This is a genomic window from Leifsonia sp. PS1209 (assembly GCF_012317045.1).
Lineage (GTDB): Bacteria > Actinomycetota > Actinomycetes > Actinomycetales > Microbacteriaceae > Leifsonia.
The window spans coordinates 735094-965779 of record NZ_CP051154.1 but is presented as its reverse complement, the minus strand read 5'-3'; the positions used below and the strand labels follow the sequence as shown (position 1 = coordinate 965779).

Genomic DNA, 230686 nt, shown 5'->3' with positions numbered 1-230686 from the left:
GTGTCGTTGGTGTCGAGCGCTATGGCGGTGACGCCGCCGACGAGCACCGTCGGGTCCGTCTTCGGCAGGGTCTCCCTCAGATCGCGGACCGTCTGCTCCGCCGCGGCGGAGTCCGCCTCCGACGAGAGGGTCGCGTTGATGAGCACGCGGCCGTCCTTCACGATCGGCTCCGGCGCCGAACCGGCCGGACCGGATGCGCCGCCGGCCGAGGCGGGCCGGGCGTTGCCGGTGTAGAGCGTGGCCGTCGCGATGCCGTCCGTGTTCTCGACGGCGGAGAGGACAGCATCCGCGTCGTCCTCCGCAGCCACGATGAGCACGGGGCTGCCGGAGCCGGCATCGAAGTGCTTCGCGAGGATCTTCTGCCCGTCTGCCGCGTCGGACTGGGTGAGCACGAGGTCGGTCTGCTGCACCCCGTTCGCCTTCAGCTGGGTGACGCCCGCAGCACACGCCGCGAGCAGCACGAGGGCGACGACCCAGGTCACCCTGGGGCGGCGGGCGATGAGGGTCCCGACCCTGCGCCAGAGTCCCGTGATGCCTTCGAGGCCCGCGATGCGCCGGCCATCGGCGTGCTTGTGCTCCGCCGGATGCTCGCCAACGAACTTCGGGCGGAACGGCCAGAACGAGACCCTGCCGAACACGACGAGCAGCATCGGGAGCAGGGTGAGGGCGGACAGCAGCGAGAACACGATGCCGATGGCGGCGATGGGGCCGAGGCTCTTGTTGGAGTTGAGGTCGGAGAAGAGCAGGCACAGCAAGGCTAGGATCACGGTCGCACCGGAAGCGGCGATCGGCTCCCACGCCGCACGCCAGGCCCGCCCGATGGCCGCCCAGCGCGACTCGACGTGTTCCAGGGACTCCCGGTAGCGGGCGACCAGCAGCAGCGAATAGTCCGTGGCGGCGCCGATCACCAGGATCGACAGGATGCCCTGGCTCTGCCCGCTGAGCTTGATCCAGCCCCACAGCGCGAACAGGTAGACCACCAGGATCGCGGCGCACAGGGCGAAGATCGACGTGAACAACACGAGAAACGGCAGCACGAGCGACCGGTAGACCAGCAGCAGGATGAGGAACACGGCGCCGACGGCCACCAGCAGCAGGATGCCGTCGATGCCGCCGAACGCGTTGACCAGGTCGGCGGTGAGCCCAGCGGGTCCGGTCACCCAGCCCTGGGTGCCGTCCGGCAGGTTGTCGGCGACCACGGTGCGCAGGTCGGCCACCACGGTCTTGACGTGGTCGGAGTCCGCGATCGGAACGATGAACTCGACCGCTTTGCCGTCCTCGGACGGGATCGGCCCCGCGACGCTGGTCTCCGCATCGCCTTCCGGCTTCTGCACGCCGTCGACCTGACCGAGCTTGACGCCGAGACTCGCGAACTCCGCCAGGTCCGACTTCGGGATGCTCGTGTCCGACTGCACGACGACGATCGCCGGGATCGCGTTCGAGTCCGTGAACTTCTTCTGCCACTCCTGCACTTCGGTCGACTCCGCACTGGCGGGGAGGAAGGCGGCCTGGCCGTTCTCGGAGACGGAGGAGAGCTTGCCGAAGGTGGGTCCGCCGACGCCCGCGGCGATGAACCAGATGACGATGACGACGGCGGGCAGCACGATGCGCAGCCAGCGTGCCGGATTCCAGTCGGATCGGGTCTTCATCAGTGCGCCTCCGCATTAGCTAGCCAAGTTAGTAATCAGCTTAGCGCGCATAATGCGGGGGTGCTACCCCGCATCCCGGCTATCACCCCGCGGTGACGAGCTCCGCTCCCGCGTGGGCCAGCTCCGCCAGCGCCGCCTCCGACGATGCGGGCGCCACCCCCGCCACCAGATCGGTGAGCACGCGGACGCGCTGACCCTGGCTCAGCGCATCCAGTGCAGACGCCCGCACGCAGTAGTCGGTCGCGATGCCGACGACGTCGATCTGGTCGATGCCGTGCTCGTCGAGCAGGTTGTGCACGCTCGACCCCGCCTCGGTGTGCCCCTCGAAGATCGAGTACGCCGGGACGCCCTGGCCCTTCCGGATGTGGAACGTCACCGCAGAGGTGTCGAGCGCCGGGTGGTATTCGGCGCCCGTCGTGCCCGCCACGCAGTGCTGCGGCCAGGTGACGACGAAGTCCGGGGACGCCTCCGTCGCGAAGTGCCCGCCGTTGTCGTTGTCGGCGTCGTGCCAGTCGCGGCTGGCGAAGATCTCCGCATACTCGGAGGCGTGCTCGGCGAGGTAGCGGGTGATCCCCGCGGCCACCGCAGCGCCGCCGTCGACGCCCAGGGCGCCGCCCTCCGTGAAGTCGTTCTGCACGTCGATGATGAACAGAGCCTTGCCCATGATGGCCTCCGTCACTGGTTGGAGAGGTTGCCGCCGCACTTGTAGAAGCCGGTGACGAGCGTGTCGATCGCCTGCTTGGCATTGTCTCCCACATTGCCGAGTGCGAACACCGCGAACGTGAGCGGGGTGCCGTCCGCCGCGTTGATGATCCCGGACAGCGTGTACCCGTTGTCGATCCACCCGGTCTTGGCGAGCACGGCTCCCCTGGCGACCGAGTTCGCTCCGGTGAACCTGCTGTATCCCGGCCCGAGCGTGCCGGACTGCCCGGCGACCGGCAGGCCGTCGTAGACGACGCCGAGCCCGTTCTGCTTGTTGAGCACCTTGATGAACAGCTGCGTCAGGTACGACGGCGGCACGGCGTTGTCCGCGCTGAGCCCCGACCCGTCGGCGATGTGGATGCCCGTGGTGTCGATCCCGTACGGCTTCAGCGCGGCGAGCACCCCGGCGTTCTCGGCATCGAACGTGTTGCCAGCGCCCGTCTTGATCGCGACGAGCCTGGCCAGCTCCTCCATGATCGTGTTGTCGGAGACGCGCATCGCCTGGTCGATCAGCGTGGTCACCGGCTGCGACTGCACGGCCGCGAGCTGCGGGGCCCCCGCCGGGGCTGTCCCTGCGCTGACCGGGACGTTCGTGCCGAGGTACTGCTGGAAGTACTGCACGGCGCGGGCGACGGGGTCGGTGCTGCGCGGGGACTCGACGGCGGTGGGGTCGTCCCTGTCGCCGTCCACCTGCAGCGCCGTGATGTACGAGGTCGAGCCTTCGACGACGCGCTCCTCGCGCTCGTCCCAGCTCGGCTGCCAGACCGGGCCGCCGAACAGCGACGTGTCCGTGACGATCGAGGTGATGGGCTGGCCGCCCATCGCCTGGTTGACCTGGATCGCGAGATCCTGGATCTTCGGGGCGCCGGTGTAGAACGACGCCTGCCCGTCCGGCAGCCGGGAGAGCGTGACGTCTCCCCCGCCGACGATGACGATCTGGCCGGGCGCGCTTCCCTTGACCACGGTGGTCGCCACCCGATAGTCGGGGCCGAGCACCTGCAGAGCGGCAGCGGAGGTGAGCGTCTTCAGCACGCTCGCGGTGGGTCCCGGCTTTCCGCCGTTCCTGTCGAAGACGACCTCGCCGGTGCGCGCATCCACCACCTGGGCTTCGAGGTTGCCGAGCCTGCCGTCCTGCGACAGCCCGGCGACGGAGCAGGTGCGCACGCGGCTCGCCGCCGGCTGGTTGGCGGGGACGGGACGCACAGGGTCGGCGCTCTTGGTCGGGGTGGGCGTGGGAGTCGGGGTCGCGCTGTGGGTCGGGACGGCGGCCGCCTCTGCGGGCGAGCCGACGGTAGCCCCGAGGGCCACCGATCCTGCGCCGAGGATGACGAACGCAGCGGATGCCCCGGCGATGATCCACGCCTTCGGGTGGTTCCTGATCGCAGCGAGCACGCCGCCGAAGGCGGCGGCCGCACCGGCGCCGACGCCTGCGCCCGACCCTGCGCGCTCCTCCGAGCGCCTGGCCGCACGGGTCGACGCGGTGGCGGGATCGCTCGGCGATGCCGAGTCCGCTGGGGGAACGATGGTGGCGGGGGTGTCGGCCGATTCCGGCTCAGAGCCGTCCGGCATGCCAATATCGGGCTGGTCCGATTCGCGCATCCGGGTATATTACCTGCGTTTACTGGGAGAGCGAATCCGGATCGGGTAGTGACTGCGTTCACCAACGTCACTCTGCGACGGAGGGGTTATCCCTTCCCACCAACCTCTGGATCCCTATCCGCAGTAGCCAACCAGCCCCTGCTGAAAGCAAGAAGTCGGTCGGTGCCCCATCGACCCGTGACATTCCAACCAAGATGAGCGCGCAGGGGTAGAGAGCAACCTGGCTTTCAACCAGGACTCGCGCACCGATTTGCTTAACCATGAACGTGCACGCATACGCGACTTCAGGAACGATAAAGCCGACGACGAGGAACCACATGTCACCGACCCCGGCAGCAGCCGAGGCGATCGACGCCAGCAAGACGATCCCGAGGGCGTCACGGCGCGTTGACGCGGCCCGGGAGACCGCTTCCCGTTGCAGTTCGAAGAGCCTCACCCAAACGACCGCTGAACGGGTCATTCGCCCGTGGTCTTACTCGTGCGGTCCGGACAGTCCGATGCGCCGCATTCCCGCTCGTTTGACATACACTTCTTCCGGTCCGGGGCGCAAATCAACACCATGGGCTAAGCGTTGCAATTTATCATATTTGTTGAGTTATCTCACGTCAAGAATTGATATTACCCCAGTCTCTCGTCGGGTGGCCACCATTACCGTCGTCAGGCCACGAAGTCCACAGCCCCGCGGGGTGGGTTGCCACTGCCGTACGCCGAGACATGATGGAACACGACGCGTCAGATGAGGCGCACCAGCCCCCCATACGGCGCTATTTACCACGAACTAGGCCGACACATCCCGGATGGGCTTGTCCAGCGTTGACTGCACGCGCCGTCTCGCGGCCGGCCACGCCAGGATCGCCCGCCCGACCCGCTGCGACAGCAGCATCGACGGCCGCTCGACCACCCGGTAGAACCCCTCCGCCGCCAGCAGGATCACCGGCAGCAGCGCCAGCGCGACGAACAGCCAGGGCAGCCATGCGTCCGCCCTGGTGACCAGCGCGGCAGCCACCAGGATCGGCTCGTGGATGAGGTACACACTGAACGAGCGCGTGCCCGCCCACTGCACCGGCCGGGTCTCCAGCACCCGCCTTGCCGGGGCTTCGAGCGCGATGAAGACCACCCCGGCCACCCCGATCAGGCTCACAGCGGCGAGCGCCGCGGACACCGGCGTGTACACCGCGCCCGTCGGCACGAGGCTCGGGGAGATCATCAGCAGCAGCGCTCCCGCGATCACCGGCCACCAGCTCCGGATGCGCGTGGCCAGCCGCGTGATCGTCTCCCGCCGCGAGGCGACGATCATCCCGATCCCGAACACCGGCAGGTACTGCAGCATCCCTCCGGTCAGCCACGACAGCGGGAGCGCGTCGAGCACGGCCGGGAAGCGCGAGACGGCGGACAGGGCGATGAGCAATGCGATGCCGCCCAGCCACCAGTCGTGCACGCGGGCGACCTTCAGCAGCACGAACATCACGGGGAGCAGCAGCGAGAACCACACTTCCCAGGTCAGCGACCACAGCGGGCTGTCGAGGTTGGAGGTGCCGAGCACCAGCACCAGGTCGTGCCACACCGCCGAGAAGGTCGGAGGGAGGTGGGTGGCCAGCCAGCTGCTCCCCACCGATGGGTCGCGCGGCACGGCCACGGCCAACAGCAGCGCGAACGCCACGGCACCCCACACCGGGACGTACAGCCTCAGGATGCGCCTGCCGTAGTACGCCAGGATGCGCCTCGGACTCTGCCGGTGCGTCAGCAGCGGAAGAGTGAGCACGAAACCGGAGAGCACGAAGAAGATCAGCACGGCCTCGTGCCCGGGCATGACCAGTCGTAACGGCGTGCGGAACAGCCACCATTCCGGGGTCAGCGGCGTCGCATCCGACTTCTCGATGTAGAGCACGGAGACCGCCGGCACCACGAGCAGTGCGTGATAGAGCACCACAGACAGGGCGGCGACCCCGCGGAGGCCATCGAGGGAGCGGTACCGATGACCGGTCGCCGCCGGTGCCGCCCCGTGCGCGGCTTCGGGCGCCCCCTCGCCCGGAGCCGACGTCACGGAACGACCGCCACAGCGTAGTTGTCGAACCGGGTGGTCACCGGGGTGAGCGTCGCCGCCGCCGACACGTACACGCGCAGGCCGACGGCGCCGTTCGCCTGGAGGGCGGCGGTCGCGTCCGTCACGCTCGCCTGCCAGGCGGCGGGCTCGGCCTGGATGGCCGGCCAGAGCTTCGCACGCACGGTGGTCGGCGACGTGCCGAACACCTGGACGCGCAGCGAGAGCTGCTGGCCCGCCGAGTATGTCAGCCCGGAGACCGGCACGGCCTGCAGGGTGTTGCCGCTCTGCAGCAGCTGCACCTGCACGGCCCCGCTCGAGCTGATCCAAGCGCGGCCCTCGTAGCCGACGGAACCGACCTGGCGTCCGATGGCGGAGACGAAGATCCCGCCACCCGACGACGCGACATCGGTGGTGAAGGTCACCGTCGTGTCCGTCCTGTTCGACGACACCGCGTTCAGCGTCTCCGTCTTGGTGTTCCCGGCCGGCACGATCATCTGCCCGGTCCCGGAGGCGACGGTGTACGCGGAGGTGACCCCCGCGCCCGTCCAGGCGCCGCCGACATCCGCGGTGCCCCAGCCGCTCGCGACCGACCGTTCGAACGCATCCCGTGCCACCGTGCTGCCGGTTGCCGCCGTGACCGTCACCGACTTGGAGGTGCTGGCCTGGCCGCCCCTGTTGTCCGTCACCGTGAGGGCGACCGTGTACGTGCCGGCGGCAGCGTAGGTGTGGCCTGCCGTGGCGCCCGTCGCCGTGCCTCCGTCGCCGAACGTCCACGCGTACGAGGCGATGGAGCCATCCGGATCACTGGATGCGCTGCCGTCGACGGACACGGACAGCCCGTTCGGCGTCACCACGAACGACGCGACCGGGTTCTGGTTCGCTCCTCCGCCCGCGATGGTCACCGTGTTGCCCGTGCGGTTGATCTGGTTGCCGTCCGGATCCGTCACATAGAGGCGATAGGTGTGCTGGCTGCCCCCGGCGAGCCCACTGTCGGTGAAGCCCATCGCCGGACGGTTCCAGAACGTCGACAGCTGGTTGGTCTGGTAGACGGGGCTGGCGGTGTTGCCGTCGCGGACGAGCTTGTAGTTCAGGTTGGTGTTGTCCTGGTCGTACGTCGATGTCCAGGTGATCCTGGCCTGCCCTGCGGCGGGCGAGGTGGCGTTCGGCGTGGCGGCGGTGTTGTTGTTCGGCCCGACCTTGCTGCGCACGACGCTGTCGAACGCGTACCGGGTGAGCCCATACTGGGCGACACCGTTGACGAACGGGAATTCACCACCGACCGCGAGGTACTGACTGTTGCCCGCCAGGCTCCACGCGGCCTGCCCCTGGCCGGTGTACGAACCGGTCACGTAGTCGGGGAACCAGTTCAGCAGCGTCGGCGACGGCTGGCCGCTGAAGTTGAAGTAGCTGCGGTTGCCGTCGTTCGTGAGCGTGCCCGTCCTCGCCTTCGAGAACGCGATGGAGTGGTGGAAGGTGCGCGGGTTGGTCTCCGGGTATCCGCCGACGTTCCGGCAGTCGTGCGGATGGCCGACGGCGTAGAGCGCGTCACCGAGCGGGTAGACCGAGTACGTGTCGCCGTGGCAATCCTCCAGCCAGATGAGGGCTCCCGAGTTCGCGTCGGCCGCGAAACTGCCCTCCAGATTGCCGCCGGAACCGAACACGTACCCGGCGCCGTAGATGCGGTCGGCTGTCGCGACCAGGGTGGTGATCCCGGCCTGCGTTCCCGCATCCCTGACCACGCTGTTGGCGGGGAAGGGCAGGGCGGTCCCTGTCGTCCCCGTGAGCATGGCCAGGCCGTAGTGGGCGCTGCCGTTCACGTTCTTGAAGCGGCCGCCCGCATACACTTTGCTGCCGTCCGGGCTGACGGCCAGCGCATCCACGACGTAGTCGGCGCTCGCGGTCCAGCCGGTCATCAACGAGCCGTTGGATGCGTCGATCTTGGCAATGTAGCCCCGGCTCGTGCCGTTCACGCTCGAGAACGTGCCTCCCGCGTAGACCGCCGTGTTGGTCGCAGCGAGCGCGCGGACCTGGCTCTCCATGATCGGCCGGAACGAGCTGACGATCTGTCCGGTCGCCGTGCTGATCGCCACGATGCGGTAGTAGTTGCCCCCACCCGCCGTGGTGAAGTCGCCACCGACGTACACGCGGCTCCCGTCCGGTGTTGCCGCGACAGCCAGCGCCTGCGCGTTCAGCGGCACGTTGAAGGAGGTGATGAGCGCGCCGGTGGTGATGTTGTACGCGAGCAGGTTGCTTCGCGGAGTCGTGTTCGACCCGGCCGGCGACCCTGCGGGGCGCGCGGTGCTGAACTTGCCGGCGACGTAGACGGTGTTCCCGACGACGGTCTGCGCCCAGGCGACGCCGTCGATCTGCGTCGTCGGCAGCGCATCCGCCCCGACGGTCGGCGGCGTGGCCGGATTGGTCGGGTCGGGAGGCATGGTGTCCGCGTTGGCCGGGCCGGCGATCACCAGCCCTCCGAAGACGAGACCGATCGCCGTCACGACGGACGCGGCGATACCGAGACCTCGGGACCTGGACGTGCGGAAAATGCTCATGACAACCTCGGGCAGGCTTGTCGTCTCGCGCTGCGGGCAGTGCGGGATGTGCCCGGCGGCTCGGCGAAGCGGCGGGCAGATGTGAAGTTTCGGGTTCGCGCTTCGGCGTCGCTCTCGTCGAGCACCGCACCGGCCACGAGTTCGGCGGGCTCTCGGCCTCACCAAACCTGAATGTTTCTCAACTTCCGACCAGAGTACGCCTCAGACAGCCCGGTTGACCCCGTGCTGGCACGGATTTCTGGTGCGAGGCAAAAGAAGAAGCCCCGTCCTGCGGGACGGGGCTGGTGGAGCCGCCCAAGGGAATCGAACCCTTGACCTTCTCATTACGAGTGAGATGCTCTGCCGACTGAGCTAGGGCGGCGTGGGTCTCGCCCGGGGGCGTAACGCACAGTCAGATAGCTTACCCGATGTTGGAGGGTGCCACTGACCATCTGAGATTGCGGCTCAGCGCACCTGGGTGCCGAGCGCCTGCAGCTGCGCGAACGAGCTGCGGAGGCGGTCGGCCAGCGGCTCGACGCCTCCGTGGTCCGCCCAGCACGACCAGGCGTGGCGCATCCCGGCGAAGGAGACGTACGTGACGAGCCTGGCGCGCTGGTGCAGCGCTTCGTGCTCGTCAGCGAGCTCGGGATCGTCGTGGGCGAGGCGGCGCTGCACGATGGCGCTGAGAGCGTCTTCGAATTGGTGCATGCTCGCCATGCGCTGGGCGAAGAGCTCCGGGTTGTCTTTGAGGAGGGCCCTGCGGAGCGCGTGGAGCTCGTGAACGCTCCTGGTGGCGTCCGCCGGCTCTGCTCCCCCTGGATCGCCGTCGGTGAGTTCGATCGTGTCGATCGCCGCGATCAGGAGTTCGCTGATGCCGTCGAGGATGGGCTCGTCCGGCCCGGCGTCGATGAAGCGTTCGATGCGCTCCTCATCCGGCAGCTCGGGGAGCTCGCCGATGATGGCGGACTCCTTCGACGGGAAGTAGTTGAAGAACGTCCGTGGAGACACGTTCGCCGCGTGGCTGATCTCGTCGATGGTCACCCGGTCGAAACCGCGCTCGCTGGCGAGTTCGAGGGCGGCCAGCTGGATCGCGCGCCTGGTCGCCAGGCGCTTCCGCTCGCGGAGTCCGAGTTCCTCCTGCACCATGCTCATGGGACGATTATTTCATTCTCTGCAAATTTGCACCACTCCGCGGAGGGTCGGATCAACAGGTCTTCCCGTCCTCCGGGATGGTGCCCTTGACGAGGAATTCGTCGACGGCGTCGTTCACGCACGAGTTGGACTTGTTGTACGCCGTGTGGCCCTCGCCCTTGTAGGTGAGCAGGTGCCCGTTCTCGAGCTCGCCCGCGAGGTTCTTGGCCCACACGTACGGGGTCGCCGGGTCGTTCGTGGTGCCGACGACCAGGATGGGTGCGGAGCCCTTCGCGGCGATCGGAGCACGCTCGACGGTCGAGGTGTACGGCCAGTTCGCGCATCCGATGTCGCCGTAGGACATGTACGGGCCGATCACCGGCGCGTCCTTCGCGAGCTGGGCCGCCTGCGCGCGCATCGTCGCCGGGTCGGCGTCGTAGGTGTAGTCGAGGCAGTTGATCGCCATGAACGCCTCGGTGGAGTTGTCCCCGTACGTCCCGTCGCTCTGCCTGTTGTTGTATGCGTCCGCCAGCGAGAAGGCGGTGGATGCGCTCCCCTTCATCACCGAGGTGAACATGTCGCTCAGGTACGACCACGCCGTCGCGTCGTAGAGCGGGTAGATGATCGCGGTGACGAGCGTGTTCGCGCCGAGTTCCCGCCCGTCCGAGTTGCGGATGGGGCTGCGCTCGACCGAGGAGAGCAGGTCGCCGATGGTCTTCATCGAGTCGTCGACCGAGCCGCTGAACGGGCAGTCCTTCTGCGCGAGACAGTCTTTGAGGTATGCGCGCAGCGCGCTCTCGAAGCCTTCGGCCTGCACCTTGGTCACGTCGAAGTTGCTCGCGGCGGGGTCGAGCGCTCCGTCGAGGACGAGGCGGCCGGTCTTACCGGGATAGAGGTCGGCGTAGACCGCGCCGAGGTATGTGCCGTACGAGTATCCGAGGTAGTCGAGCTTCTTGTCGCCCAGCACGGCGCGCAGCAGGTCGAGGTCGCGCGCGGCGCTGACGGTGTCGACGTGCTCCAGCAGCGATCCGGTGTTGGTCGAGCAGGCGGCGCCGAAGTCTTTCGACACCGTCGTGTTCTCCGCGATCCACTCGTCCGAGCCGCGCGTGCCCGGCGTGATGCCGTACAGGTATTCGTCCATCTGCTTAGCGTCGTAGCACTTCACGGCGGTCGAGTGCCCGACGCCCCGCGGGTCGAAGCCGACCACGTCGAAGTGCTGCTGCAGCGTGCTGTCCGTCGCGTAGTCGACGGAGTCCCTGACGAAGTCGTAGCCGGAACCACCAGGACCGCCGGGGTTCACCAGCAGCGATCCCTGCTTCGTGCCCTTGGCGGTCTGCCGGATGAGCGCGAGCTCGATCTCGCCCGCCGACGGCTTCTTCCAGTCCAGGGGCGCTTTGGCCGTCGCGCACTGCTTGCCGGAGGCGCAGCTCTGCCACTTCAGCACCTGGCTGTAGAACGGCTGCAGGTCGGCGGCGACCTGCTCGGCGACGGGGGTGGAGGTCTGCGTGGTCTTGGCGGGGATGAACCAGGTGACGCATCCGGTGAGGGTCAGGGCGACGACGGCGGCGATCGCGACGAGCGCGGTGCGGGTGCTGCGGCGCGCTCGGCTCCGGGCGGGGCGAGCGGCTGGGCGGCCCTGGCGGGTGGTCACTGGTCGTTCCCCTTTCGAGCGGCTCCGCCGCGCAGGATGGTGGTGAGCATGGCCTCGATCGCCAGCGCGGGCGCGACGTTCCCGTCGATCCTCTGCCGGGCGGTGGCGATCGCATCCATCGCGGCGAGCGTAGCTGCGGGACTCGTGTGAGTGCTGAGAGCCTCCAGCCGGTCGCGCAGTTCGAGGTTCACGAGCTCGCTCCCGCTGCCGAGCTGCAGCATCATCACGTCCCGATACAGCGAGAGCAGGTCGACCAGGATGCGGTCGATGCCGTCACGGAGGCTGCGCGTCGCCCGCCGTTTCTGGTCCTCCTCGAGCTGCCGGAGCTGCGAGCGCAGCGCGGGAGGGATGGTGCCACCCGGTTCGATGCCGAGCGAGCGCAGCGCGTGCTCGCGTTCCTCCGCATCCCGTTCCTCGGTGATCGCCTTCGCGTCTGCGCCGGCGATCTCGAGCAGGCTCGCCGCCGTGATCACGGCGTCGGAGACCGACCGGATGCGCAGCACGCGCTCCAGGGTCTCCTCGCGCCTGCGTCTGGCCTCGTCGTTGGTCGCGAGCCGGTGCGCCATGCCGATGTGGCTCTGCGCGTGCCTGGCCGCCCGTTCGGCCGTCACGGGGTCGACGCCGTCACGGCGCTCGATGAGGGACGCGACATCGGACACGCTCGGAACGCGCAGCCGCACGGTGCGGACCCGCGACCGGATGGTCGGGATCAGGTCGGCGTCGCTGGGCGCGCAGAGGATCCAGACGGTGCGCTCCGGCGGCTCCTCCAGAGCTTTGAGGAGCACGTTCGACGTGCGCTCGCTCATCCGGTCGGCGTCTTCGATGATCATCACGCGATACCGGCCGACGGACGGGGAGAACTGCGAGCTGGCGACCAGCGTGCGCACCTCCTCGATGGAGATGATGACCCGTTCGGTGCTGAGCACAGCGAGGTCGGGGTGCGTGCGCGCCTCCACCTGGCGCTGTGTCGCCAGGTCGCCCTCCGGGGTGCCGGGGCTGAGCAGCGCGGTCGCGAAGGCGAACGCGAGGTTGGACCTCCCGGAGCCGGGCGGCCCGGTGATCAGCCAGGAGTGCGTCATGCTCCGTCCGGTCGGCGAGCCGGACGTGGAGCCTGGAGCCGTCGCGGACCCTGCGGCGCCTCCTTCAGCGACGGCGACAATGGATGCGCTGGGCGCAGACCCTCCCGCCGCTGCGGCTTTGAAGATGGCGATGGCGTCGTCCTGACCCGTCAGGTCATCCCACACTGCCATGCCTCCCAGGCTAGCGCTCGCCACCGACACCGCCGAACCCACGACGTCTCCGGATGCGCGGCTCTCGGCCACGATCAGACATATGCCTGGTCACACATACGCCTGGTCACACGTACGGTTCGAGCCTGGCGCGGATGTCCGCGGCGATCTCGTCGACGGGACGCGACGCATCCACCACCAGGAACCGCTCGGGCTCCGCCTCGGCCAGACCGAGGTATGCGGCGCGCACGCGGGCGTGGAAGTCGGACTTCTCTGCCTCGAGCCTGTCGTAGCGGGTGCGCGAGGAGTCGAGCCGCTGCCTGGCGGTGGACTCGTCGAGGTCGAGGAGGATCGTCAGGTCGGGCAGGAGTCCTTGCGCCGCCCACAGCGACAGGTCGCGGATCTCCTTCGGGTCGAGCACCCGGCCTGCGCCCTGGTACGCGACGGAGGAGTCGAGGTAGCGGTCCTGCAGGACCACCTCTCCGCGCGCGAGCGCCGGCCGCACGAAGGTCTCGATGTGGTGCGCCCGGTCGGCCGCGTAGAGGAGGGCTTCCGCGCGCGCGGCGATGTCGCCCCGGTGGTGCAGCACGATCTCGCGGATCTCGACGCCCACCTCCGTGCCACCCGGCTCACGGGTGCGCACGACGGTGCGGCCGCGCGCGGCCAGCCACTCCTCGATCAGCTTCGCCTGCGTTGACTTGCCCGTGCCGTCGCCGCCCTCGATGGTGATGAAGAGCCCGCGACGTTCCGGATGCGTGTCGACCGTGCTCACTCCGCTGCCGGTTTCGTGGCCGCCGCCTTGCGTGTGGTGGTGGTCTTGGCTGCTGTCGTCTTCGCCGCGGTCGTCTTCGCCGCCGTGGTCTTCGCCGCAGGCTTCTTCGCGGGCGCCTTCTTGGCCGGAGCCTTTTTGGCGGGCGCCTTCTTCGCCGGACCCTTCGCGCGCTTGTCAGCGAGCAGCTGCACGGCCCGCTCGAAGTCGACCTCGTCGACCGTCTCGCCGCGCGGGATGGTCGCGTTCGTCTCGCCGTCGGTCACGTACGGGCCGAACCGGCCGTCCTTGACCTTGATCGCCTTGCCGCTGACGGGGTCGGCGTCGAACTCCTTGAGCGCGCTCGACGCCCGGCGGTTGCCGTACTTGGGCTGCGCGAACAATTCGAGCGCCCCCGCCAGGTCGATGCCGAAGATGTCGTCCTCGTTGGTCAGCGAACGGGTGTCCGTGCCCTTCTTGAGGTATGCGCCGTACCGTCCGTTCTGGGCCTGGATCTCTTCCCCGCTCTCGGGGTCGATCCCGACCGTGCGCGGCAGGTCGAGCAGCTGCAGGGCGGTGTCGAGGTCGAGGGTCGCGAGATCCATCGACTTGAACAGGGACGCCGTGCGCGGCTTCGCGGCCGCTGCCTTCTTCGCCGGCTTCTTGGCCGGAGCGGCGACGACTTCTCCCGTGGCCTGGTCGACGGTCTCCGCAGCGGCCTCTTCCGGGTCGATCTCGGTCACGTACGGCCCGAACCGGCCGTCTTTCGCGACGATGTTCTTGCCGTTCTCGGGGTTCACGCCGAGGACACGGTCGGTGAGGACGGGCGCTTCGATGAGCTCGTGCGCCTTCGCGGGCGTCAGCTCGTCGGGGGCGAGCTCCGGCGGGATGTTCACCCGGCGGGGCGTTGCCCCTTCTGCCGCGCCTTCTTCGGCGACTTCGAGATATGGGCCGTACTTGCCGATCCGCAGCGTCACGTCGTCGTCGATGGCGATCGAGTTGATGCTGCGCGCGTCGATCTCACCCATGTTGTCGATGACGCGGCGCAGGCCGGTGTGCTTGTCGCTGCCGAAGTAGAAGCTGTTCAGCCAGTCGACGCGCTCGGCCTCGCCGTCGGCGATGCGGTCGAGGTCGTCTTCCATCTCGGCGGTGAAGTCGTACTGCACCAGGTCACCGAAGTAGTCCTCCAGCAGCCGGACGACGGAGAACGCCACCCAGCTCGGGACGAGTGCCTGGCCGCGGGGCGTGACGTACCCGCGGTCGACGATCGTGGAGATGATGCTCGCGAACGTCGACGGCCGGCCGATGCCCAGCTCTTCGAGCGCCTTGACGAGGCTGGCCTCCGTGTAGCGCGGCGGCGGGGTGGTCTCGTGGCCGTCGGCCTCCACATCCTGGACGTGCAGCTCCTGGCCGACCTGCAGCGGAGGCAGCTTGGCGTCGGCGGAATCGGACGAGTTGCGCTCTTCGTCCTTGCTCTCCTCGTATGCGTTGAGGAAGCCGCGGAACGTGATGACGGTGCCGCTCGCGGTGAACTCGCCGACGGTGCCGTCGTGGACGCCCTCGGTGATCTTCGTCTCGACCGTGACGGAGGCGGTCTGTCCCTTGGCATCGGCCATCTGCGAGGCGACGGTGCGCTTCCAGATCAGGTCGTACAGGCGGAACTCGTTGCCGCGGAGCACCTTCTCGAGCTCGGCGGGCGTGCGGAAGACCTCACCGGACGGGCGGATCGCCTCGTGCGCCTCCTGGGCGTTCTTGCTCTTCGAGGCGTATGTGCGCGGCTTGTCAGGAACCGTCTCCGGTCCGTAGAGCTTGGCGGCCTGGGTGCGGGCCGCGTTGGTGGCCTGCTGGGAGAGCGAAGCGGAGTCGGTTCGCATATAGGTGATGTAGCCGCTCTCGTACAGCGACTGTGCGACGCTCATCGTCTGCTTCGCGGAGAAGCGCAGCTTGCGCGCGGCCTCCTGCTGCATGGTCGACGTGGTGAACGGCGCGGCCGGGCGGCGGGAGTACGGCTTGGAGTCGACCTTGCCGACCGTGACGACGGTGCTCGGCTGCGAGATGGCGGCGGCGAGGCTGGTCGCGGTCTCCTCGTCCAGGGTGCGCGCGTTGGACGTGAGCTTTCCGTGGTCGTCGAAGTCGCGCCCTGTGGCGACGCGCTCGCCGGACAGCCGGGCGAGCCTGGCCTCGAAACCGTTCGCCTCTTCCGGCGTGAAGTGTGCGGTCAGGCCCCAGTACGAGGCAGGGACGAACGCGAGACGCTCGCGCTCCCTGTCGACGACGAGCCTGGTCGCGGCGGACTGAACACGCCCGGCGGACAGTCCAGGGCCGACCTTGCGCCACAGCACGGGCGAGACCTCGTACCCGTACAGCCGGTCCAGGATGCGCCTGGTCTCCTGGGCGTCGACCAGCGCGGTGTCGATCTCTCTGGTGTTGTCCCGTGCCTTCTCGATGGCTTCTTTGGTGATCTCGTGGAACACCATCCGCTTCACGGGGACCTTCGGCTGCAGCACCTCGATGAGGTGCCACGCGATGGCCTCTCCTTCGCGGTCCTCATCCGTTGCGAGGAGGAGTTCGTCGGCGTTCTTGAGCGCCCGCTTGAGGTCGGCGACGGTCTTCTTCTTCTGGTCGGAGACCACGTAGTAGGGCTCGAAGCCCTTCTCGACGTCGACGGAGAACTTGCCGAGCGAGCCCTTCTTGAGCTCGGGCGGAAGGTTCTTGGGCTCGATGAGGTCGCGGATGTGTCCGACGGATGCCATCACCTCGTAGCCGTCACCCAGATACTGAGCGATCGACTTCACCTTGTTCGGTGACTCGACGATGACGAGTTTCTTCGTGTCAGACACCTGACTCCTCTTATATGTACGCACTGTGTTGCAACAGTTAGACGTTCGTAGCGCGCTCCCCCGGCGCCGCACCCCTGCGGCGAGCGTGGGCCACACGGCCCGACAGGCAAACCATACACACCCGAGCCGCTTGTCTGCCTAATCCGCTGTTCTGCGTTCGCCGAGGGCGCAGCCCTTGTGGTTGCGGGAGGCGGGAGGAAAATGAGGTCATGGCTACCACTTCAACGACGACGTATACCGCCAAACTGACCGACGGCCCCCTCGAGGGCAAGACCATCGCGACCGAATACCTGGACAGCGGCCAGCCCCGCCCGCGACTCGAGATCCCGTCCCCGACCGCGGGCAAGCGCTACCTCTATATCCGCTCCTCCGCGATCGAGTTCGCCTCCGACGACGCCCTCGACCGTCGCCCGAGCGCCGTGGAGTACCGGTATCTGGAGGCGATCTTCGACTGACGATCCCGCGCCCTGTCGTCACGGCGTCCCCGGCGGACCCGCACGGGCCGAAGCGCGCGCCGGCAACCCGAGATAGGAGACTGAGGTCTCGACGATGGCGACGACACCCTCCAGCTCGCACGACAGCAGCTGCGCGGCGTTGGCCGCCGCGACGCTCTCCGCCGCCTGACAGGGACTGCCCGGCTTGAGCCCGGACGCCACATCCGCCGCGGCGAGCGCCGCAGCATCCGCCCCTGCTGCCGCCACGCGCCGCGCTGCGAACGCCCCGCCGAGCGCGACGGCCACGGTGCCGGAGCAAATGACCACCCCGATCACCGCGACGGCGAGCACACTGGCCGCTCCGCGGTCGCTCCGGATACGTGCACTCAGCCGGCGTCTGCGTGACCGCGCCTCGGCGCCCGGGCGGCGCGTGGTGTCTCGGCGCTCTAGCTCACCCATCTCCTCCTCCTTCCACTGCGCCTAGTCATCGAGCGCGCACGCCCTCGCCGAGACGGCCAGCCCGAGGGCTCCGAGGCCGGTGACCGCGCTCGCGCTGGTCGCTCGCGCGCAGACCATTCCGCCCTCGCGCTCGACGGTCAGTTCCGCGTTGGCCATCCGGCGCGCGGTGTCTGCGGGGTCGTCGCCCCGGGCGAGCATCCGGGCGGACTGGGCGGCCGCATCCACCAGTCGCGACTGCTGGGTCACCGCCTGCACGGCGCCGAGGCACAGGGCGAGGCAGGCGAGCACGGCGGGAAGCGCCACCGCGAACTCGGCGGTCACGCTTCCCCGTTCGCCGTCAGACGCCGGTCGTGAGTGCACGTGTCACCAGGTCGGTGAGGATGGCCTTGACCTCGTCGCCACGCAGCAACACCACCAGCAGCCCGGCGAAGCCGACCGCCCCCATCGTCGCCACCGCGTATTCGGCCGTCGCCGACCCTCGTTCCTCCCGGATGACCCGTGAGATGAATCCCGTCATGATGCCTCGTTCCTTTGGTCTGTGTCTGTTGTTCGTGTGTTGGTGCGGTCGCGGCTGCGAGCGCACTTCCAGCCTTCGGGGTGGGACGAGTGGTTGCCCCGTGCATCCGGGATCGGTGGAGAACCGTCAGAATGCGGAGACTGTGGAGGAGACGATCGAGAGAACCACGGGAGCGACGCCGAGAAGCATGAAACTCGGCAGCACGCACACCCCGAGCGGGACCATCGACCGCACGGCCAGCGCCGCCGCGTCGCTCCTCCCCTGCATCCTCCGTCGTCGCCGCGCCTGAGCCGCCGCGCTCCTCAGAAGGTCGACCGCCGGCGCTCCCGCCCGTTGCGCCAGGCTCAGGATGCGCGCGACGGACGCCCGGTCGTCTTCGAGTACCGGATGCGTCACGCACGCCTCGTCGCACAGGGCCAGAGCGCTGGGCACCCCGAGCCCTCCGCTCAGCGCGACGGCGAGCAGGTCGTGTCTCAGGCCTGGGAGGTCGGATCCGGGGCTGGCGCGATGCAGGAGGGCGCGCATCCACCGTCGGCCGAGCAGGAGGAGAAGGGTGCCGGAGCCGAGGAGTGCCCAGCCGACCACCGAGCCGGTGAGCGTTCCGAGCAGGTCGACCCCCATCACGACCGCGAGCGCCATTCCCACCAACGGCAGCCAGGAGACGAGCCGGGCGGTCGCCCGCGGTCCGGCGAGGGCGATGGCGATGTCCCGCTCCGTCTCCGCGCGGTCGCGCAAGGCGTCGGCGATGGTGCGGAGGGTGGGCGCCAAGGGTGCACCTGCGGCGACGGCGACGTGCCACGCGGCGGCGAGCACCCGTCCGGACGCGTCGTCGGGCGACCGTGAGCGGGCGCGGCGGGGAGGAGCGAGCGTCCCGGCTCTGACGGCGGAGGTGGCGTCGACGGAGGCCGCCGATGCAGCCACAAGTGCGTCGGCGACGCGCTCGCCCGCTTCGATCCGCACGACCGCCCGCACGACGAGTGGATGCGCGGAGAACTCCCGCACGTACCCCCAAGCCGCCGTGGGCGTCACCCCGGCTTCCAGCAGCGCGACGAGTTCCTCCACCAACTCCGCCAGCTGTTCAGCCGCTTCGCCTGGCCCGGCAACCGCGCGACGACCACGCCGGCCCTCCTCACCGCGCACCCGCGGTCGACGCACCGACTCCGTCACCCCTCCTCCACCACGGCGAGACGCCCATCGGCGGCCACCGTCAGGCGGCCGAAGCCGGCCACGCGACGTGCGCCGTCCACCCGCTCGACGTGGACGAGCATCCCGATGCCGCTGACCGCCTGGCGTGCGAGGGCACGCTCGCCGAGTCCGGCCAGAGCGCCGAGGGCTTCGAGGCGGGCGGGGACGTCGGCGAGCGCGTTGGCGTGGAGGGTTCCTGCCCCGCCGTCGTGGCCGGTGTTCAAGGCCCCGAGGAGGTCGATGACCTCGCTGCCTCGACACTCGCCGAGGACGAGGCGGTCGGGACGCATCCTGAGCGCCTCCCTGACCAGGCGGCGGAGGTCGACGCCGCCCGCTCCCTCCAGGTTGGGCTGCCTGGTCTGCAGGCCGACCACATGCGGGTGTGCGATGCGGAGTTCGGCGACGTCCTCGATGGTGACGATCCGCTCGTTCGGGGGCGCGTGGGAGAGGAGGGCGCCGAGCAACGTCGTCTTGCCTGCGCCGCCCGCTCCGGTGACGAGCAGGTTGGTGCGTGCCGTGATCGCCCGCAACAGCGTCTCCGCTTGGGCGGGGGTGATCGCGTCGTCGGCGAGCAGGTCGGGCAGCCGCAGCACGCGATGGTGCGGGATGCGCACGGACAGTTGCGTGCCGCCGGTCGAGACGGGTGGGAGGACAGCGTGGACGCGGATGCCGTCGAGGAGGCGGACGTCCACGAACGGCGTCGCCTCGTCGATGTGCCTGCCGCCGCTCGCGATGAGGCGCACGGCGAGGTCTCTGGTGGTGCGTTCGTCGGAGGTCCAGCCGTCGATGCGCCGGAGCCCGCGCGGTCCGCCGTCCGCCCAGAGCGCGCCACCGGCCGTGATGAAGAGGTCGGTGATGTCGTCGCGCAGCAGGTACGGCGCCAGTGGGCCGAAGGTGCGCCAGAGCCCGCGGTCGGCGCTGGGCGGCCGTGTTCGCGCCACAGCGTCCGCCGTCTCGGTGGGATCCACCGCGCAAACCGCATCCCGCCCGGCCACATTCTCTGTTCGTCGCATCTTCATAACCCGACGCTACGTATCGCCCAGCACCCGGCGGCGTCCCCCACGAAACCCGTGGAGAACTCCGCAACCGAGCGACCTGTGGAGAGCTGCAACCGGAAAGGCCGGTTAAAAAGAGGGGGGCCGCACCTATTGGGGGGAACAGGTGCGGCCACTGCGGCGCATGATTGGGGGGAATCGTTTGCGCCGCACGCCAGAATTAATATTCGGCCGAGAAACAGTTTACGCACAATCAATGCAAACGCAAGTCTTCGTCGAGGTGGTCACCGCCAGGTTGTAGAGTCGTGGATTGTCGCGCCACGACTTGACCATTCAGCATCGCAAAGGAGCGAACAGACTCCCCATGAGCAACACAATCGACAATCTGCTGCACGAAGCACGCCGATTCGCACCCAGCGAAGAGTTCGCGGCGAACGCGGTCGCGACAGCCGAGCTCTACGAGCGTGCCGCCGCCGACCGCCTCGGATTCTGGGCCGACCAGTCCCGTGAACTCCTCCACTGGCACAAGCCGTTCACGCGCACCCTCGACTGGACCAACCCGCCCTTCGCGAAGTGGTTCGACGACGGCGAGCTCAACGTGGCGTACAACTGCCTCGACAGGCACGTCCTCGCCGGCAACGGCGACCGCATCGCCATCCACTGGGAGGGCGAGCCGGGCGACAGCCGTTCGATCACCTACGCGGAACTGACCGCCGAGGTCAAGAAGGCCGCCAACCTGCTGACCAGCCTCGGCATCACCGCCGGCGACAGGGTTGCGATCTACCTTCCGATGATCCCGGAGGCGGTCATCGCCATGCTGGCCGTCGCCCGCATCGGTGCCGTGCACTCCGTCGTCTTCGGCGGGTTCAGCGCGGAGAGCCTGCGGTCGCGCATCGACGACGCGTCGGCGAAGCTCGTCATCACGGCGGACGGCGGATGGCGCAAGGGCAAGGTCTTCCCGCTCAAGAACGCCGTGGACGCGGCCCTCGCCTCCGGCGACACCACCGTCGAGCACGTGCTCGTCGTCAAGCGCGGCGAGAACGACGTGGAGTGGACGGACGGCCGCGACCTGTGGTGGCACGACGAGATCGCCCAGGTCGACGCCGACCACGTCGCCAAATCGTTCGAGGCGGAGCAGCCGCTGTTCATCCTCTACACCTCGGGCACGACCGGGAAGCCGAAGGGCATCCTGCACACCTCGGGCGGCTACCTCACCCAGGCCGCGTTCACGCACAAGAACGTCTTCGACCTGCATCCGGAGTCCGACGTCTACTGGTGCACGGCCGACATCGGCTGGATCACCGGCCACAGCTACGTCGTCTACGGCCCCCTGGCCAACGGCGCGACCCAGGTGCTCTACGAGGGCACCCCGGAGACGCCGCATCCCGGCCGCTGGTGGGAGATCATCGAGAAGTACAAGGTCTCCATCTTCTACACGGCGCCGACCGCGATCCGCTCGTTCATGAAGATCGGCCGCCAGCACCCGCAGAAGTTCGACCTGTCGAGCCTGCGCGTGCTCGGGTCGGTCGGTGAGCCCATCAACCCGGAAGCCTGGATGTGGTACCGCGACGTCATCGGCGGGAACACCACCCCGGTCGTCGACACCTGGTGGCAGACGGAGACCGGCGCGATCATGGTGTCCGCTCTTCCGGGCGTCACGACGCTGAAGCCGGGCTCTGCACAGGTGCCGCTCCCCGGCATCTCGATCGACATCCTCGACGAGGCCGGCGTCCCCGTCGGCAAGGACCAGGGCGGCCTGCTGGTCGTCACCGAACCGTGGCCGAGCATGCTGCGCGGCATCTGGGGCGACCCGGAGCGGTTCAAAGAGACGTACTGGGAGAAGTTCGGCGACAAGTACTTCGCCGGCGACGGCGCCCGCTACGACATGGACGGCGAGATCTGGCTGATGGGCCGCGTCGACGACGTCATGAACGTCTCCGGCCACCGCCTCTCGACGGCGGAGATCGAGTCCGCGCTGGTCGCGCATCCACTCACCGCCGAGGCTGCCGTGGTGGGAGCAGCGGACGAGACCACCGGCCAGGCCGTCGTCGCGTTCGTGATCATCAAGCAGAACCAGCTGGAGCAGGCCGAGGCGATGGATGTGGCCGCCGAGCTGCGCAAGCACGTCACCGAGCAGATCGGCGCGATCGCACGCCCCAGGGAGATCTTCATCGTCACCGAGCTGCCGAAGACGCGCTCCGGCAAGATCATGCGGCGCCTGCTGCGCGACGTCGCAGAGGGCCGCGAGGTCGGGGACACCACGACGCTCGCGGACACCGCCGTGATGAGCTCGATCCAGAGCAAGCTGTCCTAGCGCAGCCCGTTCACGCAGAGGGGCCCGCATCCACACCGGATGCGGGCCCCTCCGTCGTACGGGATGTCGTCGTACGGGACGCGTCCTACTCGAACGACAGGATCAGTTCGACCTCGACCGGCGAGTCCAGCGGGAGGACGGAGACGCCGACGGCCGAGCGGGCGTGGACGCCTGCGTCGCCGAAGATCTCGCCAAGCACCTCAGACGCTCCATTGATGACCCCCGGCTGGCCGGTGAACGAGGGGTCGGAGGCGACGAAGCCGACGACCTTCACGATCCTGGTCACGCGGTCGAGCGAGCCGATGACGCTCTTCGCGGCAGCCAGGGCGTTGAGCGCGCAGGTGCGGGCGTACTCCTTGGCGTCGTCGGCCGGGACGAGCCCGTGGCCGTCGCCGACCTTGCCGGTGGCGGGGAGGGCGCCGGACACCATCGGGAGCTGGCCGGAGGTGTAGACGTGGTTGCCGTCGACGACGGCCGGGGTGTAGGCGGCGACAGGCGGCACCACATCCGGAAGTTGGATGTCGAGCTCGGCCAGCCGGGCTTCGATGGCGGCCATCAGGCGTCGTCCCCGTCGATGATCGGGCGCTTCAGGTAGGCGACGAGGCCGCCCTCCGGACCGGTGACGACCTGCACCAGCTCCCACCCTTCCGAGCCCCAGTTGTTGAGGATCGCAGCGGTGTTGTGGACGATCAGAGGCGTCGTGAGGTATTCCCAGCGCGGCATTGTGCTCCTTGCGTTCGGGGGGTTTATCAGGTTTATCACCTACCCTGATCCTATGTCTGCCAAAAAACCACGGGCTAGAGGTGTGCTCGGCGCCGTCGGCGCGTTCGTCGGCATGAGTGCCGTCGCAGGCCTCCTGGTCACGGCCGCCGTGACCCCCGCGATCGCGGTCACGGGGATGGCCGCCAACGACAGCATCGGCGTCTTCGAAGGCCTTCCCGAGTACCTCGAGATCGGCCAGCTCGCCCAGCCGACCACCATCTACGCCAAGAACGGCGACCAGGATGTCCAGCTCGCGACGTTCTACTCGCAGAACCGTCTGCCCGTCACGTTCAGCCAGATCTCCCAGGCCGCGAAAGACGCAGCCATCGCCGGTGAGGACCCCCGCTTCTACTCCCACGGCGGCGTCGATATCCAGGGCACCATGCGCGGTGTGCTGTCGACCGTCGTCGGCCACGACGTGCAGGGCGGCTCCTCGATCACGCAGCAGTACGTGAAGAACGTGCTCCTGCAGAAGTGCGAGGCGATGCCGGTCAAGACCAAGGAGCAGAAGGCCAAGTACCAGACCTGCGTCGTCGACTCCACGGGCGTCTCGCCCGACCGCAAGGTCAAGGAGATGAAGTACGCGATCGGCGTCGAGAAGAAGTACTCGAAGGACGACATCCTCGCCGGCTACCTCAACATCGCCGGATTCGGTGGCTCGGTGTACGGCATCGAGGCCGCTGCGAAGTACTACTTCAACACCTCGGCCGCCGCGCTCACGCCCGCACAGGCCGCGAGCCTGATCGCGATCGTGAACGAGCCGACCACGCTCAAGATCGACAGCCCGGACAGCAAGAGCAACGGCGCTGCGAACGGGTACGCGAAGAACAAAGAGCGCCGCGACTACATCCTGAACAAGATGTACCAGTACAAGAAGCTCACCAAGGTGCAGTACGACGAGGCCGTGAAGACCCCGGTCACGCCGGTGATCACCCCGTCGGTCCGCGGCTGCCAGACCGCGGGCGGCTCCGCGTACTTCTGCGACTACGTGCAGCGCATCGTGCAGAACGACCCGTCTTTCGGAGCGGACAAAGACACCCGCGCTGCGAACTTCAACCGCGGCGGATACAAGATCTACACCACGATCGACCTCACGCTGCAGCAGACGGCAGAAGAGACGATGGCGAGCTACGTGCCGCCGACGTACGGCGACGTTCAGCTCGGTGCCTCTCTGGTCGGCGTTCAGCCGGGCACGGGACGCGTGCTCTACATGGCGCAGAACAAGCACTACAGCCAAGACCCGGATGTACTGATGGACCCCGCGTATACCTCGGTGAACTACAGCACCGACCTCGACTACGGCGGCTCGAACGGTTTCCAGGTCGGGTCGACGTACAAGGTGTTCACGTTGGCGGAGTGGCTGAAACAGGGCCACTCGCTGTACGAGTCGGTGAACGCCAACGTGCGCACGTACAACCAGTCGCAGTTCAAGGACTCGTGCGGCCAGTGGGGCGGCTCGTGGCGGCCCACCAACGACTCGCCGGGTGAAGAGGGATACCGCACAGCGCAGAATGCGACCACCAACTCGATCAACACCGCGTTCGTGGCGATGGCCCTGCAGCTCGACCTGTGCGAGATCAAGAAGGACGCGGAAGCTTTTGGTGTGCACGACGCGGCCGGAGTGCCGCTGAAGAGCAACCCCGCCTCCGTCCTCGGCACCAACAACGTGGCTCCTTTGACGATGGCGACCGCCTTCGCGGGGATCGCGAACAACGGCCTCACCTGCACGCCCATCGCGATCGACAAGATCGTCAGCGGCGATGGCAAGGAGATCGCGCCGCCGGCCTCCAAGTGCACGCAGTCGGTCGACCCGGCTGTCGCTCGAGCCATGGCATACGCGCTGAAGGGTCCGATCGAGGGCGGCACCGCCTCCGGAACGAACACCACCGGAGTCGACATGCTCGGCAAGACCGGAACCACCGACGGCAACAAACAGCTCTGGCTCATCGCGGCGACGACGAAGGTCGCCGGCGCGTACTGGGTCGGGAACATCGAGGGTGACACGGACATGCGCCGGATCTATCCGACCCACGGCAGCAGTCCAGCCAGTCTGCGCGACAACGTCATGAACGCCGTCATGACGACGGCCGTGAACAAGTACGGCGGAGATGCCTTCCCGCGCCCGGACAACAAGCTGCTGCAGGGCGCACAGGTCACCATCCCCGACCTCACCGGCAAGTCGCCCGACGACGCCAAGTCGATCCTGAACGGCCTCGGCCTCGACGGTGTCGATGGCACCGCGGTCGACTCGGCTGCCCCCGCTGGCACCGTCGCCGGGACCGACCCGGCCGCCGGCACCTCGGTCACCAAGGGCAACGGCGTGACGATCTACACCAGCAACGGGTCCCTCGTACCCCTGCCGAATGTGGTCGGGCAGAAACTGTCCGACGCGCAGAAGGCGCTCAGCCAGTTCAGCGTGAAGGTCACCGGCGGAAGCAACAAGGACGGGATCGTCGAGGCGATGGACCCCGGTGCTGGCACGCCAGCAAAGCCCGGATCCACGGTGACCCTCAAGATCGCCGCCGCCGAGCCGTCGCCCGGAGTAGGAAAGTAGTGGCGGGCCGTTCCGGCCTGCACGCGGCGGGCACTGCACTCGGTGTGCTCGCCGCCGCCGGTGCGGCCGCGTTCGCGTGGGGCTCGCTGGTTGAGCGCCGCCTGTTCACCCTCCGGCGCGTGACGGTCCCCGTGCTGCCCGCCGGGGCCGAGTCGATCAGGGTCCTGCACCTCTCCGACCTGCACATGGCGCCGTGGCAGCACGACAAGCAGGAGTGGGTGCGGTCGCTCGCCGACCTCAAGCCCGACCTGATCGTCGACACCGGGGACAACCTCGGCCACGCCGACGGCCTCACCGGCATCGAGCGCGCGTTCGAGCGCTTCGAGGGCATCCCCGGGGTCTTCGCGCACGGCTCGAACGACTACTTCGGGCCGCAGCGCAAGAACCCGCTCAAGTACTTCGTCGGCCCGTCCACCAAGAAGGCGTCGACCGCTCCCCGGCTCGACAACGCCGCCCTCACCGCGTACTTCCGCAGCCTCGGCTGGCTCGACCTGAACAACGCGGCCGGAGCAGTGGATGTGCGCGGCACCCACCTGGAATTCTTCGGGGTCAACGACCCGCACATCCACTTCGACAGGGTGGAGGCCATCCCTGGCGCGCTGGACGAGCTTCGCGAGAACGACCCGTACGGCGAAGACTCGCTGTGGCCGCAGGATGCGCCGCGTCCCGCCCGCCCCACGGTCACGCTCGGCGTCACCCACTCCCCGTACCGCCGCGTCCTCGACGCGTTCGTCACCTACGGCGCCTCGATGATCTTCGCCGGGCACACGCACGGCGGTCAGGTCTGCGTCCCAGGCTTCGGCGCGCTGGTCACGAACTGCGACATCCCGCGCAGCCAGGTCAAGGGCCTGAGCATCTGGCGTCACGCGTTCCGCTCGGCGTTCCTCAACGTGTCTGCCGGCCTCGGAACGTCGATCTACGCGCCGGTGCGCTTCGCGTGCCGCCCGGAGGCGACGCTCGTGACGCTCACCGCATCGGCCTGAGTGGTCACAAGCACCCCCCAAGCTCGTGTATTCTTATTGAGGCCTACGGGCCAATCGGGGTGTGGCGCAGCTTGGTAGCGCGCTTCGTTCGGGACGAAGAGGTCGCAGGTTCAAATCCTGTCACCCCGACAGAAAAATGCCGGAGCATGTCAATGCTCCGGCATTTCTGTTTCCGGCCTCTCGGCAGGCCGTGCCGATAGCCTGGGGGCATGTTCGACGACGTGGATGCCGTGGCCGAGTCCGAGGGTTTCAGCGGGGTGGTCACGGTCGACGTCGACGGCGTGGAGGAGCTGCGGGTGGTGCGCGGCCTCGCCGACCGGCGGTGGGGCATCCCGAACGCGGTGGAGACGGCGTTCGCGCTCGCGAGCGGGAGCAAGGGGTTCACGGCTCTCGCGGTGCTGTCGCTGGTGGAGGACGGAGCGTTCGCGCTCGACACCCCGGTGAGGGAGCTGCGGGGCGACGATCTGCCGCTCATCGACCCACTGGTCACCGTGCGGCACCTGCTGACGCACCGCTCCGGCATCGGAGACTATCTCGACGAGGGGGACGACGGCGCGATCACCGACTACGTGATGGGCGTCCCGGTGCACACGCTAGTGAACGCGGCGGACTTCCTCCCCGTCGTGGACGGCTTCCCGCAGGTGTTCCCGCCCGGTGAGCGATTCGCGTACTGCAACGGCGGGTTCGTGGTGCTGTCGATCATCGCGGAACGGGTGAGCGGCATGCCGTTCGCCGACCTGGTCGCCCAGCGCGTGTTCGAGCCGGCCGGGATGCGGAACAGCGGCTACTTCCGGTCGGATGCGCTGCCGACCGGCGCGGCCGTCGGCTACCTGTTCGCGCCGGGCGATGACGACCGCACGAACGTGCTGCACCTCCCCGTGCGGGGCGTCGGCGACGGCGGCGCGTACGCGACGGCGGGCGACCTGAGCAGGTTCTGGCGTGCGCTGTTCGCGGGGGCGATCGTGTCGAAGGACGCCGTCGCACTGCTCAGCACGCCGACCAGCACCGGTGTCGAGGGCAGCCGCGCGTACGGCACCGGGTTCTGGCTGGACGACGGCGGCCGGGTCGCGCTCGAAGGGTACGACGCCGGGGTCTCGTACTACGGAAGCCACGACCCGGCGACCGGGCGGAGCGTCAGCGTGCTCTCGAACTGGTCGGACGGCGCCTGGCCGGTCGCCCGCGCACTCCTGAGCAGCTGACGCGCCAAAAGCCGAACCGCTACCGTCGCACCGGCAGCATGTTGCCGTCGAAGAACGCCGCCAGCTCGTTCCGCGCATCCAAGGGGAAGATCCCGGCCACGTACTGGTCGGGACGCACCACGACGATCACGCCGTCCCTGCTGAGCTCGCGGTCGCGGAAGATGTCGCGGCCGTGGCCGGCGGCGAAGACCTGGTTGAGGTCGATCAGGCCGTACGGCACCTTCACCGGCTTGAACGCGGCGGGCACGTCGCCCGGCTCGACCAGCGTGTAGTCCTGCTGGTAGACGACCTTCGTGTCGAAGGTGGCGTCGTCGTCGCCTCCCGACGGCGTGAAGCGCATCCACGGGGAGGCCGGATCGGTGCGCCACCACTCGGCGAAGTCGGCGGTGGGCGTGCCGGTGAGCGCGGGCGCCGCGGCGTCGGCGAAGACGTAGACGCGCCACCGGCCGTCCGCCTCGTGCAGGTGCCCGAGGTGGCGCCAGCGGTTGTCCGCTCGGCGGATCACCTCGGCCGACTTGAAGCGCTTGCCGAGCGGGAAACCGGGAGCGAGCGCCTGGTGCTCGTCGCCGGTGGTGATCATCGACGGGGCGTACTGCGTCATGAAGCCGGCGGGGAACTCGAACGTGGAGACGTAGTAGCGCTCCAGCTCGCCGGGGTCGTCCCACGAGTCGGCCGGGCGAGCCAACATGTCCGACCACTCCTTGTCGAAGTCGATGAGGTTCTGAGCGACGACCTTGCGCTCGTCCTCGTAGGTCGACAGCAGCGACTCCGGCGCGCGCCCTTCGAGCACCGCCGCGAGCTTCCAGCCGAGGTTGAAGCCGTCCTGGATGGACACGTTCATGCCCTGCCCGGCCTTCGCCGAGTGGGTGTGGCAGGCGTCGCCCATGATGAACGCGTGCGGCGTCCGTTCGCCGCGCAGCTCGGCGGGCACGTCGTCGAAGCCGTCCGTGATCCGGTGGGCGACCTCGTACACCGACGACCAGGCGACCTCGCGCACGTCGAGCGAATACGGGGCGATGATCGTGTTGATCCTGGCGATCATCGCATCCACCGGGGTGGACCGGATGGCGCCGGCGTCCGCCCCGTCGACCTCGCCCAGGTCGACGTACATGCGCACGAGGTAGCCGCCCTCGCGCGGGATCAGCAGGATGCTGCCCGCCCCGTGCGACTGGATCGAGCACTTCACCTGAATGTCCGGGAAGTCGGTGTTCGCGAGCACGTCGAGCACGCCCCAGGCGTGCATGGCCGCCTCGCCGTGCAGGTGGTGGCCGAGGGAGGCGCGCACCCTGCTCCTCGCCCCGTCGCCGCCGACCAGGTACTTCGCGCGCACCGTGCGCTCCTCGCCTGCACGCTCCCCCGCCACGTACCGGATGCGCGCCTCGACCGGGTATTCCGCGCCCTGGTGGATGGTCAGGTCGACGAACTCCACGCCGTAGTCGGGCACGATGCGGCCGGGGGCGCGCTCCGCATCGCGCAGGAAGTAGTCGAGGATGCGCGCCTGGTTCACGTAGATGTGCGGGAACTCGCTGATCCCCGTCGCGTCGTCCGCTGCGCGGGAGACCCGGACGATGCGGGACGGGTCGGCGGCGTCCGGCTTCCAGAAGCACATCTCGACGTTGCGGTACGCCTCGTCGACCACCTCGTTCGCGAACCCGAACGCCTGGAAGGTCTCGACGGAGCGCGCCTGGATGCCGTCGGCCTGTCCGACGGCCAGGCGACCGGGGCGCTGCTCGATGGCGCGTGCGTCGATGGACGGGAAGCGGGAGAGCTGCGCGGTGACGGCGACGGCGGCGGGGCCCGTCCCGACGATGAGCACATCCATCCGCTCGGGGATCTCCGTCGGCCGGTCGATCCCGTGCCCCTCCGCCGGTTTGATGCGGGGGTCGTGGTCGACGTAACCGCGGTGGTGGATCTGCATCTCGGTGCTCCTCATTGAACAAGACTTGCTGTATCTATAGTTGCGACATCGTTGCAACTATAGATACGATGCTAGTTGTCGTCGCGGGGCGTGGCAAGGCGCACGCGCGAACACGCGCAACGAAGGGATCCGGATGTCGAACACCGAGGGTGCACAGTCGCAGGCCGAGGGCGGATCACAGACTCTCGCCCGCGGCCTCAGCGCCCTCGCCATGATCGGTGAGGACGGAGCGTCGCTGAGCGTGCCGGAGCTCGCGAACCGCCTGGGCATCCATCGCTCGATGGCGTACCGGCTGGTGAAGACGCTCGAGCAACACGGCTTCGTGGAGCGGTCGCCGTCCGGCGAGCTCGAACTCGGCGCGCGGCTGGCGTCACTCGCGCGCGGTGCGGCCAGGAGCCTGCAGACGGCGGCGGCCCCCGAGCTGGCCGCTGTGGCGGACGAGCTCGGGATGACCGCGTTCCTGGTCAGCTTCGACGGCGAGGTCGCCGTCACGCTGACCAGCGCCGAGCCGCGGCACGCGGAGACCACGGTGGCGCAGCGGCCGGGCAGCCGTCACGCGATCGGGCAGGGTGCGCCGGGGCGCGTCATCCGCTCGCTGCTGCACCCGGACGAGTTCCCTCCGCAGCGCTTCGAGCGCAGCCACGACGAGGTGCTGCCCGGGCTGTACTCGATCGCGGTCCCTCTCGCCCTCCCGCACGGCAGGTCGGCCGCGATCGCGGTGCTTTACCTGCCGCATCCACTGGATGAGGAGCACGTGGCCGACGTGCTCGTCGCCGCGGCAGGACGGATCGCGGCGGCGTTCCGGTAGATGACGAGATGCCAGTAACTGCGCCGGATTCGGCGCATTCGGGCGCAGTTGCTGGTATCTCGTGCGGCGCGGGGCGCGCCTAGAACGCGTCGGGGCGGGCGAAGTCGACCGTCAGCTCCTCCGCGTGCGGGTCGATGTGGGTGCGGATGTACGGCAGCGTCCTGGCGATGGAGGTGTCGATCCTGGCGCGCAGGTCGTCGGACGAGACGGCGTAGTCGGTGAAGTCGCGCTCGCTCGCGTAGATGCCGAGGGGCAGGGTGAGCGACTGGAAGAAGCCGAACAGCGGCCGCATCTGGTGCTCCACCAGGAGCGCGTGGCGTTCGCTGCCGCCGGTGGCGGTGAGCACGATCGGCTTGTCGACCAGCGCATACTGCCCGACGTGGTCGAAGAACAGTTTGAACAGGCCGGTGTACGTCGCCCGGTACGCCGGGGAGCCAACGACCACGATGTCGGCCGCCTCGACCGCTTCGAGCGCTGCGATCGCGTCGGCGCCGAGGCTGTTGCGAAACGGGCCGAGGCTCAGCTGGCCGAGCAGCGGGGCCAGCTCGACCGTGGTGGCCGTGCCTCCCACCGCGGCGGCGAACGCCTCCGTCACCTCCCGCACGAGCACCGTCGTGCGCGAGGGATGCGTCGGGCTGCCGCTGACGCCGACCACCGAGATCCTGCGCTCGTCCGCCATCAGAACGACCCGACGTTCGCTGTGCCGAGCTGCAGCGGTGCGACCGGGTTGTCCAGGTTCGCTCCTCCGCGGTAGCGGGCTCCGATGTGGCCGTCCGGCAGGCGGCTGTTGCCCGCGCCGAACAGCCGCTCGCGCAGCGTCCCGGGATGCGACCCCTCCTCGGGCAGACGGCCGCGCTTGCGCAGCTCTGGCACGACCAGTTCGGCGAAATCGCGGGCGGTGTCGAACGAGTGGTACTGGCGGAGGTTGATGCCGTCGAGGCCGTCCTCGTCGAGCCAGCGTTCGATCTCGTCCGCCACCGTTTTGGCCGTGCCGACCACCAGGAAGCGGTCGTCGCGGTTGCCTCCGATGAAGTCGAGCGCCTGGCCGACCGTCTTGTCCAGCGGGAGGAACGGGACGCGCTCTGCCGGGAACTCGGCCCGCAGCAGCGCCTCGCGCACGGTGATGTCGCGCGGGAACGCGGTGAGGTCGACGGGCAGGCTGCTGTGGGCGAGGATGCCGTCGAGGCTCGAGTGCTGCTGGTAGAGCCGCCACTTGTCCGCGGCCTCCTCCTCCGTGCGCCCGACGATCACGCCGGCCATCGCGATGAACTTGACCGCGTCCCTGCCCCGGCCGTGGCGCTCCGCAGCGTCGCGCATCCCGTCGGCGTTGCGGCGGAACTCCTCGCTGGTGCGACCGCCGGTGAAGACGACCTCCGCGTGGCGGCCGGCGAACTCGATGCCGGCCGGCGAACCGGTCGCCTGGAACATCACGGGCGTCCGCTGGGGAGAGGGATGCACGATGTGCGGTCCTGCGACCTTGAACCGGTCCCCGACGTGGTCGATGTATCGCACCTTCGACGGGTCGGTGAAGATGCGGCGCTCGCGGTCGGCGACCACCGCGTCGTCGTCCCACGACCCCTCCCAGAGCTTGTAGAGCACATCCACGTATTCGTCGGCGTACTGGTAGCGCAGGTCGTGCGGCACCTCGCCGTCGAGCCCGAAGTTGTGCGCGGCGTTCGGCAGGTAGGAGGTGACGACGTTCCAGCCGACCCGCCCCTTGGTGAGGTGGTCGAGGGTGGACATGCGCCTGGCGAACGCGAACGGCGGCTCGTAGGTGGTCGAGAAGGTCACCCCGAAGCCGAGGCGCTTGGTGACGGCGGCCATCGCGGGGATCACGAGCAGCGGGTCGATGTTGGGGCTCTGCAGGCCCTCGCGCAGCGCCGTCTCCGGGCCGCCGCGGAAGACGTCGTACGCGCCGATCACGTCGGCGAGGAAGACGCCGTCGAAGCCGCCGTGCTCCAGGATCTGGGCGAGCTCCGTCCAGTAGTCGAGGTCGGCGAAGCGCTCCCTGTTGTTGCCGGGCAGCGGCCAGAGCCCGTGGGTGATGTGGCTCACGCAGGCCATCTCGAACAGATTGAGGAACAGCTGTTTGCGCTCTGGCATGGGTCTCAGGCGCCTTCCTGCGCGACGCGCGCGCTGTCGTTCTGCCGCCCGGTGAACGATGCCGGGTCGAATTCGGGGATCGCTGCGATCAAGTCTCGCGTGTACGGGTGCTGGGGGCGCAGGAATATGTCGTCAGGTTTCCCCTGCTCGACCACCACGCCGTCCTTCATCACGAGAACGCGGTCGCTCAGGTGGCTGATCACGCCGAGGTCGTGCGAGATGAACAGGTACGCGACGCCGGACTCGCGCTGCAGGGCGACCAGCAGGTCGAGGATCTGCGCCTGGATGGTCACATCCAGTGCGGAGACGGCCTCGTCGAGCACGATCACGGCCGGGCGGGGCGCGAGCGCGCGGGCGATGGCGACCCTCTGCCGCTGGCCGCCGGAGAGGCGTAGCGGGAACCGGCCGAGCACGTCGGCGGTGAGCCCGACCTGCCGCAGCAGTTCGACCACGCGCGCCTTCCTCGCCGCGGCGTCGGCGAACCGCTCGCCGCGGAGGGCGTCCAGCAGGATGCGCTCGACGTTCCAGCGCGGATCGAACGAGCTCAGCGGGTCCTGGTAGACCACGGAGATGCGAGGCCGGAGCGTGCGGCGCTTGCGCTCGCTCAGACTCGACCACGCCTGACCGAGCAGGCGCACGTCTCCCCCGTCGAGGCTTTCGAGCCCGAGGGCGAGCCTGGCCGTCGTGCTCTTGCCGGAGCCGGACTCCCCGACGATGCCGAGGGTCTCCCCCGCTGCGAGCGCGAACGAGACGCCGTCGACGGCGCGGGTGACCGTGCCGTCCGCCGTGTGGAACCGCTTGACCAACTCGGTGGCCTGGAGCACGGGCGCCTCGGGGACGGGAGCGTCCTGAGCCGCGCCGGCGACCGCATCCCGCACCTCCGGGAACGGCGGAGACGCCGGGCTCAGCGGTGTGCCCCTGGTCGCCTCGCTCGGAACGGCGGCGATCAGCGCTTTCGTGTACTCGTGCTGCGGCGAGCCGAGCACGGACGCGATGCTCCCCTGCTCGAGCACCTCTCCCCCGCGCATCACCAGGATGTGGTCGGCCAGGCGCGCGACGACGGACAGGTCGTGGCTGATCAGGATGACCGATGCGCCGCGCGCCTTCATCCGTTCGAGCTGTGCGAGCACCTGCGACTGCACCGTGACGTCGAGCGCCGTCGTCGGTTCGTCCGCGATCACGATGTCGGGGTCGAGGGCGATGGCGGAGGCGATCAGCGCGCGCTGGCGCAGCCCGCCGGAGAGCTGGTCCGGCCGCTGACGCGCCCGCACGGCGGGGAACGGCACACCAACGCGTTCGAGCAGGTCGAGCACACGCTGCTTCCTCGCCGCCCTGTCGCCCCAGCCGTGCAGCCGCAGGGCCTCAGCGATCTCCTGGCCGACCGGGCGCAGCGGGTCAAGGGAGACCAGCGCATCCTGCAGCACGAAGCCGATGTCCCTGCCCCGGATGCGCCTCCACTGGCGCGGGGTGAACGACCGCACGTCCTCGTGGTGGATCTCGAGCACGTCGGCGTCGACGAGCGCGTTGCGGCCGGCGAGACCGACGATCGACCGCGCGGTGACGCTCTTGCCGGAGCCGGACTCGCCGACGATCGCGACGCACTGGCCGGGCAGCAGGTCGAACGAGACGCCGGACACGACCTGGCGAACGGCGCCGTCGATGCGGAACGCGGTGCTGAGGTTCTGGACGCGGAGCCTGGTGGCCGGCCAGTCCAGTTCGTCGACCACGCTGTCCGCGGTCGCCGGGCTCTCCTGGGTGACGCTCATCAGCGCTCTCCCTTCTCGAGACGGAGTTGCAGGTGGCGGCCGATCGTGGTGGCGGCGAGCGCCACGGCGACGATGACCAGCCCGGGGACCACCACGAGCCACCAGGCCTGGGTGATGTACGCGCGGCCGGCGTCGAGCAGGGCGCCCCACTCCGACGACGGAGGGGCGACGCCGAGGCCGAGGAACGACAGGCTGGACGCCCAGACGATCGACTGGCCGACGGAGAGGGCGAACACCGCGACCAGCGGGCGCAGCGCGTTCGGCAGGATGTGCGCGCGGATGATGCGCCAGCGCGAGTGCCCGAGGGCGGTCGCCGCCTCGACGTAGCCGGAGTTCCTGGCGCCGAGGATCTGCCCGCGGATCATGCGCGCGTATCCGGGCGCCGTGCCGAGGCCGACCGCGAAGATCTCGGTGGCGGCGGACGGTCCGGCGATGGCGATGAGCAGGAGCGCGAGCAGCAGGGCGGGGAAGGCGAACATGACCTCCACGAACCGGTCGACCACGACCGCGGCCAGCTTCGGGCCGAGCGCGGCGATCGAGCCGAGGATCAGTGCGGTGACGACGCCGACCGCCGCGGCCCCCAGGCCGATCAGCAGCGACTCCCTGGCGCCCCAGACCACGCGTGTGTAGAGGTCGCGGCCGGACTCGTCCGTGCCGAACCAGTGCGCGAACGACGGCGGCTTGAGCGCTGATGCGTAGTCGATGGCGGTCGGCGCGTGCACCGTGAGCGCTTGCGGGGCGAAGGCGGCGACGGCGAGGAGCAGCGCGAAGGCGACCGCGACATAGAGCCCCCACGGGCGCCGTGCGATGGCCGAGGCCGCCGCTCCGACACGGGATGCGCGGTCTCCGCTGCCGACGGAAGGGGTACCGAGTGCTGTCATGACAGGTCCATCCGGGGGTCGATGATGGTGTAGACGATGTCCACGAGCAGGTTCGCCACGACGTAGACGACGGCCACGAGCGTGACGATGCCGACCACGACGGGCAGGTCCTGGTTGTTCACGGCCCCGACGAGCACCGAGCCGATGCCCGGCCGGGAGAAGATCGACTCGACGATGACGGCGCCGGACAGCGTCGCACCGAGCGCCCAGCCGGAGAGCGTGATCGCGGGGATGACCGCGTGCCGCAGAACGTGCCGCAACCGGATGCCCCACTCGCCCATCCCGCGCATCCTGGCCGACAGCACGAACGGCTGTTCGAGCGCCCGTTCGAACTCGGCCCTCGTGCTCTGCGCCATGAACCCGGCGAGCGGGATGGCGAGGGTCAGCGCGGGCAGGATCAGCCCGTTCACGCCGGTGCCGCCGATGATCGGGAACCAGCGCAGGCCGAGACCGAACACCAGCAGCAGGATGATGCCGAGCCAGTATGCGGGGAGCCCGGCCGCGACCACGTCGACAGTGGCGCCGAGCGCGCCGACGCGGGGGCCGCGACCGGCGGTGACGGTCACCCACACGATCATCAGCACCCAGGCGAAGACGATCGCTGTCAGCGACAGGGTCACGGTGGCGCCCAGCTGTTCGCCGATGATCGCGGTGACAGGGCGGTACTGCTGGTACGACGAGCCGAAGTCACCGGCCAGCAGGCCGCGCAGGTAGTCGAGGTACTGCACGATCACCGGACGGTGCAGGCCGTACTGCTCGTTGATCTGCGCCAGCTCCGCCGGGGTGCGCTGCTGCGCCTGACCGGCCCGGATGTTCAGGATGGCCGTGGCCCTGTCGCCGGGGAGGGCGAGCTGGGCGAAGAACGCGACCGTGGCGGCGCCCCAGAGCACCACGACGGCGGACACGACCTTGCGGCCGACCGTGAACAACACGCGCCTGGTGCGGCGCGGTCGCCGCGGCTCCTCCCCGATCGGGGAGGAGGCCGCGACGGCCGGCGAGACCTGGACGGTCTCGCTACTTGGTGAGGTATGCGTCATAGAACGTCGGTCCTCCCTGTGCGTGCTCCTGCCAGACGCCCTTGAGCTTCGTCGAGACGGCGAGGGTGCTGAGCCTGTCGTAGACGCCGATGGAGAGCGCGTGCTCTGCGATGTAGTCCTGCGCCTTCTCGTACGACGCGTTCTGCGCATCCACGGTCGGTGCGGAGTTGCCGTCGAGGATGTACTGCGCGAGCGTCTGGTCGTTGTAGAAGGCGGAGTTGGCGTAGTTGGGGTCGTCGGCGGTGGACGGGCGCCAGTTGATGTAGAGGATGCCCGCGGTCACGGCGGTCCAGTAGCCGACGCTCAGGTCGTGGTCGTCGGGCGTCGAGTACTTCCCGGCGAAGAACTCGCTCTGCGGCACGGGGATGAGCTGCACGTCGAAGCCGACCTTCGACGCCTGCTCCTTCACGCCCTGCAGGATGGCAGCGCCGTCGGAGTTGATGATCGAGCCTGCGCCGTACGGCAGGATCACGCTGAGCGCCGTGCCGTCCTTGACGCGCACGCCCTTGCTGTTCTTCTGCGACCAGCCGGCCGCATCCAGCAGCGCGTTCGCCTTCGCGGTGTCCTGGTGGTACCAGTTCGCGGCCTTCTCGCTGTATCCCGGGGTCGCCTGGCTCACGCCGCCGTTGCCCTCGACCGGGATGACGCCCTGGCCGATGGTGTCGACGATCTGCTTGCGGTCGAGGCTGTACGCGAACGCCTGGCGCACCTTCTCGTCGGTGAACGGGCCCTTCTGCGTGTTGAACGAGATCTGCTGCGGGCGGCCGGGGGTGACGTACTTCTCCAGCTGGTATCCGCCCTCCTTGAGCGTCTTCCACTGGATGGCCGGCACGTCGTAGATCGCGTCGACCTGCCCGCTCTGCAGCGCGGCGACGCGCGTCGTCGGGTCTGCCACGAACTTCCAGTCGACCTCGTCGACGTAGGCCGGGCCCGTGTGCTTCGCGTTGGCCGGCCAGGACGTGTAGTTCGCGTTGCGGGTGAGGACGATGTCCTGCCCGCGGTTCCACTTCTTCACCACGAACGCGCCGGAGCCGATCGGCGCCTCGCAGTTCTGCTCCTTGGTGCGGGTCTCCAGCGCGTGCTGCGACTGGATGCCGAAGTAGCCCTGGCTGAGGTTGTCCGCCAGCCGCGGGTACGGCTTCGAGAGGTTCACCTGCAGGGTCTGGTCGTCGACCGCCTTCGCGGACGAGTAGTAGCCGTTCAGCCAGACCTTGGCCGTGCTGTTGCCGCCCTTGACCCAGTAGTCGAAGTTGTACGCGACGGCGGCGGCGGTCACCGGGGTGCCGTCGGTGAACGTCACGCCCTTCTTGAGCGTGAAGGTCCAGGTGAGGCCGTCGTCCGACTGCTTCCAGGCGGTGGCGAGCCAGGGGACGACCTTGTGGTCCGCATCCAGCGAGGTGAGGTTGTCGAGCACCTGGTACGAGAGGTATGCCTGCTCGATCCAGCCGCCGAACACGCACGCCGGCTCCTGCTGGTGGGCGTAGACGATGGTGCCGCCGGTGACCTTCTCACCGGTGGAGGCTGTGGACGAACCGGCGCATGCGGTCAGCGCCAGGGCGCTGGAGAGCGCGAGAGCGGTGGCTGCGATGGCGGTGCGGAGGGTGCGCGAACGCATGGGGGGACTCCTCGGGGGTGCACGGACGGGTGATGTCCGACCACGCTAGAGAAGCCGTTCAGGATGCGCAGCAACCGGTGCGACGGATAGCGCAACACTGTGTCATTCGTCGACATGTGCTGGCGCAGCGCCGCAGAGGAGCGCTACCCTGCCGAGCCTCCGAGCACGTCCCGCACGATCTCCAGCGACCGGATGCGCCCATCCACGGTCGCAGCGCCCGACGCGATCGTCAGCTCGTCGGCCCCGGTGGAGGCGAGCAGCGCTTCGAGCCGAGTCTTGACCTCCTGCGGGGTGCCGACCGCCTGCCTGGCGTTCCTGGCGGCGATGAACTCCTCTTCGAGCGGGCTGAACTCGTAGGCCAGCGCCTCCTCGACGCTGACCGGCTGCGGCTTGGCTCCCATGCGCATCCGGAGGAAGGACAGCTGGCCGGGGAGCGACAGGGCGCGCACCACCTCGGGGTCGTCGTCGGAGACCACGTTGACGGCGATCATCGTGTGCGGCTCCCGGAGCGATTCGCTCGGCTCGAACCGCGAGCGGTAGAGGTCGAGCGCCTCCTCGGTGTGGTCGCCGGCGAAGTGGTGCGCGAACGCGAACGGCAGCCCGAGGGCGGCGGCGACCTGCGCGCTGAAGCCGCTCGATCCGAGCAGCCAGATCTGCGGGGCGTCGCCGAGGCCGGGCACCGCGATGATGCTGTGCAGCGGGTTCGCGTCGCTCATGCCGCCGGTGAAGAAGCCGATCAGGTCGAGCAGCTGCTGCGGGAAGTCGTCGACGCCGAGCCCTTCTGTGCTGCGGCGGAGGGCCATCGCCGTCGCCCCGTCCGTTCCCGGCGCGCGGCCGATGCCGAGGTCGATCCGGTCGCCGTAGAGCGCGCGGAGCGTCCCGAACTGTTCGGCGACGACGAGCGGCGCGTGGTTCGGCAGCATCACGCCGCCGCTGCCGACCCGGATGCGCGAGGTCGCGGCCGCGATCCCCGCGATGAGCACGGCGGGCGCGCTGGAGGCGATGGCCGGCATCCCGTGGTGCTCGGCCACCCAGAAGCGCTGGTAGCCCAGCTCCTCCGCGGCCTGCGCGAGCCGGACGCTGCCCGCCACGGCGTCCGCGTTCGTGCCCCCGTACGGCCGGTTGGCCAGATCGAGGACGTTGAGCGGGACGGGTGCTGGTGCAGGGCTTGGCGTGGTCACGTGGAAGTCAACCGCCGCCGCGGTGCTGCGATTCCCCCAGGCGGGAAGTTTCCCGTTCGAGAGAAAGGGTGCGGCTCACCTCGTTGTGAGCCGCACCCGTTCCGCTGCGATCAGGACTGGCTCGCCCTGCGGCGTGCCGCCGCGATGAGCGAGAGCACGATCAGGCCGACGACCACCAGTGCTCCGCCGATCCAGGCGAAGTACCAGCCGATGGTCGAGCCCGTGGAGGCGAGACCGGTCGAGCTGGAGCTCGTGGTGGATGCGGGAGCGTCGGCGGGGAGCACCGTGACGGTCACTGCGGAGGCGGCCTGGCTCGTTGAGCCGGTCGCCGTGACGGTGTACGCGCCGCTCGCATCCTGCGGGACGGTGACCTCGACCTGCGAGCCGCCCTGGGGGGTGGCCGTGGGGTCCGAGCTGAGGGTGGCCTGGGACGCGTCCTTGCCGGAGACGACGTACTGGACGCCCTCGGACGGCTTGAACGTACCGGGCGCGCAGGTCATCGTGCTCGTGCCACCGGCTGCGACGGTGGTGGGGCTGATGCTGCAGTCGCCGCCGTGGGTGTACGGGACGGCGTTGGCGGCGGCTGGTGCCGCGAGGGCGATCGCAGCGCCGATGATCAGCGCTGCCAGAACTTTCTTGAACATTCGGGGAGCCTTTCGGGGAGGCCTATCAGTGCACGGGTACGTCAAACTTGACGTTTCCTCACTTTACCGTCGTGCCGCAGTCCAGGGCAACGACCGACACCTTTCCGGATGCCCCCACATCGGGGGACGTCCGCGGCAGCGTCGGTGTGACTTCCACATCCATTCCGGGCTCCGTCTGCTTCACATTCAGCAGGTCGACGCTGACCGTCTTCGACTCCCCGGGAGCCAGCTCGACCGTGAAGACGCTCACCGGCCGCTTCTCGTCCGTGCCGGAGATGGTCGCGTACGGAGCCCCGTCGCTGGTGGTCGAGACGAGCAGGCCGTCCGTCGCTCCGTACACGGCGACACGCGTGCGGATGTTGCCGGGCGGCACCCCGTACGTCCCTGCGCCGGTGACGTAGTCGGGCAGCGTCGTGCCTGCGTCGGCCGGGGCCTTGTTGGTGAGCGTGACGGTGACCCTGCTCGTCGGCTTGCCGTCCACCCGGCAGATCGCCGTGCCCGCCTCGACCTTGGCGGTGAGGTAGTAGTCCATCTTGGCGCCGGTGGCGTCGTTGAAGTACACGCCGAGACCGGCGGTCGATGCGTCGGATGCGGGAAGCGCGCCGGACAGCGTCGTCGGTGCCAGCACCTTCTGCTCCTCCGGATGCGCGCTCCACACCAGCAGACGCCGCTGCGCTCCGGCGTTCGCGAGCGCCTTCACCAGCTCGCCGCCGTCCGCCTTGCCGGAGGCGACGCTGTCGAAGACGGCGGTCGCGGCCGAGGCGAAGTACGCATCCTGCTGCTCGGGCAGCGCGAACTTCTTGTAGCTCTCGCTCAGCAGCAGCGGGATGGCGTCCGCCGCGGTGAGCATGTCGCCCGTCGGCAGCGCGACCGGTCCCGTCGCCTTGAGCAGCCCGGTGAGCACGACGGGATCGATCGTGAGCACGCCGTCCACCGCCCCGCCGTGGGTCTCCTTCCACATCGTGGCCGCCGTGGTGGCCGCGAGCGGGAAGTGCGGCGTGAGGTTCACATCCTGGATGAACCGGGCGAGCAGCGGGCCGTACAGCCCCTGGGTGGACGCCGGGATCGCGGACACCGGAGCCGGCCACGGGCCGATGCTCGTTCCGGAGGACTGCGCCTCGAGCGAGATCGCGCCGTTATCGGCCTTGATGAGGGCGAGCGCGCCGACGAGACCGCCGGTCGCGCGCAGCTCCGCCGGGTTCTGCACGAGCACGAGGTAGGTGCGCGGCCCGTCCGCGCCGAGCATCGGGGGCAGCAGGCGGGCACTGTTGCCCACCGCGTCCACGACGGCCGCCGCCTTGCCGAGCTGGGTGCGCAGCCGGTCGACCGCGCTGGTCACCTGCGGGATGGTCCCCTCGGTGTCGATGCCGTCCACCTCGGTCTTGGCGTGATGGAAGGCGAGCTGCGCCTTCACCACCACCGGCCTGGCTGCGGCGATCGGCGCGAGGTCGATCTTCTTGTCCACCGGCTTGATCGCGCGGGGGTCGACCTGGTTCGCGATCCCGACCAGCGGGTCGATCACCTCGGAGGCGAGCTGGTCGGTGGAGGCGGCGGAGACGCGCACAGCCGTGAGGTTCGAGCCGAGCAGCGGCACCAGCTCCGCGACGCGCCAGACGGGGTCGCCGGTCAGGGAGGCCGCCTCCGCCGCGTGCGTGCGCAGGGTCTTCGCCGCGGTCTTGGCCGTGGCGATGTCGCCGGCGACCACAGCGGTCTGCACCTGCTTGGCCGCGGGAAGCGCCGACTCCAACTCGTTCTTCGCCAGCAGCCCCCGGATGCTCACCCATGCGCCGACGAGCAGCAGCACGAACACGACGGCGGCCACGATCCAGAGGATCATCCTGCGCCTCGCGGGGTTCTTCTGCGGGCGCGGCGGAGCCCCGGCCGGGGTGTACGGGGTGCTGCCAGACGTCGCCATACGACTAATCTAACAATTCCTCACTTTTTGCGGAGGGTTTCTTCCCACCCAGAACCGGGGGTATTTCCGGATGCGGTCAGCGACCGAGTCCGCGGTACGTCCATCCGGCGTCCCGCCAGGCTGCGGGGTCGAGGCAGTTCCTGCCGTCGATGATGCTGCGACGCGCGACCAGCTCGCCGATCGCAGCGGGGTCGAGGCCGGTGAACTGCGGCCACTCGGTGAGCAGCACCACCACGTCGGCGTCGCGCGCCGCCTCCTCGGCGGACGCGGCGTACGTCAGTTGCGGGGCCTTGCCCGCCGCGCTCTCCAGCGCCTCAGGATCGGTGGCCGTCACGACGGCCCCCGCCTCCGCGAGCCGCATCGCCACGTCGAGCGCCGGGGAGTCCCGGATGTCGTCCGAGTGCGGCTTGAAGGCGAGCCCGAGCATCGCGACGCGGGCTCCCTCGAGGTCGCCCACCTCCTCGCGCACCAGCTCGACCACGCGGTCGCGGCGTCGCAGGTTGATCTTGTCCACCTCGGTGAGGAAGGCCAGCGCCTCCCCCTTGCCGAGCTCCCGCGCCCGGGCGCTGAACGCCCGGATGTCCTTGGGCAGGCAGCCGCCGCCGAAGCCGACGCCGGCGTTCAGGAAGCGACGGCCGATCCGCGCGTCGTGGCCGATCGCGTCGGCCAGCTGGGTCACGTCCGCTCCTGTGGCCTCCGCGATCTCCGCCATCGCGTTGATGAAGCTGATCTTGGTGGCCAGGAACGCGTTCGCCGAAACCTTCACGAGCTCGGCCGTGGCGTAGTCGGTGACGATCACCGGCGTGCCGGTGGCGACCGCCGAGGCGTAGACCTCGTCCAGGATGCGCGCTGCGCGCTCCCCCGCCTCGCCGGCCGGGACGCCGTAGACGAGCCGGTCGGGGGCGATCGTGTCCTTCACGGCGAAGCCTTCTCGCAGGAACTCCGGGTTCCACGCGAGCGTCGCGCCCGGCACGGTCGACTCGACCTGCTCGGCCAGCCTCGCCGCCGTCCCGACGGGCACGGTGCTCTTGCCGACGAGGACATCCCCGGGCTTCGCGTGCTTCAGCAGGGTGCTGAACGCCGCATCCACGTAGCGCATGTCCGCGGCGTCTCCGTCGGCCACCTGCGGGGTGCCGACCGCGACGAAGTGCACGTCGGCGTCCGCCGCAGCCGCGAAGTCGGTGGTGAACCGCAGTCGGCCGGATGCGATCGAGGAGGCGAGCACGTCGGGCAGGCCGGGCTCGAAGAACGGCGCCTGGCCGGAGGACAGCAGGGCGATCTTGCGTTCGTCGACGTCGATGCCGACGACCTCGTGGCCGAGGTGTGCCATGGAGGCGGCGTGCACCGCACCGAGATAGCCGCAGCCGATCACGGAGATTCTCATGCTGAAGTCGTTTCTTCCGGGGAGCGGGTGCTCGGACGATCAGGTGAAGTCGGGGTCGGGCTCGTCAGTGTACGCGGCGGCGTCGAGTGGCCAGTGCCTGCGGCCGTTGTTGAGCACGCCCTGGCTCTCCTGCAGGTAGCAGGCTCCGCAGAGCGACTCGTAGCTGACGGATGCGCCGTCGATCGCGACCTGGTCGCCGTCGAAGACGAAGATCCCGTCGATCTTGCGCGCGTTGAAGATGGCTTTCCTGCCGCAGCGGCAGATCGTCTTGAGCTCTTCGAGGGTGTGCGCGATCTCGAGGAGGCGCCTGCTGCCGGGGAAGGCGACGGTCTGGAAGTCGGTGCGGATGCCGTACGCCAGCACCGGGATGTTCTCGAGCAGCGCGATCCGGAGCAGGTCGTCGATCTGCGCCTCCGTCAGGAACTGCGCCTCGTCGACGAGGAGGGCGCTCACATCGCGGTCGAACCGCTTGATCGTGCGCTCCCTGTGCTGCTGGAACTTGCCGTACGCGTCGGACTCCGGCGCCAGCAGGTAGTCGACGTCGCGGGTCACCCCGAGTCGCGACAGGATGCCCATGTCGCCCTTGGTGTCGATCGACGGCTTCGTGAGCAGCACGCGATGACCGCGCTCCTCGTAGTTGTAGGCCGCTTGGAGCATCGCCGTGCTCTTACCGCTGTTCATCGCGCCGTAGCGGAAATACAGTTTTGCCACGCACCGATCCTAGGGGGTGCCGCCCGAACGTCAGGTCAGGTAGCCGTCCTCGGCGGCGCGCCGGATCAGATCGGCGCGGGAACTGGTGGGCCTCCCCGCCTTGCCGTACTTCTCCCTCACCCTGCGCAGGTAGGTCTTCGCGGTCTCGTATTGCACGTTCATCGCCTTGGCGACCTCGGAGGTGGTCCTGCCGTCGGCATAGAGCGTGAGCGCCTGCCGCTCTCCGTCGCTGAGCCGCGGTCGCGCGGACTCCGGGATGCTCGGCTTCGGCCGCCACGCCGGTTCATGCTGTGCGGTCTTCTGCGTGTCGTCCGTGCCACGGCCCATCGCACTGAGGGCGGCCTCGAGCACCTCGGACATCGGCTGGGTCTTGCTCAGGTAGGCGACGGCGCCGGCGGCGAGCGCCGCATCCCGATCTTCGGCGGTGTCGACGGCGCTGAGCACGATCACCTTCGCCCCCGCCGCCCGGCAGGTGCGCACGCGTGCGCCGATGGAGATGGTCTCCCGCAGCTGCAGGTCCATGATGACCAGATCGGTGGGGAATTGGTCGCTGTGCACGAGTTCGAGCCAGCTGCTGGCCCGCAGCACCAGGTCGAGGTCGGGGGCGTTCTTTTCGATCCACGAGGAGAGGCTGTCGAGCAGCAGCTCGTGGTCGTCGAGCAGCGCCAGGCGGATCGGCGGTGGTGGAGCGGATGCACTGGTCACCTGTTCTCCCCTTCCGGGTCGGCGAAACGGATCGTGATGTGCTGGCCGTGGCTGCGCATGGACGCATCCATCGCCACCGAGCGCAGGGAGCTGAGCAGTGCGGAGAGTGCCCTCCGCTGGTCGCGCGGGATCTGCCCGGCCGCCGCGGTCAGCTCGAACGCCGGATGCTCCGGGTTGCTCGCGACGATGCGCACGGACGCCGGGTCGAGCCCCGGCAGCGCCGCGACGGTCGCGATGATGGCGCCGACGATCGCCCGCTGCTCGTCACTGAGCACCCTGTCGAGCCGTTCAGGGTCGTCGACCATCCGGAGGGTGCGCGTCGTGCGCTGGTCGAGTCCGCGCTGGGCGAGCGCGTGGGAGAGGCGTTCGGCGAGCCAGGTGCGGTCGACGGCGGTGACGGTCCCGTCGCGCAACCGGACGGCGAGCTCGCGTGCCTCCGCGGTGTCCGCCTGCGTGATCTCGCCACGCCGCAGCAGGTCGGCGAGGAACGGCACGGTCGACTCGTTCAGCGTGGACATCTGCTCCTGCCCCACCATGCGCCTGGCGGTTTCGCGCAGCTCGGTGTCGAGCTCGGCCTGCCCGCGCTTGGCGACCTGCCGCCAGGCCAGCGTCTCGCCCGTCATCGTCCAGGCGTACCCGCACCCTCCCAACGCGAGCGCGACGATCGGCGTCGCGGACACGGTGAAGTACACGACGGGACTCGTGACCAGCGCGAGCGAGGGCCCTTGCAGCGCCGAGGAGAGCCCGAGTGCGAACGCGGAGACGACGGCGACCCCCATCACCTCGGAGATCGGCCGGTACAACGGCATCGCGATCAGGAACAGGGCGACGGCGATCTGCCCCCAGTCGTCCTGGATGCGCAGGTTGCGTCCCCACGACGCCGCCGTGAACGCGAGGGCTGCGATCAGCGTCACCGCCATCACGGAGAGGTTCGCGCCGCGTCCGAACGGAGCGAGGGCCGGATGCGCGCGCACGGAGAACGCGATGCCGGCGAGGACGAGCAGCACGATGGCGGAGTACGCGAGCGCGGGGTCGCGCAGCTGGTGGGCGTGCTGGACGGTGGAGTAGACGGCGTACCCGACGGCCACCACGCAGAGCAGCGGGACGAGCATCCACGCCGATTGCACGCCGAGCGGGTCGAGCCGCTGCGGGGTGCGTTCGAACGACCCGGATCGCAGCCGCACGATGGTGGCGTCGTCGAGCGCGGTCATCCCGCCGCCTCCTCGTCGCCGGCTGGGACGACGATGAGCACGGTGGTGCCGACGTCCTCGCTCGAGTAGATGGTCACGGCGCCGCCGACGCGTCCGATCCGGTCGTGCACGGACTGCCGCAACCCGAGTCTGTCCGCCGCGGCAGCCGACGGCACGAATCCATGCCCCTCGTCCACCACCATGACGGAAACCGAGTCGCCCGACGACGACAGCGTCACCTCGGCGGTCGCGCTCCCGGAGTGCCGCACCACGTTGACGAGGCACTGCCGGACGGCCAGCCCGACGGCCCGCCTGCGCTCCTCCGACAGCCGGCCGATCACATCCCGGTCGCCGGAGATGCTCACCGCCAGCCCTTCGTCGCGGGCGGACTCGACCGCCCGGTGCAACTCGCTGCCGAGCCACACGTCCCCGGTCGTGCCGTCACCCCGTGGATGCGCGTGATGCGCCTCGAGGCCACCCCCGCCCGCGAGCGAGTCGCCTCCCTGGCTCGCGCTACCTGCGCCGCTCGTGTCGCTCGCGCCGTCGCCACGCTCCCCTGCCTCGGGACCGCCCTCCACGTCGCGAGCAGCCGCCCCCGCCGCTCCCGCCGCCCTCGGCACCCCCGGCACCGCGCCGCCGAGCGACGCGAGATCGGCTTCGATGCGCGCCCGGAGCCGCGGCGCCAGCGGTCCCGGCGTCGCGGCGGCCACGGCGAGCAGCTCGCTGAGAACCGTGTCGTGGAGGTCGGCCGCGTACTCGGCGATCACGTCGCGGCGCAGGTCGATGAGCCGCGCATCCCGGACGGACCGGTGGATCGCGGACTGGGTGCGGCTGCGCGTGCCGCGGGTGATCCCGTCGAAGGCCAGTACCCCGACGAACAGCAGGTACGCGCCGAGCGAGATCGCGTCCGGCCGGAACACCCGTCCCGCGTTGGACGCGGCCAGCATCACGGCCACTTCGGCGAGCGCGAACCCCACCGTCGACCACAGGATCCCTGTGAGCGACCCTGTGCCCGCTCCGCCGACCAGCGTCATCGCGATCACCGGCAGTGCCACCACGAACAAGTTGGTGTCCGTGTAGCTGGGCGTGGTCGTCAGGAGGATCAGCACGTAGACGTACGTGGACAGCGCCCCGACCACGAGGTAGGCGACGGTCAGCGCGAGCGTCCTCCCCCGCGCCAGCAGCACCAGCAGCCCCACCATCGGCAGCAGCACCAGCAGGCCGACCCACGAGAACGCTCCGGCCGCCCCGAACCCGGCGACGGTCACGTTCACGAACGCGGACGCCAGGCACACCAGTCCCGCCCAGCGCGCAGCAGTGGCGAGCGCCCGCGAGTTGGCGACCCGCGCGAGATGACTCGGTAGCCCGAGCGACATCTCCACCCCCTCGTGTCCTGAGCCTCCGCCTGAGCCTCAGGGGGATTATGTCACCTCCGCCATCCCGTGTGTACCCCAATGTCCAAACGATGTACCCCGCACGCAACCCTCAGAACAGCGTCGGCTGCACGCCCAGCATCGTGAGTCCGTTGCTCTCCGCATCCACCTCCTCCGGGATCACCCTGATGCGGCGCGCTCCCGCTGCGGCGGACACCACCTGCCGCTCCCCCTCGCCGTCGCGCAGCATCCCGAGCGCAGTCGACCTCACCCCGCCTGTCAGGGGGTCCTCTTCTCCGCGCTGCAGCCCGTGCGTACTGATCAGCGGCTTGATCTTGGCCGCCAGCCATTTGCGATACTCCTTCGGAGCGTGCGCCCCTCCGCCATACATGCGGCGGTACTGCGGCAGCAGCTCGGGATACTCCCTCCCGAGCCACAGGTAGTACCACTCCTTCACGCCCGGCTTGAGATGGAGGGCCGTGTAGAGCACCGACGTCGCTCCCGCCTCCTTCGCCTGCCGGAGCGCTTCGTCGAGGTGCGCCCTGGTGTCGGTGAGGTAGGGCAGGATCGGCATGAGGAACACCGCGCAGTCGAGTCCGTGCTCCCGCACCGCCGTGACCGTCGCCAGCCGCGCCTTGGTGGTGGGCGTTCCGGGCTCGACCGACTGCTGCAGCTCGTCGTCGTAGACCGCGATCGACATTGCGAGGTCGACGGGCACCCGCCGGGCGGCGTCTGCCAGCTGGTCGAGGTCGCGCCGCAGCAGGGACCCCTTGGTGAGGATGCTGAACGGCGTGCCCGTGTCTGCCAGTGCGTCGATGATCCCCGGCATCAGCGCGTACCTGCCCTCCGCCCGCTGGTACGGGTCGGTGTTGGTGCCGAGTGCCACCGGGTGGTGCCCCCAGCTCGGTCGGCTCAACTCTTTGCGGAGCACATCGGCCACGTTGACCTTGACGATGATCTCCTGGTCGAAGTCTTTGCCGCCGTCGAGCTCGAGATAGGAGTGCGTCGGCCGGGCGAAGCAGTAGACGCACGCGTGCGAGCATCCACGGTATGGGTTGATGGTCCAGCCGAACGGCATCGGCCCTCCGCCACCGGGGATCTTGTTGAGCGCCGACTTCGCGAGCACCTCGTGAAACGTGATGCCCGCGAAGTCGGGTGTGCGCACCGACCGCACCAGGTTGTTGAGCCGCGCCAGCCCCGGCAGCGTCGACGGCTCTTCGGCCGTGAGTTCTTGCCCGCTCCATCTCATGGATTCATTCGAACATATGTTCGAAAGTTAAGCAAGCGCGTTCAGGCCACGATGCGGCCTCCGGCCATCTCGACCCGCTCGCCCGTCCACGCTCCGCGCAGCCAGCGGTCGTGGCTCGCCACCACCACCGCCCCCGGATACGCGCCGAGCGCCTCCTCCAGTTCCGTCGCGAGCGACAGGGAGAGGTGGTTGGTCGGTTCGTCGAGCAGGAAGACGTGCGGCGGTTTGGCGAGGATCAGCGCGAGGGCGAGCCTGCGCTGCTGGCCGATCGACAGGGTGCCGACCGGGCGGTCGACGTCGCGCGGCGCGACCAGGCCGAGACCGGTCAGCGGCACAGCCTCCGCGCGCCGTTCGCCCAGCCGCTCCTCGTAGATCCTCCGCGGGCTCGCGGCAGGGTCGGCGAAGCGCACGTCCTGTTCGAGGAGGCCGACCCGCAGGCCCTTCCTCCTCGTCACCGCACCGGAGTCCACCGGCTGCCGTCCGGCCAGCGCCGACAGGAGCGTCGACTTGCCCGCCCCGTTGTGACCGGTGATCAGGATGCGCGACTGCGGCTCCACCCGGAACGACACGACATCGAGGCGGTCCGGGATGCGCGCATCCGACACCTGCACCAGCGTGCCAGCCTCCTCGTTCAGCGCCTGCGACCCGGTCGGGATGCCCGCGAAGCTGAGGATCGCCGGCGGCTTGCGCACCTGGTTCTCCGAGAGGTCGTCGAGCCGGCCGGACGCGTTCTTGATGCGGCGGCTGATCTGCTTGTCCAGCGCACCGCCCTTGAACGACTTGGCGAACTTGTCGTTGTCGCGCACCTTGCCCGACCAGGCGATGCCGCGCGCCGTCACGTCCACAGCGAACTTCAGCGCCTTCAGCTCGTCCTGCTCGTCGGCGAACTGCCGCTCCCAGCGCTCCCGCTCGTCCGCTTTCGCGGCCAGGTATGCGCTGTAGTTGCCGCCGAACACCGTCGTGCCGGAGCGCGAAGGGTCGAGATCGAGCAGGCTGGTCGCGACCGCATCCAGGAAGGCGCGGTCGTGGCTCGCGAACACCACCGGACCACGCCAGGCGATCAGCTGGCGCTCCAGGAAGAGCGCAGCGTCGTCGTCGAGGTGGTTGGTGGGCTCGTCGAGGAGGAGCGCGTCGGGCCGGGACAGTAGGAGAGCCGCCAGGGCGAACCTGCTGCGCTGGCCGCCGGACACCTCGGACAGCCGTCTGTGCAACGGGATGGACCCGACACCGAGACCGTCGAGGAGTTCGTCGCGCCGCGCACCCACGCTCCAGATGTCGGCACGCTCCGCCGCGTCGAGCGCCGCGGCATAGCGGGAAGCCGCTGCCGCTCCGGCAGCCGCGTCCGCATCCGGGTCGTCACCGGCGAGCGCGGACGCCGAAGCCTCCAGCTCGCGCTCGATCGCCCGCACCTCCACCAGAGCGCTCTCCATGAGCGCGGTGAGGGTGTCCTCGGGCGTGAAGCGCACCTCCTGCCAGAGGATGCCGGTGCGCGCCGGACGCACGAGCGCGCCGCCGTCCGGGGCCTCGGCGCCGCCCAGGATGCGCAGCAGCGTCGACTTGCCGACCCCGTTCTCGCCGATCAGGCCGAGCCGGGAGCCCGGTGCGACGGTCAGCGAGACGTCGGTGAGCACGCGCCGATCGCCGTAGCTCTGCGAGATGCCGTCGGCCTTGAGGTGGTCGGCGACCGCCGCGACGGGAATGATTGTTGGAAAATGCACTGGCATGGGAAACCGCCTTGTCGAGCGCTCCGAGGAGCCGTTTCCCGCCGGGTGTTCCCGTCGACAGCCGCGCCGGAGCGCTGAAAAGCGATGACCTGGTCATCTGGCTATGTCGACGGCGCCACGATGCACTGCATCGCGTGGGCGAAAGCCTCAGGCGCGGGACGATAAGGAGATTCCTACTTCATAGCGCCGACGACTCTACCAACGTCGTCGCCAAAATGTCCAGCGCTTTCCGAAAGGCTCAGCGCGAGATGTGCAGCACCTCTGCCGTTTCGGCGACCACGCGCTCCGCCTCGGCGGGCTTGTCGTTCAGCGTCGTCCCGATGGTGGGCACGAGTTCCGTGAGCGTGGGCAGCCAGGCGTCGTACCGGTCGGGGAAGCACCGCTTGAGCACGTCGAGCATGATCGGCACCGCAGTGGATGCGCCGGGCGACGCCCCGAGAAGACCGGCGATCGAGCCGTCCTCCGACGCGATGACCTCTGTGCCGAACTGCAGCACGCCGCCCTTCTTCGCGTCCTTCTTCATCACCTGCACGCGCTGGCCGGCGGTGATCAGCTCCCAGTCCTCGCTCTTGGCGGTGGGCATGAACTCCTGCAGCGCCTTCATCTTCTTGGCCCGGTTGGCGAGCAGTTCGCCGACGAGGTACTTGATGAGGTCGAAGTTGTCCTTCGCCACGGCGAGCATCGGGATGAGGTTGCCAGCGCGGATCGAACCGGGGAGGTCCCACCACGTGCCGGTCTTGAGGAACTTGGGGCTGAACCCGGCGTACGGCCCGAACAGGAGCGACGCCTGTCCGTCGACCACGCGCGTGTCGAGGTGCGGCACCGACATGGGCGGTGCGCCGACGGCGGCCTTGCCGTAGACCTTCGCCTGGTGCTGGGCGACGATTTTCGGGTCGCTGGTGCGCAGGAACTGGCCGGAGATCGGGAACCCGCCGAAGCCGTTGATCTCGGGGATGCCGGACTTCTGCAGCAGGTGCAGGGCGCCTCCGCCGGCTCCGACGAACACGAACCGTGCCGTGACCTCGTGCGGGGTGTGGCCGACCTGGTGGCGCACCTTGAGCTTCCACAGCCCGTCCTTGGTGCGCTTGATGCTGCGCACCTTGTGGTTGAGGGCGATGTCCGCCCCGCGGTCGGCGAGGTCGTTCACGAGCGCCTTGGTGAGCGCGCCGAAGTCGACGTCGGTGCCGGCGGGAACCCGGGTGGCGGCGACGCGCTGCTTGGGGTTGCGCTTCTTGGTGAGCAGAGGGGTCCACTCGGCGAGCACAGCCGGGTCTTCCGTGTACTCCATACCGGCGAAGAGCGGCTGGTCTTTCAGCGCCTCGTAGCGCTTGCGCAGATAGGTGACGTTGTCCCGGCCGTGCACGAACGTCATGTGCGGGGTGGAGTTGATGAACGTCGACGGCTCCGGAAGGTCGCCGGACTTCACCAGGCTCGCCCAGAACTGGCGGCTGAGCTGGAACTGCTCGTTGATCGCGATGGCCTTGGCCGGGTCGACGCTGCCGTCTGCGGCCTCCGGCATGTAGTTGAGCTCGCAGAGGGCCGCGTGGCCGGTGCCCGCGTTGTTCCACGGGTTGGAACTTTCCTGCGCCACCTCGCCCAGGTTCTCGTAGAGCCGGATGGTCCAATCCGGCTGCACCCTCTGGATGAGGGCTCCGAGCGTGGCACTCATGATGCCACCGCCGATGAGGACGACGTCGATGGGAGAATTGCTCACCAGACAATCCTACGGTGCCCGGCGCCCGGCTTTGTCCGGGAGCCGCTCAGCGTGCCGCCGACGAGGTCGTTTCAGGCGGTGACGGGGGTCGAGAGGCGCTCGGCGACGATCTCCGCGATCTGCACCGCGTTGAGCGCGGCACCCTTGCGGAGGTTGTCGTTGCTGATGAACAGCGCGAGCCCACGACCGGCGGGGGCGCCCTCGTCACGCCGGATGCGTCCGACGAAGCTCGGGTCCTTGCCTGCTGCTTCGAGCGGGGTCGGCACGTCGGTCAGCACGACGCCGGGGGCGCTCGCCAGGAGCTCCTCCGCACGCTCGGGGCTGATCGGCTTGGCGAACTCCGCGTTGATCGACAGCGAGTGGCCGGTGAAGACGGGGACGCGCACGCAGGTTCCGCTGACCAGCAGCTCCGGCAGGCCGAGGATCTTCCTGCTCTCGTTGCGGAGCTTCTTCTCCTCGTCCGTCTCGTTCTCACCGTCGTCGACGATCGAGCCGGCGAGCGGGATCACATCGAACGCGATGGGACGCACGTACTTGACGGGCTCCGGCAGGGCGACGGACGAGCCGTCGTGCACGAGCTGCAGCAGGTTTTCGTCGGCGACGGCCGCGCGGACCTGCCCGGCCAGTTCCTCGGCGCCGGCGAGGCCGGAGCCTGAGACGGCCTGGTACGTGCTCACGATGAGGCGTTCCAGACCGGCCTCCTCGTGCAGGACCTTGAGGACCGGCATGGCGGCCATCGTGGTGCAGTTCGGGTTCGCGATGATGCCCTTGCGCGCATCCGCGATGGCTTCGGGGTTGACCTCGCTGACGACGAGGGGCACATCCGGGTCCATCCGCCAGCCGCTCGAGTTGTCGATGACGATGGCACCGGCCTCGGCGAACCGGGGCGCCTGCGCTTTCGAGCCGGTCGCACCGGCGGAGAAGAGGGCGATGTCGATGCCCGCGACGTCGGCCGTCGCTGCGTCCTCCACCACGATGTCCTCACCCTTGAACGGCAGAGTCGTGCCGGCCGAACGGGCGGAGGCGAAGAAGCGGATGCGCCCGACCGGGAAGTCGCGCTCCTCCAGCAGGCGGCGCATGACGCTGCCGACCTGGCCGGTCGCTCCGACGACGGCGACGGTGAGTTCTCTTGTCTCGCTCATGGTGTGGCCCCTTCGGGTCTCGTGTTGTGAGGTCGAACGACGGTCGCGCTGCACGCATTCCCGCCGCGGTGTGAATGGGGGCAGTGGATGCGCCCGGTCAGCGCCCCGTGCCCGCGTAGACGATCGCCTTGTCGTCTCCGTCGAGGCCGAACGCCTTGTGCACGACGCGCGCCGCCTCGTTGACCGTGTCTGCGCGGGTGACGACCGAGATGCGGATCTCGCTGGTGGAGATCATCTCGATGTTGATGCCGGCGTCGAACAGGGCGGCGAAGAGCTGGGCGGAGACGCCGGTGTTGGTGCGCATCCCGGCGCCGACGAGGGCGAGCTTGCCGATCTGGTCGTCGTACTGCAGGGACTGGAAGCCCACATCCGGCTGCTCGGCGTTGAGGGCGGTCAGCACCCGCTGGCCCTCGGACTTGGGCAGGGTGAAGGAGATGTCGGTGAGGCCGGTGGCTGCGGCGGACACGTTCTGCACGATCATGTCGACGTTCGCCTCGGTCTTCGCGACGATCTTGAAGATCTGAGCGGCCTTGCCCGGCACATCCGGCACGCCGACGACGGTGATCTTTGCTTCGCTCAGATCGGTGGCGATTCCGGCGATGATCGGCTCTTCCACGGTTCCGTCCTTCTTCTTCGCGGCCTCGGCCGCTGCTTCGTTGAGCACGAGGGTTCCGTCGTTGTTGTTGAACGAGGAGCGGACGTGCAGGGTCACGTTGTGGCGACGCGCATATTCCACCGCGCGAATATAGAGCACCTTCGCGCCGGCCGCGGCCAGTTCGAGCATCTCTTCGCTGGTGATGCGGTCGATCTTGCGCGCGTTGGGCACGACGCGCGGGTCGGAGGTGAACACGCCGTCCACGTCGGTGTAGATCTCGCAGACCTCGGCGCCGAGAGCGGCGGCGAGGGCGACGGCGGTGGTGTCCGAGCCGCCACGGCCGAGGGTGGTGATGTCTTTGGTGTCGCGGTTGAAGCCCTGGAAGCCGGCGACGATCGCGATGGCGCCGTCGTCGAGCGCATCCCGGATGCGGCCGGGCGTCACGTCGACGATGCGCGCTGCGCCGTGCTGCGCGTCGGTGATCATGCCGGCCTGGCTGCCCGTGAACGAGCGCGCGTCGTATCCCATGCTGCGGATCGCCATCGCGAGGAGCGCCATCGAGATGCGCTCTCCTGCGGTGAGCAGCATGTCGAGTTCACGCGGGGCCGGGATGGGGGTGACGTCGTGGGCGAGGTCGAGCAGCTCGTCCGTCGTGTCGCCCATCGCGGAGACGGCGACGACCACCTCGTTGCCGCCCTTGCGGGTCTCGACGATGCGTTTCGCGACGCGCTTGATGCTCTCTGCGTCTGCGACGGACGATCCGCCGAATTTCTGCACGATGAGGGCCACTGATACTCCTGGGGATAAGCCGGAACCCCCATCCTACCGGCGATCACATACGCCGAATCCCATATGACGCCGCCGGTCCGAGGGCGCCGCGATGGGTGGTCGGCGGGGCTCAGGAGATGAGGCGTCTGCCCTCGAACGCACGGCCGAGAGTGACCTCGTCCGCGTACTCGAGGTCGCCTCCGACGGGCAGGCCGGAGGCGAGCCTGGTCACGCGGATCTCCATGGTGGTGAGCAGGCGGCTGAGGTAGGTGGCGGTCGCCTCGCCCTCCAGGTTGGGGTCGGTGGCGATGATGACCTCCTGCACGGTGCCGTCGGCGAGGCGCTGCATCAGCTGCCGGATGCGCAGGTCGTCCGGTCCGACGCCGTCGATCGGGCTGATCGCCCCACCGAGCACATGGTAGAGGCCGCGGAACTCCCTGGTGCGCTCGATGGCGACGACGTCTTTCGCCTCCTCGACGACACAGATCAGCTCCGGGCTGCGGCGCGGATCGCGGCAGATGGAACAGGTCTCCTGCTCGGAGACGTTGCCGCAGATCTCGCAGAAGCGCACCTTGTCACGCACTTCGAGCAGCACTTCCGCGAGCCTGGTCACGTCGAACGTCTCGGTCTGCAGGATGTGGAACGCGATGCGCTGCGCCGACTTCGGCCCGATGCCGGGAAGCCGCCCGAGTTCGTCGATCAGCTCCTGGACGATTCCTTCGTACACGCCTTACCTCGACCCGGCAGGCGGTGCTGCCTGCTCTTCGATGAAGGTGGCGCCGAGGATCTCGCGCACCACCGCCTCGCCGTACCGCTGCGGCTGCTGGAATGTGGGGGTGCGCGCGCCGGACGCCGGTGCAGTTCGCGCGGGGCGCTCCTCCACGCGGCCGGCGGATGCGGGCTGCTGGGTGGGGGTGGATGCGCCGGGCGCTGCTGGTGCGGACGCTGCTGTCGGTGCGGCTGGTGCTGCTCGCTCGATGGGCTCGTCGTCGGGTGCGCTGACCGCCCACTCGCCCTCCGGCTCGTCGGGGACGGGCGGCTCGAACGGCGGCTCGGTCTCCGGCGGGGGCACGTCGTCGTGCGGGTAGTCGTCGCGTTCGAGCGTCGCGACGGCGGATGCGGCGGGCGCGGAGGCTGCGCGGGCGGCGGGGGTGGGGGCCGAGGTGGTGTCTGCCGGTGCCGAGCTTCCGCCGGGGATGCTTACGACCGCCCACTCCGTCGTCACTGCGGCGGGCGTGGTGGCAGTGGAGGTGGCGGTGGACGTGGTGGTGGCTGCGGAGGTGGAGGTGGAGGCAGCCGGGGCGGTCGAGGGGGAGTTGGCAGCGGGGGCGGACGCCGCACCGCCCTGGCCAGACGCGGGCGCGGAGCCAGCGCCGGCGGAAGACGGGGAGGCTGCTGGCGCGGAGGCAGGAGCGGCCGGCGCGGCGGCTGACGGCGCTCCGCCGCCGGGCGCTGGGGTGCCGGGGGTGGGGCGGGTTCCGCCGGAGGGGCCGGGGCCGCCGCTCTGGGCGCCGTCGGCCCTGGCGATGAACTTCACCCGGATTCCGAGGATGTCGACGATGGCCTGGCGGAGGTACTCGCTCACGCCCTTCGTGTCCGTGCCCTGCTGCTGCTTGAAGCTCGCCACGTCGTTGTCGCTCGGGAACGACAGGGTGAGGACGTCGTCGTTGAGAGAACGGACCTGCGCGGTAAACACGACCATCCACGCGCTGCGCTTCGCGCGCTGCACGGCGTCGAGGATCTGCGGCCACGCGTCCTTGACCTGCTGGGTCGTGACCGGACCGACCGGAGCAGCGGCGCGGGGCGCGGCAGGTGCGGCGGGGGCGGTGGGTGCAGTGGATGGGGCGACCTTTTCGGCGGCAGGCGCGGTGACCGAAGCGGCGGGCGCCGAGTCAGCGCCGGCACCGCCCGCAGCGACAGGCGCATCCACCGATGCAGGCTTCGCAGCCGCCGCAGGCGTCTCGCCCGCGGACGCAGAGGCCGCCGCAGCAGGCACGGGTGCAGCAGCAGGCGCAGGTGCGGGTGCGGCAGCAGCAGGCGCCGCCGCAACCGGAGCGGCAGCAGGCGCAACCCGCGGCACCGCCGCAGGCTCGTACGCCGCCGGAGCCCCAGCCGCACCACCAGTCGCGTCGCTCACGCCGACCCTGCGCTCCAGCCGCTCGACGCGGGCGAGCGCGCCGCGCTCGCTCTCGTCGCTCGACGGGACGAGCACGCGGGCGATCATCAGTTCCAGGTGCAGGCGCGGCGAGGTCGCGCCGGTCATCTCGGTGAGGGCGGCGTTGACGATGTCGGCCGAGCGCGAGAGCTCTGCCGCGCCGAACTTCATCGCCTGGACCGCCATCCGGTCGAGTTCGTCCTGCGGGATGCCGCGCAGCACGGCGGCCGCGCCTTCCGCGCTGGTCGCGGAGACGACGATGAGGTCGCGGAGGCGTTCGAGGAGGTCTTCGACGAAGCGGCGTGGGTCTTGGCCGGTCTGCACGACGCGGTCGATGGCGCCGAACGCGCCGGCGGCATCCCGTGCTGCGATGGCGTCGACAACCTCGTCGAGCAGGGCGGCGTGCGTGTAGCCGAGCAGGGCGACGGCGCGCTCGTACTCGACCGACTTCTCGTCGGAGCCCGCCATCAGCTGGTCGAGCAGGGAGAGGGTGTCGCGCGGCGAACCGCCGCCGGCGCGCACGACGAGCGGGAGCACGCCGGGTGCGACCTGCACGCCCTCGCTGTCGCACAGGCTCTGCACATAGTCGAGCATCTGCGCGGGCGGCACGAGCCGGAACGGGTAGTGGTGGGTGCGCGACCGGATGGTGCCGATCACCTTCTCCGGCTCGGTGGTCGCGAAGATGAACTTCACGTGCTCCGGCGGCTCCTCGACGATCTTCAGCAGAGCGTTGAAACCCTGCGGGGTGACCATGTGCGCCTCGTCGAGGATGAAGATCTTGTAGCGGTCGCGGGCGGGAGCGAAGATGGCGCGCTCCCGGATGTCGCGCGCGTCGTCGACGCCGTTGTGGCTCGCGGCGTCGATCTCGACCACATCGAGCGAACCTCCGCCGTCGCGGCTCAGCTCGATGCAGCTCGAGCACTTGCCGCACGGGGTGTCCGTCGGACCCTCCGCGCAGTTGAGGCACCTGGCCAGGATGCGCGCCGACGTTGTCTTGCCGCAGCCGCGCGGACCGCTGAACAGGTATGCGTGATTGACCCGGTTGGTGCGCAGCGCCGTCATCAGCGGTTCGGTCACCTGCGACTGCCCGATCATCTCGGCGAAGGTGTCTGGCCGATAGCGGCGATACAGTGCGGTAACCACCCCATCATGGTACTTGCCGCCGCTGACATTCGGACCGGAGGATCGCAGCGGGATCATGCCGGTGGTGCGATCACCTCCCCGGCACGCTCGACGGCTCGGAGAGCGCCTCCAGGATGCCGTTCCAGAGCCGCACCCTGGCGTTCTCCGTCGGCTGCGCGTACGGAGCGGCCGGCAGGTACAGCGGGGTGTACGGCGGCGCATAGAAGAGGTGCGTCGCATCCGGAGCGCGCACGTAGACGTCGCCGATCCTGTCGCCCCTGGCGGTGATCCCCGCGTTCATCCACGCGCATCCGTTGTCGAGCTGTTCGTCGCGGCCGGCGCAGCCGAGCACGATCGGGCCGGGGATGCGGGACAGGTTCAGCACGTTCGCGCTGCTGGTGTCCCGCGTACCGGATGCGCACGGCACCCAGCTGCCGCCGACCGTCACCGCCGGGTTGGGCACGGGAGAGTTGCAGATCAGGCCGGTCGTGCCTCCCGGGGCGATGGCGCCGTAGACCAGGCCGGGATACGCCACCGCCGTCCAGAGCGCGAGCTGCGCGCCCCGGGAGGTTCCGAACGTGAAGATCCGCTGCCGGTCGACCCCCGGCTGGGAGCGCAGCCAGGCGAGCGCGGACAGGAAGCGCTCCGCCGGGAACGTGTGCGACGGATCGAGCTGCCCGGCGGAGCCGAAGGTGGACAGTGCGAGCGCCGGGTAGCCGTTCGCCGCGAGCTGTGACGCCGCGAGGACGCCCGTCGGGGTGCCGTTGTCCGTCCCATCGAAGACGATGATGGCCGGGCGCAGCGCGGAATCGCCCGCCGTCGGCTCGAAGTAGTCTCCCGAGATGCCGTCGTCGAAGACCGCGTGCGACACCGCCCCGGACGCGAGGCCGATCCGCTCCACCGAGGTCTGGGCGACCCTGCGTCCGCCGACCGCCGCCGCCAGTACCACTCGCTGCGTGGTTGCACCCCAGGTCTCGCTCGACGATGCCGGCGCCCCGGACGCGCTGCGCAGCGACCAGAACAGCCCCATCCCGTCCGCCCCGGCGAAGGGTGCGTCGACCGGCGCCTGCCCGTCGAGGTCGACGGTGCCGCTCGCTGGCACGAGATAGTCGGCGTGCGACGACCAGAGCGCGCCGTCGCGGACCGTCGCCGTGATGGTCACGCGCTGGCCGGGAGGGAGGGCGGTCAGCCGGATGCCGATGGGTTGCCAGACTGGGCTTGGATTCCTGTTCAGGACGAACCGCGGACCTTCGCGTCCCGCACCGGCGTCGGGTTGGGCGCATCCGGTGAGCACGACGGCGACGGCGGCGAGCACGGCCACGACAGCGGCGATCCTCCGGCCGAACCCGCCCGACTCGGCCCTCCGAAACACTCCCCCGACCATCACCGCACCGCCCTCTCCAGCGTCGCCAGCGCATCCCGCCAGAAAGCGGCCCGCGCCTGCTCGGTCGCCTGCGCGAGCGCGGGAGACGACTCCGACAGCCCGACGGGCACGAGCGGCGGCGTGCTGATCGCGTGCCCTGCCCCGACGGCGCGCAGCAGGACGTCGCCCGTCCGCTCGCCCCGCGCCTGCTCCGCCGCCGTCAGCCACTCGCACGCGTTCGACAGGATCTCGTCCGCCGTGCCGCAGGCGAGCACCACCGGTCCAGGGATGCGGTCCAGCCGCAGGGACGGAGTGTCCGCGATCGTCCGCACCTGGCTCTCGCACGGCACAGGATCTCCCCCGCTGGTCAGCGGCGACGCTCCCCCGGCGGCCGTGCAGAGCAGAGCGGTCGGACCGCTCGCCGCGATGGCGCCGTAGACCGCGTACGGCTCGTTCGCCGCGAACCAGAGGGCGAGCGGGGCCGCCCGCCAGCTGCCCCAGACGAAGATGCGGGACGGATCGACCTCCGGCTGCTCAGCCAGCCAGGCCCGCGCGGCGTCGAACGACTCGACGCTGAGCGCCGACGACCCGGGGATCTGCCCCGTCGGGCCGAACGACGGGAGGATGAAGGCGGGGAACCCGTTCGCCGCGAGCTGCCCGGCGACGAACCTCCCTGAGCCGCCTCCGTCGTCGCCGTCCACGACGATCACGGCCGGGCGGGGCTGCGTCGGGTCGGGGAGCGGCGTCACGAAGGTCCCGATCCTCCTGTCGAAGTCCGCGCCGGCTTCGTCCCGTTCGCTCGGGCTCAGGAGGTCTCGTGCGAACACGTCGCGCGGCGCCGTCGCGGTGTTGAAGCCGGTGCGGTGCAGGATCGTGGAGGCGACCTCCCTGCCGTCCTGGTCGGCCGCGAGCGTGATGTCGATGTCGTTCCCCGCCCAGGTCTGCTCCAGCTCGCTCTGGCTCACGGGAGGGCCGGTCATGCTCCAGAACAGGGCGGCGGGATCCGGTGCAGGGTACGGCGCGAGGATCGGCTTCGCCCGCCAGAGCGCGATCACGCCGTTCGGCGGAACGACGTAGACCGCCCGCGACGTCCAGGTGCCGGATCCGGTGTGCGCCGTCGCCGCGAGCACCGCATCCCCTCCCGGCCGCAGTCCGACCAGCGAGACGAGGACGGGGTCGGTGACCCCCCGATGTAGCTGGTCGACCTCGAATCGCGGGCCGAGCGAGCGCGGCGCCCCACCGCATCCGGTCAGCACGGCGGCGACCAGCAGGGCGGCGACCAGCGCGGCGGCGCGCGACCATCGACGGCCTCTCACGAGCGACCCGCCCTCAGCAGCGCGTTCAGCACGGCGTTCCAGAACGCGATCCTGGCGCGCTCGGTCTGCTGCCCGCTCGGGCCGTCCGGGATGGCGATCGGCAGCCCGGGAGGCACCATCGTCGCGTGCGACGCCGTACTCTCGCGGAGGACGACGTCACCCGCCCGCGTGCCCCTGGTGGCCATCGCGGCGTCGAGCCAGGCGCAGGACGACCGGAGCGTCTCGTCGCGCTCCGAGCAGCCGAGCACCAGCGGCCCGCGGACGAGCGAGAGAGCGGGCACCGCCTGCGCGTCGATGACGGACGGGTCCACGCGGCAGCCGGCCGGCCTGCCGTTCTCGAACACCGGGCCGACCGCGCTCGACGGCAGGCAGAGCAGCGCCGTCGCTCCCCCGGAGGCGAACACTCCGGCGAGCCGCCAGGAGAACCGCGCGGCCGTCCACAGCGCCAGCTGCTCCGACGGGCCGGTGCCGTAGACGAACACCTGCCGCCCGTCCACGTCCTGCCGTTGGTCGAGCCAGTCGAGCACGGCCCCGACGGTGTCTGCATCGACGATCGAGGTCAGGCGCACGCCGTCGGCCGACCGTGTGACGGGGACCACGAACACCGATGCGCCGAACAGCGTCAGCAGCGGGCCGACGAAGTCCCCGGATGCGCCGGGCGCCTGGTCGTCGAACACCACGACGGCCGGGGTGCGCGGCCGCTCGATCGACCGCGCGCTGTAGAACGTGCCCACCTGCACATCCTCGTGCGTCTGCTGCGGGATGCGCGGTGCCGTTCCGCCCTCCCTGGCCGCCGTCGCCGCGAGCAGGTCCCTGGTGAAGACGCCACTGGTGCGGATGCCCGCCCCGATCCCCTGCAGGCGGAAGGTGCGGGCGGCGATCGGCCTGCTGCCGTCGAACGCGGTGACCGTGACGGGGGACGTCTCGCGCATCCACTGTTCGGCGAGCGCCTCCTCGCCCAGCTGCGGGCCGCGTAGCGACCAGAACAGCCCGGCGGAGTCCGGCTCGGCGAACCGGGAGAGCTGGGGCCGCGCCGCGGCGAGGTCGAGCGTGCCGGAGGCGGGGACCGTGTATGTCGCCGACGAGTTCCAGAGCCCACGCGGTGTGCTCATCCTCGCCTCCAGCCGCAGGCGGCTCCCCGGCTCGGCCCCGACGAGTTCGAGCGGAACCGGCCAGAGGACCGACGTGTACCGGATGAGCGGAGGCGTGACGAAGCGCGGCCCTCCCTGGACGACCGTCGACGTGCATCCGGTGAGCGCTGTCGCCGCGAGCAGCACCGAGCACACGGCGGCGAACACAGCGGAGCGGCGGGCGGCGAACCATCGCCGCCCCGTGCCGTTCCGCGCGCGCATGTCACCACCGCAACCGGTCGCCGGTCACCCGGCGGCGGAGGCCCCCGCCGCGCTCTGCCCGATCGCCTGCACGGTCTGGCGGGCGATCTCCAGCTCTTCGTCCGTCGGCACGACCAGCACGGTCACCGGAGAGCCGTCCGCCGAGATGACCCGCGCCTCCGACGACGGGCTGGCGTTGCGCTCTGGATCGAGCACGATGCCCAGCCCCTTGAGCCCGGCCAGCGCATCCGCCCGGAGCGCTGCATCGTTCTCGCCGATGCCTGCGGTGAAGGTCAGGACGTCGAGCCCGCCGAGCAGCGCGGTGTACGCGCCGATGTAGTGCTTCAGCCGGTGCACGGTGGTCGCGAGGGCGAGCTGCGCCGCCTCGTCTCCGTCGTTCGCCGCGCGCCGCACATCCCGCATGTCGCCGGTGCCGGACAGCCCGAGCAGACCGCTCTTGCGGTTCAGCAGCTCGTCGAGGCCGTCGATGTCGAGGTTCGCCCTCCTGGCCAGATGGATGAGGACGGCCGGGTCGAGGTCGCCGGAGCGTGTTCCCATCACCAGGCCTTCCAGCGGCGTGAGCCCCATCGACGTGTCGACCGAGCGTCCGCCGTCGATCGCGCAGGCGGATGCCCCGTTGCCGAGGTGCAGGACGATCTGCTTCAGGTCGGCGAGCGGACGCCCGAGGAACTCCGCGGCGGCCTCCGACACGTACTTGTGGGAGGTGCCGTGGAAGCCGTACCTGCGAACGCGGTGCCGCTCGGCGAGCGCGGCGTCGATGGCGTATGTGTACGCCTCCGGCGGCAGCGTCTGGTGGAAGGCGGTGTCGAAGACGGCAACGTGCGGCACATCCGGGAAGGCCTTCTCCGCAGCGCGGATGCCCTGCAGGTTGGCCGGGTTGTGCAGCGGCGCGAGGTCGGCGAGGTCTTCGATGTTGATCTCGACCAGCGGGGTGACGATGGTCGGCTCGAAGAACCGCTTCCCTCCGTGCACCACGCGGTGGCCGACCGCGACAGGTGGATGCTCGGCGAGGCTCGGGCCGTCGGCCTCGAACGCGTCGATCATCGCCTGGAACCCGGCGGTGTGATCCGGGATCTCCAGGCTCCGCTCGCTCGTCCCGTTCGGGCCGCGATGGATGGTGTGGCCGGACCGTTCGCCGATCCGCTCCACCAGCCCGCTCGCGAGAGGACGCTCGGTGTCGAGGTCGATCAGCTGGTACTTGAACGACGACGAGCCGCTGTTGACGACAAGGACGGCGCTCACGAGAGACCCGCCTGGATCGCGGTGATGGCGACGGTGTTGACGATGTCGTCGACGAGCGCGCCGCGGGAGAGGTCGTTGATCGGCTTCCTGAGGCCCTGCAGCACCGGCCCGATCGCCACGGCGCCCGCGCTCCGCTGCACCGCCTTGTAGGTGTTGTTGCCCGTGTTGAGGTCGGGGAAGATGAACACGGTCGCCCGTCCCGCCACGGCCGAGCCCGGCAGTTTCGCCGCGCCGACCGCCGCATCGGCGGCGGCGTCGTACTGGATGGGGCCGTCCACGGCGAGCTCGGGAGCCCGCTCGTGCACGAGCGTCGTGGCGGCGCGCACCTTGTCCACGTCGACGCCGGAACCGGACTCCCCGGTCGAGTACGACAGCATCGCGACGCGCGGCTCGATGCCGAACTGCTCCGCCGTCTCCGCGGACGAGATCGCGATGTCCGCCAGCTGCTCGGCCGTCGGATCCGGGATCACCGCGCAGTCGCCGTAGACGAGCACCCGGTCGGCGAGCGCCATCAGGAAGACGCTCGACACCACGGACACCTCCGGGCGGGTCTTGATGATCTCGAACGCCGGGCGGATCGTGTGCGCCGTCGTGTGCGCCGCACCGGACACCATCCCGTCCGCGAGGCCGAGGTGCACCATCATCGTGCCGAAGTACGACGGATCGGTGACCGTGTCAGAGGCCTGTTCGACGGTGATGCCCTTGTGCGCCCTGAGCCGCGCGTACTCCGTCGCGAACCGCAGGCGCAGCACGTCGTCGAACGGGCTGAGCACCTCCGCACCGGAGATGTCGACGCCGAGCTCGATCGCCCTCGCGCGCACCTCGAACGGCTCCCCGAGGATGGTGAGGCGTGCGACCCCGCGGGCGAGCAGCGTCGCCGCAGCACGCAGGATGCGGTCGTCCTCTCCCTCCGGAAGCACGATGTGCTTGTCCGCCGCTCGGGCGCGCTCCAGCAGGTCGTACTCGAACATCAGCGGGGTGACCACATCCCGTGGGCTGACGTCGAGCCGCTTGAGCAGGGCGTCCGCGTCGACGTGGCGCTCGAACAGTGCCTGCGCGGTGTCGTACTTGCGCTGCGAGTCTGCGGCGAGCCTGCCGCGGGCGTGCGTGATCCGGACGACCGTGTCGTAGGTGCCGAGGTCGGTCTCCACGATCGGCAGCGGGGAGCGCAGGCCGGCCAGCAGCCGCTCGATCGGCTCCGGCAGCTCGAACCCTCCGTTGAGGACGATGCCGGCGATGGACGGGAACGTGCCGGATGCGTTCGCCATCAGCACCGCGAGCAGCACCTCCGTCCGGTCGGCGGGCACGACCACCACTGCCCCCTCGATCAGGCGAGGGAGCACGTTGTTCATCGACATCCCGGCCACGACCACGCCGAGCGCCTCGCGCGCGAGCAGCGACTCGTCGCCCGCGATGAGGGTGGATCCGGTCGCCTCCATGATCGAGCGCATGCTCGGGGCGACGAGGAACGGGTCCTCCGGGATCGCCCAGACCGGGGCCGTATCGCCGTTCGGCGTCTCACCGACGGCCGACTGCACGGCGTGGACGACCGCGTCGAGGTCGTCCGGGTCTGCGCGGTTGGCGATGACGCCGAGGAGCGCGACGTGCTCGTCCCTCAGCTCGGCGACCGCCAGTTCGGTGAGCTGCTTGAGGTCTTCCGCGGTGCGCGGCTCCGCCTGGCCGAGCCGCTCGCCCAGCCCCTGTCCGATGCGCCCGCCGAGGACCAGCAGCACGGGAGCGCCCAGGTTGGCGGCGATGCGCGCGTTGTAGCGCAGCTCGGTCGGGCTGCCGACGTCGGTGTAGTCGGAGCCCAGGATGACGACCGTGTCGCAGCGGGACTCGACCGCCCGGAACCGGCGGACGATCTCGGAGAGAGCGGCATCCGCATCCAGGTGCACATCGTCGTAGGTGACGCCGATGGCCTCCTCGTAGTCGATGTCGGCCGTCTCCCGCTGCAGCAGCAGTTCGAGCACGTAGTCGCGCTCGGAGGTCGAGCGCGCGATCGGACGGAAGACGCCCACCCTGCCGACGGCACGGCGGAGCGCTTCGAGCACGCCGAGGGCGACGGTGGACTTGCCGGTGTGACCTTCGGCGGAGGTGATGTAGAGGGAACGCGCCACGACTCAGTCGACCCGCTCGATCGCCGGGACCTCGTATCCGCCGTCGAGCAGGATCTGCTCGGGCGCGTAGAGGCGCATGATGGGCCGGAACGCGCCCTGCGGCGTCGGCAGCCAGTTGGCGGCTGCCGTCGGGTCGGTGGGTCTGGTCGTGCTCATGGTGATGGTCAAGCCTCCGTCGTCGTCGTACACGATCCCTCGCGTCCTGTCCCCGATCGAATACCGCGCCGCCTCGTTCTCGACGAGGTAGAAGTTCGGGAGGTCGTACATGGTGATGGACCAGAACGCGCGCACCGGCGGCGTCGGATGCAGGCGCAGGGTGTACGTGTGCTCTCCGGTGAGCGCATCCCCTGCTGCATCGAGATAGGTGAAGAAGTACGCGGCCTCGTAGCCGTGGTTGCCCCAGAGCCCGCCGAGCGCTGCTGCGGCCCGCGTCGCATACCTGGTCTTCGCATCCGTGTGCTTCCAGGCAGGATCGTCGAGCGCCCCGACCTCGAAGAAGTCGATGTTGTAGTCGAAGATGTGCAGGTTGACCTGCCAGTTGTTGACGACGGGACCGTCCCCGGTCCGCACGGCCATCTCGAGGGCCTGCTTGCCGGCGGCGTACCCGGCCTCCAACGCCTGGCGCACCTCCTCCGGCGCTTCCGCCAGGGTGTACGCGCTGGTGAGACCGAGCACGCTGTACGAATCCAGAGCCGTCCTGTCGCGCTCGGCGGGCGGGAAGGCGATGGCCCAGGTCCGGAACCGCTCGAAGAAGTCGAGCGCCTCCCCCAGACCACCGGCCACGACCGGCATGCCCTGCGGAGGCGTGAGCGACTTCCGGATGGGCGTCAGCGCGAGCGAGTTCTGCAACTCCTCGACGGCCGCCAGGTCTTCCTCGCCGTCGCAGGCCCAGCGGCCGACGATCGTGGCGATGCGGGTCGGGAAGCGGATGACGGTGACGCCGTCGCCCTCCGGGCCGCCCTCCCACTCCGGCGGCACGAGCAGGAAGTCGCCCCGGCCGTTGCCGGTCGCCCTGGTGCCGAGGTATGCGAAGTTGTTGGTCCACGCATCCACGAACTGCAGCACGTAGTAGCGGTCGCCCGCATCCGGAACGCTCAGCAGGATCGGCCCGACACTTAGATCGACGGGGGCGATCGAGTAGACGGTGTCGTTGTTGATGGAGACGAAGGTGTCACGCGGATCCGCCAGCGAACGCGCGTGACTGAACGAGTTGAACGACGCTGGGGGAAGCGATCCGATCCCCGTGGTCGTGAGGCGGAGGATCTGCTCCCCGTTGAAGACCAGCGGAAAACCGAAGACATACGCTTCGGACGCCAACTCGCTCAATGGCCCGGTCATCCAGCACCTCACTCAATCGGCGGATCTCGACCGCTCTTCTACAGAGTGTAGAAGAGCGCCTGTGCTCTGCTCAACTGTACGCGGAACAACCTGACCGACGGCAAAGAAAAAGACCCCTCACGCACCCGCCAGAGCCCGGTTACCCTTGCTGCGTTTCCGCCCTGGGGGAGTTGGCCTGGATGGCGCCACGTGAGGAGCCGGGAACCAGTGTAGCGGGTCAGACTGAGAGGTGTTGGCACCGAGCACCCCCGCGGACCCGGTAGGATACTTCGTGGCCGTTGCTCCTCCGGGAGTAACACCGCCTCAGGAGAATTCGCCTAGTGGCCTATGGCGCACGCTTGGAAAGCGTGTTGGGTGCAAGCCCTCGGGGGTTCGAATCCCCCATTCTCCGCCATTTCTCCAAGTGATTGAAGGCCCCGAGATCCGCGTGATTACGCGGAAGTCGGGGCCTTTGCCCTTTCCTCACTCGGCCGATTCGGCTCTCCGTGCCCACACTTTGCCCACATTTTTCTGATGACCCCCCTCATTCAGGCGCATCGCGACCTCATCGAGGTCGTCGTCGAAGAGGTCGGCGTAGGTGTCGAGGGTCATCGCAGCCGACTTGTGCCCGAGCATCCGCTGGACGGCTTTGACATTGGCCCCCGAGCTGACCGCCAGGCTTGCGGCCGTGTGTCGGAGGTCGTGCGGCGTGAGCCGCTCGAGGCCGGCTCCGGCGAGCGCGGTCAGGAACCAGGACCGCTTGTTCTTGCTGGCGCTCGGGCGGCGGAGGAAGCCGCCGAACCGATCGGCGAACACCAGATCATCAAGGCCCTTCCCGGCACAGAGACGAGTAAGCGGTTCCTTCAGGAAGTCCGGAAACGGGACGGATCGTCGCTCCCACGACTTGGGAACGCCCTCGACCACGTTGCCGTCGACCTCGGTGGCGGTGTGGTTAATCTCCAATCGGCGCCGCCTCATGGAGACGTCTCGGACGCGAAGTCCGGTGGCTTCGGCCCAGCGGAGTCCACAGTAGGCGAGAACCATCAGGAGCGTCGCCTGCATGTCAGTTTCAGCCGCTTCGGCGAAAAGAATGACCTCCTCGTGACTCAGGTATCTGCGCGCCTTGCTTGAGTGCTTGCGTGGCACACCATCGGCCCCGCGGGCAACGTTCTTGGGGATACGGCCGTCCTTCAGCGCTACATCGAGGATGCCGGCCAGAACCCCGAGCGCGCGCAATACGACCGTCGCCGAACGCGGCCTTGACGCGTCGGCGGTCCATGCTGCGCGTGGGTTCGAGGCGGCCGACCCCTCTCCCAGCTCACGGATCCATTGCGCAACGGCACTCGGCCGAATTGCACCGACAGCCGTGGTAGCCCACCGCGGCTGGACGTATACGCGCCACGACGTCTCGATGGAATGGAAGCTCGAGGGCTTCATCGCCTGACGCTTGTTTGCGAGCCAGGCTGAAGCCAGCTCGCCGACCGTCACCCTCGATGCCTGCGGGTCTACGAACGAGCCGGCTGCCTTGGACACTTCCACATTCGCCAAATAGAGCTCTGCGTCGCGCTTGGTCCGAAAGCCGCGCTTGTCCGTTTGGCGATGTTCTGGTGTGCGATATCTGACGCGCCAACGACGACCAGCGCTTGTCTCGTATGGAGTAACCGTTCCCATGACGACCTCCTCACGTACACGTTCCGGAGTTCGCCTTGGATCGGCGCGCACGCTCGCGGAAGAGCTCTCAGCGGGAGAAATCTTCAAAGAATTGCATTGACGGGTGGCCACCGGTACCGATCACAAGCGCGCCCCGTACCGCCCGAGGCTGACCGCCTGTAGCGTCATTCCGGCTCCGCCAGAACCACAAACTTGAACGAAAGACGCGGAACTCTGTCTGGCGAAGTTTCACGAATGGTCACGCGTTTGACTTCCAACGCGGCCACTCGACCCGACGTGTTGATCAAAATCACCGCATCTCCCACGCGAGCATGCCTACTGCGCGACGAAAAGTCGTATGCGGCGATCGGCCCAACTTCGGACAGCGGTGTCTCCGGCGCGATCGCAATCGAATGAATATCTGCGGGATCGCTATAGAAATACGCCGACCCGGACCCTGCGCCCGACGTGGCGACAGTGAATTGTTGAGCTCCAGTGCCGATCGTGAAGCGGCCGTTGTTGTTTTCGTACGGAAACTCGATCTCGCCAACAAGCGCATCGGTGCGGTACTCGAGCGGATCGTGGCCGATTTGGATTGCAGCCAACGTTTCGCTTGCCTCTGCAAACGGATTCGGTCCTAGAGGCGGTCTGGAAACGATTCGTCGACCGTAAAGCTCGTGGATCAGCTCTACGTATTTCGACTCGAACGCTTGATCCTCGCGAAAGTCCACGTACCTGCTCCCGCTTAGAAAGGTCGGCACCGGGGGCTCAACAGCTGCGTTTCGAATGACGGGAACAATGCGATTCGAAATGGGATCAGTCATCATCGCTGCGGTCATGATCTTCTTCTCGTACCCGGCACCGTTTCGACCCGCATTTGCCTTTCGGATGTACTCGTCCGAGCTGATTAGAAGGACTCGGTCCGAATCACGGAGGCCAGACTCCATGAAGTGCGGAAGGTCATCGCCCGCCGCCACATCCCAACGGTCGTAGATGACATCTACGCCATTAGCCATAAGGCGTGTGCAGAGCTGCAAGACCCACGTGTCAATTGCTGGCTCGGAGGCGTAAGAGACGAACACCCGCGGGTGGTAGTCGGGTGAACTCGCGCGCAGATCAGTCATAGTTGCATCTTGCCCGAAGCGAGCGGCAAGTCATGCTGCGCCTCACTGCGGCCGGATCACCCCTTAACGCGCCATCTAGCATCGAGACATGGCGCCCGATCATCGCCGTATTTGCGGGTGTAGATCAGGGAGGTCTACGACTTCCAGTCGGCTGCGCCCCCGCAGCCGCCGGTTTTGGTCGAATCACTCCGAGGAACGCGAGCACCAAGTCAGTGTTCGAAGTCGGGCATGTCTCGACTTCGTTTCACTACGGGTCGGTGTAACGAGTGACCAGGATCACGGAAGTCCGGGTCGCGTCGAAGTGTGTTCGCGAGTAGTTGCCCACGGCGGCATAGCGGGCGGTCGTATAACGAGGCTGCGCGATGGGACTCGAACCCACGAGCTGCGCGCAAGATGCTTACAGCGCCAAAGGACGGCCGCATCCAGTTACCGCTCGCAGCTCACTACCCCGTCCTCCGAACAGCGATCGAGTCGGCCTCTCTCGGCGTCTGGGCCGTCGCACCCGAGGAGCGTCGTGAGCGTGTCAAGCGGGTACTTCAGGTCAGAATTTCTGACCTGAAAGAAGATGGCAGGCTTGTCCGCGTCTTCACGAATGCTGAAACCCCCGACGGGAAGGCGGAGACGATCGCAAAGCAGCGAAAACTGCGGGCCTTTGTGCGCGCCGAGATACCGAAGAAACACTCGGTTCGCGAAGTGGGTGAGGCGCCCGGCATCGCGTTCGACGAGATTTCGTCCGGTCACCCTGGCTTCGGCCCCATCCTTAGCGACATCGGCCCGACCTTGGGCCCTGGAGCAAGCGCCGCGCGGGGCGCTTGGGGGTTTCTCAGCGGTCTAAGCCACTCATCATTCAGGAGGATGCTCTATGCGAGCGACGTCGAAAAGATCGCATCCGACGGCGACAACCGTGCCTGGCTGACGACGAAACCTTCGGTGACTGCAATGGCACTCGATGCTGCGATGCTCGCCCGGGTCACGCATTTGAACCTCATCGCCAACCGGAGCGGGAACGAGGAATTCCGAAGGGAAAAGTTACCGATCCGCAGGACCGGATGGTCCTTTACTTCCTAGCCACGAGTACGCGCGACTCGCATGGGCACAAAAGGCTCGATCATGTTCGCGGGCGCGAGCCTCCAGGGTGTGACCATTGAGCGCGTCGCTGCCGTCGACGTTGGTCTCAGCACGGAGCAGATCGCGGAATGCAATGTCATTTCCGATATAGGCGAACTCCCTCGACCCCGGCGTTGGATGGCTGATTGACGTCGCATCACACGATCCAACAAACGAGCGAGATTCTCAATGGCTCGCAAGGGACTTGCGCGATGATGAAGCGCCAAACATCCCGAATTCACCACCCGCACGACTGCAGAATCTGAGCGCCGACACGGACCTCCGTGCGGATTTGCACGGCCTCGCCCGGCGCCGATGTCAACGAGAGCCGGATCGTCGCGACGCCCTTGTCGTCAGGGTAGGAGTCCTCGGTGGCCAGCACGCGACCGTCGGACGTCGCGACCGTGGTCGCCTTCGCGGCGTCAGGCAGCTGCGCGACGCTCCCGGTCACCGAGACAGTCGAGGCGTCCGAGGCACTCCGCTCGATCTCGGCGCTGCAGGTGATCGCGCTGGCGCCCTGCGTCGAAGTCGGCGTCGGCGTCGGCGTCGGCGTAGCAGCATGGGAGGCCACCGCGGGAGCCGGCGACCCGAAGACATGGGCGCTCTGTTGGGTGCAGAGCAGAAAGAGCAGGACGCCCGCGGCGGCACCCAACGCGAGCGCGAAGACAGGCGCCCGGCGCGTGCCTGCCTCGCGTGCGATCGCCCAGACGATCCACGCCCCGAGCGCCGCGATCGCACCGGCACCGAAGCCGGGGCCCCAGATGGCGACCCCGAACGCGAGCAGCGCCGTCAGTACGGGAGGCAACACCCACAGCCACTTGCCGAGCGGAGGGGCCTTCTCGGGAGGAGCCGCAGTCTCGGCCACCACGCCTGATGCCGGCGCGGCAGCTTCACTCAGTGACGACTGTTCGCCCTCGGAGGGAGCGTTCTCTCCCGTCATGCGAGCATCCTCGCAGGCGGCCCATCGTTCGGAGAGGTGACACACCGGGGCATTCACTTGAAATACTGCGCGGAGTAGGCTAGGCGCAGGGTGGATCGGAGGAAGCCATGGGCAACAATAGTGCTCCGCACACCCCGCCCGGTCAGGGGCCGCTGCGGGAAGGGCTTGGAGGCGCCGTGTGCCCGCTCTGCGGGAAGCCGATCGTGAATGTCCGTAAGTCGAGGCAGTGTTGCGTCGCTGGGCACTGGACCGACCGCTCCTAGGCAGAAATGGCTGACCTCACCTCCGATCCAAGCCTCGGGACGACATCGACCATCGGCAGGTATTTCGGCGTCGTCTCGACCGTCCCCTCGCTGATCGGTACCACGTGGTTGTATCTGCTCTTCGTGCTCCGTCCCTGGCAATCGCCCCTCGACTGGTCCGCGCTCGCCACGAACAACCCGATCGCCCAACCCCTTCAGGGCCTGGCGCTCATCGCGGTGGCGATCACGATCGCCGTCGTCACGCACCCGATCCAGTTCATCATCACCCAGGCCATGGAAGGGTACTGGGGATCGAGTCACGTCGGCCTGGCGCTCGCATACAGACGAGCTCTGACGCAGGCAAGGCGCCGTGAGACGTCAGTGGCGCTTCAGGAGCAGGCGCTCGCGGCGATCCCTCCGACAGATCGACGCGGCCACCCGTGGTCAACCCTGATGCGAGCCCTCACGTTCACTGCGAGCACAACGGTCATCGGCTCCTATCCGGCCAACCCAGACCACATCCTCCCGACCCGCCTGGGCAATGTACTTCGCCGCTACGAGACGCGCGGCGGCAAGGCGATCGATCTGCCCATTCTGGACTGGGCCACGTACATCGGTATGGTCGCCGATCCTGGCCACACCGCCTATGTCCAAGACCAGCGGCAGGAGATGGACTTGGCTGTGCGGATGACAGCGGTCAGCCTTTTCTGCGCCATGGTCTCGACAATTGCCCTCTGGCCGCACGGCCTCTGGCTTCTGCTCGCCGTGCTGCCATTCGCGGCGGCGTGGATCTCCTATCGCGGCGCCTTGTCCGCCGCGCACGCATACGGTCAAGCATTCGAGGCGTGGCTCTACCTCAACAGATTCAAACTCTACGAGCAGCTCCACCTCCCAGCCCCGCGGAATTCCTATGAGGAACGGAGGCTGAATGAGGTGCTGGACATGCTGGTGCAGGGCGACGACGCGTACGAGGCCCGTTACCGCCGTCCCTCAAACGACAAGCCCACCGGCTGAGTACCGGGCCACGCGGACGGTGGCGCCATTGCGGAGGAGGGCGTGGGATTCGAACTCTAGCGCGGTCCCAGCTCACCTCAGACACCTAGCGGACATCCGCGGAATATCGGGCAGGTGAGACGTTCCTCGCTATCACGCGATGCTCCTCTGTTTCACCCGAGTGTTGTCAAAATGTTGTCACGAACGCTGATCCGTGAGCTGCCAACGGCGAACGCACTCAAATGGTGGTGCAACACGCGCATGGGGCTCACGAGTCTCACTCCCCTGCCGATGAATCACATTCATCCAGCAGTCGTGCCTCAGACGCCGACGCTATGGTGGAAGGAACTAGTTCCGGCACGGGCTCAAGGACCTCGCGCCAGCGCCCGCGACATCAGTTCCGCTCTCGCCGACCCGTTCGAGAACTGGAGCCATTTCCGCACGCGAATCTGACGCCGCTTTCGTCCATGCCTCCCGCCCTTCCGCAACGGTCAAACCAGGAACGACGGTTGTCCGGTGAGATGGTTCTAAGCGGTCGGCCGACGTCTACACCTCGCGAGAAGCCACGAAGGGAGCCGGGATTAGGGCGACGTTGCCTTCATCGCCTAGTCGCCGGCCTGTATAGCGTCGACACCGCAGCACGAACCGTCTAGGCCCGTAGTTACGACGGGGAGACCGGCGCAATCGGGGCACGCTCGCAGCACCGAGCTCGACCTGCGACCGTCCACGACCTGCGCCGCGCAGCAGCCAGCGTCGACGTGAGCGCGGGAGCCGACGTCGGCCACCGGATCGACGTCTCTTGTTTGGCGCGGCGCGTGGGATTCGACGTCGAGGGCGGAGGCGCCGCCGCCTTCCGTGGATGCGGCGCGGCGCAGGTCGTGGATTGCGCCCCTGGACCATCTTCGCAATCGCGGAACAACGCGCGAAGTGGATCGAGGGGATGCGGGGCCAGGGTCTCCGGCAGCGGCCGTCGACCACAGCCTCGGCATCGAGAGCAGCGATGAACGGTACTCGATCGGACATCAGCTGATCGTGATGGCAACGAGGCCACCGATTCCGATGATGTAAAGCAATAGGACGATGAGGGAATCGAGACCCATCCCGGCGACATGTCTGCGGGGCCGGAACACCAGTCCGATCGCATAGACGACGGTCAGGAGCGCCGCGAGCGCTGTCAGGTAGATGTCGCTCGAGTGGGCTTGCGGAAGAACCGCTTTGCCACTGATGAGCGAGGCGACGAGAAAGAGGACGGGCAGGAACGCGTTCCCGCCGAAGATGTCGCTGATGGCGAGGTTGTCGTCGCCCTGTTTTACGGCTTGCAAACCCGTGGAGATCTCGGGAAGGCTCGTGGCCAGCGCGAGCCAAGTCGCCCCGAACAGCACACCAGAGAGACCGATTCTGCTCGCGGCTGCATCGCCGGCCTGTTCGAGCGCGACTCCGGCGATAAGGGTTGCGACGGCCGACACGCCGAAGATCACGGCCGCGCGTGCCGTGCTCATCTGTGTCGAGTTCTTCCTCGTTCGAGTGCGGTGTCCGCTCGGATGCGGCGTGGTCGTGTCCGGCGCGGCGCCGTTTTGGTGCCATGGCAGGCCCTTCCCTGCCCGGTGCACGAGGAACAGTCCGATGACCCAGATCGCCGCGATCAACAACACGTCAGGTGTGACGCGAGCAAAGAGCAGGCCGGGCGGAAGCTGACTACCCGCGATGACAACAGCGAGGACGGCGATCACTACGACCGCTTCCAGAACGAGGCCGAGCGAAGCCGCGCGATAGGTGATCGGTTTCACGTCTTTACCGCGCTTGCCGAAGGTGTCGAGGACGACGATCACCACCGTCTGGATCGCGATGCCGCCGAGGATGTTCCCCACCGCGACATCGATCGAGCCGGAGAGCGCGGCGCTGACCGTGATCGCGATTTCCGGAAGGTTCGTAGCGGCCGCCAGCACGATCAAGCCACCGAGCGCGTCTCCGAGATGCAGCCGGGTGTCCAGTACGTCGGTGGTCTTGGACAGCTGAATCCCGGCGACCCAGATCACTGCTGCTCCACCGACGAAGATCAGGACAAGGAGCCACAGCGGAAGAGCTCCCATGCCTGCACCGTCCTCTCTGGCGCGCGAACCTATGCGCGCGTCTCACTCGTCGAGCATACCCGCGTAAGGGCAACTATTGCATTTGCGCAAGTATGTGGTTGCATGGATCGCAGTTCTGACGAAAGGTGTCGCAATGGATATGTACGAGAACTCCGCGGTAGTCCCCGGCGGCATCCTCCGTGGCGTCGCACGCGTCACGCATGGCAGTGCCGACCGGTGAATGGATCACGTATCGAGGACCACGCGATTATCGGCGACCTCCACACCGCCGCGCTGGTGGCCGCTGACGGCTCGATCGATTGGCTCTGCCTGCCGCGTTTCGACTCTCCGGCGTGTTTCGCAGCCCTGCTGGATGAGGAATCTGCTGGACGCTGGATCGTGACACCCGCTGGCTCATCTCGCTGCACGCGCCGTAGCTACCGCGGCGATACGCTCATTCTCGACACAGAATGGGAGACCAGCGATGGTCATGTGAGAGTAACCGATTTCATGCCCCTCCGAGGCGAGAGCGCTGAATTGGTGCGGATCGTCGAAGGCCTCTCCGGCTCCGTGCCGATGCAGCTGGAACTCGTACTGCGCTTCGACTACGGCCATGTGGTTCCTTGGGTGACGCGCACCGACCGGGGAATCCTCGCCGTCGCAGGACCTGACTCCGTCCAGATCACCTCCGACATTCCGCTCACCGGTCGCGATATGCGCACGGCAGCAGAATTCACCGTGAGCGCCGGCGACCGAGTACGCTTCTCGCTTACGTGGACTCCTAGCCACCTGCCTCGACCTCAACCCGCCGACCCTGACGCTGCGCTCGCAGCGACCGAGGGGTATTGGAGAACGTGGAGCGCGCTGAGCACCGCCTCCGGACCGAACAGAGACGCTATCCAACGGTCCCTCATCACCCTGAAAGCGCTCACGTATGCACCCACCGGCGGTATCGTCGCCGCGGCGACCACGTCATTGCCAGAACAACTCGGTGGGCCACGCAACTGGGACTACCGATTCTGCTGGTTGCGCGACGCCACATTCACTCTTCAGGCGCTGCTCACCGCCGGATACACGGACGAAGCCCGCTCCTGGCGAGATTGGCTTCTCCGGGCAGTTGCCGGGGACCCTGCGGAGTTGCAGATCATGTACGGGCTGGATGGTCGCCGCCGATTCCCGGAGGAGAGACTGGACTGGCTGACCGGTTTCGCCGATTCGGCGCCAGTACGCATCGGAAATGCGGCCGCCGATCAGTTCCAACTCGATGTCTGGGGAGAGGTACTGGGCGGCCTCGCGCTTGCTCGAACGTCGATCGGCGCCGACGAAAAGGACGCATGGGACCTTCAATGCGCGCTCCTCGAACACGTGGCGGGTACCTGGCGCGACCCGGACAACGGTCTGTGGGAGATGCGCGGTCCGCGGCAGCACTTCACATACTCGAAGGTCATGAGCTGGGTGGCCGCCGACAGGATGATCCACGGCGCCCGCCGATTCGATCTGCCTGGCCCTGTTCGACAGTGGGAGCAGATGCGAGCCGAGATTCGGCGTGACATTCTCGAGCACGGTTTCGACCGATCACGCAACACGTTCGTGCAGGCATACGGAAGCAATGAACTCGATGCATCCCTGTTACTCATCCCGCGGGTCGGGTTCCTGCCGGGCGACGACCCTCGGGTGGTCGGAACGATCGACGCTATTCGGAAAGACCTGACCGAGGACGGACTCGTCCTGCGATACCGCCCCGAACAAAGCGACGATGGGCTGCCCGGCACGGAGGGCGTCTTCATCGCGTGCTCATTCTGGCTTGTCGACGCTTTGAACGGCGCCGGTCGTTCTGCCGAGGCGGCCAAACTCTTCGGTCGTCTCCTCGAGCTTCGCAACGACGTCGGGCTATTGAGCGAGGAGTGGGACCCGCACTCGCACCGTCAACTGGGCAACACGCCGCAGGCGTACAGTCACACCGCTCTCGTGCGGAGCGCGTTCCATCTGTTGGCCGGCGGTGCGAGCACCACAGAGGATCGCATTCCCATCAACCGCGATGATGGGCGCGTTGGTCAGGCTGATCCGCGTCATCGCCGGGGTATGTGATCCGTTCCCCGTCGACGCGAGCGAAGGAGGTGAGCCCGTGCGGTTTCGCATTGGTTCTGGAGAAGATGTCGATGATGTCGAAGCGGCGGATGAGCAGCGCATCCGCGATCAGTGAGCGGTGACACCGCCAAGGAACCGCCTCGGCGCACATTATCGCGACGACTGTGTCGGCGGCGATGGAGATGAGTTCGTCCAGGCCTGCCGAGAAGGCAGGCGATTGCATGTAGTCGGCGTACGCCCGGAACGATGCGTTGCGCCACCCGCCGTTCAGGTCCGTGCGATTGCCATGGCGGAGACCACCGAGTTTCTCAATGAGATGGTATCCGAGGTCGGTCGCGGCGAGCTCCTGGGGCAGCACGCTGATTCCGTACTGTGGGTTGTGTCGCGATTTCGGGATGCTCCGCACATCAACGATCGTCTCCACGCCGTGCGCTCTCACCATCCCCACGAAATCCAGAAGCGGGTGCGTGGAGTGGCCGATCGTGAAGATCCGGGTGCCGCTCACTGCGCTCCCCCAGGCGTCGTCGCGGCTTCCGGGCCGTCCGACTCGACCGTGTCCACCTCGCCCGACCCGCGCGCCCCGAGCGACGCTCCGAGCTGAAAGTACTGCCGAAAGCTGAAGATGATCGGATTCCACTGCTGCGGGTCGATCCGATCGGTGCCGTCGACGAGAAGGCGCGGGTCGGCGTGAACGCGCACGACCTCCGCCTCGACGATGACGTAGCCGGGTTCGATACCGGTGGTCAGCCGCCGGGCCCGCGCTTCGAGCTGGAGAGCGCATTCGGCAACGCGCGGTGGCACGACGAGGTCCGAGGCTTCTGGATGCAGGCCGGCGAGAGCGAACTTGTCGCGCACATACCGGTAGCGGTCCGCTTTCGCATCGGGGACGACGTTGCGCCCTGTGACCTCAGCCAGCACCTCCACGGCAGACCAGAGTTCCGGTGATGCGAAATTGACGGTAAGGTCTGCGCGGCGCGTCAGGTTCTCGATCGTCTGACCGTCGCTCTCGATCCCGAGGACCATCATCTGACCGAGTGCCCAATAGGAGGATGCGGGCGCGAGATTGAACGTGCCCTCATCGTTCTCGGTCGCGACGAGGAATACGGGCGTACCCGTGTACAGCACCTTCGGTCGCACGGCCACATGCGTCACGCCGTTCGCCGGAGACAAGCGCTCCTCGGCCAGAGGCCGGACGGCCTTCATGCCGCTCCGTGGTTCCGTGGCGCGTCGACGTCCAGCAGTCCGACGACCCGATCGGGCGCAACTGCGCCTTCGGCGAGCTTGTAATTGGCGCCGACCACGGCGAGCTCGCCTGCGCCCACAGCAGCCTGGATCACGGTGGAACGTTCGATGATCTCGGTGACGGTGTCGCGGAGGTGCTCTCGTCCGACCTCGGCGGGATCGATGTCGACGGTCGACGCGGCGACCCTGCGCACAGCGCTGCCGATCGGAGCAATCAGCGTCCTGATGTGGTCAGGCAGAAGCGGCGGGTGAGCGGACTGGGCGTCGATAGCCGCAGCGACCGCTCCGCAGGAGTCGTGACCGAGGACGACGACGAGAGGGACGTGCAGGACTGCGACCGCGTATTCCAGCGAACCGAGAACCGATTCGGAGACGACCTGTCCTGCGTTGCGGATCACGAACGCGTCGCCGAGCCCGAGGTCGAAGATGATCTCTGCGGCGAGACGTGAATCCGAACACCCGAAGATCGCGACAATCGGCGCCTGCGATGCCGACAGGTGCGCACGCCGGTCGACGTCCTGATGCGGATGCAGTGGCGTACCGGCCACGAATCGGGCGTTGCCGACAAGCAGTTCTCGAAGGACGGTTGCAGATTGGGTCACAGTCTCTCCTCGGCGGGACGATTGGAAACAATTCGGCCTGAGCGGTGGCGGATCTCCCCTGGGTCCCGTGCACCCGAGCCTCTTCCACAGTAGCGCCAGAACGCGCAAGGTTTGCGTGTCCGCAACGATTGGAGCAATACTTAAAGCATGACGAGTTCGAGACCGGCGGCTATACGCGCCGTAGACGCAGCGCTGTCGGCAGCGAATGTCATGATGCGCGTTGCCGCGCGATCCGTCTTCGAGGTCGAGGACCGGGTCACGACGCCGCAGCTTCGCGTGCTGATGATGATCGCCGCAACGGGCCCGCAGAACCTCGGCGCCGTCGCATCCGAGTTGGGTGTCCATCCTTCGAATGCGACGCGAGCGTGCGAGAAATTGGTGCAAGCCGGATACATCACTCGCTCAGACCACCCGAGCGATCGCCGCTACATCCGGCTCGAATTGACCGACGCCGGCTCTGATCTGGTGAACCACGTTCTGGATCAGCGCCGCACTGCCATGACCCAGGTGCTGGAGAGCCTTCCAGATGAGGAACAGAAGCGAGTGGCCGCCGCGTTCGAAGTCTTCGCCAGTGCGGCGGGCGGCGAGCCTATCCACGACGGCCGTTTCGCCTTTTCGCTGCAATCGTAGGCGACGAGCGCCGGCCCTCTTCGTCGAGGGTCATGACCAGCTGGTCGACGAGATAAGGCTCGCTGTCTGACCTGCGCAGGGTGAGACCGTGGCCCGGCGAACTCGCGTCGGGTACGAGGTCTCCATCGGTCAACGCCGGACGCCCGTCGAAGAAGAGCGATTCGATGTGCGCGTGATCGTGAAAATACTCGACATGCACGACATTGGAGAGGGCAGCGCCGAGGGTTGCGTGAATGGACGGCGCCGTGTGCGCGCTGATCGGGACACCAGCGGCTTGCGCGATGGCAGCTGCTCGGGTGAATCCCGTGATTCCGCCGCACCGGGTTGCGTCGGCCTGGATCGTGTCGACGGCGCCGGCGTTGAGCATGCGAAGGAAGTAGGCCGGGGTGTACCCGTACTCCCCCGCAGCGATCTGCATTCCCGCGGGACCTCGGTCGCGGAGAAAACGGAGTCCCGCCAGATCGTCGCTGGACACGGGTTCTTCGAACCAGGTGACGTCCTGCTCGTGGAATCGTTCCGAGAACCCGAGCGCTTGTTTGCGATCGTATGCGCCGTTCGCGTCGACGAACAGGGCGACTCGCGTTCCGATCGCTGCCCGCGCCGCGGCCACGCGTTGCACATCGTCGGCCGGGGACGATCCGACCTTCATCTTCACGGCGCGAAAGCCGTCATCTGCCCAGGCGCTGAACTGCCCGTGAAGCTGAGCGGCAGAGTAACTGGTGAATCCGCCGCTTCCGTACGCCATGACCTTCGATCTGGCACGACCGAGGAGGCGGACCAGAGCGGTGTCGAGTCGCTTGGCTCGGAGGTCATGGATCGCGATGTCGACGGCGGAGATCGCGCTTGCGCACACTCCTTCCCAGCCGAGGTTGCGCATGGTTTCAGCCATCGACCAGAACGTCGATTCGATGTCCATCCTGTTCGAACCGAGCACGATCGGTGCGAGCTGATCTCGAACGACGCGGACCGCCGCCGAGGACGTGTATGCGTACCCCAGGCCGACCAACCCGTCCGACGCCGCCTCGACGACGAGCACGCCGGTCGAGTCCCACACGGCGGTGCCGTCCGATTCCTGTTGGGGGACGCCAGCCGTCGTCGTCGGCACGGTGTACGCGCTGACCGTGAGCTGGTCGATCCAGTCGGCCGAGCGCATCTATTCGCTCTTCTCGTCAGTTGTGTCACCGAGGTGCAGTCGGTCTTTGACACGCTCGACCCCTTCGGCGAACAGTGCCGCTGCGGAGTCGCGGATCACCGCCATATCGCTCGGGTCGCCTTTCAGCAACGCTGTCGCGGTATTCTTCGCGTATTCGGCAGTGATGTGCGGGGGCAGAGGTGGCACGTTCTTGCTGGTGTGTGCGTCGATGAGCGTCACACCCCGGTGGGCGAACGCGTCGTCCCAGGCTGCAACGACCTGGTCGTCATCGGTGACCGTGATGCTGCGGAATCCGAGCAGTTCCGCCCAGCCGGCGTAGTCGACGCTCTCGACCACCTGGGCGGTGTTCCACACGGGGTTCGCGTCTTCAGTCCGCATTTCCCAGGACACCTGGGTGAGGTCGTTGTTGTGCAGGACAAGGACGATTAGTTGCGGGTTGTCCCACCGGTCAATGTACTTCTTCACCGTGATGAGCTCGTTCATGCCGAGCATCTGGAACGCACCGTCACCGATGGTGCAGATGACAGTCCTGTCCGAGTATGCGAACTTTGCAGCGACCGCGTACGGCATCGCGGCGAGCATCGTCGCGAGCCGACCGGAGAGGTCGCCGAGCATCCCGCGACGCAGCCGGATGTGGTGTCCGTACCAGTCGGCTGTTGTCCCGGCGTCGGCGGTGACGATGGCCTGCGGCGGCAGGCGTTTGTTGAGCTCGTGATACACACGTCGCGGGTTCACACCGTCGTCATAGTGCAACAGCGCCTGCGCTTCCATCTCCGACTCCCACTCGACCATCTCGTCGGCGACCTTCTGTTGCCAGTCGAGGTCGGTCGTTTCGTCAAGGAGCGGGATGAGCTCTGCCAGCGTGGCCTTCACGTCACCCCAGAGGTTCAGCTCGGTGGGATAGCGCAAACCCAGCTGTTCAGGCTTGAGATCGACCTGAATGGCCCGCGCCTGCCCGGTAGCGGGCAGGAATTGACCGTACGGGTAGTCGGTGCCGAGCATCACCAGCGTGTCGCAGTCCTTGATCTGGTGCAGGCTGGGCAGCGACCCGAGCAGTCCGAGCTGCTGTGAGTGATAGGGAATCTCGGCCGGGATCACCTGCTTGCCGCGTAGAGCCGTGATGATTCCGGCGCCGGAGAGCCGTGCCGCTTCGAGGACCTCGTCGGTCGCCCCATTGGCGCCGTGCCCGACAAGGAAGGTGACTTTACGCCCGGCGTTGATGATCGCGGCCGCCTTCACGAGTTCGCTGCGCGGCGGGACGACAGAGGTGGACGGGGCGACAGCGCTCGACCGTGACACCCACATCTCAGGCGAGGGAGGCGTCATCTTCATCCCTTGAACGTCGTGAGGCAAGATGACGACCGCGGCTTGCAGACGCACCCGGGCGGTGCGGAACGCGGTGTCGATCACGGCCTGCGCCTGTTCGGGCGAGACGATGGTCTGCACGTAGCAGGCGACATCGGCGAACACCCGTTCGAGGTTGTTCTCCTGCTGATTGAAGGTTCCGAGGGAGTTCAAGCCCTGCTGGCCGACGATCGCGACGACGGGCTGGTTGTCCATCCTCGCGTCGTAGAGGCCGTTGATCAGGTGGAACGCTCCCGGGCTCGAGGTCGCGGTGCACACGCCGGTTTCGCCGGTGAATTTGGCGTGCGCTGTCGCCATCAGTGCGCAGACCTCTTCGTGGGTGGGTCGGATGTATTCGACGCCGACACCGTCCCGTTCGGCCTTCCCGAGTGCACCGTCGAACTCGCCGATGCCGTCGCCGGGGAACCCGAACACCCGAGTGACTCCCCACGCTTTGATACGCTCGATCACAAACTCGCTGACCGTTGTCATGTGATTCCTCTTTCGATTCTGTTCGGGTGTTTCAGCAGTCGGTCGGCTGCGCGGGCGGCGATCGCCATGATGGTCAGGGCCGGATTGGCGCTGCCCTGGGTCGGTAGGACACTGCCGTCGGTGATGAGCAGGTTGGGAACGGCGAAGCTGCGGCAGTCAGCGTCCACCACGCCGTCTTCCTCACGCGCGGCCATTCTGGCCCCGCCGACGAGGTGTGCGTAGCGTTGGATGGTGATGGTCTCGCGGGCGCCGGCTGCGGTGAGGATTCGCTCCATCACCTTTTGCGCCGCATGGGCCAGCGCTCGGTCGTTGTCGCATTGGGTGTAGGAGAAGTGGGCGATCGGCAGCCCGTACCGGTCCTTCTCCGCGCTGAGGGTGACCCGGTTATCGGGTTGGGGCAGGAACTCGCAGAGCGCTCCGAAGCAGGCCCAGTGCACGTAGTCGGACATGTAGTTGCGCAGGTCCGCTCCCCAGCGGCCTTCTGCCATGACGTGTTCCGCCCAGGTGATCGGTAGCGGGGAGACGGTCTGGATGGAGAAGCCGCGCTTGTACGGTTTGGTCGGGTCGGTTTCGTAGAACTGTTCGGTGCTGACTTCCGGTGGCGGTCCTTTCCACATTCGGATCTCTGCGTCGAATCGTCCGGCGGTTTGCGGTGCGCCCTGCACCATCAGGAAGCGGCCGACCTGGTCGAAGTCGTTGCAGAGCCCATTCGGGAAGCGGGCGGAGGTCGAGTTCAGCAGCAGGCGGGGTGTCTCGATGGAGTATCCGGCGATCGCGACCATTCGTGCGTGCTGGAACCGTGGCCGGCCGTCTTTCACGTAGTGCACGCCGTTTGCTAGCCCGGTGCGCTGGTCGATGCCGATGGAGGTCACCATGCTGTCCGCGCGTACTTCTGCGCCGTGCGCGAGCGCGTCCGGGATGTGGGTGATCAGCGGTGACGCCTTCGCGTTGACCTTGCAGCCCTGCAGGCAGAAGCCGCGGTAGATGCAGTGCGGCCGGTTGCCGAACCGGCCGTTCGCGATCGCGACCGGTCCTACCTTCGCCGTGATCCCGCACGCCAGGGCACCGCGTTGGAACACCTCCCCGTTCCCGGAGACGGGATGCGGGCGGTGCGGGTACGAGTGCGGGTCGCCCCACGGCCAGTCCTCCCCCGCCACCGGCAGTTCGCCCTCGATGGCGGAGTAATAGGGACGGAGGTCGTCGTAAGCGATCGGCCAGTCAGCGCCGACACCATCCGCCGTCCGGGTGTGGAAGTCACTGGGGTGGAACCGGGGGGTGTATCCGGCGTAGTGCACCATCGACCCGCCGACTCCGCGGCCGGAGTTGTTGGATCCGAGCGGGACGGGGTCGCCGCCGCCGATCTGGCGTGGTTCTGTCCAATAAAGCTGATGGGAGCCGGCTTCGTCGCTCACCCAGTCGGTTTCGGGGTTCCAGAACGGGCCGGCGTCCAAGGCGACGACCGTCCAGCCGGATCGCGCAGCCCGTTGCAGGAGCGTCGATCCGCCTGCACCACACCCGACGATGACCAGGTCCACGTCGTCGTTGTCGTCGAAGCGGCGCATGTCGTCGCGGAGGCGGTGTTCTGGCGCGGCGCCGTTCGGCGTGAGCAGCCATGCGGACTCGTTGCGTTCCCGCACCTTATCGGGCATCGGATGTCCTGGTGGGGTCGTCGTCGGGGTTCGCGTCGGCGACTTCGAACGGTTCACGCCGGTCGATGCCGAGGTTCTTGTAGCCGCGCGGGTAGGCGGGGCCGGCGAAGCCGATCTCGTTCCACGCCGACGGGTGTGAATAGAACGCGGTGCACGCGTACCGGGTCCACAACCCCCACACGGCCGACGCTGGCATGCCATGCCAGTCGGCGGATCCGAGGCGCTGAATGTCGGCTAGTAGTGCATGCTGGTCGTTCCAGGTGCAGTCAGCAAACACGGCACCATACGTGGCGTTCGCGTCGTCGTCGAGGGCGGCCAACGAACGCCGCCAGGCGTCCGGGTCGGCCGGCATCGAGTCGTAGTGCCACCCGTCGGTCTCCTTCTCCGCCAGCCGGGAGTCCACCATCCGGGTGACGGGCACCCGGGGTTCATCGCGCTGATCGAGGAGCTGGTCGAAGAGTGCGGTGGCGCACGCTTCCTCGACGACGTCGAAGAATCGCATCTGCGGCAGCAGCCCGAGCCGTGACTCGACGACGGCCTCGGTGGCCGCATCCCAGTGCTCACGTTGGCTGAGGACATCGAAGCCGGGGAAACGGTCGCCGCCGTTGCTTGGCGAGAGCGGCAGGGTTGTCATTTCTCGCGCCTCAGGATCGCGGCGAGCAGTCCCATCCCGCCGACCATCGTCACCAACAGAGGCGCCAGGAGCGGGGGGCCCATTTCGAGGTTGTAGCGCAGGTTTTGCCACCCGCCAGGTTTCTGGGCGACGCCGCGGGCGTGCAGGTAGGTGCCCTGGAGCCCATTCGCGATGATCGTCGCCGACGCTACGGGCAAGACGGTTTTCGCCATTCGATGACTGAGCAGGCCAGCGATGCCGGCTGCCGCGCCGACCGGTCCGAGGACCACCGGCACCCACATCCATTTGTTGCCGAAACTGGCCTTGTCGTGCTCGAAGAAGATCTCGCCCGCGGTGACGAGCGCACCGACGGCTGTCAGCGTGGACAGGGATCGTTCGAAGCGTCCGGTTTCCACGTTCTTCACCATGCGATCGATGCCGCGCACCGCTGTGCGTGCGGATTTTCTGCTGGCACGAAGTGTCATCGGTGGCCTTTCGTCGGGCGGGCGTCGGAAGTGGACCTCGTTGTCACTGGTACTCCGGTTGGCTGATGGGGTGAAGGGGGATGTACGCCATCGCAGAACGCACGGTCAGTGGGTGCGAGCGATGATCGCGTCGACGTGTCCGTGGCCGGGTGCGACGTGTTCGAGGATGCGTTGCCAGGCGCTGGCGATGAGGTCGCGGCCGCCGCGCTCGGACACGAAAGTCTGCGACAGCGGAAGTTGCTTGCTGAACCAGCGCCCGTCTACGGGGGTGGCGTAGTCGTCTCGTTTGCCGATCGCGATCAGAGTGTCGGCAGAGACCCGTTCGAGCGATGGCGGGTCGGCCTCAAAGCAGGCCACGTCGGTGTCGACGCCGACGCTGCCCTGCAGCCGAGCGTCGGCGAGCATCCGGTTCACACGCCGCTCGTACGAACTCGTGTCCCGTTCGGAGAACCGCGGGATCAGTCGGTTCGGATCGAACCATGATTCCGCGTCAGATTCGCGGGCGTCCGCCAGCGTCGGCCAAGCCGGGCAGCCGACCAGCGCCAAACGGTCGACGAGGTCTGGGTGACGGGCGGCGAGGGTCGCAGCGAACAGGCCGCCCTCTCGCCATCCGATGACGCCGATGCGCCCGAAATCGGTGTGCGCGACGGACGACGCGGTGGCTTCGGCCCGGGTGAAATAGTGGGCCACGTCATCTGCCCATGCCGCCGCGGACGGAGTTGTGCCGTCCGGATAGGGATCGGATGAGCCGTACCCCGGACGGTCGAAGGACACCAGATGCACACCCCAGGTGGAGGTCAGAACCGGGTCAGGATCGAATCCGGCCGCACCCGCGGTCGGATGGCACAGCAGGACCAACCGGTTCGCCATCGGATCGCCGAGGCCGGACATGCCGACCGTGCGATCGTTGAGGAACCGGAATTGGCGTCCTGCCACGTCAGTGCTCCGCCTTCGGGTAGTTGCCGTGACGCTTCTCCGTGCTCGTCACCTCTGGTGCTTCACCGTGGTGGGAGGCGCCGGTGTACTCTCCCTCGACGTGCGGGTCGGGTGCCTCCGCCTCGGTCTCGGTGTATTGACCGTGCACCGTGCGTGGCGCGGTGTCCCCGTGCTGGGTGTACTGCCCCTCTAGAGAATCCCGTTCGGTTGCGAACTCGTCTCTTGCTTTGTCCATCCTTCTCACCTCGATTAGTTGCTACAGCGCAATTATTGCACCAACGCCAGCCTTAGTGAAGATGCTGCTAACGATGAATTGCCCGGGAATCGACCCGAGCTCGTGGGCACGCGACCGGAGAGTCCTACCACTTCCCTGATTGGATATCGAGGTCATTCGCAATGATTGCGGCATCGCAATTGCTTGCTTACAATTGCGGACAATCCATCCCGAGGGGAGAACGCATGCAATTAGATGGCAAGACCATCGTGGTCACCGGCGGTAACAGCGGCATAGGTGCCGCCACCGCGATCGCAGCAGCAGCGGAGGGTGCACGCGTCGTGATCGACTACGTCGCCCATCCCGACGACACTGCCGACCTCGTGCAACAGATCGTTTCCACCGGAGGCGAAGCAATCGGCGTCGAGGCAGATGTTTCCCAACCCGACGGCATCCAGAAGCTGATCCGAGCCGCGGTCGACGAGTTTGGACGGCTGGACGTGTTCGTGAACAACGCCGGAATCGAAAAACGCATGTCCCTGCTCGAGATCGACGAGGACACCTTCGACGAAGTTATCGCGGTGAACGTTCGCAGTGCGTTCTTCGGAACGAAATTCGCGGCCGAGCAATTCATCCAGCAAGGCCCCGAGGGAGGTGTGGTCGTGAACATGTCCTCGGTTCATGAGGACTGGCCGATGCCCGGCAATATCGCCTACTGCGTCTCCAAAGGTGCCATGCGGATGCTCACCCGAACGGCCGGGGTCGAGCTCGGCCCGCACGGGGTGCGCGTCGTCAACGTGGCCCCCGGAGCGGTGAACACTCCGATCAATGCGGCGACGATGACCGACCCGGACAGTCGCCGAAAACTCGAGCAAAGCATCCCGCTCCGAACGGTCGCCGATCCGTCGGCGATCGCCGACACGGTGATCTTCGTGGCGTCCAACCAGGGCCGTTACCTGACAGCGACCACCGTTTTCGTCGACGGTGGGATCATGCAGGGAAGCGTCGGGCTGTGACCGCGGCGCCGCACATCCTCATTCTCGGTGGCGGGTATGCAGGCTTCCACGCTGCTCGAGGACTTCGCCGCGCCGCACTGTCCGGACGCGTGCGCGTGACGGTGGTCGAACCGCGACCGTACATGACATACAAACCCCTGCTGCCCGAAGTCGCTGGGGGCCACACCCAACCTCGTGATGTCACCGTCGACCTTTCCCGGCCGCTCTCCTTCGCCACCGTCGTCGGCGGGACGATCGAATCCGTCGACTGCCGGTCGAAGACCGCCGTGATACGCACCCTCGACGGAACCGAACGAGCGACCCGATACGACCACGTTGTCTTCGCCCTCGGCGCCGTCACGAAAGCAGCGCCAATATCCGGTCTGGCCGAACATGCCGTCGGATTCGAATCACTTGAGGAGGCCGTGTTCCTCCGCAACCATGTCCTGGACCGCATCCAATCTGCGGCGAGCACGACAGACGCCGCCGTTCGCAACCGCGCCCTCTCCTTCGTCTTCGTCGGCGGCGGTTACACCGGGGTTGAAGCGATGGCCGAGCTCCAGGATCTCGCCAGCCGCGCCCATGCAAGCTACCCCACTTTGGACCAGGCAGCGCAGCACTGGATTCTTGTGGAAGCAGCTGGTCGGATCGCTACGGAGCTACCCCCTTCGCTCTCCGACTGGACCCTCCGCCTCCTCCGGCGGCGCGGGATCACCGTGAAAACGAACACGGAAATGCGCTCCTGCGAGAACGGTATCGTCCACCTCACGGACGGCACCCAGCTCGGCGCGGACACGATCGTGTGGGCGGCCGGCGTCACCCCCAACCCGGAGCTGGACCGGACGAACGCTCCCCGAGGTAGCAAAGGTCACGTTCAAGCCAACGCGCGCCTCCAAGTGATCGACAACGACGGCACACCACTACCTGGTGCGTGGGCGATCGGCGACAACGCCGAAATCCCCAACCTCACCGCGCCCTCACAACCCGCATTCTGCCCGCCAACTGCCCAACACGCTCTCCGACAAGCCCAACTCGTCGCAGACAACATCCTCCGCGTCCTGGATGGCACCGAACCGTTCGCGTACCGGCACACGTCGCTCGGCACCCTCGCGAGCTTCGGCGCACGGCGCGGCGCCGGCGTCGTCAAGGGCGTGCCGGTTCGAGGCCAGCTCGCCTGGGTCATCGACAAGGCCTACCACGGTGCAGCTCTTCCCAGCATGTCCAGACGGATACGACTCGCGGCGAACTGGGCCGCAAACGTCCTCGCAATCCGGGACCTGACATCCACGTCCGCCGTCCAACATCCGCGCAGGACTTTCGAGCGGGCGATCGCCGGGCAGACGGAGGAGAAGAATCACGCGCCGTAGGTCCACCGCCAGGCCCTACTTGTGCGGTTGACGAGCTGAGCCAGGCGGGGCGATCGTTCGGAAGCTCGTCTTCTCGTTCACGCGACGATGAGTACCGAGCAGAGCAGCAATACGGACACGCCTTGTATGACGGCGCGCAGCGTGATGATCGATTCCCATCGATCCTGCAGCTCCCGCGCATTTTCCGGCACCTCACCCGCCAATGCGGCGGCGCTGAGTCGCGCATTGATCGGCTTCGAGATTCGCGTGAAGAGAACCAGCCAGGTAAGCAGCAGCAGTAGTGCCGCTCCCGCGAGGAAACCGGGCGCTGGCATCCGCCCGATGAAGGCGATGATCGCCGTGGCCGCGGTGAACACGACGCCAAGGATGCCGGCGATCGGGAGGCGACGGTCTCCAAAATGGTGACCGCGCCCGACGGCCTGCACGAGCGTGCGCGCATCCACACCGGCGTAGACCGGGCGGAGTACGACCGCGGCGAGCACGTCGGCGCCGAAAATCACGGCTACTCCAAGGATGGCGACTGTGGTGGTGATCGAAACGATGACGTCCATGCGGGGTCCCTTCTAGGCTGGGTCTGTCTACGGCTGGGGCGTGAGTTGGGGATAGCCGAACTGCTTACGAGTCAGCGCGTCGAATGTGCGGTCCGGAAGGATGGTGGCGAGGGCGACGGCGATGTTTGCGCCAGGGCCGATCCGGTAGCGAGTTCGCGGCCGTCGGGTCAATGCCGCTTTAGCGATAATGGCCGCCACTGCATCGGGGCTTGAGAATTGCCTGGTGAGCGCTGGGTTGGCGAAATAGGTGCGCATCGCGGAGGCCATCGCCGAGTATGGTCCGCGCGCGGAAGCCCGCTCCACGCGTTCCATCGCGTTGTCGTGCCAGTCCGTTGCAACGTAGCTCGGCTGAACAACTGTGACGTCGATTCCGAACTGCGCGACTTCGCCGCGGAGCGAATCCGACAACGCCTCAAGTGCGAACTTGGAGGCGTGATACCAACCTCCCATTGGGGCAGCGAACTCCCCAGCCAGCGAGGACACGTTGACGATCCTTCCCCGACGTGCGGCTCGCATCCCTGGCAGGACGGCTTGTATCAGCCCGATCGCCCCTAAGACGTTGACCTCGAGTTGCCGGCGGGCGTCGGCGAGCAGCGTTTCTTCGACGCTGCCGAATTCTCCGTATCCGGCGCAGTTGATGAGCACATCCACACTGCCTGCGAGACGGTTTACCGTGTCCACCGCCGCCAGGATCGATTCCTCGTGGGTGAGGTCGAGAGCGACAGGGGTGACGCCTGGGATCTCGGCGATCGCCCCCGTCGTGCGGGCAGCGCCAAAGACTGTCGCTCCGCCCGCGGCGAGCAGGCGAGCTGTGCGAGCGCCGATGCCCGCGGACGCACCAGTGATCAGAATCGTAGTCATGAACAGCTCCTATCTGTGAATGTGATTCACAGATAGGGACGCTACAGTGAACGCCATGCACAGTCAAGAGGATCGCGCGATTCGGCAACTCTGGGGTCTCGGCGCCCCTGCGGGTCGAGGCCCGAAGTCGCGGTGGAGTGCGGCCGAACTCGCGGGAGCGTCCGTCGATCTCGCGGACGAAGTCGGTCTTGGTGGCATCTCGCTCGGGAAAGTCGCCGAACGGCTCGGCATGACAACCACGGCCATCTACCGCTACGTCGACTCAAAGGCAGAGCTTGTCGAGTTGATGGTGGATGCTGCAATCGGCGACCCCCCTCCGATCCAGGGCGATGACTGGCAGCAACGGTGCCGGGCGTGGGCGTCGCAGCTCGCCGACCGCTACGCCGAACACACCTGGCTGTGCGAAGTCACGCCGACGAGGATGCCGACGCAGCCGCGCGCGTACGCCTGGATCGACGCCCTCGTCGGCGCGATCACAGATCAGACCGACGTCGACGCGCTGCGGCTAGCGCTTCTCTTGGACAATCTCGTCCGCACCTACGCCTCACTCGAGATGAGCCTGCGTCGCGCAACCCCGACGCCGTGGCTCGCCGACATTGTCTCTGCCCGCTATCCGCGGCTGGCGATTGCAGCCGACCAGGACGTCTCGGACGCTCGCCTCGAGCTCGAATTTGCTGTGGATACCGTACTCCGCGGCGTGCGATGACGCGCATCTCGGTCGAGGGCTGCACGAGCGTGAACGGACTGTGCACGCCGACGGGGCCTTGCCTACTCTGGACGACAGTGCGGCGAAACGTCAGCCCTGCCCGGCAGCAGGGGCAGTGTTCTGCCTGGTTCCCCGTTCCTGCAGAGGAAGCGTGGCCAGCATCTGATAGTAGCGACTCATTGCTGGGACGTACTCCTCCCACCTCGGCAGAGCCGTCCGGTCGTGCACCGCGACGAGCCGGTCGAGGTAGTAGTCCCAGCGTGCCCCTTCCGAACTGTCCGTCAGCACACCAAGGCGACGGCCGAACGTGAGCGTGGTGTGGCCACCGGATTGGACGACATGCCAGTAGACCCGCCACGAGTCTCCCGCGCGCCCGATGTCGGCAGCGAACCGATGTGGCGCCTCACACTCGAGTACTGACACATCCTCCCAGGCGGCGTCGTCCCCGTTCAGCCGGAAGCGGAGCGCCCCGGTTGCCGGCGACCCCGTGAATTCTCCCACCCAGCTGGCCAGTCGCGGGGACCGGCTCAGATAGGACCACACCTCTTCGATCGAGGCGTGGAAGATGCGGTCGAGGACGACGTAGACACCGTCGTCTCTCCGAATCAGGCGACCAGTTGGCGCGGCCATGAAGACCTCCTCGCGTCCAGGAGAGCACGAGTTCGTGCTCCTTCGCAACCGTTGCGATTTCGCAATGAATACTACTACGATGAGATGGGTTGGCGGTGGGGATACTGCCGCCGGCCCGCCACCTCGACGACCAGCGGGCTACGCGCCCGATCGCCCCGAAAGTAGACGCCCCCTTTGCTCCTCGCCGACTCCGGATTCACCGGGCCCTCCATCAACGACTTCTTCCCACCCGCCCTGTTGTTCGCAGGGACCCCGTTCGAAGTCAACAGGGTCACCATCATTCGCCTCATCGCCACGCTTGCGATCGTTCTCGTCTTCGGGCTGGGAACAAGACGACTGAAGGTCGTGCCCGGTCGCTGGCAGAGCGTTATCGAACTCGGCTTGGACTTCGTCCGCGTCAACATCGCTGAGGACCTGTTAGGAAAGAAGGACGGCAGACGGTTCCTGCCGCTCTTGACGACGATCTTCTTCATGGTGCTCTTCTTCAACCTCACCAGCATCATCCCCGGACTGAACATGGCGGGATCTGCGGTAATCGGAGTGCCGTTAGTGCTCGCCATCGTCACCTACGGCACGTTCGTCTACGCTGGCATCCGACACTCACCGGGCGGCTTCTTCCGCAACGCGTTGTTCCCACCGGGCGTGCCGTGGCCGCTGTACATCATCGTCACCCCGATCGAACTGATCTCAACGTTCCTGGTGCGACCGGTGACGCTCATTCTGCGGTTGATGATGAACATGGTCGTCGGGCACCTGCTGCTGGTGCTGTTCTTCTCCGGGACCGAATGGTTTATCTTCGAAGCACCCGGGTTGTTCAAACTGTTCGGTGTCGGCACGCTAGTGTTCGCATTCGCGTTCACACTGATGGAGATCCTCGTCGGGGTGCTGCAGGCATACATCTTCACCTTGCTGACGGGGGTTTACATCCAGCTCGCGGTCGCCGACACCCACTGACCTGACCCTCAACCGCGCGGCCGAAGTTGGGTGCGGAAGTAGTCCTCCAGGTGGTCGTCGCCGAACGGGGACGCCACCATATTTTCCGTCAGCGCCGCGACCAGAAACTGCGCCGGCCCGTACACTCGCTGTGGGGTGACGGCGGACGCCGCCGCGATTGCTGCTCGCGCGAGACGACGCGGAACGTGAACGATCCGCGGCCGCCGGTCGGCGACGTAGAACGCGAGCTTGGCAACATCCTCGTAGGAGTACACGTCCGGGCCGCCCACCGCCCGCTCGGCGACACCGGCGGCGGCGGCTTCGAGACAGGCCGTGGCGAGGTCCGGGCCGGAGATGGGGTTGATGAAATTGCGGCCGTCACCGATCAGGAATGCCCGACCGTGTTGCGCCATGCGCAGGAACTCTCCCATGTCGGAGAAGAACCCGGTCGGCCGAATCACGGTCGACCGCAGCGGCGACGCTGTCAGCTCGTCGACGAATCGTTCCTTCGCCGCGACCAGACGAACACGACCGCGCAAGGTCTCCCCGCGCAGCACCGACACGTACACGAACCGGCGCGCCCCGGCCGCTTCCGCCTCCCGCAGCAGCGCGAGGTTCCCGGCGTAGTCGACCTTCTCATACCCGACACCGTCCCGCTGCCGGGTAACGCCGATTGTGGAGATGACCGTGTCGACATCGTCGGCTACATGGCGCAGCGAGTGCGGGTCGGTGACTTGCCCGACGAACACGTCATCAGCGGTCACGGTCGTCCGTTGCTCCTCCCGCCTGACGAGAGCCCGCGTCCACACCCGACGGCGCCGGAGCTCCGCCACGATGCACCCGCCGAGGTGTCCGGTCGAGCCCGTGACGAGGACCCGTCCAAAGGCATCGCCAGTCATGTCAGCGTGCTGGTGCGAGGACCCGGGAGTGAACGTGTCCTCGCACCAGTCGCCGCCACTCGCAGCTCACATTCCACGAGTGTGCCTCTATCTGCCGCCCGTCTCCGGCGTATCCGGTCCCGGAGGCCGCCCAGCGCGTGCGCCGTACCCGTCAGCCTCCAACGTGTCGGGCCCAGGAGGCCGACCATTTGTGGTCACACGCTCCACCCGGTGGCCACCCCGCTCTACCGCGAGCCGCATCTTGCGGGCGTTCAGCACGTCGCCGATGAACAGGTCGTAGACGAGGACACCGACGATGCCGCCGATCAACGGACCCAAGATCGGCACCCACATGTAGCCGCTGAACCAGTCGCCATCTCCCGGCACAGCGAGGTTCCCCCATCCTGCCGCCCAGGCGAGGAGCCGCGGCCCAAGGTCACGGGCCGGGTTGATGGCGTACCCGGCGTTCGCGCCGAACGAGATCCCGATCGCCGCCACGGCGAACCCGATGATCAGCGGACCAAGATTCGACTGCACCGCCGTGTTCCTCAGATCGATCACCGCGACCACAATCAGCACCAGGAACATGGTGCCAACGATCTGATCGATCAGCGGCCACCACATGTTCCCGTGAAAATACGGCGCGGGGAAAGTGGCGAAGATCGAGAACGACGCCAACGTATGCCCATTGACCTTCGTTCCCTTGCTCGCCGCGTCGAACGCATTGATCGCACTGACGTATACGAGCAGCACCAGCGCGGCTCCGACGAACGCACCCACAAGCTGCGAGGCCATATAGGGCAGCACTTTCACCCAGGCGAACTTCCGCCGGATCGCAAACGCTAACGTGATTGCCGGATTCAGGTGGGCCCCGCTGACACCGCCGGCGATGTACACGCCAAACACCACCGCGAACGCCCACCCCCAGGTGATCAGCAGCCAGTCGCCCGTTCCGAGGAAGAACGTCGTCGGCCCTTCCGTGCGCCCCGAGCCCGGCAGCGCCGCCACCGCCATCGCAACCACCCCGTCACCAAAGCTGATCAGCACGAACGTGCCAAGAAACTCGGCCAAACACTCACCCCAGAGGCCACCTCGTCGCTTCAGTCCGGAACCTCGGAACAGGACCGGGATCGATTCGTCAGTCATGCCGCACCTCCACCATCGAACAGGTACGGGCACGCACCACCAGCGTGTCCTTTGCAATCGAATGCTAGGACGACCTTCAGAAAAATACAAGGTCTAGCGCAACCTTTGCGAATACGCAAAAGCAACGGTATCGTCATCCCATGACAGACGCGCCCACCACACCCTCAACAACAAGGAAGGCGACAACGTCGAACAACGCCCCCGACACGAACCCCACCAGGGCTGCCCCGGAACAGAGCGATCGGTCCACGGATCGCCCGGGAGCAGGAGGGAAGCGCCGACACCGAGGCGCTTCCCTCACCGCCCCATTCGAAGAGTCAGCGGATGACGTCGGCGATCCGTCCTGCTGGTTGCATCGACTGTGCAACGAATGCGGTGCAGTACTCGAGGAGCGTGACACACGATGCCCTCGATGCGGGACTCACCGATCAGAAATCGCAGGCTGAACCGCGTCAGACGCGGAAAGCAGCCTCTACGCCCTGACGACCACCCATCCGATAGAAGCACGTCGCGAGACATGCCATGCAACGGCTCACGGTCCTCGTGTGACAGAACCGAGCGAATGGTGGTCGCGCTCCCGCTGCTCAATCGCACAATCGGTCAACGGCTCCGAACCGCCCAACGACGGGCAGGCAGCCATCGCGCGAATCACTTATGGAGACGTGCCCATCGCGACCACCCGCGGTTACCAGTCAACCGAGGAGCGCCGACGGCAGATGATCGACGCTACATCCGGGGTGATCGCTGAGCACGGCTTCGCTGCGACATCCTTCGCGCGCATCCGCGAAGTCGCGGGCCTCAGCAGCACCCGCATGATCTCGCATCACTTCGTCGACAAGGCGGCCTTGATGGGGCGGTGGTCAAGAAAATAGTCCAGGGTGCGGCGGCGACCGCCGATACTGCACGCCCGTTGCGATCACGACACCGCGGGCGAACATATCCGTCTCGTCGTCCACGCCTACACGAAATCCAGCGGAGGTCCAGGCCAGCGCGGTCGCCGAACGCGGGGCGATGATCCGGGCGCCGATCTTCACAGCTTGCAGTGTCCCCGCTCGAGTCAATTCACGGCTGGAGACGCCGTGCGGGAAACCCAAGTAGTTCTTGATGCGCGACGATGTCCCCGCTTTGCCACCAACGCCAAGCTCTTCGACAAGCAGCACGTCAAGACCGTCAGAGGCGCCATACACCGCGGCTGCCAGACCAGCCGGTCCAGCCCCGACGACGAGCATGCCGCACCGCTCCAGCCCATGCGCTTCCCTAAGGTCGAGTCCGAATGCGGCGGCGGACTTCCGGTTGGTGGGACTCGAGAGGACGCGTTGCCGACCGGTCACCACGCATGCACCGTTCTCCGGCAGCTCGCACCCCGCCGCCAGGGCGCCCCACGCCGCACCGTCGCCGCGCAGCACGGTGCGGTAGGGAATCCCGTTGCGCTCGGCGAACGCCCGCAGCCTGCGCAGGTCGGGATCGCCCTCGTCGCCGGCGAGAACCAAGCCGCCCTCGCCACCGAGCGCGCCGTGCGTCGTTCACGAACTTCTCGAGGAGCACTCTTCCCAACCACCCTCCGAAACGCCGGAAGCACCTGGATGGTTATGAGGGTCGACGCTGCTCCCTCGTCCGCCCCGAGAGCGAATCCGGCTCTATCGTCTCCGGCCTCGACCACAGTCGATCGCTCGAAATTCCGGGTCCAGAGGTCGAGATTCCGATCGAGCGCGGGCGTCCACTGTTCGAGCCGGTCGAGTTCAAATTCCGCCATTGGCCTGTTCGGCGACATAGATCATCGAGATGTCATCGACTCTGGCACCCCTCACTGTGAGCGCACGAGCGGGATGCGCCTCCAGGACGACCATCAGCGGTTGCTCCTTCTTATCGAGTTCTCCGGAGATCATAGCGATCGCTTTCCCAGCGGACAGCACGCCACGTGCGCAGGTTTTGCTGGCATTGGCGCACGCTGTCGTCGGGTTGCCCGTCTGCCTGACCGTCGATCGTAGTTCGCTGCCGCGAGCTGCATTCCGGGCTTTCGCGGCATATCCTCACTCGCTGCGCTCCCTGCGGTATTCCACGACCCGGCACTGCGCTCCGCTCCCGCTCACCCTCGATCCCCTTGCCAGACAGGCGAACAAAAACAGTTGAAGGGAAACAGAAAAATGAGCGACACCACCACCGCGGCGGGCACCATCGAACACCTCGACCCGCACACCCTCATCATCGAGGACAACGTGCGACCCTCCGCACCCATCACCCCCGCCTTCGTGCAGTCCATCAAAGAGAACGGGGTGCTCACCCCCGTCCTCGCCCACCGCACAGACGGCGGCCAGGTGACCGTCCGGGCAGGACAGCGCAGGGTGTTCGCCGCCCGCGAAGCAGGGCTGGCCACCATCCCCGTCTACCTGGTGGAGGCAGACGAGGTGGCTGCGGAGCGGATCGTGCAGCAGATAGTCGAGAACGACCAGCGCGAAGCCGTCAGCGACGGCGACCGTGCCGCCGCGTTCCAGCAACTCGCGTTCGAAGGACTCAGCGTCACCGCAATCGCACGACGCACCGGGACCAAGCAGAAGGAGGTCCGGACCGCGTTAGCCGTGGTCGAGAACAAGGCTGCGGCGAGCGCAATCCAGGAGCACCCGCTGACCCTGGATCAGGCGGCCGTCCTGATCGAGTTCGACGGCGACGACGAGCTCCGCGCCGACCTCATCCAGGTCGCGACCACGGACCCGGCGCAGTTCGCGCACGCGGCCCAGCGGGCACGCGACGACAAAGCCCGCGCCAAGACAAAGACCGACGCGGTAGCCGATCTGGCCGGACGCGGCTACCTGATCCTCGCCAGCGATCCCGGTTACTACGACACCGAGTACACACGGATCAGCGAACTGCTCACCGCCGACGACCAACGGGTCACCGTCGAGCAGATCGAGAACCAGGAGGGGCGAGCAGCCTTCGTGCGCGTCTACGCGGACGGTGATGCCAACATCAGCTACTTCCTCCACGATGCGAAAGCGGCTGGGTTCCACAGCTACGGCGGCACCCAGTCCACGTCCGGCCCGATGACCGACGACGAGAAGGCCGAGCGGCGCATCCTGATCGCCAACAACAAGGCGTGGGCATCCGCCGAGACCGTCCGCCGCGAATGGCTCACCAACCTCCTCTCCCGCAAGACCCTTCCCAAGGACGTAGCGGTGGTGATCGCGAAGGGTCTGACCATCCACCGGCAGGCGGTCAGCACCGCCGCCCGCGAGGGCAACGAGCTCGCCCACCAGCTGCTCGGCCTGGAGCCGTCCGGCTACTTCGAGAACGACAGGCTGGCCGCGCTGGTCGAGCGGACCCCGGCGAAAGCTCAGCATGTGACTCTCGCGGTCGTGCTCGGAGCGTGCGAATCCGTCACCAGCAAGCAGACCTGGCGGCACCCGTCGTCCACCGACGCCGACTACTTCACCCAGCTCGCCAGTTGGGGGTACAGCCTCAGCGACGTCGAACAGATCGTCACCGCCCACACGGCAGCCGAGGCGGAACCAGACGCCGCTCAGGTCAGTGGGCGGCCTGGCGAAGGCGACTGATCACCCTGGACGGAAGCGGACCCGCGCACCGAGCCCGCTTCCGTTTTGCGCGGTCAGGAGAGCCCGCGAGTCGTAGCGCCGACCATCGATGGCACGACGACCGGACCTCCTCGCTGGGCTACCCGGTTGAAGGCCAGGAACGGCACACACGCTGTCTCGGCCGTCAGCGCGGCAAGCCGGCCGATCGGTGTGCGCGGGTCAGCGGCGATCGCCCACCCGTCCACGGCGTACCGGCTCACCGTGTCCACGCACTCTTGCTTCTCCGCGGCGGTCGGGTTTGTCGAGCCGACTACCCCGATCAGTCCGCCCTGCAGTTCCGGTCCCATGTCTCTCGTATCGATGACGAATACCCGCATCCTGATCACTCCCCTGGTCGATCGACCCTTCTATGGGTCGGTGTCAAATTGGTCTGCCGGGCCGGCGTGACCAGGTGGAGGCGGTTGTGCTGTCCTGCTCCTGATCGAACCTTCTATGGGTCTGTGTCAAATCAGCGGGTGTTGCGTGGTTGTCCCGCCGATCAGTTTTTTTGCCGTTCCGGCAGAGAGATCGAGAGCGCGTGGAGGCAGCGCAGTGCCCGGCGGGAGCGGTTGCTAAGTGGAGGGAGCGCAGCGAGTGGAGTCTGCAAATAGCGACCGGAGGGAACGGAGATGACGGAGGAAGCTATGATCGGCCGGCCGGAATGGCGAAAATACGGTGGCAGAAACAGCACGCCGCAGGCGTTCCGAACAGCGAGATCTGCGCCGCCTCCGTGCGGCTCCGCTTGGCTGTGGTGGCTAACCCGACTGGGTGTTAGGCCATGACGGCGTTCAGCTGCCGGAAGAGTTGACGAGCCAGGTAGCGTTTCAGGCTGCGGCGGACCTCGCGGCGGCTTTTGCCTTCCGCGGTTCGACGCGCCATGTAGTCCTGAGTGGCGCGGTCGCAGGTAAGTCGGACCCGGATGATGGTGTCCAGTGCCCGGTTCAGTTGCCGATCGCCTTGCCGGTTCAACCGGTGCCGGGTTGTGTTGCCGCTTGAGGCTTGCAGCGGGGCGGCGCCGGCGAGGTTGGCGAACGCGGCTTCGCTGCGAATCCGGCCCTTGTGTGAGTAGGCAGCGACGAGCTGAGCGCCGGTGACCGGGCCGACTCCGCGGATGCTCTGCAAGCCGGGAGCGAGTTGCTCGACGTAGTCGGCTAGCACCTCCCGGTTCAGATCGAGCTGCGCGGTGAGCTCGAGCACCGAAAGCGCGAGCCGGCGGGCTTCCTGCCGGATCGTGGTCATCGGGGCGTCTTCGACAGGACGATGCCGCCAGCCGACGATCTCGCGGACCTGGCCGTCCGTGAGCGGCTTGCGGACGTCCATCCCCAGCTGGAAGCTGCGCATCAGTGCGGTGAGGGCGTTACGGTCCGCGGTGCGTCGCCCATCCATAGCTTGCCGCGCCATCAGCAGGACCCGCAAGGCGGCGCGGATCCCGTCCGAACGTGGGGCCGCGAGCCGCTCGACGTCGGTGGCGATGGCGGTGCGTGCCGCGGCAACGGCGTCGATCTCATCGCACTTGCCGCGCGCAGCACGCGCTGCCCGTTTCGGGGGCCGGACATCGCAAACGGCCAGGCCCGCGTCCTGGAAGACCCGGGCAATGACAGCGCCATAGGAGCCAGCCCCTCGATCGCGATTAGCAAGCGACCATCACCGCGGCGATGCATCCAGGCCAACGCCCGGCTGATTCCGGTGGGCGAGGTGGGGAACATCGCCGAGTCGATCACCCGGCCAGTGTCCGCAGCTAGCACCGCGTAAGTGTGGGTCTTGGCGTGAGTATCCACCCCGACCACGTAGTCGTATTCGTCGGTCACAGCCGTCACCGAGCACTCCTCCCTTTCTCAACGGACGTTCATCACGTCGGTCAAGGGTGTTGCGAGGCGCATCTCTAACGAGTCACGCAACCCAGAACGCCCGGAGCGGACGACCTTCTATCAAGCCATCGGAACAGACAAACCGACATTCAGCCCCCAGCGCGCGGACGGGTCGATCGGAAGGCACCGCCTCACGGCGGGCCAGTTTTTCTTGGAGTCACGCAGCACCAGGGCCGAAGGTCAGTCTGTCAGCCAGCCTCAGACCAACCACTGATCATTAGAGTTTTTCTTGCCGTTCCGGCACAAAGATCGAGAGCGGGCGGAGGCAGCGCAGTGCCCGGAGGGAGCGGTTGCTAAGCGCAGGGAGCGCAGCGAGTGGAGTCTGCAAAAAGCGAGTGGAAGGAACGGAGCTCCAGCGCGTACAGCATCGGCTACATCAGCGGATGGGCAAACGAAGACCTTGATTTAATTCGCGAGACCGCAGCACGCGTCCTCCGATGCGCGCAGACGCTCGCCCACATGACGGACGAGCGGAACGCTCCATAGAGTTCAATGGGTTCGCTGACAACCTGACTAGCGGCCCCGAACACGACGTCCAGCCGAGCGAGCGTCCCGGCCGACGTGCAGGCAGGAAAGCTCGCCGTCGCCGCGCTGCCCACCCTGGCCAAGGCGACCGCGTACTCGAGCAGGGCAGCCGGAATTTTGTCGCCCGTATAGAAGGTGGCACCGGCATAAGCGATTTTGCGCATGACAGGACGGTCGTCTACGCAACGGCGCGACCAGGGATTGCACCCAGCTGAATTGGGTCTAGGCCTTCGGTGGCGGTACGGGCAGAGCCGGCGTCTGCCGCAACTCAAGCAGCGGGCAGCTGAACGGATCCTTGTCTCCCAGGCCGACGCGGTTGATGTGCCTTGTCACGATGGCGTACGAGCGCAGAAGCCCAGTCTGGGTGTAAGGCACGCCGTGGTCTTCGCAATACGCACGAATAGTGGGCGCCGCGCGCCGCAGGTGTGGCCGCGGCATAGACGGGAACAGGTGATGTTCGATCTGGTAGTTCAGGCCGCCCATCATGAAATCCAACACCCGGTTGCCGCGGATGTTGCGGCTCATCAGCACCTGCCGGCGCAGGAAGTCGAGCTTCACATCGTGTGGCACCAGCGGCATTCCCTTGTGGTTAGGTGCAAACGACATCCCCATGTAGAAACCAAACAGACCCAGCTGCACCGCTAAGAACACCGCCGCCTTACCCGGCGATAGCACCAGGAACACCAGGGCAAGATAACCGACGATGCGGACCACGAGGAACGCGATCTCCACCGGCCTGCGCTTGACCGGCTCCCGGGCGAAAACCCGCCTCACACTCGAGGCGTGCAACGAAAGCCCTTCCAGAAGCAGGATCGGGAAGAAGAACCACCCCTGATGGCCGATCAGCCAGCGCAGCGCCGCAGGGCGTTGTGTCGCTTGCCGAGGGGTGAACGCGATCACCGGCAAGTCAATGTCCGGGTCGGCACCCTCCCTGTTCGGATTGGCGTGGTGCCGGGTGTGCTTGTGCTGCCACCAGCCATAGCTCATCCCGACGAACAAGTCGCCGATGATCAGGCTCACCCAGTCATTCCACCGGCCGGAGCGGAAGATCTGCCGGTGCGCGGCGTCGTGCCCCAGGAAGGCGATCTGCGTGAACAGGAAAGCGAACACCGCCGCCGTGAGCATCTGCCACCAGCTGTCGCCGACGAGCACGAAGACGACCACCAGCGCGCCGGTGAGCAGCGGAACCAAGACCAGCTTGCTCCAGTAGTACCCGTACCGGCGTCGCAGCAGACCAGAGTCCCGGATGATGGAGGCGAGTGCCGTGAACTCACCACCGGAAGGCGGTAGCAGTTTCGGCTGACTGACAGAAACCTCAGACATGGCAACGCCCGATCTGTTGCTCATGGCGTCAAGGTCAAGGCCGCCGCGTACCACCATCGTACGCGCGTGCAGTTCCGCGCTACCCGTGAATCTTCGCCGACTTCGCAGCGGGGCCGTATGGTCATCCCATGAGCAGCGAGCCAACACGAGCGGATATCCCCCGACAGGTGATGGCGGTTATCTACAACCCGTCAACGTTCCCGCCGACGTGCTTCGCAGCGAGGTCGCCGGTGCAGAGGCGGAGCACGGTTGGGCGACGTCGCTCTGGTTCGAGACGGGACGGGAGGACTCGGGTACCGCTGCAGCCCGGGCCGCCATCGCCGCGTCACCGGATGTCATCCTCGCCGCCGGCGGAGACGGAACCGTGCGCGCAGTCGCTGAGGAAATCCACCCGACAGGCATTCCGCTGGCCCTCCTGCCCTCCGGCACCGGCAACCTTCTCGCCCGCAACCTTCACCTCACTCCGGACGACCTGCCTCGAACGGTCGAAACCGCGTTCACCGGAACCGAGCGCCTAGTCAATATCGCCACTGCGTCCTACCGAACGCCCGATGGTGCGCTCCAGCAGCGGGCGTTCGTCGTGATGGCCGGCATCAGCTTCGACGCGCATACGGCCTCGAACTCCAACAGCGCGTTGAAAAAGCGGATCGGGTGGGCCGCCTACGCGGACCCCATCGCCCACTCCGTGCTCAAAGGCAAACGCATCCGCCTCCGGCCGGGGATCGACGGCGGTCACGCCCACACGCTCAACGCACACACAGTGATCGTCGGCAACTGCGCCACCATCACCGCGAACATCCCGCTCCTGCCCGACACCATCGCTGACGACGGGCTACTCGACGTTGTCGTCTTTCGACCCCGAGGCCCCGCCGGTTGGGCGGAAATCGGAACACGACTGGCAACAAACGGCCTCCTCGCCCGAAGCCGCCCAGGCCGCTGGCTGATGCGCAAGACCCCGACCTGAATGCTCTCGACTACGTGCAGGCCGGCCGCTTCGACGCCCACTTCGACTCTCCCCAAGAACTCGAACTCGACGGCGACCCCGTCGGCCTAGTAACCGCGGTCAAGCTCACGGTTCATCATCGCGGTCTCCCCCTTCGCGTCCCCCGCTGAACGAAGCATCCCGCACCCATCGTTTCCCCGCCCATACGCGGGTACCGTGACCGGCATGCTGACAGTAATCGTGATCCTCTTGGTCGTCTGGGCGATCCTGGCTGTCGTCGGGTTTGCGATCCAGGGCCTGCTCTGGCTGGGCATCATCGGCATCATCCTCTTTATCGGAACCTTGATCTTCGGTATCGTTCGGCGCAGCGCCCGCAAGAAGAAGTCCGCCTGACTTCCTGCGTCAACGCCCAGGCGTACACTCCGAACTACAGCGTCCTGGACCCAGACCGCTCTATCGGCAAAGACCTCTGCCGATGCCGGTCAGGAGGACACCATCAGAGTCACTCGAGTTTCGACGCTTCCGCCATGGACCGCCCATGTCTGACGATGCCTACACCGACGCGGCACTCGCCCTCACGGTGGCGGCCGAGAACGGATCCAGTCTCTGCCTTTCGTTCCTGAACGCGCTGCCCGTGACCCATGCCGCCATCTCGACACTCGGCGCACCCTTCGGCTCTGAGACGATCTGCGCATCGGACAGCCAGGCGGCTCGCCTGGACGAACTGCAGATCGACTTCGGTGCTGGACCCTGCTGGGTCGCGCTGCAAACAAGGACCCCCGTCGTGGACGCTGACCTGAACGCGCCGAAGGAATCGGGATGGCCCGTGCTGCGCGACGCGATCCGCGACACCGGGATCCGCTCCCTGTACGCCTTCCCCCTGGTAATCGGGGAACTGAATGTGGGCGCTGTCGACCTCTACGCCACCACACCCGCGGCCCTGAACCCGACGCTGATCGCCCGCGCATCCGCACTAGCCGACCTCGCCGCAACCCACGTGGCCCGGCAGGTGATCCGCCGCCTACCACCCGTCGACCGCGACGACACCGACCCCGCCGCGTACTCCAGACGCGAGATCCACCAGGCAACCGGCATGATCATCGCCCAGATGCGTGTGAACGCAGCAGACGCACAAGCCCTCCTCCACGCGCACGCGTTCACCCTCGGCCGCCCCGTGCGCGAAGTCGCGGCGGACGTCGTGGCCCGGCGGATCAAGTTCACCCGAGACGACACTGCGGACCGCGACTAAGGTGAGGACATGAGGGCCCAAAGCAAGGAGCGACAGCTCGCCGAAGCGTTCGTCACCCTCGCCGACACCATGGTCGACGAATACGACGTCGTCGACCTCCTGCACACCGTCGTCGAACTCTGCTCCTCCCTGCTCGACGCCACCGACGCCGGCATCCTGCTCCCCAACACGGCAGGCGACCTCGAAGTCGCCGCGTCCAGCAGCGAGCGCAGCCGCCTCATCGGACTGCTGCAGCTCGGCGAGGGCGAAGGGCCCTGCGTTGACGCATACCGAACAGGCGACCTCGTCACCGTCGACAACATCGCCGCCACATACGCACGTTGGCCGTCCTTCGCGATCGCCGCCGCCGAATCCGGGTACGCCTCCATGCACGCCATCCCGCTGCGACTGCGAAAAGAGACCATCGGCTCACTCAACCTGTTCCGGGACCGCACCGGCGGATTCTCGGCCGATGACGCCGTCACCGCCCGAGCACTCGCCGATGGAGCAACAATCGGCATTCTGCATGAACGCTCCCTGCGTGAATCGGACATCGCCCGCAGCCAGCTGCAACACGCGCTCGACAGCAGAGTCATCATCGAACAAGCCAAAGGCGTGATCGCGCACACACAGAATGTGGACATGGACGACGCCTTCCAGCTAATCCGCGCCCGCGCCCGCAACACCCGCACCCGTCTCTCCGAGGTCGCCCGCCAAATCGTCGAGCACCCGTTCGACACCGCCGCCGCGGCGCCGAGGTCGCAGCACTAACCCATTCGACGGAACCTGTGCCCGCAGACAGGTTGCGCCCGTAGCATCCAACATAAGGGCACCGATCGGCCAAACCCCCGGTGAACCGCGTTTGGCGGCGCCCACTGACACGCTTCCCGCGTTTCTCACGACCACGCCGCCCCGGAACAGGACACTTTGCGCGGTCGCCCCATCGCCTTCTGAATCTGAAGCTGCCGCAAACACCCGCCACCTGATCAGCCGACGGTCTACTGCACTTCCGAACAGATCAAGAAGCGCATCCTCATGGGCTATCTGAGCCTTGACGGCTACGAGACCGAACTCGACGACCGCACCCTCGCGCACATCCACGTCGTAATCATCCACAAACTCAGCAACGGGCTGCCAGCCAGCCCGCGTCTGTCTCCGCCGAAAAGTTACATCCACCGCCTGGGCCGCGTCCGCGCGATGTCGCTCAGGCGGTACCTTATACCGCCAGAACAGCACCGACGTGGCGGGCGACGAATTCGAATTCGCGGTGAAAGGGCGACCTGTTCACCCCGAGCGCGGACTTCCCCATGGTGCGCCCGGCACGACGTCCGGCGTCACTCCCGCGGCCGCGAGAAACACGACGTAGCGCGCTGAGTGAGTACCTGGCGCGACGGTATCAGCGACGGCGGACTTCCCGGTACGGCGGCCGCGGCTCGCGGTTCTGGAAGGTGAGAATCGCCGGGTTCACGATCGAACCGTCCTGGATCTCGATCGCGCGCCGGATGGTCGGGTCGGCCTGCCAGGCGTCGGGGCCAGCCATCACGACCTCGAGGAACGGCGTCAGCGCCTCCCCGATCTCCCAGGTCGCGGAGTCCCAGAGGTAGGACGGACTGTGGTCGACGGCGTAGTACTGCACATGATCGCCGACCTCGATGATCGGGGCGTCGAAGCTGGTCGAGCGCGCCCAGCTGAATCCCATGCCCTCGTCGCACGAGACGTCGACGATCAGGCTTCCCGGGGCGAAAGCCGAGAGATCGTCCTCCGTGAGGTAGGTGAGAGGCGCGTTCGGATCCTGCAGGGTGCAATTCACGACAATGTCCGCCTGCGCGAGAAAGGGGGCGAGCGGCACCCTCCCGGCGTCGGTGATGACGTGACTGAGGAACGGGGCGTCGTCATCGTGATCGAACTGCACGATGCGCACCGAGTGGATCGGAGAGCCGACCGCGGCGACCTCCCGGTTGGTGAGGACCTGCACGTCGTGGATGCCGTGGGCATTCAGTGCGGTCACCGCACCACGCGCGGTCGCTCCGAACCCGATGACGACGGCGTTGAGCCGCCGGCCGTAGTCGCCTGTGCGGCCGACCAGCCCGAGAGCATGGACCACTGAGCTGTACCCGGCGAGCTCGTTGTTGACGTGGAAGACGTGCAAGGCGAAGTTGCCACTGCTCGTCCAGTGGTTCATGGCCTCGAAGGCGATCAGGGTCAGGCGCTTGTCGATTGCGCGCTGCGTGATCTCTCTGTCCTGCACGCAGTGCGGCCAGCCCCAGAGCACTTGGCCGTCGCGGAGGTCGTCCAGGTCGGACGGCTGCGGTTTGGGGAGCAGCACGACATCGCTCGACGCGATCACGTCGGCGCGGGAGGCGATGCGTCCGACCAAGGGACGCAACACCTCGTCGGTCGCACCGAACCGAGCGCCGTACCCGGTCTCGAGCACGATGCGCTCCCGCAGCTCGGCCGGGATGCGGTCGAGACGAGCCGGATGCAGCGGCAGGCGGCGCTCATCCGGCTTCGCCGAGGCCGCGAGGACGCCGAGCGTCAACGGAACAGAAGAACGGGAATCGGCCGACATGTTGGCTCCCTCATGGGCGCCGCGGTGGCTCCGTTGTCCCAGCCTAAGCCCGCACATTGCGTAGAGCGCATTCGCAGGTCCTATCGGGAAGACACGACCGAGTCACGCGAGACGGCGATCCACGGCACGATGTCGATCTCCCACCGCGCCCTCCGCACCGCGTTGTCAATCCACCCTCCGCCGCCCCACCACACCATGCCAGCGCACCTGCGCATCCCTGAGAGCGAGGAGGCACATGCCCAGAAAGGACGACACCCCAACTGCTTCTCGTCGTGGGTCGATACTCCGACCCGGACACGGCCCTGGCCTCCCGCGCCTTCACGGGACGATTGCCGAATTCGATCAGCGGGATGTCTCCAGCTGCGCTTCCGAACGGTTCTGTCTATCGATACGGGAGACCGTTGCCCGGGCCGACGTCCCATCCTGCAACGCGCATCAGCAGGGCGTCGCCTCGGGATCGCTGTCGGCCTCGTTGGATGCGGCCTCTCAGACGGTGAGCCCGCGACCGCCGGTGCCTACCTGACCACAACTGGCGAGCTGAGGGCAGCCAATCTCTCACGTTCCAGCCCCCCGGTCGGTGGCCGGCATGCCCAATCAGCTGCGGGAGGAGACCGATGCAGTGACCTGAGCTGCGGCTGTCTTAGTCGTCCGACGCGCGTCTGGTGTCGAGGCTGGGGATCAACGCCGCGAGCCCGTCGAGAATCATGACAAGCCCGAATTCGAACTCGTCACCGAGGTCTGAGATCGGTCCACGCCGACAGCATCACAGGCCGCCGTCCGCCCGAGCCCCTGTCTCAATAGCTCCCAGAACCGCGCCTCCCGAACGCGGTGTTCCAGCCTCGATCCCATCTGCAACACTCCTGACCACGGTGGTGTTGCAACGACCAGCTGAACCCAAGATCCCCTTGCGGGAACGTCGTCACACCTGAAGCCGACAGGGGAAGCATGTTCATCGCGACGAGGGTCGTCGCCGCCTTCGGTGACGTGAGTTCTGACGATTCCCGGTCCCGGCCTTCAACCGTGAACGTCGCGCTTCCCGCGCCCCGAAACGTACAACGTTGGATCCGGTTGTGAGCGTCAGCCCGGACCAGTTGCGAGGACGTCGGGTCACTCCGTGCATAGCTGGCCGCGGCGACGATTTGAATGGGCAGGTTCCCGTCATGCACGATCCTGCTGAGGCTTGGTTCTGGATGCTCCTCCTTCGCCGTATACCCCGTGTGTGCTGTCTCGGCTGAACTGATCGAGCAGCGCCACGGCGATGAGCACCGCAACAAGCGCTGCACTTATCAGCAGTGCCGGGAGAGCGCAGCCAAGCAAACCCAGCGCCGCACACGCGGTGATCGCTGCCAACCGGCTGTATCCCAAGCGACGCATCGCCCGCAATTGCAGAGCGACTTGTGCAAGAAGGAAGAGGACCGGACCCGCGACGACTGCGATCAGCTCAGCACCGCCCAAAGGTTCCAACGGGTGTGCGATCACGAGTTCGTCGCCCACGGCCGCCAAAATGATCCCGGCGACGACTAACACGTGGCCGTACGTGTAAATGTCCCGCGCACGACCGGTTCGGCTGGCCTCACGGTCGAGGGAACGTTCGCTGAGTTCGCGGGTGGACCTGAAGTAGAGCCACCACAGTGCTGCCGATCCGGCGAAGGCGCTGATGAAAGCAGCCACGGTCCCTGGGTCTAGTTCCTGTCCGGCGGTCGTGGCCCCGGTTAGGATGATCGTCTCGCCGATTGCAGCGATCACGAACAACCCGAATCGCTCGGTGAAGTGGCCGGTAGCGAGCCGCCAGGAGCCCGCCGCAAGCCGCGGTCGGCCGGGGAGCGGAAAGAGAATGCGTGGAGCGATGTAGTCGAGGGCAAGCGCAAGCAACCACAGCCCTGCTCTCAAGCCGCCCTCGGCCATACCACCAGAGATCCAGAACACACCGGCGATCAGGAACCAGACGAGAATGCGCCCGGCCTGCTCCCGTCCGACGCTGCCTCGGTCTGCCGCTACGAACGTGAGGAAGGCGTGCCGGCCGACTTGAATGGCGAGGTAGGCAACAGCGAAGAGAAGGCCGTACTTGCCGAAGGCGTGCGGGACAGCGATCGCCATGAGCAGGCTCCCAAGCATGAGCGCGATCAGCAGGAGGCGGACGGGATTGGTCTCCGGATTGAGTTCGTTCGTGGCCCATGTCGTGTAGTTCCACGACCACCACACTGCGAGCAGGACGATCGCTGCCTGGCCAGCTCCCACCCAAGTGAGGTGATCAAGGAGCAGATGCGAGACCTGCGTGATTGCGAACACGAACACGAGGTCGTAGAACAGCTCCAGCGTCGCGGCTCGCTGGGCCTCGGCGTCGTCTCGACGTCGAAGCTGACCGTTCACCACGGCACGACGCCGTCGCGGTCGGCCGGTGTAGCCAGGCCAGAGGTGGCGATGTGCAGCGCTGCCTCGAATATGCGGGCCGGCCGAGTCACAACGCGCTTGGTCAGCGTGGCCCCGTCAGGGCAGACCTGAGCGGTGGCGTTCGCCGTCCGCAGCTTGAGGGCTTGCTTCGGGTCGGGCTGGGCGGTCACGGAATCTCCAATCGCAACAGGGAAAGGTGCAGGCGCGGTCCGCGGTTTGGGTCGCGAACCGCGCCTGCGAGGGCCGGTTAGGCCGACAGTGCTGCCTTCAGGTGCGAGACGGCCTGGGCCACGGCTGCCTTCGCGGCGCTGGTGTCGTGCAGGCTGTTGACCATCACGAAGTCGTGGACGATCCCGGCGTAGCGAACCTGGGTGACCTCAACGCCGGCACGGCGGAGCTTCGCGGCGAACGCCTCGCCCTCATCGCGGAGCACGTCAGCCTCGCCGTTGATCACGAGCGTCGGCGGGAAGAACGCGAGCTGTTCCTCGGTTGCTCGGAGCGGAGAAGCGGTGATCTCGGCGCGCTCGGTCTCGCTCTTCGCGTACTGGTCCCAGAACCACCTCATGCCGTCGCGAGCCAAGAAGTATCCCTCCGCGAACTCGTCGTACGACGCGGTGTCGAACTTCGCATCGGTGACCGGGTAGAACAGAACGGCGCCCTTGAACGTCACGTCGCCGCGCGCGTCGCCCATGAGGTTCAGCGCAATGGCCATGTTGCCGCCGACGGAGTCACCCGCGATCGCGACGTTGGATCCATCGAGGCCCTTGTCGGCGCCGTGCTGCACGACCCACTTGGCGACGGCGTAGGACTGCTCGTTCTGGACCGGGTACTGGTGCTCGGGCGCACGGTCGTATTCGGGGAACACGAGGGCCGCGCCGGTGCCGACGGCGAGGTCGCGCACCAGGCGGTCGTGGGTGTGCGCGTCGCCGAACACCCAGCCCGCGCCGTGCGTGTAGAGCACGACGGGTAGGACGCCGGTGGCGCCCTTCGGCTTCACGATGCGGACGGGGACACTGCCGGTGGGACCGCCCTGGACGGTGATCCACTCCTCGTCGACCTCTGGCTTCCAGATCTCCTCGTCCTGCACGCCGTCGACGGCCTTGCGTCCGTCCTCGGGGGCGAGCTGGTAGAGGTACGGCGGGTTCGCGGTGGCGTCGACGAACGCCTGGGCGGCGGGTTCGAGGGCGAGGTTCTTGGGGTTGCCGGTGGGCATGCGGTCTCCTTGAGCGTTGGTGGAACAGGGGAGTCGGTTGGACAGGGGTCAGCGGGACGACAGCGAGTCAGCGCGCGGTGACGGCGGCGATCGTGGCGTCGGCTGGGTCTTGGATCGCGTCGACGATGTTCTGCGGATGGGCCCGCACAGTGAGGTCGGTCAGACCTCCATCAGCGGGGTCGCGTCGGTGATGACGCCGCGCCTGTAGCGGCCGGTAGCTCACCAGGGGAGGATGCCGTCGCGGTCGGTCGCGGTTCCGGTGGGCGTGGCCGGGCCGAGGGTGGCCATGCGAACCGCTGCCTCGGCTCCTTCTGCGACGCTCTGGCCGACGTTGCCGGTGAACGCCGTGGCCGTCTGCCCCGGATCGACTGCGTTGAACCGGACGTCCGGGATGGTCTTCGCGTATTGCGTGGTGAGCATCGTGACCGCGCTCTTGGAAGAGCCGTACGCCGCGAGGGTGTACTGCGATTCCACCCGGGCGGGGTCCTGCGTCAGAGCGAAGGATCCCATACCGCTGGTCACGTTGATCACCGAGGGGTCGGTGCCCTTTCGGAGCAGCGGAAGGAACGCGCGTGTGACTCGTACGAGTCCGAACACGTTCGTTTCGTACACATCGCGCAGCTGATCTGCAGTCATGTCCTCGGGTGCTGCCACCTCACCGAGGATGCCTGCGTTGTTGATGAGGACATCCAAGTGCCCCACCTGCGCTCGCACGTTGGCAACAGCAGCTGCGACGGACGCATCGTCCGTCACGTCCAACTGCACGAAGTGGGCGCCGAGGCGGTCGGCCGCTTCCTGTCCGCTGGCCGCGTCGCGGCCACCGATCCAGACGTTCTGGCCTGCGTCGATCAGACGACGGGCGACCTCGTAGCCGAGTCCGCGGTTACCGCCAGTAATCAGAGTTGTTGTCATGTGTTTCTTGCCTTTCCAGCTTCTTGTTTCTCTCGGGTCAGGCCGCGGGCCGGAAGGGACGCAGCAAACGGATGCCGTCCTCGATGGATCCGTCGATCAGCTCGAGCATCTCCGGCACGAGTGCCACCATCCGAGGCGCGCTGAGGTGGGCGTCGAGGCTAGCGCGCCTCTCCCAACGCTCGTAGATTACGAACGAGCCGGGCTGGCCTTCGACCTCGTGGGCCTCGTAATCGATGTTGCCGGGATCGTTACGGGACGGCGTTACGGCGGCAGCGATGAACGCCTTGAGGTCGTCCTCCTTGCCGGGCTTGGCCCTCGCGTCCCAGAGGACGGTCACGTAGCCATCAGGGTTCGCTGTCATGCGAGTTCCTTTCGTTAGTGGGATACAAACGGGATTCGTTACAACCATTTGCTGTAACGAAACTCCTTATCTGCACAGTAGCGGCGCTCGTCCGTTACAGTCAAGTTGTGTAACGGAACGCGAGCCACGCAGTGCCACGCGGCGCGATCAGGAAGGGATCCGGATGTCCGGCAAGAACATGAAAGCGGGGGCGCAGGCGAACGCCAGCGGTCGACCCCGCGACCCGGCAATTGAAGAGGCCATCATCGATTCGACGCGCAAGCTGCTCGCGACGAAGGGTTACTCGTCGACGACGATCGGTGACATCGTGGCCGACGCCGGTGTGACACGACCGACGCTGTATCGGCGGTGGCCAAACAAGTACGAGCTGGTCGTCGAAGCCATACAGTACGGGTTGCGCAAGCAGCGCGAGGCGTACCCGCCCCTAGACCTCGATGCCCTCACTCCACGAGAAGCGATGGTCGAGGCGGTACGTCGGATCAACCCACGCTTCCACAATCCGCGGGCGATGACTCTGCACGGCAACTTCATGGCCGAGGCGGAGCGCGAGCCAGGCCTGCTTGCGCAGATGAGAGAGCACGCGAACCAACCTAGATGCCAGGAACTCGCTGACGTGATCACTGAGCTTCAACGACGAGGCCACGTGCGCGAGGACGTGGACGTGGACGTGATCGTCAGTCTGTCATTCGGCAGCTACTTCGCCGACTTCAATCGGTACGGACGTGAAGTGCCAGTCGACTTCGCTGAGCGCGTTGTGGCCACGCTGTGGCCCGCTATCGCTGGGGGCGACGCGTCACCGTTAGCGTGAGCCGGAAACGAGCCGCGCCGCGTGCGTCACCCCACATAGTCCGCCAGACCCCACTGACCGGTGAACGGTCGGTCTACGGGACACGTGACTCGATTGGAGCGAGGCCAGCAGGACCCCCAGCGCGAGATGGAAGGAAGATTCCCGTAAGACCCGCCCGCGAAAAAGCCCGGCAATGGCGCCTCAAACGCTACAGGCGGAGCCAGCCCCATCCGGCACATCAGCGTCTCGTTCACAGCCAAGTCCTCACCGCCACCAAAGGCGCGCCATACGTCGGCTGGGCATCGATGTAGAGAACGGTGAAGTCGAAAATCTCGAAGTAGCTGGCGAGGAAGCAAAGAACAGAGAGCAAAGACGAAGAACACACGACGAGGACAAGGACGAGGACCCAGGGAGGCCAAAGACACCAAGAACGAAGGAGACACCGCGGCAAAAGAAACGAAACAACAAAAGCCAATGCACGTAGGCACTCTTTGAGATGAATGTGCGATTTGCGCGCCAAAATGAGCGCGCAACCGGAACGTGTAAGTGTGAGAGGTGGAGTTGCGCGTTGGAAGCGCGGGCAAGCGGCCCAGGGGGTCAAGCAGGCGGTGCGCTACGCCTTCGGCGGCGTTTGCGATGCGACCCTGACTGCCAGGACCGCGGACGGTGCGCTGGCTGCGGCCGGGTATGCGGATGCGGTGATGACCCGGTACATCGTGGAGCACGGCGCCATCCGTGACGACCTGCTCACCCGGACCCAGTTAAGGGATTGGGTCGACGGTGTCGATCCGCTGACCGGGGAGCGGCGGGGTCGGGATCTGGAGTCTCCGGTTGCGGATTTGATTCTGGATGCGACGATCAACGCGCCGAAGTCGTTCTCGATCGCGGCGATGCTGGACCCGGAGTTGGCGGCCGCGTATGAGGATCTGCAGGACCGGTTGCGGGATCGGATCATCAAGTTGTGGCAGTCGGAGCTCAACGCCCGTCGCGGGAAGCAGGGCGCCATTCGGGAGGACCTCGCCCGGATCGAAGTCGTCGAGCTGCGGCACGAACGGTCCCGTTCGTTAGACCCGCACAAGCACCGCCACCTGTGGCTGAACGTCAAAGTCCGAGGCCTCGACGGCAAATGGTCGAACGTCGACACGCGAGTCGCGCTGCGGCTCCAGAACGTCGTGAACGCCGAAGGTGACCTTGCCTCTCGAACGGACCCCGCGTGGGTCGCGGCGCTGGCTGCCAAGGGCTTCACGCTGAATGCGGATGGGGAGATCGCGCAGTTGCAGCATCTGGTGCGACCGCTTTCGAAGCGCTCCGCACAGATCGAAGCCAACAAGGCAGCTCATTTCCGCGCGTGGACGGAACAACACCCGGGCGTGGAGCCTTCCGCCACCGTCCGGACCCAGATCGATCAGTGGGCATGGGCGGCTGGCCGGCCGAACAAACCGGGGCAACTGGACGAAGAGGACTGGGCGTCCGTTGTGATGGCCGAACTTCTGCACGCCGATCCAGAGCTCGGCGGGCCACGATCTGCGGTCGTGCCGAAATCGGTAGCCATCGACAACCTTGACGTCGAACTCCTAGCGGCGAAGGCGATCGTGGATGCGGACGCTCGGTCAACCGGGACTGGAGGCCGGTTCAGCGACATGGATGTCCGAGCCGGAGCAGCCCGAGCGGTCGCCGCCTCCGGGGTGACAGCCGAGCATGCTCAGCTCGCGAAGGTCCTCGACGAAATAGTCTCCTGTGCCACCCGTACTCATACCGTGACGCTGCTCACAGAGCCCAACATACCTGCCCATATCAAACGCCGAATGGCAACGTCGACCGCAGCGCTCAAGGCCAGTGTGGCTCAGCGAACCGACGCATTGGCCGCACCTGGCGAGGTGGTCCCGTTCGCTGAAATCACCGCTGTTGCGAGCGCGATCGAACCAGAGCGGACGCTCGACGATGGCCAACTCAAAGGCGCCTCCTCGATCGCGGGAACAGACAGAATCGTCGCTATTGCGGGGGCGGCAGGAACGGGAAAAACGACAATGCTCAAGGTAGCCGGCGCCGCTCTCCGCCGCCGAGGCCGCAGCATGATCATCGTGGCGCCGACGAAGAAGGCCTCCGCCGTCGCAGGCCGCGAAGCGGAGAGCGCCTCATCGTCCCTTCACCAGCTGTTGCACGATTACGGATGGCGATGGACTAGCAGTCCTGCGGGCGCGATCGTTTGGTCCTGTCTAGGAATCGGTGATGAAGACCCCGCGACCGGAACGCAGTACTGCGGGCCGCGTATCGGTATCCGACCGGGCGATCGCATCGTCGTGGACGAGGCGGGAATGCTCGACCTCGAGGCAGCAGCTGCTCTCCTTGACGTAGTCCACAGGACCGGAGCGTCCGTCGCTCTCGTAGGAGACCAGCACCAAGCCCTGCCGGTAGGACACTCCGGCGCCATGGCGCTCTTCTGGCGTCGGGCATCGCGGCAGATCGAGCTCCTCAGCATCCATCGATTCAAGGATCCTGCGTGGGGGGATCTGAGCCTCAGACTGCGCAAGCCGCAAGGGCCAGAAGACGCGAGAAGGGTTGCCGAGGAGCTGATCAACACTGGCCACGTCGTGCTTGCAAACGACGAAACGGAAGCCCGGGAGGCAATGACCGCTGCCTGGTTCAGGGCAAGTCGCGAAGGACTCAGCGTCGCATTGGTGGCCGCTACGCACGCGGAGGCTCAAGCCGTGAGCGAGGATATCCAAGCCCGACGCATAGTCGCCGGCACCGTCGACACGCGCGAAGCTGTGTATGGACAGTCCGCGCAGCCGATCTTCGTCGGCGACGTCGTCCAGACGCGTCGCAATGACAACGCCAGCGACGTGCAGAATCGCCAAAACTGGGTAGTTCGGAGTGTTTCTGCGCAACATGTGATGCTTGCGTCAGCCAACGACTCAACGGACCTCCGCAAGATCACTCACGAGTACGCGATATCTCACCTACACCTCGCGTACGCAACCACGGTCTACGGAGTGCAAGGCGAGACGACGGATGTTGCCGTTGTCGGGCCAGGCGTCGATGCTGCTGGCTTGTACGTCGGCATGACTCGAGGCAAGCAGGACAACGAAGCCGTCGTCGTTGCTCGAAACGGATCCTCCGCGGTAACCCAACTTGTCGAAACGATGGAGAGAGTTTCTGTCGAGGAGACGATCGAGAAGTCGCGCGCGGCCGCACGCGTAGAACTCAACCGCGCCGCTCAGTCCGTAACGACTCCCGTACCAACTCCACATCACGCTGCAGACGTCACCCGAAACTGACCCGAACTAGTTGGACGAGAGACCACTGTCTCGCAGCCGGCGGCCCACCAGATTCGCGCCGTCGAGATCACCGCTGAATGGGTCAAATCGCAGGATCCCAATGCCCAAACCATCCGCACCGTCCTGGGCATCTGGATAGACTCCGCCGGCGACGAAGATCAGCGCCCTGCGTCCATCCGCAGCAGATACTAAAGCGGCACGCTTGACTAGTTCGATATCGAGGTTTCCACCTCGATTGTTTACCCAACCCAAGAAACGAGAACTGTAGAGGTCACAGGCCTGTCGGGAGTCCCCCTCCGTCGCAATCGAATCAGCCGCGCCTAGGTACACCATCCACTGCCGACACAGCTCAACTGCTTCATCGTTGGATACCCCCAAAGGCCGCGGAGGCGGAGGCGCTTTCGTTCCCATATGCCTAGTGTCTATCAGGCCGCACACACTTGGACTCGAATCACCCACCTTCGGACGCCAGTTGGCGGCATACCCGTTTTTGGGGGCCGAGGAATCTTGCCCAACTCTGCAATGCTGACTTCGTGTCCTCACCGGCCTTAATGACAACGGCGGTCGTTTCGCGCCGCGTGCGTACTCACCAGCCAGTTCTCGTCGGTGAGTCACCTTCGCGCACATCACCGGGGGCCTTCAAGTGGACGTGATTATTGGCAGCGATCGGGTGACAATTGAGAAGGCGATTTTCTTCGACCTACTCGAGAACTCGGTCGTCAATGGGAGAGCACCCTACCGGCGAGCTCTCGAAACATCGGAGATCACGTACTCAGACCTCCTAGCGCTTTCTCGGAAGGCTGAGGTCCCGCACCCTCTGTTCTTCGCGCCCGTTCCTGTTGTTCAAGCTCAGCTCCGCTTGAAGAACGAGAAGCTGCTTCAAGGCGTCGTACCCGACACATTTACGATCAACACGCGGGCACAAGTCCAGCTTCGTGACGTGGAGCTGATCATCAAGGACCTGCTGCGCAAGCAGTCTTTGGCGAAGAAGCACGACCCGACGTTGACCAAAAACCAAATAGTTGGGCTTCTCAAGCGACCCGGAACGAGTGCGAACGAAGACGCTCAGCTGCTACTCGACGCCCTCCATCTCGACATGGATTCGATCCGCGCCGCACGGACCAAGGATGCCGCACTCGAACTGATCATTGCGCGGCTTGAAGCCAATCAGGTGCTTATCTCAAGGAGCGTACGAGGGTTTATGCCCCAGCTCATCGAGGTTCGCTTCAGCGGAATGACGGTGCGTGACTCGAAGGTTCCCTACATCTTCCTAGCGGGTGGCGATCACGGAGATTTCCAGGAGCCGGTTGGGAGACAGATCTTCACTCTTGTGCTTATGGCGGTGCTTGTGGCTCGCGGAGTCTTCGCGCCGGTGAGCTATAACGCAAGTAGCACAGCAGTCGACGCAGGGCGCGAATACGACATCGTTGGCGAGATCCTGATGCCCTCTGACGAACTAGAACACGTCAAGTTCGCAAGCCTGGAAGAAGTGAAAATCGCCGCCGATCGATTCAAAGTCACTCCGAGCGCCATCACTGTAAGAGCTATGCGCCTTGCCCGGCTCAGCGCCGAACAAGCCATTGGATACCTCGCTGAACTCGAGGCGGAGTTTCGTGGCAGGCCAAAGCCACGTCCGCGACAGCCAAAGCCTGTAAATGCAATTCGAAAGTACAGCGGCAAAGAACTAACGAGCCGCATGCTGCGCGCGGTTGATGAAGGGCGCCTATCCGAACGCGAGTTCTGCCGCGTCGTGTGCTTGAACAGGATCGGCCCGTCAAAGATCAGCGAACTGAAAGCCGCAGTCCAATGAACGAGGAGATGTACCTCTTAGACAACAACGCACTGTCGCACCTCACCCGAGCTCAGAGGTCGAGCGCCTATTTCCGCGAGCGGTGCCGACTCCCTTCTGAGGTACTCCGAGAGGCGACGGGTTATCCAGACGCCGAAGCCTTTGAGGCGGTGGAATACACCACAACCTCCAGCGTGCTCGAGTTCCTTCGCGTAGTCATGGAGACCGAACGCGAGGGCGATACGGCGCTCCTGAATCTTTACGCGAACAAGGGCGCAGCAGACCCGATGATCATTGCCTGCGCGCTGGACGCAACGCGGGAAGCGGCAGCACTCCTCTTTGGTCCAACTTGGATCGTCGTCTCGAACGATAACGCTGTTCGCGCGAGGGCCCGAGAACTCAAAGTTGAGTCATTCACGCGCGAAGTGTTCCTATCGCGAACGAGAGGCGAGTGGGACGCCACGTGAGCACCAACGACGGCCGTTGCTGCTGCGGGATGCGCCCGGCAGGGTCTTGGCCTTTCGATATTCAGCCGCCTAGGGCGAGTGAAAGAGGGGGGGGTGACATCGTTGCCCTACTCCTTCGAATCCCGCCACTGCCCCGTTCCCGTTCGTACGAATCCGCATTCGTCCATTAGACGGCTTGCATCGCGCCGATCTACCCCGAACCGCAGCGCGAGTTCAGAGAACCGCCACTCTGCTTGAGCGTTCACGGGTTCGATCAGTTCTGAGGAAAGCCGTTCGGTTTCAATCCAATCTGCAGCCGCGAGCCGTGACCCGATCTGTCTGCGGCGCGAAAGCACCCCAGTAGCGCGAGATACTCCGGAATAGACGAGTTGCACATTTCCGGCCACGGCCAGGAGATCAACAACGAGTTGCGCAATCAAGCCGGCGTCGCCGAGACCGCCCCATCCAACGAGGAGTCTTGGAGGATCGGCACGCAAGTCCTCGCCGAGCAATCCAGCCACATCGGCCACGGTTAAGCCTGCGGTCGGCACCAACATCCATTGATCTGTCCTGTCGTCGGCTGGCCCCCACCACCACCGCGTGTGCTCGATCGTTGCGGTAACGGGCTTTCCCAGAACCTTGGAGTATTCCGCCCAAATGATGGTGGCAAAGTCGGCTTGGTCGTCGGCGTAGAAGCGGACAATCTTCTCGGGACTCTCAAACCTACAAACGCGGACGTTCACCTCGACTAGCACTATGCAAGCGTATGAGAACTCGGAACGCGAGCACAGCGCCAGCGGCTTGACCGGGGACGGACGCGCGAAACCCAGAGCACTTCGACGGCTTGCGCTCAGTCGCTCTTTCGAGCCTGCGTCGTCTGGGCCGCTTGCTGCGGAGCTGCCGGGGGCACGATCGGCTTAGAACTCGAAGACCGCGCCTGAGGTCTCACTTGGACCCTCGCCGGTTGCAGGCCAAATTCCTCGTGCCGCGCCGGCGGCTCGGGTTTGTTCACTTCTTCGGCGCAGGGGGTGGCTGGATCGCCTGAGAGGAAGGCTGCCGAACAGGTGGCTGGTATTGCACCCGCGCGGGCTGAAGGCCCTTCTCAACCAGTCGTTGTGAGTCGCCAGTTGTTCGCCACTCACCGTTTGCCTTTTCAGCCATGAGTTCCTCCCTCTGCCATTATCTCCTTTTGAGAGGAGAACTGTGCCAACTTCCATCTGGGGCGTCGCCTTCTATGTATTCGCACTGTTCCCTGGCGTAGCGTTCGTCTTCGCCCGCGAGGGGCATCACGCATCGAGCAAGCGGTCGGCGTTTCGCGAGACGGCCAGCGTCGTGTTCGTTAGCGCTGTTTGTGACGCGGTCGTTGCCCTAGTAGTGGTTGCTATCGCTCTATCAGTTCCCGAGATAGCAAACACGATTACAGCGATGCTTGATGGCGACCTCTCGTGGGCACGCTCAAACTTTGGATGGGCGCTGGTGTTGGCGCTGCTAGCACTCGCGGCAGCAACATTTTTGGGCTTCTTCCTTGGTTCGAAATGGGCCCACGACCACGGCATGAAGCTCCTGTGGTCAGCGGCCATCCCAAGGGACGTTTCGGCTTGGCAGAAGGTTCTCTATCCGGACGAACGTGTCGAAGTAAAAGTGGGGCTTACGTTGAAGTCCGGGGCATGGGTCTCAGGTACGCTCTGGGATTTTGACAATGATGCGGACAACAGCCCGCACCGCACAATCACCCTGTCGGGCGACCTCTCCGCCCGATCTAGCGGCTCCGAGGAACCTGTGCCTTTGTCAGAGACGGATTGGGTGGTAGTCGAAGCTGGCGACATCGAATTGCTCCAGGCCTCCTACTACGAGCCGGCGGAAGAGGGCGACCTCGGTACGCGAGATGCGGGCAGGCCTAAGTCGCGAAGGTGGAAGCGTATTGCCTTGGCCGCGCTGGTCGTCGGGGCGGCAGCCGGGCTTGTGGCTGTGCTGAGTCCGAGCCCGTCGGTGTGGATTCGACTCGCTACGGTGGTCGCCCTTGCAGCGTCAGTCCTGTTTGGCATCTTCGCGGCAAGAGGTCGTGCATGATTCGCGGTATCGAGTGCCTAGCTCTAGCAAGGTCCAAAGGTTCGGGTGGTCCTTGGAAATCGGACCTGACGAGGGTCGGCGATAGGTTCGAAGGCTGTTGAAGCACAAGAGGGGCTGCCTCCTGGACAGCCCCTCTTGTGTCGAGCTTAGGCAAGCGTCGGTTGCCCGTAAGTCGACCCGCTCACGATCGGCCCGGTCGCGGTTGCGTCCGGGCCGTCAGCTTTTGGGGCGCGGCGTGTGACCTCCGCGGTGGTGTAGCGGAGTGAGGGGCCGACGCTGTCGGCGACAACTTCGGTGGCGGCTCGGGGTTCGCCGGTGGCCTGGTCGGTCCAGTGGCGGAACTCGAGGTTGCCGTTGACGATGACGGTGTCGCCTTTGGCGAGGCTGGCGCGGACGTTCTCGGCGGTGCGGCCGAAGACGGTGGTGCGGTGGTACTGGGTGTCTCCGTCGACCCACTTGCCGTCCTCCAGCTTGCGGTCGGTGACGGCGACAGTGAACTTGGCGAACTTCGTGCCGTTCTGGGACTCGCCGTAGTCGGGGTCGGCGACGAGGTTGCCTTCGATACTGATCGGGACTCGTGTGCTCATCGTTCTGTTCCTTTCGATTGGGCGACCTTTCGTCGGGTCGCGTTCACATACACGTTCCGATCGGGCCTGGGAAAATGCGCGCTGGAGGCGCGCAACCCCGGGGTTCTACGGCTACGGCTGCGAATGGCTCTGACTGATCCAGTCCGCCCAGCCCGACGGCACTGCGTCGTGGCCGATCTGTTGAAGTTCGGTGTGGCCGTTGTGGCATTCGCCGTTGTACCAAGTCGCGAGTCTCGGTATAGCGACGGCGAGGCGTTCGTGCCAGCCGATAGGTCCGTAGCCGGCATCGAGGCTGTCGAAGCTGACAAGCCAGGCCGTGCGAAGGGCGGAGAGCTCTTCAACGAGCGCGCCGTGCTTGTACCAGCAGGGCGGGATCTTCCGGATCGGGAGGTTGTAGCGGTGGGTGAACCAGGTGACCCAGTCCCGCAGTTCGGCCCAGACCTGTGGGGCGTCGGCGTCGTCGAGGGTTCGCCAGTTGATGACAGCGATGCCGAGCATCCCCGGGGTTCGTCGGGGTGCCTGGTCGTCCCAGGTATCGGGGAGCGAGGCCACGAGTTCATCGAGTGGGATGTCGTCGGTCACTGCTGGTCCAGGGCTTCGATGTAGCGGCCGATCTTTGCGCGGAGGCGCGTGATGGCTTGGAGGGATGCGGTGCGGCGGGAGACGAATCCAGAGAGGGCGCGGTCGCGTTCGATGAGCTGGTGAACGTATTCGTGGCAGCGCGGGTGAAGGGCGGTGAGATCTTCGTGGCGCTCATGAGCGATCCAGCCATGCGGGGTCTGGGTGACGCCGCGGTAGTCGAGGTGGTGCAGCTCGAGGTTTCGGGCGCTGCCTGCGCCGAGGCACAGAGCGCAGCGGATCGTGATGGCACGGCGTGCTTCCTCGATGAACCAACGGTCCCGGCGGCCGAACCAAACTGGCGAATGGAGGTAGCGGGTGCGGTAGTTGTTGTCCCTAGTGGGACGACGACGGTTGGACATCAGTGTTCCTCCCGGGCAGATCCTCGGCGGTCCAGCGCGGCTTGATACTGTTCGGCAAACACGACTTGCTGGTCGAGCTCGGTGAGCTGCTTGCCCGTTCTGACCTGGCGGGCGTCGTCGCGGTCGGTCCAACCGCGCAGGTCTAGAAGGATCCCGCGACGCGTCCTGTATGCGAGAAGCCCGACTGTTTCGGGCATGCGACGAATCTCGTCAATCGTCATGACCGGCACCTTCTCGTTGTTGACGTTGGTGGAGGATCCAGTGTCGTTGTACGAATGGCCCGTGTTCCGGATCCGGCGGAGTCCGAGGAGCGATTCGATGTCGCGGAGGTGGTCGACGTCGGACGCGCCGCCGAGGAGGAGCTTGGCGGTGGCGGCGGACCAGATGGTGTCTGCCTCGGACCTGGACCATGCGGTTTCGGCCTGGGAGAGGGCTTGGAGGACGACGACGGTGGAAATGCCGATGCCGCCACCGTCGGCCATGATCCGCGGCAGTGCGGGCCAGGAGAACATGTTCGCGATCTCGTCCAGGATGAGGGCGAGTGGGAGCTCGAGGCGGGAGCCGGGCGAGGCGAGCGCTTTGCGGCGGGCGGTCTCGACGATGTCGTCCAGGATGGCGCCGAGGAAGCCGCCGACGGACCCTGCGCCGGCACCGGTGCCGACGAGATAGAGACTGTTGGATCCGGCGAGGAACCGGTCGAGGTCGAACTGCTCTCCCGGCCCGGGTGTCATGGCGTTCCGGATCGCGGGAATGGAAAGCGGGCGGAGGGCGCCGAAGACGCCGAACCAGGAGTTGGCGAGGAGTTTCTCGTCGCCGTTGATGATCGCGTCCAGGTCCTCGGACCAGCCTGGCGATCCTTGGTTCGCGAGCACGCCAACTGCTTCCAGCGCGAGGCGCGGGTTGGATCCCCACCGAGCCAATGCGTCGGTGCCGCGACCGGAGACGGCGGCGGCGTGCAGGAGTCGGGAGAGGACTGAGGAGGACACTTGTGCCCATTCCTGGTTGGTTTTCGATGCGCCGAGGGCGGTTCCGGCGACGATCGCCTGGGCTCGCTGGTCGGCGACGAGCGGGTCCTCGCAGCCGGTGACGGGTGAGATCCTCAAGGCGGAGCGGACGCCGGAAAGTTCCTGCGGGTCGAATACGGTCACTTCGCCGATGCGGGCGCGTTCTCGCATCGTGGCGGAGAGGTTGTCGTTGCGGGTGGAGGTGGTGATCAGTGGGCCGTCCCAGTCGAGGATGGCGTTGATGATGAACCGGTAGCCCTTACCGGACCGAGGTGCGCCCTCGACGACGATCGAGTCCTCGATCGATACGTAGACGTCCTGCCCGTGGGCTTGGCCGACTTTCCATCCGACTGCCGACGGTGTCGGATTGGCCAGAGAAGGTCGTAGAGCCTTCGCACGGCGGAGGGCGGTGCGGGCGGAGGTGTGCTTGCGGACTTCACTGGGTTTGGCCAGCCCATCCCGGCCGCGGAGCTCATGGATGAAGTGCCGGTCGGATTGGCGGTAGCGGAGCCACCAGATCGCCGCGGCGGCGACCGCTCCTAGGACAAGCAGGAGCGCCACCACGTCGAGCACCCGAATCAAGGCGACGGGTGCCTCGCAGGTTGACGGGTAAGTGAAACCAGTGGCGCTGCCATCGAGGGCGAGTTGGAGGCCGGCGAAGACGCTCGACGGTTGACCCCCGACCCCGCAGACCTCGTGGATCGTTCCCGCTGCGATTCCCGTTGCGAGTGCACCGGCGACGACAAGGCCGAAGATCGTATAGAGGGCGATGTGTGTCCAGGACGTGCCGTGAGTTCTCATGCCCGTTCGCCTCCGAGGGAGTCGGTGCGGAAGATGCGCAGTTCGTAGTCGGTGCATATGTTGCGGACTTTCGCCACCCGGTCCTGGCCGATCTGCCACAGTCCTTCCCCTTTGTGGAGTTTGCGGACGAGGTCGGCCTGGGTGTCGTTCCAGCCGAGGATCTCTCGCGACCGGGCGATCTCACCTGAGTGTTGGGCGTAGGAGATGCGGGTCTCGCAGTCGGCGAGGAGGCCGAGCGCCCGGGAGTGGAGGGCGCTGTTGCGGTCGCCGAGCGCGTCGAGGTCGGCGACCCGGTGCAGCAGGTACCAGTTGCTGGTGCCGAGGTGGCGGGCCACCTTCTCGTCTTCCACCCGGTCTGCGAGGCCGTCACCGCCGGAGACATCGTTGAGAAGTTCGACGGCGGCTTCCTCGTGGATGATGACCCGAGCCTGCCGGTTGGCGCCGAGCGAGGAGCGGCGGATCCAATTCGCTGTCGCGAGACGGGCGAGAGCCTGTGCTTCGGGGGATGCGCCCTTCAGCGCAGAGGTGTCGACGACCATCATCGGGGCGTCCGCGTCGAAGCGGACCGTGGATGGGCCGTCGAAGAACCCGGTGAGGTCGCCGGATACCATCCGTCGCAGCGAGTGCGCGAGCCGGTGTCCGGCGTCGGCGACCTCAGCGGGCTGGTCCGTGTCGGGGTCGACGAGGCGGTTATAGACGTGGGTGATGGTGACCGTCGACTGGCCGCGGAGCGCGTCGAGCGCGACGTCAAGCGCGGTGTGTTCGACCGGTTCTAGGTTTCCGCCTTCGCGGAGCCGGCGGATGATCGTTTTGACCGTGGCGCGGCGATACTGGAGTACGTTTTGGTTCCAGTCCTCATCGGAAAACGTCGCGTCCCGCGGACCCTCGTCGAGCAGGTTGATGCGGGCGGCTTTGCCGGGGCCAACGCTGATGGAGGTGCCGCCGACATACTCGGCGACCCGCACCCATTCGCCGTTCGGGTCGTGGGGTACGGCGACCTTGCGACCCAGCCGTGCCAGGCGGGAGGACCAGGACTTGGCAAGCATCGACTTGCCGGTGCCTTTGACGCCGAGGATGGCGACCGAGTGCGAGCGGACAGCCTCGGCCGAGTAGGCGTCCCAGGGATCGAAGCAGAACGGGGCTCGGGAGAGTTCGTTCTCGCCGATGTACGCACCGGTCAGGATGTCGCCCGTCTCCGCCAGGAACGGATATGCACCACCGAGGACCTTGGAACTGCAGCGGTGTGCTGGCGGGGTGGCGCGCAGTGGGCCGCGCAGATTGCGCGGCTGCTTCCACCCCCACGCCGGCATCTTCGACGCCGGCAACTCCGTCGACTCCAGCTTCCAACTCGAACCCTTGCCGGCGGATTCCGGCTGGCGGTTGCGGCCGTTGGCCCCAGGCTTCTCATCAGCTGGGATGCGGCCGATGACGGTATTGGGCTTCATCTCACTCCCCCTCTAACGGCACTGGCAGAGCGCCGGTGACGAACCCGGCCGCCTGCTGCCCCGACATCGACGCCAACACCAGCCGAGCCGGGTGTGACGCCTGCTCGATATCCGTGCGCGCCTTGGACAGGGCATCCTTCGATTCGGCGGAGACGGTCACGAACCCGCGGTACTGCACATCACCGAACCCATCGACCAGATCGTGCTCCCGCACAGCAAGGTCCTCTTCCTCGCGGAGGTGTGTGAGCGGAATTCGGGAGGAGAGTTTCATCCGGATGGTGGCTGACGTTTCCATGTCGGACTGGGCGCGGTTCAGCTGGGCGAGCGCCTTATGCGTCGCCACCGGGCGAACCTGCAGCGTGATAACCCGGGTCGCATCTCCGGCGTAAAGCAGCGGCTCCAGAAACCCAGTGCGGACGTCGGTGCGCGGCCACTCGGCCACCCAGAAGGTCTGATGCCAGGACTGGTCCACCCGCATCGTGTCCCAGCCCTCATCGATCCCCATCACCGGCGGTGCAGGGTGCGCCTCCGTCGCGGCGCCTTGCTCGCGTCGGGTCGCCGCCGAAACGGGGTCGGCGGAGAGCGCCAGGAGTTCGTCGAGGTCGTCCGAGGTGAGCCAACCGGCTGGGGTCAATCGGGCGTGTTCCATCGACGCCTCGATGCCGGCGACCCGTTCCTTCAGCACAGCAGCGAGACCGGTCAGGCCCTTGCCCGCGTCGCGGATCGCCGCGTTCAGAATGCCGGTGTCGAAAGTGAGAGTGACGAAATTCGTGAACCCCATCGACCGCTTGGACGCGGTCTGGGTCAGATCCCAATACTGCTGACGCAGCTCGGGGCTGACCTGCGGAGCATGTTCGCTCTCGCGAGCCAACAGGTAGTCGCGCAACTCGTTCGACGACGCGCGGTCGACCCGGATACGGATGGCGGTCTCCCGGACGCCGGGCAGGCTTTCCAGCGAGCTGAGCCATTCGACGAAGCCGTCGTAGGCGGCTTCTTGGGTGCCTTTGTCGCGTAGCGCCCATGCTCGGGATCCGACCCGGACGGTGACGGAGGCGAGGCGGCCGCGGGCGTTGTAAATGAACGCGCCGGCGCCGGGGATCTGTACGACCTGCACGTCGCCGAGCGCACCCGGCAGCAGAAACTTCGAGGTCACTGTCGGTGTGACGGCTTCGATCTGGGCGTGGCCGACCTTCAAGGACGCCATGGTGACTCGCAGCCAGACGTCGCGGCGGAACACTGTCTGTCCGGCGATGCTTCGGTAGGCGTACCGGGCGGCCTGCGCGGCGATGATGAGGACGGGTTCGCGCCGGTATGTGGCGAGGGCGAAGAAGGCGATGAGGGCGACGATTGGCAGCATCACCCAGATCGCGTTGGCATTGATGAACAGGGTCGCGAGCAGAATGGCGATAGCTCCGCCCACCACAACCAGTTGCAGGAACGTCAGCCCGAGGAAGATCCCCCGGCGCTCACGCGCGGCGAACCGGACGCGGGGTGCGCCCTCGTCGCTGATCAATTGGTCGGCGATAAACGTGGTCATGAGCTATCTCCCAACCTTGATGACCCGAGCAGCCGACCGGACGGGTGCTGCGGCGGTGTTGACGCGTGAGAACTGGTCGCGCATTGAGAACCGGTGATGAAGCGCCGTGCCGACCTCGGCTCCCGCGAACGAGACGAGCTTGGTGGCCCAGAGCGGGCTGAACGAGGCGGCGATCACCGCGCCGGCGGCGATCAGGATGACCCCGATGCTCAAGCTGGCCTTGGTCAGCTCCACCGCGAGTAAGACGACGCCCGCTGCGAGCGGTTTAGCGATCAGCAGCCCGACGGTGAGGTTCATCCACCGTTGCGCCCACGCGGTCAGCTTGGGCTGGCCGATCATCATCAGGCCGACCGGAGCCATTGCAGCCAAAGCCAGCAGACCGAACTCGCGGATGGACATGGCGATGAACAGGAACAGCGACGCGACCATCATCAGGCCGACCACGAGCAGCGCCATCACATATTCGCCCACCGAGGCCGGTCCCTGCGCTCCTTCCGACACCATGGTGAAGATGACGCCGCCCTGCGCGAATTGGGAGTCGTGCATGACGGCGTTGGGGGCCTGCTTCGAAACATCGAGGATGCCGATCACGCGCAGCAGCCCCTTGCTGAGGTCGCCGCCTTGAACGGTAGTGGTGAGGCTGGACGTGATGGCGTCGGTGACACCGGACGCCTTCTGCATCCCCCACACGCAGATCGCGGAGAACGGGATGGCGAGCGCAGCGCCGGCGGCGGTGCGGCCGATCCGGTGCCAATCCTGCAAGATCATTGCAATCCCGATCTGGACAAGCGCGACGATCAGGATGACCGGTGCGGTGACGGCGACCCAGAACAGGAATTGGGAGTGGGCGATGTTCCAGCTGCCCTGGTCAATGCTGGTGTTGAATGCCCCGGCGATCATGGTGGCGATGAAGTCGCCGAGATTGCGGATGGTGGAAGCCATGAACCGGGCCACCGTTTGTGAGGCTTGGCAACTGAAGTCGGAGAGGAAGCAGCCGTAGTTCGGCGAGAACGGATCGGGCGGCGCGGAGAGAACCAACATGACGCTCACGCCACCTTCAGCGACTGACCCCAGTTGATCAGTCCGGCGATGCCCCCTGCGACGGCGACGCCGGCGATGCAGCTGACCAGCCCGACCATGCCCATCTTCTGCACCCGGCCATTGCTGGAGATGTGGCCGACCACGATGAATCCGGCGGCGATGAGTCCCCCGATCACAGCGAGCGAGAGCACGATGGCGAACACGACGTTCGCGATCGACTGGAGCGCGGAAACGCCAGGGCCGGAGAAGTCCGGTGACGGGTTGGCCACTGTCAGAACGGTGATCGCGCGGGAGTGCACGGTCACCAGGGCCTCGTTGAGTGCGTTCATGATTCGGTATTCCTTTCCGGGGTGTCTGTGTTCAAAGTGGGTTCGCTCATCTCAGCCATCCGTTTGGCGGTCAGCAGTCCGCTGCCGGCGATGCCGAGCAATGCGATTCCGACGATCAGCAGCAGACCGAGCAGATTGAGCAGGAGGTCCATGAGGTTCACTCCCCGCTCGCGTTCGCGGCGGCGTTCGGTAGTGGAACGATCAGGTGCAGCGGCTGTCCCTCGGAGGGGACGTCCACGGTGAGCAGGAGGCGGTCGACGCCGGCCGGGAGGTACCAGGCGGCGGCGAAGGAGCGTTCCTTGTCGTTCGGTACTGTCCAGTCGGTCTTGCTACCGAAGAGGCCGGTGGGGAGCCAGGGCAGTCCCGCGGCTTTCGCGGCAGCGGGTCCGTCAGCGGTGTCGAGGACGGCCGGTTCGGGGCGCCCATCGAATTGGGTTCCCTTCAACGTGGTGCCGGTGACGATCTGGTAGGTCTGATTGCCCTGCGAAGGCTTCCATTCCCCGGTCATCGTCAGCTTCATGAACACCACGGGGGTCCCGGCAGGGAAAAGCTCCTGGTTCGAATCCGGGACGGTGCACCGGCAGCCGTGCTTCGACTTGAAGGTGCGGCCAGGGAAGACCTGGACGTAGACGGTGTCCACGATGCCGTCCGCAGCCGGTACTGCAGCGTGCGACGTAGTCGGCGTCGGCTTGGCCGGCGCAACGGTCGTGAATGACGGGTTTCGGGTGGGCCCCGTGGAGACGCAGCCGACCAGCGCCAGGCATGGCAGGAGTGCCCCGATTGCGATCAGCTTCTTGTTCATCTCAAGTCACCTCGGTTCTCGTCTGCGCCTTCACCTACATGTTCCGGTTCGGGGTGGGTTTTGGCGCGCATTGGTGAGTTGGGTTGGTCAGGGCACCTGAATGTGCTGGTGGTTGCAGGTATCGGCGAAGGTGTGGGTGATATTCATCAGCGGGCCGACTGCCACGCCCGACTGGGCTCGGCAGTCGCTTTGACCGGCGCTCGACCCGTGCGGGGCGTAGGGATCCAGCACATGGATCAATTGGAGGGAGAGGTCGTCCGCACCGGTGAGCGAGCGACGGTTGAGGGCGTAGAAATCTACGGCTTTGCCCTTCCAGTGCGCCGATTTGGTCCCGGCGCCAGGTGTTGTGCCGGTGCAGCGGCGGTTGAGGTCGCTGATGCCGACCTGCTGGAACGACTGGACGGCGACCACGATGAGCTGAAGGACGTGTCCGTCGATCACGCAGTTCGGGGTCGCGGTCCCATCAGCCATGTTGACGACCTGTTGCTGGTACCGGGCCTCGAGGAAGTTCAGCTTCTTTGCCTGGATCGCCTGCACTAGAACGGCCGCCGCAGCGCGGGCGTCCACCGGGATCTGGCATGCGCCGGCGGTGGCCCCGGTGAGCGCCGCGAGGACGTGTTGGGCAGGAGCCCAGAAGGGTGCGTAGTGATTCCGGTCCGCGTTGATCTGGACGGCGTGGGCGACCAAGGTCGGAGCGGCGGTCTGCCAATCCGGTACGTGGAGCATCCGCGTGTAGAACGCCACGGCTGCAGTGGCTGGGTCCATTCGTTGGGCTCGGGTGCCGTAGCCGGCGCCCTGCTGGAAGACCCCGATGGTGGTGTTGTCGACGGCGTCGCCGTGGTCGAGGTTCCGTAGCCCGGACTCCCCGATTGCAACCATCAGCGCGAGCGTTTGACCGTGCGGTGGAATGTTCATCTGCTGGCCGACGGTGATGATCGTCGCGGCGATCCTCAACTGGTCCGGCCGATACCCGTCGACGCTCTGGCTGGCCGACACGGTGGGAGCGGAGCCGCCACACACTCCCCCACCGCCGCCGAACGCGTTGGCGCCCATCGCGAGCACCATCGTGACCGGCAGAGCTACCAAGCTGGCAGGAACGACGAGGACAAGGAAAGCGACGACAATCAGCAGATTCCGCGTTGCTTTTGGATGGGTGACTGCGTGCGCGGCAGCGGCTCCTGCCGTGATCATGCCGAGGCCTCCTGCTCTAGAACGGTCCGGGCGATCATCATCAGCCGTTTCGCCGTCGCGATCCGCGCTCTCGCCGATCCGGCGTGGATATGCAGTGTCGCGGCGATCGTCTCAGCGTCGTCGTCGATCATCTCGGCGACCTCCCGGAAGCCGCCCCGCTCAGGGACGCATCCCACAATGACGGAGCCAGTGAGTGGAAGGCCTGCATCAGCGGCCGCGAGTGCAGCGCGCACGGCGTGCGCCGCCTGGCTCACGCGCTCGCGAACTGTCCGAAGCCCGCGCGCAGAGAGGTGGTGCGCGTCAGCCACGCGATCGCCGTCACCATCGGTGAGCCCCAACTCGCCCACCACGACCCAGTCGGATGAGCCGACGAAATCGGCGACCAGGCTCATCCACCGGTTGGCTTCGAACCGACCGATCAGCGCATCAAGCGGGTCGATGTCGCGGCCCGACTGAATGTCCGCCGGCAACTCATCGGTCTCAACGACCTTGCGCTGCAGTTCACGCAGGACCACATGGCGGGTGATCCCGAACACAAACGCGTTCGGTGTCCCTTTCGCCGGGTCATACGCGGAACAGCGGCGCCAGACCGACTCCCGCACGATTTGCAGAACGACATCGACATCGTTCGGCCGACCCCAAAGACGGTATCGGACGAATGAGCGCATGCTGTCGACGGTGCGGAGAAGTTCTCCGAGACGATCGTCCACCACCGCGACTTGATTTCCTCCAGCCACGAGATCACAACCTTCCTTGCATGGATGTGGCTAATGCGAAGGACCGGGTTCGAGCCGTCAGGCCCGTTAGAACAGCGGTGCGACCTGGCGCGCATGGGCGCGCGAAAGCCCACCTGGGCAACGGATGGTGGATGAGCCGAGCAGCGCCGAAGTCATGGGGTTCGGGGCGGCGCCCTCGGGTTCGATGGTGGAGCGGCGACTTCGACTCTGAAGTGCGGGAGTCTCAGCCACGATGCGTCACCGCCGCCCTGACTCGAATCGCGAGTCCGGCGTAACGGCAAGTGGGGTAAGAATCAGCCGCTCCATTTGGTGCCGCACGCTACCCCCGAAGGGGGGTCGCGCTGTGGCGGCGCGCCGGGGTGCACCGGCTGTTCTACTGACAGCTCTCGCACTGAACCGCATCCATTGGATCGACGGGCACCAAGTAGCCGTCCACGAACTCCTGAATGGGCCCGGCCGGAGTGTCGACCGATGCCGCTACGCCAGCATCGACGTCGCAGTCTGAATGCCGGATTCCAGCCATGCGATCACCTCCGCGCGCTTGTAATAGACCCGGTGCGATGTCGGCTTGTAGAAGCGCGGCCCCTGGTGGCGGTAGCGAAGCTGTGCCAGCGCCGCCACCGAAAGTCCCGTGAGTTCGGCCGCGTCAGCGGGCCGAATGAATTCCCCAATCATCTCGTATCCTCCGTTTCGACAACGAGAGTTTTCATGTGTTGTGAAACTGACAATACCACTAATCGCTGGATTGACAACAGGGGCTGCATTAGTCTGTCAACATGGCGGATTTTCGAGCAGGGCAGACGGTCGGAGTGCGGATCAAACTGGCTCGGCGACAGCGTGGGTTCCGCACCACACGCGAGTTGGCCGACGCTATCCCAGGCGGCAATGTCACCGAGGCGGTGCTGGAGAACATCGAGTCTGGACGAAAGGCAGACATCAGCGTCAGCCAGCTCCTGAATGTCGCGCGAGGACTCAACGTTCCACCTTCGATGCTCCTCGCCCCAATGGGCAGCCCGAATGCAGAGGTCGATCTCCCTAACCTCAGCGATGACTTCGCTCAGATGACGGCGGCGGAATTTGACTGCTGGTTCGCGGCAATACCCGCGAGTTCGTATCGGCCGCGACTTGCGGCCGAGCGATCCGATATCGAGATGCTGGCCTCAATTCGTGAACTAGGGACTCTCCGGCGAGAACTTGAGCGTCTAAGGATCGTCCTCGAGGTGCAGTCGGCCAGTAACGACCCTGACCTGCGCGATATGGACTTGGAGGTTCGCAACCGCATGGAGCGAATTCGTCAGGAGGTCTCCAGGTTGGCCGCACTACTTTCGAGCGACGGCCTGCTCGATCTAGAAGAGCCGCCCGAGTGAAAGACTCCCCGATGCGGCGGCGAGAGCACCAACAGTCTTGACGGGGTTACTAGTTCAGCCAACACAGTCGTTCGGCTGCCATGCCACAAATTCGTGTCACACGCGTCGATATCCGGGTGGCGGAGCAAAGTCTGGTCCCGGCGACCAAACCAGTTCCGGCCTGCCACCACGCCAGGCCACAAGCTTCAGTGCCGTCAAATGAGAGTAGATTGCGGCGTCCATCGCCCATGCCGTGTTGTCGAAGTTCGCCGTGAACAGCGCTTGTGACGTTGGGTCTTCGTCCACCCATTCGACGTTCGATCCCATCACCGACCGCGACAATGACGGATGAGTCAGGCCGCTGACGAAATGCCAAGTGGCCTTGGGGATGTTGGTGCTTAGGCCAAGAGCGGGAGCTGCTTCGCCAATGATGGAGCCAAAACCAGGCAGTCCGACGTTCACGTCATCGACACTGATGCCAGCTTGAGTGGCGAGGTCTCGTAATTGCCGCTTGGTTTCCCGAGCGCTTTTCTCGCGATCGCGACGCATCTTGTTCTTCCGCGACAGCGTCGGCTTGTCGTCTCCCACTTCGACCTCCGTGGCGGCGACCGAGAAGCTCGTGTCGTGCTTGACATCGTCCATTCGCGCTCGAATCGCCCGTCGCAATCGTTCCGCGCGATCATCTGGCATGAGCAGCCAGATGGCCAGCGAATTCGCCTCCATGACCGTGCGGAGGAGTGGATAAAGTCCGATCATCGGGACGCGGAGTCCGCCTGTCTCGGGATTACGCAGCACGAGCAACACCGTCCGCTGCGCATCGAGTGACACTGCCAGGCAATGGCCGACGAGATGACTGAGCTGAAACGGTCCCAATTGCGCGTCGTCTGCTTCGAGCTCAGATGCCGGAGCAGCAAGGTCAAAGAATGTGGAAGCGTGAGCGTCGACATTTTCGATCAGTCTTGCGAGGTAAGCGAGGCGCTCAGCGGCTGGATCGGTTTCCCCAGTCGCGCCGCTCGAGGGTCGGCGTCGTTGAGAGCCGCTCGCCGAGCCTCCTGCACTGGTCATAGGACTTCACCCTATTGGGTAGTGCGCGATCAGCGGCGGCGAAGCGCCAGTACGAAGGCTGCCTCCTCGCAGACCACTTCCGTGCCCACACTTTGCCCACAAAATACTGAGATCGGGGCAAATCACGGAGATAACAGGAGATGCAACTTCCGCGGAATTCCGCGGAAGTTGGCCGTCCCGCGCGGCACGTGCGGGCCCCGCTGGGGGTTCGAATCCCCCATTCTCCGCCATTTCTTCACCCCGCCGCCCGGAAATCGGCAGCGCGTCGGCGCAGCCGCGCGTCGGCCACCTCCGGCCCGCGGTAGACCATGTCCATCGCGCCGATGCTCTCTCCCGGCGGGACGATCGCGTCGATGCGGTCGAGGATGTCGTCGGACAGGGTGACCTCTGCGCCGGCGAGCGTGTCCTCCAGCTGCTCCATCGTGCGGGGGCCGGCGATCGCCGATGTGACACCCGGATGCGCGATCACGAACGCCATCGCCAGGTGGGTCAGTGGGATGCCGACCTCGTCGGACAGGGCGATCAGCTGCTCGATCGCGGCGAGGCGGCGTTCGTCGTGGAAGTGCCGCATCCCGGTGCTCGCGCGGAAGTTGTCGTTCGCCTGGCCTGCGCGGTATTTGCCGGTCAGTGCTCCGCCGGCGAGCGGGCTGTAGACGAGGGTTCCCATGCCGTGGCGCTGAGCCACCGGGAGGATTTCGCGCTCGATCTCGCGGTCGAGGATCGAGTAGTTGGGCTGCTCGGTGCGGAAGCGCTCGAAGCCGCGGTGCTCGGACATCCACTGCGCCTCGACGATCTCGGAGCCGCGCATCGACGACGTGCCGATCGCCCGCACTTTGCCCTGACGCACCAGGTCGGTGAGCGCGGAGAGGGTCTCGTCGATGTCGGTGTCCGGGTCTGGGCGGTGCAGCTGGTAGAGGTCGATGTGGTCGGTGCGCAGGTTGCGGAGCGAGCGCTCGACCGCCTGCATGATCCAGCGGCGGGATGCGCCCCTGTGGTTGATATCGTCGTCCACCGGCCCCCAGAACTTGGTGGCGAGCACGACATCGTCCCGTCGGCCGGCGAGCGCCTCTCCGACCACCTCCTCCGAGTCTCCGTAGCGGTCGGCGGTGTCGACGAAGTTGATGCCGGCGTCGAGGGCCCTGTGGATGATCCGGATGCCCTCCTGACGGTCGGGATTGCCGAACGAGCCGAGCATCATGGCGCCGAGGGCGTACGGCGTGACCTTGATTCCGGTGCGGCCGAGAGTGCGGTACTGCATGGGGTCCTCCTGTAGGATCGCTATACGGAACGACGTTCCGCATATGCTGACCACTATACGGAACACCGTTCCGTTTACGCAAGAGGACCTCGCCGTGGCTACCGACGCCGACGCTCAACGCCCCGCACGGGCCGACGCACGCAAGAACCAGGAAGCACTGCTCGCGGCCGCCCGCGACGTCTTCGCGCGCTCCGGCGTCGACGCGCCGGCGCGAGAGATCGCGGCCGCTGCCAAGGTCGGCGTCGGGACGATGTACCGCCACTTCCCCACCAGGTCCGAGCTCGTCGCCGCCGTGTTCACCACGGAGATCGACGGCACCGCCGCGGCGGCCGCCGACCTGCTGGCGACCCACGCGCCCGGCGAAGCGCTCGAACTCTGGATCTCGCGGTTCACCCGGTTCGTCGCGACGAAGCAGGGCCTCTCCGCCGCTCTCCGCTCGGGAGACCCCGCGTTCGACGCGCTCCCCGACTACTTCGCCGCCAAGCTCGGCCCGGCCATCCGGTCACTGCTCGACGCCGCGGAGGCGGCCGGGGAGGTGCGCTCCGGCGTCGACGCACTCGGCCTGCTGCAAGCGGTCGGAGACCTGAGCCACCGGGCGCCGTCCGCGGACGGCAGCCCGAACGCGATGGTCCGGCTGCTGCTCGACGGCCTGCGCGTCAACGCCGCCGGATCGGCCGGTTGATCCGGCCGACTCCGCGCGCTCCGCTCAGGCTGCCGCGATCTCCGAGAACAGGCCGGTGAACGTCGTGCCGGTTCCGCCCAGACCCTGGAAGAACTCCCCGGCGGCCGGCGTGGCGACGGCGGCCGACGCGTCCTCGTAGCTGTCGAAGTACAAGTCGAGCGTCCGGTGCGCGGGCGTCGGAGTGCCGTCCTCCTTCGGCCAGACCTTCGCCGCCTCGAGCCGGCGCAGCCCGGGGAGCCGGCGGGCGACTCCCTCCAGCTCCTGGTAGGCCGCCTCGAAGGCGGCAGGGTCGGTCGGGTTGTCGATGATGATGGTGATCTTCGTGGACATTGTGTTTCTCCTTGTGTTTTTCGGTGTTCGCTGATCGGGCAATGCGTGGATGGTCAGCGGGCGGCGCCCGTGGCCGTGCGGTTCAGTCGGATGGCGGAGACCAGGAAGAAGATGCCTCCCAGTGTCGCGTATCCCGCCAGTCCGACGAGCGATGCAGTCGCACTTCCGGACTGCACCGCGAAGGCGACACCGGCGAGCACGGAGATCCCGCCGCTCAGGATCATCGGCCACTGACCACCGAGGCTGCGACGGGAGATTCCGACGATCAGCTGGACCGCGCCCGCCGTCACCGCCCAGAGGCCCCAGACGAGCAGGACAGCGGACCGGCCGGACATGACGGCGACGATGAGCCCGACAGCGGCGAGCGCGCTCAACGCCATGTTCACGTACAGCAGCCCTGCCGGCCGCGTCGCCCGCGACGCCCGGTGGTCGACGACGGCCGCGACCAGGTCGAACACCGGATAGATCGCGAGGAGCGTCGCGCTCAGTGGCGTGATGCTCGCCGCACTGAGCCCGACGATGATCGCCCACACGATGGCGAAGCCGAAGCGGACGAAGTAGAGGCGGCGAAGCGAGGCGGCGATGGATGCTGGCGGCGCATCCGGTGTTGTCGTGGTCATTCTGGTTCCGTTCTTCCGAGAGGGATGTCATGTAGAATGACTAGTCACTCTACATGGATTGACCGTAGCCACCGAATGCCGGGCGCGCAAGAGCACGTGAGGAGAACACCTATGATCGGGAGCGTGAAATCGTCGATGCGGGAGCGACTCATCGAGGCGGCGACCGAACTGTTCTACGCAGAAGGTCTCCGCGCGGTCAGCGTCGACAAGGTCATCGAGCGCGCTGGGACGACGAAGGTCACCTTCTACCGTCATTTCAAGAGCAAGGACGACCTCGTGGTCGCGCACCTGCAGCGCAGGGCGCAGCTGGAACGCGACGGCATCACCGGCGCCATCGCCGCCGCCGGCGGCAGCGCAGACCGGGTGTTCCAGCTGATCGCCGAGCAGCTGGGCTCGATGGCGTGCGAGCAGGGCTTCCGCGGCTGCCCGTTCATCAACGCGGCCGCCGAGTACCCGGATGCGACGAGCCAGGTCCGCATCGAGGTCGACACCCACCGTGCCTGGTGCAAGGCCACGTTCGGCGAGATCGTGCAGCCGCTCGGCCTGAGCGACCCACGCGGGACGGCCGACGACCTCATGCTCATCCGCGACGGCGCGATGGTCGCCGGCTACCTGGACGACGCCGACACGCTCGCCGCCTCCTTCATCCGGAGCGCCAGGGCGCTCACCGGCTCAGGCACCGCGCGCTGAGTCAGCAGCGCACCGCGTCAGCGGCGCGGCGCGGTGCTGTCGCGCACCTTCAGCTCCGGCTGGATGAGCGGGATGGTCTCCGGCGCCTCTCCCCGCAGCGAGCGGAGCACGCTCTCGACGGCCCGACGGCCCACCTCGGTGAAGTCGAGCCGCACGGTGGTCAGCGCCGGAAGGAAGTACGGTGACTCGTCGCGGTCGTCGAAGCCGACGACGCTTACGTCCCCGGGCACCGAGACCCCGTTGTCGTGGAGCGCCTTGATCAGGCCGAGGGCCATCGCGTCGTTGATCGCGAGGACGGCGGTGATCGAGCGGTCAGCGGCGATCCTGACCCCTGCCCGGTAGCCGGACTCCGCCGACCAGTCCGGGGACGTGAACTCGGGAGGCGTCACCCGGCCGGCGAGGGCGAGCTCGGTCTGCCAGCCGCGGCGGCGCGCATCCGACGCCATCCAGCCGTCCGGCCCTCCGACGAAGTGGACGGTCTCGTGACCGAGGTCGAGCAGGTGTCTGGTGGCCAGCTGGGCGCCGAGCGTCTCGTCGACGGACACGGTGGACGGCCCGGCGGGCGAGCCCTGCTCGAACCGCACCACGGGCACATCCGCGTCGAGCCGGTGCAGCACCTCGACGGCGGCGGTCATCGGCGCCAGCACCACGATCGCATCCACGCCGTCATCGACGAGGGAGTCGAGGCCCGCCTCGATGCTCGCGCGGTCCACGTTCGCGAGGCTCACCAGACTCGTGGCGTAGCCGCTCCTGCGCGCCTCCTCCGCGATGCCGAACAGCGCAAGCGCCGGACCGTGCACGGACAGCGCGTAGCTGAGCACGCCGAGGTTCATCGACCTGCTGGTCGCGAGGGTGCGCGCCGCCGAGTTGCGACGGTAGCGCAGCTGGGAGATGGCACGTTCGACCCGTTCGCGGATCTCGGGAGCGACGTTCGAGTGGCCGTTGACCACCCGCGAGACGGTCTGCTGCGAGACCCCGGCGAGGCGGGCGACATCGACCATCCGCGCCGCGCGCGGCGCCTCGTTCTGCTCCGTCACCGGCGGCCCCCGGCGCCCGGCGAACGCACGGAAGAGGAAATCATTCCCCCATTATGGCCGCGAGTACGACCGCGAGCGGCCGGGCGCCGGAAAGGCGCGCCAGACCGCTCGCGATCCTGCCGGATCCCTTGCCAGGGCCTCAGCGGTTGCCGTAGCGCAGCACGGCGGGGTGCTGCTCGTACGGCCACTCGGCCTCCGGGATCATGTAGTCGAGCGTCGTGTAGCTGCCGTCCATCGTCGCGGCGAGCGACGGAGGGCCGGGGAACCCGATGACCCGCCAGCCGACGCGGTTGTCGTTCCCGCCGTAGACCGGGTCGCCGTAGAAACCCTGCCTGGTGTTCAGCACCAGAAGCGGGAAGAACTCGAGGAAGTCCTCGTTGACAGGCTGGTTGCCGGCCGGCGCTCCCCCGCTCCCCTGCCCGTCCGAGTCCGCGAAGGCGAACTTCGCCGGCTTCTCCTTGCGCGAGATGGTCTCCAGCACCGTGTCCTGCTGGTCGTCGTCGAGCTCGACGAACGGGGCGCCGAACTTCTCGGTGGCGATGCCGTCCAGTTCGACGATCCCCTCGCGGTAGAACGTCCGGCGGCTCTCGATGCGCTCCTGCCAGGCCTTCTCCTCCAGCCCCTCCATCCGGAGGAACCCGTTGCCGTCAGCTGCCGGGAAGACGAACTGCGTCCCCGCCAGCATCCGATCGATGAAGCGGACCACGCCTGCTTCTCTCGCTCCTGGATGGTGGTCCGTCGGAATGATGCGCGCAGTGGCGGCCTCGACAGTCGCCCATTCGTGCTCCGTGAAGAACAGCGGCCCATTCGAATCGCGCGTCGAGATCGGCACGGTGACCCATTCTGCCTGTCCCATAGTTATCGTTGTCTCCTCTGAAATCGTGGTTGAGGTCAGTCGGTCCAGCCATGACGGTCCACGGCGATGATGCGGTCGGCGCACCGCCAGGCGTTCGCCATGATCGTCAGTGCCGGGTTGATCCCGGTCGCCGTCGGGAAGAAGCTGGCGTCGAACACGTAGAGGTTCGGCACCTCGTGCGACCGGCACCACCTGTCGACCACCGAGGTGGCGGGATCGTCGCCCATGCGGGCCGTGCCGAGCTCGTGCGAGGTGTTCCCCGTGATGCGCTCCATGTTGACCGGCACGATCTTGGATGCGCCTGCCACCTCCAGGATCTCGCCGTTCTTCTTCACCTGCCACTTCTCCTGCGCGAAGTCGTTGGCGTGCGGCGTGTGGGTGATGCGGGCGACCGGGAGTCCCCACGCGTCCTTCACCGTCGGGTCGAGGTCGACCCTGTTGGACTCGACCGGGAGGTCGTGCAGCAGGATGCCGATCTTCATGCTGTAGTTGAACAGGTCCCGATCGGCGTCCTTCGCCGCCTGACCCCAGGTGGGGCGGCCGGGGAAGCTCCAGTTGACGGGGTGGCCGAGCATCGACGGGAAGATCAGCGAGCCCAGGATGTGCCCCCGCGACTCGTCCGTCTCGTAGAAGTCGAACGAGCACAGGTTCATGTAGTGCCCTGACCAGCCGTAGAGCGGGTCGTGCAGCTCCTTGTCGAACAGGCCGACCGAGAACGAGTACTGGTGGAAGGTCGCGTTCTTGCCGACCTGCCCGCTGCCGTTGCCCAGCCCATCCGGGAACAGCGCCGACTTCGACATGAGCAGGAGCCTGGGCGTCTCGATCCCGCCGCCGCAGACGATCACGGCCTTCGCGTTCTGCACGAACTCGTTGCCGTTTTCGTCCTGGTAGCGCACACCGGTCGCCTTGCCGGTCTTGTCGACCAGGATCTCGCTGACGTAGCAGTCCGGCCGCAGGTCGTAGAGGCCGGTGTTGATCGCATCCGGGATGAAGCTGATCAGCGTCGACGACTTGCCGCTGCCCGGGTCGGGATACTGCTGCCAGAAGCCGTTCTCGCTGAACGGCTTGCGACCGCGGTACGGCTCGGTGACCATGCCCTGGGGCATCGGGAACGTGCTGTGGCCCATTTTGTTCATCGCGGTCGCGAAGGTGCGGCCGATCTGGCTGAGCGGCGCAGGCTTGGTCGGGTAGTCGCGGGTGCGGCGACCCTCCCAGCGGTTCGCGCCGCCGAGACCCGAGGTTCCGAACTCCCACTCGACCCGCGTGTAGTACGGCTCGAGGTCGTCGTAGCTGATCGGCCAGTCCACCAGGCTCGCCCCTTCGACGTCGCCGTGCAGCGAGCGCAGGCGGAAGTCGTTGACGGTCATCCGGGGAACCATGCCGCCCCAGTGCGTCGTGCCGCCTCCCACGACCTGCGGGGTCGCGGAGAAGTTCGTGATGACAGCTTCCTCGCTGTCGTTCTGACGGTATGTGCGGGGCTTGAGCTTCGGGTCCTGCCAGATGAAGTTGCGGTTCAGGTACTTCAGCTCGTCGCCGGATGCGTGCTCCGGCTTCAGCCACGGGCCTCGTTCGAGTCCCACCACGCGCAGGCCGGCTTCTGTCAGCACCTTGGCTGCCGTCGCCCCTCCTGCGCCGGCGCCGACGATCACGACGTCGACCGGCTCAGGGTTCTTGATGGTGGTCATTCTGTGTCCTTTCCTTTCGGGGGTTCGATGGCGGCGCTGCGCCGGCTACGCCAGCACACCGGAGCGGCCGAGGCGTGCGACGGGCAGAAGGGCGTCCCACAGCTCGGCGGGGATGTCGGTGGCGGCGAGCAGGGCGGTCTGCTCGACGCGCTTCGGCTCGGACATCCCGACGATCGTGGAGGTGACGCGCGGGTCGCGCACGGAGAACTGCAGGGCGGCCGCGGCGAGCGGCACGCCGTACGCCTCGCACAGGGACTCCATCGTGCGCACGCGCTGGAGCACCTCGTCGCTGACGGGGGCGTAGCAGTACGTCGGCACGGCATCCGGGCCCTTGACCAGCATCCCGCCGCCGAAGGGAGCAGCATTGACGAACGCGACGCCTCTGGCCTGGGCGTCGTCGAGCAGCGGCTCGGCCGACTGGTCGACCAGCGTGAAGCGGTTGTGGCTGATGACGGCGTCGAACGCCTCCGTCGCGAGGTACTGCAGCTCGAGGTCGATCGGCCCTCCCGCGACGCCGAGGTAGTCGATGACGCCCTCGTCGCGGAGCGCGATCAGCGCTTCGAGGGGACCGCCGGGGGCGACGCCCTCCTCGAAGCTGATCTTCTCCGGGTCGTGCAGGTAGACGAGCGGCAGCCGGTCGAGGCCGAGACGTTCGAGGCTCTCCTCCACCGACCGGCGCACCCGGTCGCCGGAGAAGTCGGTGGTCCCGGGGATGGGGTCGACCTTGGTCGCCACGACCACTCCGTCCGGCACTCCCCCGTTCTCCCGGATCGCCTGCCCGATGCGCTTCTCGCTGTCGCCGCCGCCGTACTCGTTCGAGGTGTCGATGAACGTGAACGGCCCGTCGAACACCCGCCGGATGGTCGCAACGGCCGTCTCCGTGTCCACTTCGTAGCCGTACTGCGCAGGGAAGCTGCCGAGGGCACTGGTCCCGACGCAGATGTCGGAGACGGTGAGTCCCGTGCGTCCGAGTTGTTTGATGGTCATGCGCTTCGCTTTCTCTCTCAGGTGGTGATGGCTATCTCAGGTGTTGCTGGCTGGTTCGCGGCGTCTGGGAGGGCGGCGCCGTGCTCTGGCGCACGACCAGCTCCGGGAGCACCCTGGGCAGCGCGTCGGCATGACCGCCGCGCATCAGGTGCAGGATGCGGTCGACAGCGAGGCGCCCGACCTCCTCGAAGTCGAGGCGGACGGTGGTCAGCGCCGGCCGGTAGTACCGCGCCTCCGGCACGTCGTCGAAGCCGACGACGCTGACGTCCTCCGGCACCCGCACCCCGTATTCGGAGAGGGCTTTGACGACCCCGAGCGCCATCTGGTCGTTGGCGACGAACACCGCGGTGATGTCCGGGTTGCGGGCGATGTCGCAGCCGGCCGCGTATCCGGAGCGCGTCGACCAGTCTCCGGAGATGACCGGGTTGGTCACCCTGCCGCTCGCCGCGAGCGTGTCCGACCAGCCGCGCATCCTGGCGTCCGACCCGAGCCAGCCGCTCGGTCCGGCGACCTGCCAGACCGTGTCGTGGCCGAGGTCGAGCAGGTGCCGGGTGGCGAGCGCTGCTCCTCCCACCTCGTCGGTCGCGACGCTCGTCGTCCCCTCCGGCGCTCCCGGCTCGAAGACCACGAGCGGCACGCCGGCCTCCAGCCCGGTGATCGCTTCGAGAGCGGCCTCGACCGGCGCGAGCACGACGATGCCGTCCACCGCGTCCTCGGCCAGGTGGTCGAGCGCCGCCTTCATGGCCGTGCGGTCGACGTCGCCGAGGGTCACCAGGTTGGTCGCGTATCCCGCGCTTCTCGCCTCGTCGGCGATGCCGCTGAGTGCGACGGACGGACCGTACTGGGTGAGGCCGAAGCTGACGATCCCGAGGTTCATCGTCTGGCCGTTGGCCAGGGCGCGGGCCGCCGGGTTCCTGCGATACCGCAGCTGCCGGATGGCCAGCTCCACCCGCTCCCGGATCTCCGGGGCGACGTTGGTGCTCCCGTTCACCACCCGGGACACCGTCTGCTGGGACACCCCGGCGAGGCGTGCGACGTCGATCATCCTGGCACCGCGAGTCGTCGAATGCTTGTCTGTGCTCGAAGGTGCCGACATCGTGGCTAGCCCGCTGTCCGTGCGCTGCGGCGACCCAGATGGCTGCGGAAGAATCCGGAGATCCGTTGCACGCCGCCCGCGCTGGAAAGGAAGACCGCGATCACGATCACCGCGCCCTTGATCACCAGCTGCGGCTCGGAGGAGATGCCGACCAGGTTCATCACGTTGATGATCGTGGCGAGCACGAACACGCCGATCACGGCGCTGATCGGGTCGCCCTTGCCGCCCATCAGGGATGCACCGCCGACGACGACCGCTGCGATCGCATCCAGTTCGTAGCCGACGCCGATGAGCGAACTGCCCTGGCGGAGCTGTGCGGCGGCGATGAGCCCGGCCAGCCCCGCCAGCAGCCCGGACATCGTGTACGTGATGAGGAGGTTGCGGGCCACAGGCAGGCCGGAAAGCCGCGCGGCCTCCGGGTTGCCGCCGATCGCGTACAGCGAGCGCCCGAAGGTCGTGAACTTCGCCACGAGCGCCGCGAGCACCATGACGATCAGGAAGATCATCACCGGGTTCTGCAGCCCGAGGCTCGTGCCGCGGGCGAAGAGGTCCACGAACGTCTGGTCGGTGATCTGGATGAGGCTGGTCGACTGGATGATGTAGCTGAAGCCCTTGACGGCGCTCATCATGGCCAGCGTGGCGATGAACGGCGGGATGCGGAGCCACACCACGAGCAGACCGTTGATCAGCCCGGCGATCCCGCAGCAGAACAGGGTGAACGCGACCGACAGCCCCGTCGCCATGCCGGCTTGCAGGGTCAGAGCGACGATCACCGTCGACATCGCCAGAATCGAGCCGACCGACAGGTCGATGCCGCCCGTCAGGATGACGAAGAACTGGCCGACCGCGAGCACGGCCACGATGGAGGCCGCCGCGATCACGTTCTCTGCGTTCCTCAGCGTGAGGAAGTCGGCGGAGACGTAATAGCCGATCACGATGATGACGACGAGGACCAGCAGCAGGTAGGTCTTCGGCAGGACGCGCTTGGCCACGCCTCTCCAGGCGGAGTGCGCCGGGGCGGCGCCGGACTCGGTGGCCGATTTGGCCGGCTTCGCCGGCTCGTGGAGGAGTTTGTTCGACATTGTCTTTCCCGTCGTTGGGTTCAGTCAGTTGATTCAGGGGGCGAGCCGGGGGCTCAGGCGAGGAGCTGGAGGATCGTCTGACCCTGGGGATCGATCTCGTCGTGGTCGAGTTCGGCGACCACGCGACCTCTGGCCATCACGAGCACGCGGTCGCACATCATCGCCTCGGAGATCTCCGAGCTCGCGATGATCACGGTTCCGCCCGAGCGGGCGAAGTCGCGGATCAGCTCGTACATGTCCTCCTTGGCGCCGACATCCACGCCTCGTGTCGGCTCGTCGCAGATGAGCAGGCGGGACGATCGCACCAGCCAGCGGGCCAGGATGCCCTTCTGCTGCGTCCCGCCGCTCAGGGTCTTCATCGGCTGGTTGACGCTGGAGACCTTCATCCCGAGCTTCGCCACCATGTCCTGCGCCGTTCGCTTCTCGCGCTTGCCGTCGATCACGGAGAGCCTGCTGAACATCGGCATGCTCGCCAGCGTGATGTTGCCCGCGACCCCCATGTCCGGGATGAACCCCTGCGCCTTGCGGTCCTGCGGGAGCAGTCCGATGCCGAGCCGGATGGCGTCGCGGGGCGAGGCGAACGTGACCTGCTTGCCGTCGATCGTGAGGTGCCCGTCCGTGCTCTTGCGGGCGCCGGCGAGCAGGCTGGCGAGCTCCGACTGGCCGGACCCGATCAGCCCGGAGATGCCGAGCACCTCACCCCGGTACAGGTCGAAGTCGATGCCGGACACCCGGTCGTCCTCCCCCAGCCCGCGGGCGGACATCAGGATGCTGTCCGTGCGGCCGGCGCCGAGGCGCGGGCCGCGTTCGCCGCGGAGGGCGGCGTCGGCGATGGAGCCCTCCAGGCTCTTGCCGACCATCGCCGTCACGACGTCGGCCGGTTTGGTGTCCGCCGTGGCCAGGTCGGCCGCGGTCACGCCGTCGCGCAGCACGGTCACCGCGTCGCAGAGGCTGTACAACTCATCCATGCGGTGCGAGATGTAGAGGAGCGTGACGCCCTCGGCCGCGAGCTTGCGCAGCACCGTGAACAGGCGCTCGACGTCGGGCAGGGGAAGAGTGGACGTCGGCTCGTCGAGCAGCAGCACGCGCGCATCCTTGTGCAGCGCCTTGGCCAGCTCGACGGCCTGCTGCTCCGCCACGGAGAAGCTCGAGACCGGCTGCGTCACGTCGAGGTCGAAGCCGACGCGGGCCAGGGCCTCGCGGGACTTGGCCTGCATCTGCGCCCAGTTCACGACGCTCCCCTTATTGGGAAGCGTGCCGAGGAAGATGTTCTCGGCGACCGAGAGCGACGGCACCAGGCTCAGCTCCTGGTAGATGGTGTGGATCCCGGCCGCCTGCGCATCCGTCGGCTCGCGGAACTTCACGACCTCCCCGCCGAGCCTGATGGTTCCGCCGTCCGGAATCTCCGCCCCCGAGAGGATCTTGACCAGCGTCGACTTCCCCGCACCGTTCTGTCCGGCGAGGGCGTGGATGCTCCCCCGCCTGACCGAAAAGCTCACCCCCTTGAGCGCCTGCACACCGAGGTAGCCCTTGGTGATGCCTTCGAGCTGCAGCTCGTCCATAAGTTCTCCGCACTTCTTCGTGACTTGTCTGTTTCCCAGCGGTCGCTGCGCCCGAACCGATGACATCGGGCGCAGCGACTCCTGGTCGTACCCGCCAGGCGACTAGTCGTTCGCCCGCACGTACGTGTCTTGCGGCTTGTAGTAGTCCTTGGCGTTCTCGGGCGTGACGACGGTGGTCTTGATGAAGACCTCCTTCTTCGGGCACGCCGTCTTGTCGTTGTTGTATGCGGCGACGGCCATCTTCACCGCGGCGACGCCCTGGTCCCACGGCTGGTTGGATGCGGTGGCCTGCAGAGGCCCCGTCGGGTTGTCGACCATCTCCTTCACGACGTTCATGCCGCCGTCGTATCCGGCGACGATCACGCCGTCGCCCCAGATCCCGGCCTGCTGGAGACCCTGCTCGATGCCGCCCTCCATCACGTCGCTCATGCTGTAGACGATCTTGAGGTCGGGATTCGCCGTCGCGACGTCCCGGATGGGCGCGAGGGCCTTGTCCGGCTTCCACTCGCCGTACTTCGTCTCGAGCTTCTTGGTCGTGATGCCCGGGTAGGCCTTCATGACCTTCTCGTAGCCCTTCATGAATCCGTTGAACCGCAGGTCGCTGAGCACATCGCCCGGGAAGCCGCCGATGCCGACGACCTTGATCTCGCCCGTCGTGCCGAACTTCTCGACGGCCTTCTTCGCCGCGACCTCGCCGGCGAGCGAGCCGGTGTATCCCTGGTCTTCCGCGACGTAGCAGTACATGTCCTTGACCAGCGACGGGTCGAGGTTCGAGTTGACGGTGACCAGCGGCACCTTGGCGTTCTGGAGCGCTGCGACAGAGGCTCCGACGCCGATCGGGTCGTTGGGGTTCATGATCACCACGTCGACGTTCTTGGTGATCAGGGTCTGCACGTCGGCGTTCTGGCGGACGGTGTCGCCGTTCGCGTCGAGGAGCTCGATGGTCGCCCCCAGCTTCTTGGCTTCGGCCTGGCCGCCCTCGACGAGGGTCTTCCACCAGTCGCTGCCGCTGATGCCGCGCTGGCTCCAGCCGATGACCAGGCCCTTGCCGGTCTTCTTGTCCGCGTCGCTGGCTGCTGCTCCGTCTGTTCCGCCTCGCGCGCATCCACTCAAGACGAGAGCGGTGGCCGCGACGACGCCGGCGACGGTGAGGATGGTTCGGGTACGGCTGCGGGTGTTTCTCGTGGTGCTGCTGGGACTGATCATGGTTCCACTTCCTTGTGAGGTGATCGGTGCTAGGTACAGCTGGGGAGTGCGAGCGGCGGCGCATCGTCCCGAGGGGACCGACGGTCGGAGGGGCCGCCGCTCGCACGTTCTGGCTCAGTCGAGAGGGGTGAAGACGCCTCGCTCTTCGAGCAGCTTGATGTTGCGGGCGCGGGTCTCGCGCTCGCGGGCCAGCCATCCTTCGCCGGGAGGGGCGTCGAGGTACTGGTTCTTCGGGTAGATCGGCTTCTCGTAGATCGCGGCGTACTGCTCGGTGCGCAGATCCTTGAAACCGTTGAACACGCCGTTCGCCTGACGGTCGCGACGCAGGGCGTCGATGTCGATCGTCGTACTGACGAAGGTGTCGCCCGCCGTGACGCCTGGCGTCTCGGTGATGATCTTGCCTCGCTGGTTGACGATCATCGAGCGGCCGCCGAAGAGGTCGTTGATGACGCCGTCCGGGCCGAGCTCCGGGCCGAGGTTCGGTGCGACGACGATCGCGTTGTTGAACAGCGCGTGCGCCTTGTTCTGCACCTCCCACATCCCCTGCGAGGTCTGCGGCTCGATGAGCGTCGCGCGGATGATGACCTCCGCGCCGTTCATCGCGAGGCCGCGGGCGATCTCGGGGTATGCGCCCTCGTGGCAGATCACGTAGCCGATGTTGCCGATGTCCGGCGTCTTGGCGACCGGGTAGATGGCGTCCATCACATTGCCGTCGCCCTTCTTCTGGATCCACTCGTCCCACAGGTCGTGCGGGTTGGTGGTGCCGAGGGTCCCGCCCTCGAAGCCGTCGCTGGTCGCCTTGGCACGGCGGTAGATCACATCGCCGTTCGGGTCGATCATGAACGCGCAGTTGAAGTAGCGGTCAGGGAAGTCGTCGTCGGCGACCAGGTACAGCTCGCCGGCGATGTAGGTGTTCAGCTCACGAGCGGCCTTGCCCAGCTCGTCGGTCTCCGGACCGGGGATGGTGCGGGCGAACTTCTTCTCCGCCTCGCGGTTGCCTGCGGTGAATGCCATGTGCATTCCCTGGATCGCCATCTCGGGGATGACGACCAGCTTCACCGGGTGGCCCTCTGTCGCTGCCACGCCGACCGCGGTCTTCATGAAGCCGATGATGCGCTTGGTGTTCTTCAGCGCGTCTTCCGGCTCGACGATCGGGATCTGCAGCGGCGAGAGCGCTACGACTGTGTACGGCTCAGTCACGTCCAACTCCTTCGTTGTTTGGGGTGCGTGTGGTCATGTTAGCGCACTATCAGGCGCTGTCAAATGTTTGTTTTCAGCGCGAATACCACTCAAACCCCGCCCAGATGCGGTAGACAATGCTGTCTGGACTTCCAGTAAAACAGCTGATTATTTACCATTTTCCGACACAGAAGAGCCGCCATTAATTCAGCAGCCGACAGGCGAGGAATCAGATCGCAAATTGAGTGAGCGCACTCACAGAGCAGGCTCTATCGCGTGACGGCGAGTGCCGCAACACCCGTGGTGACCGCGAGGAGGGCACCGACGAGGAACAGCGAGAACCGGCTCTTCGCGACCCACCCCCGGACGGCCCCGCGCAGCCGCGCCCCGCGCGGGGTGTCCGCGGCCGACACGATCGGCTGGCTCTCGGGGCGCGGCGCATGCGCGGTCGGGAGGAACTCGACGAAACCGCAGCGCGTGCATCCGGTCAAGTAGCGGTGGACGGCGAGGCCGACCCCGTAGTACGGGTTCTGGATGACCCGGGCGCGGGCTCCGCAGCGCGAGCACCACCGGGGTCTCGTCCGTGCGTTCGACTCGTTCATCGTTCGCGAAGTTCCATTGCCGTCTCCTGGGTGTTCCGTCGGCAGTGCACGCGGAGCACAGCGGAGGAGGCACGGCGGCCTTCCCCACCCGAAGGAGAAGGCCACCGTGCAGGTGCCGAGCCGGGGAGCTGCGACGGAATTCACGGTATGCGGCGGTTCGAGCGGGTCGATATCCGCCCAGCGCGGATCTGTGTCCGTTTTGTGCGGCTCGTCATGAGCCCGTCGACGGCCGTGCTTACAATCACGGGATGCAAGCGAACTCGGCCGAGATGTTCCGCAGCCGACGCATCGTGTCGTGCCGCGGGATCGACCAGGCGCGCGAAGCACTCACCGAGGTCTTCCTGCCGGTCGACTTCCCGACGGCGCGGGCATCGAAGAGCGTCGCGCTGGACCTGAACGCCCTCACCGTCGGCCGGGTCACCGTCGGGTACATGCAGTTCGAGGACGCTGTGCGCATCGAGACGGCAGAGGCCATGAACTTCCACGTCGACATCCCGACGGCGGGGCGCGCGACGATGCGCGCGGCGTTCGGATCGCCGATCTACGGAACGCAGCGCACCGCGGGAGTGTTCATGCCGGGGAGGCCCGTCGACCTCGACTGCGACGCCGGCTTCGCGCAGGTCTCCGTGATGATCCCCAGGGAACACCTCCAGCTCGAACTCGAGAGCATGCTCGACCAGCGTCTGACGCGACCGCTCGAATTCACGGGCGAGCTGGACCTGATGGCCCCGGGCGGCCGCGCGATGCTCCAGACCCTCCGCCTCATCGACGCCGTCTCCGAGCAGCCAGGAGGACCCCTCTCCCATCCGCTCACGCTCCAGCGCCTCGAACAGCTCCTGATGAACAACCTGCTCTTCGCCCAGCCGCACAGCCATTCGGCCCAGCTGACGGGATCCGCCCCAGACCCCGGCGCCCGGCCGGTGTCTCGGGCCGTCGAGCTCCTGCGCAGCAGCCCCGCGCATCCCTGGACGGTGTCGGAACTGGCGTCGGCCGTCTCACTCAGCGTGCGCAGCATGCACGAGGGCTTCCGCCGCTCGCTCGACACCACGCCGATGGCCTACCTCCGCCGCCTCCGGCTGGAGAAGGTGCGCGAGGAACTGATGGCGGCCCCGCCCGGCACGGTCAGCGTGACGGAGGTAGCCACACGCTGGGGCTTCGTCCACCTGGGACGCTTCGCCGCCGCATACGCCGCCGCGTTCTCCGAACGGCCGTCCGACACCCTGCGTTCGACCGGGCAGTGACGCCCGCCGTCGGGAGGCGGATGACGGTCGAACGCTGAGCATCCACGTCGCAGAACGGGGCTAGACAGCTCCTCGGCGTCAATGGTTCGATGGGCCGCACCACGAGCAGGGAGCGGAACATGACCGAGAACGTCACCGGACCGACACCGAACACGAGGTTGACCGAGGCGTACGTGCGCGCCGTCGGCCGGATGGCGTATGTGTGGGGCTGGCCGATGGTCTCGATGATCAATCGGCGCGCTGCGATCACGTCCGTGCCCGAGCCTGGCCTGCGTGGCGGGGTGCTGCCGAACGCTCCGCTGAACCGGGTCTGCATGCTCACCGACTACATCCCAGCGGGGCAACGCTTCATCGCCTGCACCAACCAGGATGTGCTGTACGGGATCGGCTTCGGCGACCTGGATGTGACGCCCGTCATCGTGCAGCTGCCGGACTTCGGCGACCGGTTCTGGGTGTCCGCCGCGTGGGACCAGCGCACGGACTCCTTCGCGCAGCTGGGGAAGCAGTACGGCACGAAGGCCGGCTTCTACGCACTGGTCGGCCCGGACTGGGACGGCGACCTCCCCGACGGGATCGCCGGTGTGTTCCGGTCCTCGACCGCGCTGGTCGCGTTCTGTCCGCGCGTGTTCATCGAGGACACCCCGGAAGACCGCGCGGCCGTGATCGAGCTGATCACGCAGATCAACATCTACCCGCTCGACGAGTTCGACGGCACGGCGCATCCGTACGACTGGGAGCACCTCCCGAGTTTCCCGATGCCCGAGATCGGCGCAGATGAGATCCACTGGGTCGAGCCTGACCGCTTCTTCGACCAGCTGCGGGATGTGCTCGGCATGGTTCCTCCGCTGCCGGGCGAGGAGGCGCTCTACCAGCAGTTCACCGCGATCCTGGATGCGGCCGACAGCGACCCCGACCTGAAGCGAGCACTGCTGGACGTGGCCGCCGAGGCGGAGCGCGAGATCATCACCCCGCTTCTGCGCTGGGAGCACAACGGACCGGAAGCTGGCAACGGATGGTATTCCGCGAAGAACAACTCGGCGTTCGGCACCGACTACGTCACCCGGGCCGCGATCGCCCGCTCGAACATGTTCGAGAACACCCCGCAGGAGACGAAGTACATCTTCACCGACACCGACTCGAGCGGCCGCCAGCTGAACGGCAGCGACGGCAACTACGAGGTGACCTTCGCGGCGGGCGAGCTTCCCCCTGTCGACGGCTTCTGGTCGCTCACCCTCTACAACGAGCACCACTTCTACTACGAGAACGAGCAGGGCCGATACTCTCTCGGCACCAAGAACCCCGGCCTGCACTACGGCGACGACGGCAGCCTCACGCTGTACGTCGGACACCGGCCGCCCGCGGACGCGCCGGAGTCGAACTGGCTTCCCGCCCCGGAAGCTCCGTTCTCCCTGTACATCCGCGCATACTGGCCGAAAGAGCCGATCCTGGACGGGACATGGCTGCCGCCGGAAGTGCTGCGGCGGGGATGAGCAGGCGGGCTGGTCATAACCCGCCTGCCCGTCACCGCCCACCCGTCACCTCACCGCCCGCCGCCCCCGCTGCCGGTCCCGTGCAGCACCGACACCGCAAAGCTGGCCGCGCGCTCGCGCAGGCTCGCCATGCGTTCCTGCCTGGCCGCCTCCACGTCGAAGCCGACGTATGCGAGGGGCGGGCGCTTGCGGACGTTGGCCGAGCAGCCGAAGTCGGTGCAGACGAGCGTTCCGACCGTGTCGCCGTTCTTGCCGGCCTGGCCTGCGCGCTTGGCGCTGAAGAACGACACGTCGTTGGTCAGGTTGACGTCCTGGCACCAGGAACACTGGGGGCGGCTGAGCGCTGACGCCTCCGACTGGCGGAGGAGCAGGCCGACGGGGGCGTCGTCGAGGATGACGACCGTGTACGCGCGCTTCGGCTGTTTGCGGTCGCGCCAGCCGAGATAGTCGAGCGTGTTCCAGTCGATGGTCTGGAAGTCGGCGGGCAGGGTCAGGTCGCTGACCTCTTTGCGGGAGGCGTTGACGAAGGACGAACGGAGCTGTTGCTCGGTCAGGGGAAGCATGGAAGTGTCACCAATCGGAAATGGCGGCGATGGCCGCTGAGGTCGCACAGGCCGGCAAGCCCGGATGCGCGTCGATGTCTGCACGGGACGACCGGCGCCGCGACGGGCGCGCACGATCGAGCCCCGCATCCCTCGCTGGATGCGCGAGGTGAAAGGCAGGGGACGGCGACGCTATCTCACGCCGGCGTTCAGAACGCCGACGACCTCCTGACGCCCGGAGGGCAGCACGGGGATGAGCGAGGTGGACACACGGGCAGTGTAGCAAACGCCCCCGCGTGCGACCCGGACAGCTCCGGATGGGCGCCATACCCCGAAAACCGGACGCTCGTGTCCCCCAAAATGCCGCTACCGGGACGCCTCCGGGTAGGCGATCCTCGAAGGATGGAGGGTCGGCGTGAGCTGAGACAGGAGACGGGCGTGACGCAGGAGGCAGTTGTGCTGCGTCCGCACGCCCACCTTTTCGCACGCGGAATCATCGCCATCCTGGCTCTGACCACCCCGGTTTTCGCCGTCCTCTACTGGCTGACCATCCCCGACGGCGTCTGGCCGCTCGTGCTCGGCATCCACATCGTGGTGATCGGCGCGACGACGGTCGCCGTGCTCGCGTTCTTCAGCACGACCATCCAGGTCGGCCACGATTTCGTGCGGGAGCGCGGCTTCTTCGGCAGGACAGTGGATGTGCGTCCCGGCAGCGTCGGCTCCGTCATCATGGTCAACCTGTACGAGGGCAGCACGCTCGACACGCAGCCGCAGCTGTTCGTCACCGGCACGGACGGCAAATTGCTGATCAGGATGCGCGGGCAGTTCTGGGCGCTCGAAGACATGGAGCGCGTGGCGGAGGAGCTCGACGTGCCCGTCACCCGGCGCGAGGACTCGATGACGCTGGCGGAGTTGCGCCGCGCATCGCCCGGCCTGCTGTACTGGTTCGAGCGGCTGCCGCGCTTCGGGCGCTGAGCCTCAGACCTCGGCGGACGTCGAGATGCCGTATACCGGTCCGTCCGGCCTGCTCGACGGCAGTTCGTGGAACCCGAGCCGCTCGTAGAACGCCCGGGCGCCGTGGTTCGTCGGGGACATCTTCAAGTAGACACCGGGCACCCCGCGCTCGCGGAGGGCGGCGAGCAGCGTGCGGATGAGTGCGCGGCCGAAGCCCTGCCCCTGCAGTTCGGGCAGGAGGTCGATATGCAGGTGGGCGGGGTATTCGGCGAGTTCCGGCACGAGCATCCCGTGCACGTCGAGGCCGAAGCCGATCGCCTCGCGCTCCCTGTCGTCGCGGGCGCTCTCGACCGGGTACTTCTCCGCGAACGCCGGCATCCACTCGCGCGAGTACCAGTCGACGAACGCCGCACTGTCCGCGACGGCGATCACGTACCCGGCCACGTGGTCACCGGTGTCGACGACGAACGCGAGGTCGGGCTGGTACGTCACGTACGGACCGGCGAAGACATCCGGGATGAGGTCGTCGTCCGTGTACGTCCCAGTGGCGTCCCCGCCGCTCGCCCCTGTTTTGATGCACACCGTGTACACGTCGTCGCGGTCGCCGGGCTGGTAGGGACGGATCGAGCTCACCGTGAAAGTATGTCAGCGTGAGCACCTCCGCCGCTGCCGTACCTGCCGTCGACGCCCGCACCGGGCTCGGCGCAGCGCCGGTCAGTCACGGGCACCTGAACGAGAACGGGGCGGCGCCGGTGAGCATCGAACGGCTGTGGCCGGGCGACGACGCCGCGGCGTTCGTCCGCCACTACTGGCTCCCCCGCTGGCAGCTCGCCGACGGCACGTTGCTGCGGCAGCAGGTGCTCGAATATCCGACGGCCAACCTCGTCATCGAGGACGAGGAGGTCGCTCTGCACCGCGCCAGGCGCGGGCTCAGCGTGAAGACACTCAGCGGTCACGGCTGGGCGTTCGGCGCGATGCTGCGGCCCGGTGTGGCGCGCGGGCTCTCCGGCACGAGCGTGCGGACGCTGCCGTCCACCGTGCCGCTCGCCGATGGCCTGCCCGCCGGATTCCAGCGCCACGCGCTCCTGCTGCCGGGGGTGGAGGCGGCGACCGCACGCATCCGGGACGCCATGCGGGCGGGCGACGACCGCGACGCCGTCGATGCGATCGAGGCCTGGCTCGGCACGCTGCCTCCTCCCGGTGCAGAGGCGCGGCTGGTCGACGCGATCGTGGAGGCGGTGGAGGCGGACAGGACCATCACCAGGGTGGAGCAGCTCGCCGAGCGGTTCGGGCTCGGCGTCCGTCACCTGCAACGCCTCGTCGCCGGGCACATCGGCTTCGGCCCGAAGTGGCTCATCCAGCGCTACCGGCTCCAGGAGGCCGCCTCCGCCCTGCGCTCCCCCGCGCCTCCGCTGCTCGCGGACCTCGCCGCCGAGCTCGGCTACGCCGACCAGGCGCACTTCGGGCGCGAGTTCAAAGCGGTGGTCGGCACCACCCCGGGCGCATACGCGGCCGACGCGGGGCGCGGTCGATGAAGCCGGACAGCATCCTCGCTCCCTGGCGCGACCGGTGGAGGCTCACTCCCTCCGGCGACGCGTTCGCCACCCCGTCGAGCGTGTTGCAGCCCGTGGAGTGGCGCGGCCGCCCGGCGTTCCTCAAGCTGGCGACGGTCGAGGAGGAGGTAGCAGGATCCCGTCTTCTCGCCTGGTGGGACGGCCGCGGTGCCGCCCCGGTGTACGAGGCAGAGGGCGACGCCATCCTGATCGAACGCGCGACAGGTGACCGCGACCTGGCGACCATCGCCGCATCCGGGCCGGACGGGGACGACGCGGCCACGCGCATCCTGTGCAGCACGGCGGAGCGGCTGCACGCCGTCGACGACCGTCCGCGACCGGACGGGCTGGTGGGGCTGACGACGTGGTTCCGCGAGCTCTTCGCGGAGGCGGCCGAGCATCCGGACGCGCACGACGGGCTGTACGCGCACGCTGCCTCCGTCGCACGCGAGCTGATCGCGCATCCGGTCGCCGACGTGGTGCTGCACGGCGACCTGCACCACGGCAACGTGCTCGACTTCGGCGGGGAAGCGGACGGCGGGGACGGCTGGCTCGCGATCGACCCCAAGCATGTCGTCGGCGACCCCGATTTCGACTACGCCAACATCCTGTGCAACCCGGATGCGCGCCTCGCCACCGCGCCCGGCCGCTTCGAGCGCCAGCTCGGCGTGATCAGCGCGGCGGCGGACGTCGAGCCCGGCCGGATGCTGCGCTGGGCGTTCGCGTGGGCCGCGCTCTCGTCCTGCTGGACGGAGCGCAGCGGCGAAGGCCCCGGCCACACGCTGCAGGTAGCGCGGCTGGCGCGGGGGTTGCTGCCGGAGCCAACCCGGGACGCGGGCGCGACCGGGATCGGGCTCGGCTGATCGACCCGGCGGCCGCGCACTCCGGCCGCCGCCATCTCGTCACCTTCCCCCGACCGCCCTCAGCGCCGCTTGCGCGTGCCGAAGATCCCCTCCACCACCCCGGTGAGGATGGACGCCGTCGCCTTCGAGCCGAGCACCTGCTCCAGGATGTTGGGCTGCGGTTTCGAGGTCGTGCGCCGTCCGCGGGAGGTGGGGCCGGTCGATTTCAGCAGCCTGTCGTATTCGGCGTCCGCGGCCTTCTGCGCTTTGGCCTGCGCCGCCGCCGCCTTGTCTGCGGCCTTCTGCGCCTCCACGGCGGCCTTCGCCTGCTCGAGGACGCGCTCCTGCTCCTCGGCGGCCGCGGCAGCCGCATCCAGTTTGCGGGTGAGCATTTCGCGGGCGGAGTCGCGGTCGATGGCCGTGCCGTATTTCGCGAGCAGCGGGGATGCTGCGATGGTCGCGTCGAGCTGCGCCTCCGGAGCGGGCGACATGGAGCCCTGCGGTGCGCGCAGCCGCGTCCACGCGACCGGGGTCGGGGCGCCCTTCTCGCCCATCACCGTGACGATCGCCTCGCCGGTGCCGAGCTGCTGCAGCACCTCGGCGAGGTCGTAGCCCGACTTCGGGTAGGTCGAGACGGTCGCCTTGAGCGCCTTCGCGTCATCCGGTGTGAAGGCGCGCAACTGGTGCTGCACGCGGGACCCGAGCTGCGCGAGCACGTCGGACGGGACGTCCTTCGGGGTCTGGGTGACGAAGAAGATGCCGACGCCCTTCGACCGGATGAGCCGCACGGTCTGCGTGATGGAGGCGAGGAAGTCTTTCGACGCGTCCTTGAACAGCAGGTGCGCCTCGTCGAAGAAGAACACCAGCTTCGGTTTGTCGAGGTCGCCCACCTCCGGCAGGTCGTTGAACAGGTCGGCGAGCAGCCACATCAGGAACGTGGAGAACAGCGCAGGCTTGTCCTGGACGCCGGGAACCTCCAGCAGGCTGACCACGCCGGTGCCGTCGGGGGCGAGCTTCAGGAACTCGGCGGTGTCGATCTCCGGCTCGCCGAAGAACGCGTCTGCGCCCTGGTCGGCGAACGCGATCAGTTCCCGCAGGATCACGCCGACGGTCGCGCTGGACAGCCCGCCCAGGTCTGCGAGCTCCGCTTTGCCGTCCGCGCTGTTGAGGAAGGTGAGGACGGCGCGCAGGTCGCTGAGGTCGAGCAGCGGCAGCCCGGCCTTGTCCGCGTAGTGGAACACGAGCCCGAGACTCGACTCCTGCGTGTCGTTCAACCCGAGCACTTTCGACAGCAGCAGCGGCCCAAACCCGGCGACGGTCGCCCGGATCGGGATGCCCTTGCCCGTGCCGCCGAGCGAGAAGAACTCGGTGGTGGTGGCGCGTGGCGTCCAGTCCTGGCCGATTCCCCTGGTGCGGTCGAGCAGCTTGTCGTTCGGCTCGCCCGCCACGGCGATCCCGGACAGGTCGCCCTTGATGTCGGCCGCGAACACGGGAACCCCGTTCGCCGCCAGCTGCTCGGCGAGCACCTGCAGCGTCTTGGTCTTGCCTGTGCCGGTCGCTCCGGCCACCAGCCCGTGCCTGTTCGTCATCGCCAACGGGATGCGCACGGGCACGTCCGCGCGCGCGTCCCCGTTGACCAGCGCCCCCATCTCGAGCGCGGCGCCCGTGAACGCGTAGCCGGCGCGGACCGCGTCCACCTCGGCGTCGGTGAGCGGGGCGGGGGCGGTGGGGGTTGGCTGGGCGGATGCGGCGGGCGCGGGCGTCTGCGACGCCTCCGCGGGCGCGGCAGGAGCCGATGCGGCGGGCGCGGGCGCGGGCGGCGCCACCTCCGTCGCCGCCGCACTGGCCGCCGTTGCGGCGTCCGAGGCAGCAGCGGCCGTCTGCGACGCCTCCGCGCGCGCCTGCGCCGCCTCCGCCTCCGCCTGCGCGGCCTCGGCCTGCGCCTGCGCGGCGGCCGCCGCATCCTGGGCGCGTTTCAGTGCCTCCGTCGCCTCCGACTGCAGTCGCGCGGCGTTCTCCGCTGCGGCTTTCGCGTCGGCCTGGGCTTTGGCAAGTGCATCGGCGTCACTCATGCGCTCACTCTATGGTCCCCATCTCACGCCCGCACCAATCGAGCCGGGAGTTGTGCACGCGACACGCCGGGCGATGGCGTGCACAACTCCCGGCTCGATCGCTTCGGCGGCAGGGCTGGGCGGGTCACTGCTCCCGGAGGCCCCAGGGCTGGCCGTAGCCGCCCTCCGCGACGGGACGCGCCATCAGTTCGAGGAACGGCGCGGCATCGAATGCCTCCGGCCCGAGCACCCCGGTTCCCGACCACGCGCCGGTCGCGAGCAGCTCCAGCGCGATCACCGGGTTCATCGCCGTCTGCCACACCACGCACTGCGACTCGTACTCCGCCATCGTCCACTCGTTGTCGCTCACGTGGTACAGGTAGACCTCGCGTGGGTTCCCATCCACGCCCGTGCCTTTCACCCACACGCCCGCGCAGGTCTTGCCCGTCATGAGCGGCCCGATCGTGGCGGGGTCCGGCAGGGCGGCGGCGACCACATCCCGCGGCGCCACCTCCACCGGACCGTCCTGGCTGCGCACCCGGATGGGCGTCGTCGAGTCCAGCCCGAGCTGATGCAGCGTGCGCAGGATGCCGATGAACTCCTCCCCCAGCCCGTACTTGAACGTCACCCGCTCCGCGTCGATCCAGCGCGGCATCAGCAGCACTTCCTCGTGCTCAACGTTGACGCACTCGACGGGACCGATCCCTTCCGGGAAATCGAACACCTCCGGCTCGCTGAACGGCGGCGTCGTGAACCAACCGGCGTCCTTCTCGAAGATCACCGGAGGGTTGAGGCACTCCTCGATGGTCGTCCAGATGCTGAACGACGGCGCGAAGATCTCGACGCCGTCGCTGTCGCGCACGACCAGGTTGGCTCCGTCGCGCGTGCCGAGCTCCTCGATGTGGGAGAACAGCGTGTCGGCGGCGTACCGGGCGAACACATCGCTCAGGCCGGGCTCCACGCCCATGCCGACGAGCGCCAGCCGGCCAGCCGACTCCCAGTCTCCGCGCTGCGCGAACTGGTCGTCTCCGAGCTTCACCCCGGTCTTCGCATACGGGTCGGTGGGGTGCGGCTCCGACAGGCTCATCGCCATGTCCAGGTAGTCTGCACCGGCTGCGAGGGCAGCGGCGAAGATTGTCGGCACGAACTTGGGCTCGACCGCGTTCATCACATGGGTGGCGCGATGCTCGGTGGCGACCGCCGCGACCGCATCCGGGTCGGACGCGTCGATGGCGGCGGCGACGAACCGCGACGCCACCTCGTTGCCGTGCCGTCCGCGAATCCAGTCGATGGTCCGCTCCGCCCGGCCGATGTCGTAGTCGCTGACCACGATGGTCTCGAAAAAGGTGCGACGCGCCGCGATCTTCGCGATGGCGTCGCCGACACCGCCGGCGCCCACGAGCAGGATTCTCATGGCGCAACGCTAGCGCGCCGGATGCGGCAGCGGTCAAGGACCTCCCCGAAGAGTGTTCGCGCCGTCCAGCCGACCTCCAGCCGACAAGGAGCCGCATGCCCTTCGAACGGACCCATCTCCGCGCCGGTGGAGTGAGCGTGCTCCTCGATCACCGCGGAGGTCTGCTGCCGTCGATCGTGCACTGGGGCGCCGACCTCGGCGACCTGACCGCTCAGGATGCGCACGCCATCGCCCTCGCGAACGTGGCGCCACAGACGCGCAACATCCCGGATGAGCCTGTCCGGGTCGCCCTGCTGCCCGAGCAACGCACGGGCTGGCTCGGGCGCCCGGGCCTGAGCGGAAGCCGCGACGGAGCGGCGTGGTCGCCGTGGTTGTTCCGGGTGGTGGATGTGGAGGTGGGGGGGGCGGAAACACCGGCCCGACCAGGGACACCGGCGCGACCGAGGCCACTGCAGCGACCGAGGCCACTGCAGCGACCGAGAGCACCACCGCGCTCGACCCCGGCGCCCCGCTGCTCGTCCTCGACGGCGGCGGCGCTGTGCGGTTCAACGCCGACGACGACACCGCCCCCCTGCGGCTGGTGATCGATGTCGAGCTCACCGCATCCGGGGTGTTGCGCGCATCCGCGGCCCTGACCAACTTCGGCGATACGTACCGCCTCGATGACCTCGCGCTCACCTTCCCCGTGCCGGCGCGCGCTCGGGAGTTCCTCGATTTCGCGGGCAGATGGGGGCAAGGATCGCACCCCGGGTGTGGGTGTCCGACTCCATCGACCCGCTGGAGCGGCAGGACATGCACCGCTGGACGCAGCAGCTCCTCCCACTGGAACTGCTCGGCGCCCACATCCACTCCGGTGGCTCCCACACCACACACCGGATGCACGACCTCGGCTTCCGCGCGGGCACCGCGGTCTTCGGCCACCTCGGCATCGAGTGGGATCTGACGGAGGCGAGCGAGGCCGAGCTCGCCGAGCTGGCGGAGTGGATCGCGTTCTACCGCGAGAACCGCGCGCTGCTGCACACCGGCCGGATGGTGCGGATGGATGACATCGACCCGACCTTCCGGGTCAGCGGAGTGGTGGCTGCGGATCGCGCATCCGCGCTGTTCTCGCTCGCGCACCTGGGCCGTTCGGACGCGGCGCCGCTCGGACGGTTCACGCTGCGCGGGCTCGACCCCGACCGCCGCTATCGGGTGCGACCGCTGAGCATCGGGAATCCGTCGCACGGCGTGCAGGTGCCACCGTGGTTCGGGACAGCGGATGCGCGGCTCGCCTCGGACGGCGTGACCCCGCTCTCCCCGAGACTGCCGCACGGCGCTCTCGCGGATGGCGTTGTGCTGAGCGGACGGGTGCTGGAGTCGGCGGGCTTGCAGACACCGATGTCGTATCCGGATCAGGTGTGGCTGGTGTCTGTCACGGCGGTATAGGTTGTCGCAAAACGGAGAGGGCCCGGACTGGTATGTCCGGGCCCTCCCTGTTGTCGGGTCACCGCGCTGGGCGGCTCACCTCACCTCAGCTGACTAGCTGATGCTGGTGCTTCCGTTCTCGTCCTCCGCCTTGCGACGGCGTCCGAACAGGTAGGCGCCGAGCCCGAGCACGAGGCCGGCGATACCCCCACCGACGAGCCAGCCGTTGGTGTCGGAACCGGTGCTGGCGAGCGAGCCGTCACCCTTTGCGTTCGCAGCGCTGCTGCTCGTGCCGGACTGCGAAGCGTTAGCGCCAACGGCAGTTCCACCGTCCGTCGACACATCGGTGTTCGCGTTGGCGTTCGTTCCACCCACCGTCGACGCGTTGGCGTTCGTTCCACCCACCGTCGACGCGTTGGCGTTCGTTCCACCCACCGTCGACGCGTTGGCGTTCGTTTCACCCACCGTCGACGCGTTGGCGTTCGTTCCACCCACCGTCGACGCGTTGGCGTTCGTTCCACCCACCGTCGACGCGTTGGCGTTCGTTTCACCCACCGTCGACGCGTTGGCGTTCGCGTTGTCCTTTGCCGAGGCTGCCACGGATGCGTCGGTGGACGCTGTCGCGGTGGCCGCGGCCTCGGCGGCGGCACTGTTGTCGCTTTCAGCGGCGGCAGACGCTCCGGCGTTCGCCGCAGCTGTGTTGTCGCCGTTGGCCGCTCCAAAGGCAGAACCCTGTGAGGCGGCGTTCGCTGCCGTGCTGGTGTCCGCCGACGCATCCGTGGACGCGGTGGTGTTCGCGGCTGCCTGGGCGGCAGCAGCAGCGGAGATGTCCGCGGCTGCCGATGCCTGGGTGGATGCGTCCGCGTTCGCGGCGGCCACCGAAGCAGCGTTCGCGCTCACATCGGCAGCAGCCGAGGCTGCAGCATTCGCGTTACCCTCCGACGTGGTCGACGCGTTCGAGGACGCCGTCGTGTTCGCAGCCGTCTGAGCAGCAGCTGACGTGCTAGCGTTCGCGGCGGCCGTGGCCGCCGCGTTCGACGTCGACGAGTTGTTCGCATTCGCCGCAACCTGAGCCGAGGCGGCCGAAGCTGCGTTGGCGTTCGTTGTCGCGTCCGTCGACGCATCCGTGGATGCCGTCGCGTTTGCTGCGGACTGAGCAGCAGCGGCGGCCGTGATGTCGGCAGCGGCAGACGCCTGCGTGGTCGCGTCTGCGTTGCCGGCAGCGACAGCAGCTGCGTTCGCCTGGCTGTCGGCGGCAGCGGACGCCGACGCGTTCGCGTTCGCCGTACCCGTAGTGGACGCGTCGGTCGATGCGGTCGCGTTGGCCACAGTCTCGGCAGCAGCTGACGCGTCACCGTTCGCGGCGGCCGAGGTCGCGGCGTTCGCGCCGGTCGTGTTGTCTCCGTTCGCGGCCGCGGTGGCGGCGGCCTGAGCCGACGTCTCCGTGGTTGCATCCGTGGACGCATCCGTCGACGCCGTCGTGTTCGCCGCAGCCTGCGCCGCGGCAGCAGCCGAAACGTCGGTAGCGGCAGACGCCTGCGTGGTCGCATCCGCGTTACCTGCAGCAACCGCAGCAGCGTTCGCCTGGCTGTCCGCAGCCGCAGACGCTGACGCGTTCGCGTTCGCGTTCGCGTTGGCAGCACCCAGGACGGATGCGTCGGTCGACGCGGTCGCGTTCGCCGCAGCCTGCGCAGCAGCAGACGCGTCACCATTGGTCGCAGCAGACGCGGCAGCGTTCGCGTCCGTCGTGTTATCCGCGTTCGACGCAGCCTGAGCCGACGCCTGAGCGGCGGTCTCGGTGGTTGCATCCGTGGACGCATCCGTCGACGCCGTCGTGTTCGCCGCAGCCTGCGCCGCGGCAGCAGCCGAAACGTCCGCAGCAGCAGACGCCTGCGTGGTCGCGTCCGCGTTACCTGCAGCAACCGCGGCAGCGTTCCCCTGGCTGTCCGCGGCAGCAGACGCCGACGCGTTCGCGTTGGCAGCACCCAGGACGGACGCGTCGGTCGACGCGGTCGCGTTCGCCGCGGTCTCAGCAGCCGCAGAAGCGTCACCGTTGGTCGCAGCAGACGCGGCAGCGTTCGCGTCCGTCGTGTTATCCGCGTTCGACGCAGCCTGAGCCGACGCCTGCGCCGCAGTCTCCGTGGTCGCATCCGTGGACGCATCCGTCGAGGCCGTCGTGTTCGCCGCAGCCTGCGCGGCAGCAGCCGCCGAAACGTCCGCAGCAGCAGACGCCGTGGTGGTCGCATCCGCGTTGCCCGCGGCAACCGCGGCAGCGTTGGCCTGGCTGTCTGCGGCGGCCGAAGCAGCAGCGTTCGCGTTACCGGCCGACGTGGCAGACGCATCAGTCGACGCCGTCGCGTTGGCCGCGGTCTCAGCAGCCGCAGAAGCGTCACCGTTGGTCGCAGCAGACGCGGCAGCGTTCGCGTCCGTCGTGTTATCCGCGTTCGACGCAGCCTGAGCCGACGCCTGAGCCGCAGTCTGGGTGGTCGCATCCGTGGACGCGTCGGTCGACGCGGTCGTGTTCGCCGCAGCCTGCGCCGCGGCAGCCGCCGAAACGTCCGCAGCGGCAGACGCCTGCGTGGTCGCGTCCGCGTTACCTGCAGCAACCGCAGCAGCGTTCGCCTGGCTGTCCGCGGCAGCAGACGCCGACGCGTTCGCGTTGGCAGCACCCAGGACGGACGCGTCGGTCGACGCGGTCGCGTTCGCCGCAGTCTCAGCAGCCGCAGAAGCGTCACCGTTGGTCGCAGCAGACGCGGCAGCGTTCGCGTCCGTCGTGTTATCCGCGTTCGACGCAGCCTGAGCCGACGCCTGCGCCGCAGTCTCCGTGGTCGCATCCGTGGACGCATCCGTCGAGGCCGTCGTGTTCGCCGCAGCCTGCGCGGCAGCAGCCGCCGAAACGTCCGCAGCAGCAGACGCCGTGGTGGTCGCATCCGCGTTGCCCGCGGCAACCGCGGCAGCGTTGGCCTGGCTGTCTGCGGCGGCCGAAGCAGCAGCGTTCGCGTTACCGGCCGACGTGGCAGACGCATCAGTCGACGCCGTCGCGTTGGCCGCGGTCTCAGCAGCCGCAGAAGCGTCACCGTTGGTCGCAGCAGACGCGGCAGCGTTCGCGTCCGTCGTGTTATCCGCGTTCGACGCAGCCTGAGCCGACGCCTGCGCCGCAGTCTGGGTGGTCGCATCCGTGGACGCGTCGGTCGACGCGGTCGTGTTCGCCGCAGCCTGCGCCGCAGCAGCCGCCGAAACGTCCGCAGCGGCAGACGCCTGCGTGGTCGCGTCCGCGTTACCTGCAGCAACCGCAGCAGCGTTCGCCTGGCTGTCCGCGGCAGCAGACGCCGACGCGTTCGCGTTGGCAGCACCCAGGACGGACGCGTCGGTCGACGCGGTCGCGTTCGCCGCGGTCTCAGCAGCCGCAGAAGCGTCACCGTTGGTCGCAGCAGACGCGGCAGCGTTCGCGTCCGTCGTGTTATCCGCGTTCGACGCAGCCTGAGCCGACGCCTGCGCCGCAGTCTCCGTGGTCGCATCCGTGGACGCATCCGTCGAGGCCGTCGTGTTCGCCGCAGCCTGCGCCGCAGCAGCCGCCGAAACGTCCGCAGCAGCAGACGCCGTGGTGGTCGCATCCGCGTTGCCCGCGGCAACCGCGGCAGCGTTGGCCTGGCTGTCTGCGGCGGCCGAAGCAGCAGCGTTCGCGTTACCGGCCGACGTGGCAGACGCATCAGTCGACGCGGTCGCGTTCGCAGCAGTCTCGGCAGCAGCTGACGCGTCACCGTTCGCGGCGGCCGAGGTCGCAGCGTTCGATGTCGACGTGTTGTCTCCGTTCGCGGCCGCGGTGGCGGCGGCCTGAGCCGACGTCTCCGTGGTTGCATCCGTGGACGCATCCGTCGACGCGGTCGTGTTCGCCGCAGCCTGCGCCGCAGCAGCAGCCGTAATGTCCGCAGCAGCAGACGCCGTGGTCGTCGCATCCGCGTTACCCGCAGCAACCGCAGCAGCGTTCGCCTGGCTGTCCGCGGCAGCAGACGCCGACGCGTTCGCGTTCGTGTCCGCCGCACCCGTGGTCGACGCATCAGTCGACGCCGATGCGTTCGCCGCAGCCTGCGCAGCAGCAGACGCGTCACCATTGGTCGCAGCCGAGGCGGCAGCGTTCGCGTCCGTCGTGTTGTCCGCGTTCGACGCAGCCTGAGCCGACGCCTGCGCCGCAGTCTCGGTGGTTGCATCCGTGGACGCATCCGTCGACGCCGTCGTGTTCGCCGCAGCCTGCGCCGCGGCAGCAGCCGTAATGTCCGCAGCAGCAGACGCCGTGGTCGTCGCATCCGCGTTACCCGCAGCAACCGCAGCAGCGTTCGCCTGGCTGTCCGCAGCCGCAGACGCCGACGCGTTCGCGTTCGTGTCCGCCGCACCCGTCGTCGACGCATCAGTCGACGCCGATGCGTTCGCCGCAGCCTGCGCAGCAGCAGACGCGTCACCGTTCGCGGCGGCCGAGGTCGCGGCGTTCGCGCCGGTCGTGTTGTCCGCGTTCGCGGCCGCGGTGGCGGCGGCCTGAGCCGACGTCTCCGTGGTTGCATCCGTGGACGCATCCGTCGACGCGGTCGTGTTCGCCGCAGCCTGCGCCGCAGCAGCCGCCGAAACGTCCGCAGCAGCAGACGCCGTGGTCGTCGCATCCGCGTTGCCCGCAGCAACCGCAGCAGCGTTCGCCTGGCTGTCCGCAGCCGCAGACGCCGACGCGTTCGCGTTCGTGTCCGCCGCACCCGTCGTCGACGCATCAGTCGACGCCGATGCGTTCGCCGCAGCCTGCGCAGCAGCAGACGCGTCACCATTGGTCGCAGCCGAGGCGGCAGCGTTCGCGTCCGTCGTGTTGTCCGCGTTCGACGCAGCCTGAGCCGACGCCTGCGCGGCGGTCTCGGTGGTTGCATCCGTGGACGCATCCGTCGACGCCGTCGTGTTCGCCGCAGCCTGCGCCGCAGCAGCCGCCGAAACGTCCGCAGCAGCAGACGCCGTGGTCGTCGCATCCGCGTTACCCGCAGCAACCGCAGCAGCATTCGCCTGGCTGTCCGCAGCCGCAGACGCCGACGCGTTCGCGTTCGTGTCCGCCGCACCCGTCGTCGACGCATCAGTCGACGCCGATGCGTTCGCCGCAGCCTGCGCAGCAGCAGACGCGTCACCGTTCGCGGCGGCCGAGGTCGCGGCGTTCGCGCCGGTCGTGTTGTCCGCGTTCGCGGCCGCGGTGGCGGCGGCCTGAGCCGACGTCTCCGTGGTTGCATCCGTGGACGCATCCGTCGACGCGGTCGTGTTCGCCGCAGCCTGCGCCGCAGCAGCCGCCGAAACGTCCGCAGCAGCAGACGCCGTGGTCGTCGCATCCGCGTTGCCCGCAGCAACCGCAGCAGCGTTCGCCTGGCTGTCCGCAGCCGCAGACGCCGACGCGTTCGCGTTCGTGTCCGCCGCACCCGTCGTCGACGCATCAGTCGACGCCGATGCGTTCGCCGCAGCCTGCGCAGCCGCAGACGCGTCACCATTGGTCGCAGCCGAGGCGGCAGCGTTCGCGTCCGTCGTGTTGTCCGCGTTCGACGCAGCCTGAGCCGACGCCTGCGCGGCGGTCTCGGTGGTTGCATCCGTGGACGCATCCGTCGACGCCGTCGTGTTCGCCGCAGCCTGCGCCGCGGCAGCAGCCGAAATGTCCGCAGCGGCAGACGCCGTGGTCGTCGCATCCGCGTTGCCCGCAGCAACCGCAGCAGCGTTCGCCTGGCTGTCCGCAGCCGCAGACGCCGACGCGTTCGCGTTCGTGTCCGCCGCACCCGTCGTCGACGCATCAGTCGACGCCGATGCGTTCGCCGCAGCCTGCGCAGCCGCAGACGCGTCACCATTGGTCGCAGCCGAGGCGGCAGCGTTCGCGTCCGTCGTGTTGTCCGCGTTCGACGCAGCCTGAGCCGACGCCTGCGCGGCGGTCTCGGTGGTTGCATCCGTGGACGCATCCGTCGACGCCGTCGTGTTCGCCGCAGCCTGCGCCGCGGCAGCCGCCGTAATGTCCGCAGCGGCAGACGCCTGCGTGGTCGCATCCGCGTTACCCGCAGCAACCGCAGCAGCGTTCGCCTGGCTGTCCGCAGCCGCAGACGCCGACGCGTTCGCGTTCGTGTCCGCCGCACCCGTCGTCGACGCATCAGTCGACGCCGATGCGTTCGCCGCAGCCTGCGCAGCCGCAGACGCGTCACCATTGGTCGCAGCCGAGGCGGCAGCGTTCGCGTCCGTCGTGTTGTCCGCGTTCGACGCAGCCTGAGCCGACGCCTGCGCCGCAGTCTCGGTGGTTGCATCCGTGGACGCATCCGTCGACGCCGTCGTGTTCGCCGCAGCCTGCGCCGCGGCAGCAGCCGTAATGTCCGCAGCAGCAGACGCCGTGGTCGTCGCATCCGCGTTGCCCGCAGCAACCGCAGCAGCGTTCGCCTGGCTGTCCGCAGCCGCAGACGCCGACGCGTTCGCGTTCGTGTCCGCCGCACCCGTCGTCGACGCATCAGTCGACGCCGATGCGTTCGCCGCAGCCTGCGCAGCCGCAGACGCGTCACCGTTCGCGGCGGCCGAGGTCGCGGCGTTCGCGCCGGTCGTGTTGTCCGCGTTCGCGGCCGCGGTGGCGGCGGCCTGAGCCGACGTCTCCGTGGTTGCATCCGTGGACGCATCCGTCGACGCGGTCGTGTTCGCCGCAGCCTGCGCCGCAGCAGCCGCCGAAACGTCCGCAGCAGCAGACGCCGTGGTCGTCGCATCCGCGTTGCCCGCAGCAACCGCAGCAGCGTTCGCCTGGCTGTCCGCAGCCGCAGACGCCGACGCGTTCGCGTTCGTGTCCGCCGCACCCGTCGTCGACGCATCAGTCGACGCCGATGCGTTCGCCGCAGCCTGCGCAGCCGCAGACGCGTCACCATTGGTCGCAGCCGAGGCGGCAGCGTTCGCGTCCGTCGTGTTGTCCGCGTTCGACGCAGCCTGAGCCGACGCCTGCGCGGCGGTCTCGGTGGTTGCATCCGTGGACGCATCCGTCGACGCCGTCGTGTTCGCCGCAGCCTGCGCCGCAGCAGCCGCCGAAACGTCCGCAGCAGCAGACGCCGTGGTCGTCGCATCCGCGTTACCCGCAGCAACCGCAGCAGCATTCGCCTGGCTGTCCGCAGCCGCAGACGCCGACGCGTTCGCGTTCGTGTCCGCCGCACCCGTCGTCGACGCATCAGTCGACGCCGATGCGTTCGCCGCAGCCTGCGCAGCCGCAGACGCGTCACCATTGGTCGCAGCAGACGCGGCAGCGTTCGCGTCCGTCGTGTTGTCCGCGTTCGACGCAGCCTGAGCCGACGCCTGCGCGGCGGTCTCGGTGGTTGCATCCGTGGACGCATCCGTCGACGCCGTCGTGTTCGCCGCAGCCTGCGCCGCGGCAGCAGCCGTAATGTCCGCAGCGGCAGACGCCTGCGTGGTCGCATCCGCGTTGCCCGCAGCAACCGCAGCAGCGTTCGCCTGGCTGTCCGCAGCCGCAGACGCCGACGCGTTCGCGTTCGTGTCCGCCGCACCCGTCGTCGACGCATCAGTCGACGCCGATGCGTTCGCCGCAGCCTGCGCAGCCGCAGACGCGTCACCATTGGTCGCAGCCGAGGCGGCAGCGTTCGCGTCCGTCGTGTTGTCCGCGTTCGACGCAGCCTGAGCCGACGCCTGCGCGGCGGTCTCGGTGGTTGCATCCGTGGACGCATCCGTCGACGCCGTCGTGTTCGCCGCAGCCTGCGCCGCGGCAGCAGCCGTAATGTCCGCAGCAGCAGACGCCGTGGTCGTCGCATCCGCGTTACCCGCAGCAACCGCAGCAGCATTCGCCTGGCTGTCCGCAGCCGCAGACGCCGACGCGTTCGCGTTGCCCTGCTCGGCGACCACCTCTGTGGACGCCGCGGAGATGTTGTTCGTGAGGTCCGGGTCGTCCTCGTTCGCGATGAGCGTCGCGTTGTTTGTGACCGTCGTCGACGCGCTCGGAGCCTGCGCTGTGAACTCGACACGGTGCACTGCGTTCGGGGCGAGAACCGGCACGTTGCAGGAGATGTCGCCTGCGTCGAGGAGACAGCCCTCAGGCAGCTGGACGTTTGTGAGTCCAGCGGGCAGGGTGTCTGTGATCACCGAACCAGACGACGTGTCCGTGGCGGAGTTGTTCGTCACCTCGAGCATGTACGTGATCGTCGATCCGGCGGTGACCGTCGCAGGTGCCGACTTCACCAGCTGAAGGTCGGTCGAGAGGTCATCGAGCCCAACGAACGTGGCGTCAGACGCAGCGTTCGACCCGGGGTACATGTATCTCCCGACGAGCGTGAACGTGGGATTGCCTGATCCGGGATTGTCGATCTTCAGCTGTAAAGCGGGTCGACCAGATCCGGTGGCGATGTTCGCGTACATGAAGCCGAGGTTGCCGTTCGGGAAGGTCCAAGCGCCTCCCGAGCCGACCATGACTTCCGGAGCCAGATCTGCCGGGCGGGGGAAGATCGTCGTGGTCATGAGCGTCGGATCGATTCGGATGATCGAGGACGCGCTGAGAGCCCAGTAGTACCCTTGCGAAAAGGACAGGTCACCTCCGGTAAAGCTGATTTCCGGAATTTCCTTATGACTACCCTCGAGCGGAGTACCGTCACTGTCGACGGTCAGGACGCCCGTGTAGTACTTGACCTGATCGACGCCCTGGGCGAAGTACTGGAAAACGAAGGTGTTCGCGTACGCACCCTTTCCGAAAGCACCGCCGGCGATGTACACGCCGTTCATGTCCGTGCCGTCGGGGAAGACGCCGCTAGGAATTCCGTACTGGGTGACCGCGCCGTCCGAATCGATACTGGTCCACCAGCCGTTCCTCACGAAAGGCCGCTCCGTGAATCCGAAGATGAACCCGGAGTCTGCGTGATACCCCACGGCCTTATAGCCGTCTTGAGGGTCACCAACAGGCTCGACGGCCAGTCCAGATTCCAGGTTCTGTACCCTGAGTAGCAGCGATTGCGTGTTCGCTTGGTCGAGGGCAAGGCTCGTGTAGATCGCGCCGACCTCCGGGTCGAACGGCTGACCCGGTGCTGCGGCGGCCGGGAGTGCGGCGATGCCGCCGGCTCCCACACCCCCCGCCACGGCGAGGGCAATAGACGTCCTCAGTTTTCGTGAACGCACGTTGTGTTGTCTCCAATCGCCAGCGGATGCGCGAGCCGACTATGTCGGTCGGGTTCTCGCATTTCGCGGGCCGGTTCGAATTCGAATTGTGAAGCCGGAGCCGACGGCCAGGTGAACCAGCAGTTTTCTCCTCAGGAATACCCGGAACGATCCGCTGTGCAGCAGATCGCTAGGTGACCTCATACATTCAGAGTGCGAAACATTGGGCTTATAACGCGAAGAATAAGAAATATTCTGAGGATCAGGTCTTACCGATCCGGTCGGCTCAGTTTCTAGCGCCGCGCGAGGAAGAACGGATGCGGCTCCAGCCGCTCCTTTGCCAGGCGCAGCGCCAGCGGCGCCCACACGATCACCGCGATGGCCGCGCCGAGCAGCAGCCCGCCGATCGTGTCGCTCAGCCAGTGAGCCCCCAGGTAGGTGCGGCTCACCGCCATCAGCACCGCCCAGAGCACGCCAACGATCCACACCCAGACGCGCGGGAAGATGATCGCGAGGACCACCACCATCGTCGCGGCGTTGGCCGTATGCCCGGACGGGAATGATCCAGTGTCGGAGTGCACGAGGATCTCGGTCGGGCGCGCTCTGCCCACCGTGTGCTTGAGAAGTTGGACGCACGCCACCGACAGGACGCTGGCCACAGCGAAGAAGGTCGCGCCCCACGGTCGCCGGAAGGCGAGCAGCAGCAGGAAGATCACGACGGGCACGACGATCGAACCGACGATGCCTCCGCCCGCGTAGTTGAAGAACAGGGCGGGCCCCAGCCAGATCGGCGAGCGGTGTTCGACGATCTCACCCATCCACTCGAGGTCGAGGGAGAACGGCTCCTTGGGGCGGAACGCGATGATCGCGCCGAGCACCACGACGAGCCCGACGGCGACCGACGCGGAGATCACGGGCCAGCGCCTGCTGACCTTCGCAGCCTGCCTGACCTGCTCGTGCGCCGTTCCCATTGCACCAACGTACTCATTCCTAGGCGCGCATCAATCGACTCCGAAGGTATTCACGGGTGCCACCGGCGTGTCGTGTGAATAACTTCGGACTCGATTATCAGGGGGCGGGAAGCGCGGGTCAGTGTGCGAGGGCCGGGACGGTGCGGGGACGGACGATGAGCCAGAGAGCGGCGATCGAGACGGCGGCGCAGATGGCCATGACGAAGCCCATCGGAGTGGCGCTTCCGACGCCGAGGATGCCGACGATCGGCGAGACGATGCCCGCTGTGCCGAAGTTGAGCGCGCCGAGGAGGGATGCGGCGGTGCCGGCCTCGTGCCCGTGTGCGTTGAGCGCGAGCACCTGGACGCAGGGGAAGCCGAACCCGCAGGCCGCGATGAAGAACCACAGCGGGATCGCCGTGCCCCACAGGCCCACGTGCGCCTGGTCGAGGATGACGATGAGCACGCTGGAGACGAACATCACGACCGTCGAGACGGCGAGGATCCACTGCGGCCCGACGTATTTGGTGATGCGCGCGGCCGACTGCACGCCGATGATGATTCCGATGGAGTTCACCGCGAACAGCAGACCGTACTCCTGGGCGTTGAACTTGTAGATCTCCTGGAACACGAACGAGCTCGACGACAGGTAGGAGAACAGGCCGGTGAAGTTGGCTGCGCCGACGATGGCGATGCCGACGAAGATCCGGTCGCTCAAGACGGCCTTGTAGCGCTGTCGCATCGTGGAGTGGCCGGCGTCGTGACGGCGCGCTTTCGGCAGGGTCTCGACGATCCAGAGCGAGACGCAGATGACGACGAAGAGGCCGTAGCAGGCGAGCACGACGAAGATGCCGCGCCAGGGCATGACGAGCAGCAGCCACGAACCGAGCACCGGGGCGAGCACGGGGGCGAGGCCGTTGACGAGCGCGAGGCGGCTGAGCATCCTGACCAGCGGGCGACCGCCGAAGAGGTCGCGCACCATCGCCATCGCGACCACGCCGCCTGCCGCGGCGCCGATGCCCTGCATCGCGCGGGCGAGGCCGAGCAGCTCGACGTTCGGGGCGACGGCCGCGCCGAGGCAGGCGAGGATGTGCACGCAGGTCGACAGGATGAGCGGGAGGCGGCGGCCGATCTTGTCGCTCCACGGGCCGACGAGGAGCTGCCCGACGCCGAATCCGATGGTGGTGGCCGTGAGGGTCAGCTGGATGGCGGCCGTCGAGACGTTGAAGTCCTCCTGCAGCGTCGGCAGCGCGGGCAGGTAGGTGTCGATGGTGAACGGACCGAGCGCGGTGAGCGCACCGAGGATGAGGATGTATGCGAGGCGCTGGCGGCCGGAGAGGGAGTCTCCGGGATGCACGACGGTGGTCACGAAAGTTCCTTGGAAAGAGAAGACGAACACCGCGACCGTGGCCGCGGTGTGTGGAGTGGTGGGATTCTGCTCGCTCGTTCGAATCGATTCGACCGTCGTTGCGTGGCAATCCTATCGGATACCGGACGCGAATGTTACCGTGCACATCCCCCGGTTTCGGGGGGCGTCAGTCGGCGGGAGCGGCCAGCAGCGGCGCGAGGGCGAGTTCGGCGGCGCCGATCATCAGGATGTTCGCCCCGAGCTCTGCCCGCGCGATGCGGAGGTGCTCCCCTGATGCGGCGAGCGCCTCCCGCGACACGAGCAGGATCAGCCGCTCCGGCGCGACGGCGAACAGCGCGCCGAGGAAGCCGCCGAGCACCACCAGCTCCGGGTTGAACACGTTGGTCGCGTTGCGCAGGGCGATGGCGAGGAAGCCGAGCTGCCGCTCGATCTCCGCCAGCACGGCCGTGTCTCCGCGCTCGACGGCGGCGGCGAGCGCCCCGTCCAGCTCTTCGCCGTCCGCCGTCTCCAGCCCGAGGGCGGCGAGGAGTGCTCGCTGGTTCACCTCGGTCTCCAGGCAGCCGACGGCGCCACAGTGGCAGCGGATCCCGTTCGTGTTGACGAGCGTGTGGCCGAGCTCCCCCGCGTATCCCGAGACGCCGGTGAGCGAGACGCCGCCGACGATGACGCCTGCGCCGATTCCGGATGCTCCACCGTTCAGGTAGACCAGGTCGCTCGCTCCACGCCCTGCGCCGAACAGCCGCTCGGCGTTCGCACCGAGGTTGGCGTCGTTGGCCGCGCTGACGCTGAGGCCGGTCGCCTCCGCGAGCTCGGCGGCGAAGGGTTCGTCGCGCCATTCCAGATGAGGGGCGAGCCGGACGACGCCGTCGCTCTCCCGCACCAGTCCAGGCACGGCGACCCCGATGCCGACCACTCTGGTCGCGGCGGACAGGTCGGGGCGGAGCCCGTCGATGACCGCCGCTGCGACGGTCGCCGCCTCCTCGGCTCCCGGCACGTGGTCGAGCGGGAACCGGACGCGGCGGTGCACGACACCGTCGAGTCCGACGATGCCGACCGTCACGGCGTCGATCTCCGGGTTGACGGCGACGGCGACGACGCGGCTGTCTGCGACGACGACGGGAGACGGCCTGCCGACCCTGTTGCTCGTCTCCGGCTCACGCTCGGTGACGAGCCCGAGCTCGACGAGCTCCGCGACGAGCGCCCCGACGGTCGACCGATTCAGCCCGGTCGCGTGCGTCAGAGATGAGCGGGCGGCCGGTCCACCCCGGTGGACGAGCCCGAGCACGGTGGCGAGGTTGTTCCGGCGCACGGTGTCGAGGTTCGTCCCGGTGGTGTTCATGGTCCTGTGTACTGTACCGTTTCGCGCCGGGCCGGACGGTTCACCAGCTCTCGGGTCGCGCTCCGAACGGGACGGGCTCCGGTCGCTCCACCGTCGACGTGAGCGTGACCACCTCGTGGGCGCGCCCAGCGGCGATGATCGACTCCATGATCTCGAGCACGTGGAACGCCAGCTCTCCGGATGCGCGGTGCGGCCGCCCCGTCTCGACCGCGCGGGCGAGATCGGCGAGCCCGACGCCGCGCCCGGCATCCGCATAGCCGGCCGACGCAGGCACCTCGCGCCAGGTGCGGTCGTCCGCGGTGGCGATGGATGCGATTTCCGAGAAGGCGTTCGGGTCGGGCACGGCGATGCTGCCGGTGGTGCCGAACACCTCGAACAGCGGAGCGCGGGACTCCCACACCTCGAACGACACCGTCACCGTGGAGATGACGCCGTTCGCGTGTTCCAGGATCGCGGTCACGTGCGTGTCCACATCCACCGGGATGGGGGTTCCGGCGAGCGGTCCCGTGGCGACGGTGCGCTCGCGCTCTGAACGGCCGACGGCGCCGGAGACCCGCACGACGGGTCCGAAGAAGTGGACGAGGCTGGTCAGGTAGTACGGGCCCATGTCGAACAGTGGCCCACCGCCCGGCTGGTAGTAGAACGCCGGAGCGGGGTGCCACAGCTCGTGACCAGGGGCCGTCCACGAGACGGCGGCGCCGACCGGGCGTCCGATCCTGCCGTCGTCGAGCAGAGCGCGCGCGGTCTGGATGCCGGTGCCGAGCACGGTGTCCGGGGCGCTTCCGACACGCAGTCCCTTCTCGGCGGCGCGCTGCAGGACCGGAAGCGCGTCGGCCGTCGCGAGGGCAAGCGGCTTCTCGCCGTAGACGTGCTTGCCCGCATCCAGTGCCCTGAGCGCGATCTCGGTGTGCGCGGCGGGAATGGTGAGGTTGAGGACCGCGTCGATGCGCGGGTCGTCGATCAGCGCATCCACGGTGAGCGCGTCCACGCCCTGCTCGGCCGCGACCACGGATGCGCGGTCGAGATCGAGGTCGGCGACAGCGGTCAGCGCGAGGTTCGGGAGGTGCGGGAACTGCTCGAAGTACTGGCGGCTGATGTTGCCGACCCCGACGACGCCGACGTTCAACGGGCTGCCCACAGGAGTCCCCTTTCGATGATGGTGCGGACGGGCTGGCTCTCCACGATCTCGAGCCGGTGGCCGGGAGCGGAGACGAAGATACGACCCTTGCCCCACTGGCGGGTCCAGATGGCCGGCGCGGTGACAGGACGGTTCCACGCATCCCACGGCCGCACGGACTGCGTCGTGGTGGCGAGGACGTCGTTGTACTCGTCGCTCAGCACCCAGTACTGCTCGCTGACGAGGTCGAAGTCGTCGATGCCCTGCGTGATCGGGTGCGTGCGGCCGTAGTCGGTGATGTGCACCGTGTACGGGATGTAGTTGTCCGACTGCTCCCCGGTGCGCTCGGCGGGGTCTTTGCCCGCGTGGTGGGCGAACTGGCCGCCGATCATGTGCAGGTAGTCGGCGTTGTCGCGGTACGCGTCCGCGATGCCGCCGTGCCAGCCCGCCATGCCGGTCCCGTTGAGGACGGCGCGCTGCAGCCCGGCGAACTCCTCGCGGGTGATGGTGTTCATGGTGTTGATCTGGAGGATCAGGTCCACGGTGTCCAGATACGCCTCGTCGGTGTAGATAGCCGGGCCGTCCTCGATGCGCACCTCGAATTCGTTCGCTTCGAGGTGCGGGATGAAGAGGTCGGTGGTCTCGACGGGCATGTGCCCGTCCCAGCCGCCGCGGACGACGAGTGCTTTCCTGGTCATGCTTCCTGTCCTGTCGATTCTGCCGTCGTCTGTTCTGTCGCCGTCCATGCGCTGCCTGTCGCGGCGCTGCGCTCGACGGCGGCGAGGACTCGCTGCACGTGCAGACCGTCGGCGAACGATGGCTGCGGGTCGCGGCCGTCCGTGATGTCGTCGACGAAGTCTTTGATCTGGTGGCTGAAGGCGTGCTCGTAGCCGATGGCGTGCCCGGTCGGCCACCAGTTGGCCATGTACGGATGTTCGGGCTCCGTCACGATGATCCTGGTGAACCCCTGCTCCCCGGCGGGGAGGGTCGCGTCGTAGAACTGGAGCTCGTTCATGGCTTCGAGGTCGAACGCGATGGCGCCGCGCGATCCGCTCAGCTCGATCCTCAGGGCGTTCTTGCGTCCTGTCGCATAGCGGGTCGCCTCGAACGCGCCGATGGCCCCGGATGCTGCGCCTCCCCCGCCGAGCCGCGCCGTGAACCACGCCGCGTCGTCGACGGTCACCCGTCCGCGCTCGGACGACGCGGTGCCGGAGAGCCCGACCGTCTCGCCGAGCAGCGGGCGCTCCTCGACGAACGTCGCGAGGGTGCCGGAGACGCTGTCGAGGCGGGAGCCGGTGATGTGCTCTACCAGGTCGATGGCGTGCGCCCCGATGTCGCCGAGCGAGCCGGAGCCTGCTGCGTCCTTATCGAGTCGCCAGGTCATCGGGCCGTCTTCGTCCGTCAGCCAGTCCTGCAGGTAGAGCGCCCGCACCTGACGGATCGTGCCGAGCCTGCCCTCTTCCACGAGCCGTTTGGCGAAGCCGATGGCCGGAACGCGCCGGTAGCTGAACCCGACCATCGAGCGCACGCCGCGCGCCGCTGCACGTTCGGCGGCGGCGACCATCGCCTCCGCCTCCTCGACCGTGTTGGCGAGCGGCTTCTCGCAGAGCACGTGCTTGCCGGCATCCAGTGCCGCGATGGCGATCTCGGCGTGGGATGCTCCCGGCGAGCAGATGTCGACGATGTCGATCTCCGGATCGTCGATGACGCGGCGCCAGTCGGTCTCGGCGTGCTGCCAGCCGAAGCGGTCGCGTGCTACCTCGACGCGGGCACTGTCCCGGCCGACGATGGTGCTCATGACCGGTTCTGCGGCGAGAGGGAAGAACCGAGGGGCGACCCGCCAGCCCTGTGAGTGCGCGGCTCCCATGAACCCGTAGCCGACCATCGCCACGCGCAGCTGCCTGGCAGCATCCGTCATCTCTCGCTCCTTCGCGTCGTTCCGCCGTACGACGCTATTGCCGGAGCGAGGACGGTCACAAGTTTCGATAGATCATTGGAAAACTTTCGCATCCCGATGGTCGGAACGGCCGCTCCGACGGCAGCTGCGAACGCGGCGTCAGGCGGCGGGAGCGGCCGTCGAGTGCCGCACCACGAGCGACGTCGAGAGCTCCAGCCGCGCATTGTCGATCTCCCCGGAGCGCAGGCGCAGCGCCATCCTGGTGGCCTCCTCCGCCATCTCCTGCAGCGGTTGCCGCACGGTGGTCAGGGGCGGCCTGGCCCACAGCGCCGGCCGCACGTCGTCGAAGCCGACGACGGACAGGTCGCCAGGAACGTCGAGGCCGAGCGCCGCCGCGGCGTCGTAGACGCCGAGAGCCTGCAGGTCGTTGCCTGCGACGATCGCGGTCGGGCGATCCGGCAGGCTGAGCAGCCTCCTGCCCTCCCGCTCGCCGACCAGCTGCTCGAAGGCGCCGCCCGCCGAGAACTCCTCCACGATCGGGATGCCCGCCTCGGCGAGCGCAGACTGGTACCCGGCCACCCGGGCGCGCGAGCACATCAGGTCGGCGGGGCCGGAGATCACCCCGATCTTCGAGTGGCCGAGCGCGATCAGGTGCCGCGTCGCCGCGACCCCGCCCGCCCAGTTGGTCGCCCCGACGGCGGGGACGTCAGCGGGCGGGTCGCCGGCGGGGTCGACGACGACGAACGGGATGTTCCTCGTGCGCAGCTGCCTGCGGTGCTCGACGGTCAGGTCGGAGAACTGCAGGATCACCGCGACCGGCTTGCGCTGCAGCACCCCGGTGATCCACTCCTCGTGCGGGCGGTGGTGGTCGCCGAGGGCGGACAGCGCCAGGACGAACCCGGATTCGCGGGTGATCCGTTCGACGCCGCGGATGATCTCCACCGACCACTCACTCTGCAGGTTGTCGACGACCAGTTCGACCAGCCCACCGCGCTCGGGGTCGAGACCGCGCCGGGCGTACCCGGAATCGCGCAGCAGTTCTTCGACACGCTGCCGGGTGGCCGTGGAGACGCCGGGGCGCCCGTTGAGGACCTTGGATGCGGTCGACAGCGACACGGACGCCTGCTGCGCTATCGCCTCCAGGGTCGGCCTGGTTCGATCGGACATGCTCACACTGTGCCACAATGTGGCCCATCCCTTTCGCCCGATCCGGCGAAAACTTCCCAGGAGGATCCGCTCAGCGATGGCTTTCACCGACTTGTCTCCCGCCGAACTGCTCGCTTTCCGCCCGGAGGTGGACGAGCCGGACGACTTCGACGCATTCTGGACGGAGACGCTCGCCGAAGCGCGCTCCGCCGGCGGAGAGGTCACGCTCACCCCGGCGGACACCCCGATCACGCAACTGATCGTCGACGACCTGACCTTCCCCGGCTTCAACGGGGAGCCGGTGCGCGCGTGGGTCTCCCGGCCGAGGGATGCACAGGGTCCGCTGCCCGCCGTCGTCCAGTTCCAGGGCTACGGCGGAGGGCGGGGACTCCCGGGAGAGAACGTGCTCTGGGCGCTCGCCGGCTACGTGCACGTCTTCGTCGACACGCGCGGGCAGGGCAGCAACTGGGGCACGGGAGGAGACACCCCTGACCCGCACGGCTCAGGCCCGGCGACCCCCGGATACATGACCCGCGGCATCCACGACCCGCGCGAGTACTACTACCGCCGCGTCTTCACCGACGCCGTGCGGGCGGTGGATGCGACGCGCGCCTTCCCGTTCGTCGACGCGGACAGGATCGCCGTGACGGGCGGGAGCCAGGGCGGCGGCATCGCCATCGCCGCCGCAGCGCTGGCCGACGGCGTGCGCGCCCTGCTGCCGGATGTGGCCTTCCTCAGCGCCTTCCGCCGCGGAGCAGAGGTCGCGATCGGCGGCCCGTACCTGGAGCTGGCCACCTACCTGGCCGTGCACCGCGACCAGGTGGATGCGGTCTTCCGCACCCTCTCGTACTTCGACGGCGTGAACTTCGCCCGCCGCATCCAGGTGCCGTCGCTGTTCTCGGTGGCGCTGATGGACCGCGTCGTGCCTCCGTCCACCACGATGGCCGCGTTCAACCACCTCGCGGCGGAGGACACGACGATCGAGGTCTACCCGTTCAACGACCACGAAGGCGGCTCCGCCGTGCAGTGGCAGAAGCAGGCGAGGTGGCTGGCCGAGCGGTTCTAGAACCGAGCGGTTCTAGACCGCGTCCACCATCTCCTCTGCCCGCTCGGACAGCAGCACTCCGACCGTGCGCCGGTCGGCGGCGGTCACCTCGTGCACGTCGCCGGTCAGGGTCACGATGGCCCGCCCGGTCGCCGTTCCGGCGATGTGGCGCACGTCTGCCTGCTTCTCGTTGACGATCGCACCTCCGGTGACCTCGTCTCCGCGAAGGCCGGTGGATGCCGCTGCGTGCGTCGCCGCCCACACCTCCACGTCGCCGGGCTCGACGACCCTGACCATCCTGCGGTCGCTGAACGCGAGCCTGGTCGCCGGCACGTCGAAGGTCACCCGCACGGATTCGCCGGCCTCCAGGTCGACCCTGGTGTACCCGAGCAGCTGAGCCACCGGCCGCGTGACCGTTGCCGTGACGTCGTGGCCGTAGAGCTGCACCGTGTCCGTGCCGCGCACGGAGCCGGTGTTGGTCACGGTCAGCGTCGCGGCGAACGCCCCGTCGGTGGATGCGTCCGCGTCGACCTCGAAGTCGGAGTACGCGAACGAGGTGTACGTCAGGCCGAAGCCGAACGGGAGCACCGGAGTGGAGTCGGTGGCCGTCACGTCGGACGGGCCGCCCAGGATCGGGTGCAGGTACGAGTACGGCTGCGCGCCGGCCGAGCGCGGCATCGAGACGGGGAGACGGCCCGAGGGGTTCACCCGTCCGGTGAGGATGTCGGCGATGGCCGGGCCGCCGCCCTCGCCGGGGAAGAAGGCCTGGAGCACGGCGCTCGGGGCTGCGTCTCCGTTCAGCGCCCAGTCGATGGCGTACGGACGGCCGGTGAGCAGCACCATGACTACCGGCGTGCCCGTGGCGATCACCGCGTCGACCAGGCGCCGCTGGGCGCCGGGCAGCTCGAGCGATTCGGAGTCGTTGCCCTCGCCGACCGTTCCGCGGCCGAACAGGCCGGCCTGGTCGCCGACGACGACCACCGCGAGATCGGCGCCGGTCGCCGCATCCACTGCTGCCGCGAAGCCGGACTCGTCGTCGCCCTCCACGGTGCAGCCCTCGGCGTGCACGAACTCCGGAAGGGGCAGCCCTGCATCCGCGAACGCGGTGGGCAGCGCTTCGAGCACGGTCGGGATCTCGAACCCGAGCGGGAGGCCAGGGTGTCCGGCCAGCACGTGGTTGGCGAACGAGTAGCAGCCCTGCAGCGCCTCCGCGCGGTCGGCGTTCGGGCCGATCACGGCGACGGTCGACACGGGCGTCGTGCGTGATCCGAGCGGCAGGACGCCGTCGTTCGACAGCAGCACGACCGACTCCTCCGCCAGGCGCCTGGCCAGCTCGCGGTGCCGCGGAGAGTCGAGGTCGACCTCGGCGGGCGGCTCGTCCTCGAACGCGTCGGCGTCGAGCAGGCCGAGCTCCTCCTTCTGGGCGAGCGCGCGGAGCACGGCGCGGTCGACGTACGCCTCGTCGAACTCCCCCGACCGGATGCGGTCGGCCAGCGGCTGCAGGTACGCGTCGCCGGTCGGCAGTTCGATGTCGATGCCGGCCTCGAGCGCCAGGGCTGCCGCCTCGCCGCGGTCGGCGGCCACGGCGTGCATGACCTCCAGGAACGCCACGGCGAAGTAGTCGGCGACCACCACGCCGTCGAAGCCCAGCTTCTCGCGCAGCGTGCCGGTGAGCAGGCTCGGGTCCGCCGCAACGGGGACGCCGTCGATCTCGGTGTACGAGTTCATCACCGAGCGGGCGCCGCCATCCAGGATGGCCATCTCGAACGGGGGCAGGAACACGTCGGCGATCTCCCGCGGACCGGCGTGCACGGGCGCGTGGTTGCGCCCCGCTCGCGACGACGAGTATCCGAGGAAGTGCTTGAGCGTGGCGTGCACGCCCGACTCCTGCAGACCCCGCACGTACGCGGTCCCAACGGTGCCGACGAGGTACGGGTCCTCGGCGATGCATTCGTCCACCCGGCCCCAGCGGGGGTCGCGGATCACATCGAGCACCGGGGCGAGGCCCTGGTGGATGCCGAGCTGCTTCATCGAGTCGCCGATCGCGGCGCCGACCTCCTCCACGAGCTCCGGGTCGAACGACGCACCCCACGCGAGCGGCGTCGGGAAGGTCGCCGCCTTCCACGTCGCCAGCCCGGTCAGGCACTCCTCGTGCACCAGGGCCGGGATGCCCAGCCTGGTCTCACGCTTCAGCCTCCGTTGCTCGTTCCACAGCCAGGCTGCGCGCTCGGCGGGCTCGACAGGACGCGTGCCGTACACCCGCGTGTAGTGCCCGATGCCGTGCCGGGTGACATCGGCCAGGCTGCCTTTCGCATCCTGCGCAGCGGCCATCTCGCCCTGCATCGGGGCCACGAGGCCGTTCTGATCGAGCCAGTACCCGACGATCTGCGCGAGCTTCTCTTCGAGGGTCATCCGGGCGTGGAGCGCGCGAACACGCTCCGACACGTCTGGCATGGCCGCGGGAAGAACGGTCGCGGACTCAGTGCTTTTCTTCACAGGAACCAATCACAAGAGAGAGAGCTGAATGCAGTGGGACGAAAAACGGACGGCGGCCGCGGTCAGCCCTTGACCGCGCCGGTCAGGCCGCCGACGATCCGCTTCTGGAAGATCGTGAAGAAGATCAGAGCGGGGATCATCGAGAGCGACGTGAACGCCAGGACCTTCGCCGTGTCGACGGAGTACTGCGACGCGAACGCCTGGACTCCGAGCGGCAGGGTGAACGTCGACGGGTCATTCAGGATGAACAGCGGCAGCAGATAGCTGTTCCAGCTCGCGATGAACGCCAGGATGCCCGTGGTCACGACACCCGGGATCGACAGCGGCATCACCATCCGGAAGAAGAACCCGAGACGGCTGGTGCCGTCGAGCGCCGCGGCCTCCTCCAGTTCGACGGGGATGGCCCGGATGAACGGCACCAGGATGATCACCGTCGTCGGCAGGGAGAACGCGATCTGCGGCAGGATGACGCCCGCCAGGCTGTTGGTGAGCCCGAGATCCTTGACCAGGATGTAGAGCGGGGTGATCGCGACCGTCAGCGGGAACATGAGTCCGGCCGCGAACAGCGAGTAGATCGCCCCGCGGCCGCGGAACGTGTAGCGGGCGAGCACGTAGCTGACCATCAGCCCGAGGGCGACGACGCCGACCGTGGTCAGGATGCCGACGATGGCCGAGTTGCCGACCTCCAGCCAGAACGTCGAGCTGGTGAGCACGTCGGCGTAGTTGACCATCACCCAGGGGTTGGGGAGGCCGGCAGGCGACGTGGTGATCTGCGAGTTGGTGCGGAAGCCGCCGATGATCGTGTAGAGGATCGGGGCGAGGCACACGGCGATGAAGACCAGCGCGATGAAGTAGGTGACGGGGCTGCCCCACTTCTCACCGTTCTTGGAGAGACGCTGCCTGCGGCCGCGCTGTTCCCTCACCGGCTGAACCGTTCCGGCTGTCGTTGCTGACATTACTTCTTACCCTCCGTAATGGCGCCGACCATGTCGCGACGAAGCACGAAACGCTGGTAGACCAGGGCGATCACGAGCGAGATGAGGAACATCACGACCGCGACGGCGTTGCCGAAGCCGTAGTTGCCTGAGCCGCGGCCGTTCACGACCATGTACGTCGCCATGGTCGACGTCCCTGCGGTCGCAGCGACGTACTGACCCCAGATGATGTAGACGAGGTCGAACAGCTGCAGGGAGCCGATGATCGACAGGAACGCCCAGATCCGGATGGTCGGGCCGAGCAGCGGAAGCGTGATGCGCCGCTGGATCTGCCAGTAGCTCGCCCCGTCGATGGCTGCCGCCTCGAACAGTTCCTCCGGGATGCTCTGCATTCCGGCGAGGAAGAGGATCACGGCGAAGCCGATGTACTTCCAGGAGATGATGAACATCAGCGACCAGATCGCGATGCTCGGGTCGGACAGCCAGTCCTGCTTGAACGCACCGAGGCCGATGCTCTGCAGCAGGTCGTTGACCGCGCCTGCGCTCTGCAGCATCAGGCTGAACCCGGTTCCGACGATGACCTCGGAGATCACGTACGGCACGAAGATCAGCACGCGGATGATGGTGCGCCCGCGGATCTTCTGGTTGAGGAGCAGGGCGAGCACGATCGCCACCGGCCCCTGCATGACCAGGGAGAGCACCAGGATGATCCCGTTGTGCGTCAAGGCGTCCTGGAACGTCTTGTCCTGGAAGATGATCAGGTAGTTGTTGAGCCCCACGAAGTCGGTCGGGGCTCCGTAGCCCTTCCACTTGAAGAAGCCGTAGTACGCGGCGAGCACCACCGGGAAGATGACGAACGCCAGGAACATGATGATCGCCGGACCGGCCAGCAGGGTGATCTCTGCTCGCTGACGCCAACCACCGCCTCTGCGGCGTCGCGGGGGACGCGACCGCACAGGGGGTGACGCCACGACGGCGTCACCCCCGTTTGTGCGAACGCTCGGAGCTTGTTGCTCGTCGATGACCGACTTTGCACCGAGGGACTCACTCATGATCGAGAACTATCCCTTTGCTCCGGCGTCGTTGACGGCCTTGACGATCGCCTCCGGGCTGCCCTTGCCTGCGAGCATGTCGACGACACCGGCGTTCAGAGCGTTACCGACGCTCTGTCCGTAGAGGGTGTCGAGCCAGACGGACACGTACGGTGCCTTGTTGTACGCCTCGAGGATCTTCTTCAGCGCGGGGTCGGTGACGACGTCCTGGGCGTCCTTGCTCGCCGGGAGGGTCTGGAACGCGGTCGCGTAGCCCTCCTGGTACTTCTTCTGCATGAAGAAGTTGAGGAACTCCGGGCACTCCTTCGGAGCCTTCGTGGCACAGGTGAAGCCGTCGACGCCACCCATCATCGCGTCTGCCTTGCCCTTACCGCCGTCGATCGCGGGGAACGGGAACCAGCTGAGGTCGGCCAGCGGCTTCTGGTCGGGGGTGAGCGATGCGATCACTCCCGGGTCCCAGGCGCCCATCAGTTCCATCGACGCCTTGTGGTTGGCGACGAGACCGGCGGAGCTGCCTGCGCCCTGCTGTGCCGTGGTGGTCAGGAAGCCGTCGTTGAACGGCTTCGTCGCGGCGAAGGACTGGAGGTCCTCACCGGCCTTGAGCCAGCAGTTGTCGTCGAAGCTGCGCGACTTGGCCGCCTTGTTCATCGTGTCCTGCGAGCACTCGCGGAGGGCGAAGAAGTAGTACCAGTGCGCTGCGGGCCATGCGTCCTTGCCACCGAGGGCGATCGGCTGAACGCCGGTCTTCTTGACGGCCTCGACCGTCGCCTCGAGTTCCGGGATGGTGGTCGGGGTCGTGGTGACGCCGGCCGCCTTGTAGAGGTCCTGGCTGTAGTAGATGCCGCCGGGGAGCACGGCGGTCGGCATGCCGTAGATCTTGCCGTCGACGGCGAACGAGTTCAGGACGCCCTCGCTGACCGCCGACTTGGTCGCGGAGTCGATCTTGTCGCTGATGTCCATCGCCTGACCTGCTGCGACGACGTCGGCGAGCTTTCCGCCACCGCGTGCCATGAAGATGTCGGGACCGTCGCCGGAGTTCAGCGCGGTCTGCAGCTTGCCGTCCATGTCCTCGTTCTGGATGGACTGGATCTTGATCGTGACGTTGGGGTTGGCCTTCTCGAAGTCCGCGACCGTCTGCTGCCAGTAGGCCTTGCCCGGTCCGGTGGTGGAGTTGTGCCAGAAGGTCATCGTGACCTTGCCGTCAGCAGAGTAGCCGCCGTCGCCACTACACGCCGTTGCGAGAAGGGCTGTGCTCGCGACGAGTGCGAGCAAGCCCGCCGCTCGAATTTTCCTCTTCATTGTGGAAACTCCTTGGTTGTCCTCATTGACGCACATTCGTCCGCCCGCCGAGAGCTTCGCATCCCATCCTGTGATTTGTCAAACGATGTCGATAACGTTTTCGACAACGTTATCGAAATGTCGCTGCAAACCTGGAAAAGCGCTGGGCGCACGGTACTGTGTCCACTATGTCCACGGAACTCGACCCCGCCGCCTTCGGCAGGGTGACGATCAACGACGTCGCCCGTGCGGCAGGAGTCTCGGTGTCCACCGTCTCCAAGGTGGTCAACGAACGCTACGGCGTCGCGGCCACCACCTCCCAGCGCGTGATGGAGGTGGTGAACGAGCTCGGCTACGAGACCTCGCTCGTCGCGAGCAGCCTGCGCAGGCGCAGCACCAACGTCATCGGCATCCTCGTCGCCGAGTTCGAGCCGTTCTCCGTCGAGCTGCTGAAGGGCATCTCGGTCGCCGCCACCGGCACGGGATACGAACTGCTCGCGTACACCGGGCTCGTCTCCGGCGTGAGCAGCGTCGGGTGGGAGCGCAAGTCGCTGTCCCGCCTGGCAGGCACGCTCATCGACGGGGCGATCATCGTCACGCCCACCACGCTCATCCCGAGTTCCTCCATCCCGGTCGTGGCGATCGACCCGCACACGGGGCAGGGCGGCCCTGCGACGATCGACTCGGACAACGTGGGAGGCGCGCTCGTCGCCGTTCGCCACCTGATCGGGCTGGGGCACACCAGGATCGCGCACATCCGCGGCCGACGGGATCTGGCCTCCGCCCAGCTCCGCGAGGACGGCTACCGTCAGGCACTCCAGGAGGCGGGCATCCCGTTCGACCAGGACCTGGTGCTGTACGGCGAGTACTCCGCGGCACAGTCCGCCGTCGTGGCGCGCGAGCTGCTGGACCGGCCGGACCGGCCGACGGCGGTCTTCGCCGCCAACGACACCTCGGCGATCGGCGTGCTCTCCGTCGCCAGGGAGCTGGGCCTCCGGGTGCCGGAGGATCTCTCGATCGTCGGCTTCGACGACATCCCGGATGCGGCGAACTCCACCCCGCCGCTGACCACCGTCGCGCAGCCGCTGCACGAACTCGGCGAGCGCGCGCTGCAGATGCTGCTCGCCCTGTTGGACGGACAGCCCGTCGCGACCGGCGTGCACCTCCCTGCCGAGCTGGTCGTCCGCGCGAGCACGGGTCCCGCCCCGACCGTCTGAGAAATTCGCATTTCCCATCGGCCGCTCTCGCTGATATGTTCTTAGAAACAACAATTCCCCTCCGAGAGTGAATCAGTGTCGATCTATTCCGCAGCCGAGCCGTCGACCACGGCGCCGGCCCACCGCATCCACGAGGCCGTCGTCACGGTCCTGGATGCGCGAGGAGAGCCGCTGGCCGGCGCCGAGGTCACCGTCGAGCAGACCAGGCACGCGTTCGGCTTCGGCAACATCGGCTTCGACTTCATCGGCCTGGCGAACGGCGAGGGGAACGAGGCGGACGAACGTCTCGCCGAGCTGTACACCGGCGTGTTCAACACCGCGACGCTCCCGTTCTACTGGGGCCGCTTCGAGCCGCGGCGCGGAGAGCCGGACACCGCCAGGCTGCAGCGCACCGCCCGCTGGTTCCGCGACCGCGGCGTCGCGCTCAAGGGCCACCCGCTGGTCTGGCACACCGTGCAGCCGGACTGGCTGCTCGGCCTGCCGCTCGACGAGGTCGAGCGCCTGCAGCGCGAGCGCATCCGCCGCGAGGTGCACGACTTCGACGGCCTGATCGACACCTGGGACGCCATCAACGAGGTCGTCATCATGCCGGTGTTCGACAACGGCGACAACGCGATCACCCCACTCGCCCGCGCCAAGGGACGCATCGCCATGATCCGGATGGCGTTCGAGGAAGCCCGCGCCGCCAACCCGAACGTGAAGCTGCTGCTCAACGACTTCGACCTGTCGACCGCATACGAATGCCTGATCGAGGGCGTGCTGGAGGCCGGCATCCCGATCGACGCCATCGGCCTGCAGACCCACATGCACCAGGGCTACTGGGGCGAAGACGCCGTGCTCGCGACGGTCGACCGGTTCGCCCGCTACGGCCTTCCCCTGCACCTGACGGAGACGTCGCTGGTGTCCGGGCACCTGATGCCGGCCGACATCGTCGACCTCAACGACTACCAGATCACCGAGTGGCCGTCGACGCCGGAGGGCGAAGAGCGGCAGGCCGACGAACTGGTGCGGCACTACCGGTCGCTGGTCGCGCATCCCTCCGTCGAAGCGATCACGTACTGGGGTCTCACCGACGCCGATGCGTGGCTCGGCGCGCCGATCGGCCTGGTCCGCGCGGACGGGACGCCCAAGCCGTCGTACGGGGCGCTGCGCAGGCTCATCGCCGATGAGTGGTGGCTGAGCTCCACCACCACCATCGCCGACGAGAACGGACGCGTCGCCGTCTCCGGCTTCAGCGGCGACTACCTGGTGCGTGTCGGCGACGCGGCCACCCCGATCACCATCGACCGAACCACCGATCGCATTCAGATCTCCATCCCATCGAACAACTGAAGGAAATTGCTATGACTGCCACACCCACCCGCGAGGACAAGTTCTCGTTCGGACTCTGGACCATCGGATACAACGGCACCGACCCGTTCGGCGGCCCCACCCGTCCGCAGCTCGACGTCGTCGAGGCCGTCACGAAGCTCAACGAGCTCGGTGCGTACGGTCTGACCTTCCACGACGACGACCTGTTCGCCTTCGGCTCCACCGACGCCGAGCGCCAGAAGCAGATCGACCGCCTCAAGGGCGCCCTCGCCGACACCGGCGTGATCGTCCCGATGGTGACCACCAACCTGTTCAGCGCTCCGGTCTTCAAAGACGGCGGCTTCACCTCCAACGACCGCGCCGTCCGCCGCTTCGCGCTGCGCAAGGTGCTCCGCAACCTCGACCTGGCCGCCGAGCTCGGCGCCAAGACCTTCGTCATGTGGGGTGGCCGCGAGGGTGCGGAGTATGACTCGGCCAAGGACATCCGCGCCGCGCTGGAGCGCTACCGCGAGGCCGTCAACCTGCTCGGCCAGTACGTCACCGACAAGGGATACGACATCCGCTTCGCCATCGAGCCGAAGCCGAACGAGCCCCGCGGCGACATCCTCCTCCCGACGGTCGGCCACGCGATGGCGTTCATCGAGACGCTGGAGCGCCCCGAGCTGGTCGGCGTGAACCCGGAGGTCGGACACGAGCAGATGGCCGGCCTGAACTTCGCGGCAGGCATCGCCCAGGCGCTCTACCAGGGCAAGCTGTTCCACATCGACCTCAACGGTCAGCGCGGCATCAAGTACGACCAGGACCTGGTCTTCGGTCACGGCGACCTGCAGAACGCGTTCGCGCTGGTCGACCTGCTCGAGAACGGCGGCCCGAACGGCGGCCCGTCCTACGACGGCCCCCGCCACTTCGACTACAAGCCGTCGCGCACCGAGGACATCACCGGCGTCTGGGACTCCGCAGCGGCGAACATGCGCACCTACCTGCTCCTCAAGGAGCGCGCGCAGGCCTTCCGCGCCGACCCCGAGGTGCAGGAGGCGCTCGAGGCGTCGCGCGTCACCCAGCTCGCGCAGACCACGCTGGCCGACGGCGAGAGCTACGACGACCTGCTGGCCGACCGCGCCTCGTACGAGGACTTCGACGCCGACGCGTACTTCGGCGGCAAGGGCTTCGGCTTCGTGCGGCTGCAGCAGCTGGCGCTCGAGCACCTGCTCGGCGCTCGCTGAACCCGCTGAAAAGCGACTGAATCACACCTGAAACACCTCGAGGGGCGCCCGCGAACCGGGCGCCCCTCTCCCCCATTCATCGGAAAGGACAGAGCGGATGACGCTGGTCGCCGGAGTCGACTCATCGACGCAGAGCTGCAAGGTGGTCGTGCGCGACCTCGAAACGGGAGCCGTCGTGCGGTACGGGCGTGCCGCGCATCCCGATGGCACCGAGGTCGACCCCGCCGCCTGGTGGGTCGCTCTGCAGCAGGCCATCGAGGAGGCCGGCGGACTCGACGACGTTGCCGCTGTGTCCATCGCCGGGCAGCAGCACGGCATGGTGACACTGGATGCGCAGGGCCGGGTCGTCCGCGACGCCCTGCTCTGGAACGACACCCGCTCCGCCCAGGCCGCCCGGGACCTCATCGACGAGGTCGGAGCCGCCGAATACGCCGCCCGCGTCGGCGTCGTCCCCGTCGCCTCCTTCACGGCGACCAAGCTGCGCTGGCTGCGCGACGCGGAACCGGCGAACGCGGAACGCGTGGCAGCGGTCGCCCTCCCCCACGACTGGCTCACCTGGCGCCTGCTCGGCTATGGCCCGGAGGGCGAGAGCGAGCTCGGCCCCGACCTCGACGCGCTGACGACCGATCGCTCGGACGCGAGCGGCACCGCATACTGGGGCGCTGCATCCGGGGCGTACGACCTCGACCTGTTCTCGCGCGCCTTCGGTCGCGCGGCCCGGGAGGCAGGCACGGCCGGCGACGGCATCGTGCTCCCGCGGGTGCTCGGGCCGGCGGAGTCGGCCGGACGCACCCCCTCCGGCGTGCTGGTCGGACCCGGCGCCGGCGACAACGCGGGCGCCGCGCTCGGGCTCGGTGCCGCCGACGGCGACGTGGTCGTCTCGATCGGCACCAGCGGCACGGTGTTCGCGGTGACCGATGCCCCCGTATCCGACGAGAGCGGAACGGTCGCGGGTTTCGCCGATGCCAGCGGACTCAGCCTGCCGCTGATCGCGACGCTCAACGCCGCCCGCGTGATCAGCTCCATCTCCGGCCTGCTCTCGGTCGACTTCGACGAGCTCGCCGACCTCGCGCTGTCCGCCGAGCCCGGCGCGGAAGGCGTCGTCCTCGTGCCGTACTTCGAGGGAGAGCGTACCCCGAACCTGCCGGACGCCACGGCGAGCATCCACGGGCTCACCATCGCCAGCACCCGCCCGTCCACGTTCGCCCGCGCCGCCATCGAAGGGATGCTCTGCGGGCTCGCGGACGGCCTCGACGCCGTGCGCGCGGTCGGTGTGCGGGAGAAGCGCGTGCTCCTGATCGGCGGGGCCGCGCAGAACCGCGCGGTCGCCGCCATCGCGGCGCAGGTGTTCGACGCTCCCGTCGTGGTGCCGGCGCCGGGCGAGTACGTGGCGAACGGCGCGGCGGTGCAGGCCGCGTGGGCGCTGACCGGCGAGCGGCCGGAGTGGACAGTGGATGCTGCACCGGCGCTCGCGGTCGACACCCGCCCGGTGATCCGCGAGCAGTACGCGCGCGCGACCGCGGGGGTCTGAGCGCCGGATGGTTCGGGCGCGGTGGCGAGTGCGCGACCGCGCTCAGGCCGCGGCGTGCTGCGCGGCCATCCGCACCGGGGCGTTGCCCGCGCCGTAGCCGTCGTATCCGCCGACCCGCTGGACCAGCTCGATGAAGACGCTGCCGAGCGTCGGCGTGTAGAAGTGCACGAACTCGCCGTCCGCGTCGCGGTCGTAGAGCAGGTCGAGCGAGCGCAGTTCGGCGATCCTCTCCGCGCCGAGGTCGAAGCGTGCGGCGAGGTCCTCGTAGTAGTTGGTGGGAACGGGCAGGAACCGCAGGCCCCGCTCCCGCGCACGCCTGGCCAGGCCGACCACGTCCGAGCAGGAGATGGCGACGTGCTGGGCGAAGGGCCGCGCATCCGGTGTCGCGTCGCGCTCGGACAGCGACGGAGCGACGTTGAGCGCGAACCGCACGCCCCCGTCGCGCGAGCGGACCACCTGGCTGCGGACCAGCCCGACGGGGCCGGCCACCTCGGTCGTGGCCGACGGCCGCAGCGCGAGCAGGCTTCCGTAGAACAGCACGGCCTCGTCGAAGTCGGCGGCAGGCTGGGCGAGGTTGACGTGGTCGATTCCGCGGATGGCCGCGTCTCCGGCACCGAAGCCTCCACTGAACTCGGCCACCCAGTCCGGAGTCGCCGACCCGGGCGTCGGTGTCGACCAGAAGATCTCGGTGCCGTCCGGGGCGACGACGGCAGGGAGGTCCTGATCCTGGGCGCTCGTGCGGCGGAACGCGCGCGGCACGCTCAGAGCCGAGGCCCGCGACGCTGCCGCCGCCGGGTCCGCCACGTCGAGCCCCACCGCGGCGATGGACGGCTCACGGCCACGCGCCTGCTGTTCGTTGAGGATCACCCGCGCGTCGCCCTGCGACCAGAGGCGCACGTCCTTCGTCCTGTGCTGCCCGGCGAACGCGAAGCCCAGCTGGTCCAGCAGGACGGCGACGGCGTCGGTGTTCTCGGCCTTGATCTCCACGAAGTCGAAGCCGCGCGGCTCCGGCACGGCGGTGACGGTGGCGAGGTCGTGCGCTGCGGGATCGGCCCCGGCGGAATCGGTTTCGCCGCCGGGCGCGCTCGCCAGCAGCCGCGCCGTCGCGTCTTCGAGCACGCGCAGCGACCGGTGCGCGTGCCTGGCCGTGCGCCAGGCGTCGGTCTGGCGGAAGGTGTCGTTGAACACCTCGAGCGACAGCGGACCGCGGTATCCGCCACGCACGACGTGGGCAAGGAACGCGGGCAGGTCGAAGCCGCCTTCACCGGGGAACAGACGGTGGTGACGGCTCCAGGAGAGCACATCCAGCGACAGCAGCGGGGCGTCGGCCAGCTGCACGAAGAACACCTTCTCGCCGGGGATGCTCTCGATCCCGGCCGGATCGTGCCCGCGCGACAGGATGTGGAAGCTGTCCAGGCAGACGCCGAGCGCCTCGTGTCCTGCCAGCTCCACGATCCGCCAGGAGCGGCGGTAGTCGTCCACGAAGCGGCCCCACGCGAGGGCCTCGTACGCGATGCGCATCCCACGCGCCGCCGCCCTGTCCGCCAGCCGCGCCAGCTGGGAGGCGGAGACGGCGTCGTCGTCGACGGTCGCCGTGGCCACGTTGCTGCACACGAGCACCGTGTCGATGCCGAGCCGCTCCATCAGCTCGAACTTGGCCTCCGCGCGGTGGAGCACGGCGCGGAAGACATCGTCGCTGACCCCCTCCGCATCCCGGAACGGCTGGTACAGCGACAGCTCGAGTCCGAGTCTGTCGCTCAGCGCGCGCAGCTCCTCCGGCGACTGCTGGGCCACCACGAGGTCCGGTTCGAAGATCTCGACCGCGTCGAAACCGGCGTCGGCCGCCGAGTGCAGCTTGTCGACGATGGTGCCGGAGAGGCAGACCGTGGCGATGGAGGTGCGCATCAGCGGCCCAGCGCCACGAGGTCGAGGAACTGGGCGTGCATCCTGGCCCTGTCCGGCTCACGGCCGGTGATGAGGCGGAACGCGTCCGCCGCCTGTCCGACGGCCATCTGCCCGCCGTCGAGCACGCGGCACCCCGCTGCGCGTGCGGCGGCGACGAATTCGGTGACCACGGGCCGGTAGACGATGTCCGCCACCCAGAGACCGGGATGCAGGAGCGTCGCGTCCACCGGGATGCCCGGATGCGAGTGCATGCCGACGAAGCTCGCGTTGACGAGACCGTCCGCGTCGGCGAGGAGGGTCGCAAGGTCGGCGGGGGTCGCGGAGGAGACCCGTGCCGCAGGGAAGGCGGCGGCGGTGTCCGCGGCGAGCCTGGCCGCGGAGGCGGGGACGACGTCCACGATAGCGAGACGCCCGACCCCGGCGCCGAGCAGCGCGTGGGCGACCGCCCCGCCTGCACCTCCCGCGCCGATCAGCACGACCGAGCCGAGGTCTGCTCCCGGCAGGCCGTCGGCGAGCGCCGACTCGAACCCGGTGACGTCCGTGTTGTGGCCGACCAGCTTCCCGTCGACGATGAGCACCGTGTTCGCTGCGCCCACCGCTGCGGCCACCGGATCGACCTCATCCAGGGCGGAGAGCACCTCGCGCTTGCACGGGTGGGTGACGTTGAAGGCGGAGAAGCCGAGCGCCCTTCCCTCCGCGATGATCGCTCCGACCTCATCGGCGCGCCTGCCCAGGACGGCCAGGTCGAGCGGGCGGTAGAAGTAGCGGATCCCGTGTGCGTCCCCCTCCGCTTCGTGCATGGGCGGGGTGAGCGACGGGAGTACGCCGTCGCCGATCAACCCCACGAGATACGACTCGCCTACCACGCTCATTGCGCCTCCTCGCTGCAGAAATTGGATGTTGGGATTCAGTTGACACCGACCCCGTCACCTTCCTAACGTACCGTATGATTCATGCAGCATTTAAGTTGTGCGAAGCACTCACTCTGACGTACGCGAGGACGATTCAATGACGACAACCGCCCCTCCCCCCGGCACCTCCCCCAGCAAGACGCCGCGGCGTGCGGCCGTGGCCAGCTTCCTCGGCTCCGCGGTGGAGTATTACGACTTCTTCATCTTCGGAACGGCGGCGGCGCTGATCTTCCCGCACGTCTTCTTCCCGGACGCCGACACGAACGCGCAGGTGATGTCGTTCGCGACGTTCGGGTTCGCGTACATCGCGCGCCCCATCGGCGCCATCTTCCTCGGCCACTTCGGCGACAGGATCGGGCGACAGAAGGTGCTCGTGTTCACCCTCGTCCTGATGGGCATGTCGACGTTCATCATCGGCTGCCTGCCGACCTTCTCTGCCATCGGCTGGTTCGCCCCGGTGTTCCTGGTGCTCTGCCGGCTGATGCAGGGCCTCTCCGCCGCCGGCGAGCAGGCGGGCGCCAGCTCGATGACGCTCGAGCACGCACCGGAGAACCGCAGGGCGTTCTTCACGTCCTGGACGCTCACCGGCACCCAGGGCGGCCAGATTTTGGCAGCGCTCGCGTTCATCCCGATCCTGGCCGCGCCGGACGAGTTCACGTACTCGATCGGCTGGCGCATCCCGTTCTGGCTGTCGGCGCTCGTGGTCGTGATCGCCTTCGTGGTGCGCCGCTCGCTGCCGGAGTCCCCGGAGTTCGAGAGCGCGAAGAGCAAGGGCGAACTCGCCAAGCTTCCCGTGGCCGACCTGCTGCGCGACCACTGGCGGGATGTGCTCCGTGTCGTGCTCTGCGCGACCATCGCCGCCGTGTCGACCGTGTTCGGCAGCCTGGCCATCGCATACGGGATCAGCGTCGGCGTCGACAAGGAACTCACGCTCTGGCTCGTCGTCGCGGCCAACGCGGTCGCGATCGCGACCCAGCCGCTGTTCGGGATGCTCGCCGACCGCATCGGCCGCAAGCCCGTGTTCGTCTACGGAGCGCTGGCGAGCGCCGTGCTCATGCCGTTCTATCTCGTTTCGATGTCGCAGCCGAACATGCTCATCGTCTTCGCGCTCTCCGTGGCGACGTTCTCCTGTGGGTACGCGGCGTCGAACGCGGTCTGGCCGGCGTTCTACAACGAGATGTTCTCGCGCCGCGTCCGGTTCTCCGGCGTCGCCATCGGCACCCAGCTCGGCTTCCTGGCAGCCGGGTTCACCCCGAGCATCGTCACCGCACTCGGCGGCACCGGCGAGAACGGCTGGGTGGTCATCTCGCTCTTCACGGCGGGCATCGCCGTGCTGGCCTCCGTCGCGGCGCTCACGGCGCGCGAGACGGCGCACGTGCCGACCGACCGGCTGGGGCTGGATGGCGCATCCCGTGCCGTCGAAGTGCCGGAGCCCGTCGCGGTGCGCTGAGGCGGCGGGTGCGCTGACGCAGCGCTACGAACGAGAAAGGTGCGGCCGGGACCTCCCGACCGCACCTTCTCTGCGTTGTACGCGTGCCTACGCGGTGATCGCCTCGCGACGCCCGCCGGGGCCGACGTACTGCGAGCTGCCGTAGCCGACGATGAAGTAGCCGATGATCGCGAACAGCCAGAGCAGGAAGATGCTGAAGGCGGCCCCCTTGCCGAACGCGCGGCCGACGCCGAGCGCGACGATGATCGCGACGATGATGTTGACGATCGGGATGAAGTACAGGATCACCAGCGCACCGTGGAATCCACCGATCTTCACCAGCAGGTAGGTGTTGTAGATCGGGATGAGCGCGCCCCAGCCCGGCTTGCCCGCCTTGGTGAAGACGGGCCACAGGGCGATGACGACAAGGATGTATCCGATGAGGCCGCCGATGATGGACGGCACCGGGTTGTATGCGGTGGTCTCGGTGGCGATCAGGCCGTCGGCGGCCAGGGCGATGGGGAACATGGGTGTCCTCTCTCTGAACGGAAATGACAGTATCCATTCAGTGTTTCAACAGGGGGACGCCAGGTGAACCGGGCGTGTCGCACGGACGGCGACCGCGTATCGTCGCGGCGGCGGACGGCTGTCGCTCGGCCCCGCGGTTCGGGAGCCGTCCGGCGCCGCCGCGACGAGTCTGAGAGGGTGCGCGTCAGCGGCGCGACACCAGGATGCGCGGCCCGGCGACCCACGACGCCAGGCACAGGATGCCCGTGAAGGCGAACGCCCCGACGAACGGCCACGCGCCGCCCAGCCCGGAGAGCGCGGCGAACACGATCGCGGTCGCGGCGAGCGAGATGGCGGAGCCGATCGCGTCCGCGATGGAGAGCGCAGAACTGTTGAAGCCCTGGTTCTCCGTGGTGGAGTACTCGAGCGTCAGCACGCCGAGGCGCGGGTAGAGGATCCCCATGCCGGCACCGGCGAACGCCCAGCCGACCACCACGACCACCGGGGACAGGTGCAGCAGCGCGGTCAGCAATAGCGAGGCGATCGCGACGCTCAGCCCGATCGAGCCGAGGCGGGCCGCCAGCCGGTTGCCGATGGCGGGGAACCGGCCCTGCACCCACGACGCCGCCGCCCAGCTCACCCCGGCCGCCGTCAGCGCGAGGCCGGACAGGGCCGCGGTGAGGCCGAACTCGGTCACCAGCAGCAGCGGCACGTAGACCTCGGCAGCGAAGAACGTCGCGGCGACGAGGGCACGCACGAGGATCACGCTCGGCAGCCCCCGGGCGGCGCGCAGGGCGCGCGGCGGCAGCAGCGGCCGGATGGCGACGATCGCGACAGCGACCGCGAAGACGGGTGCGATCCACTGCACGGGTCCGCGGGCCTCCGCGGTCAGGTTGAGCGCGAGCACCGCGACGGCGACCAGCACCGCCCAGCCGATGCGTCGCAGGTCGAGCGGCGGGCGCTCCTCCCCCTCGTCCGGCCGGTGCACACCGCGCATGGCGGGCACGACCATCAGCATGGCGAGCACGGCCAGCCCCACGACGCCGAGGAACACCCAGCGCCAGCCGACCGACTCCGCGAGCGCTCCCGCGATCAGCGGACCGACGAGCGACGGGATCACCCAGGCCGCCGCGAACCCGGCGAAGATCTTGGCGTGCAGGTTCGGCGGGTACACCCGCGCGACGATCACGTACAGCGCCACCGTCAGTGCGCCGCCGCCGAACCCGTGGATGAGCCGGCCGGCGACGAAGACGCCCATGTTCTGGGCGGTGCCCACCACGAGCAGCCCGGCCACGAACATCCCGACCGAGGCGAACAGCGCGTTGCGGGGACTTCCCCTGTCGCACCACGCCCCGGCGAGCACCATGCCGACGACGCTCACGGCGAGCGGTCCGGCGAAGGCGAACGCGTAGAGGCTCGCGCCGTCGAGTTCGCGGCTCACAGTCGGCATGATCGTGGTGACCGCGAGCGCCTCGAACGCCGCGAGCATGATGAGCGCGCACATCCCGATGCTGACCCAGCGATAGCGGGCGCTCAGGACACCGCCGGGTGGCGGGAGGTCGGCGACCGCGGCTCCCTGCTGCAGGGGCGTGCTTGTGCGTTCGCGGTCGTCAGTGGTCATGGTGCGAGCCTAGGACCTCAACTACGGTTGAGGTCAATGACTCCTTCCGAACCGATCCTCAGCGTCGGCGACATCGCTTCCCGCAGCGGCGTCGCCGTCTCCGCCCTGCACTTCTACGAGCGGCAGGGACTGATCAGCAGCGAGCGGACGGCGGGCAACCAGCGCCGCTACCGGCGCGATGTCCTGCGGAGGGTGGCGTTCATCCGGGTGTCGCAGCGGGTGGGCGTGCCGCTCGCCGAGATCCGCCTCGCGCTCGACTCGCTGCCGGAGGGCAGGACGCCGACGAAGAAGGACTGGGCACGACTCTCCCGGCTGTGGCGGGATGCGCTCGACGAACGGATCAGAGACCTGGAGCATCTGCGCGACGACCTCACCGGGTGCATGGGATGCGGGTGCCTCAGCCTGCGCACCTGCGCGCTGCAGAACCCGTCGGACGAACTCGGCGGCAGCGGGCCTGGGCCGCGGAGGTGGCTGGACGGCGCGACGGAGGAGGACTGACGCGCTCAGCGCGGCGGCGCCGTGGACGCGCGCACGATCAGCGCGGGCTGCACGTTGCCGGGGTGGGGCTCGGCGGTCGACTCGATCTCGGCCACCAGCCGGGCGACGCAGCGGCGGCCGAGCTCGGCGAAATCCTGCCTGACCGTCGTGAGCGGAGGGCAGAAGTGGGCGGCCTCCGGGATGTCGTCGAAGCCGACCACGCTCAGGTCGCCCGGGATGTCTCTGCCCTGGTCGCGGGCGACGTGCATGATGCCGAGCGCCAGCTGGTCGTTGGAGGCGAACGCGCCCGTGATGGCCGGGTCGGCGAGCAGCTCCTCTCCTGCCGCGTAGCCGGACTGCGCCGTCCAGTCGCCGCGGATCGGGGGTAGCACGTCGAGGCCGGATGCGCGAAGCTCGTCCTGGTAGCCGCGCAGCCTGGCCTGCGCCTCGATCCAGCCGAGCGGCCCGGAGATGTGCACGATCCGGCGATGTCCGAGGTCGATCAGGTGGCGGGTTGCAGCGCGGGCCCCGGCGAGCTGGTCGACGGAGAGTTCTCTCTCCGCATACTGGTCGCCCGCCTGCATGGTCACGTACGGCACATCCAGCCCGGTGGAGGCGATGAGGTCGAGCACCCGCTCCTGCGGCGCGATCACGACGATGCCCTCAACGGCCTGCGCGAGCAGGTGGTCGATCCCGTCGGCGATGCTCTCCTCGGTGAGGTCGGCGAGCTGGGCGACCGCCACGTAGTACCCGGCCTCGCGCCCGGCGGACTGGATCGCGCCCATGCTCGACACCGGCCCGTAGAGCGCGGCGGCGGAGGCGGCGAGCACGCCGATCGTGTTCGACCGGGCGGTGACGAGCGCCCGTGCGGCGCGGTTGGGCCGGTAGTGCAGTTCGTCCATCGCCCGCACGACCCGCTCGCGCGTCGAGTCCCGGATGCTCGGGTGCCCGTTCAGGACGCGTGACACCGTCTGGTGCGAGACCCCCGCCACCCGCGCGACATCGCGCATGCTGGCGGCCCGGCTCGCAGCGTCGTCGTGCGTCATTCCCTCATTATGCGCTCCGCCCACGCGCGCTCCCGCTCCCGCGACGGGGGCGGATGAGGAGGGCGGCGACCGCGAGGACGAGCGGGAAGACGAGGTGCCAGCCGGCGAGCAGGAGGAGACCGGCGGCGAAGACGCAGGAGGCGAGGGACATCCACCAGCCCAGCGACCAGCGCGGCAGCAGCACGAGCGCCGACGCGACGCCGAGCGCATACACGGCCGCCGCGATGCTGGTGTGCACCAGGATGAACGGCTGCAGGTCGCCGCTCGCGAGGACCAGTGCGGAGTACGCGGCCATGATCACCGCGGACAGGAGCAGGCCGCGCCGGGCGATCCCGCCGTTCTCGGCTCCCCTGCCGAACCAGCGCGGCAGGTCGCCGTCTCTGCCCATCGCGGCGCCCAGCTTGCTGAACGCGGCGAGGTAGGCGTTGAACACCCCGGTGACCACGATGGCGGCGATCACGGCCACCACCACCCCGCCGCCCGGGCCGGACGACACCGTCACGAGGTCGAGAAGAGGCACGGCACTCGTCGATGCCGCGTCGCCGAGCACGAGCACCGTCACCGTCTGGATGGCCAGGTACGCCGCGGACACGATCACCAGCGCCAGCGCGGTCGCCCGCGGGATGTCCCGCCGCGGGTTGCGGAACTCGCCGCCGATCCCCGCCACGGCCTCCCACCCGGCGAACGCCCAGATGTAGAGGCTCATCGCGAGCCCGACGCCCTCCCAGCCGTGCGGGAGCAGCGGCTGCAGGTTGGCGGGATCGGAGTGCGGGACGGCGGCGGCGAGCACGAACACGAGCACGGCCACCAGGGCAGCGGACAGGACGAGCTGCAACCAGCCGGCGAAGCGCACGCCGAACGCCGTGACGATCACCGGGATCACCATCAGTCCGATGGCGATCAGCACGGTGGTGAGCGCATCCCCGCCGATCACGGCGACCACGTATCGAGCCGTCATCAGCGCCGCGATGGGCGCACCGATCGGCGTGCCGAAGAAGAACCAGTAGCTGATGACGCGGGCGGCGGTCGGCCCGAACGCGCGGCGGGCGAACGTGGCGACACCACCCGCATCCGGATGCCGCCTGGCGAGAGCGGCGAACGTCGCAGCCAGCGGGATGGAGATGACGGCGAGCGCCGCGACGGCGATGATCGAGCCAGGGCCGGCGACCGACGCGGCGAGCGCCGGCAGCACCAGGATGCCCGTGCCGAGCACGGCGGCGACGTAGAGGGCGGTGCCCCCTGCGACGCCGAGATGCCCGTGTGTGGCGCCAGGCGGTGCGTCCGGTGTCGCGCCGCGGGCGCGCGCGATCGATGGCCCGCTGTCCGTCATTCCTCCATCATGGCGGTGGCCGCCGACATCGGCAGAATGTCGCCGCACGGAGACGTATGCTTGCATTTCGACCGCAGGACCGCACGTGCAAGGAGACACAGGTGTCTGAGACGTTTCACGACTCCACTGTCACGCGCGACGTCGACACGGCCGAGGCGAAACTGCAGGCCACGTACGCCTCCATCGTGCTCGGCACGGACCCGCACACCAACGGCCTCCGGTACGCCGAGGAGGTGCACGGCGAGAATCGTTTCGTCGTCGCCCGCCACCTGTTCGACGGCGACGTGGAGTGCGCGGCCGAGCTGCCGTTCTTCACGGTCGCGTCGGTCGTCGGCAGCTACCTCTGGCGGACGGGTGGTGAGGAGGGCGACCTCAGTCAGGGCCCCGCGATCTTCCAGCCCGGCCGGCGGCTCGACGCCTCGGTCTCCCACGCGGACGTGAGCGCGGTGAGCATCACCCTCGAGAGCCTGGCCGCGACGGCCGCAGCGCAGTTCGGCGACGGAGTGACCATGCGCTTCGATTCGGCGCTCCCCGTCACCAGGGCGCTGGGCGAGCACTGGCTCGCGGTGGCGCGACTGGCCAGGCAGACCGCGCTCACGGAGGCGTTCGAGAACGACCTGGTCCGCGCATCCATCTATCGCCAGCTGGCCATCGCGACCATCGAGGCGTTCCCACTGACCGGCGATCACCAGGCGCGGCGCACGACCGTCGCATCCCGGGCTGTCGCCTTCAAGAGGGCCGTCAGCTACATCGACGACCACGCGTCGCTGCCCATCACCGTCGACGACATCGCCACCGCGGCGGGCACCACCGTGCCCGAACTCGACAGGGCGTTCGACATGCACCTGCCGTACACCGCAGACCAGTACCTGCACAGCGTGCGGCTCTCCGCCGCCCACCGCGACCTGCGCGAGGGGAAGACCGACGTGCACGGCGGGGTGGCTGCGGTGGCGGCGCGATGGGGGTTCGTCGATGTCGACGCCTTCGAGGCGCACTACCGCTTCCGGTTCGGCACGAGTCCGGAGCAGACGCTCGGCTGCTGACTCAGAGCCCGGCGTGCACCGCCAGCACCTCGACCGCGAGCCGCCAGTCCCTGGATGGCGCGGCCCCGGCGGTCCCGCCGTCCTCCTCCTCGCCGGGCAGCCTGGCCACGAACATCGGCCACGCTTCGCCGGCGGTCCGCACCTCCTCGATCAGCCCGAGGTACTCCCCGCCGTAGTAGACCTCCCACGCGGCCGTCGCCGTCGGGCTGTACATGAGCGTGAGCGGCGTCGTGCCATAGCTGTAGACCGCGTGCTGGTGGTCGAGCTGGTTCCCGGTCATGTTCGGAAGAGTATGCGCTATCCCGCCCGCACGGTAGCGGTCGGGCGCACAGCGTCACGCGTTTCCGTTCAGGCGGCCAGGTGGAAGGTGCTCGCGAAGCGGTCGAGCAGGTCTCCGCGCCCCCGCAGCACCTCCACCACGCCCGTCTCGATCGCCCGTTCCGGGGCGAGTTCGCCGGAGATCAGCCTCCGGATGTCCGGGCCAGTGGAGAAGGCGAGGTCGACCGGTCCGTCGCCGCGCGTCACATCCAGCGTCGTGCCGTCCACCCGGATGTGCAGCTCGGCCTCCCCGAACCGCGCACCGTACGCCGTGGTCGGCAGGGCGGCGGCGACCTGCGGGCGGAACGCGGTGCGCAGATCCATCGTCATCGAGTCCGGCGTGATGATCTGCTCCTCCCTCGGCTCGCTCAGGGTCTTGAACCCCCACGCGCCGAGCGCGAGCACCACCGGTTCGAGCTCCCGGCCGTACGGCGTCAGCTCGTAGACGATCACGCGAGAGTGCGGAACACGGTGCAGCACCCCGGCAGCCTGCAGCTCCTTCAGCCGCGCAGCCAGGATGTTGCTCGGGATGCGCGGAAGCCCGGCCGCGAGCTCCCCATACCGGCGCGGCCCCACGAGCAGGTCGCGGACGATGAGCATCGCCCACCGCTCCCCCACCAGCTCGAGGGCCTGCGAGAAGCCGGAGTACTGCCCGTAGTCGCGTGCTGCCATCGCCCTCAGGCCTGCTGGTTCGCGGCGGCGGCCGGTCCCTGCTCGGCGGCGACCGGGTCCATCCAGCCGAATTCGAGGAGGTTGCCGTCCGGGTCGTTGAGCTGGCGCTGGTACATGAAGCCGTAGTCGGAGGCCGGACGTGCCTCGGAGCCGCCGGCCGCGATCCCGTCTGCGATGGTCTTGTCCACGTCCTCGCGGCTGTCGAGGAAGATCGCGGTCGACACGGACGGGTTCACGGCGGGGTCGCCGATCGGCAGGTCGGTGAAGGTCTGGAAGTACTCGCGCACCAGGATCATGAAGTAGCTGTGGTCCTCCTCGACGACGACGCAGGCCGCGTTGTGGTCGGTGAAGAGCGGATTGATGGTGAACCCGACCGCCGTGTAGAACGCCTTCGCGCGTTCCAGGTCGGTCACCGGCAGGTTGACGAACATCGCGGTCATTGTGGTCTCCTCAGGTCGGTCCGTCTGTGGACGCGTTAACACTTGCAAAAAACAAGTGAGGAGTCAATACCCCGGACAATAGCCGGTCAGGAGACGGGCAGATCGTCGCCGGACGGACTCAGCTCGTGCGTCGCATCCACCGCTGCCTGCACCACATCCTCGAGGCTGCCGCGCACCGCGAACGCCGCGCGCTGCCTGCCGGCCCCTCCCCCGGACGCCACGATCCTCGCCAGGCCGTCGTGCACGAGAGCGGCGTCGCCGTTGGCCTCCAGCGCCCTCCGGATGTGGACGACCAGCGCATCCAGTGCGTCCGTGATGTCTGCGCCCGCCCCGTGCTGGGGATGCGGCAGCCGGCCGTGCACGCCGGTCAGCGCCGCCTGCCACCCGGCCAGGCGCAGTGCGGCGGCCGGCAGATCGGACGGCCGCACCCCGGCGTGCCAGTCCGCCGCCGCGGTGTCGACCAGGGCGCGGACGATCGCGGCCAGGACGACGGCATCCCGCGCATCCAGGCAGACGTCGGCGATGCGCACCTCGATCGTCGGCTGCTTGTGCGACAGGCGGGCATCGAGGTAGACCATGCCGTAGTCCATGATCACCTCGGTGTCGACGAGCAGCCGTTCGAATCTGTCGTACTCCTCCACCGAACCGAACACGTCGGTCGGGCCAGCGCTCTGCCACTGGTGCCAGGCGAGGAAACGGAAGCTCGCATATCCGGTGTCCCCGCCCCCGGCGAAGGGCGAGTTGGCGCTCAGGGCGAGCAGCAGCGGCAGCCAGGTCCTGATCCTGTCCAGGATGGCGACGCCCTCCTCGCGCGACTCGATGCCGACGTGCACGTGGCAGCCGCAGACGAGCGTCGTCTGCGCGGTGGCGCCGTAGCGGCGCATCATCTCGTCGTAGCGGTCCTTCTGCGTGGGATGCGGCTGGACCGGCAGCGGCGACATCCCCACCGCGACCGCGCGCGCGCCGAGCGTGCGGGCCAGCCTGTCCGCCCGCTCCCTGCCCGCGACGATGTCCGCCAGCAGCTCGTCCGTGGAGGTGAGCGGCCTGGTCTGCGTCTCGATCATCTCCTGGTGGATCTCGGCCGAGAGCTGGGGACCAGGTTCTTCCGCGCCGTTCCTGGCCCGCGCGTCGTCGGCCTCCGCCGCGGCGAGCGCCTGCGGGGCGACGGCCATCGGAGCGCCGGTGCGCTCGTCGACGAGCAGCAGTTCTTCCTCCACCCCGAAAGTCCTCATAGACCAACTATCCGCGCCAGCACCTGCGGTGGCCAGCCCCTAGCGGGAACCTCCAGGTTGTGACGTAACCGGACGACGCAGAGCTCAGGCGGAACGCTCCGGCTCCAGGGCGGCGGGCTCCTCCCGCTTCGCGAACCGGAACGGAGCGGTGATGGTCGGCAGCAGCGTCCGCCTCCGCACGACGAACAGGGCGACGGCGAGCACGGCGTACACGGCGGACACGATCAGTCGCGCCTCCGTCGACGTGAACACGAACGTCGCGGCGAACAGCACGAACAGGGCGACCGCCCAGCGTCCGCTGAACCGGAGCGTGAGAAGCATGGCGACGCCCAGGATGGTCTGGGTCGCGGTCAGCGTGAACTCCTCCACCTGCCGTGCATCCATCGGCAGGGCCATCCCTCCGCCGCCGATGAGATGTGCGATGGGCAGCGTCCCGACCAGCGCCGTCCACTGGTTGACCTTGCTGGCGAGCAGGATGCCGATGCCCATCGCCGCCTTGCCGCGCAGCGCGAAGAGCACAGCGATCACGAACTCCGGAGCCTCGGAGGCGAGCGGTGCGAGCCACTGCACGAGCAGGAAGTCGTCGATCCCGAGCGCCCGCCCTCCCTCGACCAGGCTGGTGGCGAACGGCTCGGCGAGCAGCAGGATGATGACGGCGGCGAGGACGAAGATCGTCACGACCGTCGCCCGGCGGGCACGGGTCGGCAGCGTGCCGATGCTGTGCGCGACACCGACGAGTTCCGGCTCGTCGCTCTCGCCGGTCGACACCCGCCACAGGTAGTAGGCGAAGAGCGCGAGCAGCAGGACACCGAGCACGACGTGGATCTGCCCGGTCAGCGGGATGACCAGGGTGAGCACCGACGCGACCAGCAGCAGCCCGAGCTCGACGCGGTTGCCGTGCGGCAGCCGGATCGCGAACGGCTTCGCCTGCACATCCGGATCGGCGGCCGTCCGGCGGCGACGCGCTGCCAGGAACGCGAGGAACGCCACCAGCAGGATGAACGGCCAGCCGAACCCGAGCAGCAATCGGTTGGAGCCGGTCATATTGGCGGCGGCGTACGGAGCCTGAGACGGGTCGGAGCCCGCGCTGAACGCGAAATAGAGGTCGATCGCGTACTCGGGCAGGATCGCGATGATCGCCAGCAGCCCGACGGCGAGACCGCCCGAGATGTCGACCTCGGCCGCCTCCCCGGCCCAGGCAAGAGCGAAGGCCGCGGCGACGATGGCGACGCCGAACGACAGCACCCCGATGAGCGGGGGAACGTGCACGCCGGTCAGCGTCAGGGCGACCCCCTGGGCGGCGATCAGCGCCACGATCCCGAGCGGGAGGACGAGACGGCGCCAGACGGACGCGGTGGGAAGGTGTGGATTCGACACGGGGAGACCCTTTCGATCACAGGCGGCGACCGAGAGGATGCACAGGGGTGACTCGGTCGCCGGGAATGGCCGACCGAAGGTCTCGTTCGCCCGCGCGCAGGCTGCACTGTGCGGGTGGTGCGCCGGGCCGGTCTCCGTGACCAGCCAGTATGTCGACGAACCGCGTCGCCGTCCCCGCACCGTGCGACGGATCGCTGCCGGCGGTTCAGGCGGTGGGAACTACTCCCCTTCGATGCCTTCCATCCTGCCCGGGATGCGCGCCCCGCGAGGGGCCGGCCGGGCACTCTCCCAGCGTTTAGGCCCGCCTGACATGCGCGCGCAGGCCGGCCTCATTCCGCCGTTCGGCCCGCCGTCAGGAGAAGCTCGACGATCGGCTCTGGATGCGACAGCGCGGCGAGATGACCGCCGGGCACGCGGTGCGCATCCACGGAGAGGCGCTCGCGGGCGACGCGCTCCTGGAACGCGGCGGGGAACAGCCGGTCGTCGCCGCCGGCGATGACCGTGAGCGGCACGTCCGGCCAGCCGGGGAAGTCGCACGGCTCGGCGAACATCGCCTCGGAGTCCGCCTCGCCCTCCTGCTGTTCGAGCGCATCGCGTTCCTCCTCCGGCACGTCGTGGAAGAAGTAGAGGTCGATGTCGAACTCGGCATCGGGGTCGCGCCCTGCCGCGATGTCGTTCTCGCGCATCGCGGCATCGTGACCGACCGCCTCCCACCAGCCTCCGGCCGACTCGCCGGGCACGGGGATCATCGCGTTGAGGAACACGATCCCGCTCACCGGCAGGCGCTGCGCGGCGACGGCAGCGGTGAAGCCGCCCATCGACTGCGCAACCAGCACGACATCGTCGGCGCCCTCCGCCGCGGCGACGGCTGCGTCCGCGTAATCGGCGAGCCCGTGGCCGTCACCGGTCACGAACTCGACGGCCACCGCATCCATCCCCCTGGCGGTCAGCTGCTCCACCACGCGATGCCAGACGAATGCGGCCCCACCCGCCCCCGGCAGAAGCACGTACCGCATCAGATGGTGAGCGTTCCGTCGTCGTTGACGGTCCAGTCCGGGTTGTACGCGACCTCCCAGACGTGACCGTCGAGGTCGGCGAAGTATCCCGAGTATCCGCCCCAGAACACGCGCTCCGCCGGCTTCAGGATGCTCGCCCCCGCTGCCTCCGCCTCGGCGAACACCCGGTCGACGGCCTCCTCGGACGGCTGGTTGATGGCGATGGTGACGCCGCTGAACGTGCCGTCGATCGGATGCTTCGCGTCCTCGGCGAGGTCATCCCTGCCGAACAGGCCGAGCGCGATCCCCGGCAGCTGGTAGAAACAGACGCCGTCGAGCGCCTGTGTCGGCGTCCAGCCCAGCCCCTCCTCGTAGAAGCGCCGCGCCCGCTCCAGGTCGGCAACACCCAACGTGATCAGACTCACTCGCTGTTCCATGGCTCGACGCTAGCGCCCGCCGCCGACATGCCGCGAGCGCGGCCGACTTGGAACGAGCGCCGCCGCCTACCGGGACAGCGCCTGGTCGATGTCGGCGAGCAGGTCGGAGACGTCCTCGATGCCGACGGAGAGCCGGATGACGTTGTCCGGCACCTCGAGCTCCGTGCCGCGCACCGAGGCGTGCGTCATCTCGCTCGGGTAGCCGATCAGGGATTCGACGCCGCCGAGGGACTCCGCGAGCTGGAACACCTCCGTCGACTCCGCGAAGCTGCGCGCCGCCGCTGCACCGCCGCTGAGGGCGACGGAGAGCATCCCGCCGAAGCCGCTCATCTGGCGCGCGGCCAGCTCGTGGCCGGGGTGGCTGGGCAGGCCGGGGTAGTAGACGGCGTCGATGCCGTCGCGGCCGACCAGGGCCTCCGCGATGGCCTGCGCGTTCTCGGTGTGACGCTGCATGCGCACGGCGAGGGTCTTGATGCCGCGCGTGGTGAGCCACGCATCCATCGGGGACGACACGGCACCGGCCGCGAACTGGATGAACTGCACCCGGCCCGCGAGCTCTTCGTCGGCGAAGACGAGCGCCCCGCCGAGCACGTCGGAGTGGCCGCCGAGGTACTTGGTGGTCGAGTGCGCGACCACGTCGGCCCCGAGCGACAGCGGCTGCTGCAGCGCAGGGGACGCGAACGTGTTGTCCACGACGACGAGCGCTCCGACCGCGTGACCGAGCTCGGCCAGGGCGGCGATGTCGCTCACCTTCATCAGCGGGTTGCTCGGCGTCTCGATCCAGAGCACCTTCGTGCCGTCGGCCTGCAGCGCGGTGCGGACCGCATCCAGGTCGGTGAGGTCGACCGTGGTGTTGCGGATGTCCCACGCACCGTGGATGCGGTTGATCAGCCGGTGGGTTCCCCCGTAGACGTCGTTGCCGAGCACGACGTGGTCGCCCGGCTTCAAGACGGCGCGCAGCAGCGCGTCCTCCGCCGCGAGTCCGGACGCGAACGACAGCGCGCTCACTCCACCCTCCAGCGCGGCGAGCAGCGTCTCCAGCGAGGTGCGCGTCGGGTTGCCGCCCCTGCTGTACTCGTAGCCGCCGCGCAGGCCGCCGACACCGTCCTGGACGAACGTCGACGTCTGGTAGATCGGCGGGATGATCGCGCCGGTCGTCGGGTCGAACTCCTGGCCGACGTGGATGGCGTTGGTTGCGAACTTCATGGGTCTGTCTGCTGTCTTTCTGGAGTCGTTTTTCATTCGCTGAGGAAGTTGAGGAGGTCCTGCCGGGTGAGCACGGCGACCGGTTTGCCGTCCTCGGTCACGAGCAGGGCGTTCTCGGTGGCGAGGGCCGCGCGCGCCGCGCTGACCGGCTCGTTGATGCCGATCAGCTGGAACGGAGCGCCGATGTGCGCGCCGACGTCGTCGGTCATCTGGGCGCGACCGCTGAACACGGCGTCGACCAGCGAGGTCTCGTCGAGCGCTCCCGCCACCTCGCCCATCACCACGGGCGGCTCCGCCGTGAGAACGGGCAGCTGCGAGACGCCGTAGGTGTTCATGATCTGGATGGCGTCGCGCACGGTCTCCGACGGGTGCGTGTGCACCAGGTCGGGCAGCGCGCCGCTCTTCGTCTTGATGACGTCGTGCACCGTCGCCTCATCCGGGACGTCGCTGAACCCGTAGGACCGCATCCACTTGTCGTTGAAGATCTTGGCGAGGTAGCCGCGTCCGCCGTCCGGGAGGATGACCACGACGATGTCGTCCGCCGACAGGTCTTTCGCAGCCTTGAGAGCCGCTGCGACGGCCATGCCGCTCGACCCACCGACCAGGATGCCCTCCTCGCGGGCGAGCCGCCGGGTGACGTGGAACGACTCCGCGTCCGAGATCGCGATGACCTCGTCCACCACGGTCGGGTCGTATGCACCCGGCCAGAAGTCCTCTCCGACACCCTCGACGAGGTACGGGCGTCCGGTGCCGCCGGAGTAGACCGAGCCCTCCGGGTCTGCGCCGATCACGCGCACGGCGCCGTCGGACGCCTCCTTGAGGAACTTCCCCGTGCCGCTGATCGTGCCGCCGGTGCCGACGCCGATGACCACGTGGGTCACCTTCTGGTCGGTGTCGCGCCAGATCTCCGGACCGGTGGTCTCGTAGTGGCTGCGCGGCCCGTTCGGGTTGAAGTACTGGTTGGGCTTGAACGCCCCGGGGATCTCCGCCGCCAGCCGGTCGGAGACGCTGTAGTAGGAGTCGGGATCCTCCGGCGCCACCGAGGTCGGCGTGACCACGATCTCCGCTCCGTATGCGGTGAGGACGTTGCGCTTGTCCTCCCCCACCTTGTCCGGCAGCACGAAAACGCACTTGTATCCGCGCTGCTGGGCGACGAGCGCGAGCCCGACGCCGGTGTTGCCGCTCGTCGGTTCGACGATCGTCCCGCCGGGCTTCAGGAGCCCCTCTTTCTCCGCAGCGTCGATGATGCGGGTTGCAATGCGGTCCTTCGACGAACCTCCGGGGTTCAGGTACTCGAGTTTTACGAGCACCGTCGCCGCGATTCCGTCGGTCAGCCTGTTGAGCTTCACGAGCGGAGTGTCGCCGACCAAGTCGATGATGGTCTCTGCGTAATTCACGCGACCAACCGTAACAGTGCCGCGTGCGCACCGCCCGTAGAATTACGACATGCCAGTGTCCGACCTCTCGACCGTGGCCCAGGATTACCTCAAAGTCATCTGGTCCGCGACCGAATGGGCGGAGACGCCCATCACGGTCAAGCAGCTCGCCGAACGCCTCGGCGTCCGCGCCGCCACCATCTCCGACGGCATCCGCCGTCTCGCCGACCAGGGGATGCTCGTGCACGAGCCGTACGGCGGCATCGAGCTGACGGACGCCGGCCGCCGCCACGCGGTCGCGATGGTGCGCAGGCACCGGCTCATCGAGACGTTCCTGGTGGAGGAGCTCGGCTACGGCTGGGACGAGGTGCACGACGAGGCGGAGGTGCTGGAGCACGCCGTCTCCGACGAGCTGGTCGAGCGCATCGACCGCAGGCTCGGCTACCCGTCCCGCGATCCGCACGGCGACCCCATCCCGAGCGCGGACGGCATCGCGCACCGACCGGATGCGACGCCCATGCTCGCCGCGCACACCGGCGTCCCGCTGACGGTGTCGCGCATCTCGGACGCCGACCCCGCGATCCTCCGCTACCTCGCCGACCGCGGCATCGTGCCGGACGCCCAGCTGAGCGTCGACGAGCACCGCCAGTTCGCCGGGGACATCACCGTGCGGCTGGGAGGCGCAGAGGTCGTGCTCGGCGAGACGGCCGCCGGCGCGGTGTGGGTGACAGAGGCCTGATTCAGCTGGTGGGCGGCATCAGCCGACCCACTGCGCCACCGTCAGCACCACCAGCGCGACGTTGAGCACGACGACGAGCGCCGCGATCCCGATCCCGGCCACGCGCATCCACACGCTGTCCGCACGGTCGCCCATCACGTCCTTCGACGCGGTCAGCCGCAGCAGCGGGATCATTGCGAACGGGATGCCGAGGCTCAGGAACACCTGGCTGATCACGAGCGCCCAGGTCGGCTCGACGCCCAGCGCCAGGATCACGATGGCCGGGATGAGCGTGACGATGCGCCGCGTCAGCAACGGGATGCGCACCGTCAGCAGCCCCGCCATGATCGTCGCCCCCGCGTAGCTCCCCACCGACGTGGATGCGAGCCCGGACGCCAGCAGCCCGACCGCGAACGCGATCCCCACCACCGGTCCGAGCGCCGCCGTGATGGCCGCGTGCGCCCCCTCGATCGTGTCCGTCCCATCCGCCCCGCCGAGGGAGGCCGCGGCGAGCAGGAGCATCGCGATGTTGACGGCGCCGGCGAGCACGAGGGCCGCGACCACATCCACACGGGTCGCGCGGAGGAGGGTGCGTCGCGCATCCGGGGTGGAGGCGTGGCCGTGCCTGTCCCTGGCGAGCGCGGAGTGCAGGTAGATGGCGTGCGGCATGACGGTCGCTCCGAGCATGCTCGCCGCCAGCAGCACCGTCGGAGCCCCGTCGAAGCGCGGCACCAGGCCGCCCGCCGCAGCACCCCAGTCCACCGGGCTCACGAACAGCCCGGCGAGGAAGCCGACCGAGATCACGCCGAGCAGTCCGAGGATGACCGCCTCGAACGGGCGCTGGCCTCTGCGCGACTGCACGGCGAGGATGCCGATGGCGACCACGCCGACCACCAGGCCGCCGAGCGGGAGCGGCAGCCCGAACAGCAGGTTGAGCGCGATCGCGCCGCCGATCACCTCCGCCAGGTCGGTCGCCGCCGCGACCAGCTCCGCCTGCACCCAGAAGGCGCGCCGCCCGCCGGTGCCGAGCCGGGAGCCGAGCAGTTCGGGCAGGCTGCGGCCGGTCACGATGCCGAGCTTCGCCGACTGGTACTGCACGAACACGGCGATCACGTTCGCCGCGACGAGCACCCAGACCAGGAGGTAGCCGTACTGCGCTCCGGCGGTGAGGTTGGCGGCGACGTTGCCGGGGTCGACGTACGCGATGGCTGCGACGAATGCGGGTCCGAGCAACAGGAACAGGCGGGACGATGGGCGCCGGGCGCGCGCCGGACGCGACTCCGTCGTCTCCACGGCCTCCGCCATCGCACGCCCCTAACCCGATTGTTAGCCCAGCCTAACACTGGCGGGCGTGGTGGCGAGAAGGCGTCAGTCGTCGAGCAGCGCGCCCTCCGTCTGCTCACGGTAGAGCCGGGCGTACACGCCGCCCTGCTCCAGCAGCTCCCGGTGCGTGCCGCGCTCGACCAGCTGGCCGTGGTCGATCACGAAGATGACGTCGGCAGCGACGATGGTCGACAACCGGTGGGCGATGGCGATGGTGGTCCTGCCCCGGGATGCGGTGTCCAGCGCCTGCTGCACCACGCGCTCCGAGATGGAGTCGAGAGCGCTGGTCGCCTCGTCGAGGATCAGCACCTCCGGGTCCTTCAGCAGCACGCGCGCGATGGCGATGCGCTGCTTCTCCCCGCCGGACAGCCGGTAGCCGCGCTCGCCGACCACCGTGTCGTAGCCGTCGGGGAATCCGGCGATGGTGTCGTGGATGTTCGCCTTCCTCGTCGCCTCCTCGATCTCCTCCTGCGTCGCATCCGGGCGGGCGTATCGCAGGTTCTCCCCGATGGTGGCGTGGAAGAGGTACGTCTCCTGGCTGACGACGCCGATGTGCGACACCAGTGAGTCCTGCTGCAGCGCCTTGATGTCCGTGTCGCCGAACAGGATGCGCCCGCTCGTCGCGTCGTAGAAGCGCGGGATGAGGTACGAGACGGTGGTCTTGCCCGCGCCGGACGGGCCGACGAACGCCGCGAACTCGCCGGGCCTGATCACGAACGACACGTCGTCGAGGGTGTTCCGCTCTCCGTCGCGCGCATCCGGATACCGGAACACGACGTGGTCGAACTCGATGCGGCCGAGGTCGCGCGCTGGGTCGACGGGGACCGCATCCGGCTGGTCGGCGATCGCGGGCTTCAGGTCGAGGTACTCGAAGATGCGGGCGAACAGGGCTCCGGAGGTCTGCAGGTCGAGCGCGACCCTCATCAGCGCGAGCAGAGGGAAGAGCAGCCTGGCCTGCACCGTGGTGAACGCCACGATCGTCCCGGCCGTGATGTCGGTCGCGCCGCCCAGCACCAGCCAGCCGGAGACCAGGTAGACGATGGCGGGGATGGACGACAGGAAGATGTTCACCATCGCGAAGAACCACTGGCCGCTCATCGACTGCGACACCTGCAGGCGGATCTGGTTGGCGTTCTCGTCGGAGTACCTGCCGACCTCCGCCGCCTGCCTGTTGAAGCTCTTCGACAGCAGGATGCCGGACACACTCAGTGTCTCCTGCGTGATCGCCGTCATGTCCGACAGCGACTCCTGCGTCTTGGTCGCGATCCGCGCGCGCACCTGGCCGACCCTGCGCTGCGCGATCACCAGGATCGGCATCAGGATGACGGCCACGATGGTCAGCTGCCAGTTGAGCAGGATCATCGCCACGAACGCCGCGATCACCGTGACCGTGTTTCCCAGGATGCTCGACATGGTGTTGGTGAGGACGTTCGCGACTCCGCCCACGTCGTTCTGCAGCCGCGACTGGATGATGCCCGTCTTGGTCTTCGTGAAGAAGCTCAGCTCCATCGACTGGAGGTGGGAGAACAGCCGGACGCGCAGCGCCCCCATCACCTTGTTGCCCACCGAGGCGGTCAGATACGTCTGCCAGACACCGAGCAGCGCCGAGCCGACGAACACCACGATCATCACGACGACGATCGTGATCAGCGCCTCCATGTCGGGCTTCCCGCTCTTCGGGAACAGGCCCTCGTCGAACGCCCGCTGGGTGAGAAGAGGAGGAACGACGGACAGCGCTGCTCCGATGAGCACGAGCACCATCGTGACGATGATCGCGGTGCGGTGCGGCGCGAACAGCGTCGTGATGCGGCGGAACAGGTTCGGGATCTTCGGGGCCGTCGCGTTCAGGGCCCGCTGCGCCTCGGCGTCGCCGCCGCTGACCCGGCCACGACCGCCGCCTCCACCGCCGGCCATGCCGCGCATCCCGCTCATGGTTTCAGCGTAGCCCTGGCGTGACCCAACCGTGATGCAAGCGCTTGACGTAAACGCTTGCATTCCACCCCACGACGGGGGTAGCGTCCGTCTCGGGCGCGCCCGCGTCCGCACCAAGAGCTCAACGAGGAGTGAAATGAAAGCAGCACGTCTCTCGGTGATCGCCGGAGTGGCCGTCGTCGGCCTCGCGCTGGCGGGATGCACCGGTGGTGGTTCAGGGGGCAGCGGGGGCGGGGACGCCAGCGCCAACCTCACAGCGAAAGGCCCGATCACCTACGTCCAGGGCAAGGACAACTCGAACGTCGTCCGCCCCCTCGTCGACAAGTGGAACGCGGCCCACCCGGACGAGAAGGTCACCTTCAAGGAGCAGTCCGACCAGGCAGACCAGCAGCACGACGACCTGGTGCAGCACTTCCAGGCCAAGGACTCCGGATACGACGTCGTCGATGTCGACGTGGTCTGGACAGGAGAGTTCGCGGCCAAGGGCTGGCTGCAGCCGCTGACCGGCGACCTCAAGATGGACAACTCGGCGCTCCTGGCCCCGACCGTCAAGTCCGGCACGTACAACGGCACGCAGTACGCGGCGCCGCAGACCTCGGACGGCGGCATCCTCTACTACCGCAAGGACCTCGTGCCGACCCCGCCGAAGACCTGGGACGAGATGCTCAAGGACTGCGACATCGCCAAGGCGAAGGGCATCGGCTGCTACGCCGGGCAGTTCGCCAAGTACGAGGGCCTCACGGTGAACGTGGCTGAAGCCATCAACACCAACGGCGGCACCATCGTCGGCGACGACGGCAAGACGGTCACCGTGGACAGCTCCGAAGCCAACGCCGGTCTCACCCGGCTGACGGACGGCTTCAAGAACGGGCAGATCCCGGCAGAGGCCATCACGTACCAGGAGGAGCAGGGACGCCAGGCGTTCGAGGCAGGCAAGCTCCTCTTCCTGCGCAACTGGCCGTACGTCTACAACCTGGCCAAGACCGACGGAAGCTCGACCGTGAAGGACACCTTCGGCATCGCTCCGCTTCCCGGCGTCACCGCCGACAAGCCCGGCGTGTCCAGCCTGGGCGGCCACAACGCGGCGATCAGCGTCTACTCGAAGCACAAGGCGACGGCGTTCTCGTTCCTGAAGTTCCTGCAGAGCGAAGAGACCCAGAAGTTCTTCGTGACCCAGGGCTCGCTGGCACCCGTGCTGTCGTCGCTGTACGACGACGCCGGCCTGAACACCCAGCTGCCCTACCTGTCGACCCTGAAGACGTCGATCGAGAACGCGGTCCCGCGTCCCGTCTCGCCGTTCTACCCGGCCATCACCAAGGCGGTGCAGGACAACTCCTACGCAGCGCTGAAGGGTGACAAGTCGGTCGACCAGGCGCTGAAGGACATGGCTGCGGCCATCAAGACCGCGAGCGCCGGATAACCGACCGGATGCAGCCACCGGGCGGCGGGAACTCTCCCGCCGCCCGGTCCCTCTTCCCCTGAAATCGTCTCGGAGGCCTCACATGTCAACGTCGAACGTCGTCGCCCCGCCAGGAACCCGCAGCCCCAAGTCGCCGCAAGTGCGCGCTGGGGTGAAGAAGAACCGCCGTCAGCAGAGTCGCTGGGCGCTCTACCTCATCCTCCCCACCCTCGTCCTGCTCGCGATCGTCATCGGCTACCCGGTGGTGAGCGCGATCATCATGTCGTTCCAGAAGGACGCCGGACTCGACCCGGCGACCGGCCTGTTCGTCCAGGGCGGCTTCGCCGGCTTCCAGAACTACGCGCACTGGCTGTTCCAGCAGTGTGCAGGCCCGAACGGCGAGACCATCACCTGCCCGCCCGGCAACCTGGGATCGCAGTTCTGGAACGCCGTCTTCGTCACCTTCTTCTTCACCGTCACCACGGTGGTCCTGGAGACGGTGCTCGGGATGTGGTTCGCCTTCATCATGAACCGCACGTTCCGCGGCCGCGGCCTCGTCCGTGCCGCCATCCTGGTGCCGTGGGCCATCCCCACCGCCGTCACCGCGAAGCTCTGGTACTTCATCTTCTCGGTCGCCGGTATCGCCAACGCCGTGCTCGGAGCGCACATCCTCTGGACGAGCGACGAATGGGCATCCCGGTTCGCGGTGATCATCGCCGACACCTGGAAGACCACGCCGTTCATGGCGCTGCTCATCCTGGCCGGACTGCAGATCATCCCGGAGGAGGTGTACGAGGCCGCCAAGGTCGACGGCGCCACCACCTGGCAGCGGTTCTGGCGGGTCACGATGCCGCTGGTGAAGCCCGCGCTCCTCGTGGCCGTGCTGTTCCGCGTGCTCGACGCCCTCCGCATCTACGACCTGCCAGCGATTCTCACCGGCGGAGGTGGTGGCACCGGTAATGCCACGACCACCCTCTCGATCCTCGTGGTCGATCAGATCAGGCAGGGCTTCAACAGCGCCTCCGCCCTGTCGACGATCACGTTCATCCTCATCTTCCTCGTCGCGTTCATCTTCGTCAGGTTCCTCGGGACCAACGTGGTCAGAACGCAGGAAGCCCAGCAGAAGGGAGCGAAGTGATGACCACCGTCGCAGGCCCGGCAGCGGCCACAGCGGAGGCGAAAGCACTCCCCCGCACCAAGCAGAGGTCCAAGGCGAAGTCGCGCCAGCGCAACGCGGGCATCCGCACCGGCGTCAGCGCGATCATCATCGTGCTGTGGTGCCTCCTCCCGTTCTACTGGATGGTCGTGACCTCGTTCCGCGATGTCGGTTTCACGTTCGACACCACGCCGTGGTTCACCCACTTCACCTGGGACAACTACGCGACCGCGTTCTCCACCAAGCTCGGCAACCATCTCGGCCAGGCGCTCCTGAACTCGCTGTTCATCGGAGCCTGCGTCACGATCATCGCCCTGCTGGTCGGCACGTTCGCCGCGTACGCGCTCGCCCGCCTCGACTTCCGGTTCAAGGGCATCGTGCTGGGGCTCATCCTCGGCGCATCCATGTTCCCGGGCGTCGCGCTCATCACGCCGCTGTTCCAGCTGTTCACGAACATCGGCTGGATGGGCACGTACCAGGCTCTGATCATCCCGAGCATCTCGTTCGTGCTGCCGCTCACGGTCTACACGCTCACCTCGTTCTTCCGCGAGATGCCGTGGGACCTCGAGGAGGCGGCCAGGATCGACGGGTGCACGCAGGCTCAGGCCTTCCGGAAGATCATCCTCCCGCTGGCGGCTCCCGCCGTCTTCACGACAGCGATCCTGGCGTTCATCTCCTCGTGGAACGAGTACCTGATCTCCAGCCAGCTGTCGAGTGACGCCACGCAGCCCGTCACCGTCGCCATCGCCTCCTTCGCCGGCAGCCAGCCGCACCAGGAGCCGTACACCGCCGTCATGGCGGCAGGAACGATCGTGACGGTCCCTCTGGTCATCCTGGTGCTGATCTTCCAGCGCCGTATCGTCGCCGGGCTCACCGCCGGTGGTGTGAAAGGCTGATCACATGCGCTGGGACGATTCGCTCGAACTGGTCGATGTCGGCATCGGCATCGCCGGGTTCTTCGCGTTCGCGTTCCTGATCGTCACGATCGTCTGCGAGCTGACCGGTGTCGACGCCCTCGGCTGGGCGCTGACGCTGCTGGCTCTCGTCCTCATCCTCGTACTCCTCTGGCAGGCGCGGCGGCGCATCGTCGCCTCGCGCCTGCCGGCGGAGGACGGGGAGCGCGTCACTCAGCCCCACCAGGGCTCCTGACCGACGGGGAACGGCATGGCAGGGATCGACGAGGTCGCGCGCGCGACGGGCGTCTCGACCGCGACGGTTTCGCGCGCGCTCCGGGGGCTGCCGAACGTGTCGGACAAGACGCGTGCCGCGGTGCGGAGGGCAGCGGACGAGCTCGGCTACGTCGCGTCGTCGAGCGCTTCCGGGCTGGCGAGCGGGCGAACGCTGGCGATGGGCGTCGTCGTGCCGTCTGTGAGCCGCTGGTTCTACACCTCCGTGCTGGAGGGCGTGGACGCCGAGCTGCGCTCCGCCAGCTACGACATGATCCTGTTCAACCTGGGCGGCCACCGCGGCGACAGGGAGCGGGTCTTCCACCGCAGCATCCTGCGCAAGAGGACGGATGCTCTGCTCGCCCTCTGCCTCGACTTCACGCCGGATGAGCGGCACCAGCTCGCCTCGCTCGGCCACCCCACCATCGTCGTCGGCGGCCCGGTCAAGGGCCTGCGCAGCGTCGGCATCGACGAGCGCGCGACGGCGCGCACCGCGACGGAGCACCTGATCGGGCTCGGTCACACCGACATCGCGCACATCGGCGGCGAGGACGAGGAGGGCCTGAACAGGCAGGTCCCGATCGGCCGCCTGCACGGCTTTCAGCAGGCGATGCGGGATGCGGGCCTCCCCGTGCGTCCGGAGTGGGTCATCCCGGGCGGGTTCTCCCTTCCGCTCGGGCGCTCGGCGATGAACGCCCTGCTCGACCGGCCGGGCCCCCGGCCGACGGCGGTCTTCGCCGGTTCGGACGAGATGGCGATGGGCGCCATGCTTGCCGCGGCGGACCACGGTCTGTCGGTGCCGGGCGACCTGTCCGTGATCGGGATCGACGACCACGATTTCGCCGCGTCGTTCCAGCTGACGACGATGGCGCAGGACCCGTTCGACCAGGGTTCCGTCGCCGCGCGCATCCTGCTGGACGAGCTGGCAGGCGGCCAGCCGCGCAGCCGGTCCGTGCGGTCGACCGCGACGCTGAAGCTGCGTGGTTCCACCTGCCCGCCGCGCTGAGCGCGCATCCCGACACGCGCGGCAGTACAACGTGGTAGGTCGCACGCTGACCGATCTGGAAGAATAGCCGAGCGAACGTCCGGCTGATCGTGCCTTTCGGGTAGGCGCGATCAACTGCTGTCGATGTCGCCTGTTCTCGAGCACCTAACTCGGGAACGGGAAGAGCCGCCCTGCCTAGGAACAGGGCGGCTCTTCGAAATCTCGCGCGTTCGCGCTAGGCGGCGTCTCCGATCGAGACGGCCTCCGCCTCTTCGATCGTGGTCTCCTCGACGCCGTCGACGCGCTTGAGGTGACGGTGGCCGACCACCACCAGGATCACCGCGACCAGCACGGAGACGGCACCGGCGAAGAACGGGGTGGCCGGCGAGATCGTGTCGGCCAGGAGGGTCGCCGCCGGCGGGGCGATGGCGCCGCCGAGGAAGCGCACACCGGAGTACGCACTGGATGCGACGGAGCGCGGCAGGTCCGTCGCTTCCATCACGCACTCGGTGAGCACCGTGTTCAGCACGCCGAGCAGCAGACCGCCGACGATCACGCAGACGATCAGTCCGACGAGCGAGCCGATCAGCAGCCCGGCGACGGCCAGGTCGATGGCGAGCAGCGGCATCACGATCCAGAGCACCCTGGTGCGCGGCAGCCTGCTGGTCAGCAGCGGTGCGCCCCAGACCGAGGTGATCGCGAGGGCGACGCCCCAGCCGAAGAAGACCAGTCCCAGCGAGATCGCGCTGCCCATCCCGAGCGGCACCAGGGCGAACGGCGTGTACGCGAGCAGCACGAAGAACCCGATGTTGTAGAACAGGGCGGCAGCGGCGAGGAAGCCGAGCGCCGGCTTGGCGAGCGCCTTGAACGGCGCGGAGATGCTGGTGGGCTGCGGTTTCTCCGGCGACTTCTTCAGCATCAGGACGATGGCGATGAAGCCGACCGCCATCAGCGTCGCTGTGCCGAAGAACGGTCCGCGCCAGCTCCAGCTGCCGAGCAGGCCGCCGAGCAGCGGACCGATCGCGATGCCCAGACCGAGAGCCGCCTCGTACAGGATGATCGCCGACGACGTGCCTCCGGCCGCCGCTCCCACGATGGTGGCGAGGGCGGTGGAGATGAAGAGCGCGTTGCCGAGCCCCCATCCTGCGCGGAAGCCGATGATCGACTCGACGTTCTGCGAGAGACCGGCGGCGAGCGCGAACAGCACGATGAGCGCCAGGCCGATCAGCAGCGTCTTCTTGGCGCCGATCCTGCTGGAGATCCAGCTACTGAAGAACATCGCGATGCCGGTGATCAGGAGGTAGCTGGTGAACAGCATCTCCGTCTCCGTCGGGGTGGCCTCCAGGCTCTTGGCGATGGCGGGGAGGATCGGGTCGACGAGGCCGATGCCCATGAAGGCGATGACCGACGCGAAGGCGACGGCCCAGACGGCACTCGGCTGCTTGAGGAGGTTGCTTGGTTTGTCGTGGGACATAGAGGTGATGGGCTCCGATTGGTCGGTGGGGAAGCGTGAAGTGGTGACGGTGCCGGGTGTGCGGACGACGGCGGCGAGGGATGCGCTACGGGGCGGTGGCGAGCGCCTCGGCCGGTGCGGCGAGGCCGACGCGCGATCCGATGATGCGCACGGTGGCGCGCAGGGCGGCCAGCTCGTCGTCCGTGAGGTCGTCGAACATCGGCACGAGGGCGCCCGAGAGCTCGTCTCGCCAGTTCTGCAGCGCCTTTTCGCCCTTCGGCGTGACGGCGATCTGCCAGGCGCGGGCGTCGTCGGTGTCTGCGATGCGCTTGACCCACTCCGCCTCGACCAGGTTGCGGACGAGCTTGGTCATGGTGGGCTGCGAGACCCTGCTGTGGGCGGCGAGCTCGCCGAGGCGCATGGCGCCGGAGGACTGCAGGACGCTGAGGGTGCGCCAGGTGGCGGGCGACTCGGTGTTGCCCGTGACGCGGGCGGCGAGGCGTGTCAGCCGGTGACTCGCGACGACGAGGTCGCCGAGGGTCTCCCGGAGATCACTGGGGGTGCTGTGTGTCATGCTTCGATTATATATAGCCACGCTATATAAATCAACTGATTTCGTTTCAGTATTTCAAATGCCTACGTTTTAGTTTCGTGTTTAATGTTCAGATGCCCAGCACCCGACGCACCCCGCACGAGACCGCCGAACTGCTCGCCGCTCAGGACGACGCAGGCTCGTACGAGAAGGGCCTCAAGCGCCGCCACATCCAGATGATCGCTGTCGGAGGGGCCATCGGCACCGGTCTCTTCCTCGGCGCAGGCGGACGCCTGGCCTCCGCCGGGCCGAGCCTGCTCATCGTCTACGCGATCTGCGGCCTGTTCGCGTTCTTCATCCTGCGCGCGCTGGGCGAGCTGGTGCTGCACCGGCCGGACTCCGGCTCGTTCGTCTCGTACGCCAGGGAGTTCTTCGGGGAGAAGCTCGCCTTCGTGGCCGGATGGTCGTACTGGATCTACTGGGCGATGATCGCCATCGTCGACATCACGGCCATCGCCCTCTACCTCTCGTTCTTCGGCACGTACGTGGAGTTCTTCGCCATCGTGCCGCAGTGGATCTTCGCCCTCGCCGCCCTGGTGGTGGTGCTGCTGCTCAACCTGCTGTCCGTGAAGGTGTTCGGCGAGCTCGAGTTCTGGTTCTCCATCATCAAGGTGGCCGCCCTCGTCTCGTTCCTGGTCATCGGCATCCTCTTCGTCGTCTTCGGCACCCCCATCGACGGGCGCACCCCCGGCTTCGCGCTCTTCGCCGAGAGCGGGGGCTTCTTCCCGAACGGCGTGCTCCCCGCTGTTCTCGTCATCCAGGGCGTCGTCTTCGCCTACGGGGCGATCGAGCTCGTCGGCACGGCGGCGGGAGAGACCCCGGAACCGCAGAAGACGATGCCCCGCGCCATCAACTCGGTCATCCTGCGCATCGCCCTGTTCTACGTCGGCTCGATCGCCCTGCTGTCGCTGCTCCTGCCGTACACCGCGTTCGAGAAGGGCACGAGCCCGTTCGTCACGTTCTTCGCCTCCATCGGGGTCGAGGGGGCGGACGTCGTGATGAACATGGTCGTCCTGACCGCTGCCCTCTCGTCGCTCAACGCCGGCCTCTACTCCACCGGTCGCATCGCGCGGTCGCTCGCGCTCCGCGGCACCGCCCCGGTCTTCACCACGAAACTGAGCAGGCACGGGGTGCCGTACGGCGGCATCCTGATCACCGGCGCGATGGCGCTGCTCGGCGTGGGGCTCAACGCCGTCGTCCCTGAGGACGCGTTCGAGATCGGCATCAACCTCACGGCGCTCGGCACCCTCACGGCGTGGGGTGTGATCGTGCTGTGCCAGATCCGGCTGCGCAGGCTCTCCGTCGTCGGCCTCGTCCGGCGCCCGTCGTTCCGGCTGCCGGGAGCGCCGTTCACGGCGTACCTCACGCTCGGCTTCCTCGGAACGGTCGCCGTCCTCATCCTGCTCGACTACCCCACCGGCACGTTCACCTTCGGCACGGCGGTGGTGGTCGTCATCCCCGCCCTCGTCCTCGGCTGGTTCGGCGTGCGCCGCCGCGTCGCCCTCGTCGCCGCGGCCAGGGCCGCCCGCGCGCTTCCCTCCGCCGCCGACCTCACCCCCACCGGCCCCATCCCCACCCCCGAGCCGCCGAGATACCAGTAACTGTCGCGAAACGCCCGGGATGCGCAGCAGTTACTGGCATCTCGGGGTCAGCGGCGGGCCAGCAGGTAGGCCTGGGGCACCTTCTCGGGATGCTCGGGGGCGCGCACGAGGCGGGTGTGCTCGGTGAAGCCCGCGTCGGTCAGCAGGTTCCGGATGCGGTCGGGCGACTGACGGTACGCATCCAGTTCCAGGTCGTGGCCGTACGCATGCCGCAGGGCGACGACATCGTCGCCCACCTGGAACGCCAGCAGCAGCCACCCGCCGGGCCGCACCACCCTGGCGAACTCCGCGAACAGGATGTGCTGCCGCTCGGGCGGCGTGTGGATGATCGAGTACCAGGCGACCGCGCCGGCGAGCGCAGCATCCGGGAGGTCGAGCGCCGCCATCGTGCCCACCTCGAACAGCAGCTCCGGATAGCTCTCCCTGGCGACCTCGACCATCGCGGGAGACAGGTCGATGCCGAACGCGTCGAGCCCGAGCCCGGCGAGGTGCACCGTCACCCGTCCAGGACCGCAGCCCAGGTCGGCCACCTCTCCCCCGCCGTCCGCCACGACGTGCTCCGCGAACGCGGCCAGCATCGCCCGGTCGAGCGTCTTCCCCGCCAGCTCGTCCCGCAGCAGCGCCGCGTAGTCGACGGCGACCGTGTCGTACGCGTTCCTGGTGGCGATCACATCCGGATGCTCGGTCATGCCAGCAGTCTAGAGAGAAGGTCTACCGAGAAAAGGGAAACGCCCCCGGCCACCTGCGATGGACACAGGAACCGGGGGCGTTCTCATGGGGTCGGGGGCTACCGCAGGAACCGCTCGTACAGAGCGGTGCTGCGGTAGAGATCCGGCGGGTGAGCTGAGCTCTCCCTCGTCTCACCCGACAAGGTTGCGACGGTCAGGTCGCGCCAGTATGCGGCGTATGCACGCCACCTGGATCGGTTCATCGTGGTTCTTCCTTACGGTTGTGCGTCCTTGCACACCGATGCACGCAAGCAGGCGCGATCGGACGCGGTGGGTGGTCGAGCATCCACGTCGATCGGCGTCGTTAAACGCACGAAGGGCGTCGCCCCGTTGCGGGGGCGACGCCCTTCACAACGCGGATACTCGTCTTGCGAGGAGTCCGCGTCGCGTTACGGCAGTCAGCCTGCGGTAGAAAGAGCCCCGATGGGGCGCCGACTACTTGAGGGTGATGGTGGCGCCAGCCTCTTCGAGCTGTGCCTTTGCCTTGTCTGCGGTCTCCTTGTTGGCGCCTTCGAGCACGGTGCTCGGAGCGCCGTCAACGAGGGCCTTCGCCTCACCGAGGCCGAGGCTGGTGAGGGCGCGCACCTCCTTGATGACCTGGATCTTCTTGTCACCGGCAGCCTCGAGGACGACGTCGAAGGAGTCCTTCTCCTCGACCTCTTCCGCGGGAGCGGCAGCGCCTGCACCGGCCGCAGCAACGGCGACGGGGGCGGCGGCGGTGACCTCGAAGGTCTCCTCGAACTTCTTCACGAACTCGCTGAGCTCGATCAGGGTGAGCTCCTTGAACGCCTCGAGCAGCTCGTCAGTCGACAGCTTTGCCATGATTTTCTCCTTAGATTTTTCTCGTGTACTCACCGCTGGTAACGCATCCCGGGGGATGGATTACGCAGCGGACTCCTGCTTCTCACGCAGCGCGTCGACCGTGCGAACGGCCTGCGACAGCGGTGCGTTGAACAGATATGCGGCTCCGAACAGCGAGGCCTTGAAGGCGCCGGCCAGCTTGGCCAGCAGAACCTCACGGGACTCGAGGTCGGCGAGCTTGCCTACCTCTTCTGCGGTCAGCGGGTTACCGTCGAAGTAACCGCCCTTGACCACCAGGAGAGGGTTTGCCTTGGTGAAGTCACGCAGCGACTTCGCGACGGCGACAGGGTCACCGTGGACGAAAGCGATCGCGGAGGGGCCAACGAGCTCCTCATCGAACGACGAGATCCCGGCCTTGTTGGCAGCGATCTTGGTCAGCGTGTTCTTCACCACGGCGTACGTCGCGTGCTCACTGATGGACTTGCGCAGCGTCTTGAGCTGAGCAACAGTGAGACCGCGGTACTCGGTCAGCAGAACGGCGGTCGAGCTCGTGAACAGGTTCTCGAGTTCGGCAACCGTGGCTTCCTTGTTCGCCATGGCCTACTCCTCTATATCTACGTCGCACACCGCGGGAGCGATGTGCGCCCAGACCGCCGGCATGAAAAAAGCTCCGGCGCAGAGGCACGGAGCTGGCGACGCAGGAGAACCTGCGAGAACTGCTTCATACACCTGCGCGGGCGCCCACCTGAGTGGAACTTCTCGTCGTGCGAGCACGACAACCAGCGGTCTTTGGCTTCGTACAGCGTACGGGATGCGCGGTGCTCGCGCAAATCCGGCCGGCGAAGCCGCTGCTCACGCGTGCGCGCTGAGGAATCCGGCGATGTCCCGCGCGAAGTGCGGGTGCAGCGGCACCCCGCCGTGCGCACGGCCACGGTAGACGATCTGGCTGGCGCGCCGGATGCGCTCCGCGGTCTCCCGTCCCAGCGTCGGCGGGTAGAACACGTCGCGTTCACCGGACAGGATGAGCGTGGGAGCGGTGATGCGGTCCGCCCGGCCGAGCATGTCGTAGCGGTCTTCGGCGCGGACGAGCGCGATCAGACTCTCCGGGTCGTCCGGCTTGGGAGCGATCCTGCTGGCGAGCCTGACCACCCCGTCGAAGTGTCTCGAGTTCATGGTGGCGCTGGCCAGCTCGGCGTACGCGCGCCGGTCGGCGGCCGTGAGCAGCGAGACGTAGCGGCGCTGGATGGCCCTGCCGCGCGCGCTGAGTCGTCCGGAGCCTGCGGCGACGACGAGCGATTTCACGAGCGCCGGGTGGTCGGCGGCGAGCTGCAGCGCGACGCTCGCCCCCGTCGACAGGCCCATCAGCGCGACGGGGCGGTCGAAGTGCTCGCGCAGATAGCGGGCGTAGATGTCGGCGATCTCGGGCATGTCGAAGTCGGTGGGCAGGTACGCGGGTCGCCCGACCGCGTGGACACGGCTGACGCCGGCGGGACCGCGCAGGATCAGGCGCTCCAGGATGCGGTCGACACCGCGCGGGTTGGCCACCTCGGCGGGGAGGGCGCGGATGAACAGCAGCGGTGGCGCATCCACCCGGCCGTAGGTGGCGGTGGCCAGGATGCCCGGGGTCACGGTTTCTCCTCCCCGTCCGGATGCGCGAGCGGCAGCGAGACGGAGAAGATGGTCTCTCCCGGCTCGCTCCGCACGGTCAGTTCGCCGCCGTGCGCATCCACCACCGCGCTCACGATGGCGAGGCCGAGACCGGTGGAGCCTGTGGCACGGTTGCGGGAGCTGTCTCCGCGGGCGAACCGCTCGAACAGGGTCGACCGCAGTTCGTCCGGGATGCCGGGGCCGTCGTCCGTGATGGAGATGATCGCGCGGTCTGCCGCCTCGTCGACCGCGAGCTCGGCGATCACCTGCGTGCCCTCCGGCGTGTGGACGCGCGCGTTCGCCAGCAGGTTCGTGACCACCTGGTGCAGGCGGGGCTGGTCGCCGATCACTTCGACGGGCTCGTCCGGCAGGACGATCGACCAGGTGTGGTCCGGCCCGGCGGCGTGCGCGTCGCTGAGCGCGTCGATCAGCAGCATGGAGAGGTCCACCGGATCGCGGTCGAGCTCGCGGCCTTCGTCGAGCCTGGCGAGCAGCAGCAGGTCCTCCACCAGCGAGGTCATCCTGGTGGCCTCCGACTCGATCCGGCCGAGCGACCGCGTGACGTCGGCGGGCAGCTCGTGCGGCGAGCGCCTGGTCAGCTCCGCGTAGCCCCGGATGGAGGCGAGCGGCGTGCGCAGCTCGTGGCTGGCGTCCGCGACGAACTGCCGCACCTTCTGCTCGCTCGCCTGGCGGGCGGTCAGCGCGGAGGCGACGTGCCCGAGCATCCGGTTGAGGGCGGATCCCACGGTGCCGACCTCGGTGTGCGGGTCGGTGTCCGCCTCCGGGACGCGCACGGACAGGGCGACGTCGCCGCGGTCGAGCGGCATCTCCGCCACCTGCTGGGCGGTGCCCGCCACGCGCGCGAGCGGGCGCATCGCCAGCCGCACGACGAAGCTCGCGATCAGGAACGCGAAGATCAGCCCGGCGAGCGTGACCAGCGCGATCACCAGGGTGAGCTGAGAGACCGTGGCGTTCACCTCGCTGAGCGGGAGGCCGATGATGACGCTGTCGCCGTTGATGAGCTCGGCGCCGGCCACCCGGTACTCGCCGAGCGACGAGCCGAGGTCGACCGTGCGCGGCTTGCCGTCCGCCGGCATGGAGATGAGGTCCCTGGTCGCGATGGTGACCACCTGCGGTGCTGCCGGATCGGTCGACGATCCGGATGGGCGGGTGCCGAGGATGGCCGGGTAGAGCAGCATGCTGCCGCTGCGCACCACGCCGAACGTCCCGACCGGCTGGCCGGGGGTGTTCACGATCCGGGTCGCGTCCGGGCCGGTCGGCGCCGGGCCGTACGCCCGGTCCGCCGCGCTCTGGCCGCGTGCGACCGCGCTGGTCAGCTGCCCGTCGAGCCTGGTCATCAGGTAGCTCTGCAGAGCGACGACGCTGATCGTGCCGATCACCGCGCCGAGCACGGCGAGCATCGCGACGACCACCAGGACGACGCGGCTGCGGATGGTCCAGGAACGGAACGGCCGGATGCGCGAGAAGAGCGACCGCCCGCCGGACTCTGTCGGTGTGCCCGTCGCGCGGGCTGACGTCATTGCGCCGCCTTGACCATGTAGCCGGCGCCGCGCACCGTGTGGATCATCGGCGCCCTGCCGGAGTCGATCTTCTTGCGCAGGTAGGAGATGTAGAGCTCGACAACGCTGGACGACCCGCCGAAGTCGTAACTCCACACGCGGTCCAGGATCTGGGTCTTGCTGAGCACACGGCGCGGGTTGCGCATCAGGAACCGCAGCAGCTCGAACTCGGTGGCGGTCAGCTGGATCTGCTGGCCGTCGCGGTGCACCTCGTAGCTGTCCTCGTCGAGGACGAGGTCGCCGACGATCAGCACGGGGTCGTTCTCGTCGGCGACGGCGGCGCGCGAGCGGCGCAGCAGGCCGCGCAGGCGGGCGACCAGCTCTTCGAGGCTGAACGGCTTGGTGACGTAGTCGTCTCCCCCGGCGGTGAGCCCGGCGATGCGGTCGTCCAGCGAGTCCTTCGCGGTGAGGAAGAGGACGGGAGCCTCGTTGCCGTCCGCGCGCATCCTGGACAGCACCTGCAGTCCGTCGATGTCGGGGAGCATGATGTCGAGCACGACGACGTCCGGCTTGAACTCGCGCGAGAGCTGCAGCGCCTGCTGGCCGTTGGATGCGGTCTTCACGTCCCAGTCCTCGTAGTGCAGGGCCATCGAGAGCAAGTCCGTCAGCGTGGCCTCGTCGTCGACGACGAGCACGCGGATCGCGCTGCCGTCCGCGCGGCGCAGGAGGCTTCTTGGGTGGCTGGTGGTGCCGGAGGCGGCACGCGAGTTCATGGTCACCTTTCCCATTATGAGGAGCGCTCTTGATGTCGGCTATGCGAAAGCTATGGGAAATCTGTGAGGGGCGGAAGCGGCCCACAGCCAAACCATAGCCACGGCATAGCCGTGCCCAATTCCACGCTCCTAACGTCCAGATCGCCCCCTTGACCACCCCGAGAGAGACGGAAGCACAATGTTCGGGACTTATCTGCGGCGCGAGCTCATCAATCGCCGCAAACAGACAGTGATCATCGCGGTCGGCATGGCCCTCGCGATCGCGCTCGTCATCATCGTCAATTCCGTCTCCGCCGGGGTGAAGGCCGCGCAGGCGAGCGTGCTCCAGTCGGTCTACGGCGTGGGCACGGACATCACCGTCAGCGAGCCGGCCACCGCGCAGAACGCCACCACCGGCCAGGCGCAGGGCGGAGGACCGCGGTTCGACTTCGGCGCGGGCGCGGGAACCGACACCGGAGCAGGCCGCACGGTGAACACCTCCCGCCTCGAACCCACCCGCGGCGCCACGGTGATGGATGCGACAACGCTGACGACGGTCAAGAAGGTCCAGAACGTGTCGGCCGCTGCCGCGGTGCTCTCGCTCACCAACACGAGCTTCTCCGGCACGCTCCCCAACTTCCAGCAGCTGCGCGAGGAGCGGCAGGCCGGCGGCACAGGCGGAGGAGCGGCCGTTCCGAGCCCGGCGCCGACTGGTGGGGCGGACGGTGCGGGCGGAAGCTCGTTCAGCGTCGACTCCTTCTCCGTGCTCGGACTCGACCCGGCAGGCAAGTCGGTCGGCCCGCTCTCCTCGGTGACGCTGTCCAGCGGGCGCGCGTTCACGGCGTCCGACGCCGGCAAGGACGTGGTCGTGCTCGACCAGGCGTACGCCAAGACCGGCAGCAAGGCGGTCGGAGACACCGTGACCATCGGCGGCACGGACTTCAAGGTCGTCGGCATCGTCGCCGCCACGGGCAGCGACTCGACCACGGCGGCCAACGCATACATCCCGCTCGACGTCGCCCAGAAACTGTCCGGCCAGACCGGCAAGATCAGCTCCGTCTACGTGACGGCGTCGTCGGCCAGCGACATCGGCCAGATCAAGACGGACCTGAGCGCGGCGCTCCCGAAGGCGACCGTCAGCACCCAGGCGGATCTCGCATCCAGTGTCTCCGGCTCGCTCGGAACAGCGGGCGACCTGATCGCCAACCTCGGAACCTGGCTGTCGATCATCGTGCTCGCCGCTGCCTTCCTCATCGCGATCCTCTTCACGATCTCCGGCGTCACGCGCCGCACCCGTGAGTTCGGCACCCTCAAGGCCATCGGCTGGTCCAACGGCCGCATCGTCGGCCAGGTGGCGGGCGAGTCCGTGGTGCAGGGCCTGATCGGCGGTGTGATCGGCGTGGCCGTCGGCCTGATCGGCGTCCTCATCGTCAACATCGTCTCGCCCACCCTGTCCGGCCGGGTCGGCAGCACCGCAGTGGAGGCGGCCGCCCGGACAGGCGGAGGCGCGAGGACCGGTGGCACGGGGAGCGGCTTCGGCGGGGGCGGCTTCGGCGGAGGCGGCGCTTTCGCCGGCGCCCGCACGGCCGCGGCCAACGCGACGACAGACATCGCCCTGCACGCCCCGGTCACCGTCTGGGTGATCGTCATCGCCGTGGGCCTCGCCGTCATCGGCGGCCTGCTCGCCGGAGCCATCGGCGGCTGGCGCGCATCCCGTCTCCGTCCAGCGGCCGCCCTCCGCTCCGTCGCCTGAGCCATCCAGAGGAGAGAACGTGTACACACTCACGAACGTCACCAAGAAGTACTCGCAGTCCAAGCGCGAGGTGGTCGCCCTCAACGACGTGACCCTGCACATCCCGGATGGGCAGCTCGTCGCGATCCAGGGACCGACCGGCGGGGGGAAGTCGACCCTGCTGCAGATGCTCGGCGCCCTCGACCGGCCGACCACCGGATCGGTCGAGCTGGAGAAGGCGAGCCTGTCCGGTCTCGGCGACGGCAAGCTCACCGCCATCCGTGCCACGGAGATCGGGTTCGTCTTCCAGGGCTTCAACCTCATCCCGACGCTGACGGCGCAGGAGAACGTGGAGACCGCGCTCGCTCCCCTCAAGATGAGCGCAGAGGAGAGGAAGCGCCGGGCCGCAGAGGCCCTCGCGTCCGTGGGGCTCGCCGACCGCGGCAGCCACCTGCCGTCCGAGCTGTCCGGCGGTCAGCAGCAGCGCGTCGCCATCGCGCGCGCCCTGGTGAAGAACCCCGGGGTTCTCCTCGCCGACGAGCCGACGGGCAACCTGGACGAGGAGACCCGCGACGAGATCATGGACCTCCTGGAAGGGCTCTGGCGCGACCGCGGCCTGACGCTGGTGATCGTCACCCACGACTCTGCGGTGGCCAAGCGGGCGCAGCGCCGGCTGCACATCAAGCACGGGCAGGTGAAAGAGGTCGCCTGACGATCAGGACGGCAGGACCACCAGGCCGAGCGCTTCCACGAGGGCGACGGCCTGGCGGTCGTCCACGATCGCGCCGCGGAGGGTCGCGGTGCGCGGGTCGAGGCCGGTGAGGTCGCTCCCCCGCAGCGTCGCGCCGCTGAAGTCGGCTCCCTCCGACCACGCGGCGGAGAGGTCGCAGTCCGCGAAGGTGGCGTCCACGCAGCGGGCGTAGCCGAGGTCGGCCTCGCGCAGGCGCACACCGGTGAAGTCCGCACCGCGCAGCTCGGCCTTCTGCAGGCTGACGAACGACCAGTTGCCGCCGTCGACCTTCAGGATGCCGAACTCGCAGCCGTCGAACTGGCTGCCGGTGAGCTTGCACCTGGTGAACGTGGTGTCGAAGAAGTTGCAGCGCGTGAAGGTGCAGTTCACGAACGCGGACTCGGTGTGGCTGCTCACGTTGAACTTGACGTTGAGGAAGGTGCACTCGGTGAATACCGCGCCGGAGCTGGTCAGCTCCGTCATGTCGACGTCGATGAACTCGACCCGCTCGAACTCGGCGCCGTCGAGGTCGCGGCCGTACCAGTCCTCTCCTCTGACCGTGGTCTCGGTCATAGGGGTTCTGGCGTTTTCTCGGCTGTCGACCATGACCCCATCCAAGCACCGGCCGCCGACGCTTGCGCGCCGACGGCCGGTGGGATGGAGCTGAGACGAGGTCAGTCCTGGTTGCTGAACGCGGCGTCGAACGACGCGGTCGGCTGCTTCCAGAGCAGGGAGCGGATGTAGCCGACGGCCTCCTTGGCGCCGTGCAGCCTGTCCATCCCCGCGTCCTCCCACTCGATCGAGATGGGTCCGGTATATCCGATGGAGGTGAGCGCGCGGAAGGAGTCCTCCCACGGCACGTCCCCGTGGCCGGTGGAGACGAAGTCCCAGCCGCGGCGCGGGTCTCCCCACGGCAGGTGGGAGCCGAGCACGCCGGCGCGACCGTTCTTCGGGCGCAGCCGCGTGTCCTTGCAGTCCACGTGGTAGATGCGGTCCTTGAAGTCGACGATGAAGCCGACCGGGTCGATGTCCTGCCACATCATGTGGCTCGGGTCCCAGTTGAAGCCGAACGCCTCACGGTGCTCGATGGCCTCCAGCGAGCGGACGCTCGACCAGTAGTCGTAGGCGATCTCGGACGGGTGCACCTCGTGGGCGAAGCGCACGCCCTCCCCGTCGAACACATCCAGGATGGGGTTCCACCGGTCGGCGAAGTCCTGGTATCCGGCGTCGATCACCGCGGCGGGCACCGGCGGGAACTGGGCGACGTATGGCCAGATCTTGGAGCCGGTGAACCCGACGACTGTGTCGACGCCGAGCCTGCGCGCGACCTTGGCGGTGAGCTTCAGCTCCTCTGCCGCACGCTGGCGGACGCCCTCGGGGTCGCCGTCGCCCCACACCTTCGAGCCGACGATCGCCTGGTGGCGGAAGTCGATCGGGTCGTCGCAGACCGCCTGGCCCTTGAGGTGGTTGGAGATGGCCCAGACCTTGAGGCCGTACTTGTCCAGGATGTCGATCCTGCCCTGCAGGTAGTCGTCGTCCTCCGCCGCACGCCACACGTCGAGGTGCTCGCCGGAGCAGGCGATCTCGAGCCCGTCGTATCCCCACTCGCTCGCGTACCTGGCGACCTCTTCGAGGGTGAGGTCGGCCCACTGGCCGGTGAACAGCGTCACCGGGTGCGTGCTGGCGTACTCGCCGGCGTTCGCGCTGTCTGTCATTCTTCTGTTCCCATCTCGATCCAGGTGCCGGACTCCGCGGAGTCGAGCACCGCCTCCGTGACCCGCACGGCCCTCAGCCCGTCGGTGAACCGCGGCAGGCCGTCGGGGTCCGCCCCGGCGATGGCCGCGTACGTGTCCGCGACGAACGCGTTGAACGCATCCTGGTATCCCTGGGGATGCCCGGACGGCACGACACACAGCCGCGCGGCGTCTGCGCTCAGCTGATCGGCGTCGCGCGGGACGAGCATGCTGCCCTTCCGCTTGCCGATCCACAGCGTCTCCGGCTGCTCCTGATCGAAGGCGACGCTCTCCGCGCTGCCCGCGATCTCGAGGAGGAGCCTGTTCTTCCTGCCCGGCGCCACCTGCGACACCAGCAGCGTACCGAGACCGCCGGACCGCGTCTCGATGACGACGGCCACCGCATCCTCGGTGGTGATCGACGAGTGCGACGCCCGCTCGGTGAAGAAGGTCTTCTTCGTGGCGGACACCCTGGACACCCTGTCTCCGCTGACGAATTCGACGAGGTCGACCAGGTGCGAGCCGATGTCGGCGAAGGCGCGGGAACGCCCGCCCGCCGCCGAGTCGACGCGCCAGTTGTCGTCGTCGGCGCCGAGCAGCCAGTCCTGCAGGTACGACGCGTTCACGGTGAGCACACGGCCGGCGGCGCCGGAGGCGAACCGGTCGCGCGCCTCGCGCACCATCGGGTGGAACCGGTACGCGAACGGCACCGTCGCGGTGCGGTCGCCGACGGCGGCGACGAGCGCCTCCGCATCCGGAACCGTCGTGGTGAGCGGCTTCTCGCAGACCACGTGCTTGCCCGCAGCGAGCACAGCCGCCGCCTGCTCGGCGTGCAGCGCGTTCGGCGTACAGACGTGCACCACGTCGATCGTGTCGTCGGCGAGCACCTGGTCGAGCGAGTCGTATGCGCGCTCGATGCCAAGCGTCTCAGCCGCCACCGCCGACTTCTGCGGCGTCGACGACACGATGCCCGCCAGCTCCGCTCGCGCGTTGCGGGCGGCGCGGGAGTGGACCTCCGCCATGAACCCGCCGCCGACGATCGCGACCTTCAGCCGCGGCCCTGCCGCCGTGTCCGTCATTCAGCCGCCTGACCGAGGGTGGCAGCGCGCGGGTCCCAGTCCTCCGGCAGCGCGGGGGCGACCTGCACGGTGCTCTGCACGTCGACCGGGGCTCCGGCGAGGCCGGCCTCGATGGTCGAGACCATGACGTCGAGCACGTGGTACGCCTGCTCTCCGGATGCACGCTCCGGCACTCCCGCGCGGATCGCGCGGGCCAGCTCGACGACGCCCGTTCCCCTGCTCGAGGTCGAACCCGTGGCCGGCAGCGTCTCGATGCCGTCGGCGCCGTGGACGATCAGGTCGCCCTGGAAGGTGTTCGGGTCGGGGACGACGAGCGTGCCCTCGACCCCGGCGACTTCGAACTGCGTGCGGCCGAGCTTGGAGTCGAAGCTGAAGATGCTCTGCGCCGTCTGGCCGCTCTCGAACTCGTAGAGGGCGCTGACGTGCGTGGGAACGGTGACTGCGAACTCCTCGCCGGCGCGCGGTCCGGACCCGATCACGCGGGACTCCTTGGCCTTCGACGCGACGGCGCTCACGCGCGCGACGGGACCGAAGAGCTGAACCAGGGCGGTGAGGTAGTACGGACCGATGTCGAACAGCGGACCGGCACCCTCCTGGAACAGGAAGTCCGGGTTCGGGTGCCACGACTCCGGGCCGGGGCTCTGCATCAGGGTCAGCGCGGTGAGCGGCGCCCCGATCGTGCCGTTCTCCACCAGGCGGCGGGCCGACTGGATGCCCGCGCCGAGGAAGGTGTCCGGCGCCGTCGCGACGCGCAGCCCCTTCTCGTGCGCGGCAGCCAGCAGCGCGGTGCCGCTGACGCGGTCGAGCGCGAACGGCTTCTCGCTCCAGACGTGCTTGCCAGCATCCAGGATCTGCAGCGCCACCTCGACGTGCACCTTGGGCAGCGTGAGGTTGACGACGATCTCGATGTCGTCGTCGGCGAGCAGGTCGGCGACGGAGCCGGAGCCTGCGATGCCGAACTTCTCGGCCTGCGCCTTGGCCCGCGCCTCGTCGATGTCGGCGACGAACCGCACATCCAGGTCGGGGAAGCTGGTGAGGTTGGTGAGGTATTCGGTGCTGATCACTCCGGCGCCGATCACGCCGACGCCGACTTTGCCCGCGCTCATGCGAGACCCTTCGAGGTGAGGAACGCGAAGCTGTCTGCGACGGCTTCGAAACGGTCGCCGCGGGAGTCGTCCAGCTCGATCACGCGGAGGGCGGCGGGGGCTGCGGCGATGATCTGCTCGATCGGCAGCGAGCCCTGGCCGACGGCGACCTGGTCCTTGGTCTCCGTTGTGCCCGGGCCGTCCTTGATGTGCAGAGCGACGACGCGGTCGCCGAGCGTGCCGAGAAGCTCGACCGGGTCGTGCCCGCCGACGGCCACCCAGTACGTGTCGACCTCGAGGACGACCTCGGGGGCGAGCTTGCCCGCGAAGTATTCGAGCGCGGTGACGCCGTCGATGGTGCTCTCGAGCTCGTGCGCGTGGTTGTGGTAGCCGACGCGGACGCCGTAACGGGCGGCAACCTCTGCCGCCTCGTTGAGCTGAGCGGCGATCTCGTCGACGCTCTCCGCCGTCTGCCAGCGCTCGGGAGCCACGTACGGATCGATCACGGTCTCGATGCCGAGCGCCTTGGCGGCCTCGAACACGGGCTCCAGGTCGCCGCCGATGAAGCCCTGGTGGGTGGTGGGTGCCGACAGGCCGGCCTCCTCGAGACCACGGCGGAGGTCGTCTCCGAAGGAGAGGAAGGCGAACGGCTCGACCTGGGTGAACCCGAGGTCTGCGATGCGCTTGAGGGTGCCGACGGTGTCGTCGGTCAGGAGCTCCCGAACGGTGTAGAGCTGCACGGACAGGTTGGACTTCGACACGTTTCTCCTCGTCGAGTGGATTGAGGGCGCGCCTGATGGCGACGTTCCCATTCAAACGAGACTTCTGCCGAATGTCAATCAAAAGTCACATGAAAGAAAACAGACTTTGTTCCGTCCGGGGACGGTGTGGTTCAATAAGCCTCATGACCGACAGCGTGCGTGAGCAGCCGCTCGTCGCCCCGGACGCCGCCGGCCTGCTGGCGATCCTGCGCGACGGCGTCCCCCGCACGCGCGCGCAGCTGGCCGAGCTGACCGGGCTCGCACGCTCGACCATCGCGGTGCGGATCGACAGCCTGACCGCATCCGGACTCGTCGCACCGGCCGGAGACGACGTCTCGACCGGCGGCCGTCCTCCCGCCCGGGTGCGGTTCAACCCGG

Annotated in this window: 204 protein-coding genes, 3 tRNA genes, 1 other RNA gene and 2 pseudogenes (2 of these 210 running past the window's edge); 57 read left to right on the top strand and 153 right to left on the bottom strand. The window is 67.9% G+C overall.

The window, feature by feature from the left end:
* From HF024_RS04675 to topA, 11 genes are all read right to left on the bottom strand, one after another.
* Positions 1–1649, bottom strand: partial view of an MMPL family transporter gene (locus HF024_RS04675; protein WP_168688816.1) — the 5' portion only. 583 nt of this gene lie to the left of the window's left edge; 1649 of the gene's 2232 nt are visible here — the first part of the coding sequence; it begins with the start codon at positions 1647–1649; its stop codon lies off the left edge, out of view.
* An 82-nt stretch (positions 1650–1731) separates the two neighbouring features.
* Positions 1732–2313 carry an isochorismatase family protein gene (locus HF024_RS04670; RefSeq protein ID WP_168688815.1) on the bottom strand — a complete coding sequence of 194 codons (582 nt, stop codon included), beginning with the start codon at positions 2311–2313 and terminating at the stop codon, positions 1732–1734.
* Between the two features lie 11 nt (positions 2314–2324).
* A complete protein-coding gene (locus HF024_RS04665) occupies positions 2325–3950 on the bottom strand; it encodes a D-alanyl-D-alanine carboxypeptidase (RefSeq protein WP_085369215.1) in 1626 nt (541 codons plus the stop codon).
* A 778-nt stretch (positions 3951–4728) separates the two neighbouring features.
* Positions 4729–5994: an acyltransferase gene (locus HF024_RS04660; protein ID WP_085369217.1), complete on the bottom strand. Its 1266-nt coding sequence runs from the start codon at positions 5992–5994 to the stop codon at positions 4729–4731.
* Positions 5991–8546: a PKD domain-containing protein gene (locus HF024_RS04655; RefSeq protein WP_168688814.1), complete on the bottom strand. Its 2556-nt coding sequence runs from the start codon at positions 8544–8546 to the stop codon at positions 5991–5993. Before HF024_RS04655 ends, HF024_RS04660 begins: the two co-directional genes overlap by 4 nt.
* A 285-nt stretch (positions 8547–8831) precedes the next feature.
* Positions 8832–8907: transfer RNA gene (locus HF024_RS04650), tRNA-Thr, on the bottom strand.
* 83 nt (positions 8908–8990) lie between these two features.
* The gene (locus HF024_RS04645; protein ID WP_168688813.1) at positions 8991–9677 is read right to left on the bottom strand and encodes a TetR family transcriptional regulator; all 687 of its coding nucleotides are present in this window, start codon (positions 9675–9677) and stop codon (positions 8991–8993) included.
* Positions 9678–9729: 52 nt separating this feature from the next.
* Positions 9730–11307 (bottom strand): alpha/beta hydrolase, encoded by a 1578-nt coding sequence (locus HF024_RS04640; protein ID WP_168688812.1) that lies wholly within the window; start codon positions 11305–11307, stop codon positions 9730–9732.
* A complete protein-coding gene (locus HF024_RS04635) occupies positions 11304–12557 on the bottom strand; it encodes a DNA polymerase III subunit delta' (protein WP_168688811.1) in 1254 nt (417 codons plus the stop codon). The genes HF024_RS04640 and HF024_RS04635 overlap by 4 nt, the downstream gene beginning before the upstream one ends.
* 106 nt (positions 12558–12663) lie before the next feature.
* Positions 12664–13308, bottom strand: coding sequence for a dTMP kinase (gene tmk, locus HF024_RS04630; RefSeq protein ID WP_168688810.1), 645 nt, complete (start codon positions 13306–13308; stop codon positions 12664–12666).
* Positions 13305–16124 carry a type I DNA topoisomerase gene (topA, locus tag HF024_RS04625; protein ID WP_168688809.1) on the bottom strand — a complete coding sequence of 940 codons (2820 nt, stop codon included), beginning with the start codon at positions 16122–16124 and terminating at the stop codon, positions 13305–13307. The genes tmk and topA overlap by 4 nt, the downstream gene beginning before the upstream one ends.
* Before the next feature lie 209 nt (positions 16125–16333).
* Here topA and HF024_RS04620 point away from each other — a divergent pair, with 209 nt between their 5' ends.
* Positions 16334–16579 carry a hypothetical protein gene (locus tag HF024_RS04620; protein WP_085369224.1) on the top strand — a complete coding sequence of 82 codons (246 nt, stop codon included), beginning with the start codon at positions 16334–16336 and terminating at the stop codon, positions 16577–16579.
* Between the two features lie 18 nt (positions 16580–16597).
* Here the strand turns inward: HF024_RS04620 and HF024_RS04615 are convergent, their stop codons facing one another.
* The 5 genes from HF024_RS04615 to HF024_RS04595 all read right to left on the bottom strand — a co-directional run bounded on the left by HF024_RS04615 (position 16598) and on the right by HF024_RS04595 (position 19738).
* On the bottom strand, positions 16598–17017 hold the full coding sequence (locus tag HF024_RS04615; RefSeq protein ID WP_085369225.1) for an Rv3654c family TadE-like protein: 420 nt from the start codon (positions 17015–17017) through the stop codon (positions 16598–16600).
* Between the two features lie 21 nt (positions 17018–17038).
* On the bottom strand, positions 17039–17338 hold the full coding sequence (locus HF024_RS04610) for a TadE family type IV pilus minor pilin (protein WP_247597305.1): 300 nt from the start codon (positions 17336–17338) through the stop codon (positions 17039–17041).
* Between the two features lie 16 nt (positions 17339–17354).
* A complete protein-coding gene (locus HF024_RS04605; RefSeq protein WP_085369227.1) occupies positions 17355–17534 on the bottom strand; it encodes a DUF4244 domain-containing protein in 180 nt (59 codons plus the stop codon).
* 126 nt (positions 17535–17660) lie between these two features.
* Positions 17661–18596, bottom strand: a complete 936-nt coding sequence (locus HF024_RS04600; RefSeq protein ID WP_168688808.1) for a type II secretion system F family protein — start codon at positions 18594–18596, stop codon at positions 17661–17663.
* A gap of 101 nt (positions 18597–18697) precedes the next feature.
* The gene (locus tag HF024_RS04595) at positions 18698–19738 is read right to left on the bottom strand and encodes a TadA family conjugal transfer-associated ATPase (protein ID WP_348770479.1); all 1041 of its coding nucleotides are present in this window, start codon (positions 19736–19738) and stop codon (positions 18698–18700) included.
* 340 nt (positions 19739–20078) lie between these two features.
* On the opposite strand from HF024_RS04595, the gene acs reads away from it, so the two are divergent.
* The gene (acs, locus tag HF024_RS04590; RefSeq protein WP_085369230.1) at positions 20079–22028 is read left to right on the top strand and encodes an acetate--CoA ligase; all 1950 of its coding nucleotides are present in this window, start codon (positions 20079–20081) and stop codon (positions 22026–22028) included.
* A gap of 85 nt (positions 22029–22113) precedes the next feature.
* Here the strand turns inward: acs and HF024_RS04585 are convergent, their stop codons facing one another.
* Positions 22114–22584 (bottom strand): RidA family protein, encoded by a 471-nt coding sequence (locus tag HF024_RS04585; RefSeq protein ID WP_168688807.1) that lies wholly within the window; start codon positions 22582–22584, stop codon positions 22114–22116.
* Positions 22584–22751 (bottom strand): hypothetical protein, encoded by a 168-nt coding sequence (locus HF024_RS04580; RefSeq protein WP_168688806.1) that lies wholly within the window; start codon positions 22749–22751, stop codon positions 22584–22586. The genes HF024_RS04585 and HF024_RS04580 overlap by 1 nt, the downstream gene beginning before the upstream one ends.
* Positions 22752–22803: 52 nt before the next feature.
* Between HF024_RS04580 and HF024_RS04575 the strand changes: the two genes are divergently transcribed.
* The 4 genes from HF024_RS04575 (at position 22804) to HF024_RS04560 (ending at position 27526) form a co-directional block, all read left to right on the top strand.
* Positions 22804–25344 (top strand): transglycosylase domain-containing protein, encoded by a 2541-nt coding sequence (locus HF024_RS04575; RefSeq protein WP_247597304.1) that lies wholly within the window; start codon positions 22804–22806, stop codon positions 25342–25344.
* On the top strand, positions 25344–26327 hold the full coding sequence (locus tag HF024_RS04570) for a metallophosphoesterase (protein ID WP_247597303.1): 984 nt from the start codon (positions 25344–25346) through the stop codon (positions 26325–26327). The genes HF024_RS04575 and HF024_RS04570 overlap by 1 nt, the downstream gene beginning before the upstream one ends.
* 55 nt (positions 26328–26382) lie before the next feature.
* Positions 26383–26456: transfer RNA gene (locus tag HF024_RS04565), tRNA-Pro, on the top strand.
* 80 nt (positions 26457–26536) lie between these two features.
* Positions 26537–27526 (top strand): serine hydrolase domain-containing protein, encoded by a 990-nt coding sequence (locus HF024_RS04560; RefSeq protein WP_168688805.1) that lies wholly within the window; start codon positions 26537–26539, stop codon positions 27524–27526.
* Between the two features lie 19 nt (positions 27527–27545).
* Here HF024_RS04560 and HF024_RS04555 read toward each other — a convergent pair whose 3' ends face one another.
* A complete protein-coding gene (locus HF024_RS04555; RefSeq protein WP_168690769.1) occupies positions 27546–29444 on the bottom strand; it encodes an FAD-dependent monooxygenase in 1899 nt (632 codons plus the stop codon).
* Between the two features lie 133 nt (positions 29445–29577).
* Here HF024_RS04555 and HF024_RS04550 point away from each other — a divergent pair, with 133 nt between their 5' ends.
* Positions 29578–30252: a helix-turn-helix domain-containing protein gene (locus HF024_RS04550; RefSeq protein ID WP_168688804.1), complete on the top strand. Its 675-nt coding sequence runs from the start codon at positions 29578–29580 to the stop codon at positions 30250–30252.
* Between the two features lie 79 nt (positions 30253–30331).
* On the opposite strand, the gene msuE is transcribed toward HF024_RS04550, so the two are convergent.
* From msuE to ffs, 28 genes are all read right to left on the bottom strand, one after another.
* A complete protein-coding gene (gene msuE, locus HF024_RS04545) occupies positions 30332–30931 on the bottom strand; it encodes an FMN reductase (RefSeq protein WP_168688803.1) in 600 nt (199 codons plus the stop codon).
* Positions 30931–32355 carry an LLM class flavin-dependent oxidoreductase gene (locus tag HF024_RS04540; protein ID WP_168688802.1) on the bottom strand — a complete coding sequence of 475 codons (1425 nt, stop codon included), beginning with the start codon at positions 32353–32355 and terminating at the stop codon, positions 30931–30933. Before HF024_RS04540 ends, msuE begins: the two co-directional genes overlap by 1 nt.
* Positions 32356–32360: 5 nt before the next feature.
* Complete coding sequence (locus HF024_RS04535; RefSeq protein ID WP_168688801.1) at positions 32361–34121, bottom strand: ABC transporter ATP-binding protein; 1761 nt, start codon at positions 34119–34121, stop codon at positions 32361–32363.
* Complete coding sequence (locus HF024_RS04530) at positions 34121–35002, bottom strand: ABC transporter permease (protein ID WP_168688800.1); 882 nt, start codon at positions 35000–35002, stop codon at positions 34121–34123. The genes HF024_RS04535 and HF024_RS04530 overlap by 1 nt, the downstream gene beginning before the upstream one ends.
* Positions 34999–36039, bottom strand: a complete 1041-nt coding sequence (locus HF024_RS04525) for an ABC transporter permease (RefSeq protein WP_085369239.1) — start codon at positions 36037–36039, stop codon at positions 34999–35001. The genes HF024_RS04530 and HF024_RS04525 overlap by 4 nt, the downstream gene beginning before the upstream one ends.
* Entirely contained in the window at positions 36017–37654 is a 1638-nt protein-coding gene (locus HF024_RS04520) for an ABC transporter substrate-binding protein (RefSeq protein ID WP_168688799.1), read from the bottom strand. The genes HF024_RS04525 and HF024_RS04520 overlap by 23 nt, the downstream gene beginning before the upstream one ends.
* Before the next feature lie 143 nt (positions 37655–37797).
* Complete coding sequence (locus tag HF024_RS04515) at positions 37798–38835, bottom strand: LLM class flavin-dependent oxidoreductase (RefSeq protein WP_168688798.1); 1038 nt, start codon at positions 38833–38835, stop codon at positions 37798–37800.
* A gap of 110 nt (positions 38836–38945) precedes the next feature.
* On the bottom strand, positions 38946–39479 hold the full coding sequence (locus HF024_RS04510; protein WP_168688797.1) for a hypothetical protein: 534 nt from the start codon (positions 39477–39479) through the stop codon (positions 38946–38948).
* 58 nt (positions 39480–39537) lie between these two features.
* On the bottom strand, positions 39538–41394 hold the full coding sequence (locus HF024_RS04505) for a DUF4012 domain-containing protein (RefSeq protein WP_168688796.1): 1857 nt from the start codon (positions 41392–41394) through the stop codon (positions 39538–39540).
* A gap of 76 nt (positions 41395–41470) precedes the next feature.
* Positions 41471–42778, bottom strand: coding sequence for a UDP-glucose/GDP-mannose dehydrogenase family protein (locus HF024_RS04500; protein ID WP_168688795.1), 1308 nt, complete (start codon positions 42776–42778; stop codon positions 41471–41473).
* Positions 42779–42817: 39 nt separating this feature from the next.
* Complete coding sequence (locus HF024_RS04495) at positions 42818–43489, bottom strand: thymidine kinase (RefSeq protein ID WP_085369245.1); 672 nt, start codon at positions 43487–43489, stop codon at positions 42818–42820.
* Between the two features lie 30 nt (positions 43490–43519).
* Positions 43520–44194 (bottom strand): response regulator, encoded by a 675-nt coding sequence (locus HF024_RS04490; RefSeq protein ID WP_168688794.1) that lies wholly within the window; start codon positions 44192–44194, stop codon positions 43520–43522.
* On the bottom strand, positions 44191–45405 hold the full coding sequence (locus HF024_RS04485) for a hypothetical protein (RefSeq protein ID WP_168688793.1): 1215 nt from the start codon (positions 45403–45405) through the stop codon (positions 44191–44193). The genes HF024_RS04490 and HF024_RS04485 overlap by 4 nt, the downstream gene beginning before the upstream one ends.
* On the bottom strand, positions 45402–46760 hold the full coding sequence (locus HF024_RS04480) for a sensor histidine kinase (RefSeq protein ID WP_168688792.1): 1359 nt from the start codon (positions 46758–46760) through the stop codon (positions 45402–45404). The genes HF024_RS04485 and HF024_RS04480 overlap by 4 nt, the downstream gene beginning before the upstream one ends.
* 109 nt (positions 46761–46869) lie before the next feature.
* Positions 46870–48006 carry an Rv2578c family radical SAM protein gene (locus tag HF024_RS04475; protein ID WP_168688791.1) on the bottom strand — a complete coding sequence of 379 codons (1137 nt, stop codon included), beginning with the start codon at positions 48004–48006 and terminating at the stop codon, positions 46870–46872.
* 41 nt (positions 48007–48047) lie between these two features.
* Positions 48048–49730: an ABC-F family ATP-binding cassette domain-containing protein gene (locus tag HF024_RS04470; protein WP_168688790.1), complete on the bottom strand. Its 1683-nt coding sequence runs from the start codon at positions 49728–49730 to the stop codon at positions 48048–48050.
* 238 nt (positions 49731–49968) lie between these two features.
* Entirely contained in the window at positions 49969–51444 is a 1476-nt protein-coding gene (locus tag HF024_RS04465) for a malate:quinone oxidoreductase (protein WP_085371413.1), read from the bottom strand.
* A 71-nt stretch (positions 51445–51515) separates the two neighbouring features.
* Entirely contained in the window at positions 51516–52586 is a 1071-nt protein-coding gene (locus tag HF024_RS04460) for an aspartate-semialdehyde dehydrogenase (RefSeq protein WP_168688789.1), read from the bottom strand.
* Positions 52587–52683: 97 nt separating this feature from the next.
* Complete coding sequence (locus HF024_RS04455) at positions 52684–53970, bottom strand: aspartate kinase (protein WP_085371411.1); 1287 nt, start codon at positions 53968–53970, stop codon at positions 52684–52686.
* A 109-nt stretch (positions 53971–54079) separates the two neighbouring features.
* Positions 54080–54676 (bottom strand): recombination mediator RecR, encoded by a 597-nt coding sequence (gene recR, locus HF024_RS04450; protein ID WP_085371410.1) that lies wholly within the window; start codon positions 54674–54676, stop codon positions 54080–54082.
* A gap of 3 nt (positions 54677–54679) precedes the next feature.
* Positions 54680–57247 carry a DNA polymerase III subunit gamma and tau gene (locus HF024_RS04445; RefSeq protein WP_247597302.1) on the bottom strand — a complete coding sequence of 856 codons (2568 nt, stop codon included), beginning with the start codon at positions 57245–57247 and terminating at the stop codon, positions 54680–54682.
* A 70-nt stretch (positions 57248–57317) separates the two neighbouring features.
* Positions 57318–58610, bottom strand: a complete 1293-nt coding sequence (locus HF024_RS04440; RefSeq protein WP_168688787.1) for an acyl-CoA thioesterase/BAAT N-terminal domain-containing protein — start codon at positions 58608–58610, stop codon at positions 57318–57320.
* A complete protein-coding gene (locus tag HF024_RS04435) occupies positions 58610–59905 on the bottom strand; it encodes an acyl-CoA thioesterase/BAAT N-terminal domain-containing protein (RefSeq protein ID WP_168688786.1) in 1296 nt (431 codons plus the stop codon). The genes HF024_RS04440 and HF024_RS04435 overlap by 1 nt, the downstream gene beginning before the upstream one ends.
* Entirely contained in the window at positions 59902–61257 is a 1356-nt protein-coding gene (locus HF024_RS04430; RefSeq protein ID WP_168688785.1) for an acyl-CoA thioesterase/BAAT N-terminal domain-containing protein, read from the bottom strand. Before HF024_RS04430 ends, HF024_RS04435 begins: the two co-directional genes overlap by 4 nt.
* 24 nt (positions 61258–61281) lie before the next feature.
* Complete coding sequence (locus HF024_RS04425; protein WP_168688784.1) at positions 61282–62499, bottom strand: acetate kinase; 1218 nt, start codon at positions 62497–62499, stop codon at positions 61282–61284.
* Positions 62496–64619, bottom strand: a complete 2124-nt coding sequence (gene pta, locus HF024_RS04420) for a phosphate acetyltransferase (protein WP_168688783.1) — start codon at positions 64617–64619, stop codon at positions 62496–62498. The genes HF024_RS04425 and pta overlap by 4 nt, the downstream gene beginning before the upstream one ends.
* Before the next feature lie 3 nt (positions 64620–64622).
* Positions 64623–65957 carry a DUF1254 domain-containing protein gene (locus HF024_RS04415; RefSeq protein WP_168688782.1) on the bottom strand — a complete coding sequence of 445 codons (1335 nt, stop codon included), beginning with the start codon at positions 65955–65957 and terminating at the stop codon, positions 64623–64625.
* Between the two features lie 105 nt (positions 65958–66062).
* Positions 66063–66159: signal recognition particle sRNA small type (gene ffs, locus HF024_RS04410), an RNA gene on the bottom strand.
* Positions 66160–66263: 104 nt separating this feature from the next.
* Between ffs and HF024_RS04405 the strand changes: the two genes are divergently transcribed.
* Positions 66264–66351: transfer RNA gene (locus tag HF024_RS04405), tRNA-Ser, on the top strand.
* A gap of 68 nt (positions 66352–66419) precedes the next feature.
* Here HF024_RS04405 and HF024_RS04400 read toward each other — a convergent pair.
* Positions 66420–67607: a site-specific integrase gene (locus HF024_RS04400; RefSeq protein ID WP_168688781.1), complete on the bottom strand. Its 1188-nt coding sequence runs from the start codon at positions 67605–67607 to the stop codon at positions 66420–66422.
* 164 nt (positions 67608–67771) lie between these two features.
* Entirely contained in the window at positions 67772–68710 is a 939-nt protein-coding gene (locus tag HF024_RS04395; protein WP_168688780.1) for a toll/interleukin-1 receptor domain-containing protein, read from the bottom strand.
* A 393-nt stretch (positions 68711–69103) separates the two neighbouring features.
* Between HF024_RS04395 and HF024_RS04390 the strand changes: the two genes are divergently transcribed.
* On the top strand, positions 69104–69778 hold the full coding sequence (locus HF024_RS04390) for a hypothetical protein (protein WP_168688779.1): 675 nt from the start codon (positions 69104–69106) through the stop codon (positions 69776–69778).
* A gap of 277 nt (positions 69779–70055) precedes the next feature.
* Here HF024_RS04390 and HF024_RS04385 read toward each other — a convergent pair whose 3' ends face one another.
* The gene (locus HF024_RS04385) at positions 70056–70757 is read right to left on the bottom strand and encodes a flavodoxin-dependent (E)-4-hydroxy-3-methylbut-2-enyl-diphosphate synthase (RefSeq protein ID WP_168688778.1); all 702 of its coding nucleotides are present in this window, start codon (positions 70755–70757) and stop codon (positions 70056–70058) included.
* Positions 70758–71026: 269 nt separating this feature from the next.
* Here HF024_RS04385 and HF024_RS04380 point away from each other — a divergent pair, with 269 nt between their 5' ends.
* On the top strand, positions 71027–72013 hold the full coding sequence (locus tag HF024_RS04380) for a hypothetical protein (RefSeq protein WP_168688777.1): 987 nt from the start codon (positions 71027–71029) through the stop codon (positions 72011–72013).
* A gap of 1001 nt (positions 72014–73014) precedes the next feature.
* Here the strand turns inward: HF024_RS04380 and HF024_RS04375 are convergent.
* On the bottom strand, positions 73015–74082 hold the full coding sequence (locus tag HF024_RS04375; protein WP_168688776.1) for a sodium:calcium antiporter: 1068 nt from the start codon (positions 74080–74082) through the stop codon (positions 73015–73017).
* A 216-nt stretch (positions 74083–74298) separates the two neighbouring features.
* Between HF024_RS04375 and HF024_RS04370 the strand changes: the two genes are divergently transcribed.
* A complete protein-coding gene (locus HF024_RS04370; protein ID WP_247597301.1) occupies positions 74299–76149 on the top strand; it encodes a glycoside hydrolase family 15 protein in 1851 nt (616 codons plus the stop codon).
* On the opposite strand, the gene HF024_RS04365 is transcribed toward HF024_RS04370, so the two are convergent.
* Genes HF024_RS04365 through HF024_RS04355 form a run of 3 tightly spaced genes read right to left on the bottom strand, consistent with a single transcriptional unit; the run spans position 76091 to position 77993 of the window.
* Positions 76091–76654 carry a DUF488 domain-containing protein gene (locus HF024_RS04365; protein ID WP_247597300.1) on the bottom strand — a complete coding sequence of 188 codons (564 nt, stop codon included), beginning with the start codon at positions 76652–76654 and terminating at the stop codon, positions 76091–76093. The two genes, HF024_RS04370 and HF024_RS04365, sit on opposite strands and share 59 nt — an antisense overlap.
* Positions 76651–77352, bottom strand: a complete 702-nt coding sequence (locus HF024_RS04360; protein ID WP_085369556.1) for a flavin reductase family protein — start codon at positions 77350–77352, stop codon at positions 76651–76653. The genes HF024_RS04365 and HF024_RS04360 overlap by 4 nt, the downstream gene beginning before the upstream one ends.
* Positions 77349–77993: a carbonic anhydrase gene (locus HF024_RS04355; RefSeq protein WP_085369557.1), complete on the bottom strand. Its 645-nt coding sequence runs from the start codon at positions 77991–77993 to the stop codon at positions 77349–77351. Before HF024_RS04355 ends, HF024_RS04360 begins: the two co-directional genes overlap by 4 nt.
* Before the next feature lie 147 nt (positions 77994–78140).
* Here HF024_RS04355 and HF024_RS04350 point away from each other — a divergent pair, with 147 nt between their 5' ends.
* The gene (locus HF024_RS04350) at positions 78141–78623 is read left to right on the top strand and encodes a MarR family transcriptional regulator (protein WP_085369558.1); all 483 of its coding nucleotides are present in this window, start codon (positions 78141–78143) and stop codon (positions 78621–78623) included.
* Here HF024_RS04350 and HF024_RS04345 read toward each other — a convergent pair.
* The 7 genes from HF024_RS04345 to HF024_RS04315 all read right to left on the bottom strand — a co-directional run bounded on the left by HF024_RS04345 (position 78583) and on the right by HF024_RS04315 (position 85530).
* On the bottom strand, positions 78583–79776 hold the full coding sequence (locus HF024_RS04345) for an enolase C-terminal domain-like protein (protein WP_168688774.1): 1194 nt from the start codon (positions 79774–79776) through the stop codon (positions 78583–78585). The two genes, HF024_RS04350 and HF024_RS04345, sit on opposite strands and share 41 nt — an antisense overlap.
* On the bottom strand, positions 79777–81612 hold the full coding sequence (locus HF024_RS04340) for a thiamine pyrophosphate-requiring protein (protein WP_168688773.1): 1836 nt from the start codon (positions 81610–81612) through the stop codon (positions 79777–79779). It lies immediately after the preceding gene.
* Positions 81609–83261, bottom strand: coding sequence for a GMC family oxidoreductase (locus tag HF024_RS04335; protein WP_085369561.1), 1653 nt, complete (start codon positions 83259–83261; stop codon positions 81609–81611). The genes HF024_RS04340 and HF024_RS04335 overlap by 4 nt, the downstream gene beginning before the upstream one ends.
* Positions 83251–83895, bottom strand: coding sequence for a gluconate 2-dehydrogenase subunit 3 family protein (locus HF024_RS04330; protein ID WP_168688772.1), 645 nt, complete (start codon positions 83893–83895; stop codon positions 83251–83253). Before HF024_RS04330 ends, HF024_RS04335 begins: the two co-directional genes overlap by 11 nt.
* Positions 83892–84359, bottom strand: a complete 468-nt coding sequence (locus HF024_RS04325; RefSeq protein ID WP_168688771.1) for a hypothetical protein — start codon at positions 84357–84359, stop codon at positions 83892–83894. The genes HF024_RS04330 and HF024_RS04325 overlap by 4 nt, the downstream gene beginning before the upstream one ends.
* 105 nt (positions 84360–84464) lie before the next feature.
* Positions 84465–85250: an alpha/beta fold hydrolase gene (locus HF024_RS04320; RefSeq protein WP_143465795.1), complete on the bottom strand. Its 786-nt coding sequence runs from the start codon at positions 85248–85250 to the stop codon at positions 84465–84467.
* 46 nt (positions 85251–85296) lie between these two features.
* The gene (locus HF024_RS04315; RefSeq protein WP_085369565.1) at positions 85297–85530 is read right to left on the bottom strand and encodes a hypothetical protein; all 234 of its coding nucleotides are present in this window, start codon (positions 85528–85530) and stop codon (positions 85297–85299) included.
* Positions 85531–85691: 161 nt separating this feature from the next.
* On the opposite strand from HF024_RS04315, the gene HF024_RS04310 reads away from it, so the two are divergent.
* Both HF024_RS04310 and HF024_RS04305 read left to right on the top strand, forming a co-directional pair.
* Complete coding sequence (locus tag HF024_RS04310) at positions 85692–86525, top strand: glucose 1-dehydrogenase (protein ID WP_247597299.1); 834 nt, start codon at positions 85692–85694, stop codon at positions 86523–86525.
* A complete protein-coding gene (locus tag HF024_RS04305) occupies positions 86522–87871 on the top strand; it encodes an FAD-dependent oxidoreductase (protein ID WP_085369567.1) in 1350 nt (449 codons plus the stop codon). Before HF024_RS04310 ends, HF024_RS04305 begins: the two co-directional genes overlap by 4 nt.
* A gap of 77 nt (positions 87872–87948) precedes the next feature.
* Here the strand turns inward: HF024_RS04305 and HF024_RS04300 are convergent, their stop codons facing one another.
* The gene (locus HF024_RS04300) at positions 87949–88422 is read right to left on the bottom strand and encodes a DUF1772 domain-containing protein (RefSeq protein ID WP_085369568.1); all 474 of its coding nucleotides are present in this window, start codon (positions 88420–88422) and stop codon (positions 87949–87951) included.
* 27 nt (positions 88423–88449) lie between these two features.
* Positions 88450–89283: an oxidoreductase gene (locus HF024_RS04295; RefSeq protein WP_168688770.1), complete on the bottom strand. Its 834-nt coding sequence runs from the start codon at positions 89281–89283 to the stop codon at positions 88450–88452.
* A gap of 55 nt (positions 89284–89338) precedes the next feature.
* On the opposite strand from HF024_RS04295, the gene HF024_RS04290 reads away from it, so the two are divergent.
* Entirely contained in the window at positions 89339–89989 is a 651-nt protein-coding gene (locus HF024_RS04290; protein WP_168688769.1) for a helix-turn-helix domain-containing protein, read from the top strand.
* Between the two features lie 90 nt (positions 89990–90079).
* Here HF024_RS04290 and HF024_RS04285 read toward each other — a convergent pair whose 3' ends face one another.
* Positions 90080–90619: an SRPBCC domain-containing protein gene (locus HF024_RS04285; RefSeq protein WP_168688768.1), complete on the bottom strand. Its 540-nt coding sequence runs from the start codon at positions 90617–90619 to the stop codon at positions 90080–90082.
* A gap of 174 nt (positions 90620–90793) precedes the next feature.
* Here HF024_RS04285 and atpB point away from each other — a divergent pair, with 174 nt between their 5' ends.
* Positions 90794–91573, top strand: coding sequence for a F0F1 ATP synthase subunit A (atpB, locus tag HF024_RS04280; RefSeq protein ID WP_247597298.1), 780 nt, complete (start codon positions 90794–90796; stop codon positions 91571–91573).
* A gap of 8 nt (positions 91574–91581) precedes the next feature.
* Here the strand turns inward: atpB and HF024_RS04275 are convergent, their stop codons facing one another.
* On the bottom strand, positions 91582–92451 hold the full coding sequence (locus tag HF024_RS04275; RefSeq protein ID WP_168688767.1) for an SDR family oxidoreductase: 870 nt from the start codon (positions 92449–92451) through the stop codon (positions 91582–91584).
* 87 nt (positions 92452–92538) lie between these two features.
* Entirely contained in the window at positions 92539–93576 is a 1038-nt protein-coding gene (locus tag HF024_RS04270; RefSeq protein ID WP_168688766.1) for an MIP/aquaporin family protein, read from the bottom strand.
* Between the two features lie 545 nt (positions 93577–94121).
* Between HF024_RS04270 and HF024_RS19760 the strand changes: the two genes are divergently transcribed.
* Positions 94122–94448: a TetR family transcriptional regulator gene (locus HF024_RS19760; RefSeq protein WP_247597297.1), complete on the top strand. Its 327-nt coding sequence runs from the start codon at positions 94122–94124 to the stop codon at positions 94446–94448.
* Here the strand turns inward: HF024_RS19760 and HF024_RS04255 are convergent.
* Positions 94437–95066: an FAD-dependent oxidoreductase gene (locus tag HF024_RS04255; RefSeq protein ID WP_168688765.1), complete on the bottom strand. Its 630-nt coding sequence runs from the start codon at positions 95064–95066 to the stop codon at positions 94437–94439. The genes HF024_RS19760 and HF024_RS04255 overlap by 12 nt on opposite strands.
* A gap of 249 nt (positions 95067–95315) precedes the next feature.
* Positions 95316–95462 carry a hypothetical protein gene (locus tag HF024_RS04250; RefSeq protein WP_168688764.1) on the bottom strand — a complete coding sequence of 49 codons (147 nt, stop codon included), beginning with the start codon at positions 95460–95462 and terminating at the stop codon, positions 95316–95318.
* 258 nt (positions 95463–95720) lie between these two features.
* Between HF024_RS04250 and HF024_RS04245 the strand changes: the two genes are divergently transcribed.
* On the top strand, positions 95721–97124 hold the full coding sequence (locus HF024_RS04245) for a ParB N-terminal domain-containing protein (protein WP_168688763.1): 1404 nt from the start codon (positions 95721–95723) through the stop codon (positions 97122–97124).
* A gap of 53 nt (positions 97125–97177) precedes the next feature.
* Here the strand turns inward: HF024_RS04245 and HF024_RS04240 are convergent, their stop codons facing one another.
* The 4 genes and pseudogenes from HF024_RS04240 to HF024_RS04225 form a co-directional block, all read right to left on the bottom strand.
* The gene (locus HF024_RS04240; protein ID WP_168688762.1) at positions 97178–97480 is read right to left on the bottom strand and encodes a hypothetical protein; all 303 of its coding nucleotides are present in this window, start codon (positions 97478–97480) and stop codon (positions 97178–97180) included.
* A gap of 433 nt (positions 97481–97913) precedes the next feature.
* Positions 97914–98959: pseudogene (locus HF024_RS04235) on the bottom strand (IS110 family transposase).
* Between the two features lie 422 nt (positions 98960–99381).
* Entirely contained in the window at positions 99382–99699 is a 318-nt protein-coding gene (locus HF024_RS04230) for a hypothetical protein (protein WP_168688761.1), read from the bottom strand.
* 58 nt (positions 99700–99757) lie between these two features.
* A complete protein-coding gene (locus tag HF024_RS04225) occupies positions 99758–100858 on the bottom strand; it encodes an acyl-CoA desaturase (protein WP_210724064.1) in 1101 nt (366 codons plus the stop codon).
* A gap of 208 nt (positions 100859–101066) precedes the next feature.
* Between HF024_RS04225 and HF024_RS04220 the strand changes: the two genes are divergently transcribed.
* The 4 genes from HF024_RS04220 to HF024_RS04205 all read left to right on the top strand — a co-directional run bounded on the left by HF024_RS04220 (position 101067) and on the right by HF024_RS04205 (position 103800).
* Positions 101067–101822 (top strand): diacylglycerol kinase family protein, encoded by a 756-nt coding sequence (locus HF024_RS04220; protein WP_168688759.1) that lies wholly within the window; start codon positions 101067–101069, stop codon positions 101820–101822.
* Positions 101823–102017: 195 nt separating this feature from the next.
* Positions 102018–102194 carry a hypothetical protein gene (locus tag HF024_RS04215; RefSeq protein WP_168688227.1) on the top strand — a complete coding sequence of 59 codons (177 nt, stop codon included), beginning with the start codon at positions 102018–102020 and terminating at the stop codon, positions 102192–102194.
* 145 nt (positions 102195–102339) lie between these two features.
* Entirely contained in the window at positions 102340–103050 is a 711-nt protein-coding gene (locus HF024_RS04210; protein WP_168688758.1) for a GAF and ANTAR domain-containing protein, read from the top strand.
* A gap of 9 nt (positions 103051–103059) precedes the next feature.
* On the top strand, positions 103060–103800 hold the full coding sequence (locus tag HF024_RS04205) for a GAF and ANTAR domain-containing protein (RefSeq protein WP_168688757.1): 741 nt from the start codon (positions 103060–103062) through the stop codon (positions 103798–103800).
* A 625-nt stretch (positions 103801–104425) separates the two neighbouring features.
* On the opposite strand, the gene HF024_RS04200 is transcribed toward HF024_RS04205, so the two are convergent.
* The 7 genes from HF024_RS04200 to HF024_RS04170 form a co-directional block, all read right to left on the bottom strand.
* Positions 104426–105598 carry a N(5)-(carboxyethyl)ornithine synthase gene (locus tag HF024_RS04200; RefSeq protein WP_168688756.1) on the bottom strand — a complete coding sequence of 391 codons (1173 nt, stop codon included), beginning with the start codon at positions 105596–105598 and terminating at the stop codon, positions 104426–104428.
* Positions 105599–106756: 1158 nt separating this feature from the next.
* Positions 106757–107971 carry a low temperature requirement protein A gene (locus tag HF024_RS04195; protein WP_210724022.1) on the bottom strand — a complete coding sequence of 405 codons (1215 nt, stop codon included), beginning with the start codon at positions 107969–107971 and terminating at the stop codon, positions 106757–106759.
* Positions 107965–108159 (bottom strand): hypothetical protein, encoded by a 195-nt coding sequence (locus HF024_RS04190; protein ID WP_168688755.1) that lies wholly within the window; start codon positions 108157–108159, stop codon positions 107965–107967. Before HF024_RS04190 ends, HF024_RS04195 begins: the two co-directional genes overlap by 7 nt.
* A 77-nt stretch (positions 108160–108236) precedes the next feature.
* On the bottom strand, positions 108237–109202 hold the full coding sequence (locus tag HF024_RS04185) for an alpha/beta hydrolase (protein WP_168688754.1): 966 nt from the start codon (positions 109200–109202) through the stop codon (positions 108237–108239).
* A 67-nt stretch (positions 109203–109269) separates the two neighbouring features.
* Entirely contained in the window at positions 109270–109425 is a 156-nt protein-coding gene (locus HF024_RS04180; RefSeq protein WP_168688753.1) for a hypothetical protein, read from the bottom strand.
* Positions 109422–110114 (bottom strand): SDR family NAD(P)-dependent oxidoreductase, encoded by a 693-nt coding sequence (locus HF024_RS04175; RefSeq protein ID WP_168688752.1) that lies wholly within the window; start codon positions 110112–110114, stop codon positions 109422–109424. Before HF024_RS04175 ends, HF024_RS04180 begins: the two co-directional genes overlap by 4 nt.
* A 37-nt stretch (positions 110115–110151) precedes the next feature.
* On the bottom strand, positions 110152–110475 hold the full coding sequence (locus HF024_RS04170; protein ID WP_168688751.1) for a putative quinol monooxygenase: 324 nt from the start codon (positions 110473–110475) through the stop codon (positions 110152–110154).
* Between the two features lie 163 nt (positions 110476–110638).
* On the opposite strand from HF024_RS04170, the gene HF024_RS04165 reads away from it, so the two are divergent.
* The 4 genes from HF024_RS04165 (at position 110639) to HF024_RS04150 (ending at position 116796) form a co-directional block, all read left to right on the top strand.
* On the top strand, positions 110639–111283 hold the full coding sequence (locus HF024_RS04165) for a TetR/AcrR family transcriptional regulator (protein WP_168688750.1): 645 nt from the start codon (positions 110639–110641) through the stop codon (positions 111281–111283).
* A gap of 587 nt (positions 111284–111870) precedes the next feature.
* Positions 111871–114540 carry an AAA family ATPase gene (locus HF024_RS04160; protein ID WP_168688749.1) on the top strand — a complete coding sequence of 890 codons (2670 nt, stop codon included), beginning with the start codon at positions 111871–111873 and terminating at the stop codon, positions 114538–114540.
* 859 nt (positions 114541–115399) lie between these two features.
* Positions 115400–116350 (top strand): hypothetical protein, encoded by a 951-nt coding sequence (locus HF024_RS04155; protein ID WP_210724021.1) that lies wholly within the window; start codon positions 115400–115402, stop codon positions 116348–116350.
* Complete coding sequence (locus HF024_RS04150) at positions 116347–116796, top strand: hypothetical protein (protein ID WP_168688747.1); 450 nt, start codon at positions 116347–116349, stop codon at positions 116794–116796. Before HF024_RS04155 ends, HF024_RS04150 begins: the two co-directional genes overlap by 4 nt.
* Positions 116797–116903: 107 nt before the next feature.
* Here the strand turns inward: HF024_RS04150 and HF024_RS04145 are convergent, their stop codons facing one another.
* On the bottom strand, positions 116904–117530 hold the full coding sequence (locus HF024_RS04145; protein WP_168688746.1) for a hypothetical protein: 627 nt from the start codon (positions 117528–117530) through the stop codon (positions 116904–116906).
* A gap of 448 nt (positions 117531–117978) precedes the next feature.
* Here HF024_RS04145 and HF024_RS04140 point away from each other — a divergent pair, with 448 nt between their 5' ends.
* On the top strand, positions 117979–118845 hold the full coding sequence (locus tag HF024_RS04140) for a DUF6338 family protein (RefSeq protein WP_168688745.1): 867 nt from the start codon (positions 117979–117981) through the stop codon (positions 118843–118845).
* Between the two features lie 146 nt (positions 118846–118991).
* Here HF024_RS04140 and HF024_RS04135 read toward each other — a convergent pair whose 3' ends face one another.
* The 13 genes from HF024_RS04135 to HF024_RS04070 all read right to left on the bottom strand — a co-directional run bounded on the left by HF024_RS04135 (position 118992) and on the right by HF024_RS04070 (position 129974).
* Positions 118992–119432 carry a single-stranded DNA-binding protein gene (locus HF024_RS04135; protein ID WP_168688744.1) on the bottom strand — a complete coding sequence of 147 codons (441 nt, stop codon included), beginning with the start codon at positions 119430–119432 and terminating at the stop codon, positions 118992–118994.
* Positions 119433–119543: 111 nt separating this feature from the next.
* Entirely contained in the window at positions 119544–120014 is a 471-nt protein-coding gene (locus HF024_RS04130) for a hypothetical protein (RefSeq protein WP_168688743.1), read from the bottom strand.
* Positions 120011–120412 carry a hypothetical protein gene (locus HF024_RS04125; RefSeq protein ID WP_168688742.1) on the bottom strand — a complete coding sequence of 134 codons (402 nt, stop codon included), beginning with the start codon at positions 120410–120412 and terminating at the stop codon, positions 120011–120013. The genes HF024_RS04130 and HF024_RS04125 overlap by 4 nt, the downstream gene beginning before the upstream one ends.
* Positions 120412–122217, bottom strand: a complete 1806-nt coding sequence (locus tag HF024_RS04120; RefSeq protein WP_247597296.1) for a type IV secretory system conjugative DNA transfer family protein — start codon at positions 122215–122217, stop codon at positions 120412–120414. The genes HF024_RS04125 and HF024_RS04120 overlap by 1 nt, the downstream gene beginning before the upstream one ends.
* A complete protein-coding gene (locus tag HF024_RS04115; protein WP_168688741.1) occupies positions 122214–123662 on the bottom strand; it encodes an ATP-binding protein in 1449 nt (482 codons plus the stop codon). Before HF024_RS04115 ends, HF024_RS04120 begins: the two co-directional genes overlap by 4 nt.
* A 1-nt stretch (position 123663) precedes the next feature.
* Complete coding sequence (locus HF024_RS04110) at positions 123664–125199, bottom strand: SCO6880 family protein (protein ID WP_168688740.1); 1536 nt, start codon at positions 125197–125199, stop codon at positions 123664–123666.
* 3 nt (positions 125200–125202) lie between these two features.
* Positions 125203–126249: a hypothetical protein gene (locus tag HF024_RS04105; RefSeq protein ID WP_168688739.1), complete on the bottom strand. Its 1047-nt coding sequence runs from the start codon at positions 126247–126249 to the stop codon at positions 125203–125205.
* Entirely contained in the window at positions 126246–126569 is a 324-nt protein-coding gene (locus HF024_RS04100) for a hypothetical protein (protein ID WP_085369601.1), read from the bottom strand. Before HF024_RS04100 ends, HF024_RS04105 begins: the two co-directional genes overlap by 4 nt.
* The gene (locus HF024_RS04095) at positions 126566–126721 is read right to left on the bottom strand and encodes a hypothetical protein (RefSeq protein WP_168688738.1); all 156 of its coding nucleotides are present in this window, start codon (positions 126719–126721) and stop codon (positions 126566–126568) included. The genes HF024_RS04100 and HF024_RS04095 overlap by 4 nt, the downstream gene beginning before the upstream one ends.
* A gap of 5 nt (positions 126722–126726) precedes the next feature.
* A complete protein-coding gene (locus tag HF024_RS04090; RefSeq protein ID WP_168688737.1) occupies positions 126727–127371 on the bottom strand; it encodes a hypothetical protein in 645 nt (214 codons plus the stop codon).
* A gap of 87 nt (positions 127372–127458) precedes the next feature.
* Positions 127459–128562: a hypothetical protein gene (locus HF024_RS04085; RefSeq protein ID WP_168688736.1), complete on the bottom strand. Its 1104-nt coding sequence runs from the start codon at positions 128560–128562 to the stop codon at positions 127459–127461.
* Positions 128559–129272 carry a sigma factor gene (locus HF024_RS04080; RefSeq protein WP_210724020.1) on the bottom strand — a complete coding sequence of 238 codons (714 nt, stop codon included), beginning with the start codon at positions 129270–129272 and terminating at the stop codon, positions 128559–128561. The genes HF024_RS04085 and HF024_RS04080 overlap by 4 nt, the downstream gene beginning before the upstream one ends.
* A gap of 504 nt (positions 129273–129776) precedes the next feature.
* Complete coding sequence (locus HF024_RS04070) at positions 129777–129974, bottom strand: helix-turn-helix domain-containing protein (protein ID WP_168688734.1); 198 nt, start codon at positions 129972–129974, stop codon at positions 129777–129779.
* Positions 129975–130075: 101 nt separating this feature from the next.
* On the opposite strand from HF024_RS04070, the gene HF024_RS04065 reads away from it, so the two are divergent.
* Positions 130076–130666 (top strand): helix-turn-helix domain-containing protein, encoded by a 591-nt coding sequence (locus tag HF024_RS04065; protein WP_168688733.1) that lies wholly within the window; start codon positions 130076–130078, stop codon positions 130664–130666.
* 96 nt (positions 130667–130762) lie between these two features.
* On the opposite strand, the gene HF024_RS04060 is transcribed toward HF024_RS04065, so the two are convergent.
* Both HF024_RS04060 and HF024_RS04055 read right to left on the bottom strand, forming a co-directional pair.
* Complete coding sequence (locus HF024_RS04060) at positions 130763–131710, bottom strand: hypothetical protein (RefSeq protein ID WP_168688732.1); 948 nt, start codon at positions 131708–131710, stop codon at positions 130763–130765.
* Positions 131711–131945: 235 nt separating this feature from the next.
* Positions 131946–132968 (bottom strand): aldo/keto reductase, encoded by a 1023-nt coding sequence (locus tag HF024_RS04055; RefSeq protein ID WP_168688731.1) that lies wholly within the window; start codon positions 132966–132968, stop codon positions 131946–131948.
* A 94-nt stretch (positions 132969–133062) separates the two neighbouring features.
* On the opposite strand from HF024_RS04055, the gene HF024_RS04050 reads away from it, so the two are divergent.
* Complete coding sequence (locus HF024_RS04050; protein ID WP_247597295.1) at positions 133063–133650, top strand: TetR family transcriptional regulator; 588 nt, start codon at positions 133063–133065, stop codon at positions 133648–133650.
* Between the two features lie 24 nt (positions 133651–133674).
* On the opposite strand, the gene HF024_RS04045 is transcribed toward HF024_RS04050, so the two are convergent.
* Positions 133675–133980, bottom strand: coding sequence for an EthD family reductase (locus HF024_RS04045; protein ID WP_168688729.1), 306 nt, complete (start codon positions 133978–133980; stop codon positions 133675–133677).
* A gap of 53 nt (positions 133981–134033) precedes the next feature.
* Positions 134034–134600: a hypothetical protein gene (locus HF024_RS04040; protein WP_168688728.1), complete on the bottom strand. Its 567-nt coding sequence runs from the start codon at positions 134598–134600 to the stop codon at positions 134034–134036.
* Positions 134601–134711: 111 nt separating this feature from the next.
* Between HF024_RS04040 and HF024_RS04035 the strand changes: the two genes are divergently transcribed.
* Complete coding sequence (locus tag HF024_RS04035; protein ID WP_168688727.1) at positions 134712–135290, top strand: TetR/AcrR family transcriptional regulator; 579 nt, start codon at positions 134712–134714, stop codon at positions 135288–135290.
* Between the two features lie 17 nt (positions 135291–135307).
* Here HF024_RS04035 and HF024_RS04030 read toward each other — a convergent pair whose 3' ends face one another.
* From HF024_RS04030 to HF024_RS03985, 10 genes are all read right to left on the bottom strand, one after another.
* Positions 135308–136327 carry a LacI family DNA-binding transcriptional regulator gene (locus HF024_RS04030; protein ID WP_247597294.1) on the bottom strand — a complete coding sequence of 340 codons (1020 nt, stop codon included), beginning with the start codon at positions 136325–136327 and terminating at the stop codon, positions 135308–135310.
* Between the two features lie 139 nt (positions 136328–136466).
* Positions 136467–137183, bottom strand: coding sequence for a gluconate 2-dehydrogenase subunit 3 family protein (locus tag HF024_RS04025; RefSeq protein WP_168688726.1), 717 nt, complete (start codon positions 137181–137183; stop codon positions 136467–136469).
* A 35-nt stretch (positions 137184–137218) separates the two neighbouring features.
* Positions 137219–138868: a GMC family oxidoreductase gene (locus HF024_RS04020; protein WP_168688725.1), complete on the bottom strand. Its 1650-nt coding sequence runs from the start codon at positions 138866–138868 to the stop codon at positions 137219–137221.
* 45 nt (positions 138869–138913) lie between these two features.
* Positions 138914–139855 carry an aldo/keto reductase gene (locus tag HF024_RS04015; RefSeq protein ID WP_085371070.1) on the bottom strand — a complete coding sequence of 314 codons (942 nt, stop codon included), beginning with the start codon at positions 139853–139855 and terminating at the stop codon, positions 138914–138916.
* A 31-nt stretch (positions 139856–139886) separates the two neighbouring features.
* Complete coding sequence (locus HF024_RS04010; protein WP_168688724.1) at positions 139887–140900, bottom strand: LacI family DNA-binding transcriptional regulator; 1014 nt, start codon at positions 140898–140900, stop codon at positions 139887–139889.
* Between the two features lie 56 nt (positions 140901–140956).
* Positions 140957–142033 (bottom strand): ABC transporter permease, encoded by a 1077-nt coding sequence (locus HF024_RS04005; protein WP_168688723.1) that lies wholly within the window; start codon positions 142031–142033, stop codon positions 140957–140959.
* Positions 142034–142086: 53 nt separating this feature from the next.
* Entirely contained in the window at positions 142087–143595 is a 1509-nt protein-coding gene (locus tag HF024_RS04000; RefSeq protein ID WP_168688722.1) for a sugar ABC transporter ATP-binding protein, read from the bottom strand.
* Between the two features lie 102 nt (positions 143596–143697).
* Positions 143698–144801, bottom strand: a complete 1104-nt coding sequence (locus tag HF024_RS03995) for a sugar ABC transporter substrate-binding protein (RefSeq protein WP_168688721.1) — start codon at positions 144799–144801, stop codon at positions 143698–143700.
* A 114-nt stretch (positions 144802–144915) separates the two neighbouring features.
* Positions 144916–146001, bottom strand: a complete 1086-nt coding sequence (locus HF024_RS03990; RefSeq protein WP_085371075.1) for a nitrilase-related carbon-nitrogen hydrolase — start codon at positions 145999–146001, stop codon at positions 144916–144918.
* Between the two features lie 248 nt (positions 146002–146249).
* Positions 146250–146582, bottom strand: coding sequence for a hypothetical protein (locus HF024_RS03985; RefSeq protein ID WP_168688720.1), 333 nt, complete (start codon positions 146580–146582; stop codon positions 146250–146252).
* A 248-nt stretch (positions 146583–146830) separates the two neighbouring features.
* On the opposite strand from HF024_RS03985, the gene HF024_RS03980 reads away from it, so the two are divergent.
* Positions 146831–147823, top strand: a complete 993-nt coding sequence (locus HF024_RS03980) for an AraC family transcriptional regulator (RefSeq protein ID WP_168688719.1) — start codon at positions 146831–146833, stop codon at positions 147821–147823.
* 119 nt (positions 147824–147942) lie between these two features.
* The gene (locus tag HF024_RS03975; RefSeq protein ID WP_210724019.1) at positions 147943–149313 is read left to right on the top strand and encodes a DUF1254 domain-containing protein; all 1371 of its coding nucleotides are present in this window, start codon (positions 147943–147945) and stop codon (positions 149311–149313) included.
* 50 nt (positions 149314–149363) lie between these two features.
* Here the strand turns inward: HF024_RS03975 and HF024_RS03970 are convergent, their stop codons facing one another.
* Positions 149364–149876: an FBP domain-containing protein gene (locus tag HF024_RS03970; protein ID WP_168688718.1), complete on the bottom strand. Its 513-nt coding sequence runs from the start codon at positions 149874–149876 to the stop codon at positions 149364–149366.
* A gap of 417 nt (positions 149877–150293) precedes the next feature.
* Here HF024_RS03970 and HF024_RS03965 point away from each other — a divergent pair, with 417 nt between their 5' ends.
* Positions 150294–150830 (top strand): hypothetical protein, encoded by a 537-nt coding sequence (locus HF024_RS03965; RefSeq protein WP_247597293.1) that lies wholly within the window; start codon positions 150294–150296, stop codon positions 150828–150830.
* Positions 150831–150833: 3 nt separating this feature from the next.
* Here the strand turns inward: HF024_RS03965 and HF024_RS03960 are convergent, their stop codons facing one another.
* On the bottom strand, positions 150834–151442 hold the full coding sequence (locus tag HF024_RS03960; RefSeq protein WP_168688716.1) for a GNAT family N-acetyltransferase: 609 nt from the start codon (positions 151440–151442) through the stop codon (positions 150834–150836).
* A 17-nt stretch (positions 151443–151459) separates the two neighbouring features.
* Between HF024_RS03960 and HF024_RS03955 the strand changes: the two genes are divergently transcribed.
* Both HF024_RS03955 and HF024_RS03950 read left to right on the top strand, forming a co-directional pair.
* On the top strand, positions 151460–152344 hold the full coding sequence (locus HF024_RS03955) for an AraC family transcriptional regulator (RefSeq protein WP_247597292.1): 885 nt from the start codon (positions 151460–151462) through the stop codon (positions 152342–152344).
* On the top strand, positions 152341–153225 hold the full coding sequence (locus tag HF024_RS03950; RefSeq protein ID WP_168688715.1) for an aminoglycoside phosphotransferase family protein: 885 nt from the start codon (positions 152341–152343) through the stop codon (positions 153223–153225). The genes HF024_RS03955 and HF024_RS03950 overlap by 4 nt, the downstream gene beginning before the upstream one ends.
* 59 nt (positions 153226–153284) lie before the next feature.
* On the opposite strand, the gene HF024_RS03945 is transcribed toward HF024_RS03950, so the two are convergent.
* Both HF024_RS03945 and HF024_RS03940 read right to left on the bottom strand, forming a co-directional pair.
* Entirely contained in the window at positions 153285–155276 is a 1992-nt protein-coding gene (locus HF024_RS03945; RefSeq protein WP_168688714.1) for a helicase HerA-like domain-containing protein, read from the bottom strand.
* Between the two features lie 124 nt (positions 155277–155400).
* Positions 155401–156669, bottom strand: a complete 1269-nt coding sequence (locus HF024_RS03940) for a saccharopine dehydrogenase C-terminal domain-containing protein (RefSeq protein ID WP_168688713.1) — start codon at positions 156667–156669, stop codon at positions 155401–155403.
* Positions 156670–156764: 95 nt separating this feature from the next.
* Between HF024_RS03940 and HF024_RS19755 the strand changes: the two genes are divergently transcribed.
* The 3 genes and pseudogenes from HF024_RS19755 (at position 156765) to HF024_RS19750 (ending at position 158094) form a co-directional block, all read left to right on the top strand.
* Entirely contained in the window at positions 156765–157253 is a 489-nt protein-coding gene (locus HF024_RS19755; RefSeq protein ID WP_168688226.1) for a hypothetical protein, read from the top strand.
* Positions 157208–157354 (top strand): annotated as a pseudogene (locus HF024_RS20020) (hypothetical protein); the annotation flags it as partial. The gene HF024_RS19755 and the pseudogene HF024_RS20020, both read left to right, overlap by 46 nt.
* 65 nt (positions 157355–157419) lie before the next feature.
* Positions 157420–158094: an alpha-galactosidase gene (locus HF024_RS19750; RefSeq protein ID WP_247597291.1), complete on the top strand. Its 675-nt coding sequence runs from the start codon at positions 157420–157422 to the stop codon at positions 158092–158094.
* Between the two features lie 93 nt (positions 158095–158187).
* Here the strand turns inward: HF024_RS19750 and HF024_RS03925 are convergent, their stop codons facing one another.
* Positions 158188–166557 carry an LPXTG cell wall anchor domain-containing protein gene (locus tag HF024_RS03925; RefSeq protein ID WP_168688711.1) on the bottom strand — a complete coding sequence of 2790 codons (8370 nt, stop codon included), beginning with the start codon at positions 166555–166557 and terminating at the stop codon, positions 158188–158190.
* A gap of 105 nt (positions 166558–166662) precedes the next feature.
* Here HF024_RS03925 and HF024_RS03920 point away from each other — a divergent pair, with 105 nt between their 5' ends.
* Entirely contained in the window at positions 166663–167037 is a 375-nt protein-coding gene (locus tag HF024_RS03920; protein WP_168688710.1) for a hypothetical protein, read from the top strand.
* Positions 167038–167480: 443 nt separating this feature from the next.
* On the opposite strand, the gene HF024_RS03915 is transcribed toward HF024_RS03920, so the two are convergent.
* The 7 genes from HF024_RS03915 to HF024_RS03885 all read right to left on the bottom strand — a co-directional run bounded on the left by HF024_RS03915 (position 167481) and on the right by HF024_RS03885 (position 175026).
* On the bottom strand, positions 167481–168158 hold the full coding sequence (locus HF024_RS03915) for a phosphatase PAP2 family protein (protein ID WP_168688709.1): 678 nt from the start codon (positions 168156–168158) through the stop codon (positions 167481–167483).
* A 118-nt stretch (positions 168159–168276) separates the two neighbouring features.
* Positions 168277–169506: a multidrug effflux MFS transporter gene (locus tag HF024_RS03910; RefSeq protein WP_168688708.1), complete on the bottom strand. Its 1230-nt coding sequence runs from the start codon at positions 169504–169506 to the stop codon at positions 168277–168279.
* 166 nt (positions 169507–169672) lie between these two features.
* Positions 169673–170845, bottom strand: a complete 1173-nt coding sequence (locus tag HF024_RS03905; RefSeq protein ID WP_168688707.1) for an ROK family protein — start codon at positions 170843–170845, stop codon at positions 169673–169675.
* A 40-nt stretch (positions 170846–170885) separates the two neighbouring features.
* Positions 170886–171983, bottom strand: coding sequence for a Gfo/Idh/MocA family oxidoreductase (locus tag HF024_RS03900; protein ID WP_168688706.1), 1098 nt, complete (start codon positions 171981–171983; stop codon positions 170886–170888).
* Complete coding sequence (locus HF024_RS03895) at positions 171968–172660, bottom strand: ThuA domain-containing protein (protein WP_168688705.1); 693 nt, start codon at positions 172658–172660, stop codon at positions 171968–171970. The genes HF024_RS03900 and HF024_RS03895 overlap by 16 nt, the downstream gene beginning before the upstream one ends.
* Positions 172657–173880, bottom strand: coding sequence for a Gfo/Idh/MocA family oxidoreductase (locus tag HF024_RS03890; RefSeq protein ID WP_168688704.1), 1224 nt, complete (start codon positions 173878–173880; stop codon positions 172657–172659). Before HF024_RS03890 ends, HF024_RS03895 begins: the two co-directional genes overlap by 4 nt.
* A gap of 138 nt (positions 173881–174018) precedes the next feature.
* On the bottom strand, positions 174019–175026 hold the full coding sequence (locus tag HF024_RS03885; RefSeq protein ID WP_168688703.1) for a LacI family DNA-binding transcriptional regulator: 1008 nt from the start codon (positions 175024–175026) through the stop codon (positions 174019–174021).
* 76 nt (positions 175027–175102) lie between these two features.
* Between HF024_RS03885 and HF024_RS03880 the strand changes: the two genes are divergently transcribed.
* Positions 175103–176071, top strand: coding sequence for an acetylxylan esterase (locus tag HF024_RS03880; RefSeq protein WP_168688702.1), 969 nt, complete (start codon positions 175103–175105; stop codon positions 176069–176071).
* A 12-nt stretch (positions 176072–176083) separates the two neighbouring features.
* Here the strand turns inward: HF024_RS03880 and HF024_RS03875 are convergent, their stop codons facing one another.
* The 4 genes from HF024_RS03875 to HF024_RS03860 form a co-directional block, all read right to left on the bottom strand.
* Positions 176084–178504: a glycoside hydrolase family 3 N-terminal domain-containing protein gene (locus HF024_RS03875; protein ID WP_168688701.1), complete on the bottom strand. Its 2421-nt coding sequence runs from the start codon at positions 178502–178504 to the stop codon at positions 176084–176086.
* 104 nt (positions 178505–178608) lie between these two features.
* Entirely contained in the window at positions 178609–179502 is an 894-nt protein-coding gene (locus HF024_RS03870; protein WP_168688700.1) for a carbohydrate ABC transporter permease, read from the bottom strand.
* A complete protein-coding gene (locus tag HF024_RS03865; protein WP_168688699.1) occupies positions 179502–180533 on the bottom strand; it encodes a sugar ABC transporter permease in 1032 nt (343 codons plus the stop codon). Before HF024_RS03865 ends, HF024_RS03870 begins: the two co-directional genes overlap by 1 nt.
* Before the next feature lie 9 nt (positions 180534–180542).
* Entirely contained in the window at positions 180543–181832 is a 1290-nt protein-coding gene (locus HF024_RS03860; protein WP_168688698.1) for an extracellular solute-binding protein, read from the bottom strand.
* A gap of 167 nt (positions 181833–181999) precedes the next feature.
* Between HF024_RS03860 and HF024_RS03855 the strand changes: the two genes are divergently transcribed.
* From HF024_RS03855 to xylB, 4 genes are all read left to right on the top strand, one after another.
* On the top strand, positions 182000–183028 hold the full coding sequence (locus tag HF024_RS03855; RefSeq protein ID WP_085371003.1) for a LacI family DNA-binding transcriptional regulator: 1029 nt from the start codon (positions 182000–182002) through the stop codon (positions 183026–183028).
* A gap of 75 nt (positions 183029–183103) precedes the next feature.
* The gene (locus HF024_RS03850; protein WP_210724018.1) at positions 183104–184360 is read left to right on the top strand and encodes an endo-1,4-beta-xylanase; all 1257 of its coding nucleotides are present in this window, start codon (positions 183104–183106) and stop codon (positions 184358–184360) included.
* Positions 184361–184371: 11 nt separating this feature from the next.
* On the top strand, positions 184372–185562 hold the full coding sequence (gene xylA / locus HF024_RS03845; RefSeq protein ID WP_085371001.1) for a xylose isomerase: 1191 nt from the start codon (positions 184372–184374) through the stop codon (positions 185560–185562).
* 97 nt (positions 185563–185659) lie between these two features.
* A complete protein-coding gene (gene xylB, locus HF024_RS03840; protein ID WP_168688697.1) occupies positions 185660–187093 on the top strand; it encodes a xylulokinase in 1434 nt (477 codons plus the stop codon).
* Between the two features lie 42 nt (positions 187094–187135).
* Here xylB and HF024_RS03835 read toward each other — a convergent pair whose 3' ends face one another.
* Positions 187136–188998 (bottom strand): sugar phosphate isomerase/epimerase and 4-hydroxyphenylpyruvate domain-containing protein, encoded by a 1863-nt coding sequence (locus tag HF024_RS03835; protein WP_168688696.1) that lies wholly within the window; start codon positions 188996–188998, stop codon positions 187136–187138.
* On the bottom strand, positions 188998–189870 hold the full coding sequence (locus tag HF024_RS03830; protein WP_168688695.1) for a shikimate dehydrogenase: 873 nt from the start codon (positions 189868–189870) through the stop codon (positions 188998–189000). The genes HF024_RS03835 and HF024_RS03830 overlap by 1 nt, the downstream gene beginning before the upstream one ends.
* A gap of 136 nt (positions 189871–190006) precedes the next feature.
* Between HF024_RS03830 and HF024_RS03825 the strand changes: the two genes are divergently transcribed.
* Positions 190007–191359, top strand: coding sequence for an MFS transporter (locus HF024_RS03825; RefSeq protein WP_168688694.1), 1353 nt, complete (start codon positions 190007–190009; stop codon positions 191357–191359).
* Positions 191360–191446: 87 nt separating this feature from the next.
* Here the strand turns inward: HF024_RS03825 and HF024_RS03820 are convergent, their stop codons facing one another.
* Positions 191447–191866, bottom strand: coding sequence for a DUF5684 domain-containing protein (locus HF024_RS03820; RefSeq protein ID WP_247597290.1), 420 nt, complete (start codon positions 191864–191866; stop codon positions 191447–191449).
* 184 nt (positions 191867–192050) lie between these two features.
* Entirely contained in the window at positions 192051–193466 is a 1416-nt protein-coding gene (locus tag HF024_RS03815) for an MFS transporter (RefSeq protein WP_168688693.1), read from the bottom strand.
* Between the two features lie 36 nt (positions 193467–193502).
* Between HF024_RS03815 and soxR the strand changes: the two genes are divergently transcribed.
* Positions 193503–193964 carry a redox-sensitive transcriptional activator SoxR gene (gene soxR, locus HF024_RS03810; RefSeq protein WP_168688692.1) on the top strand — a complete coding sequence of 154 codons (462 nt, stop codon included), beginning with the start codon at positions 193503–193505 and terminating at the stop codon, positions 193962–193964.
* A 5-nt stretch (positions 193965–193969) separates the two neighbouring features.
* Here the strand turns inward: soxR and HF024_RS03805 are convergent, their stop codons facing one another.
* Positions 193970–194989 (bottom strand): LacI family DNA-binding transcriptional regulator, encoded by a 1020-nt coding sequence (locus HF024_RS03805; RefSeq protein WP_210724016.1) that lies wholly within the window; start codon positions 194987–194989, stop codon positions 193970–193972.
* A 7-nt stretch (positions 194990–194996) separates the two neighbouring features.
* On the bottom strand, positions 194997–196319 hold the full coding sequence (locus HF024_RS03800; RefSeq protein ID WP_085370993.1) for an amino acid permease: 1323 nt from the start codon (positions 196317–196319) through the stop codon (positions 194997–194999).
* Between the two features lie 101 nt (positions 196320–196420).
* On the opposite strand from HF024_RS03800, the gene HF024_RS03795 reads away from it, so the two are divergent.
* A complete protein-coding gene (locus HF024_RS03795) occupies positions 196421–197362 on the top strand; it encodes an AraC family transcriptional regulator (protein WP_168688691.1) in 942 nt (313 codons plus the stop codon).
* Position 197363: 1 nt separating this feature from the next.
* Here HF024_RS03795 and HF024_RS03790 read toward each other — a convergent pair whose 3' ends face one another.
* The 9 genes from HF024_RS03790 to HF024_RS03750 form a co-directional block, all read right to left on the bottom strand.
* Entirely contained in the window at positions 197364–197642 is a 279-nt protein-coding gene (locus HF024_RS03790) for a hypothetical protein (protein WP_168688690.1), read from the bottom strand.
* 68 nt (positions 197643–197710) lie between these two features.
* Positions 197711–198352, bottom strand: coding sequence for a helix-turn-helix domain-containing protein (locus HF024_RS03785; RefSeq protein ID WP_085370990.1), 642 nt, complete (start codon positions 198350–198352; stop codon positions 197711–197713).
* A gap of 5 nt (positions 198353–198357) precedes the next feature.
* Complete coding sequence (locus tag HF024_RS03780; protein WP_085370989.1) at positions 198358–198792, bottom strand: VOC family protein; 435 nt, start codon at positions 198790–198792, stop codon at positions 198358–198360.
* Positions 198793–198878: 86 nt separating this feature from the next.
* The gene (locus tag HF024_RS03775; protein WP_085370988.1) at positions 198879–200024 is read right to left on the bottom strand and encodes a glutamate--cysteine ligase; all 1146 of its coding nucleotides are present in this window, start codon (positions 200022–200024) and stop codon (positions 198879–198881) included.
* Between the two features lie 84 nt (positions 200025–200108).
* The gene (locus HF024_RS03770) at positions 200109–201401 is read right to left on the bottom strand and encodes a sodium:proton exchanger (protein WP_168688689.1); all 1293 of its coding nucleotides are present in this window, start codon (positions 201399–201401) and stop codon (positions 200109–200111) included.
* A 329-nt stretch (positions 201402–201730) separates the two neighbouring features.
* Positions 201731–202417: an alpha/beta hydrolase gene (locus HF024_RS03765; RefSeq protein WP_168688688.1), complete on the bottom strand. Its 687-nt coding sequence runs from the start codon at positions 202415–202417 to the stop codon at positions 201731–201733.
* Entirely contained in the window at positions 202417–202833 is a 417-nt protein-coding gene (locus HF024_RS03760) for a VOC family protein (RefSeq protein WP_168688687.1), read from the bottom strand. Before HF024_RS03760 ends, HF024_RS03765 begins: the two co-directional genes overlap by 1 nt.
* Before the next feature lie 66 nt (positions 202834–202899).
* Positions 202900–204075, bottom strand: a complete 1176-nt coding sequence (locus HF024_RS03755; protein WP_281727831.1) for a cystathionine gamma-synthase — start codon at positions 204073–204075, stop codon at positions 202900–202902.
* Positions 204072–205436, bottom strand: coding sequence for a cystathionine beta-synthase (locus HF024_RS03750; RefSeq protein ID WP_168688686.1), 1365 nt, complete (start codon positions 205434–205436; stop codon positions 204072–204074). The genes HF024_RS03755 and HF024_RS03750 overlap by 4 nt, the downstream gene beginning before the upstream one ends.
* 49 nt (positions 205437–205485) lie before the next feature.
* On the opposite strand from HF024_RS03750, the gene HF024_RS03745 reads away from it, so the two are divergent.
* On the top strand, positions 205486–206154 hold the full coding sequence (locus HF024_RS03745) for a metal-dependent transcriptional regulator (protein WP_168688685.1): 669 nt from the start codon (positions 205486–205488) through the stop codon (positions 206152–206154).
* A gap of 18 nt (positions 206155–206172) precedes the next feature.
* On the opposite strand, the gene HF024_RS03740 is transcribed toward HF024_RS03745, so the two are convergent.
* Together HF024_RS03740 and HF024_RS03735 are read right to left on the bottom strand one after the other, a co-directional pair.
* The gene (locus tag HF024_RS03740) at positions 206173–207438 is read right to left on the bottom strand and encodes an Nramp family divalent metal transporter (protein ID WP_168688684.1); all 1266 of its coding nucleotides are present in this window, start codon (positions 207436–207438) and stop codon (positions 206173–206175) included.
* 63 nt (positions 207439–207501) lie between these two features.
* Complete coding sequence (locus HF024_RS03735; protein ID WP_247597289.1) at positions 207502–209388, bottom strand: ABC transporter ATP-binding protein; 1887 nt, start codon at positions 209386–209388, stop codon at positions 207502–207504.
* 136 nt (positions 209389–209524) lie between these two features.
* Here HF024_RS03735 and HF024_RS03730 point away from each other — a divergent pair, with 136 nt between their 5' ends.
* From HF024_RS03730 to HF024_RS03710, 5 genes are all read left to right on the top strand, one after another.
* Entirely contained in the window at positions 209525–210808 is a 1284-nt protein-coding gene (locus tag HF024_RS03730) for an ABC transporter substrate-binding protein (protein ID WP_168688683.1), read from the top strand.
* Positions 210809–210890: 82 nt separating this feature from the next.
* Complete coding sequence (locus HF024_RS03725; RefSeq protein ID WP_085370980.1) at positions 210891–211925, top strand: sugar ABC transporter permease; 1035 nt, start codon at positions 210891–210893, stop codon at positions 211923–211925.
* The gene (locus HF024_RS03720; protein WP_168688682.1) at positions 211925–212839 is read left to right on the top strand and encodes a carbohydrate ABC transporter permease; all 915 of its coding nucleotides are present in this window, start codon (positions 211925–211927) and stop codon (positions 212837–212839) included. The genes HF024_RS03725 and HF024_RS03720 overlap by 1 nt, the downstream gene beginning before the upstream one ends.
* A gap of 4 nt (positions 212840–212843) precedes the next feature.
* Positions 212844–213092 carry a hypothetical protein gene (locus HF024_RS03715; protein ID WP_085370978.1) on the top strand — a complete coding sequence of 83 codons (249 nt, stop codon included), beginning with the start codon at positions 212844–212846 and terminating at the stop codon, positions 213090–213092.
* Positions 213093–213107: 15 nt separating this feature from the next.
* Positions 213108–214115: a LacI family DNA-binding transcriptional regulator gene (locus tag HF024_RS03710; protein WP_085370977.1), complete on the top strand. Its 1008-nt coding sequence runs from the start codon at positions 213108–213110 to the stop codon at positions 214113–214115.
* Between the two features lie 214 nt (positions 214116–214329).
* On the opposite strand, the gene HF024_RS03705 is transcribed toward HF024_RS03710, so the two are convergent.
* Positions 214330–215568, bottom strand: coding sequence for an MFS transporter (locus HF024_RS03705; protein WP_085370976.1), 1239 nt, complete (start codon positions 215566–215568; stop codon positions 214330–214332).
* Positions 215569–215653: 85 nt separating this feature from the next.
* Positions 215654–216121 carry a MarR family transcriptional regulator gene (locus HF024_RS03700; RefSeq protein ID WP_085370975.1) on the bottom strand — a complete coding sequence of 156 codons (468 nt, stop codon included), beginning with the start codon at positions 216119–216121 and terminating at the stop codon, positions 215654–215656.
* 92 nt (positions 216122–216213) lie between these two features.
* On the opposite strand from HF024_RS03700, the gene HF024_RS03695 reads away from it, so the two are divergent.
* On the top strand, positions 216214–217740 hold the full coding sequence (locus HF024_RS03695; protein WP_168688681.1) for an amino acid permease: 1527 nt from the start codon (positions 216214–216216) through the stop codon (positions 217738–217740).
* Positions 217741–217787: 47 nt separating this feature from the next.
* Here HF024_RS03695 and HF024_RS03690 read toward each other — a convergent pair whose 3' ends face one another.
* The 6 genes from HF024_RS03690 to HF024_RS03665 form a co-directional block, all read right to left on the bottom strand.
* The gene (locus tag HF024_RS03690) at positions 217788–218429 is read right to left on the bottom strand and encodes a class I SAM-dependent methyltransferase (protein WP_085371182.1); all 642 of its coding nucleotides are present in this window, start codon (positions 218427–218429) and stop codon (positions 217788–217790) included.
* Between the two features lie 474 nt (positions 218430–218903).
* On the bottom strand, positions 218904–219290 hold the full coding sequence (gene rplL / locus HF024_RS03685; RefSeq protein ID WP_085371183.1) for a 50S ribosomal protein L7/L12: 387 nt from the start codon (positions 219288–219290) through the stop codon (positions 218904–218906).
* Between the two features lie 60 nt (positions 219291–219350).
* Complete coding sequence (gene rplJ / locus HF024_RS03680; RefSeq protein WP_085371184.1) at positions 219351–219866, bottom strand: 50S ribosomal protein L10; 516 nt, start codon at positions 219864–219866, stop codon at positions 219351–219353.
* 255 nt (positions 219867–220121) lie between these two features.
* Positions 220122–220898 carry an alpha/beta hydrolase gene (locus HF024_RS03675; protein WP_168688680.1) on the bottom strand — a complete coding sequence of 259 codons (777 nt, stop codon included), beginning with the start codon at positions 220896–220898 and terminating at the stop codon, positions 220122–220124.
* On the bottom strand, positions 220895–222457 hold the full coding sequence (locus HF024_RS03670) for a HAMP domain-containing sensor histidine kinase (protein WP_168688679.1): 1563 nt from the start codon (positions 222455–222457) through the stop codon (positions 220895–220897). The genes HF024_RS03675 and HF024_RS03670 overlap by 4 nt, the downstream gene beginning before the upstream one ends.
* Positions 222454–223209 carry a response regulator transcription factor gene (locus tag HF024_RS03665; protein ID WP_247597404.1) on the bottom strand — a complete coding sequence of 252 codons (756 nt, stop codon included), beginning with the start codon at positions 223207–223209 and terminating at the stop codon, positions 222454–222456. Before HF024_RS03665 ends, HF024_RS03670 begins: the two co-directional genes overlap by 4 nt.
* A 178-nt stretch (positions 223210–223387) precedes the next feature.
* On the opposite strand from HF024_RS03665, the gene HF024_RS03660 reads away from it, so the two are divergent.
* A complete protein-coding gene (locus tag HF024_RS03660; protein WP_168688677.1) occupies positions 223388–224941 on the top strand; it encodes an ABC transporter permease in 1554 nt (517 codons plus the stop codon).
* Positions 224942–224960: 19 nt separating this feature from the next.
* Entirely contained in the window at positions 224961–225632 is a 672-nt protein-coding gene (locus HF024_RS03655; protein ID WP_168688676.1) for an ABC transporter ATP-binding protein, read from the top strand.
* A 3-nt stretch (positions 225633–225635) separates the two neighbouring features.
* Here HF024_RS03655 and HF024_RS03650 read toward each other — a convergent pair whose 3' ends face one another.
* From HF024_RS03650 to HF024_RS03630, 5 genes are all read right to left on the bottom strand, one after another.
* A complete protein-coding gene (locus tag HF024_RS03650; protein ID WP_168688675.1) occupies positions 225636–226223 on the bottom strand; it encodes a pentapeptide repeat-containing protein in 588 nt (195 codons plus the stop codon).
* A 101-nt stretch (positions 226224–226324) separates the two neighbouring features.
* On the bottom strand, positions 226325–227365 hold the full coding sequence (locus tag HF024_RS03645) for a sugar phosphate isomerase/epimerase family protein (RefSeq protein ID WP_168688674.1): 1041 nt from the start codon (positions 227363–227365) through the stop codon (positions 226325–226327).
* Positions 227362–228462 (bottom strand): Gfo/Idh/MocA family oxidoreductase, encoded by a 1101-nt coding sequence (locus HF024_RS03640; protein ID WP_168688673.1) that lies wholly within the window; start codon positions 228460–228462, stop codon positions 227362–227364. Before HF024_RS03640 ends, HF024_RS03645 begins: the two co-directional genes overlap by 4 nt.
* Entirely contained in the window at positions 228459–229568 is a 1110-nt protein-coding gene (locus HF024_RS03635) for a Gfo/Idh/MocA family oxidoreductase (RefSeq protein WP_168688672.1), read from the bottom strand. Before HF024_RS03635 ends, HF024_RS03640 begins: the two co-directional genes overlap by 4 nt.
* A complete protein-coding gene (locus HF024_RS03630) occupies positions 229565–230287 on the bottom strand; it encodes a sugar phosphate isomerase/epimerase (RefSeq protein WP_168690755.1) in 723 nt (240 codons plus the stop codon). Before HF024_RS03630 ends, HF024_RS03635 begins: the two co-directional genes overlap by 4 nt.
* Positions 230288–230451: 164 nt before the next feature.
* On the opposite strand from HF024_RS03630, the gene HF024_RS03625 reads away from it, so the two are divergent.
* Positions 230452–230686, top strand: the beginning of a protein-coding gene (locus tag HF024_RS03625) for an ROK family transcriptional regulator (RefSeq protein ID WP_085371193.1). It continues 965 nt past the right edge of the window; 235 of the gene's 1200 nt are visible here — the first part of the coding sequence; the start codon lies at positions 230452–230454; its stop codon lies beyond the right edge, outside the window.

Coding starts and splice junctions, on each gene's coding strand:
- HF024_RS04060 (WP_168688732.1), bottom strand. CDS start 131,710: ATGACCAGTGCAGGAGGCTCGGCGAGCGGCTCTCAACGACGCCGACCC.
- HF024_RS04510 (WP_168688797.1), bottom strand. CDS start 39,479: ATGTTCAAGAAAGTTCTGGCAGCGCTGATCATCGGCGCTGCGATCGCC.
- HF024_RS04525 (WP_085369239.1), bottom strand. CDS start 36,039: ATGACGCATACCTCACCAAGTAGCGAGACCGTCCAGGTCTCGCCGGCC.
- HF024_RS03760 (WP_168688687.1), bottom strand. CDS start 202,833: ATGGAACAGCGAGTGAGTCTGATCACGTTGGGTGTTGCCGACCTGGAG.
- HF024_RS03885 (WP_168688703.1), bottom strand. CDS start 175,026: ATGTCCGATCGAACCAGGCCGACCCTGGAGGCGATAGCGCAGCAGGCG.
- HF024_RS04085 (WP_168688736.1), bottom strand. CDS start 128,562: ATGATCACGGCAGGAGCCGCTGCCGCGCACGCAGTCACCCATCCAAAA.
- HF024_RS03835 (WP_168688696.1), bottom strand. CDS start 188,998: ATGCGCACCTCCATCGCCACGGTCTGCCTCTCCGGCACCATCGTCGAC.
- HF024_RS03970 (WP_168688718.1), bottom strand. CDS start 149,876: ATGCTTCCCCTGACCGAGCAACAGCTCCGTTCGTCCTTCGTCAACGCC.
- HF024_RS04580 (WP_168688806.1), bottom strand. CDS start 22,751: ATGCCGCGCTGGGAATACCTCACGACGCCTCTGATCGTCCACAACACC.
- rplL (WP_085371183.1), bottom strand. CDS start 219,290: ATGGCAAAGCTGTCGACTGACGAGCTGCTCGAGGCGTTCAAGGAGCTC.
- HF024_RS04285 (WP_168688768.1), bottom strand. CDS start 90,619: ATGGCCGCGCCAACTGGTCGCCTGATTCGGAGAGACGACGGTGTCTAC.
- HF024_RS04045 (WP_168688729.1), bottom strand. CDS start 133,980: ATGTCCACGAAGATCACCATCATCATCGACAACCCGACCGACCCTGCC.
- HF024_RS03985 (WP_168688720.1), bottom strand. CDS start 146,582: ATGAACGAGTCGAACGCACGGACGAGACCCCGGTGGTGCTCGCGCTGC.
- HF024_RS04670 (WP_168688815.1), bottom strand. CDS start 2,313: ATGGGCAAGGCTCTGTTCATCATCGACGTGCAGAACGACTTCACGGAG.
- HF024_RS03790 (WP_168688690.1), bottom strand. CDS start 197,642: ATGACCGGGAACCAGCTCGACCACCAGCACGCGGTCTACAGCTATGGC.
- HF024_RS03940 (WP_168688713.1), bottom strand. CDS start 156,669: ATGAGAATCCTGCTCGTGGGCGCCGGCGGTGTCGGCGACGCCATCGCG.
- HF024_RS04430 (WP_168688785.1), bottom strand. CDS start 61,257: ATGCGCGCGCGGAACGGCACGGGGCGGCGATGGTTCGCCGCCCGCCGC.
- HF024_RS03825 (WP_168688694.1), top strand. CDS start 190,007: ATGACGACAACCGCCCCTCCCCCCGGCACCTCCCCCAGCAAGACGCCG.
- HF024_RS03640 (WP_168688673.1), bottom strand. CDS start 228,462: ATGACGGACACGGCGGCAGGGCCGCGGCTGAAGGTCGCGATCGTCGGC.
- HF024_RS04225 (WP_210724064.1), bottom strand. CDS start 100,858: ATGTCTGAGGTTTCTGTCAGTCAGCCGAAACTGCTACCGCCTTCCGGT.
- HF024_RS03855 (WP_085371003.1), top strand. CDS start 182,000: ATGTCCACGGAACTCGACCCCGCCGCCTTCGGCAGGGTGACGATCAAC.
- HF024_RS04175 (WP_168688752.1), bottom strand. CDS start 110,114: ATGACAACAACTCTGATTACTGGCGGTAACCGCGGACTCGGCTACGAG.
- HF024_RS04360 (WP_085369556.1), bottom strand. CDS start 77,352: ATGAAGGCCGTCCGGCCTCTGGCCGAGGAGCGCTTGTCTCCGGCGAAC.
- HF024_RS04185 (WP_168688754.1), bottom strand. CDS start 109,202: ATGCCCACCGGCAACCCCAAGAACCTCGCCCTCGAACCCGCCGCCCAG.
- HF024_RS03915 (WP_168688709.1), bottom strand. CDS start 168,158: ATGGGAACGGCGCACGAGCAGGTCAGGCAGGCTGCGAAGGTCAGCAGG.
- HF024_RS03695 (WP_168688681.1), top strand. CDS start 216,214: ATGCCCAGCACCCGACGCACCCCGCACGAGACCGCCGAACTGCTCGCC.
- xylB (WP_168688697.1), top strand. CDS start 185,660: ATGACGCTGGTCGCCGGAGTCGACTCATCGACGCAGAGCTGCAAGGTG.
- HF024_RS04095 (WP_168688738.1), bottom strand. CDS start 126,721: ATGGACCTCCTGCTCAATCTGCTCGGTCTGCTGCTGATCGTCGGAATC.
- HF024_RS04340 (WP_168688773.1), bottom strand. CDS start 81,612: ATGACAACGGTCAGCGAGTTTGTGATCGAGCGTATCAAAGCGTGGGGA.
- HF024_RS04270 (WP_168688766.1), bottom strand. CDS start 93,576: ATGACTGACGAATCGATCCCGGTCCTGTTCCGAGGTTCCGGACTGAAG.
- HF024_RS03895 (WP_168688705.1), bottom strand. CDS start 172,660: ATGACCAGGAAAGCACTCGTCGTCCGCGGCGGCTGGGACGGGCACATG.
- HF024_RS04010 (WP_168688724.1), bottom strand. CDS start 140,900: ATGATCGACGTCGCACGCCTCGCCGGGGTGTCCCAGCAGACGGTGTCC.
- HF024_RS04380 (WP_168688777.1), top strand. CDS start 71,027: ATGGCTGACCTCACCTCCGATCCAAGCCTCGGGACGACATCGACCATC.
- HF024_RS04300 (WP_085369568.1), bottom strand. CDS start 88,422: ATGGACGTCATCGTTTCGATCACCACCACAGTCGCCATCCTTGGAGTA.
- HF024_RS04205 (WP_168688757.1), top strand. CDS start 103,060: ATGAGGGCCCAAAGCAAGGAGCGACAGCTCGCCGAAGCGTTCGTCACC.
- HF024_RS04385 (WP_168688778.1), bottom strand. CDS start 70,757: ATGACGGGAGAGAACGCTCCCTCCGAGGGCGAACAGTCGTCACTGAGT.
- HF024_RS04125 (WP_168688742.1), bottom strand. CDS start 120,412: ATGTCCAACCGTCGTCGTCCCACTAGGGACAACAACTACCGCACCCGC.
- HF024_RS04115 (WP_168688741.1), bottom strand. CDS start 123,662: ATGAAGCCCAATACCGTCATCGGCCGCATCCCAGCTGATGAGAAGCCT.
- HF024_RS04620 (WP_085369224.1), top strand. CDS start 16,334: ATGGCTACCACTTCAACGACGACGTATACCGCCAAACTGACCGACGGC.
- HF024_RS04320 (WP_143465795.1), bottom strand. CDS start 85,250: ATGTCCGGCCTCGGCGATCCGATGGCGAACCGGTTGGTCCTGCTGTGC.
- xylA (WP_085371001.1), top strand. CDS start 184,372: ATGACTGCCACACCCACCCGCGAGGACAAGTTCTCGTTCGGACTCTGG.
- HF024_RS04635 (WP_168688811.1), bottom strand. CDS start 12,557: ATGGCAGTGTGGGATGACCTGACGGGTCAGGACGACGCCATCGCCATC.
- HF024_RS03690 (WP_085371182.1), bottom strand. CDS start 218,429: ATGACCGAGCATCCGGATGTGATCGCCACCAGGAACGCGTACGACACG.
- HF024_RS04230 (WP_168688761.1), bottom strand. CDS start 99,699: ATGCGCAAAATCGCTTATGCCGGTGCCACCTTCTATACGGGCGACAAA.
- HF024_RS03905 (WP_168688707.1), bottom strand. CDS start 170,845: ATGAACACCACCGGGACGAACCTCGACACCGTGCGCCGGAACAACCTC.
- HF024_RS04310 (WP_247597299.1), top strand. CDS start 85,692: ATGATTGCGGCATCGCAATTGCTTGCTTACAATTGCGGACAATCCATC.
- HF024_RS04395 (WP_168688780.1), bottom strand. CDS start 68,710: ATGACTGATCTGCGCGCGAGTTCACCCGACTACCACCCGCGGGTGTTC.
- HF024_RS04330 (WP_168688772.1), bottom strand. CDS start 83,895: ATGACAACCCTGCCGCTCTCGCCAAGCAACGGCGGCGACCGTTTCCCC.
- HF024_RS03665 (WP_247597404.1), bottom strand. CDS start 223,209: ATGAACTCGCGTGCCGCCTCCGGCACCACCAGCCACCCAAGAAGCCTC.
- HF024_RS04055 (WP_168688731.1), bottom strand. CDS start 132,968: ATGCAGTACCGCACTCTCGGCCGCACCGGAATCAAGGTCACGCCGTAC.
- HF024_RS03780 (WP_085370989.1), bottom strand. CDS start 198,792: ATGACCGCGATGTTCGTCAACCTGCCGGTGACCGACCTGGAACGCGCG.
- HF024_RS03860 (WP_168688698.1), bottom strand. CDS start 181,832: ATGAAGAGGAAAATTCGAGCGGCGGGCTTGCTCGCACTCGTCGCGAGC.
- HF024_RS03875 (WP_168688701.1), bottom strand. CDS start 178,504: ATGCCAGACGTGTCGGAGCGTGTTCGCGCGCTCCACGCCCGGATGACC.
- HF024_RS04020 (WP_168688725.1), bottom strand. CDS start 138,868: ATGACCACCATCAAGAACCCTGAGCCGGTCGACGTCGTGATCGTCGGC.
- HF024_RS04535 (WP_168688801.1), bottom strand. CDS start 34,121: ATGAGCGTCACCCAGGAGAGCCCGGCGACCGCGGACAGCGTGGTCGAC.
- HF024_RS04595 (WP_348770479.1), bottom strand. CDS start 19,738: ATGAAGATGCGACGAACAGAGAATGTGGCCGGGCGGGATGCGGTTTGC.
- HF024_RS04090 (WP_168688737.1), bottom strand. CDS start 127,371: ATGAACAAGAAGCTGATCGCAATCGGGGCACTCCTGCCATGCCTGGCG.
- HF024_RS04350 (WP_085369558.1), top strand. CDS start 78,141: ATGACGAGTTCGAGACCGGCGGCTATACGCGCCGTAGACGCAGCGCTG.
- HF024_RS03975 (WP_210724019.1), top strand. CDS start 147,943: ATGACCGAGAACGTCACCGGACCGACACCGAACACGAGGTTGACCGAG.
- HF024_RS03700 (WP_085370975.1), bottom strand. CDS start 216,121: ATGACACACAGCACCCCCAGTGATCTCCGGGAGACCCTCGGCGACCTC.
- HF024_RS04065 (WP_168688733.1), top strand. CDS start 130,076: ATGGCGGATTTTCGAGCAGGGCAGACGGTCGGAGTGCGGATCAAACTG.
- HF024_RS04480 (WP_168688792.1), bottom strand. CDS start 46,760: ATGTCGCTCGGGCTACCGAGTCATCTCGCGCGGGTCGCCAACTCGCGG.
- HF024_RS03775 (WP_085370988.1), bottom strand. CDS start 200,024: ATGAGGACTTTCGGGGTGGAGGAAGAACTGCTGCTCGTCGACGAGCGC.
- HF024_RS03740 (WP_168688684.1), bottom strand. CDS start 207,438: ATGGCGGAGGCCGTGGAGACGACGGAGTCGCGTCCGGCGCGCGCCCGG.
- HF024_RS04585 (WP_168688807.1), bottom strand. CDS start 22,584: ATGGCCGCCATCGAAGCCCGGCTGGCCGAGCTCGACATCCAACTTCCG.
- HF024_RS03925 (WP_168688711.1), bottom strand. CDS start 166,557: ATGACCACGACGATCTTCCCCCGCCCGGCAGATCTGGCTCCGGAAGTC.
- HF024_RS04575 (WP_247597304.1), top strand. CDS start 22,804: ATGTCTGCCAAAAAACCACGGGCTAGAGGTGTGCTCGGCGCCGTCGGC.
- HF024_RS03705 (WP_085370976.1), bottom strand. CDS start 215,568: ATGTCCCACGACAAACCAAGCAACCTCCTCAAGCAGCCGAGTGCCGTC.
- HF024_RS03645 (WP_168688674.1), bottom strand. CDS start 227,365: ATGACAGACAGCGCGAACGCCGGCGAGTACGCCAGCACGCACCCGGTG.
- HF024_RS04240 (WP_168688762.1), bottom strand. CDS start 97,480: ATGCGGGTATTCGTCATCGATACGAGAGACATGGGACCGGAACTGCAG.
- HF024_RS03800 (WP_085370993.1), bottom strand. CDS start 196,319: ATGACGGACAGCGGGCCATCGATCGCGCGCGCCCGCGGCGCGACACCG.
- HF024_RS04210 (WP_168688758.1), top strand. CDS start 102,340: ATGTCTGACGATGCCTACACCGACGCGGCACTCGCCCTCACGGTGGCG.
- HF024_RS04400 (WP_168688781.1), bottom strand. CDS start 67,607: ATGGGAACGGTTACTCCATACGAGACAAGCGCTGGTCGTCGTTGGCGC.
- HF024_RS04440 (WP_168688787.1), bottom strand. CDS start 58,610: ATGGTCGGGGGAGTGTTTCGGAGGGCCGAGTCGGGCGGGTTCGGCCGG.
- HF024_RS03830 (WP_168688695.1), bottom strand. CDS start 189,870: ATGAGCGTGGTAGGCGAGTCGTATCTCGTGGGGTTGATCGGCGACGGC.
- HF024_RS03950 (WP_168688715.1), top strand. CDS start 152,341: ATGAAGCCGGACAGCATCCTCGCTCCCTGGCGCGACCGGTGGAGGCTC.
- HF024_RS04655 (WP_168688814.1), bottom strand. CDS start 8,546: ATGAGCATTTTCCGCACGTCCAGGTCCCGAGGTCTCGGTATCGCCGCG.
- HF024_RS04035 (WP_168688727.1), top strand. CDS start 134,712: ATGATCGGGAGCGTGAAATCGTCGATGCGGGAGCGACTCATCGAGGCG.
- HF024_RS04500 (WP_168688795.1), bottom strand. CDS start 42,778: ATGAGAATCTCCGTGATCGGCTGCGGCTATCTCGGTGCGGTGCACGCC.
- HF024_RS03670 (WP_168688679.1), bottom strand. CDS start 222,457: ATGACGTCAGCCCGCGCGACGGGCACACCGACAGAGTCCGGCGGGCGG.
- HF024_RS04295 (WP_168688770.1), bottom strand. CDS start 89,283: ATGACTACGATTCTGATCACTGGTGCGTCCGCGGGCATCGGCGCTCGC.
- HF024_RS04100 (WP_085369601.1), bottom strand. CDS start 126,569: ATGAACGCACTCAACGAGGCCCTGGTGACCGTGCACTCCCGCGCGATC.
- HF024_RS04390 (WP_168688779.1), top strand. CDS start 69,104: ATGCTTACAGCGCCAAAGGACGGCCGCATCCAGTTACCGCTCGCAGCT.
- HF024_RS03980 (WP_168688719.1), top strand. CDS start 146,831: ATGCAAGCGAACTCGGCCGAGATGTTCCGCAGCCGACGCATCGTGTCG.
- HF024_RS03650 (WP_168688675.1), bottom strand. CDS start 226,223: ATGACCGAGACCACGGTCAGAGGAGAGGACTGGTACGGCCGCGACCTC.
- HF024_RS04505 (WP_168688796.1), bottom strand. CDS start 41,394: ATGGCGACGTCTGGCAGCACCCCGTACACCCCGGCCGGGGCTCCGCCG.
- HF024_RS03820 (WP_247597290.1), bottom strand. CDS start 191,866: ATGTTCCCCATCGCCCTGGCCGCCGACGGCCTGATCGCCACCGAGACC.
- HF024_RS04475 (WP_168688791.1), bottom strand. CDS start 48,006: ATGAGATGGAGCGGGCAAGAACTCACGGCCGAAGAGCCGTCGACGCTG.
- HF024_RS03920 (WP_168688710.1), top strand. CDS start 166,663: ATGACTACCCTCGAGCGGAGTACCGTCACTGTCGACGGTCAGGACGCC.
- HF024_RS04560 (WP_168688805.1), top strand. CDS start 26,537: ATGTTCGACGACGTGGATGCCGTGGCCGAGTCCGAGGGTTTCAGCGGG.
- HF024_RS04165 (WP_168688750.1), top strand. CDS start 110,639: ATGTCCGGCAAGAACATGAAAGCGGGGGCGCAGGCGAACGCCAGCGGT.
- HF024_RS04290 (WP_168688769.1), top strand. CDS start 89,339: ATGCACAGTCAAGAGGATCGCGCGATTCGGCAACTCTGGGGTCTCGGC.
- HF024_RS04025 (WP_168688726.1), bottom strand. CDS start 137,183: ATGGGACAGGCAGAATGGGTCACCGTGCCGATCTCGACGCGCGATTCG.
- HF024_RS03995 (WP_168688721.1), bottom strand. CDS start 144,801: ATGATCAGTCCCAGCAGCACCACGAGAAACACCCGCAGCCGTACCCGA.
- HF024_RS04540 (WP_168688802.1), bottom strand. CDS start 32,355: ATGCCAGAGCGCAAACAGCTGTTCCTCAATCTGTTCGAGATGGCCTGC.
- HF024_RS04415 (WP_168688782.1), bottom strand. CDS start 65,957: ATGACCGGGCCATTGAGCGAGTTGGCGTCCGAAGCGTATGTCTTCGGT.
- HF024_RS04665 (WP_085369215.1), bottom strand. CDS start 3,950: ATGCGCGAATCGGACCAGCCCGATATTGGCATGCCGGACGGCTCTGAG.
- HF024_RS03945 (WP_168688714.1), bottom strand. CDS start 155,276: ATGAGTGACGCCGATGCACTTGCCAAAGCCCAGGCCGACGCGAAAGCC.
- HF024_RS03710 (WP_085370977.1), top strand. CDS start 213,108: ATGGCAGGGATCGACGAGGTCGCGCGCGCGACGGGCGTCTCGACCGCG.
- HF024_RS04245 (WP_168688763.1), top strand. CDS start 95,721: ATGAGCGACACCACCACCGCGGCGGGCACCATCGAACACCTCGACCCG.
- HF024_RS03635 (WP_168688672.1), bottom strand. CDS start 229,568: ATGAGCGCGGGCAAAGTCGGCGTCGGCGTGATCGGCGCCGGAGTGATC.
- HF024_RS04375 (WP_168688776.1), bottom strand. CDS start 74,082: ATGGGAGCTCTTCCGCTGTGGCTCCTTGTCCTGATCTTCGTCGGTGGA.
- HF024_RS04200 (WP_168688756.1), bottom strand. CDS start 105,598: ATGTCGGCCGATTCCCGTTCTTCTGTTCCGTTGACGCTCGGCGTCCTC.
- HF024_RS04275 (WP_168688767.1), bottom strand. CDS start 92,451: ATGACTGGCGATGCCTTTGGACGGGTCCTCGTCACGGGCTCGACCGGA.
- acs (WP_085369230.1), top strand. CDS start 20,079: ATGAGCAACACAATCGACAATCTGCTGCACGAAGCACGCCGATTCGCA.
- HF024_RS04150 (WP_168688747.1), top strand. CDS start 116,347: ATGAACGAGGAGATGTACCTCTTAGACAACAACGCACTGTCGCACCTC.
- HF024_RS03890 (WP_168688704.1), bottom strand. CDS start 173,880: ATGACGGATGCTGCCAGGCAGCTGCGCGTGGCGATGGTCGGCTACGGG.
- HF024_RS04530 (WP_168688800.1), bottom strand. CDS start 35,002: ATGACAGCACTCGGTACCCCTTCCGTCGGCAGCGGAGACCGCGCATCC.
- HF024_RS03805 (WP_210724016.1), bottom strand. CDS start 194,989: ATGACGCACGACGACGCTGCGAGCCGGGCCGCCAGCATGCGCGATGTC.
- HF024_RS04120 (WP_247597296.1), bottom strand. CDS start 122,217: ATGAGAACTCACGGCACGTCCTGGACACACATCGCCCTCTATACGATC.
- HF024_RS03870 (WP_168688700.1), bottom strand. CDS start 179,502: ATGTCAGCAACGACAGCCGGAACGGTTCAGCCGGTGAGGGAACAGCGC.
- HF024_RS19755 (WP_168688226.1), top strand. CDS start 156,765: ATGCCCTTCGAACGGACCCATCTCCGCGCCGGTGGAGTGAGCGTGCTC.
- HF024_RS04485 (WP_168688793.1), bottom strand. CDS start 45,405: ATGACCGCGCTCGACGACGCCACCATCGTGCGGCTGCGATCCGGGTCG.
- HF024_RS04315 (WP_085369565.1), bottom strand. CDS start 85,530: ATGGACAAAGCAAGAGACGAGTTCGCAACCGAACGGGATTCTCTAGAG.
- HF024_RS04615 (WP_085369225.1), bottom strand. CDS start 17,017: ATGGGTGAGCTAGAGCGCCGAGACACCACGCGCCGCCCGGGCGCCGAG.
- HF024_RS04520 (WP_168688799.1), bottom strand. CDS start 37,654: ATGCGTTCGCGCACCCTCCGCACCGCCATCGCAGCCACCGCTCTCGCG.
- HF024_RS03660 (WP_168688677.1), top strand. CDS start 223,388: ATGTTCGGGACTTATCTGCGGCGCGAGCTCATCAATCGCCGCAAACAG.
- HF024_RS04110 (WP_168688740.1), bottom strand. CDS start 125,199: ATGACCACGTTTATCGCCGACCAATTGATCAGCGACGAGGGCGCACCC.
- HF024_RS03735 (WP_247597289.1), bottom strand. CDS start 209,388: ATGAGCGGGATGCGCGGCATGGCCGGCGGTGGAGGCGGCGGTCGTGGC.
- HF024_RS04250 (WP_168688764.1), bottom strand. CDS start 95,462: ATGATCTCCGGAGAACTCGATAAGAAGGAGCAACCGCTGATGGTCGTC.
- HF024_RS04015 (WP_085371070.1), bottom strand. CDS start 139,855: ATGACCATCAAACAACTCGGACGCACGGGACTCACCGTCTCCGACATC.
- HF024_RS03730 (WP_168688683.1), top strand. CDS start 209,525: ATGAAAGCAGCACGTCTCTCGGTGATCGCCGGAGTGGCCGTCGTCGGC.
- HF024_RS03785 (WP_085370990.1), bottom strand. CDS start 198,352: ATGGCAGCACGCGACTACGGGCAGTACTCCGGCTTCTCGCAGGCCCTC.
- HF024_RS03725 (WP_085370980.1), top strand. CDS start 210,891: ATGTCAACGTCGAACGTCGTCGCCCCGCCAGGAACCCGCAGCCCCAAG.
- HF024_RS03880 (WP_168688702.1), top strand. CDS start 175,103: ATGGCTTTCACCGACTTGTCTCCCGCCGAACTGCTCGCTTTCCGCCCG.
- HF024_RS04645 (WP_168688813.1), bottom strand. CDS start 9,677: ATGAGCATGGTGCAGGAGGAACTCGGACTCCGCGAGCGGAAGCGCCTG.
- HF024_RS03765 (WP_168688688.1), bottom strand. CDS start 202,417: ATGCGGTACGTGCTTCTGCCGGGGGCGGGTGGGGCCGCATTCGTCTGG.
- HF024_RS04325 (WP_168688771.1), bottom strand. CDS start 84,359: ATGACACTTCGTGCCAGCAGAAAATCCGCACGCACAGCGGTGCGCGGC.
- HF024_RS03720 (WP_168688682.1), top strand. CDS start 211,925: ATGACCACCGTCGCAGGCCCGGCAGCGGCCACAGCGGAGGCGAAAGCA.
- HF024_RS04470 (WP_168688790.1), bottom strand. CDS start 49,730: ATGCCAGTGCATTTTCCAACAATCATTCCCGTCGCGGCGGTCGCCGAC.
- HF024_RS03815 (WP_168688693.1), bottom strand. CDS start 193,466: ATGACCACTGACGACCGCGAACGCACAAGCACGCCCCTGCAGCAGGGA.
- HF024_RS04135 (WP_168688744.1), bottom strand. CDS start 119,432: ATGAGCACACGAGTCCCGATCAGTATCGAAGGCAACCTCGTCGCCGAC.
- HF024_RS04460 (WP_168688789.1), bottom strand. CDS start 52,586: ATGAGCGAGACAAGAGAACTCACCGTCGCCGTCGTCGGAGCGACCGGC.
- HF024_RS04550 (WP_168688804.1), top strand. CDS start 29,578: ATGTCGAACACCGAGGGTGCACAGTCGCAGGCCGAGGGCGGATCACAG.
- HF024_RS04335 (WP_085369561.1), bottom strand. CDS start 83,261: ATGCCCGATAAGGTGCGGGAACGCAACGAGTCCGCATGGCTGCTCACG.
- HF024_RS04345 (WP_168688774.1), bottom strand. CDS start 79,776: ATGCGCTCGGCCGACTGGATCGACCAGCTCACGGTCAGCGCGTACACC.
- HF024_RS04070 (WP_168688734.1), bottom strand. CDS start 129,974: ATGATTGGGGAATTCATTCGGCCCGCTGACGCGGCCGAACTCACGGGA.
- rplJ (WP_085371184.1), bottom strand. CDS start 219,866: ATGGCGAACAAGGAAGCCACGGTTGCCGAACTCGAGAACCTGTTCACG.
- HF024_RS04040 (WP_168688728.1), bottom strand. CDS start 134,600: ATGACCACGACAACACCGGATGCGCCGCCAGCATCCATCGCCGCCTCG.
- HF024_RS04605 (WP_085369227.1), bottom strand. CDS start 17,534: ATGACGGGATTCATCTCACGGGTCATCCGGGAGGAACGAGGGTCGGCG.
- HF024_RS03715 (WP_085370978.1), top strand. CDS start 212,844: ATGCGCTGGGACGATTCGCTCGAACTGGTCGATGTCGGCATCGGCATC.
- HF024_RS03865 (WP_168688699.1), bottom strand. CDS start 180,533: ATGAGTGAGTCCCTCGGTGCAAAGTCGGTCATCGACGAGCAACAAGCT.
- HF024_RS03755 (WP_281727831.1), bottom strand. CDS start 204,075: ATGAAAAACGACTCCAGAAAGACAGCAGACAGACCCATGAAGTTCGCA.
- HF024_RS04000 (WP_168688722.1), bottom strand. CDS start 143,595: ATGGACGAGCTGCAGCTCGAAGGCATCACCAAGGGCTACCTCGGTGTG.
- soxR (WP_168688692.1), top strand. CDS start 193,503: ATGACTCCTTCCGAACCGATCCTCAGCGTCGGCGACATCGCTTCCCGC.
- HF024_RS04005 (WP_168688723.1), bottom strand. CDS start 142,033: ATGTCGAACAAACTCCTCCACGAGCCGGCGAAGCCGGCCAAATCGGCC.
- HF024_RS04170 (WP_168688751.1), bottom strand. CDS start 110,475: ATGACAGCGAACCCTGATGGCTACGTGACCGTCCTCTGGGACGCGAGG.
- msuE (WP_168688803.1), bottom strand. CDS start 30,931: ATGGCGGACGAGCGCAGGATCTCGGTGGTCGGCGTCAGCGGCAGCCCG.
- HF024_RS03745 (WP_168688685.1), top strand. CDS start 205,486: ATGCCAGTGTCCGACCTCTCGACCGTGGCCCAGGATTACCTCAAAGTC.
- HF024_RS04555 (WP_168690769.1), bottom strand. CDS start 29,444: ATGCAGATCCACCACCGCGGTTACGTCGACCACGACCCCCGCATCAAA.